The sequence below is a fragment of the Mycobacterium sp. IDUB_5 genome (assembly GCF_055419565.1).
Genome location: NZ_JBVAXX010000002.1, coordinates 560345 through 786939 on the forward strand (window position 1 = coordinate 560345; position 226595 = coordinate 786939).

The 226595-nt window shown below is 68.0% G+C and carries 229 protein-coding genes, 5 tRNA genes, 3 pseudogenes and 1 riboswitch (2 of these 238 running past the window's edge); of the genes and pseudogenes, 106 read left to right on the forward strand and 131 right to left on the reverse strand.

Annotation, left to right across the window (positions count from 1 at the left end; all coding sequences use genetic code 11):
• On the reverse strand, positions 1-1038 hold the 5' portion of the coding sequence (locus ACZY1G_RS07880; protein ID WP_463822060.1) for a HAMP domain-containing sensor histidine kinase. Its footprint begins 396 nt before the window's first position; only the first 1038 of its 1434 coding nucleotides appear in the window; the start codon lies at positions 1036-1038; its stop codon lies beyond the left edge, outside the window.
• Positions 1035-1727, reverse strand: a complete 693-nt coding sequence (locus ACZY1G_RS07885; protein ID WP_463822061.1) for a response regulator transcription factor — start codon at positions 1725-1727, stop codon at positions 1035-1037. The genes ACZY1G_RS07880 and ACZY1G_RS07885 overlap by 4 nt, the downstream gene beginning before the upstream one ends.
• A 130-nt stretch (positions 1728-1857) precedes the next feature.
• On the opposite strand from ACZY1G_RS07885, the gene ACZY1G_RS07890 reads away from it, so the two are divergent.
• Positions 1858-2643: a hypothetical protein gene (locus ACZY1G_RS07890; protein ID WP_463822062.1), complete on the forward strand. Its 786-nt coding sequence runs from the start codon at positions 1858-1860 to the stop codon at positions 2641-2643.
• Positions 2644-2649: 6 nt separating this feature from the next.
• Here ACZY1G_RS07890 and ACZY1G_RS07895 read toward each other — a convergent pair whose 3' ends face one another.
• Both ACZY1G_RS07895 and ACZY1G_RS07900 read right to left on the reverse strand, forming a co-directional pair.
• Positions 2650-3246: a GNAT family N-acetyltransferase gene (locus tag ACZY1G_RS07895; protein ID WP_463822230.1), complete on the reverse strand. Its 597-nt coding sequence runs from the start codon at positions 3244-3246 to the stop codon at positions 2650-2652.
• Positions 3243-3689, reverse strand: a complete 447-nt coding sequence (locus tag ACZY1G_RS07900; RefSeq protein WP_463815157.1) for a hypothetical protein — start codon at positions 3687-3689, stop codon at positions 3243-3245. The genes ACZY1G_RS07895 and ACZY1G_RS07900 overlap by 4 nt, the downstream gene beginning before the upstream one ends.
• Positions 3690-3714: 25 nt before the next feature.
• Here ACZY1G_RS07900 and ACZY1G_RS07905 point away from each other — a divergent pair, with 25 nt between their 5' ends.
• Positions 3715-4161: a cupin domain-containing protein gene (locus ACZY1G_RS07905; RefSeq protein WP_463822063.1), complete on the forward strand. Its 447-nt coding sequence runs from the start codon at positions 3715-3717 to the stop codon at positions 4159-4161.
• Here the strand turns inward: ACZY1G_RS07905 and ACZY1G_RS07910 are convergent.
• A complete protein-coding gene (locus ACZY1G_RS07910; protein ID WP_463822064.1) occupies positions 4151-4876 on the reverse strand; it encodes a 3-keto-5-aminohexanoate cleavage protein in 726 nt (241 codons plus the stop codon). The two genes, ACZY1G_RS07905 and ACZY1G_RS07910, sit on opposite strands and share 11 nt — an antisense overlap.
• A 191-nt stretch (positions 4877-5067) precedes the next feature.
• On the opposite strand from ACZY1G_RS07910, the gene ACZY1G_RS07915 reads away from it, so the two are divergent.
• Genes ACZY1G_RS07915 through ACZY1G_RS07925 form a run of 3 tightly spaced genes read left to right on the forward strand, consistent with a single transcriptional unit; the run spans position 5068 to position 7230 of the window.
• The gene (locus ACZY1G_RS07915; RefSeq protein WP_463822065.1) at positions 5068-6015 is read left to right on the forward strand and encodes a cyclopropane mycolic acid synthase family methyltransferase; all 948 of its coding nucleotides are present in this window, start codon (positions 5068-5070) and stop codon (positions 6013-6015) included.
• 52 nt (positions 6016-6067) lie between these two features.
• Positions 6068-6964 (forward strand): cyclopropane mycolic acid synthase family methyltransferase, encoded by an 897-nt coding sequence (locus ACZY1G_RS07920; RefSeq protein ID WP_463815153.1) that lies wholly within the window; start codon positions 6068-6070, stop codon positions 6962-6964.
• Between the two features lie 56 nt (positions 6965-7020).
• Entirely contained in the window at positions 7021-7230 is a 210-nt protein-coding gene (locus tag ACZY1G_RS07925; RefSeq protein ID WP_463815152.1) for a hypervirulence associated TUDOR domain-containing protein, read from the forward strand.
• A 69-nt stretch (positions 7231-7299) separates the two neighbouring features.
• Here the strand turns inward: ACZY1G_RS07925 and ACZY1G_RS07930 are convergent, their stop codons facing one another.
• Both ACZY1G_RS07930 and ACZY1G_RS07935 read right to left on the reverse strand, forming a co-directional pair.
• Positions 7300-8184, reverse strand: coding sequence for an amidohydrolase family protein (locus tag ACZY1G_RS07930; protein ID WP_463822066.1), 885 nt, complete (start codon positions 8182-8184; stop codon positions 7300-7302).
• A gap of 54 nt (positions 8185-8238) precedes the next feature.
• On the reverse strand, positions 8239-9654 hold the full coding sequence (locus tag ACZY1G_RS07935; protein WP_463822067.1) for an aldehyde dehydrogenase family protein: 1416 nt from the start codon (positions 9652-9654) through the stop codon (positions 8239-8241).
• 105 nt (positions 9655-9759) lie between these two features.
• Here ACZY1G_RS07935 and ACZY1G_RS07940 point away from each other — a divergent pair, with 105 nt between their 5' ends.
• Positions 9760-9945 (forward strand): hypothetical protein, encoded by a 186-nt coding sequence (locus ACZY1G_RS07940; RefSeq protein ID WP_463815847.1) that lies wholly within the window; start codon positions 9760-9762, stop codon positions 9943-9945.
• 59 nt (positions 9946-10004) lie between these two features.
• Positions 10005-10424: a hypothetical protein gene (locus ACZY1G_RS07945; protein ID WP_463815149.1), complete on the forward strand. Its 420-nt coding sequence runs from the start codon at positions 10005-10007 to the stop codon at positions 10422-10424.
• Here ACZY1G_RS07945 and ACZY1G_RS07950 read toward each other — a convergent pair.
• The 9 genes from ACZY1G_RS07950 to ACZY1G_RS07990 form a co-directional block, all read right to left on the reverse strand.
• On the reverse strand, positions 10412-11128 hold the full coding sequence (locus ACZY1G_RS07950) for an SDR family oxidoreductase (RefSeq protein ID WP_463822068.1): 717 nt from the start codon (positions 11126-11128) through the stop codon (positions 10412-10414). The genes ACZY1G_RS07945 and ACZY1G_RS07950 overlap by 13 nt on opposite strands.
• Entirely contained in the window at positions 11121-12095 is a 975-nt protein-coding gene (locus ACZY1G_RS07955; RefSeq protein WP_463822069.1) for a 3-oxoacyl-[acyl-carrier-protein] synthase III C-terminal domain-containing protein, read from the reverse strand. The genes ACZY1G_RS07950 and ACZY1G_RS07955 overlap by 8 nt, the downstream gene beginning before the upstream one ends.
• Positions 12092-12340, reverse strand: a complete 249-nt coding sequence (locus ACZY1G_RS07960; RefSeq protein WP_463815146.1) for an acyl carrier protein — start codon at positions 12338-12340, stop codon at positions 12092-12094. Before ACZY1G_RS07960 ends, ACZY1G_RS07955 begins: the two co-directional genes overlap by 4 nt.
• Positions 12341-12353: 13 nt before the next feature.
• The gene (locus ACZY1G_RS07965; protein ID WP_463815145.1) at positions 12354-12608 is read right to left on the reverse strand and encodes a biotin/lipoyl-containing protein; all 255 of its coding nucleotides are present in this window, start codon (positions 12606-12608) and stop codon (positions 12354-12356) included.
• Positions 12605-13585: an alpha-ketoacid dehydrogenase subunit beta gene (locus ACZY1G_RS07970; RefSeq protein ID WP_463815144.1), complete on the reverse strand. Its 981-nt coding sequence runs from the start codon at positions 13583-13585 to the stop codon at positions 12605-12607. The genes ACZY1G_RS07965 and ACZY1G_RS07970 overlap by 4 nt, the downstream gene beginning before the upstream one ends.
• Complete coding sequence (locus tag ACZY1G_RS07975) at positions 13582-14481, reverse strand: thiamine pyrophosphate-dependent dehydrogenase E1 component subunit alpha (RefSeq protein WP_463815143.1); 900 nt, start codon at positions 14479-14481, stop codon at positions 13582-13584. The genes ACZY1G_RS07970 and ACZY1G_RS07975 overlap by 4 nt, the downstream gene beginning before the upstream one ends.
• Positions 14482-14667: 186 nt before the next feature.
• On the reverse strand, positions 14668-16008 hold the full coding sequence (locus tag ACZY1G_RS07980; protein WP_463815142.1) for an ammonium transporter: 1341 nt from the start codon (positions 16006-16008) through the stop codon (positions 14668-14670).
• Between the two features lie 110 nt (positions 16009-16118).
• Entirely contained in the window at positions 16119-18986 is a 2868-nt protein-coding gene (locus tag ACZY1G_RS07985) for an MMPL/RND family transporter (protein ID WP_463815140.1), read from the reverse strand.
• The gene (locus tag ACZY1G_RS07990; protein ID WP_463815139.1) at positions 18983-19429 is read right to left on the reverse strand and encodes an MmpS family transport accessory protein; all 447 of its coding nucleotides are present in this window, start codon (positions 19427-19429) and stop codon (positions 18983-18985) included. Before ACZY1G_RS07990 ends, ACZY1G_RS07985 begins: the two co-directional genes overlap by 4 nt.
• A gap of 157 nt (positions 19430-19586) precedes the next feature.
• Here ACZY1G_RS07990 and ACZY1G_RS07995 point away from each other — a divergent pair, with 157 nt between their 5' ends.
• A complete protein-coding gene (locus ACZY1G_RS07995) occupies positions 19587-20168 on the forward strand; it encodes a TetR/AcrR family transcriptional regulator (RefSeq protein WP_463815138.1) in 582 nt (193 codons plus the stop codon).
• Between the two features lie 2 nt (positions 20169-20170).
• Here the strand turns inward: ACZY1G_RS07995 and ACZY1G_RS08000 are convergent, their stop codons facing one another.
• Entirely contained in the window at positions 20171-21013 is an 843-nt protein-coding gene (locus ACZY1G_RS08000) for an extracellular catalytic domain type 1 short-chain-length polyhydroxyalkanoate depolymerase (protein WP_463822070.1), read from the reverse strand.
• 94 nt (positions 21014-21107) lie between these two features.
• On the opposite strand from ACZY1G_RS08000, the gene ACZY1G_RS08005 reads away from it, so the two are divergent.
• Positions 21108-21755, forward strand: coding sequence for an NAD(P)H-binding protein (locus tag ACZY1G_RS08005; RefSeq protein WP_463822231.1), 648 nt, complete (start codon positions 21108-21110; stop codon positions 21753-21755).
• A 74-nt stretch (positions 21756-21829) separates the two neighbouring features.
• On the opposite strand, the gene ACZY1G_RS08010 is transcribed toward ACZY1G_RS08005, so the two are convergent.
• Genes ACZY1G_RS08010 through ACZY1G_RS08035 form a run of 6 tightly spaced genes read right to left on the reverse strand, consistent with a single transcriptional unit; the run spans position 21830 to position 28419 of the window.
• Positions 21830-22285, reverse strand: a complete 456-nt coding sequence (locus ACZY1G_RS08010; RefSeq protein ID WP_463815136.1) for a type II toxin-antitoxin system Rv0910 family toxin — start codon at positions 22283-22285, stop codon at positions 21830-21832.
• A 7-nt stretch (positions 22286-22292) separates the two neighbouring features.
• On the reverse strand, positions 22293-22574 hold the full coding sequence (locus ACZY1G_RS08015) for an antitoxin (RefSeq protein WP_463822071.1): 282 nt from the start codon (positions 22572-22574) through the stop codon (positions 22293-22295).
• Between the two features lie 10 nt (positions 22575-22584).
• Complete coding sequence (locus ACZY1G_RS08020) at positions 22585-24963, reverse strand: cation-translocating P-type ATPase (protein WP_463822072.1); 2379 nt, start codon at positions 24961-24963, stop codon at positions 22585-22587.
• A complete protein-coding gene (locus ACZY1G_RS08025; protein ID WP_463822073.1) occupies positions 24960-26549 on the reverse strand; it encodes a serine hydrolase in 1590 nt (529 codons plus the stop codon). The genes ACZY1G_RS08020 and ACZY1G_RS08025 overlap by 4 nt, the downstream gene beginning before the upstream one ends.
• 29 nt (positions 26550-26578) lie before the next feature.
• Entirely contained in the window at positions 26579-27685 is a 1107-nt protein-coding gene (locus ACZY1G_RS08030) for an MBL fold metallo-hydrolase (protein WP_463822074.1), read from the reverse strand.
• The gene (locus ACZY1G_RS08035) at positions 27685-28419 is read right to left on the reverse strand and encodes an enoyl-CoA hydratase (protein ID WP_463822075.1); all 735 of its coding nucleotides are present in this window, start codon (positions 28417-28419) and stop codon (positions 27685-27687) included. Before ACZY1G_RS08035 ends, ACZY1G_RS08030 begins: the two co-directional genes overlap by 1 nt.
• A gap of 25 nt (positions 28420-28444) precedes the next feature.
• Between ACZY1G_RS08035 and ACZY1G_RS08040 the strand changes: the two genes are divergently transcribed.
• Positions 28445-29914 carry a carboxyl transferase domain-containing protein gene (locus ACZY1G_RS08040; protein ID WP_463822076.1) on the forward strand — a complete coding sequence of 490 codons (1470 nt, stop codon included), beginning with the start codon at positions 28445-28447 and terminating at the stop codon, positions 29912-29914.
• 3 nt (positions 29915-29917) lie between these two features.
• Here ACZY1G_RS08040 and ACZY1G_RS08045 read toward each other — a convergent pair whose 3' ends face one another.
• From ACZY1G_RS08045 to ACZY1G_RS08055, 3 genes are read right to left on the reverse strand one after another with little or no spacing between them, the layout of a single operon-like run.
• Positions 29918-30178 carry a hypothetical protein gene (locus tag ACZY1G_RS08045; protein ID WP_463822077.1) on the reverse strand — a complete coding sequence of 87 codons (261 nt, stop codon included), beginning with the start codon at positions 30176-30178 and terminating at the stop codon, positions 29918-29920.
• Position 30179: 1 nt separating this feature from the next.
• Positions 30180-32186, reverse strand: coding sequence for a YhgE/Pip family protein (locus ACZY1G_RS08050; RefSeq protein WP_463822078.1), 2007 nt, complete (start codon positions 32184-32186; stop codon positions 30180-30182).
• Positions 32187-32188: 2 nt separating this feature from the next.
• On the reverse strand, positions 32189-32923 hold the full coding sequence (locus ACZY1G_RS08055; protein WP_463822232.1) for a hypothetical protein: 735 nt from the start codon (positions 32921-32923) through the stop codon (positions 32189-32191).
• Positions 32924-32963: 40 nt separating this feature from the next.
• Here ACZY1G_RS08055 and ACZY1G_RS08060 point away from each other — a divergent pair, with 40 nt between their 5' ends.
• Both ACZY1G_RS08060 and ACZY1G_RS08065 read left to right on the forward strand, forming a co-directional pair.
• Positions 32964-33656, forward strand: a complete 693-nt coding sequence (locus tag ACZY1G_RS08060) for a hypothetical protein (protein ID WP_463815126.1) — start codon at positions 32964-32966, stop codon at positions 33654-33656.
• Positions 33657-33690: 34 nt separating this feature from the next.
• Complete coding sequence (locus ACZY1G_RS08065) at positions 33691-34566, forward strand: crotonase/enoyl-CoA hydratase family protein (protein ID WP_463815125.1); 876 nt, start codon at positions 33691-33693, stop codon at positions 34564-34566.
• Between the two features lie 3 nt (positions 34567-34569).
• Here ACZY1G_RS08065 and ACZY1G_RS08070 read toward each other — a convergent pair whose 3' ends face one another.
• Positions 34570-35016, reverse strand: a complete 447-nt coding sequence (locus tag ACZY1G_RS08070) for a hypothetical protein (RefSeq protein WP_463822079.1) — start codon at positions 35014-35016, stop codon at positions 34570-34572.
• Between the two features lie 32 nt (positions 35017-35048).
• Between ACZY1G_RS08070 and ACZY1G_RS08075 the strand changes: the two genes are divergently transcribed.
• Entirely contained in the window at positions 35049-36152 is a 1104-nt protein-coding gene (locus tag ACZY1G_RS08075; RefSeq protein ID WP_463822080.1) for an epoxide hydrolase family protein, read from the forward strand.
• Here the strand turns inward: ACZY1G_RS08075 and ACZY1G_RS08080 are convergent.
• The 5 genes from ACZY1G_RS08080 to ACZY1G_RS08100 are packed head-to-tail and all read right to left on the reverse strand — an operon-like array spanning position 36149 to position 45136.
• Positions 36149-37762: an AMP-binding protein gene (locus ACZY1G_RS08080; protein ID WP_463822233.1), complete on the reverse strand. Its 1614-nt coding sequence runs from the start codon at positions 37760-37762 to the stop codon at positions 36149-36151. The two genes, ACZY1G_RS08075 and ACZY1G_RS08080, sit on opposite strands and share 4 nt — an antisense overlap.
• 14 nt (positions 37763-37776) lie before the next feature.
• Positions 37777-39468, reverse strand: a complete 1692-nt coding sequence (locus tag ACZY1G_RS08085) for an AMP-binding protein (RefSeq protein ID WP_463822081.1) — start codon at positions 39466-39468, stop codon at positions 37777-37779.
• A 28-nt stretch (positions 39469-39496) separates the two neighbouring features.
• Complete coding sequence (locus ACZY1G_RS08090) at positions 39497-41317, reverse strand: ABC transporter ATP-binding protein (RefSeq protein ID WP_463815121.1); 1821 nt, start codon at positions 41315-41317, stop codon at positions 39497-39499.
• Positions 41314-43185 carry an ABC transporter ATP-binding protein gene (locus ACZY1G_RS08095; protein WP_463815120.1) on the reverse strand — a complete coding sequence of 624 codons (1872 nt, stop codon included), beginning with the start codon at positions 43183-43185 and terminating at the stop codon, positions 41314-41316. Before ACZY1G_RS08095 ends, ACZY1G_RS08090 begins: the two co-directional genes overlap by 4 nt.
• Positions 43178-45136 carry an ABC transporter ATP-binding protein gene (locus ACZY1G_RS08100; protein WP_463822082.1) on the reverse strand — a complete coding sequence of 653 codons (1959 nt, stop codon included), beginning with the start codon at positions 45134-45136 and terminating at the stop codon, positions 43178-43180. Before ACZY1G_RS08100 ends, ACZY1G_RS08095 begins: the two co-directional genes overlap by 8 nt.
• A gap of 138 nt (positions 45137-45274) precedes the next feature.
• Between ACZY1G_RS08100 and ACZY1G_RS08105 the strand changes: the two genes are divergently transcribed.
• From ACZY1G_RS08105 to ACZY1G_RS08115, 3 genes are all read left to right on the forward strand, one after another.
• A complete protein-coding gene (locus tag ACZY1G_RS08105) occupies positions 45275-46051 on the forward strand; it encodes a potassium channel family protein (RefSeq protein WP_463815795.1) in 777 nt (258 codons plus the stop codon).
• Between the two features lie 40 nt (positions 46052-46091).
• A complete protein-coding gene (gene prrA / locus ACZY1G_RS08110) occupies positions 46092-46802 on the forward strand; it encodes a two-component system response regulator PrrA (protein ID WP_463815794.1) in 711 nt (236 codons plus the stop codon).
• Positions 46803-46871: 69 nt separating this feature from the next.
• Entirely contained in the window at positions 46872-48212 is a 1341-nt protein-coding gene (locus tag ACZY1G_RS08115) for a sensor histidine kinase (RefSeq protein ID WP_463815117.1), read from the forward strand.
• Positions 48213-48245: 33 nt separating this feature from the next.
• On the opposite strand, the gene ACZY1G_RS08120 is transcribed toward ACZY1G_RS08115, so the two are convergent.
• Positions 48246-48608 carry an FKBP-type peptidyl-prolyl cis-trans isomerase gene (locus tag ACZY1G_RS08120; protein ID WP_463815116.1) on the reverse strand — a complete coding sequence of 121 codons (363 nt, stop codon included), beginning with the start codon at positions 48606-48608 and terminating at the stop codon, positions 48246-48248.
• A 9-nt stretch (positions 48609-48617) separates the two neighbouring features.
• Positions 48618-49355, reverse strand: a complete 738-nt coding sequence (locus ACZY1G_RS08125) for an SDR family oxidoreductase (RefSeq protein ID WP_463822234.1) — start codon at positions 49353-49355, stop codon at positions 48618-48620.
• A 44-nt stretch (positions 49356-49399) separates the two neighbouring features.
• Between ACZY1G_RS08125 and ACZY1G_RS08130 the strand changes: the two genes are divergently transcribed.
• Positions 49400-49648, forward strand: coding sequence for a DUF2630 family protein (locus tag ACZY1G_RS08130; protein ID WP_335334034.1), 249 nt, complete (start codon positions 49400-49402; stop codon positions 49646-49648).
• Positions 49645-51213: a phytoene desaturase family protein gene (locus ACZY1G_RS08135; RefSeq protein ID WP_463822235.1), complete on the forward strand. Its 1569-nt coding sequence runs from the start codon at positions 49645-49647 to the stop codon at positions 51211-51213. Before ACZY1G_RS08130 ends, ACZY1G_RS08135 begins: the two co-directional genes overlap by 4 nt.
• Here the strand turns inward: ACZY1G_RS08135 and ACZY1G_RS08140 are convergent.
• From ACZY1G_RS08140 to pdxH, 7 genes are all read right to left on the reverse strand, one after another.
• A complete protein-coding gene (locus ACZY1G_RS08140; protein ID WP_463822083.1) occupies positions 51210-52463 on the reverse strand; it encodes an HNH endonuclease signature motif containing protein in 1254 nt (417 codons plus the stop codon). The two genes, ACZY1G_RS08135 and ACZY1G_RS08140, sit on opposite strands and share 4 nt — an antisense overlap.
• Positions 52464-52538: 75 nt before the next feature.
• Complete coding sequence (locus ACZY1G_RS08145; RefSeq protein WP_463815114.1) at positions 52539-52958, reverse strand: MarR family winged helix-turn-helix transcriptional regulator; 420 nt, start codon at positions 52956-52958, stop codon at positions 52539-52541.
• Positions 52948-54381 carry an MFS transporter gene (locus ACZY1G_RS08150; protein WP_463822236.1) on the reverse strand — a complete coding sequence of 478 codons (1434 nt, stop codon included), beginning with the start codon at positions 54379-54381 and terminating at the stop codon, positions 52948-52950. Before ACZY1G_RS08150 ends, ACZY1G_RS08145 begins: the two co-directional genes overlap by 11 nt.
• 153 nt (positions 54382-54534) lie before the next feature.
• Positions 54535-55839 (reverse strand): citrate synthase, encoded by a 1305-nt coding sequence (locus tag ACZY1G_RS08155; RefSeq protein ID WP_463815113.1) that lies wholly within the window; start codon positions 55837-55839, stop codon positions 54535-54537.
• A 123-nt stretch (positions 55840-55962) separates the two neighbouring features.
• Positions 55963-56613 (reverse strand): TetR family transcriptional regulator, encoded by a 651-nt coding sequence (locus ACZY1G_RS08160; RefSeq protein ID WP_463815112.1) that lies wholly within the window; start codon positions 56611-56613, stop codon positions 55963-55965.
• Between the two features lie 81 nt (positions 56614-56694).
• Complete coding sequence (locus ACZY1G_RS08165; RefSeq protein WP_463822084.1) at positions 56695-57966, reverse strand: MFS transporter; 1272 nt, start codon at positions 57964-57966, stop codon at positions 56695-56697.
• On the reverse strand, positions 57966-58595 hold the full coding sequence (gene pdxH, locus ACZY1G_RS08170; RefSeq protein ID WP_463822237.1) for a pyridoxamine 5'-phosphate oxidase: 630 nt from the start codon (positions 58593-58595) through the stop codon (positions 57966-57968). The genes ACZY1G_RS08165 and pdxH overlap by 1 nt, the downstream gene beginning before the upstream one ends.
• Before the next feature lie 96 nt (positions 58596-58691).
• Between pdxH and ACZY1G_RS08175 the strand changes: the two genes are divergently transcribed.
• The 4 genes from ACZY1G_RS08175 to ACZY1G_RS08190 all read left to right on the forward strand — a co-directional run bounded on the left by ACZY1G_RS08175 (position 58692) and on the right by ACZY1G_RS08190 (position 61776).
• Complete coding sequence (locus tag ACZY1G_RS08175) at positions 58692-59810, forward strand: citrate synthase 2 (RefSeq protein ID WP_463822085.1); 1119 nt, start codon at positions 58692-58694, stop codon at positions 59808-59810.
• Positions 59807-60421 (forward strand): maleylpyruvate isomerase N-terminal domain-containing protein, encoded by a 615-nt coding sequence (locus ACZY1G_RS08180; protein WP_463815108.1) that lies wholly within the window; start codon positions 59807-59809, stop codon positions 60419-60421. The genes ACZY1G_RS08175 and ACZY1G_RS08180 overlap by 4 nt, the downstream gene beginning before the upstream one ends.
• 69 nt (positions 60422-60490) lie before the next feature.
• Entirely contained in the window at positions 60491-60943 is a 453-nt protein-coding gene (locus ACZY1G_RS08185) for a VOC family protein (protein ID WP_463815106.1), read from the forward strand.
• Positions 60944-60999: 56 nt separating this feature from the next.
• Complete coding sequence (locus ACZY1G_RS08190; protein ID WP_463815105.1) at positions 61000-61776, forward strand: bestrophin-like domain; 777 nt, start codon at positions 61000-61002, stop codon at positions 61774-61776.
• On the opposite strand, the gene ACZY1G_RS08195 is transcribed toward ACZY1G_RS08190, so the two are convergent.
• Entirely contained in the window at positions 61773-63446 is a 1674-nt protein-coding gene (locus ACZY1G_RS08195; protein WP_463822086.1) for a 4Fe-4S binding protein, read from the reverse strand. The two genes, ACZY1G_RS08190 and ACZY1G_RS08195, sit on opposite strands and share 4 nt — an antisense overlap.
• A gap of 36 nt (positions 63447-63482) precedes the next feature.
• Positions 63483-64511, reverse strand: coding sequence for an AurF N-oxygenase family protein (locus tag ACZY1G_RS08200; RefSeq protein ID WP_463822087.1), 1029 nt, complete (start codon positions 64509-64511; stop codon positions 63483-63485).
• 215 nt (positions 64512-64726) lie between these two features.
• Here ACZY1G_RS08200 and serC point away from each other — a divergent pair, with 215 nt between their 5' ends.
• Both serC and sepH read left to right on the forward strand, forming a co-directional pair.
• Positions 64727-65842, forward strand: coding sequence for a phosphoserine transaminase (gene serC / locus ACZY1G_RS08205; protein ID WP_463815102.1), 1116 nt, complete (start codon positions 64727-64729; stop codon positions 65840-65842).
• Between the two features lie 88 nt (positions 65843-65930).
• The gene (gene sepH, locus ACZY1G_RS08210; protein WP_463815101.1) at positions 65931-66764 is read left to right on the forward strand and encodes a septation protein SepH; all 834 of its coding nucleotides are present in this window, start codon (positions 65931-65933) and stop codon (positions 66762-66764) included.
• On the opposite strand, the gene ACZY1G_RS08215 is transcribed toward sepH, so the two are convergent.
• Positions 66732-67016, reverse strand: a complete 285-nt coding sequence (locus tag ACZY1G_RS08215) for a DUF2537 domain-containing protein (protein WP_463815100.1) — start codon at positions 67014-67016, stop codon at positions 66732-66734. The genes sepH and ACZY1G_RS08215 overlap by 33 nt on opposite strands.
• Entirely contained in the window at positions 67013-67831 is an 819-nt protein-coding gene (locus ACZY1G_RS08220) for a TrmH family RNA methyltransferase (protein ID WP_463822088.1), read from the reverse strand. The genes ACZY1G_RS08215 and ACZY1G_RS08220 overlap by 4 nt, the downstream gene beginning before the upstream one ends.
• Positions 67832-67882: 51 nt before the next feature.
• Here ACZY1G_RS08220 and ACZY1G_RS08225 point away from each other — a divergent pair, with 51 nt between their 5' ends.
• Together ACZY1G_RS08225 and ACZY1G_RS08230 are read left to right on the forward strand one after the other, a co-directional pair.
• Positions 67883-68131 carry a DUF2530 domain-containing protein gene (locus ACZY1G_RS08225; protein WP_463815098.1) on the forward strand — a complete coding sequence of 83 codons (249 nt, stop codon included), beginning with the start codon at positions 67883-67885 and terminating at the stop codon, positions 68129-68131.
• Positions 68132-68149: 18 nt separating this feature from the next.
• Positions 68150-68602, forward strand: a complete 453-nt coding sequence (locus ACZY1G_RS08230; RefSeq protein ID WP_463815097.1) for an SRPBCC family protein — start codon at positions 68150-68152, stop codon at positions 68600-68602.
• Positions 68603-68606: 4 nt separating this feature from the next.
• Here the strand turns inward: ACZY1G_RS08230 and ACZY1G_RS08235 are convergent, their stop codons facing one another.
• A complete protein-coding gene (locus tag ACZY1G_RS08235) occupies positions 68607-69353 on the reverse strand; it encodes a DUF3027 domain-containing protein (RefSeq protein ID WP_463822238.1) in 747 nt (248 codons plus the stop codon).
• 332 nt (positions 69354-69685) lie between these two features.
• Between ACZY1G_RS08235 and ACZY1G_RS08240 the strand changes: the two genes are divergently transcribed.
• Together ACZY1G_RS08240 and ACZY1G_RS08245 are read left to right on the forward strand one after the other, a co-directional pair.
• Positions 69686-71353 carry an MFS transporter gene (locus ACZY1G_RS08240; RefSeq protein WP_463822089.1) on the forward strand — a complete coding sequence of 556 codons (1668 nt, stop codon included), beginning with the start codon at positions 69686-69688 and terminating at the stop codon, positions 71351-71353.
• The gene (locus ACZY1G_RS08245) at positions 71350-71832 is read left to right on the forward strand and encodes a DUF2771 domain-containing protein (protein WP_463822090.1); all 483 of its coding nucleotides are present in this window, start codon (positions 71350-71352) and stop codon (positions 71830-71832) included. The genes ACZY1G_RS08240 and ACZY1G_RS08245 overlap by 4 nt, the downstream gene beginning before the upstream one ends.
• Here ACZY1G_RS08245 and ACZY1G_RS08250 read toward each other — a convergent pair whose 3' ends face one another.
• Together ACZY1G_RS08250 and ACZY1G_RS08255 are read right to left on the reverse strand one after the other, a co-directional pair.
• A complete protein-coding gene (locus ACZY1G_RS08250) occupies positions 71833-72849 on the reverse strand; it encodes a glutathione S-transferase family protein (RefSeq protein ID WP_463822091.1) in 1017 nt (338 codons plus the stop codon).
• Positions 72850-72967: 118 nt separating this feature from the next.
• The gene (locus tag ACZY1G_RS08255) at positions 72968-73378 is read right to left on the reverse strand and encodes a cold-shock protein (RefSeq protein ID WP_335332866.1); all 411 of its coding nucleotides are present in this window, start codon (positions 73376-73378) and stop codon (positions 72968-72970) included.
• A gap of 175 nt (positions 73379-73553) precedes the next feature.
• Between ACZY1G_RS08255 and ACZY1G_RS08260 the strand changes: the two genes are divergently transcribed.
• The 4 genes from ACZY1G_RS08260 to ACZY1G_RS08275 all read left to right on the forward strand — a co-directional run bounded on the left by ACZY1G_RS08260 (position 73554) and on the right by ACZY1G_RS08275 (position 77144).
• Positions 73554-73985, forward strand: coding sequence for a YccF domain-containing protein (locus tag ACZY1G_RS08260; protein ID WP_463815093.1), 432 nt, complete (start codon positions 73554-73556; stop codon positions 73983-73985).
• On the forward strand, positions 73982-75046 hold the full coding sequence (moaA, locus tag ACZY1G_RS08265; protein ID WP_463822092.1) for a GTP 3',8-cyclase MoaA: 1065 nt from the start codon (positions 73982-73984) through the stop codon (positions 75044-75046). The genes ACZY1G_RS08260 and moaA overlap by 4 nt, the downstream gene beginning before the upstream one ends.
• Before the next feature lie 3 nt (positions 75047-75049).
• On the forward strand, positions 75050-75298 hold the full coding sequence (locus ACZY1G_RS08270; protein WP_463815091.1) for a MoaD/ThiS family protein: 249 nt from the start codon (positions 75050-75052) through the stop codon (positions 75296-75298).
• Between the two features lie 282 nt (positions 75299-75580).
• A riboswitch (cyclic di-AMP (ydaO/yuaA leader) is annotated at positions 75581-75749 on the forward strand.
• Between the two features lie 9 nt (positions 75750-75758).
• Positions 75759-77144, forward strand: a complete 1386-nt coding sequence (locus ACZY1G_RS08275) for a transglycosylase family protein (protein WP_463822093.1) — start codon at positions 75759-75761, stop codon at positions 77142-77144.
• Between the two features lie 6 nt (positions 77145-77150).
• Here the strand turns inward: ACZY1G_RS08275 and ACZY1G_RS08280 are convergent, their stop codons facing one another.
• From ACZY1G_RS08280 to ACZY1G_RS08295, 4 genes are read right to left on the reverse strand one after another with little or no spacing between them, the layout of a single operon-like run.
• The gene (locus tag ACZY1G_RS08280; protein ID WP_463822094.1) at positions 77151-77576 is read right to left on the reverse strand and encodes a molybdenum cofactor biosynthesis protein MoaE; all 426 of its coding nucleotides are present in this window, start codon (positions 77574-77576) and stop codon (positions 77151-77153) included.
• Positions 77573-78070, reverse strand: coding sequence for a MogA/MoaB family molybdenum cofactor biosynthesis protein (locus ACZY1G_RS08285; RefSeq protein WP_463822095.1), 498 nt, complete (start codon positions 78068-78070; stop codon positions 77573-77575). Before ACZY1G_RS08285 ends, ACZY1G_RS08280 begins: the two co-directional genes overlap by 4 nt.
• Positions 78067-78537: a cyclic pyranopterin monophosphate synthase MoaC gene (moaC, locus tag ACZY1G_RS08290; RefSeq protein ID WP_463815087.1), complete on the reverse strand. Its 471-nt coding sequence runs from the start codon at positions 78535-78537 to the stop codon at positions 78067-78069. The genes ACZY1G_RS08285 and moaC overlap by 4 nt, the downstream gene beginning before the upstream one ends.
• Positions 78538-78539: 2 nt before the next feature.
• Positions 78540-78731 (reverse strand): hypothetical protein, encoded by a 192-nt coding sequence (locus ACZY1G_RS08295; RefSeq protein ID WP_463815086.1) that lies wholly within the window; start codon positions 78729-78731, stop codon positions 78540-78542.
• 55 nt (positions 78732-78786) lie between these two features.
• Here ACZY1G_RS08295 and ACZY1G_RS08300 point away from each other — a divergent pair, with 55 nt between their 5' ends.
• On the forward strand, positions 78787-81051 hold the full coding sequence (locus tag ACZY1G_RS08300) for a helicase-associated domain-containing protein (RefSeq protein ID WP_463822096.1): 2265 nt from the start codon (positions 78787-78789) through the stop codon (positions 81049-81051).
• Here the strand turns inward: ACZY1G_RS08300 and ACZY1G_RS08305 are convergent.
• The gene (locus ACZY1G_RS08305; protein ID WP_463822097.1) at positions 81048-84143 is read right to left on the reverse strand and encodes a hypothetical protein; all 3096 of its coding nucleotides are present in this window, start codon (positions 84141-84143) and stop codon (positions 81048-81050) included. The two genes, ACZY1G_RS08300 and ACZY1G_RS08305, sit on opposite strands and share 4 nt — an antisense overlap.
• A 406-nt stretch (positions 84144-84549) precedes the next feature.
• Here ACZY1G_RS08305 and ACZY1G_RS08310 point away from each other — a divergent pair, with 406 nt between their 5' ends.
• The 3 genes from ACZY1G_RS08310 to ACZY1G_RS08320 all read left to right on the forward strand — a co-directional run bounded on the left by ACZY1G_RS08310 (position 84550) and on the right by ACZY1G_RS08320 (position 87262).
• Complete coding sequence (locus ACZY1G_RS08310; protein ID WP_463815082.1) at positions 84550-86199, forward strand: DNA repair helicase XPB; 1650 nt, start codon at positions 84550-84552, stop codon at positions 86197-86199.
• The gene (locus ACZY1G_RS08315; RefSeq protein ID WP_463822098.1) at positions 86196-86555 is read left to right on the forward strand and encodes a VOC family protein; all 360 of its coding nucleotides are present in this window, start codon (positions 86196-86198) and stop codon (positions 86553-86555) included. Before ACZY1G_RS08310 ends, ACZY1G_RS08315 begins: the two co-directional genes overlap by 4 nt.
• 77 nt (positions 86556-86632) lie before the next feature.
• Entirely contained in the window at positions 86633-87262 is a 630-nt protein-coding gene (locus ACZY1G_RS08320; protein WP_463815080.1) for a hypothetical protein, read from the forward strand.
• A gap of 3 nt (positions 87263-87265) precedes the next feature.
• Here ACZY1G_RS08320 and ACZY1G_RS08325 read toward each other — a convergent pair whose 3' ends face one another.
• The gene (locus tag ACZY1G_RS08325; RefSeq protein WP_463822099.1) at positions 87266-88258 is read right to left on the reverse strand and encodes an LLM class F420-dependent oxidoreductase; all 993 of its coding nucleotides are present in this window, start codon (positions 88256-88258) and stop codon (positions 87266-87268) included.
• Between the two features lie 23 nt (positions 88259-88281).
• Complete coding sequence (locus ACZY1G_RS08330) at positions 88282-89256, reverse strand: helix-turn-helix domain-containing protein (RefSeq protein ID WP_463822100.1); 975 nt, start codon at positions 89254-89256, stop codon at positions 88282-88284.
• 234 nt (positions 89257-89490) lie between these two features.
• Here ACZY1G_RS08330 and ACZY1G_RS08335 point away from each other — a divergent pair, with 234 nt between their 5' ends.
• A complete protein-coding gene (locus tag ACZY1G_RS08335) occupies positions 89491-89916 on the forward strand; it encodes a pyridoxamine 5'-phosphate oxidase family protein (RefSeq protein WP_463815076.1) in 426 nt (141 codons plus the stop codon).
• Positions 89917-89974: 58 nt separating this feature from the next.
• Here ACZY1G_RS08335 and ACZY1G_RS08340 read toward each other — a convergent pair whose 3' ends face one another.
• The 4 genes from ACZY1G_RS08340 to ACZY1G_RS08355 all read right to left on the reverse strand — a co-directional run bounded on the left by ACZY1G_RS08340 (position 89975) and on the right by ACZY1G_RS08355 (position 94891).
• Complete coding sequence (locus tag ACZY1G_RS08340) at positions 89975-92122, reverse strand: 3-hydroxyacyl-CoA dehydrogenase NAD-binding domain-containing protein (protein ID WP_463822101.1); 2148 nt, start codon at positions 92120-92122, stop codon at positions 89975-89977.
• A gap of 16 nt (positions 92123-92138) precedes the next feature.
• A complete protein-coding gene (locus ACZY1G_RS08345; RefSeq protein WP_463822102.1) occupies positions 92139-93350 on the reverse strand; it encodes an acetyl-CoA C-acetyltransferase in 1212 nt (403 codons plus the stop codon).
• A gap of 211 nt (positions 93351-93561) precedes the next feature.
• Positions 93562-93750 carry a hypothetical protein gene (locus tag ACZY1G_RS08350; RefSeq protein WP_463815073.1) on the reverse strand — a complete coding sequence of 63 codons (189 nt, stop codon included), beginning with the start codon at positions 93748-93750 and terminating at the stop codon, positions 93562-93564.
• 34 nt (positions 93751-93784) lie between these two features.
• The gene (locus ACZY1G_RS08355; RefSeq protein ID WP_463822103.1) at positions 93785-94891 is read right to left on the reverse strand and encodes an alkene reductase; all 1107 of its coding nucleotides are present in this window, start codon (positions 94889-94891) and stop codon (positions 93785-93787) included.
• Between the two features lie 61 nt (positions 94892-94952).
• Here ACZY1G_RS08355 and ACZY1G_RS08360 point away from each other — a divergent pair, with 61 nt between their 5' ends.
• Both ACZY1G_RS08360 and ACZY1G_RS08365 read left to right on the forward strand, forming a co-directional pair.
• A complete protein-coding gene (locus ACZY1G_RS08360) occupies positions 94953-95867 on the forward strand; it encodes a DUF5996 family protein (RefSeq protein ID WP_463822239.1) in 915 nt (304 codons plus the stop codon).
• A 197-nt stretch (positions 95868-96064) separates the two neighbouring features.
• Positions 96065-97234 carry a pyridoxal phosphate-dependent aminotransferase gene (locus tag ACZY1G_RS08365; protein ID WP_463822104.1) on the forward strand — a complete coding sequence of 390 codons (1170 nt, stop codon included), beginning with the start codon at positions 96065-96067 and terminating at the stop codon, positions 97232-97234.
• On the opposite strand, the gene ACZY1G_RS08370 is transcribed toward ACZY1G_RS08365, so the two are convergent.
• Positions 97231-97671 carry an SRPBCC family protein gene (locus ACZY1G_RS08370; RefSeq protein ID WP_463815070.1) on the reverse strand — a complete coding sequence of 147 codons (441 nt, stop codon included), beginning with the start codon at positions 97669-97671 and terminating at the stop codon, positions 97231-97233. The two genes, ACZY1G_RS08365 and ACZY1G_RS08370, sit on opposite strands and share 4 nt — an antisense overlap.
• 124 nt (positions 97672-97795) lie before the next feature.
• Between ACZY1G_RS08370 and ACZY1G_RS08375 the strand changes: the two genes are divergently transcribed.
• Positions 97796-98788, forward strand: coding sequence for a cation diffusion facilitator family transporter (locus ACZY1G_RS08375; protein ID WP_463822105.1), 993 nt, complete (start codon positions 97796-97798; stop codon positions 98786-98788).
• On the opposite strand, the gene ACZY1G_RS08380 is transcribed toward ACZY1G_RS08375, so the two are convergent.
• The gene (locus ACZY1G_RS08380) at positions 98785-99225 is read right to left on the reverse strand and encodes an SRPBCC family protein (protein WP_463822106.1); all 441 of its coding nucleotides are present in this window, start codon (positions 99223-99225) and stop codon (positions 98785-98787) included. The genes ACZY1G_RS08375 and ACZY1G_RS08380 overlap by 4 nt on opposite strands.
• 72 nt (positions 99226-99297) lie before the next feature.
• On the opposite strand from ACZY1G_RS08380, the gene ACZY1G_RS08385 reads away from it, so the two are divergent.
• Together ACZY1G_RS08385 and ACZY1G_RS08390 are read left to right on the forward strand one after the other, a co-directional pair.
• Positions 99298-99651: a UBP-type zinc finger domain-containing protein gene (locus ACZY1G_RS08385; protein WP_463822107.1), complete on the forward strand. Its 354-nt coding sequence runs from the start codon at positions 99298-99300 to the stop codon at positions 99649-99651.
• A 32-nt stretch (positions 99652-99683) separates the two neighbouring features.
• Positions 99684-99839 (forward strand): hypothetical protein, encoded by a 156-nt coding sequence (locus ACZY1G_RS08390; RefSeq protein WP_335332902.1) that lies wholly within the window; start codon positions 99684-99686, stop codon positions 99837-99839.
• Between the two features lies 1 nt (position 99840).
• Here the strand turns inward: ACZY1G_RS08390 and ACZY1G_RS08395 are convergent, their stop codons facing one another.
• Both ACZY1G_RS08395 and ACZY1G_RS08400 read right to left on the reverse strand, forming a co-directional pair.
• Complete coding sequence (locus ACZY1G_RS08395; RefSeq protein WP_463822108.1) at positions 99841-101400, reverse strand: phytoene desaturase family protein; 1560 nt, start codon at positions 101398-101400, stop codon at positions 99841-99843.
• Between the two features lie 53 nt (positions 101401-101453).
• Positions 101454-102059, reverse strand: coding sequence for a TetR/AcrR family transcriptional regulator (locus ACZY1G_RS08400; protein ID WP_463815065.1), 606 nt, complete (start codon positions 102057-102059; stop codon positions 101454-101456).
• Between the two features lie 135 nt (positions 102060-102194).
• Between ACZY1G_RS08400 and ACZY1G_RS08405 the strand changes: the two genes are divergently transcribed.
• Positions 102195-102980 (forward strand): MBL fold metallo-hydrolase, encoded by a 786-nt coding sequence (locus ACZY1G_RS08405; protein ID WP_463815064.1) that lies wholly within the window; start codon positions 102195-102197, stop codon positions 102978-102980.
• Here the strand turns inward: ACZY1G_RS08405 and ACZY1G_RS08410 are convergent.
• From ACZY1G_RS08410 to ACZY1G_RS08425, 4 genes and pseudogenes are all read right to left on the reverse strand, one after another.
• Positions 102953-103546 carry a TetR/AcrR family transcriptional regulator gene (locus ACZY1G_RS08410; RefSeq protein ID WP_463815063.1) on the reverse strand — a complete coding sequence of 198 codons (594 nt, stop codon included), beginning with the start codon at positions 103544-103546 and terminating at the stop codon, positions 102953-102955. The two genes, ACZY1G_RS08405 and ACZY1G_RS08410, sit on opposite strands and share 28 nt — an antisense overlap.
• Position 103547: 1 nt before the next feature.
• Positions 103548-104117, reverse strand: coding sequence for a chorismate mutase (locus ACZY1G_RS08415; RefSeq protein WP_463815062.1), 570 nt, complete (start codon positions 104115-104117; stop codon positions 103548-103550).
• Positions 104118-104213: 96 nt separating this feature from the next.
• A pseudogene (locus ACZY1G_RS08420) lies at positions 104214-104625 on the reverse strand (DDE-type integrase/transposase/recombinase); the annotation flags it as partial.
• A gap of 154 nt (positions 104626-104779) precedes the next feature.
• Complete coding sequence (locus tag ACZY1G_RS08425; protein ID WP_463822109.1) at positions 104780-105505, reverse strand: TetR/AcrR family transcriptional regulator C-terminal domain-containing protein; 726 nt, start codon at positions 105503-105505, stop codon at positions 104780-104782.
• A gap of 163 nt (positions 105506-105668) precedes the next feature.
• On the opposite strand from ACZY1G_RS08425, the gene ACZY1G_RS08430 reads away from it, so the two are divergent.
• From ACZY1G_RS08430 to ACZY1G_RS08440, 3 genes are all read left to right on the forward strand, one after another.
• Positions 105669-106121 (forward strand): hypothetical protein, encoded by a 453-nt coding sequence (locus ACZY1G_RS08430; protein ID WP_463822110.1) that lies wholly within the window; start codon positions 105669-105671, stop codon positions 106119-106121.
• Positions 106122-106186: 65 nt separating this feature from the next.
• Positions 106187-106360, forward strand: a complete 174-nt coding sequence (locus tag ACZY1G_RS08435; protein ID WP_463822111.1) for a CsbD family protein — start codon at positions 106187-106189, stop codon at positions 106358-106360.
• Between the two features lie 50 nt (positions 106361-106410).
• Entirely contained in the window at positions 106411-106590 is a 180-nt protein-coding gene (locus ACZY1G_RS08440; RefSeq protein ID WP_463815058.1) for a DUF6131 family protein, read from the forward strand.
• A 105-nt stretch (positions 106591-106695) separates the two neighbouring features.
• On the opposite strand, the gene ACZY1G_RS08445 is transcribed toward ACZY1G_RS08440, so the two are convergent.
• Positions 106696-107154: a hypothetical protein gene (locus ACZY1G_RS08445; RefSeq protein WP_463822112.1), complete on the reverse strand. Its 459-nt coding sequence runs from the start codon at positions 107152-107154 to the stop codon at positions 106696-106698.
• 218 nt (positions 107155-107372) lie between these two features.
• Here ACZY1G_RS08445 and ACZY1G_RS08450 point away from each other — a divergent pair, with 218 nt between their 5' ends.
• Together ACZY1G_RS08450 and ACZY1G_RS08455 are read left to right on the forward strand one after the other, a co-directional pair.
• Positions 107373-107906, forward strand: a complete 534-nt coding sequence (locus tag ACZY1G_RS08450) for a hypothetical protein (protein ID WP_463822113.1) — start codon at positions 107373-107375, stop codon at positions 107904-107906.
• Positions 107907-108681: 775 nt separating this feature from the next.
• A pseudogene (locus ACZY1G_RS08455) lies at positions 108682-108846 on the forward strand (IS256 family transposase); the annotation flags it as partial.
• A gap of 341 nt (positions 108847-109187) precedes the next feature.
• Here ACZY1G_RS08455 and ACZY1G_RS08460 read toward each other — a convergent pair.
• The 3 genes from ACZY1G_RS08460 to ACZY1G_RS08470 all read right to left on the reverse strand — a co-directional run bounded on the left by ACZY1G_RS08460 (position 109188) and on the right by ACZY1G_RS08470 (position 109489).
• Positions 109188-109261 (reverse strand) — tRNA-Phe (locus tag ACZY1G_RS08460).
• A 47-nt stretch (positions 109262-109308) separates the two neighbouring features.
• Positions 109309-109382 (reverse strand) — tRNA-Asp (locus tag ACZY1G_RS08465).
• A gap of 34 nt (positions 109383-109416) precedes the next feature.
• Positions 109417-109489: transfer RNA gene (locus tag ACZY1G_RS08470), tRNA-Glu, on the reverse strand.
• A 125-nt stretch (positions 109490-109614) separates the two neighbouring features.
• On the opposite strand from ACZY1G_RS08470, the gene ACZY1G_RS08475 reads away from it, so the two are divergent.
• Positions 109615-109690, forward strand: a tRNA-Lys gene (locus ACZY1G_RS08475).
• A gap of 2 nt (positions 109691-109692) precedes the next feature.
• Here ACZY1G_RS08475 and ACZY1G_RS08480 read toward each other — a convergent pair.
• Complete coding sequence (locus ACZY1G_RS08480) at positions 109693-110592, reverse strand: serine/threonine-protein kinase (protein WP_463822114.1); 900 nt, start codon at positions 110590-110592, stop codon at positions 109693-109695.
• 76 nt (positions 110593-110668) lie between these two features.
• On the opposite strand from ACZY1G_RS08480, the gene ACZY1G_RS08485 reads away from it, so the two are divergent.
• Complete coding sequence (locus ACZY1G_RS08485; protein ID WP_463815053.1) at positions 110669-110980, forward strand: DUF2510 domain-containing protein; 312 nt, start codon at positions 110669-110671, stop codon at positions 110978-110980.
• Here ACZY1G_RS08485 and ACZY1G_RS08490 read toward each other — a convergent pair.
• The gene (locus ACZY1G_RS08490) at positions 110946-111596 is read right to left on the reverse strand and encodes a L,D-transpeptidase family protein (protein ID WP_463822115.1); all 651 of its coding nucleotides are present in this window, start codon (positions 111594-111596) and stop codon (positions 110946-110948) included. The two genes, ACZY1G_RS08485 and ACZY1G_RS08490, sit on opposite strands and share 35 nt — an antisense overlap.
• Positions 111597-111616: 20 nt before the next feature.
• The gene (locus tag ACZY1G_RS08495) at positions 111617-112630 is read right to left on the reverse strand and encodes an oxygenase MpaB family protein (protein ID WP_463822116.1); all 1014 of its coding nucleotides are present in this window, start codon (positions 112628-112630) and stop codon (positions 111617-111619) included.
• A gap of 58 nt (positions 112631-112688) precedes the next feature.
• Here ACZY1G_RS08495 and ACZY1G_RS08500 point away from each other — a divergent pair, with 58 nt between their 5' ends.
• The 5 genes from ACZY1G_RS08500 (at position 112689) to phoU (ending at position 118492) form a co-directional block, all read left to right on the forward strand.
• Positions 112689-113270 (forward strand): TetR/AcrR family transcriptional regulator, encoded by a 582-nt coding sequence (locus tag ACZY1G_RS08500; protein WP_463815050.1) that lies wholly within the window; start codon positions 112689-112691, stop codon positions 113268-113270.
• Between the two features lie 98 nt (positions 113271-113368).
• Positions 113369-114376 carry an acyl-ACP desaturase gene (locus tag ACZY1G_RS08505; protein WP_463815049.1) on the forward strand — a complete coding sequence of 336 codons (1008 nt, stop codon included), beginning with the start codon at positions 113369-113371 and terminating at the stop codon, positions 114374-114376.
• A complete protein-coding gene (dusB, locus tag ACZY1G_RS08510; protein WP_463815787.1) occupies positions 114364-115539 on the forward strand; it encodes a tRNA dihydrouridine synthase DusB in 1176 nt (391 codons plus the stop codon). Before ACZY1G_RS08505 ends, dusB begins: the two co-directional genes overlap by 13 nt.
• A gap of 226 nt (positions 115540-115765) precedes the next feature.
• Positions 115766-117751 carry an LCP family protein gene (locus ACZY1G_RS08515; protein ID WP_463822117.1) on the forward strand — a complete coding sequence of 662 codons (1986 nt, stop codon included), beginning with the start codon at positions 115766-115768 and terminating at the stop codon, positions 117749-117751.
• Positions 117752-117823: 72 nt separating this feature from the next.
• The gene (phoU, locus tag ACZY1G_RS08520; protein WP_463822118.1) at positions 117824-118492 is read left to right on the forward strand and encodes a phosphate signaling complex protein PhoU; all 669 of its coding nucleotides are present in this window, start codon (positions 117824-117826) and stop codon (positions 118490-118492) included.
• Positions 118493-118607: 115 nt separating this feature from the next.
• Here the strand turns inward: phoU and pstB are convergent, their stop codons facing one another.
• The 6 genes from pstB to ACZY1G_RS08550 all read right to left on the reverse strand — a co-directional run bounded on the left by pstB (position 118608) and on the right by ACZY1G_RS08550 (position 124414).
• A complete protein-coding gene (gene pstB / locus ACZY1G_RS08525; RefSeq protein ID WP_463815046.1) occupies positions 118608-119384 on the reverse strand; it encodes a phosphate ABC transporter ATP-binding protein PstB in 777 nt (258 codons plus the stop codon).
• An 11-nt stretch (positions 119385-119395) separates the two neighbouring features.
• Positions 119396-120313: a phosphate ABC transporter permease PstA gene (gene pstA, locus ACZY1G_RS08530; RefSeq protein ID WP_463815045.1), complete on the reverse strand. Its 918-nt coding sequence runs from the start codon at positions 120311-120313 to the stop codon at positions 119396-119398.
• Positions 120310-121386: a phosphate ABC transporter permease subunit PstC gene (gene pstC / locus ACZY1G_RS08535; protein ID WP_463822119.1), complete on the reverse strand. Its 1077-nt coding sequence runs from the start codon at positions 121384-121386 to the stop codon at positions 120310-120312. The genes pstA and pstC overlap by 4 nt, the downstream gene beginning before the upstream one ends.
• Before the next feature lie 55 nt (positions 121387-121441).
• Positions 121442-122575, reverse strand: a complete 1134-nt coding sequence (gene pstS, locus ACZY1G_RS08540) for a phosphate ABC transporter substrate-binding protein PstS (protein WP_463822120.1) — start codon at positions 122573-122575, stop codon at positions 121442-121444.
• A 127-nt stretch (positions 122576-122702) separates the two neighbouring features.
• Positions 122703-123611 (reverse strand): mycothiol synthase, encoded by a 909-nt coding sequence (gene mshD / locus ACZY1G_RS08545; protein WP_463822121.1) that lies wholly within the window; start codon positions 123609-123611, stop codon positions 122703-122705.
• Entirely contained in the window at positions 123608-124414 is an 807-nt protein-coding gene (locus ACZY1G_RS08550) for a winged helix-turn-helix transcriptional regulator (RefSeq protein ID WP_463822122.1), read from the reverse strand. Before ACZY1G_RS08550 ends, mshD begins: the two co-directional genes overlap by 4 nt.
• Before the next feature lie 187 nt (positions 124415-124601).
• On the opposite strand from ACZY1G_RS08550, the gene lmeA reads away from it, so the two are divergent.
• From lmeA to ACZY1G_RS08605, 11 genes are all read left to right on the forward strand, one after another.
• Entirely contained in the window at positions 124602-125396 is a 795-nt protein-coding gene (gene lmeA / locus ACZY1G_RS08555; protein ID WP_463822123.1) for a mannan chain length control protein LmeA, read from the forward strand.
• Entirely contained in the window at positions 125393-125815 is a 423-nt protein-coding gene (locus ACZY1G_RS08560; RefSeq protein WP_463815039.1) for a thioredoxin family protein, read from the forward strand. Before lmeA ends, ACZY1G_RS08560 begins: the two co-directional genes overlap by 4 nt.
• Before the next feature lie 29 nt (positions 125816-125844).
• A complete protein-coding gene (locus tag ACZY1G_RS08565) occupies positions 125845-125937 on the forward strand; it encodes an Ms5788A family Cys-rich leader peptide (RefSeq protein ID WP_463815038.1) in 93 nt (30 codons plus the stop codon).
• Between the two features lie 84 nt (positions 125938-126021).
• The gene (locus ACZY1G_RS08570; protein ID WP_463822124.1) at positions 126022-126495 is read left to right on the forward strand and encodes a DUF4395 domain-containing protein; all 474 of its coding nucleotides are present in this window, start codon (positions 126022-126024) and stop codon (positions 126493-126495) included.
• Between the two features lie 17 nt (positions 126496-126512).
• Positions 126513-127346 (forward strand): sulfurtransferase, encoded by an 834-nt coding sequence (locus ACZY1G_RS08575; protein WP_463815036.1) that lies wholly within the window; start codon positions 126513-126515, stop codon positions 127344-127346.
• Between the two features lies 1 nt (position 127347).
• On the forward strand, positions 127348-127650 hold the full coding sequence (locus tag ACZY1G_RS08580) for a DUF1416 domain-containing protein (RefSeq protein ID WP_335332926.1): 303 nt from the start codon (positions 127348-127350) through the stop codon (positions 127648-127650).
• A gap of 188 nt (positions 127651-127838) precedes the next feature.
• On the forward strand, positions 127839-128159 hold the full coding sequence (locus ACZY1G_RS08585) for a DUF732 domain-containing protein (RefSeq protein ID WP_463815035.1): 321 nt from the start codon (positions 127839-127841) through the stop codon (positions 128157-128159).
• 133 nt (positions 128160-128292) lie between these two features.
• Complete coding sequence (locus tag ACZY1G_RS08590) at positions 128293-128922, forward strand: heme-binding beta-barrel domain-containing protein (protein WP_463815034.1); 630 nt, start codon at positions 128293-128295, stop codon at positions 128920-128922.
• A complete protein-coding gene (locus ACZY1G_RS08595; RefSeq protein ID WP_463815033.1) occupies positions 128922-129194 on the forward strand; it encodes a hypothetical protein in 273 nt (90 codons plus the stop codon). The genes ACZY1G_RS08590 and ACZY1G_RS08595 overlap by 1 nt, the downstream gene beginning before the upstream one ends.
• A gap of 214 nt (positions 129195-129408) precedes the next feature.
• Positions 129409-130062: an Abi-alpha family protein gene (locus tag ACZY1G_RS08600; RefSeq protein WP_463815032.1), complete on the forward strand. Its 654-nt coding sequence runs from the start codon at positions 129409-129411 to the stop codon at positions 130060-130062.
• A complete protein-coding gene (locus tag ACZY1G_RS08605) occupies positions 130059-131291 on the forward strand; it encodes a DUF445 domain-containing protein (RefSeq protein ID WP_463815031.1) in 1233 nt (410 codons plus the stop codon). Before ACZY1G_RS08600 ends, ACZY1G_RS08605 begins: the two co-directional genes overlap by 4 nt.
• Before the next feature lie 253 nt (positions 131292-131544).
• On the opposite strand, the gene ACZY1G_RS08610 is transcribed toward ACZY1G_RS08605, so the two are convergent.
• Positions 131545-132423: an aminodeoxychorismate lyase gene (locus tag ACZY1G_RS08610; protein ID WP_463822125.1), complete on the reverse strand. Its 879-nt coding sequence runs from the start codon at positions 132421-132423 to the stop codon at positions 131545-131547.
• Between the two features lie 51 nt (positions 132424-132474).
• Here ACZY1G_RS08610 and ygfZ point away from each other — a divergent pair, with 51 nt between their 5' ends.
• Positions 132475-133560, forward strand: coding sequence for a CAF17-like 4Fe-4S cluster assembly/insertion protein YgfZ (gene ygfZ, locus ACZY1G_RS08615; RefSeq protein WP_463815029.1), 1086 nt, complete (start codon positions 132475-132477; stop codon positions 133558-133560).
• A 130-nt stretch (positions 133561-133690) separates the two neighbouring features.
• Positions 133691-133870: a DUF3073 domain-containing protein gene (locus tag ACZY1G_RS08620; RefSeq protein ID WP_335332929.1), complete on the forward strand. Its 180-nt coding sequence runs from the start codon at positions 133691-133693 to the stop codon at positions 133868-133870.
• 25 nt (positions 133871-133895) lie between these two features.
• Here ACZY1G_RS08620 and purM read toward each other — a convergent pair whose 3' ends face one another.
• Complete coding sequence (purM, locus tag ACZY1G_RS08625; protein ID WP_463815028.1) at positions 133896-134969, reverse strand: phosphoribosylformylglycinamidine cyclo-ligase; 1074 nt, start codon at positions 134967-134969, stop codon at positions 133896-133898.
• Positions 134970-135079: 110 nt separating this feature from the next.
• Between purM and ACZY1G_RS08630 the strand changes: the two genes are divergently transcribed.
• Both ACZY1G_RS08630 and ACZY1G_RS08635 read left to right on the forward strand, forming a co-directional pair.
• Positions 135080-135529, forward strand: coding sequence for a cupin domain-containing protein (locus ACZY1G_RS08630; RefSeq protein ID WP_463815786.1), 450 nt, complete (start codon positions 135080-135082; stop codon positions 135527-135529).
• A 75-nt stretch (positions 135530-135604) separates the two neighbouring features.
• The gene (locus tag ACZY1G_RS08635) at positions 135605-136576 is read left to right on the forward strand and encodes an NAD(P)H-binding protein (protein ID WP_463815026.1); all 972 of its coding nucleotides are present in this window, start codon (positions 135605-135607) and stop codon (positions 136574-136576) included.
• Positions 136577-136620: 44 nt separating this feature from the next.
• On the opposite strand, the gene purF is transcribed toward ACZY1G_RS08635, so the two are convergent.
• Together purF and ACZY1G_RS08645 are read right to left on the reverse strand one after the other, a co-directional pair.
• A complete protein-coding gene (purF, locus tag ACZY1G_RS08640; RefSeq protein WP_463822126.1) occupies positions 136621-138162 on the reverse strand; it encodes an amidophosphoribosyltransferase in 1542 nt (513 codons plus the stop codon).
• Positions 138163-138284: 122 nt separating this feature from the next.
• Positions 138285-138677, reverse strand: coding sequence for a sterol carrier family protein (locus tag ACZY1G_RS08645; protein ID WP_463815023.1), 393 nt, complete (start codon positions 138675-138677; stop codon positions 138285-138287).
• Between the two features lie 16 nt (positions 138678-138693).
• Here ACZY1G_RS08645 and ACZY1G_RS08650 point away from each other — a divergent pair, with 16 nt between their 5' ends.
• On the forward strand, positions 138694-139887 hold the full coding sequence (locus ACZY1G_RS08650; RefSeq protein ID WP_463822127.1) for an MCE family protein: 1194 nt from the start codon (positions 138694-138696) through the stop codon (positions 139885-139887).
• Here ACZY1G_RS08650 and ACZY1G_RS08655 read toward each other — a convergent pair.
• From ACZY1G_RS08655 to ACZY1G_RS08680, 6 genes are read right to left on the reverse strand one after another with little or no spacing between them, the layout of a single operon-like run.
• Positions 139877-140500 carry an Rv0804 family intramembrane glutamic endopeptidase gene (locus tag ACZY1G_RS08655; RefSeq protein WP_463822128.1) on the reverse strand — a complete coding sequence of 208 codons (624 nt, stop codon included), beginning with the start codon at positions 140498-140500 and terminating at the stop codon, positions 139877-139879. The two genes, ACZY1G_RS08650 and ACZY1G_RS08655, sit on opposite strands and share 11 nt — an antisense overlap.
• The gene (locus ACZY1G_RS08660; protein ID WP_463822129.1) at positions 140497-142215 is read right to left on the reverse strand and encodes an alpha/beta hydrolase; all 1719 of its coding nucleotides are present in this window, start codon (positions 142213-142215) and stop codon (positions 140497-140499) included. Before ACZY1G_RS08660 ends, ACZY1G_RS08655 begins: the two co-directional genes overlap by 4 nt.
• Positions 142212-144518, reverse strand: a complete 2307-nt coding sequence (purL, locus tag ACZY1G_RS08665; protein WP_463822130.1) for a phosphoribosylformylglycinamidine synthase subunit PurL — start codon at positions 144516-144518, stop codon at positions 142212-142214. Before purL ends, ACZY1G_RS08660 begins: the two co-directional genes overlap by 4 nt.
• Positions 144519-144528: 10 nt before the next feature.
• Positions 144529-145725, reverse strand: a complete 1197-nt coding sequence (locus ACZY1G_RS08670; protein WP_463815018.1) for a cation:proton antiporter — start codon at positions 145723-145725, stop codon at positions 144529-144531.
• Between the two features lie 19 nt (positions 145726-145744).
• Positions 145745-146092 carry a VOC family protein gene (locus ACZY1G_RS08675; RefSeq protein WP_463822131.1) on the reverse strand — a complete coding sequence of 116 codons (348 nt, stop codon included), beginning with the start codon at positions 146090-146092 and terminating at the stop codon, positions 145745-145747.
• 15 nt (positions 146093-146107) lie between these two features.
• Entirely contained in the window at positions 146108-147361 is a 1254-nt protein-coding gene (locus tag ACZY1G_RS08680; RefSeq protein ID WP_463815016.1) for a M18 family aminopeptidase, read from the reverse strand.
• Positions 147362-147413: 52 nt separating this feature from the next.
• Here ACZY1G_RS08680 and ACZY1G_RS08685 point away from each other — a divergent pair, with 52 nt between their 5' ends.
• From ACZY1G_RS08685 to ACZY1G_RS08695, 3 genes are all read left to right on the forward strand, one after another.
• Positions 147414-148409, forward strand: coding sequence for a Dyp-type peroxidase (locus tag ACZY1G_RS08685; RefSeq protein ID WP_463822132.1), 996 nt, complete (start codon positions 147414-147416; stop codon positions 148407-148409).
• Positions 148406-149203: a family 1 encapsulin nanocompartment shell protein gene (locus ACZY1G_RS08690; RefSeq protein ID WP_463815014.1), complete on the forward strand. Its 798-nt coding sequence runs from the start codon at positions 148406-148408 to the stop codon at positions 149201-149203. The genes ACZY1G_RS08685 and ACZY1G_RS08690 overlap by 4 nt, the downstream gene beginning before the upstream one ends.
• Positions 149204-149515: 312 nt before the next feature.
• Positions 149516-151207: a PGRS repeat-containing protein gene (locus ACZY1G_RS08695; protein ID WP_463822133.1), complete on the forward strand. Its 1692-nt coding sequence runs from the start codon at positions 149516-149518 to the stop codon at positions 151205-151207.
• Between the two features lie 83 nt (positions 151208-151290).
• Here the strand turns inward: ACZY1G_RS08695 and ACZY1G_RS08700 are convergent, their stop codons facing one another.
• From ACZY1G_RS08700 to ACZY1G_RS08730, 7 genes are read right to left on the reverse strand one after another with little or no spacing between them, the layout of a single operon-like run.
• Positions 151291-152034: a hypothetical protein gene (locus ACZY1G_RS08700; protein WP_463822134.1), complete on the reverse strand. Its 744-nt coding sequence runs from the start codon at positions 152032-152034 to the stop codon at positions 151291-151293.
• Positions 152025-153326 (reverse strand): WXG100 family type VII secretion target, encoded by a 1302-nt coding sequence (locus ACZY1G_RS08705; RefSeq protein WP_463822135.1) that lies wholly within the window; start codon positions 153324-153326, stop codon positions 152025-152027. The genes ACZY1G_RS08700 and ACZY1G_RS08705 overlap by 10 nt, the downstream gene beginning before the upstream one ends.
• Before the next feature lie 48 nt (positions 153327-153374).
• Positions 153375-153659, reverse strand: a complete 285-nt coding sequence (locus ACZY1G_RS08710) for a type VII secretion target (protein ID WP_463822136.1) — start codon at positions 153657-153659, stop codon at positions 153375-153377.
• Between the two features lie 52 nt (positions 153660-153711).
• Positions 153712-154596: an ATP-grasp fold amidoligase family protein gene (locus ACZY1G_RS08715; protein WP_463822137.1), complete on the reverse strand. Its 885-nt coding sequence runs from the start codon at positions 154594-154596 to the stop codon at positions 153712-153714.
• A gap of 5 nt (positions 154597-154601) precedes the next feature.
• A complete protein-coding gene (gene purQ, locus ACZY1G_RS08720) occupies positions 154602-155273 on the reverse strand; it encodes a phosphoribosylformylglycinamidine synthase subunit PurQ (protein ID WP_463815008.1) in 672 nt (223 codons plus the stop codon).
• Positions 155270-155512: a phosphoribosylformylglycinamidine synthase subunit PurS gene (gene purS / locus ACZY1G_RS08725; RefSeq protein ID WP_463815006.1), complete on the reverse strand. Its 243-nt coding sequence runs from the start codon at positions 155510-155512 to the stop codon at positions 155270-155272. Before purS ends, purQ begins: the two co-directional genes overlap by 4 nt.
• Before the next feature lie 35 nt (positions 155513-155547).
• Entirely contained in the window at positions 155548-156201 is a 654-nt protein-coding gene (locus tag ACZY1G_RS08730) for an ATPase (protein ID WP_463822138.1), read from the reverse strand.
• Positions 156202-156242: 41 nt separating this feature from the next.
• Here ACZY1G_RS08730 and ACZY1G_RS08735 point away from each other — a divergent pair, with 41 nt between their 5' ends.
• Together ACZY1G_RS08735 and ACZY1G_RS08740 are read left to right on the forward strand one after the other, a co-directional pair.
• The gene (locus ACZY1G_RS08735) at positions 156243-156902 is read left to right on the forward strand and encodes an MBL fold metallo-hydrolase (protein ID WP_463815004.1); all 660 of its coding nucleotides are present in this window, start codon (positions 156243-156245) and stop codon (positions 156900-156902) included.
• A gap of 134 nt (positions 156903-157036) precedes the next feature.
• Positions 157037-158011 (forward strand): annotated as a pseudogene (locus ACZY1G_RS08740) (YbfB/YjiJ family MFS transporter); the annotation flags it as partial.
• A gap of 30 nt (positions 158012-158041) precedes the next feature.
• Here ACZY1G_RS08740 and ACZY1G_RS08745 read toward each other — a convergent pair.
• Positions 158042-158974: a LysR family transcriptional regulator gene (locus tag ACZY1G_RS08745; RefSeq protein WP_463822139.1), complete on the reverse strand. Its 933-nt coding sequence runs from the start codon at positions 158972-158974 to the stop codon at positions 158042-158044.
• A gap of 93 nt (positions 158975-159067) precedes the next feature.
• Here ACZY1G_RS08745 and ACZY1G_RS08750 point away from each other — a divergent pair, with 93 nt between their 5' ends.
• Both ACZY1G_RS08750 and ACZY1G_RS08755 read left to right on the forward strand, forming a co-directional pair.
• Positions 159068-159775 carry an SDR family NAD(P)-dependent oxidoreductase gene (locus ACZY1G_RS08750; RefSeq protein ID WP_463822140.1) on the forward strand — a complete coding sequence of 236 codons (708 nt, stop codon included), beginning with the start codon at positions 159068-159070 and terminating at the stop codon, positions 159773-159775.
• The gene (locus ACZY1G_RS08755; RefSeq protein WP_463822141.1) at positions 159762-160142 is read left to right on the forward strand and encodes an SgcJ/EcaC family oxidoreductase; all 381 of its coding nucleotides are present in this window, start codon (positions 159762-159764) and stop codon (positions 160140-160142) included. Before ACZY1G_RS08750 ends, ACZY1G_RS08755 begins: the two co-directional genes overlap by 14 nt.
• Here the strand turns inward: ACZY1G_RS08755 and ACZY1G_RS08760 are convergent.
• The 6 genes from ACZY1G_RS08760 to ACZY1G_RS08785 form a co-directional block, all read right to left on the reverse strand.
• Positions 160123-163419: a helix-turn-helix transcriptional regulator gene (locus tag ACZY1G_RS08760; protein ID WP_463822142.1), complete on the reverse strand. Its 3297-nt coding sequence runs from the start codon at positions 163417-163419 to the stop codon at positions 160123-160125. The two genes, ACZY1G_RS08755 and ACZY1G_RS08760, sit on opposite strands and share 20 nt — an antisense overlap.
• Positions 163420-163474: 55 nt before the next feature.
• Positions 163475-165115: an FAD-binding dehydrogenase gene (locus ACZY1G_RS08765; RefSeq protein ID WP_463822143.1), complete on the reverse strand. Its 1641-nt coding sequence runs from the start codon at positions 165113-165115 to the stop codon at positions 163475-163477.
• A gap of 26 nt (positions 165116-165141) precedes the next feature.
• On the reverse strand, positions 165142-165846 hold the full coding sequence (locus ACZY1G_RS08770) for a DUF2334 domain-containing protein (protein WP_463822144.1): 705 nt from the start codon (positions 165844-165846) through the stop codon (positions 165142-165144).
• 69 nt (positions 165847-165915) lie between these two features.
• Positions 165916-166401, reverse strand: coding sequence for a glutathione peroxidase (locus ACZY1G_RS08775; protein ID WP_463822145.1), 486 nt, complete (start codon positions 166399-166401; stop codon positions 165916-165918).
• Positions 166398-168521 carry a S9 family peptidase gene (locus tag ACZY1G_RS08780; RefSeq protein WP_463822146.1) on the reverse strand — a complete coding sequence of 708 codons (2124 nt, stop codon included), beginning with the start codon at positions 168519-168521 and terminating at the stop codon, positions 166398-166400. Before ACZY1G_RS08780 ends, ACZY1G_RS08775 begins: the two co-directional genes overlap by 4 nt.
• Positions 168518-169411 carry a phosphoribosylaminoimidazolesuccinocarboxamide synthase gene (locus ACZY1G_RS08785; RefSeq protein WP_463822147.1) on the reverse strand — a complete coding sequence of 298 codons (894 nt, stop codon included), beginning with the start codon at positions 169409-169411 and terminating at the stop codon, positions 168518-168520. Before ACZY1G_RS08785 ends, ACZY1G_RS08780 begins: the two co-directional genes overlap by 4 nt.
• A gap of 52 nt (positions 169412-169463) precedes the next feature.
• On the opposite strand from ACZY1G_RS08785, the gene ACZY1G_RS08790 reads away from it, so the two are divergent.
• Entirely contained in the window at positions 169464-170096 is a 633-nt protein-coding gene (locus ACZY1G_RS08790; protein ID WP_463814993.1) for a hypothetical protein, read from the forward strand.
• On the opposite strand, the gene ACZY1G_RS08795 is transcribed toward ACZY1G_RS08790, so the two are convergent.
• From ACZY1G_RS08795 to purB, 3 genes are read right to left on the reverse strand one after another with little or no spacing between them, the layout of a single operon-like run.
• Positions 170093-170647 carry a DUF1707 SHOCT-like domain-containing protein gene (locus ACZY1G_RS08795; protein WP_463822148.1) on the reverse strand — a complete coding sequence of 185 codons (555 nt, stop codon included), beginning with the start codon at positions 170645-170647 and terminating at the stop codon, positions 170093-170095. The genes ACZY1G_RS08790 and ACZY1G_RS08795 overlap by 4 nt on opposite strands.
• An 11-nt stretch (positions 170648-170658) precedes the next feature.
• A complete protein-coding gene (locus tag ACZY1G_RS08800; RefSeq protein WP_463822149.1) occupies positions 170659-171897 on the reverse strand; it encodes a cytochrome P450 in 1239 nt (412 codons plus the stop codon).
• Positions 171894-173324, reverse strand: coding sequence for an adenylosuccinate lyase (gene purB / locus ACZY1G_RS08805; protein WP_463814990.1), 1431 nt, complete (start codon positions 173322-173324; stop codon positions 171894-171896). Before purB ends, ACZY1G_RS08800 begins: the two co-directional genes overlap by 4 nt.
• 32 nt (positions 173325-173356) lie before the next feature.
• Between purB and relZ the strand changes: the two genes are divergently transcribed.
• Positions 173357-175063, forward strand: a complete 1707-nt coding sequence (gene relZ / locus ACZY1G_RS08810; protein WP_463814989.1) for a bifunctional ribonuclease/(p)ppGpp synthase — start codon at positions 173357-173359, stop codon at positions 175061-175063.
• 5 nt (positions 175064-175068) lie between these two features.
• On the opposite strand, the gene ACZY1G_RS08815 is transcribed toward relZ, so the two are convergent.
• The 7 genes from ACZY1G_RS08815 to ACZY1G_RS08845 form a co-directional block, all read right to left on the reverse strand.
• A complete protein-coding gene (locus tag ACZY1G_RS08815) occupies positions 175069-176202 on the reverse strand; it encodes an aromatic ring-hydroxylating oxygenase subunit alpha (protein ID WP_463822150.1) in 1134 nt (377 codons plus the stop codon).
• A 33-nt stretch (positions 176203-176235) separates the two neighbouring features.
• The gene (locus tag ACZY1G_RS08820) at positions 176236-177435 is read right to left on the reverse strand and encodes an NAD(P)/FAD-dependent oxidoreductase (protein WP_463814987.1); all 1200 of its coding nucleotides are present in this window, start codon (positions 177433-177435) and stop codon (positions 176236-176238) included.
• Positions 177432-177788, reverse strand: coding sequence for a bifunctional 3-phenylpropionate/cinnamic acid dioxygenase ferredoxin subunit (locus tag ACZY1G_RS08825; RefSeq protein WP_463822151.1), 357 nt, complete (start codon positions 177786-177788; stop codon positions 177432-177434). Before ACZY1G_RS08825 ends, ACZY1G_RS08820 begins: the two co-directional genes overlap by 4 nt.
• Positions 177789-177990: 202 nt before the next feature.
• The gene (locus ACZY1G_RS08830) at positions 177991-179577 is read right to left on the reverse strand and encodes a BCCT family transporter (RefSeq protein ID WP_463815785.1); all 1587 of its coding nucleotides are present in this window, start codon (positions 179575-179577) and stop codon (positions 177991-177993) included.
• Positions 179578-179795: 218 nt separating this feature from the next.
• Positions 179796-180575 carry an IclR family transcriptional regulator gene (locus ACZY1G_RS08835; protein WP_463814985.1) on the reverse strand — a complete coding sequence of 260 codons (780 nt, stop codon included), beginning with the start codon at positions 180573-180575 and terminating at the stop codon, positions 179796-179798.
• Positions 180576-180608: 33 nt separating this feature from the next.
• Positions 180609-181268, reverse strand: coding sequence for a TetR/AcrR family transcriptional regulator (locus ACZY1G_RS08840; protein WP_463822152.1), 660 nt, complete (start codon positions 181266-181268; stop codon positions 180609-180611).
• Positions 181258-182631 carry a flavin-containing monooxygenase gene (locus ACZY1G_RS08845; protein ID WP_463822153.1) on the reverse strand — a complete coding sequence of 458 codons (1374 nt, stop codon included), beginning with the start codon at positions 182629-182631 and terminating at the stop codon, positions 181258-181260. Before ACZY1G_RS08845 ends, ACZY1G_RS08840 begins: the two co-directional genes overlap by 11 nt.
• Positions 182632-182834: 203 nt before the next feature.
• Between ACZY1G_RS08845 and ACZY1G_RS08850 the strand changes: the two genes are divergently transcribed.
• Both ACZY1G_RS08850 and purU read left to right on the forward strand, forming a co-directional pair.
• On the forward strand, positions 182835-185288 hold the full coding sequence (locus tag ACZY1G_RS08850; RefSeq protein ID WP_463822154.1) for a GcvT family protein: 2454 nt from the start codon (positions 182835-182837) through the stop codon (positions 185286-185288).
• The gene (gene purU / locus ACZY1G_RS08855; RefSeq protein WP_463822155.1) at positions 185285-186136 is read left to right on the forward strand and encodes a formyltetrahydrofolate deformylase; all 852 of its coding nucleotides are present in this window, start codon (positions 185285-185287) and stop codon (positions 186134-186136) included. Before ACZY1G_RS08850 ends, purU begins: the two co-directional genes overlap by 4 nt.
• Before the next feature lie 19 nt (positions 186137-186155).
• Here purU and ACZY1G_RS08860 read toward each other — a convergent pair whose 3' ends face one another.
• Positions 186156-186833, reverse strand: coding sequence for a GntR family transcriptional regulator (locus ACZY1G_RS08860; protein WP_463814979.1), 678 nt, complete (start codon positions 186831-186833; stop codon positions 186156-186158).
• A gap of 66 nt (positions 186834-186899) precedes the next feature.
• Positions 186900-187571 (reverse strand): GntR family transcriptional regulator, encoded by a 672-nt coding sequence (locus ACZY1G_RS08865; RefSeq protein WP_463822156.1) that lies wholly within the window; start codon positions 187569-187571, stop codon positions 186900-186902.
• A gap of 100 nt (positions 187572-187671) precedes the next feature.
• On the opposite strand from ACZY1G_RS08865, the gene glyA reads away from it, so the two are divergent.
• The 6 genes from glyA (at position 187672) to ACZY1G_RS08895 (ending at position 194770) form a co-directional block, all read left to right on the forward strand.
• Positions 187672-189000, forward strand: coding sequence for a serine hydroxymethyltransferase (glyA, locus tag ACZY1G_RS08870; protein ID WP_463822157.1), 1329 nt, complete (start codon positions 187672-187674; stop codon positions 188998-189000).
• The gene (locus ACZY1G_RS08875; RefSeq protein WP_463822158.1) at positions 188997-190265 is read left to right on the forward strand and encodes a sarcosine oxidase subunit beta family protein; all 1269 of its coding nucleotides are present in this window, start codon (positions 188997-188999) and stop codon (positions 190263-190265) included. The genes glyA and ACZY1G_RS08875 overlap by 4 nt, the downstream gene beginning before the upstream one ends.
• A gap of 18 nt (positions 190266-190283) precedes the next feature.
• Positions 190284-190562 carry a sarcosine oxidase subunit delta gene (locus tag ACZY1G_RS08880; RefSeq protein ID WP_463814975.1) on the forward strand — a complete coding sequence of 93 codons (279 nt, stop codon included), beginning with the start codon at positions 190284-190286 and terminating at the stop codon, positions 190560-190562.
• Positions 190559-193426, forward strand: coding sequence for a 2Fe-2S iron-sulfur cluster-binding protein (locus ACZY1G_RS08885; RefSeq protein WP_463822159.1), 2868 nt, complete (start codon positions 190559-190561; stop codon positions 193424-193426). The genes ACZY1G_RS08880 and ACZY1G_RS08885 overlap by 4 nt, the downstream gene beginning before the upstream one ends.
• Positions 193419-194006, forward strand: coding sequence for a sarcosine oxidase subunit gamma (locus ACZY1G_RS08890; RefSeq protein ID WP_463814973.1), 588 nt, complete (start codon positions 193419-193421; stop codon positions 194004-194006). The genes ACZY1G_RS08885 and ACZY1G_RS08890 overlap by 8 nt, the downstream gene beginning before the upstream one ends.
• A 137-nt stretch (positions 194007-194143) precedes the next feature.
• Positions 194144-194770, forward strand: a complete 627-nt coding sequence (locus tag ACZY1G_RS08895) for a GntR family transcriptional regulator (RefSeq protein ID WP_463814972.1) — start codon at positions 194144-194146, stop codon at positions 194768-194770.
• Between the two features lie 4 nt (positions 194771-194774).
• Here the strand turns inward: ACZY1G_RS08895 and ACZY1G_RS08900 are convergent, their stop codons facing one another.
• The 4 genes from ACZY1G_RS08900 to ACZY1G_RS08915 are packed head-to-tail and all read right to left on the reverse strand — an operon-like array spanning position 194775 to position 200886.
• The gene (locus tag ACZY1G_RS08900; RefSeq protein ID WP_463822160.1) at positions 194775-197078 is read right to left on the reverse strand and encodes an FdhF/YdeP family oxidoreductase; all 2304 of its coding nucleotides are present in this window, start codon (positions 197076-197078) and stop codon (positions 194775-194777) included.
• 14 nt (positions 197079-197092) lie between these two features.
• Positions 197093-197725, reverse strand: a complete 633-nt coding sequence (locus ACZY1G_RS08905; RefSeq protein ID WP_463822161.1) for an MBL fold metallo-hydrolase — start codon at positions 197723-197725, stop codon at positions 197093-197095.
• The gene (locus ACZY1G_RS08910) at positions 197722-198807 is read right to left on the reverse strand and encodes an S-(hydroxymethyl)mycothiol dehydrogenase (protein WP_463822162.1); all 1086 of its coding nucleotides are present in this window, start codon (positions 198805-198807) and stop codon (positions 197722-197724) included. Before ACZY1G_RS08910 ends, ACZY1G_RS08905 begins: the two co-directional genes overlap by 4 nt.
• Before the next feature lie 33 nt (positions 198808-198840).
• Positions 198841-200886: an oxidoreductase gene (locus ACZY1G_RS08915; RefSeq protein WP_463822163.1), complete on the reverse strand. Its 2046-nt coding sequence runs from the start codon at positions 200884-200886 to the stop codon at positions 198841-198843.
• Positions 200887-201078: 192 nt separating this feature from the next.
• Here ACZY1G_RS08915 and ACZY1G_RS08920 point away from each other — a divergent pair, with 192 nt between their 5' ends.
• Together ACZY1G_RS08920 and ACZY1G_RS08925 are read left to right on the forward strand one after the other, a co-directional pair.
• Positions 201079-202467 (forward strand): L-serine ammonia-lyase, encoded by a 1389-nt coding sequence (locus tag ACZY1G_RS08920; RefSeq protein WP_463822164.1) that lies wholly within the window; start codon positions 201079-201081, stop codon positions 202465-202467.
• A gap of 1 nt (position 202468) precedes the next feature.
• Positions 202469-202714, forward strand: coding sequence for a hypothetical protein (locus ACZY1G_RS08925; protein WP_463822165.1), 246 nt, complete (start codon positions 202469-202471; stop codon positions 202712-202714).
• A gap of 1 nt (position 202715) precedes the next feature.
• Here ACZY1G_RS08925 and ACZY1G_RS08930 read toward each other — a convergent pair whose 3' ends face one another.
• Entirely contained in the window at positions 202716-204149 is a 1434-nt protein-coding gene (locus tag ACZY1G_RS08930) for an APC family permease (protein ID WP_463822166.1), read from the reverse strand.
• Between the two features lie 63 nt (positions 204150-204212).
• Positions 204213-204821, reverse strand: coding sequence for a TetR/AcrR family transcriptional regulator (locus ACZY1G_RS08935; protein ID WP_463815784.1), 609 nt, complete (start codon positions 204819-204821; stop codon positions 204213-204215).
• Positions 204822-204880: 59 nt separating this feature from the next.
• Here ACZY1G_RS08935 and ACZY1G_RS08940 point away from each other — a divergent pair, with 59 nt between their 5' ends.
• A complete protein-coding gene (locus tag ACZY1G_RS08940) occupies positions 204881-205729 on the forward strand; it encodes an alpha/beta hydrolase (RefSeq protein ID WP_463814964.1) in 849 nt (282 codons plus the stop codon).
• Here ACZY1G_RS08940 and purD read toward each other — a convergent pair.
• On the reverse strand, positions 205726-206994 hold the full coding sequence (purD, locus tag ACZY1G_RS08945) for a phosphoribosylamine--glycine ligase (RefSeq protein ID WP_463822167.1): 1269 nt from the start codon (positions 206992-206994) through the stop codon (positions 205726-205728). The genes ACZY1G_RS08940 and purD overlap by 4 nt on opposite strands.
• A 113-nt stretch (positions 206995-207107) precedes the next feature.
• Between purD and ACZY1G_RS08950 the strand changes: the two genes are divergently transcribed.
• Positions 207108-208331, forward strand: a complete 1224-nt coding sequence (locus tag ACZY1G_RS08950) for a cytochrome P450 (protein WP_463822168.1) — start codon at positions 207108-207110, stop codon at positions 208329-208331.
• Positions 208332-208350: 19 nt separating this feature from the next.
• Positions 208351-208998 (forward strand): TetR/AcrR family transcriptional regulator, encoded by a 648-nt coding sequence (locus ACZY1G_RS08955; RefSeq protein ID WP_463822169.1) that lies wholly within the window; start codon positions 208351-208353, stop codon positions 208996-208998.
• On the opposite strand, the gene ACZY1G_RS08960 is transcribed toward ACZY1G_RS08955, so the two are convergent.
• Genes ACZY1G_RS08960 through ACZY1G_RS08980 form a run of 5 tightly spaced genes read right to left on the reverse strand, consistent with a single transcriptional unit; the run spans position 208937 to position 213721 of the window.
• A complete protein-coding gene (locus tag ACZY1G_RS08960; RefSeq protein ID WP_463822170.1) occupies positions 208937-210163 on the reverse strand; it encodes a hypothetical protein in 1227 nt (408 codons plus the stop codon). The genes ACZY1G_RS08955 and ACZY1G_RS08960 overlap by 62 nt on opposite strands.
• Positions 210156-210593: a carboxymuconolactone decarboxylase family protein gene (locus ACZY1G_RS08965; RefSeq protein ID WP_463814958.1), complete on the reverse strand. Its 438-nt coding sequence runs from the start codon at positions 210591-210593 to the stop codon at positions 210156-210158. The genes ACZY1G_RS08960 and ACZY1G_RS08965 overlap by 8 nt, the downstream gene beginning before the upstream one ends.
• Positions 210594-210598: 5 nt before the next feature.
• Positions 210599-211459, reverse strand: a complete 861-nt coding sequence (locus ACZY1G_RS08970; RefSeq protein ID WP_463822171.1) for an NAD(P)-dependent oxidoreductase — start codon at positions 211457-211459, stop codon at positions 210599-210601.
• Complete coding sequence (locus ACZY1G_RS08975; RefSeq protein ID WP_463814956.1) at positions 211456-212220, reverse strand: SDR family oxidoreductase; 765 nt, start codon at positions 212218-212220, stop codon at positions 211456-211458. Before ACZY1G_RS08975 ends, ACZY1G_RS08970 begins: the two co-directional genes overlap by 4 nt.
• 34 nt (positions 212221-212254) lie before the next feature.
• Complete coding sequence (locus ACZY1G_RS08980) at positions 212255-213721, reverse strand: aldehyde dehydrogenase (RefSeq protein ID WP_463814955.1); 1467 nt, start codon at positions 213719-213721, stop codon at positions 212255-212257.
• Positions 213722-213895: 174 nt separating this feature from the next.
• On the opposite strand from ACZY1G_RS08980, the gene ACZY1G_RS08985 reads away from it, so the two are divergent.
• The 9 genes from ACZY1G_RS08985 (at position 213896) to ACZY1G_RS09025 (ending at position 221159) form a co-directional block, all read left to right on the forward strand.
• Positions 213896-214492 (forward strand): TetR family transcriptional regulator, encoded by a 597-nt coding sequence (locus ACZY1G_RS08985; protein WP_463814954.1) that lies wholly within the window; start codon positions 213896-213898, stop codon positions 214490-214492.
• On the forward strand, positions 214489-215697 hold the full coding sequence (locus ACZY1G_RS08990; protein ID WP_463814953.1) for a cytochrome P450: 1209 nt from the start codon (positions 214489-214491) through the stop codon (positions 215695-215697). Before ACZY1G_RS08985 ends, ACZY1G_RS08990 begins: the two co-directional genes overlap by 4 nt.
• A complete protein-coding gene (locus tag ACZY1G_RS08995; RefSeq protein WP_463814952.1) occupies positions 215697-216518 on the forward strand; it encodes an SDR family oxidoreductase in 822 nt (273 codons plus the stop codon). Before ACZY1G_RS08990 ends, ACZY1G_RS08995 begins: the two co-directional genes overlap by 1 nt.
• 2 nt (positions 216519-216520) lie before the next feature.
• Positions 216521-217876 carry a cytochrome P450 gene (locus ACZY1G_RS09000; protein ID WP_463822240.1) on the forward strand — a complete coding sequence of 452 codons (1356 nt, stop codon included), beginning with the start codon at positions 216521-216523 and terminating at the stop codon, positions 217874-217876.
• Positions 217877-217880: 4 nt separating this feature from the next.
• Complete coding sequence (locus tag ACZY1G_RS09005) at positions 217881-218090, forward strand: ferredoxin (RefSeq protein ID WP_463814950.1); 210 nt, start codon at positions 217881-217883, stop codon at positions 218088-218090.
• A gap of 2 nt (positions 218091-218092) precedes the next feature.
• The gene (locus ACZY1G_RS09010; protein WP_463814949.1) at positions 218093-218632 is read left to right on the forward strand and encodes a nuclear transport factor 2-like protein; all 540 of its coding nucleotides are present in this window, start codon (positions 218093-218095) and stop codon (positions 218630-218632) included.
• A gap of 93 nt (positions 218633-218725) precedes the next feature.
• A complete protein-coding gene (locus ACZY1G_RS09015; protein WP_221351469.1) occupies positions 218726-219859 on the forward strand; it encodes an NDMA-dependent alcohol dehydrogenase in 1134 nt (377 codons plus the stop codon).
• A 6-nt stretch (positions 219860-219865) separates the two neighbouring features.
• Positions 219866-220300, forward strand: coding sequence for a nuclear transport factor 2 family protein (locus ACZY1G_RS09020; protein ID WP_463814948.1), 435 nt, complete (start codon positions 219866-219868; stop codon positions 220298-220300).
• A 1-nt stretch (position 220301) separates the two neighbouring features.
• A complete protein-coding gene (locus ACZY1G_RS09025) occupies positions 220302-221159 on the forward strand; it encodes an SDR family NAD(P)-dependent oxidoreductase (protein WP_463822172.1) in 858 nt (285 codons plus the stop codon).
• Here the strand turns inward: ACZY1G_RS09025 and ACZY1G_RS09030 are convergent.
• On the reverse strand, positions 221149-222810 hold the full coding sequence (locus ACZY1G_RS09030) for a long-chain-fatty-acid--CoA ligase (protein ID WP_463822173.1): 1662 nt from the start codon (positions 222808-222810) through the stop codon (positions 221149-221151). The genes ACZY1G_RS09025 and ACZY1G_RS09030 overlap by 11 nt on opposite strands.
• Before the next feature lie 28 nt (positions 222811-222838).
• Between ACZY1G_RS09030 and ACZY1G_RS09035 the strand changes: the two genes are divergently transcribed.
• On the forward strand, positions 222839-223243 hold the full coding sequence (locus ACZY1G_RS09035) for an HIT family protein (RefSeq protein ID WP_463814945.1): 405 nt from the start codon (positions 222839-222841) through the stop codon (positions 223241-223243).
• On the opposite strand, the gene ACZY1G_RS09040 is transcribed toward ACZY1G_RS09035, so the two are convergent.
• Both ACZY1G_RS09040 and ACZY1G_RS09045 read right to left on the reverse strand, forming a co-directional pair.
• Positions 223236-224738 (reverse strand): sensor histidine kinase, encoded by a 1503-nt coding sequence (locus ACZY1G_RS09040; RefSeq protein ID WP_463814944.1) that lies wholly within the window; start codon positions 224736-224738, stop codon positions 223236-223238. The two genes, ACZY1G_RS09035 and ACZY1G_RS09040, sit on opposite strands and share 8 nt — an antisense overlap.
• Positions 224716-225432, reverse strand: a complete 717-nt coding sequence (locus ACZY1G_RS09045; protein WP_463814943.1) for a response regulator transcription factor — start codon at positions 225430-225432, stop codon at positions 224716-224718. Before ACZY1G_RS09045 ends, ACZY1G_RS09040 begins: the two co-directional genes overlap by 23 nt.
• Before the next feature lie 94 nt (positions 225433-225526).
• Between ACZY1G_RS09045 and ACZY1G_RS09050 the strand changes: the two genes are divergently transcribed.
• The 3 genes from ACZY1G_RS09050 to ACZY1G_RS09060 form a co-directional block, all read left to right on the forward strand.
• Entirely contained in the window at positions 225527-226261 is a 735-nt protein-coding gene (locus ACZY1G_RS09050; RefSeq protein WP_463814942.1) for an MlaD family protein, read from the forward strand.
• A 28-nt stretch (positions 226262-226289) separates the two neighbouring features.
• Positions 226290-226364 (forward strand) — tRNA-Thr (locus ACZY1G_RS09055).
• A gap of 193 nt (positions 226365-226557) precedes the next feature.
• Positions 226558-226595, forward strand: partial view of a DUF4185 domain-containing protein gene (locus ACZY1G_RS09060; RefSeq protein ID WP_463822174.1) — the start only. Its footprint extends 1933 nt past the window's final position; only the first 38 of its 1971 coding nucleotides appear in the window; its start codon is at positions 226558-226560; its stop codon lies beyond the right edge, outside the window.

Below are 226595 nucleotides of genomic sequence, written 5' to 3' on the forward strand. Positions count from 1 at the left end.
GCTGCGATCGCGCTCGGCGTCGGCGAGTGCCACCAGATCGCATGGCCGCCGGTCGAGCGGTGAGCCGGCATCGATACGGCTCAGGTCGAGCATGTCGGCGACCAGCCTGCCCGCTCGGCGTGCCTCGTTGAGGACCAGTTCGGCCCGGTGACGCTGGCGGGCCGACTCGGGGTCGTCGTACTGGACAGCCGAGGACACGAGTTGATCTGCGGCAGCGTGTATGCCGGCGATGGGGGTGCGGAGTTCGTGGGCGGCATCGGCCAGGAACCGGCGGGTGGCGGCTTCTGCCTGCGCGGCGGCCTGCGCCGACTGGTGGGCGCGATTCTCCGAGTACTGCAGCGCATCCACCATGGTGTCGAATGCTGCTGCGGCACGGCCGAGTTCGGTGCCGGGACGGTCCGGCCGCACCCGCCTGCCGCGGTCGCCGGCGGCGATCGACTCGGCGACCTGGGTCAGGCGTGTCAGGGGCAGCATCGTGGCGCGGGCGATCAGCAGCACGCCGAGCGCGGTGACCAGCAGCACGGCGATGCCCGCGACCACCATGAGGATGCGCAACTGCCGCAGCAGAGCCGAGGTGGCGGTCGTGTCGGCCACCAGGATGAGCCGGCTGCCGTCCGGTAACCGATGGTCGATCACCGTCGCGGTGGCGTCCGGCGGCGGGGGCGGGCGGCGAGCACCCGGCGGACCCGGCCCATGATCACGGCCGGGAGGCCCCGGTGGCGGTGGCGGCGGGACGTCCTCTCCGATCGTCGTGTCGGGGTCGATCGCGGGATCTCCGTACCGCTCGCCGTCGGCGGCGAAGACCGCGGCCCGGATGCCGCCACCGTTGACCTCGTCGACCCACTGCGACGGCGGCACTCCGGCACGGGCCAGCGCATCGACACGTGTGACACCGGCCTGCAGGCGGTTGTTGAGGTCTCGTCGGGCCTGAGCGCCGATCGATACGTCGACGACGACGCCGAGCACCACGAGAAGGACGGTGAGGAACACCAGGACGGCGATCACCACGCGTCGCTGCAGCGACGGTGTCGCCGTCATCGGGCCTGCAACCGGTAGCCGATGCCGCGCACGGTGTGCAGGATTCGCGGCCCGTGCGCCTCCATCTTGCGCCGCAGGCTGCTGATGTGGACGTGCACCAGGTTGTCGTCGTAGGAGGCGTAACCCCAGACGGCGTTGAGGATCTGGTGCGCGCTGACGATGCGGCCGCGTTGATCGAGAAGGAAGTCCAGGAGGCGGAATTCGGTGGCGGTCAGATCGAGGGGGACGCCGGCGCGCGAGGCGATGCCGGCACCGCGGTCGACGACGAGGTCGCCGGTCTGCACGGTCGCCGGCAGGCGCCCGCGGCGGCGCAGAACGGCGCCGACCCGGGACACGAGTTCTGGCACCTCGAACGGTTTGACGACGTAATCGTCGGCGCCGCCGTCGAGGCCGCGTAACCGATCGGTGAGACCGTCGCGCGCGGTCAGCATGATCAGCCCCACGTCGCCCCACTGACGGACGACGTCGGCCAGCGCGAAACCGTCCCGGCCGGGCAGCATGATGTCCACGATCACCAGGTCCGGCCGGTAGCCGTCGAGTGCCGCCTCCAGATCGTCGCCGTCGACGCGGCCGTCGGCGGCGTACCCGGCCGACACGAGCGCGTCGACCACCATCTCACGGATGGCCGGGGAGTCCTCGACCACGAGCACCCGGGCAGCGGCACGATCGGTGTCTGTGGTGGCGCCCATGGGTCCATTCTGGCCGGTGCTCTCTGAAGACCGTCTGAAGAAACCACCGTGGCCGCCGCTCTTCAGGTTGGCTTCATGACCGGGTCCTAGCGTCGCGACCAGTCCAGGTTCCCACGACGAAAGAGGTCCCATGGCCAACGATGATCGCCCGCACGAAGATTCGACGGTCGAGCACACCGATGACACCCCCGAGACCGATCGCATCCCCGAATCGCAGCCGCACTACGGACCCCCTGTCGCGGCGCCCGAAGCGAAGGGACGCTGGGCTGCGGTACGCGAACCCGCGCGCCGGCACCCGGTCGGTGCAGCCGTCGGCGCTGCCGCCGCGGGTCTGGTGATCGGGTTTCTGGGCGGCACGCTGGCCGACGCGCATCCGATGATGTCGCTGTCGGTCGGCACCGCGGCGGTCGCGCAGCCCGCGCCACCCGGCCCGGGCTTCTGGGGGCCGGACGGCCCGGGTGGTCCGGGGGGACCCGGCGGTCCAGGGTGGGGTCCGGGCGGACCGGGCCGGCACGACTGGGGCCCGGGCGGGCCCGGCGGACCAGGTGGCCCTGACCGAGGACCGGGCGGGCCCGGCGGACACGATAGAGGCCCGGGCGGTCCGGGCGGTCCGGGCGGTCCGGGCGGTCCGGGCGGACCTGACGGTCCCGGTGGTCCGGGCGGTCCGGGCGGACCTGACGGTCCCGGTGGTCCGGGCGGTCCGGACCGAGGACCCGGACGGGACGCACCTCCGCCGCCTCCCCCCGGCGGCCCCGACGGTCCCGGTGGCCGCGGCGGCCCGGGTGGCCCCGGCGACCAGGCACCGCCCCCGCCCCCTGGTGGACCCGCGGGTCAGGCGCCCGCTCCGGCCGGCCAGGCGCCGGCCCCGAGCACCCCGCCGCTGCCCGCCGAACGCGGGGCCACACCTGCGGCGTGAGGAAAGTCAGCCGTTGCGGTCCAACCGAAATCGGAGGTTGGACCGCACGGCAGGCCATTCGATGTCGAGGATCGAGTACACGACCGTGTCGCGTCGTGAGCCGTCGGGCAGTATCTGGTGGCTGCGCAGGATGCCGTCGAGTTTGGCGCCGAGTCTCTCGATCGCGGCACGGCTGTCACGGTTGAGGTGATGGGTGCGCAGTTCGACTGCGACACAACTCAAGTCATCGAACGCGTGGCCGAGCATCAACAGCTTGGTCGCGGTGTTGACCGCGGTCCGCCGCACGGATGCGACGTACCAGGTGTGGCCGATCTCCACGCGACGATTCGGCCCGTCGACGTGAAGGTAACTCGAGGACCCGACGACCGCACCGGAGCGGTCCCGCACCACGAACGTGAGCCCCGTCTGCGGGTCCTGCACCGCCAACCGGCCGGCGACCCACTGCCCGGCCTCCCCCGCCTTCGGCGCGGACGTGAACCACAGGCCGCCCAGTTCCCCGTCGGCGGCCACGGCCTCGATCTCCGCGACATGGTCATCCCGCAGCGATTCCAGCGACACCCCGTGCTCACCGGTCAGCTCGACCGGCTCGACGAAGCCGTTCACCCTCTCCCACCAACGATTCCGGTCGAGCGCTTCCACGCCGCGAGCATCGTCCAGATCGACAGCAGCACCGCCGCGGCCGCCACGCCGCCGACCACGTAGAGGCCGTAGGCGGCCGACACCGGCGGGTACACGTACAGCCGGTAGAACCACACCGCCAGCACCACCAGGATCACCGAAATCGCCAGCGCCGCAGTCGAAGCCATCCGCGCCGAGACTCCCCGCGCCGCCATCGCGCCGGCCACCACCAACGCTGAGGCCAACAACACGACCAGTTGCCCGACACCGAACCCGGGCGGTGGCACCGGCATCGCACCGGCCACCCCACCGATCCCGTTGGCGCGCCCACCGCCCCCAGCTGAGGACCGCAGCCACGGCAACCAGGCGCCGACCGCCACCACCAGCGCGCACACTGCCACCAGCCAGCCGGGACGGGCGCGAGACATGGGCAAAGACTACTAGGGTGGGCCGATGAGCGATCTCCCCGAATGGGCGCGTCGGCTGAACCTTTCCCCGCACCCCGAGGGCGGATGGTTCACCGAGACGTGGCGCAGTGAGCTCACCGTGCCCGAGTCGGCACTCCCATCGGACTACAACGGCAGCCGCAACGCAGGCACCGCCATCCTGTTCCTGCTGATGCCCGGCCAGCAGTCGGTGTGGCACACCGTGCGCAGCGCCGAACTGTGGCTGTACCACTCCGGCGGCCCGCTACTGCTCGACGTCGGCGCGGAGCAGGACGGCGCCACCACCCACGTGCTGGGCACCGACATCCTCGCCGGCGAACATCCGCAGTTCGTCGTGCCGCCGGGCCACTGGCAACGCGCCCGCCCCCAGGGCGACCAACCCTGCCTGGTCAGCTGCGTCGTCGTCCCCGGCTTCGACTTCGCCGACTTCGCCCTCGGGGCACCTACCGACTGAGCAGCTCGACCGCGGCCGCGACCAATGCCGCGTTACCGCCGGCCACGGAGCCATCGGGCAGGAGCAGCGTGTCCTCCATCCCGATGCGGGTCTGCAACCCGCGCGCGCCGGCGTGCTGCAGCAGCGGCCAGCAACTCTCGTCGAGCCCGTGCAACAGCACCGGGGCAGGCGATTCCGCCGCGGCGACCTGAGCCAGCACCTCGTCAGCCGTCGCGACGTCGCCGTCGGCACCCAGCTCGACCATCACCCGCAGGCAGTGTGCGGCCACCTCAGAGCTCCCCCACGCCTGCGCCGCCTCGACATGAAAGATCCCGGCTTCTACGCCGATCCCACGGGACAGCAGAAGCTCGGCAAGCTCGGGCGAACCCGGTTCATGCCAGTTCACCGACGCGAAATCCGGTAGTACAGACCAGCTTTCGATTGCACGGCGGCGCTCCTGCGCGTCGGGCAGCGCCCAGAATCCCGTCGTCACGCCCAGAGGCAGGCCGGGAACGGCTTCCCGGACTGCCGTCACGGCTGACGCCACGTCGGCGGCCAGCAGCGAGTCGACGCCCCGCGCGTCCTTGGGGTGCAGGTGCACGGCACGCGCACCTGCGGCGTGGGCGGCCACCGCTTCGGCCGCCAACTGATCGGGGGTCACCGGTAATCCCGAGTGCTGATCCGGGGTGCGCGCGCCGTTGATGCACGCCTTCACATAGAACGAGGGCTCGGCCATGCCGACCATCTTGACGTCCCGCCGACGTTTTGGCAGTTTTCGATTGGCTCTTGTTCCGCACGCCGCCTGCCGATGCGCGCAGAGGAAAGGTATGGTCGGCGGCGGAGCCAGTTTCTCGTGGCCGGGCGGGTCAGCAGCGTACCCGTGCCGTGTGCCGCAGGTGAATCTCGAACTCAGATGAGGATGGACGAATGTCGAACACCGAAACCGATCAGCCGCAGGGCACGGCCCAGTCGAAGTGGCTCTCGAAGTCCGCGTCGGAGACCCGCGGCTCGGACAAACAAGAGGTGCAGTTCCACTACGACATCTCCAACGACTTCTTCCGGCTGTGGCAGGACCCCAACCAGGTCTACAGCTGCGCCTACTTCGAGCAGGACGACTACACCCTCGAACAGGCTCAGATGGCGAAGATCGACCTGTCGCTGGGCAAGCTCGGTCTCAAGCCCGGAATGACGCTGCTCGACATCGGCTGCGGCTGGGGCGCGACGATCATGCGCGCGGTGGAGAAGTACGACGTCAACGTCATCGGCTTGACGCTGTCGGAGAACCAGAAGGAACACATCGAGAACCACTGGTTTGCCAGCTCCACCAGCAAGCGCAGCATGGAGGTGCGCCTGCAGCCCTGGGAGGAGTTCGAGGGCCAGGTCGACCGGATCGTGTCAATCGGCGCGTTCGAGCACTTCGGCTTCAACAAGTACGACGACTACTTCAAGAAGACCTACAGCTGGATGCCCGACGACGGCGTCATGATGCTGCACACGATCATCATCCCCGAGGATGAGGAGATCAAGGCCAAGGGACTGCCCCTGACCATGTCGAAGGTGCGGTTCATCAAGTTCATCATGGATTACATCTACCCCGGTGGCCGCTTGCCGCTGGCATCGATGGTGCGCGACCACGCGATCAACGCCGGGTACACGATCACCCGCGAGCAGCACCTGCAGCCCCATTACGTGAAGACTCTCGACGCGTGGGCCTCGAACCTCGAGAACAAGAAGGACGAGGCCATCGAGATCACCTCCGAGGAGATCTACGAGCGGTTCCTCAAGTATTTGCAGGGCTGCGCCGACCTGTTCCGGGACGGTTACACCGACGTCGCGCAATTCACCTGTGAAAAGCAGGCATTGACGTCTGTGTAGTAATTTGAGCAGGTCCGCCGTCTGTGCGGATGAGATGGAGGTCGGTCGGGGAATGGGTAAGGGCTCTGCAGGGCGGTCCGATACGAGCAAGGACATGACGCCTCACTTCGAAGAGGTGCAGGCGCACTACGACCTCTCCGACGAGTTCTTCGGTTTGTTCCAGGATCCGTCCCGGACCTACAGCTGTGCGTACTACGAGCGTGAGGACATGACGCTCGCCGAGGCCCAGATGGCCAAGATCGATCTCGCGCTGGGCAAGCTCAACCTCGAGCCGGGTATGACGTTGCTCGACATCGGCTGCGGGTGGGGCTCGGTGCTCCAGCGCGCGGTCGAGAAGCACGACGTCAACGTCGTCGGGTTGACCCTGAGCCGCAACCAGTGCAAGTTCGCGCAGGAACTGCTCGACGGTCTCGACACCGACCGCAGCCGCCGGATTCTGCTGCGCGGCTGGGAGCAATTCGACGAACCCGTCGACCGCATCATCAGCATCGAGGCGATCGAGGCGTTCCCCCAGGAGCGCTACGCACCGTTCTTCAAGATGTGCAGCAGTGTGCTGCCCGATGGTGGCCGCATGCTGCTGCAGGCCATCCTCGGGCACCCCTTGAAGAAGTGGCCGGAGCTGGGGATTCCGATCACGATGACGGACCTGAAGTTCATGCGGTTCATCGCCAAGGAGATCTTCCCCGGCGGTTCGGTGCCCGGCGAGGAGAACATCGTCGAGCTGTCCAGCCAGGCGGGCTTCACCCTCGAGCAGACGCAGTTCCTCAACGCCGATTACGTGCGCACGCTCGACACGTGGGCCGAAGCGCTCGAGGCCCATCACGACGAGGCAGTCGCTGCGACCTCGGAAGAGGTGTACCACCGCTACATGAAGTACCTGGTCGGCTGCAGCGACTTCTTCAACCGCGGCGTCAGCGAACTGGGCCAGTTCACCCTCGTCAAGAGCTGACCCACCGTCACCTTTCGGTCAGGTCTGCCCATCTGCAGGCCGGGTATTCGCCGTGCATGAGCGAATTGCACAAGGGCGACAAGGTCACCTGGCAGAGCCACGGCAACACCGTCAAGGGCACCGTCGAGGAGAAGATCACCTCCGACACCGAGGCGGCCGGGCGCACGGTGCGGGCATCCGACGAAGACCCGCAGTACCGGGTGGTCAGCGACAAGAGCGGAAATGACGCTGTGCACAAGCCCGAATCGCTGAAGAAAAAGTCCTGACGACGGAGCGAGCAGACGCGAACTCGCGCGAATCTGGCCTGATTCAGGCGAGTTCGCGTCTGCTCGCGGTCATGGGGTGACCCCGAGGACTCGGAGCGCGTTCTGCTTGTAGATCAGCGGCAGCGCCGCGGGGTCGACGTCTAGGGTGTCGAAGTCGCGGCGCCAGCGGTCGAGTTGCAGATACGGGAAGTCGGTCCCGAACAGTGCCTTGGTGCGCAACTGCCGGCTCAGCGCGTGCACCAGCTGCGGCGGGAAGTACTTGGGGCTCCACCCTGACAGGTCGACGAAGACGTTCGGCTTGTGCGTGGCGATCGAGATCTGCGCATCGACCCACGGGACCGCCGGGTGGGCCATCACGATCGTCAGCTCCGGGAAGTCGGCGGCGACGTCGTCGAGCAGCATCGGGTCGCTGTAGCGCAGCTTGATGCCGTACCCGCCGGGAAGCCCTGACCCCATCCCCGTCTGCCCGGTGTGGAACAGCGCTGGCACACCGGCTTCGGCGATCGCGTGGTAGATCGGGTAGTAGGTGCGATCATTGGGTTCGAACGCCTGCATGCTGGGGTGGAACTTGAAGCCCTTGACGCCGAAATCGCGCACCAGCTCGTGCACCCGGTGCACCGCATGCCGGCCCTGATGGGGATCCACGCTGCCGAACGGGATCAGCACGTCGTTGTTGCGCTCCGCGCCGAGCACCAGGTCCTCGATCGAGTTCGGCATGTGCCGCATCCCATGCCGAGCGTCGATGGTGAACACGACCGCGGCGGTGTTGTGCTGGCGGTACTGGTCGGCGATGGCATCGACACTGGCGACGATCCCGGGCGGCATCTTGAAGTACTTCGCCGTCGCCTCGATCAGGACGTCGTCGTACGCCCGGTGCCCATGCCCGTCGATCTCGACATGGGTGTGGATGTCGATGGCGTCGACGCGGTCGAAATCGATGTTGCAGGTGTACATTTCGCCGCTTTCTCTCACGCTTTCGGTGTCGCTGGTCCTTCTCGGCGTGACCGACTACACCGACATCACGGCCTTGATCTCGAGGTACTCGTCGAAGCCGAACCGGCCCCATTCGCGGCCGTTGCCGCTGCGCTTGTACCCGCCGAAGGGTGCCGCGATGTCGAAGGCGTGGTTGATCGCGACCGAACCGGCTCGGATGCGCTTGGCGACGGCGCGGGCCTGTTCGGCGTCGGCCCCCGAGACGTACCCTGCGAGTCCGTACTCGGTGTCGTTGGCGATCTCGACGGCGTGGTCGAGATCGTCGTAGCCGAGGATGCACAGCACCGGCCCGAAGATCTCCTCCCGCGCGATCGTCATGTCGTTGGTGACGTCGGCGAACACCGTCGGTCTGACGTAGTACCCGGTATCGAGACCGTCGGGGCGACCGGGTCCACCGGTGACCAGCGTGGCCCCCTCGTCGATGCCGCGGGCGATGAGGTCCTGGATCTTGTCGTACTGGGCCCTCGACGCCACGGGCCCGATGGCCTTCTTGTCCGCGGGATCGCCGACGCGCACGGCCTGCGCGGCCTCCCTCGCCGCGTCGACGGCCTCGGTCATCCGCGTCGCAGGAACGAGCATGCGTGACGGGGCGTTGCAGCTCTGGCCACTGTTGAGCATCATCGCCGTCGTTCCGGCGGCCACGCTCTTGGCGAATCGATCGTCGTCGAGCACGATGTTCGGGCTCTTGCCGCCGAGTTCCTGCGTCACCCGCTTGACCGTGGCGGCAGCGTTCTTCGCGACCTCGACGCCGGCGCGGGTCGACCCCGTGAAAGAGACCATGTCGATGTCGGGATGCGCGGACAGCGGTGCCCCCACCCCGGGACCGTCGCCGTACACGAGGTTGTACACCCCTGCAGGAAGCCCAGCCGCAGCGAGGATCTCAGTGAAGATCTGCGCCGAATACGGTGCCACCTCCGACGGCTTGAGCACCATCGTGCAGCCAGTGGCCAGCGCGGGGAACACCTTGCAGGCGATCTGGTTGAGGGGCCAGTTCCACGGCGTGATGAGACCACACACACCGATCGGCTCACGAACCACATGTGTGTTGCCCTGCTGCTCGTCGAACGCGAAGGTCTTCAGTGTCTCGATGGCCGAGAGCAGGTGGCCCAGCCCGAGGTTGACCTGAGGTCCCGATGCGAGCGCCGGAGGCGCCCCCATTTCCTCCTGCACCGCGTCGGCCAGGTCACCAGCGCGGGCGCGGTACTCGGTCAGGATCGCCGACAAGATCTCGAGCCGGTCGTCCCGGCTGGTCTGCGACCACGAGGCGAACGCCCGCCGGGCGGCCTGGACGGCGACGTCCACGTCCGCCGAGGAGCCCAGCGCGATGCGGCCGGTGACCTCCTCCGTGGACGGATCCTCGACGTCGAGGGTGTTGGGCCGCACCGGCGGGACCCACTGACCGTCGATGTAGAACTCGAGATATTCGCGCATGCCACCACTGTTCCTCACCGGGCCGACGTTCGGGCGCCTTCGGCGGCACGCCTTTGGTCGGTTTGGTTTTGACGGAACTGGTAATTCCTTCCATGCAATTGTGACGTGAACATGACCCGGAAGATCGGATTGACCATGATCGTGCTCGGCATCATCCTTCTGTTGATCGGCTATTTCACCAGCCTGTCGATCCTCTACACGATCGGCGCCATCCTTGTTGTCGTCGGCGTCGTGCTGTGGATTCTCGGCGCGGTGGGCCGTCCCGTCGGCGGGCGAAAAGTCTGGTTTTAGCGGGCCGACACATGCCGCCAAAGCCCACGGGCTTTGGCGGCATGCGTCATCGTTGATGCATGACCCCTCAGAAAGTCCCCAGCCCGAAGGAGATCAGGGCAGCGGCGCAGGCGGCGGCAGATGCGGCCCAGACGGTCGCGACCACTGCGATGCGCATCCCGCCCGCCTCCATTCAGCTGGCCGCTGAGATGCCCGACCTGATCGAGAACCTGGCGGCAGCCACGGCGCGTCTCAATGCGGTGATCGACCGAACCGAACGGTATCTGGCGCTGGCCGATCCGATGTTGCGCACGCTCGACGCGCTACTCCCCCAACTCGAAGCCCTGGTGGCCACCGGCAACGACGTCTACCGTGCAGTCTCCACGATGCCGGGCGTGTCCACACTGGGCAGGTTCACCAACCGGGGTGCCGCAGAACCACCCCGCGAGGAGAAGCCGCCCCGGCGGCGCGCTTCACGCTCGAAACCTCACCCCACGTAGATCGTGTCGCCGGTCGGCAGCGGTGCGTCGACCGCTGCGACGATCGCTGCGGCGAAGTCCGCGACCGTCGGCAGGGACCCCGCCGCGCGCCGGGCCGCCACCGCGTCCGGGTCGACGCGCTGGAGCAGCCGCAGTGCCACCGACCCTTCCAACAGATCCCCCGAGACCACCACGAACCTGATGCCCTTATCGTCGAATTCGTGCTGTAGCCCACGCAGGGCCACCTCACCGGCGTGTTTGCTTTCCGCCACCCCTGCGTAGCCGGCGATGGGCACCGGTTGACGATCGAAGAAATGCGCGGGATGGCTGGTGACGAACACGATCACTGCCCCGGCCGGCATGATCGCCATGGCCCGCCGCGTGAGGTCCACCTGCGCGTCGCGGTTGAGCCGCAGGGCGTAGCCGGCGTCGGCGTGGCGCTCCAGACCACCAGAAGCGTTGAGCACCAATACCTTCAGCGTTCCCAGACGGGACACCTGGTCGAACATCGCGCTCACGGCCTGCTCGTCGCAGAGGTCCGCCTGCACCGCCGTCGCGCCGGCACCCGTCTCACGCACTGCCGTGACGACCTCTGCGGCGCGACGCTCCTTCTCCCGGTAGTTGACCACAACGTGCCGGCCGGGACGCGCCACCCCGACGGCGACGTCGGCGCCGACCCCGCGGGAGGCGCCGGTCACGAGGACGACGTCGGGACGATCACCCATCCGGGTCGAGGCCGGCGTCGGCGAGGTCGGCGTCGTAGTCGTCGAAGTCGTCGAAGTCGTAGTCGACCATGACGCCTCCCCACGCCTCACCGGCACCGTAGGCGACGAGCAGCGCCCGGCCCGCGGTGGGAATACTGCCGCGGCGCAGTGATTCACCCAGTGCGAGCGGGATCGATGCCGCCGAGGTGTTGCCGAAGTTCTCGACGCAGTCCACGAACACCGCGTCGCCGATCTCGGCTTCGTCGCGGACCCGTTGCAGGATGCGCGAATTGGCTTGGTGGCCGATGACGATGGCCGGTTCGACGTCACCGTCCTGCAGGATCTTCGCCGTCTCGGTCATCGTGCGGACGGCGCGATGGTAGACGCGGATACCGTCGAGTGTGATTCCTTGACCGACCTGACCGCGCATCAGATCCGCGCCCGCGCCGTCGGATCCGGCATGCCAGCGATGCTTGCGGAACTCCGGCCGGGGGGCGATCAGGACCGCGCCGGCGCCGTCACCGAACAGCGGCCCCGTATTGCGGTCGGTCTTGTCCAGCATGCGCGACATCGCCTCGACGCAGCACACGATCACCGCCGAACCGTCGCCGCCGTCGCACAGGCTCAACCCGGAGATCAGACCGTAGATGAAACCGCTGCACGCCGCGGACATGTCGAAAGCCAGGATGTCCTGGGGCAATCCGGCCTTGGTGGCCACGCGCTGGGCGATCCCGGGCACCGCGCCGCCGGCCGAACTGCTCACCACGAGCAACGCGGCGATTCGGGTGCCCTCGTGCCGGGCGACCAGCGGCGCGCAGACGCGCGCGGCGACATCGTCGAGGGCTTCGTCGTCGTCCATCCACCACCGCGCAGCCACTCCGGTGCGGCGGCGAATCCACTCGTCGGTGAGCCCGATGGAGTCGAAGAAGGCGTTCGGGACGTGCTCTCCCGTTGTGGCCGTGACGATGTCGACGATTCCGGCGTTCATGGTGTGCCGATCAGTCCCAGGAAGTAGTTCTTGATGTCGGCGGGGCTGACACACTCGTCGAGGCGCTCGAGGTCGGCTTCGACGCTGAACTCCTTCTCCAGGAGCTCGGTGAGCTCGGCGACATCGAGCGAGTCCAGGTCGAGATCCCAGATCGCGGTGGTGAAGTCGTCGACGCCGGCGTCGGGAGATCGACGCTGGACGATCTTGAGCATGATGGTGTTCATTCGTTCTTCGATGGATGACATCGCCTTCGACCTTTCACCGTCGCTCGTCGAGTTTGTACAACACTGATCCTGACGTCGTGATCGACCTGGCGTCGACCACGATTTCGACTACTGTGCCTGACTTTTCGGCCATCAGGTCCACACTGCTCTTGTCCGTCTCGAGGACGGCTACCACGTCGCCGCGCTCCACGACGTCACCGACGGAGACCAGCCATTCCACGACCAGGGCGTCGGTCAGCCCGTGACCGAAGTCCGGGACGTGGATGTCGATCGTCGAATCCCCGCTCACCGGAACATCTCCTCGATCGCGCGGACGATGGCGGGCTGATCGACCAGGTGGTCGGACTCGAGGTCCGCGGGTGGGTAGATGTGGCGCGGCGGCGCCAACCGGCGTACCGGGGCGGCCAGCTCATGCCAGGCCCGCTCACTCACCGTGGCCGCCAATTCCGCACCGACACCGCAGAATTCGACCGCCTCGTGCACGATCAACAGCCGCCTGGTACGGGAGACGGAGGCGAGTACCGTGTCGACGTCCATCGGTGCGATCCAGCGCAGGTCCACCACCTCGACGTCGACAGAACCGGCCAGGTCGTCGGCAGCGGCCAGAACCTCTTCGAGCACCGCACCCCAGCCGGCCACGGTGATCGCCGATCCGGGCCGGATCACACGGGCGCCGAGCGCCGAGCGGGGTTGCGAATCCGTCCTGGCTTGGCGTCTTCGGTGCCAGTACAGACGTTTGGGCTCGAAGAAGATCACCGGTGAGCCGAGGTGGCACGCGTAGTCGAGCATCGCGGCGGCATCCTCGGGCGACGACGGGTAGGCGACGTGCAGGCCCGGGGTGTGGGCGAACAGCGCCTCGGGGGATTCACTGTGGTGCTCGACCGCGCGGATGCCGCCGCCGACGGGAACCCGTACCACCAGGTGCAGGTCGAGCTCACCGTTCCAGCGAGTGATCATTCTGGCTGCCTGCGTGACGATCTGGTTCATCGCCAGATACACGAAGCCGTCGAACTGGATCTCACAGATGGGTTTGAGGCCGGCCATCGACATCCCGATCGCCTGGCCGACGATCGATGACTCGGCGAGCACGGCGTCGCGCACCCGACCGGTTCCGAAGCGGCTCTGCAAGCCCCGGGTGACCCGGAAGACCCCGCCCAGGCGTCCGATGTCCTGACCGATCAACACGATCGAGCTGTCGCTGTCCATCAGTTCGGACAGCGCGCCGTTGAGCGATTCGGCCAGGCAGCTGGGCCGCGCGGTGGTCATCGACCGAATGCCTCCACCATCGCGCGGCTGTGCGCCTCGATGTCGCGATCGACCTCGGCGAGCCATGCGTCGTCCACGACTCCGGCGCAGTACAGCCGATTTCGGTAGTTCTGCACCGGATCGTTGGCTGCCGCAGCGGCCAACTCCTGCTCGTCGCGGTAGAGCGTGTGCGCATCAGAACTGCTGTGCCCCGCCGTTCTCGTGGTGTGCAGTTCGATCAGACCCGGGGTGCCTGTGGTCTCCACGTGCTCGCGCGCGCTGAGGCACTGCAGATAGGTCCGTTCGGGATCCTCGGCGCGGACGGACCACGACGTGATACCGAAGCCGCGGGCCCGCTCGGCGATGCTCGTGCGCATCTGTTCATGGCTCGGTTTGGAGATCGCCCATCCGTTGTTCTGCACGACGAACAGCACCGGTACCGATTCGACCGCCGCGAGATTCATCGCTTCCGACACGTCGCCCTCGCTGGTCGCCCCGTCGCCGAGATAGACCACCACCATCTCGGAAAAACTCTGCAGCCGACGGGCGATCGCGTAGCCGACCGCGTGAAGCGTCTGTGCAGCTACCACCAACGTGTACGGAAAGAACCGGTGGTGGCGTGGATTCCACCCGCAGAAGGTGCGGCCCGCCCACTGCGCCACCAGTCCGACGCCGTCGATGCCACGCACGATCGCAACAGCGTGTTCGCGATAACTGGGGAAGATGGTGGTGGTCTCACCGATCGCCATTGCCGAGGCCACCTGCGCGGCCTCCTGACCGCGGCACGAAAGCCACAGATCGACACGGCCCTGGTTCTGCAGGCGGACCGCCTCAGCGTCCACGCCGCGCGCGACCAGCATGTGGCGCAGCATTGCGCGGCTGGTCTGCACATTCACAGACGTTGCCAGATCGGTCAATTCAGCACCGCTCCCGTCGGCGTCAACGACTACGACCTACCCAATGACGTCCCGGCGACCAGCCCGGGATGCGTGAGAGACGCTGGTGACTCGACGCTGTGACTGACCTTCGGAACAAGTTCTTAGCTACTGTAACTTACCGCACCGTCGAATACGTCGTGTGCATATATTCACAGCATGGGCACGTCAGTCTTGCTGTGGCGCGTGCCCTCCCGAGGCAGCCGGCCGAGATGCCGTCGGACCAGAGGTGCCGAACACGCCTGCGCGCGGCGGTGCGCCGTGCACGCTGGCATGCCCGTGAACACCTTCGGCATAGGCGGTTTCGGCGTGCTGCGAGAAGTCCACACCCGACACCTCGTCCTCGGCGCTGATGCGGAAGCCGATGATCTTGTCGATCACCATGGCCAGCACGAACGATGCCGCGAACGCGTAGCCCGCGACCACCACGACCGCCACCGCCTGTTTGCCGAGCTGACCGAAGCCGCCGCCGTAGAAGAGACCGCTCGATCCGCCCGTCATCGTTTCCGAGGCGAGAAGACCGATGAGCAGGACCCCCACGACACCGCCGACGAAGTGCACCCCGACCACATCGAGGGAATCGTCGTATCCGAACCGGAACTTCAGACCGATGGCGAACGCACACACCACACCGGCGGCGACACCCACCGCCGCGGCGCCCAACGTGGTGACGGTTCCGCACGACGGTGTGATCGCCACCAGGCCGGCGACCACGCCGGAGGCCGCACCGAAGGTCGTCGGCTTGCCGTCACGGAGTTGTTCGACCGTGAGCCATCCGAGCATGCCCAGGCAGCCGGCCACCAGGGTGTTCAAGAAGATGGCCGCCGCCGTCCCGTTCGCGGCCAGCGCCGACCCGGCGTTGAACCCGAACCACCCGAACCACAGCAGGCCGACGCCGAGGAGGACGAACGGCAGATTGTGTGGCCGCATCGCCTCCTTCTTGAACCCGATGCGTGGCCCCAGCACCAGCGCCAACGCCAACGCCGATGCGCCGGAGACGATCTCGACGACCAACCCACCGGCGTAGTCCAAGACACCCCAGCGCATCATCCATCCGTCGGGCGCCCATACCCAGTGCGCGACAACCGAATACACCACGATCACCCACAGCGGGACGAAGGCCACCCATGCCGCGAACTTGGCCCGGTCGGCGATCGCGCCGCTGACCAGAGCCGCGGTGATGATCGCGAACGTGAGCTGGAACGTCACGAACAGGAGTTCGGGCACCTGTCCGTGCACGGTGTCCGGGGTGATTCCGCCCAGCCCGAGGTGTGACAGGCCCCCGATCACCCCGCCGGCACTGCTGTCCGAGAACGCGAGGCTGTAGCCGGCGAGCAACCACGTGACCGTGACCAACGGGATCGCGATGAAGCTCATCATGATCATGTTGAGAACGCCGGTGGTGCGGACCATCCCGCCGTAGAAGATCGCCAGGCCAGGCGTCATGAGAAGCACCAGGGCAGTGCTGGCCAGCAACCAGGCGGTCGCTGCGGGGTCGATCTGGTTCACGTTCGCACTCCTTCGGGCGGTCCCGAACGAGAATGTCGACCCTTCGTTTCCACTACAAGGCGATCATGTTTCCGACATGTTTCGTACAGCCCCGCCGGTGTGCCCCCTTATCACCCGCCGAGGAGGTCACGCACGGCGCGGCGGGGACCGTAGGGCCGCAACATCTGGCTGGCCGGCCTTGTCCGCACGATCTGCGGCCACCAGAACCAGCGCCCGAGCAGCACCGCGATCGACGGGGTCATGAAGGACCGGACGATCAGGGTGTCGAAGAGCAGGCCGAGACCGATCGTCGTGCCGATCTGCCCCAGCACGACCAGATCGCTGAAGACGAACGACGACATGGTGGCCGCGAACACCAATCCGGCCGCGGTGACGACGCCGCCGGTGCCGGCCATGGCCCTGATGCTGCCGGTCTTGAGCCCGGCACCCACCTCCTCCTTGAACCGGGAGATCAACAGCAGGTTGTAGTCCGCACCCACGGCGAGCAGCAGGATCACCGCCAGCGCCAGCACGATCCAGTACAGCTGGATACCGAAGATGTACTGCCACACCAGAACCGACAGCCCGAACGACGCACCGAGGGAGAGCACCACCGTCCCGACGATGACGGCCGCCGCGACCAGGCTGCGGGTGATGAACATCATGATCAGCAGGATGAGGGCGAGCGCGGCGAGCGCGACGATCAGCAGGTCGTACTTGGCGCCGTCCTGAACGTCCTTGTACGTGGCGGCAACTCCGGCGACGTAGATCTTGGCGTCGGACAGGGGCGTAGCCTTGATCGCGTCGAACGCCGAGTCCCGGATCGCATTGATGTGCGAGATCCCCTCGGGAGTCGCGGGATTGCCCTCGTGGGTGATGATCATCCTGGCGGCCTTGCCGTCGGGTGAGAGGAACAACTTGAGTCCGCGCTTGAAGTCCGGGTTGTCGAACGCCTCGGGCGGCAGGTAGAACGAGTCGTCGTTCTTGGCGGTGTCGAACGCCTGGCCCATCGCCGTGGCGTTGCGCAGCGCCTCCTCGCTCTGGGAGTTGGTGCCGCCGGTGGTCGCGTAGTTCGACAGCGTCAGGTCACGGTTGCGTTCCTGGATGGCGATCTGCGGCGGCAGCAGCGCCAGCAGTTGCGGTTGCAGCGCGTCGAGCTTGTCGAGGCTGGCTGTGATGCTGGTGAACTGATCGGACAGCGCACTGATGCCGTCGAGCGAGTCGAACACCGACCGCAGTGCCGCGCACATCGGGATGTCGAAACAGTGCGGCTCCCAATAGAAGTAGTTGCGCAGCGGACGGAACTGGTCGTCGAAGTTCGCGAGCTTGTCCCGCAGGTCGGTGACGATCGTGACGGTGTCGTGGAACGCCTGGGTCTGTTCGTGGGTCGCGGCCGCACTGGCCTGCTGCAGAGTGAGCTGCTGCTTGAGGATGTCGATCGTGTTGCTGATCTCGGCCGCCTGCTTCATCAGGTCGTTGGCCCGATCCTTCTGATAGCTCAGGTTCATGATCTGGCTGGCACTCTGCGCGCTGATCTGAAAAGGGATGGAGCTGTGCTTGATCGGCGTGCCGAGCGGTCGTGTGATCGACTGCACGAGTGCCACACCCGGGGTGTGCAGCACCGCCTTGGCGACGCGCTCGAGGATCAGCATGTCCGCGGGGTTGCGCATGTCGTGATCGGTCTCGATCATCAGCAGCTCGGGGTTGAGCCGGGCCTCGGAGAAGTGCCGCTCCGCCGCGGCGTACCCGACGACCGCCGGGGCGGTGTCGGGCAGGTAGGGCCGCGCGTCGTAACTGGTCTTGTATCCGGGCAACGCGAGCAGTCCGATCAGCGCGATCGCACACGTCACCACCAGGATCGGCCCGGGCCAGCGCACGATCACCGTCCCGATGCGCCGCCACCCTTGCGTCCGCATCGCCCGCTTGGGCTCCATCAACCCGAACCGGCCGGCCATCACGAGCACCGCCGGCCCGAGCGTCAGCGCGGCTGCGAGCGTCACCAGCACACCGATCGCCGCGGGCACACCAAGGGTCTGGAAGTAGGGCAGCCGGGTGAAATACAGGCAGGCGACCGCACCGGCGATCGTCAACCCGGAGCCGACGATCACGTGAACCGTCCCTCGGAACATGGTGTTGTACGCGACCTTTCGGTCCTCGCCGGCGCCGCGCGCCTCGTGGTAGCGGCCGACGAGGAAGATCGCCCAGTCGGTGCCTGCGGCGATCGCGAGCAGCGTCAGCAGGTTGGTCGAGTAGGTGGACAGGCCGATGAGCCCTGAATTCGCCAGCACTGCAACGACACCGCGCGCGGCGGCCAGCTCGATGGCCACGGCCACCAACACGATCAGCATCGTCACCACCGACCGGTAGACGATGAGCAGCATCACCGCGATGACGAGGAACGTGATGGCCGTGACCTTGTGCGTGCCCGCACTGCCCACTTCGAAGTTGTCGGTGATCAGCGGCGCGGCACCGGTGACGTAGGCCTTGACGCCGGGGGGCGGCGGCATGTCGGCGACCATGTCGCGAACCGCGTCGACGGACTCGTTGGCCAGTGCCTCACCCTGATTACCCGCCAGGTACACCTGCACCAGCGCGGCCTTGCCGTCCTTGCTCTGGGAGCCACCGGCCGTCAACGGGTCACCCCAGAAGTCCTGGATGTGCTGCACGTGGGTGGTGTCCTGCGCCAGGCGCTTGACCAAGGAGTCGTAGTAGCGGTGCGCGTCGGCGCCGAGGGGCTGGTCGCCTTCCAGCACGATCATGGCCGCGCTGTCGGAATCGAACTCCTTGAAGGTCTGGCCGATGTGTCGCATCGCCTGTATCGACGGTGAATCTGCGGCGTTCATCGACACCGAGCGCTCCGCGCCGACGACCTCGAGCTGCGGGGCAGCGATGTTGGTCAGCGCCGCGACAGCGATCCACACCAGCAGGATCGGCACGCACAGCACCCGGATCAGGTGCGCCACCCGTGACGGTTCGACCTCGACGCGGTGCTCACTCATGCGGACTTGTCCAGGCACGAGATGTATCCGTTCACGTTGTCCGTGGTCCTCTCGTCCTTGACGATGCCGTTGACCGTGATCCGGCAGCCGATCGTGTCGCCGTCACCCTGGGCGCGCAGATCGGCGAACAGCGTGGGGTCGTCGGTGGTCAACGTCGTTGACCAGGGCAGGGTGACGTCGTCGGCGCGCTGCGGCTGGGCGTCGGCGTCGAGGTAGTTGATCGTGGCGACGGTCCCCGGCGCGCCGAACACCTCGAACAGCACGCGCTTGGGGTTGTATCCGGTGTTCTCCAGCGCGTCGGCGCTCGGCCGGGACACGGTGTTGTCGGAGCCGAAGATCCCGTGCAGGCGGTACACGCTGAACGTGACGATCGCGACCACCACCACGGTGACGATCACCGTCCAGCGCTTCCGGACGATGCGGCCTACCGACACTCTGCTCACTGCCGAGCTCACCCCGATCGACGAGTGGCCGGTTGACCCACCGGCGCCGGTCGAAACGGTACGGTACGGTACTGGCCACTGCAAGCGCTGAACCGTGTCGCAGCAGCCGACAATCGACAAGGGGGCGGGGCACATCAGAAGGAATAAGGTGGGCCCCGTGGTACCCGAGTCGGAGTGCGGCTGGACGGAGCGCGAAGCCGAGCTGCTCCAGGTGACTCTCCGTCTTCTCCAGACCCACGGTTACGACCGGCTGACGGTCGACGCGGTGGCCAACGAGGCCAAGGCGAGCAAGGCCACCATGTACCGCAGGTGGCCCTCGAAGGCCGACCTCGTGCTCGCCGCATTCATCGAGGGCACCCGCGCATCGGCCAAGGCGCCGAACACCGGCAGCCTGCGCGACGATCTCATCGCGATCGGCATGTCGGTGGCCGCGCAGGCCCGCGAGCACACGTCCACGATGCGGGCGGTGCTCAACGAGATGTCACACAGCCCCCAGCTGCAAGCGGCCATGCAGGACAAGTTCGTCCGACACCGGCACACGCTGATCGAGGAGGTGCTGGCGGCCGCCGTCGACCGCGGGGAGATCGAACAGGCCGCGATCAACCCCGAGATCTGGGACGTCCTGCCGGGTTATCTGGTGTTCCGGTGCCTGATATCGGAGCGGCCGCCGACCGATGCGACCGTACGGATGCTCGTCGACGAGGTGCTGCTGCCCAGCTTGCGGCGCATCAGCACCTGAGCTCAGCGCCCGTGGGCGGCGAAGAAGTCGGCGCCGGCCTGGCTCGCGTCGAAGCCGAATCCGGTCGGCCAGACGTGGCCGCCACCGCCGACGATCACGAACTCGACCGCGGTTCCGTCGGCGCAGCCGGTCGCTGACGAGCGGCCCGGCGTGTCGACGGGCGGCGGGCATCCATCGATGGCGCGCCAGCGGTTGACCAGTTCGGATGCCGAGACGACCACGCTCGGCCCGCCGCGGCCGACCATCGGGCCCCCGCCGAACGGGACCACCGGGTCGGCGTCGCCGTGTACAGCGAGCACGGACACCGGCCGCGACGGCGCGCACGGAACCGTCGCGCCGAGCGTCCCGGCGACCGACACCACGGCGGCGACCAGGTCGGCGCGGTCGCAGGCCAGGCGCTGGGCCATGAAGCCGCCGGCCGACATGCCGGTGACGAACACCCGGCCCGGGTTGACCCCGTACTCGCTGGTTAGCTGGGTGATCAGCGCGGACAGGAAACCCACGTCGTCGACACCCTGTCGCTCGGGGACCGAGCCACCGCGACCGTCGGCCCAGCTCATGTCGACCCCGTCGGGGTAGGCGACGACGAACCCGTAGCGGTCTGCGACGGCGTCGTAGTTGGTGCCCACCTCCTGGTCACGGCCGGTCTGCCCCGCGCCGTGCAGGTTGATGACCAGGCCGGTGACGGCGCCGGGCGGTACGTGTACCGAGTAGGTGCGCTGTAGTCCGCCGACCTGGAGCAACCCCGTGGCCGGCCCTGGTGCGGCAGCGGCAGGGATGGCGGAACCCACGATGACCAGCCCGGTGGCCAGTGCGGTCAGGACTCGGGCGGCGCTGCGGTGCACGGGCGCCAGTATTGACCGAACGGTTTCGGCCGAAACCGACCGGGGCACGGTGGTAGACACGGCACCAGTGTCCCCGACCGAGGAGGAATCGACGATGCAGGTCGTCATCGCAGGCGGTCACGGCAAGATCGCGCTGATCACGGAGCGGTTGCTCGCCGCGCGCGGGGACATGCCCGTCGGGCTGATCCGCAACCCCGACCACGCCGCCGATGTGGAGGCTGCCGGTGCGCGAGCTGTCGTGATCGACCTCGAGAGCGCCTCCGCCGACGACGTGGCCGGCCATCTGGCCGGAGCGGACGCCGTGGTGTTCGCCGCCGGCGCGGGTCCGGGAAGCGGCGCGGCCCGTAAGCAGACCGTCGACCGGGATGCCGCGATTCTGTTGGCCGACGCGGCCGAAGCGGCCGGCGTGCAGCGCTACGTGATGATCTCGTCGATGGGCGCCGACGTGAACACTCCCGATGACGCCGCCGACGAGGTCTTCGTCGCCTACCTGCGCGCCAAGGGCGCCGCCGACGACGAAATACTTTCTCGGCCAGCGCTTTCCGCCACCATCGTGCGACCCGGTCAGCTCACCGACGACGAGCCCACCGGCCGGGTGACCGTCGCCGAGAAGACAGGCCGCGGGAAGATCTCCCGGGCCGACGTCGCGGCGGTCATCGTCGCGGTCCTCGACGACTCGCAGACCGCGGGCCGCACGTTCGAGGTGATCGCCGGCGACACCCCGATCCCCGCCGCGCTCTAGTTTCTTTCCGCGAACAGACGCGAACTCCTGCTTTTGGGGCTGTTTCTGCGCGAGTTCGCGTCTGCTCGCCGGACTCAGGACGGGGCGAAGACGGCCTTGAAGCGGTTCAGCGACTCCTGGATGTCGCCCTGCAGGGCGCTCGCCACGACCATGCCGATGGGACCGAACAGCGCAGGCCCGCCCAGGTGCACGTCGAACTGCACGTTCGACCCGTCGGCGGTGCCCGAGGTGTTCGTGGCCGGTTTGATCTTGCCGATCAGCTTCACCTTGACGCCACCGCGCCCGACGCCGTTGAGCGTCATCGCCTCCGGCGGCTTGAAGTGCACGACAGTCCAGCTGATGCGGGTGAGCATGCCCTTGACCTCGACGATGGAATCGAGCGTGGTGCCCTTGTCGATGGTGTCGGGCAGCGGGGAGCGCCACACCTTGTGAATGGACAACCAGTCCTTGTAGCGGGACAGATCCGACGCGCTCTCCCACGCCTTTTCGGGCGGCAGCGGCACGTCGACGGAAACCGAGAGCTTGGCCATCGGCGCGCTACGACATCGGCGGCGCCGTCGGCGGTTCCTGCTGCGGCGGAACCGGCGGCTGGGCGGGTGTGCCGGGTGTGCCGGGTGTGCCGGGCTGACCGGGTGTGCCGGGCTGGCCCGGCTGCTGCTCGTTGAGGGCCTTCTTGGCGGCTTCCTGCACCTTGTCGACCGTCGACGTGTACTTGCCCTGCGTCTTCTTGTCGACGAGGTCACCGGCCTTGTCGATCACGGTGTCCACTTTGTCGGCGTTCTTGGAGAGAAGATCTTTCGCCTTGTCCAGAAATCCCATGCGACCGACTTTACCGTTCTGGCGAACGCCACAGCCTGCGGGTTTCACCCAGGACCCTGCCCTGAACCCACCAGATCACCTCGACCGCGCCCGCCCCGACCAGCCCGATCAGCAGCGCCGTCGACGTGGTCGTCAGGTTCGTCGGATCGAGCAGGAACAGCTTCCAGGCCGCCGGAAGACTGAAGATCAGCACGTAGGCCAGCGCGGACACGGCGACCAGCGCCACCCGCCACCATTCGTAGGGCCGGGCGATCACGGCCAGCACCCACAGCGCCGACACCAGCAGGGTGATCAGCGCCGCGGTCGAGGCCTGCGTCTGCTCGACCGCACTTGCGGCCCTGCCCTGGTAGGCCAGCAGGTAGGACACGAACGTCGCGACCCCGACCGCCAGTCCCGACGGCAGCGCCGCGGTCATCACGCGACGCACGAAGCCCGGGTGCGCGCGTTCGGCATTGGGCGCCAACGACAATATGAACGCCGGCACCCCGATCGTGAACCAGGCGGCGATGGTGACGTGAATGGGCTGGAACGGGAACAGCAGAGGATCGGTGCCGAAGATCTTGGCCGACAGACCTGCGAGCCCGACGAGCACCGCGAGCAACACCGAATAGACGGTCTTGGTCAGGAACAGGTTGGAGACGCGCTCGATGTTGCCGATCACCCGCCTGCCCTCCCCCACCACGAAAGGCAGGGTGGCGAACTTGTTGTCCAGCAACACGATCTGGGCCACCGCACGCGATGCCGAACTGCCCGAGCCCATCGCGACGCCGATGTCGGCGTCCTTGAGCGCCAGTACGTCGTTGACACCGTCGCCCGTCATCGCGACGTTGTGCCCGCGTGATTGCAGTGCGTGCACCATCGCGCGCTTCTGGTCGGGACGCACCCGGCCGAACGTCGTGCACTCCTCCAGCGTGTCGGCCAGCCGGTCGGGTTCGGCGGGCAACCGGCGGGCATCCATCGTCTCGCCTGCGAGACCGAGCGACGCCGCCACCGCACCCACCGAGACCGCGTTGTCTCCGGAGATCACCTTGACCGAGACCCGTTGGGAGGCAAAGTATTCGAGGGTGTCGCGCGCATCGGGTCGCACCCGCTGCTCCAGCACGACCAGCGCAGCCGGGGTCACCGTGCCCGGCGCCTGCGGATCGTCGACCGGCAGGTCACTGGACCCCAGCAGCAGCACCCGCAGGCCCTGCGCACCGATCTGTTCGGCCCGCGTAGCCGCCGACGACGACGGGTCGAGCAGCACATCCGGCGCACCGATCACCCAGTTGCCGTGCTCGCCGTACGAGGCGCCGCTCCACTTCGTGGTCGACTTGAACGGCGCGGTGGCGGTGGCCGTCCAGCCCGGCGGCATCCGGTACGCCTCGGCGATCGCCGCCATGCTGGCGTTGGGCCTGTCGTCGTCGGCGGCGAGCTGGGCCAGCACCTCGGTGACCGCGCTGCCGTCCAGTGGCTCGACCTCGCTGACCCGCATCCCGTTCTCGGTGAGCGTGCCGGTCTTGTCCGCGCACACCACGTCCACTCGAGCCAGGCCTTCGATGGCGGGCAACTCGTTGACCAGACACTGCCGTCGGCCCAATCGGACGACACCGACGGCGAACGCGATCGAGGTCATCAGCACCAGACCTTCGGGCACCATCGGCACGAGCGCGCCGACCATCCGCAGCACGGATTCCCGCCAGCCCGCATCGGTGGTGAACAGCTGGGTGTAGATGATCAGCGCCCCGGCCGGCACCAGCAGGTAGGTGATGAACTGCAGAATCCTGTTGATGCCGCTGCGCAGTTCGGACTTCACCAGCGTGAACTTGCTGGCCTCCTCGGCGAGCTTGGCAGCGTACGCCTCGCGCCCCACCTTGGTGGCGCGGTAGACACCGCTGCCGGCCACCACGAAACTGCCCGACATCACGTGATCACCCGGGTGTTTGGCGATCGCATCGGCTTCGCCGGTCAGCAGCGACTCGTCGACTTCGAGGTTCGCCGCCTCGACCACGTCGCCGTCGACGATGATCTGGTCACCGGGTCCGAGCTCTATCAGGTCGTCCAGCACCACCTCACTGGGCTGACGCGCCGCAGTCCCGGACAGCCTGCGCACCGTGGGTTTCGCCTGGCCGACGATCGCGAGCTTGTCCAGGGTGCGCTTGGCGCGCAATTCCTGGATGATGCCGATCCCGCTGTTGGCGATGATCAGCAGACCGAAGGCGCCGTTGATCACCGACCCCGTGGTCAGCACGATGATCAGCAGCACCCCGAGAATGGCGTTGATCCGGGTGAACACGTTGCCGCGCACGATCTCCGAGACGCTGCGCGCGGCGCGGGTCGGGACGTCGTTGGTCTTGCCCTCGGCGACGCGCTGGGCGACCTCCGCGTCGGACAGGCCCGCAGCGGTCACCGGGTGAACACTCCCTTGCCCTCGGCGTTGTAGTAGTCGAGCGTCAAGCGCGGGCCGTCGAACGTCGCCGAGGCCACCGTGCCCGGCGGCGCGTTCTCGGTGATGAAATCGTAGGCGAACGTGTTTCCGTCCCAATGTCGCAGCGGCACATCCAGTGTCGTGCCGATCCGCAGTCGCAGCGTGCCGTCGACCTCGGTCACGGTGGCCGGGCCCCAGAAGTCGTTTCGGTAGGTGCCGAGGTAGTCGGCCAGCGGCGCCGGAGGCGCGGGGGCGGCGGGCGGCTGCTTCCCGCTCAGAGATCCGGTCGGCGCGTCGATGTGCTCGAATGCCTTCGCGTACAGGCTGCGCCAGTCCTGCCGGATCTCGCCGAACTGGACCAGATCGGCGAACTCCGCGGTCAGCGTCTCGGGCACCCCGGTCGGGGTGGCGTTGGTGAGCGCGACGATCGCCACGTCGGCCGACGGCAGGATCAGGATGTTCGTGCCGGCGCCCAACTCGAAGGCGCCGGAGTGGCTGAGTTCGGTGCGTGCCGCCGACGTCGTGCCGACGTTGAACCCGAACCCGTAGAACCCGGTACGCATCGCCGCCTCCGAGGCCGGGCTCGACACCGACTGGGGGGTCAGCGCGGGGAGCAGCGCTGCCGGGTCGATCACCTGCCGACCCTGATAGGTCCCGTTGCCCAGCACCATCGCCAGCCAGTGCGACATGTCCGTCACCGAAGCGCTGGCCCCGCCGGCGGGCGCCTGCGCGTCGGCGTCGCGGACGAACTGCGGCCGGTAGGTGTTGTCGATGCGGATGTGGCCGACGGCGCGGTCGGGGCGGCGGGCGTAGTCGGCGAAGCGAAAACTCGCTGTCGTCATGCCGAGCGGCCGGAACAGCACGTCGGAGGCGAGGTCCTCCCACGGTTTGGTCGCCGCGGCTGCCGTTGCCTCGGCGCCGGTGGTGAACCCGAAGTTGGTGTAGGCGTAGGAGATCCGGAACGGATCGAGCGGATAGTCCCGCAGCTTCTCCAGCACCTGCCTGCGGTCGTAACCCAGATCCTCGAGCAAGTCACCGGCATGGTCGGGCAGCCCGGAGCGGTGCGACATCATGTCCCCGATCGAGACCATCGGCGTGACAGCCGGATCGGCGAGCGCGAACCACGGCAGCTTCGACACGATCGGGGTGTTCCAGTCGACGGTCTTCGCACCCACCTCGTGGGCCACCACCGTGGCCGACAACGATTTCGACACCGAGGCGAGCTGGAACACGGTGTCGGGGCCGACGGCGTTGTCGGAGCCGTCGGGTCTGGTCAGATCCTTTTTGCCGAACCCCTTGGCGTACAAGGTCTTTCCTGCGTGCACCACGGCCACGGCCATCCCCGGGATACCCGACGACGTCATCAGCTCCTCGGCGAGACCGTCGAGCTTCGCCACGGCCTTGTCCACCGCGCCCTCGGGCAGCGGCATCGCCGGCACCAGCGGCGTTGGCGTGTCGGCGTTCTGGCTCGGTGGCGCCGCCGTCGTCGTCGGATTCGGGGAAGGTCCGGCGCCGCAGCCGGCCGCCAGCACGGACAACACGGCGAGCACGGCCACCCGAGGTTTCATGCCCGAAACGGTAACCCGCGAACGCGTCGTTACAGCCGCCACCACGGGTCGAACGTCGAATCGCCGTCCACCCGGCCACCGGGGATGGGAACCGCGATCCGGACGCCTTCAGCGTCGGCAGCCACCACGAGACGTTCGGCCGGCTCGGCCCATGGGTGCGGCGCGAGGCGGAACGTCGCCCAGTGAATAGGCATCATCAGCCCACCCTCGGTCATGTCCAGGTGGGCGCGCACCGCATCCTCGGGGTTCATGTGGATGTCGGAGAACGCCGGGTGGTAGGCGCCGATCGGCAGCAGCGTCAGGTCGAACGGCCCGAACTCGGCGCCGATCTCGGCGAAACTCTTCGTGTAACCGGTGTCGCCGCCGAAGAACGCCCGGTGTCGCGGCCCCATCACCACCCACGACGCCCACAGTGTGGTGTCCCGGGTGAAGAGCCGGCCGGAGAAATGCCGCGCCGGCGTGCAGACCAGCGTCAGGTCCCCGATGCGGTGCGATTCGTGCCAGTCGAGCTCGACGATGCGGCTCTCCGGGATGCCCCACTTACGCAGGTGCGCACCGATACCCAGCGGGACCAGGAACGGGGCTCGCTGGCTGTGGGTGAGGGCGATGACGGTGTCGATGTCGAGATGGTCGTAGTGATCGTGGCTGATGATGATCGCGTCGACCGCGGGCAGCGCCTCGATCAGCAGCGGGATCTCGTGCATACGCTCCGGCCCGACGGCACGTGAGGGCGAGCATCGTCGGCTCCAGACCGGGTCGGCGAGCACGCGGTAGCCGTCGATCTCGATCAGCGAGCTGGAGTGGCCGTACCAACTCGCCGCGGCGGTCTCCGCATCCGGATGCACCTTCGGCGGATCGGCGATGGGGATGGGACCCGGCGGCTTGCCCGAGGAGCCGGAGTTGGCCAGATCGCGCAGCAGGGTGCGCCGCGCTTCCCGGTCCACCGCCATGCCCGACGGCGGCTCCAGGTTGACGAACTTGCCGTCGCGGTACTGCGGCGAGCGCCGCGCGACCGGGGCGATCTCGGCGGGGGTGGCGCCCAGCGATGCCGAGGTGCCCTGCAGCGCCCGCAGCACCCAGCCGGCTCCCAGGAGGGAGGCCGTCCCGAACCCGTACCGCAGCGCCGTCGAGAACATCAGGCGCCCGTGAAGTTCGGCGCGCGCTTCTCGATGCGAGCCACCTGCGCCTCGATGATGTCGTGGCTCTTCCACGCCCGGTCGAACAGTTCCTGGTGCGCGGGCCAGGGATCCTCGTAGGCGCCGTCGTCGTTGAGCACCCGCTTGGCGTGCTGCAGAGCCAAGGGGGCGTACCCGGCGATCTCCTGGGCCCAGGCCTGGGCGTCGGGCAGCGTGCCGATCCGGTTGGCCATCCCGGTCTGCAGCGCCGCCTCCGACGTGAGCCGCTCGGCGGCCAGCAGCATGCCGCGCGCGCGGCCGGCGCCCACGAGCGAGGTCAGCCGGCGGATGCTCCAGTTGTCCAGCGCGATGCCGTACTTGGCGACCGGGAACTGGAAGTAGGCCTCGGGCGCCACCACGCGCAGGTCGCAGATCATCGACAGGATGACCCCGGCCCCGATCGCCGGGCCGTTGACCGCGCCGATCACGGGCACCGGCGCCCTGTCGATCGCGAGGTTGAGTGCCCTGGCCTTGTCGGGCAGCTCGTCGGCCACGCCCTGGCCGCCGGACAGATCGGCACCGGAGCTGAACACATGCCCGGCGCCGGTGAGCACGATCGCGCGCACGTCCTCGGTGCCGGCTTTCTCGATCGCCTCGCGCAGACCGTCGACGAGTTGGGAGCTCAGGGCGTTGCGCCGCTCCGGACGCTGCATCTCGAGAGTCAGCACGTGGCCGTCACGGGTGGCTTCAATCATGGGCCCAGCCTATTAGCCTCGAGCTGTGAGCCGGATCCGCGCCCTCGAACTGCGCGACGCCGTCCTGGACGAGGAATCGTTCGTGAGCTGGGACTCCGCACCGCTTCAGGTACCGATGTCGGATTCCTACCGCCGCGACATGGCCGCTGCCAGCGCTGCGAGCGGCCTCGATGAGTCGGTGCTCACCGGCGAGGGTCGGGTGTTCGGCCGCCGGGTCGCGCTGGTCGTGTGCGAGTTCGACTTCCTCGCCGGATCCATCGGGGTGGCCGCCGCGGAACGCATCGTCGCGGCGGTGCACCGCGCCACCGCCGAGCGGCTGCCCCTGCTGGCCTCGCCCAGTTCGGGGGGCACCCGCATGCAGGAGGGCACCGTGGCCTTCCTGCAGATGGTGAAGATCACCGCGGCCGTGCAGCAGCACAAGCAGGCGCACCTGCCGTATCTGGTGTACCTGCGGCATCCCACGACGGGCGGGGTGTTCGCGTCGTGGGGCTCGCTGGGGCATGTCACCGCCGCCGAACCGAGCGCCCTGATCGGATTCCTCGGCCCGCGCGTCTACGAGCATCTGTACGGCGAACCCTTCCCGGCCGGAGTGCAGACCGCCGAGAACCTCCAGCGTCACGGCGTCGTCGACGCCGTCGTGCCCCTCGACGTCCTGCGCGCGACCATCGACCGCACGCTGACCGTGGTGTCCGATCCGCCCGGCGCCGCACCGCCCGCCCCTGCCGTCGAGCCGCTGCCCGACGTGCCCGCCTGGGAGTCGGTGGAGATCTCCCGGCGGCCGGAGCGGCCCGGGGTGGGTGCGCTGCTGCGCCACGGCTCCACCCAGCGGGTCCTGCTGTCCGGCACAGGACAGGGCGAGGCCGCGACGACCGTGCTGGCACTCGCGCGCTTCGGCGGGCAGCCCGCCGTCGTGCTCGGCCAGGAACATGTCAGGGGTGTGGTGGGACCCGCCGCGCTCCGCGAAGCCCGCCGCGGCATGGCTCTGGCGGCTGGTCTTCAGCTGCCCCTCGTCCTGGTGATCGACACGGCGGGCCCGGCCCTGTCGGTCGAGGCCGAGGAGGACGGCCTCGCCGGGGAGATCGCGCGCTGCCTGGCCGATCTCGTCATGCTCGACACCCCGACGGTGTCGGTCCTGTTGGGACAGGGCAGCGGCGGCCCCGCCCTGGCGATGGTGCCGGCCGACCGGGTGATCGCCGCGCTGCACGGCTGGCTCGCGCCGCTGCCGCCCGAGGGCGCCAGCGCGATCGTCTACCGCGACGTCGACCACGCCCCCGAACTGGCTGCAGCCCAAGGCATCCGATCCGCCGACCTGCTGCGCAGCGGTATCGTCGACGCGGTCGTGCCCGAGCATCCCGACGCCGCCGACGAGCCCCGCGCGTTCATCGGCCGACTGTCGGACACCATCGCCGCGGAGCTGCACACCCTGGGGCAGGGACCGGCCGAGCAGAGGCTGGCCACCCGCATCGAGCGGTATCGCCGCATCGGCCTGCCCTGAGCCTCAGATGAGGAGGGCGAGCGCACCGATCGCAACCTGGACCGCCAGCCCACCCAGCGCGATCCATGCCGCCTGCCGTTGCGCGACCACCCGCCAGATCACCGCGGCCAGGGTCAGCATCAGCACCGCGAATCCGCCGTAGCGCAGTACCAGGCCATCCCCGTGGGAGAGGAAAAGCACTGCACGCCAACAGAATCCCTGCAGGAGCAGCAGCACCACGGCACCGGCGAAATCCTTGAGCCGTCGATCGTCCTCGGAGCTCACGTCAGACCTCGATCGGCGGATGCAGCCGCTCGAGCGTGTATTGCCGGTTGCGTCGCGCCGCCCAGGAGCTGGCGGCCAGCGAGGCCAGCAGCACTGCCGAGAGGACCGCGATCGCCGTCCACAGCCGGGCATCCACCCCGCCGACGATCAACTGACGTAACCCGTTGACCGCGTACGTCATCGGATCGAAGGGGTGCAGGATCTGGAAGGGCTTCGCGGTGGTCTCGACCGGATAGATGCCGCCTGCGGAGACCAGCTGCAGCATCAGGAACGCCAGCGTCGCGACACGTCCGACGGCGACCCCGAGCACCGCGTTGAACGCCTGGATCAGCGCCAGGAAGGCGCCGGCGACCAGGGCCAGGAACGCGACCGTGGCCAGCGCGTAGGTGGCGTGCAGACCGACGCCGACATGGACGACGACATACATCACCACCACCTGGCAGACCACGATCAGCAGCCCCGGCCAATAGGACGCCAGCACCACACGCAGGGCGCCCAGTCCGTTCACGATGGGCCGAGACTGCAACGGCGTCAGCAACATCCACACGATCATCGCGCCGATGAACAGGGCCAACGGCAGGAAGAACGGCGCAAAGCCGGTCCCGAACGTCGCCGCCGGGTGGGTGTTGCGCAGATCGAGCTCCGTCGGCGCTGCCAGAGTGCGCGCGACCTCAGTGCGCTGCTGCGGGTTCCACGAAGGGATTTGCTCCGCACCCTGACGCAGGCGGGTGGCCAGCTCCTGCCCGCCGGTGCGCAACTGCGCGGTCCCGTCGGCCAGTTGGTGTGCCCCTGCGGACAGTTGGTTCCCGCCGGCGGCCAACTGACCGAGGCCGGCATTGAGACGCTGCGCTCCGGAATCGAGTTGGTGGACCCCGTCGCGCAGCTGTGCGACGTCGGAGCGCAGGCCGCCGTTCAGTGCGCGGGTCAGGAATGTCCGCAACCGGCTGCTGGGGTCGCCCAGTTCTCCCTCCAGCGTGGTAGCGCTGTCGCGCAGCCGGACCAGCCCGTCGTCGGTGGTGGGATCAATGCCCTGGGCGCGCAGCAGGCGCTGCGCGCCGGCGAGCGCCTGCCCGGCGTCACGAACCGCGGGATCGGGATTGTTCTGCAGGAATCCGACGGTCTGGTCGACGATCGCGGCCGCCTGAGAACTGCTGATGTTGAGCGCGGCGATCCGGTCGGTCGTCGATCGGACCGCACCCGAGAGATGCTGCGCAGCGCGGGCGACCTCGTCGGGATTCAGGTCAAGCCCGCCCACCCGGTCGAGCACGTCGAGCAGCGGCGTGGTCGCCGTGTCGACGGCCCCGCTCAGTCGGCGGGTGCCCGCGGCCAGCTGCGCCGATCCCGCCTGGGCGGTGCGCAGACCCGAGGTCAACGTGTCCGCACCGCCGGCGAGCCGGTGGGCGCCGTCGTCGGCGGCGACCAGACCCCCGGCGAGTTGCTCGGCGCCGCCGGCGGCCTGATCCAGGCCCGTGCCGGCCTGGGCCAATCCGTTGACGACGGTGCCGATGCCGCGTTCTCCGATCTTGGCGTTGACCTGGTTGAGGATCTCCCTCGAGGCGTTCTGCCCGATGACCGTGCCGAGGTAGTTGTTGGCGTCGTTGAACGTGAACTGCAGCGGGGCCTGCGCCGGACGAGGCCCGGAGGGGGAAGCCACCAGCTCGGAGAAGTTGTCGGGCAACGTGATCGAGAAGTAGAAGCGGCCGTCGGCCACGCCGTCGGCGGCCTCCTGCGCGGAGACCTCGGTCAGATCCAGCTGGCCCGAATCGAGCAGGGCCCGGGCGACCTCGTCGCCCGCGTGCACCTGCGTGCCCTGCACCTGGGCGCCGCGGTCGGCGTTGACCAGCGCGACGGGCACCTTGCCGACCTCGGCGAACGGATTCCAGAACGCCCACAGGTACATCGCGCCGTAGAGCAGCGGCAGCAGGATGATCGTGACGAGTGCGATCCGTGGCATCAGCCCGTGCGAGTACCGCTTGAGGTCTGTGCCCAGTGACATCCCGGCCAGCATGACTACGCCTCACCTCTCTGAAGTCCCGCGAGTTCGGCGCGCGAGACGCCTGCGACCGGGATCTCTCGCAGCCCGGGGCGGGCGGCGACACCGTTGACACTCGCGGTCAGCACCGTCTGCTCGCGGCCCAGATCGACCAGCCGGTCGACCAGCAGGTCCCGGCTCTGATCGCTGGTGACCTGCTCGAGGTTGCCCACCACGAGCAGCCGCGGGCGGCGAGTGTTGGCCAGCGCGATGCGCAGCAGCAGGCCGTCGAGTTCGGTGAGCTCCTCGACGAACTCCGAGCGCGGTGGCAGCGGCAACTCGCCGAAGACGGGCCCGCACACGCGTCTCACGTCGTCGTCGTCGGCACGGCGAATCAGCCTGTACCACGGTGCATCCCAGCGCATCTGCTCGGTGACGAGATCCCCCACCGTGACCGACTCGGCCACGGTGTCGAGTTCGTCGATGCCGGCCAGGGCCGCGACGGCGAAGATGTCGCGGGCGCGGGATCGTCCGAACACCGTCAGCGCCCCCGACGTCGGACGCATCCGTCCGGCCAGCGTCATCGACAACGCCGTGCGCCCCGACCCCGCGGGACAGACCATGACCGTCACCCCTGCCGCGGGGACCTCGAGGTCCACGGGTCCGTACACCGGCCCCCATGGTCCTCGCAGCGTCAGCCCACGTGCGACGATCGCGGGCTCGAGCGCTGGGTCTGGATCTTCGAGGACTGGATCTGACGGCACGTCCGGCACCAGCCAATCCCACCACATCGACCGGTGGCATTCTGGGCGTGTGGAGGCGCTGTTGCAGTTCGCCGGAAACTACTGGTGGCTGGTCTTTCCGCTCGGCGGGGTGATCGGCGGCGCCGCGCGCGGCATATCGGCCGCCAACGAACGCCGCGCCCAGCGCCGGCTCGAGCGCTACCGCATCAAGCAGGAGACCAAAGTCGCGCTCGCCCGGGAGAAGGCCTCGGGTGCATCCAGCGTGGAGAACCGGCGCCGCGAGCTGACCAAGCTGCTCGCGCGCCACGACGCCACCGACGCGCGATGGCTTTCCTACGAACTGGACGTCGCGAAGCTGCTGGACTTCCCGGTCATGACGGACATGCGAGAACCTCTGACCCTGGCCTTCCACAAAGCCAAGAGCCGGGCGGATCTGCTGCGGCCCGCGCAGCCCGACGACATCGTCGACGATCGCGATGCCGCCGCGGGATATCGCGACGCGGTGACCGACTACGTCGCCGCGTTCGATGCCGCCGAGGCCGAGGCGACCCGCCGCCGTCGCAGCGACTTCTCCGCCGACGACCAGGACCGGCTGGCCCGCGCCCAGCACCTGCTGCGCCTGGCGGGCGACGACGCCGCCACCCCGCAGGAACGCCAGAACGCCTACGGCCGTGCGCAGAAAGAACTCGCCGGCCTCGTGGTGCTGCCGGTCGCCACCCGCGCGGCGATCGAACGCAAGGTGCTCGGCGAACTCGAAGCCTGAAACCCGCGCCCGGGCGGTCGGTAGCCTCACCGACGTGGATTACGAAACCCTGCAGTGCACCGTCGACGCCGACGGGGTGGCGCTGCTGACGCTGTCGCGTCCCGAGCAGCTCAACGCCTTCACGGTGACGATGGCGCGGGAACTGGAGCAGTTCTTCACCGTCGACGCCTACGCCGACGCGATCCGCGCCATCGTCGTCACCGGCGCCGGCCGCGCGTTCTGCGCGGGGATGGACCTCTCGGCCGACGGCAACGTGTTCGGTCTCGACGAGACCCTGGCGCCGACACCCGAACAGATGCAGGCGGATTATGCGAGCGAGCCGCTGCACAGCGGCATCCGCGACACCGGCGGCCGGGTCACCCTGGCGATCCACGCGCTGCCCAAGCCCGTCATCGCGGCGATCAACGGCGCCGCGGTCGGCATCGGCGCAACCATGACACTGGCCATGGACATCCGGGTGGCATCCGAGAACGCCCGGATCGGTTTCGTGTTCGGCCGACTCGGCATCGTGCCCGAGGCCTGCTCCTCGTGGTTCCTGCCCCGGCTGGTCGGCATCCAGCAGGCCCTGGACTGGGTCTACTCGGCCGACATCATCACCGCCGAGGACGCACTGCGCGGCCGGCTGCTGCGGTCGGTGCATCCGGCCGACTCGCTGGTGTCCGACGCGATCGCACTGGCCCGCAGCTACGTCTCCGGGCGTTCGCCGGTGGCGTTGGCGCTGGCCAAGCAGCTGATCTACCGCAACGGCGCCGCCGAATCACCGCTGCAGGCGCACCTGAGCGACTCGCTGGCGATGTTCTACACCTCGATCGGCGACGGCAAGGAAGGCGTTGCAGCGTTCCGGGAGAAGCGGCCGCCGAACTTCACCGGCAGCGCCACCGCGTTGCCGCGGATCTTCCCCGATCACTGACCCTCAGGCCAGCGCCAGCGCGGTCAGCATCGCGCCGGAGGTGACGAGCAGCAGCGGCACCCGCAGCAGGTTGCGTCGCGTCCACCGCACCGCCGCTGCCTCGTCGACGTCGGCGGGATCGGTGCGTTCGAACTCCGCGGCGCGCGGGACCAGATCGAACAGCGCCCACAGCCGCATCGTCGCGTGGCTGACCAGCGCCACCAGCAGAGCCGTCCCGATCGCGGAGTCACCCCACGTCACGATCAGCGTGACGATCAGCAGCACCTCGAACACGACGGGGGCGGGCAGCCAGAACCTGACCCGGGCGATGCCTCCGTTGCGCGACTGGATCAGCCCGGGGCGGCGCGGCCAGTACGGATCGACGACCAGCGACTCGTAGAGCGCGGCGCCCAGGCAGATGCAGGCGGCCAGCGTGGTGGCGGCGAGCAGGACGAGCGTCGGGGTGGACACAAGCTCCGATTATCCCGGTGCCAGGATGAATCATGCCTGCCGTCACGCCGTTCCGCATCGCCGTCCCCGACGCCGACCTCGCCGACCTGAGGGAGCGGCTGGCGCGCACCCGGTGGCCCGAACGCGAATGCGTGGGCGATTGGAGCCAGGGCCTGCCGCTGTCCTACGCCCGCGAGCTCGCCGACTACTGGCGCGACGTTTACGATTGGCGGTCAAGGGAAGCCGCACTGAATCGATTCGACCAGTTCACCACCGAGATCGACGGACTCTCCATCCATTTCGTTCATCAGCGCTGCGGCCGCTCCGACGCGTTCCCGCTGCTGATCACCCACGGCTGGCCGGGTTCGATCGTCGAATTCACGAAGGTGATCGAGCCGCTGACCGCCGCGGGCTTCGACGTGGTGTGCCCGTCACTGCCCGGGTACGGCTTCTCGGGTAAGCCGGCCGCGACCGGCTGGGGCATCGAACGCATCGCGACGGCGTGGGACGAGCTGATGGTCCGACTCGGCTATGAGCGGTACGGCGCCCAGGGCGGCGACTGGGGATCGGCGGTGACCACGCAGATCGGCCGCAACGAGGGCCACTGCGTGGCGATCCACACCAACATGCCGATCGGCAGGCCGCCGAAAGACCTGAGCGACCTGACGCCGCACGAACGCGAGGTGCTCGACACCTACTCCGAGCATCAGCAGTGGGGCACCGGCTACTCCAAGCAGCAGTCGACGCGGCCGCAGACGCTGGGCTACGGGCTCACCGACTCCCCCGTTGGGCAGATGGCATGGATCGTCGAGAAGTTCTGGGCCTGGACCGATTCCGACGGACATCCGGAGAACGTGCTGACCAAGGACGAGATGCTCGACAACGTGATGCTCTACTGGCTGACGGCGAGCGCGACGTCGTCGGCGCGGCTCTACTGGGAGAGCTTCGCCAGGTTCGGTAGTCCCGGCCGGGTCGAATTGCCCACGGGCGTCGCGTCATTCCCCAAGGAGATCCTGCGCTCCTCGCGCCGCTGGTGCGAGGCCACCTACAACATCACCCGATGGACCGACATGCCCCGCGGTGGTCATTTCGCGGCATTCGAGCAGCCCGAGCTGTTCATCGACGAGGTCGTCGCGTTCTTCTCCGAGTTCCGCTAGAGGCCGAGCAGCGCGATGCTGTCGCGGCGCATGTCGACCTTGCGCACCTTGCCCGTGACCGTCATCGGGAACTCGTCGACGATGTGCACGTAGCGGGGAATCTTGTAGTGCGCCAACCTCTCTGATGCGAACTCGCGCACCGAGGCCGCATCCAGCGCGGGTCGGCCGGGGCGCATCCGGATCCAGGCGCAGATCTCCTCGCCGTAGACGGCATCAGGAACCCCGATCACCTGGGCGTCCGCGATGTCGGGGTGGGTGAGCAGGAAGTCCTCGACTTCGCGTGGGTAGACGTTCTCCCCGCCCCGGATCACCATGTCTTTGATCCGCCCGACGACGTTGCAGTACCCATCGGCCCGCATCACCGCGAGATCACCGGTGTGCATCCAACCGTCGGAATCGATGGCCTCCGCGGTCTTCTCGTCGTCGCGCCAGTAGCCGAGCATCACCGAGTAACCGCGCGTGCAGAATTCGCCGGGCTCACCACGGGGCAGCGTCTCGCCGGTATCAGGGTCGACGATCTTGATCTCCACGTGCGGGTGCGCGCGCCCGATCGAGGAGGTGCGTCGGTCGAGGTCGTCGTCGACGAGTGTCTGGCACGACACCGGCGAGGTCTCGGTCATCCCGTAGGCGATGGCCACCTCCGTCATCGACATGTCCTCCACGCAGCGCTTCATCACCTCCACCGGACACACCGAACCGGCCATGATTCCGGTGCGCAGCGACGAGAGATCGGTCGCGGCGAAGTCGGGATGGTTCTGCATCGCGATGAACATCGTGGGCACCCCGTAAACCCCGACGCACCGCTCGGAAGCGATCGCGCGCAACGTGTCCGCCGGGCCGAAAGCGGCAGCGGGGATGACGAGCGTCGCACCGTGGGTCGTGCAGCCGAGTGTGCCCATCACCATGCCGAAGCAGTGGTAGAACGGCACCGGAACGCAGAGCCGATCGCCCGGCTGCAGACGGATCAGCTCGGTGACGAAGTGGCCGTTGTTCAGGATGTTGCGGTGCGACAGCGTGGCGCCCTTCGGGGAACCCGTTGTGCCCGAGGTGTATTGGATGTTGATCGGATCATCGGTGTTCAGTTCGGCTGATCTGCTGACCAATTCGGCGGTGTCCACCGCCTGCACATCGCCCAGGAGACCCGCCCAGTCGTCGGTGCCGAGGAAGATCACGTCCTCGAGGGTGGGTATGCGCGGACGCACGTCGGCGACCATCGCGACGTAGTCCGACGACTTGAACGCGGTGGCGGCGAACAACGTGCGCGTGCCCGACTGCTCGAGCACATAGGCCAGCTCGTGGGTCCGGTAGGCGGGGTTGATGTTGACCAGGATGGCGCCGATCTTCGCCGTCGCGAACTGCACGATCACCCACTGCGCGCTGTTGGGCGCCCAGATGCCGACCCGGTCGCCCGGCCTGATCCCACGGGCCATCAACGCCCGTGCCACCGTGGAGATCTCGGCGTCGAGCTCGGCGTAGGTCCAGCGCCGCCCGGCCGCCACATCGATGACGGCATCGGTGTCGCCGAAGGCGGCGACAGTACGGTCGAAGTTGACGCCGATGGTCTCCTCGAGGAGCGGCGTATCGGTGGGTCCGGCGTCATACGACAGCATCTCGCTACCCCCGTTCACACCAGATCCTCGTACCGGTACTCGCTCTCGATCGGGGTGCCCTCCCGGTGCGCCTCCTCCTCGCGGCGACGCAGATCGACCCGGCGGATCTTGCCGGAGATGGTCTTCGGGAGCTCCGCGAACTCGACGCGGCGCACCTTGAGATACGGCGCCAGGTGGTCGCGACTGTATCGCATGATCTGCCTCGCTGTTTCGGCGTCCGCGGACCAGCCGTCGGCCAGCGCCACGTAAGCCTTCGGCACCGCCAGCCGCGTCTCGTCGGGAGCGGGGACGACGGCCGCCTCGACCACCGCGGGGTGCTCGATCAGCACGCTCTCGAGCTCGAACGGCGACACCTTGTAGTCGGAGGACTTGAAGACGTCGTCGGTGCGGCCGATGTAGGTGATGTAGCCGTCCGCGTCGCGGCTCGCCACGTCACCGGTGTGGTAGTAGCCGTCCCGCATCACGTGCGCGTTGCGCTTCTCGTCGTCGAGGTATCCGGTCATCAGGTTCGGCGGCGTCGCGCCCAGATCGAGGCAGATCTCACCCTCGGCCGCCCGCTCGCCGGTCAGCGGATCGACCAGGACCACCGGCACACCGGGCATCGGGCGGCCCATCGAGCCCGCCTTCACGGGCTGGCCGGGGGTGTTGCCGACCGCCAGTGTGGTCTCGGTCTGGCCGAACCCGTCGCGGATCGTCAGTCCCCATGCCTGTTCGATCCGGGCGATCACATCGGGGTTCAGCGGCTCACCCGCGCCGAGGATCTCGCGCAGCCCCTCGGGCCTGTCGCCCAGGTCAGCCTGAATCAGCATGCGCCACACCGTCGGTGGCGCGCAGAACGTGCTCACGCGGGCGCGGCGCAGCTGCTCGAGAAGGGCGTCGGCATCGAAGCGGGCGTAGTTGTAGACGAAGATCGTCGCCTCGGCGATCCACGGGGCGAAGAAGCAGCTCCACGCGTGCTTGGCCCATCCGGGCGAGCTGATCGCCAGATGCACGTCGCCGGGCCGCACCCCGAGCCACGCCGCCGTCGTCAGATGCCCGACGGGGTAGCTGACCTGCGAGTGCTCGACGAGCTTGGGCTTACTGGTGGTCCCGGAGGTGAAGTAGATGAGCAGCGGATCCGACGTCGCCGTTCCCGGCTCGAACGGGCCGGCGGCCTCCACCGCAGCCGCATCGGAGTAGGGAAGCCAGCTCGGTACCGTCTCCCCCACCGCGATGCCGACGAACGACGCGTCCACGCGTGCGAACTTCGCGGCGTCGGCGGAGTTGGCGATCACGAAACCTGCACCGCCGCGCCGTAGCCGGTCCGCGACGTCGTCGGCACCCAGCGCCGCCGTCGTCGGCATGATCACCGCGCCCAGCTTGGCCACCGCCAGCATCGACTCCCACAGCTCGACCTGATTGCCGAGCATCAGGATGACCCGGTCACCAGCGCCGACCCCGATGCTCGCAAGCCAGGTCGCCACCTGATCCGAGCGCGCGGCCATGTCGGCGAACGTGACGCGCTGTTCGCGGCCGTCCTGCTCCACGATCCACAACGCGATGTCCTGCGGGCGGCTACGCGCGACGACGTCGAACCAGTCTGTCGCCCAGTTGAACTGGCCGGTGATGTGGGGCCACTCGAACGTCTCGACGGCCTTGTCGTAATCACCGATCGTCTCGACGAGGTGGTCACGTGCCGCGCGATACCGGTCGGTGTTCGTGGTCATGGGTTGATACTGCCCTGCGGCACGAAGATCAGGCCAGCGATTGCACCCAGGACCGGTGCAGCGCCGCGTAGTGCCCGCCGTCGCGAGCGGTGAGCTCCTCGGGCGAGCCGTCCTCGACGATCTCGCCGTGCTCGAGCACCAGCACCCGGTCCGCGATCTGCACCGTCGAGAGCCGGTGGGCGATCACCACCGCCGTGCGTTCGGCGAGCACGGTCTCCAACGCCCGCTGCACCATCCGCTCGCTCGGGATGTCCAGCGACGACGTCGCCTCGTCGAGGATCAGCACCGCGGGGTCGGCCAGGAACGCCCGCGCGAACGCGACCAGCTGACGCTGCCCCGCCGACAACCGGCCGCCGCGCTTGGCGACGTCGGTGTCGTACCCCTCGGGCAGAGCGGTGATGAATCCGTGCGCGCCGACCGCCTCGGCCGCCGCCCGCACCTCCGCGTCGGTGGCGTCGGGCTTGCCGAAACGGATGTTGTCGGCGACCGTGCCGCCGAACATGAAGTTCTCCTGCGTCACCATCACCACGTGCCGGCGCAGGTCGGTCTGCCGCAGGTCGCGCAGATCGACCCCGTCGAGGGACACGCTGCCCGAGACCGGGTCGTAGAACCGGGTGACGAGTTTGGCGATCGTCGTCTTGCCCGCGCCGGTGGTGCCGACCAAAGCCACCGTCTGCCCCGCGGGGACCACCAGGTCCAGGTGCGGCAGCACCGGCCGGTTCGGCACGTACTCGAACCGGACGTCGCGGAAGGAGATGTCACCCCGCACGTGATCGAGGCGGACCGGCTCGGCGGGATCGCTGATGGCGGGCTTCTCGGCCAGCACCCCGGCCAGCTTCTCCAGCGCTGACGACGCGGACTGGAACGTATTGAAGAACTGCGAGATCTCCTGCATGGGTTCGAAGAACATCCGCAGGTAGAGCAGGAATGCGGCCAAGGTGCCGATCGTCATCTCGCCGTGCAGGGCCCGGTAGCCGCCGTAGATCAGAACGACGCCGGTGGTGATGTTGCCGACGAATTTGACGCCGGGCATGAAGATCGCCAGCAGCCTGAACGTCTTCTCGTTGATCACCCGGTAGCGGTCGGCGATGCCTTCGAAGATCTCCTGGTTGCGCGGCTCCCGCCGATACGCCTGCACCGCTTTGATGCCGGTCATGGTCTCGACGAACTGGACGATCACCAGCGCCGAGATCTCACGCACCTCACGGTAGATCCGCGACGACTCGCGGTGGAACCACGCGACGAGCATCACCAGGATCGGGAACGCCGCCAGACACATCAGGCCGAGTTCCGCGTCGAGGGTGATCAGCAGGACGGCGGTGCCGACGAGCGTGAGCACCGCGGTGATCAGGCTGTCGAAGCCCGTCTCCAGCATGTCCTGGATGGCCTCGACGTCGTTGGTGGATCGGCTGACGACGCGGCCGGAGGTGTAGCGGTCGTGGAACGCGATGTCGAGGCGGCCGAAATGCCGGAACACCCGTCGGCGCAGTTCCCGTAGTACCCGCTGACCGATGCGACCGGAACGGCGCAGGAAGAACATCCGCGCGCTGGCTTGGACGAGGACCACCGCACACAGCACACCGACGATCGTCATCAGCGTGGCGGCCGACCCACCCCCGAGCAGAGGCGGGATGCCGTCGTCGATGCCCCGCTGCACGAGGATCGGAACCGACAGCCGCGCAACGTTTTCCACGACCACGACGGCGGCCAGCGCGGCGACCGTCCACTTGTAGGGGCGCAGCAGCGAGCCCAGCAGCGCGCGGGCTTCGCGCCGCCGCGGCACCGACTCGTCGATGGGCAGGTCGTCGTGTTCGTCGAACCGACCGCGCCACTCCGGGGTCACGCTCACGTCCTGCCCTCCAGGATCTCGTGATCCAGCCGCGCCCGCTCGGCCCGTTGCTCCCAGTCGACCTCCCGCTCGCAGCCGTCGTCGAGCTCGTCGTCGGCGGCCAACAGGTAGCGGTACTCCGGCACGTTCGCCAGCAGCTCGGCGTGGGTGCCGACGTGGGTGATCGTGCCGTTCTGCAGCAGCGCCACCCGGTCAGCGAGCAACACCGTCGAGGCGCGGTGGGCCACCACCACGCCGGTGACCGCGTGCAGGACACGACGCAGCGCTTCCTCGACCACGGCCTCGGTGTGCACGTCCAGGGCGCTCAACGTGTCGTCGAGAACCAGGATGCGGGGCGCGGCCAGAATGGCTCGCGCCAACGAAAGACGTTGCCGCTGACCGCCGGACAGGCTCATGCCCTGTTCGCCGATGCGGGTGTCCAGCCCGTAGGGCAGGTCGTAGACGAACTGCGCGGCGGCCACCTCGACGGCCTGGCGCAGTTCGTCGTCCGTCGCATCCGGCTTGCCCAGGCGCAAGTTCTCCGACACCGACATCGAGAACAGCGTCGGATCCTCGAACGCCGTGGCCACCGCCCGCCGCAGCGCCTCGAGGCTCAGCTCGCGAATGTCCTGGGCGTCGATACGGATCTCGCCCTCGGTCACGTCGTACAGCCGAGACAGCAGACCCACCAGCACCGACTTGCCCGACCCGGTGGCGCCGACGAGTGCCAGCGTCTCCCCCGGCTCGACGGTCACGTTCACATGCCGTAGCGCCCAGTCGTCGGAATCCGGGAACCTGAACCCGACGTCGACGAGCTCCAGGCGGCCACCGCGCGGGGTCGCATCGCGCGGGCCGTCGGTGATCTCGCGCGGCGCGTCGAAGATCTCGGCAATGCGGTTGGCCGCGGTGAAGGACTCCTGCGTCATCGACAGCAGGAAGCCCAGCGACGCGATCGGCCAGACCAGCGACAGCATCATCGTGATGAACGCGACCAGCGTGCCCATCGTCACGTAGCCGTGGCCGGCGGCGTAGGCGCCGAAACCCAGCACGAGGATCAGCGTCAGGTTCGGGATGATCTCCAACAGCGTCCAGAACTTCGCCGACACCGTCACCCGGCTCACCTGCGTGTCGTAGAGATCGGTGAGTTGTTCGTCGAAGCGGTCGTAGACGTAGTCCTCCCGGCCGAAGGACTTGACCACGCGCAGACCGAGCGCGGCCTCCTCGACGTGGGTGGCGACGTGACCGGCCTGATCCTGGGCCAGCCGCGACAGCCGCGTGTACTCCTGCTGGAAGTGCAGCACCGTGAGCGTGATCGGCACGATCGACACCAGCACCACCACACCCAGCGGCCAGTACATCGCGAGCAGGATCGCGGTGACGATGGTGATCTGCAGGATGTTCAGGATCAGGAACGTCAGCCCGAACGACAGGAAACGGCGAATCGTACCCAGATCGTTCATGATTCGCGACAGGAGCTGACCAGACTGCCAGCGGCCGTGGAAGGACATCGGCAGGATCTGCAGGCGCGCGTAGAGGTCTTTGCGGATGTCGGCCTCGACGCCCATCGTCGCGCGGGACACCAGCCACCGCCGGATGAACCACAGCACCGCCTCGGCGATCCCGAGGCCCATCGCCGCAGCACCCAGCGTCCAGAGCCCCTGCTGATCCTGGTGGCGCACCGGCCCGTCGATCACCGCCTTGGTCATCAGCGGAATCCCGACCGTGGCGCCCAGACTCAAGAAGGCCGCCGTGAACATCAGAATCCAGCGGCCGCGATACGGCAGCAGGTACGGCAACATGCGCCACAGGTCCGAGCTGGGCCTCACCCGCCGGGGCCGCGGCGCGATCGCGGGCGCTGCGCGCAGCGCGTTGGTTCCGGAATCAGCCACTCACAACATCTTCCCACTGCGAGCAAGTGGTTAACCCATCTAGCGAATGCGACCGGTGGCACGGCAGATGCGACCGCGCGCCCGAGGGCACCCCGAACTGGGTGCGGTACAGCTCGGCGTAGCGGCCACCGCGGGCCAGGAGCTCCGGGTGCGTCCCGCGCTCCACGATCCGGCCGTCCTCGACGACGAGGATCACGTCGGCCGCGCGGATCGTCGAGAGGCGGTGGGCGATCACCACCGACGTGCGGCCGGCCAGCGCTTCGGCCAGGGCTTGCTGCAACTTGGCCTCCGATTCGGAGTCCAGCGATGCGGTCGCCTCGTCGAGCACGACGACCTGAGGTGCGGCCAGCAGCAGACGCGCGATGGTCAGGCGCTGCCGCTGCCCACCGGAGAGCCGGTACCCGCGCTCGCCGACGATCGTGTCGAGGCCGTCGGGCATGTCGGCGACCACGCCGTCGAGGCGGGCCCGGCGCAGCGCCTCCCAGATCTCGTCGTCGGTGGCGTCCGGCGCGGCGAGCGCGACGTTGGCCCGGATCGACTCGTGGAACAGGTGCCCGTCCTGGGTCACCATGCCGACGGTGTCCTTCAACGACGCGAACGTCGCGTCGCGCACGTCGACCCCGTTGAGGCGGACGGCCCCGGAGGTGGCGTCGTACAGCCGGGCCAGTAGTGACGCGGTCGTCGACTTCCCCGCACCCGACGAACCGACGAGCGCGATCATCTGCCCCGGCCGGGCCGTGAACGAGATGCCGTGCAGCACCTCGTCGCCACCGCGGTCGTCGAGCTCGCTGACCTCTTCGAGCGACGCCAGCGACACGGTGTCGGCGGCGGGATAACCGAACCGGACGTCGTCGAACTCGACCGTGACCGGACCGTCGGGGATCGCGACAGCATCTGGCCGCTCCTGGATCAACGGCACCAGATCGAGCACCTCGAAGACGCGCTCGAAGCTGACCAGTGCGGTGGCGACCTCCACGTGGGCGTTGGCCAGCGCGGTCAGCGGTGCGTAGAGCCGCGTCAGCAGCAGGGCCAGCGACACGATGGCCCCGGCCTGCAGCGTCCCACCCAGCGCCAACGCGCCGCCCAGGCCGTAGACCAGCGCCAGCGCCAGCGCCGACATCAACGTCAGCGAGTTCATGAACGTCGCCTGCAGCATCGCGGTGCGCACCCCGATGTCGCGCACCCGGCCGGCGCGCACCCCGAACTCACGGGACTCGGCGCCGGTGTCGCCGAACAGCTTGATCAGCGTGGCACCCGGCGCGGAGAACCGCTCCGTCATCTGGGTGTTCATCGTCGCGTTGTGGCCGGCTGCCTCGCGGGAGAGTTTCGCCATCGCCGCGCCGATGCGGCGGGCGGGAAGCAGGAACAGCGGCATCAGCGCGAGCGACACCAGGGTCACCTGCCAGGAGATGCTGATCATCACCGCGAGCGTCAACGTCAACGTGACGATGTTGGAGACGACGCCCGAGAGGGTGTCCGAGAATGCCCGTTGAGCACCCATCACGTCGTTGCCCAGGCGGCTCACCAGCGCACCGGTGCGCGTGCGGGTGAAGAACGCCACCGGCATCCGCTGCACGTGGTCGAACACCGCGGTGCGCAGATCGAGGATCAACCCCTCGCCGATGTTCGACGACAACCACCGCGTCAGCAACGACATCGCCGTCTCGGCCAGCGCGACACCGGCGATCACGACGGCCAGCACCACGACCGTCGTCACCGAGCCCCCGCGGGTGATCTCGTCGACCACGCGGCCCGCGAGCAGGGGCGTCGCCACTGTCAGCACCGCGCCGAGCACGCTGACCAGGAGGAACCAGCCGAGCATGCGATGATGCCGAGCGGCGAACCGCCAGATGCGCGCCATCAGCCGGCGGTCTGCCAAACCGCGCAGATCACCACCCCTGGCATGCGTCTGCCGGTACAGCGACTGCCGGGCAACTGTTTCCAAGCTCATCTCATCACCGTAGAACCTCAACAATGGGTGAGGTCAAAGACTTCCCAGGCGGGCCGGCTAGCGTCGGGACCGTAGTCGAGGCAAGACAGACGAGGAGCGCACGTGCAGAGCGTGGAAGCGGAGCAGACCGCGACGCAGGTGTCCGAGTCGTCGAGTCCGTCGGCTCCCCCGGAAACCAGGCTCCAGGCCTGGGAACGGCGCGCCGAGTGGCCGCTCGCCGCCGCCGCCCTGCTGTTCCTGGCCGCCTACAGCGTGGAAGTGCTCGCGCTCCCCTCAGGGGCGGCAGCCGTGGCCGTCCATGCCGTCAGCCTCGCCACGTGGGGCATGTTCATCGTCGACTACCTGGTGCGACTGTCCCTGGCCGAGCACCGCTGGCGGTGGTTCTGGCGGCACCTCTTCGACCTCGCCATCGTGGCGCTGCCCATCCTGCGGCACCTGCGCCTCCTGCGGCTGGTCACGCTGATCACGGTGCTCAACCGTGCCGTCGGCCACGCCATCCGCGGCCGCGTGGCGATGTACACGGTCGGTGGGGCGGTGCTGCTGGTCTACGTCTCCTCGCTGGCCGTGCTGCAGGCCGAGAGGCACTACCCCGATGCGCACATCACCCACTTCGGCGAGGCCCTGTGGTGGGCGATGACGACGATCACCACCGTCGGCTACGGCGATCTGACCCCGGTCAGCCCTACGGGACGGGTGATCGCCGTGCTGCTCATGATCGGGGGCATCAGCCTGCTCGGCTCGATCACCGCGACGTTGGCGTCGTGGATCGTGGAGCGGGTGGCCGACGAGGACACGGCGGCCCAGCAGGTGACCACCGCGCACATCGACACGCTGGTCCAGGAGATCGCCCAGCTGCGCGAGGAGGTCGCGCGGCTCGGCGACCCGGCTCCCGGACGCGACCGCCCCGACGGGTAACGGGCGAGGTTCCCGCAGCCCGGGCCTCTCGTCAGGCAAGATTGCGGGCATGGACAGTGCAGTGGGTTCGCCCCGGGTGCTCGTGGTCGACGACGATCCCGACGTGCTGGCCTCGCTGGAGCGCGGCCTGCGGCTGTCCGGCTTCGACGTGTTCACCGCTGTCGACGGCGCCGAGGCGCTGCGCAGTGCGACCGAGACCCGACCGGACGCGATCGTGCTCGACATCAACATGCCGGTGCTCGACGGTGTGTCCGTGGTGACCGCGCTGCGCGCGATGGACAACGACGTACCGGTCTGCGTGCTGTCGGCACGCTCCTCCGTCGACGACCGGGTGGCCGGCCTGGAGGCGGGCGCCGACGACTACTTGGTCAAACCGTTCGTGCTGGCCGAGCTGGTCGCCCGGGTCAAGGCGCTGCTGCGCCGACGCGGGTCCACAGCGACGTTCTCGTCGGAGACCATCACCGTCGGCCCGCTCGAAGTCGACATCCCCGGCCGGCGCGCCCGCGTCGACGGCACCGACGTCGACCTGACCAAGCGCGAGTTCGACCTGCTGGCAGTGCTCGCCGAGCACAAGACCGCGGTACTGTCCCGCGCGCAACTGCTCGAGCTGGTGTGGGGCTACGACTTCGCCGCCGACACCAACGTCGTCGACGTCTTCATCGGCTACCTGCGCCGCAAGTTGGAAGCCAACGGCGCGCCCCGCCTGCTGCACACTGTGCGCGGGGTCGGCTTCGTGCTCCGTCAGCAGTAGTGATGAGCGCTCGCGCGAAGAACCGAGGATCCTGATGAGCGCTCGCGCGAAGAACCGACGGCCACGCTCATGATCGTGGTGTCGCGGATCTTCCGGCGCACGCCGTCGCTGCGCACCCGCGTCGCGTTCGCCACCGCGATCGCCGCGGCCATCGTCGTCGGGATCGTCGGCACGGTGGTGTGGGTCGGCATCACACAGGACCGCAAGGAAAGACTGGACCGGCGCCTCGACGAGGCCGCCGGGTTCGCGATCCCGTTCCTGCCGCGCGGCCTCGACGAGATCCCGCCCTCGCCCAACGACCAGGACGCCGTCATCACGGTCCGTCGTGCCGACGGGCAGGTGACGTCGAACTCCGTCGTGCTGCCCGAACTGGCGCCGGGGTACGCCGACACCACGGTCGACGGGGTGCGCTACCGGGTGCGCACCGTGGAGTTGTCCACCCCCGAGCCAATGTCGGTCGCCGTCGGCGCCACCTACGACGCGACTATCACCGACACCAACAACCTGCACCGCCGCGTGTTGATCATCTGCACGATGGCCGTGGGTGCGGCGACGTTCGGCGGCTGGCTGCTGGCCGCGTTCGCGGTGCGGCCGTTCAAGCGGCTGGCCCAGCAGACCCGGCAGATCGAGGCGGGTGACGAAGCACCCGACATCGACATCCGTGGCGCCACCGAGGCCGTCGAGATCGCCGACGCGATCAAGGGTCTGGTCGGCCGCGTGTGGGAGGAGCAGGGCCGGACCAAGGCTGCGTTGACCTCGGCCCGTGACTTCGCCTCCGTCTCGGCCCACGAGTTGCGGACCCCGCTGACCGCGATGCGCACCAACCTCGAAGTGCTCGCGACGCTCGACCTCGCCGAGGATCAGCGCAAGGAAGTCGTCGGCGACGTCATCCGTACGCAGACCCGGATCGAGGCGACGCTGGGTGCGCTGGAGCGGCTGGCGCAGGGGGAACTGTCCACCGAGGACGACCACGTGCCGGTCGACATCACCGAACTGCTCGACCGGGCTGCGCACGACGCGATGCGGGTGTACCCCGAGCTGGAGGTGTCGCTGGTGCCGGCGCCGACGGTGATCATCGTCGGGTTGCCTGCGGGGTTGCGGCTGGCCGTCGACAACGCGATCGCCAACGCGGTCAAGCACGGCGGCGCGACCCGCGTGCAGCTGTCCGCGGTCAGCTCGCGGGCCGGCGTGGAGATCGCGATCGACGACGACGGCGTCGGCGTGCCCGAAGAGGAACGCACCGTGGTGTTCGAGCGGTTCTCGCGTGGCTCGACGGCATCGCACTCCGGGTCGGGCCTGGGCCTGGCCCTGGTGGCCCAGCAGGCCGAATTGCACGGCGGCACAGCGTCTCTGGACGCCAGTCCGCTGGGCGGTGCGCGGCTGTTACTGCGACTGCCAGGCCCGCGCTAGCGGGTAGCCAGAAGGTCGATGACAAAAATCACGTCATCGGGTAGCCAGAAGGTCGATGACAAAAATCAACGTTTTGCCCGACAGACGGTGTCCGCCGCCGGCCGGGCCGTAGGCCTGCTCCGGCGGGATCGTCAGCTTGCGCCGGCCGCCGACCCTCATCCCGGGGATGCCGTCCTGCCAGCCCTGGATGAGCCCGCGCAGTGGGAACTCGATCGACTCAGCACGTTTCCAGGAGCTGTCGAACTCCTCGCCGGTGTCGTACTCGACGCCGAGGTAGTGCACCTCCACGTTGGCGCCCGGGACCGCCTCGGGGCCGTCGCCGACGGTGATGTCCTCGATCACCAGCTCGGTGGGTGCCGGGCCGTCAGGGAAGTCGATCTCGGGTTTGGTCGCCATCCGATCAGCCTAGACCGGCGTCCGGACCTCCTCGGGCTGCAACCACTCGGTCGGCCGCAGCAGCACCACCTCGGGGAGGATGCACGCCGCCGACAGGCGCGTCGTCATCCGCACCACCTCGGCCACGTCGCGCGCAGTGATCATGGTGGAGGCTTCGATCGCACCGCGGTAGGCGTCCGCCATCGGAGTGTCCACCAGACCCGGGCAGATCGCGGTCGCCTTGATGCCCGAGGTGGCGAGCTCGTCGTGCAGCGCCTCGGTGAATCCCACGACCGCGGCCTTGGTCGCCGAGTAGGACGACAGCGTCGCCTCGCCGCGCTTGCCCGCGTTCGACGCCGTGTTCACGATCTGCGCCGAACCGCGTTGGCGCACAGATTCTCTCAGCAGCGGTTGACACTTCGCGGTCAACAACACGACCGCGCGGACGTTGACGGCCAGCTGGGCGTCGAGGAAGTCCGCGGTGATGTCGGCGACCGCACGGTTGCCGGCGACCCCGGCGTTGTTGACCAGCAGGTCCAGCGACCCGTGCCGCTCGGCGTGGAACGCCACCAGCTCGTCGAGAAAGGACTCCTGGGCCAGCGAACCGGCAATGGTGTGCACCGCGGAGCCGCCGATCGAGGCCGCCACCGCTTCCAGCTTGGTCTGATCGCGGCCGACGAGGGTCACCGCGAAGCCCTCCTCGCGCAGGGCCGCCGCGATCGCCGCTCCGATACCGCCCGACGCCCCGGTCACCAGGGCACTACGCATGGTCACCGGTTCATTAGATCGCGTCGAGGGGCAGACTGTAGGGCGTGGCCAACGACGAAGACATCCTCGCCCAGGTGAACCAGCTCGTCGCGGAGGAGAAGGATCTCCGCTCCAAGCTCCAGCATCACGAGATCGACGAATCCGAAGAGCACCAGCGGTTGCGTGCCGTGGAGGTCGCACTCGATCAGTGCTGGGATCTGCTGCGCCAGCGGCGGGCCCTGCGCGAGACCGGTGGTGACCCGAGCGCCGCGCAGGTGCGGCCGGCCGACGAGGTCGAGGGCTACCTGAACTGAGCGACGCTACGGACTCCCACCGCGACGTCGTCATCGTCGGCGGGGGGCACAACGGGCTGGTGGCCGCTGGGTACCTCGCCCGCGCCGGCCGCCGCGTCCGTCTGTTGGAGCGGCTCGACCACGTCGGCGGTGCCGCCGTGTCGGCCTACGCGTTCGACGGCGTCGACGCGCGGCTGTCGCGGTACTCGTATCTGGTGAGCCTGCTTCCGCAGCGCATCATCGACGATCTCGGGCTCCGCGTCCGGCTGGTGCGCCGTCGCTGGTCGTCCTACACGCCCGACCCCACGTCCGGCGGCCGTACCGGACTGCTCGTCGGTCCGGCCTCGACGTTCGGTGCGGTGGGGGCCGCGGACGACGAGGCGGCGTTCGACGACTTCTACCGGCGCTGCACCACGGTGACGTCCCGGGTCTGGCCGACGCTGACCGAGCCCCTGCGAACCCGTTCTGATCTGCGTCGGGAGGTCGTGGAGGCCGCCGGCGCCGATGCGGAGTGGGCGTGGCGGGCGCTCATCGACGAGCCTGTCGGTGATGCGATCACCGCGGCGGTGCGCAGCGATCTGGTCCGCGGCGTGATGGCCACCGATGCCCTGATCGGAACCTTTGCCGCACTGGAGGATCCGTCGCTGCAGCAGAACGCCTGCTTTCTCTACCACCTGATCGGCGGAGGGACAGGCGACTGGGACGTGCCGGTCGGCGGCATGGGGGCGGTCAGCGGAGCGCTCGCCGCGGCGGCCGCAGGCTTCGGCGCCGACATCCTCACGGGCGCGGAGGTCGAATCGATCACGCCCGACGGAGAGGTGCGGTACCGCCACGGCGGTGTACAGCACCGCGTCGTCGGCGACCACGTCCTGGCCAATGTCACGCCTGCCGTGCTGGCGCGGCTACTCGGTGAGGACGTCCCCGACGTCGCACCCGGCGCGCAGGTGAAGGTGAATCTGATGCTGCGGCGGCTCCCCCGTCTGCGCGACGACAGCGTCACCGTCGAGCAGGCGTTCGGGGGCACCTTCCACATCAACGAGACCTACAGCCAACTCGAGTCGGCCTACCGACACGCCGCCGATGGCACTGTGCCGGAACCGCTTCCGTGTGAGATCTACTGCCACTCGCTGGCGGACCCGACGATCCTCTCCGATGCACTGCGCGCGTCGGGAGCACAGACGCTGACGGTGTTCGGGCTGCACACACCGCACCACCTGACGACGAGCGGAACCCCGCAGCGGATGCGCGACACGCTGACCTCCGCGGTGCTTACGTCGTTGAATTCGGTTCTCGCCGAGCCGATTCACGATGTCTTGATGGAGGATGCCGCGGGCCGGCTGTGCATCGAGACCAAGACGACCGCCGACCTCGACGATGCACTGGGCATGACGAACGGCCACATCTTCCACGGAGCGCTGTCGTGGCCCTTCGCCGAGGACGACGAACCGCTCTCCACGCCGGCGCAGCGGTGGGGTGTGGCGACGCCGCACGAGCGAATCCTGCTGTGCGGATCGGGTTCTCGCCGGGGTGGTGCCGTCTCGGGCATCGGTGGGCACAACGCCGCGATGGCCGTGCTCGGCCGCTAGCTGGGCGGTCGAGGCTCGTAGGGCTGGTACCACCACCAGTTCGCGCGTTCCCCGGTCGGACCGGGACATGGTGCGACATCCGGCGGTGGTTGGGTTGGCGGTCGTGCCAGCGACTCTGAGGTCAACGCTCGACCGACAGAGTCGGTGACGATGAGTTGGTCGGCGGGTCCGGTGATCGTGATCAGGCCACGGTGGTGCGCGCGATGGTGATACGGGCAGACCAGGGCGAGGTTCCACAGCTCGGTGGGGCCGCCGTCCTCCCAGTGCACCAGGTGATGGGCGTGCAGTGCGCGGGTTGCCCCGCACCCGGGGACCACGCAGACACGGTCGCGATGCTCGAGCGCCCGCCGTAGGCGCCGGTTCACCGTCCGGGTCGAACGCCCGGCCCCGATCACCTGCCCGTCGCGGTGAAACCACACCTCGCAGGTGGCATCACAGGCCAGGTACCGGCGGTCGCCGTCGGGCAGAACGGGCCCCAAGTGCAGGGCCGCGACTCGGCTGGCTACATCGACGTGTACGACCACGGTGGTGCGTTGCCCGTGCGGGCGGGCGATCGCTTCGGCGTCCCAGCTGGCGTCGACCAACCGCAGGAACGCCGCGGCGTTGCCGGGCATCGACGCCCGCCCATCAAGGTCGGTGGCCGTCCATTCGGAGATCAGCGCGTCACGGTGCGATGCCAGCGCAGCGTCGAAGGCGGCGTTCTCGACGTGTGGCAGCGCGATGTGCCAGTACGTGTACTGCTCATCGGAGGTCGAGCTGATCGACACCTGCGGCCCCGGATCGACGACGGGCACGCCGTCCTCATCCTCTGCCTCGTCGTCGGGCCGCGATTCCGGGATGGGTTTGGGTTGCATCTTCAACGCAGTGCGCAACTGGGTGACCGTCGCGGATTGCGCCATGGTGGCGAAGTGCTCGTCCGAGCCCGGCAGGCCATGCTCAGCGATCACCCCGACCTGATCAACGGAGAACCGGCCCTCCCGCAACCCCTCGATGCACTGCGGGAATTCGCCGTAGCGGTGCGCGATCGCGGCAACGGTCTGCGCTCGCGATGGCGACACCCCCGCCTTCCACGCCAGCCACCCCGCGGTCGAGCGGGCTCCGGCCGCGGCCCACAGCTCGTCGCGGTCGATCTCGGCCGCGATCGCCACGATCCGCGCATCGATCGCATTGCGCTGCCCCGTCAGCTCCGCCAATTCCTCATGCAGCACCGACAACCGCTCATCGATGGCCAAGGAACTGCTCGGAGACATGACCCCAATCTCCCAGCGGCCACTGACAATTCACCCCGAGCCTGGGGATGAAAACGGCTCTGGGGATGGACAGCGTCAGCCGGCGGCGAGTTTGTCCAGCAGCGATCGCAGCGTCGCCAAGTCGTCGGCGTCGAGACCGGTCAGCATCTCCGGTGCCGGGTCACGGACGTCGTCGATCGCACGCACCAACTCGCGTCCCGCGTCAGTCAGCGACACCACCTTGCAGCGACGGTTCTGCGGGTTGATCTCACGCCTCACGAGCCCACGCTGCTCGAGGTCGTTGATGGCGACCGTCGCAGCGGGCGCGTCTATGGTGGCGGCTGCGGCGATGTCTTTCACGGTCATCGGCGTCTTGCTGAGCCGCATCAGGATGCGCACGCGACTGAACGGCAATCCGGAGCGCTCGACGACGAGACGCTTCCACCCGTCGAGGTTGTCCATGACCAGTGCGGTCATGTCCCGCCACACCCCGTCGGCCATTGTGTCACCGGACATGGGCGCTGACCGGGGTCGGCGTGCCGGCGATCAGTGGCGCCAGCCGGTCCGCGGACCGTTGCGCGCGTTGCGTTGTGGAGAAAACCCCGAGCGTCAGGATCACCAACCCGAGCGCCACGCAGATGAACCAGAGTGGTCGAGCCGCTGCCGCGAAATCAGCGCCGCTCATGGTGATCGCCGAGCCGGCCACCGAACCACACAGCGCCACACCGATACTGACGCCCACCTGCCGACTCGTCGACGTCACCGCCGACGCGGCACCCGCGCGGTCCAGGGGCATCCCACCGACCGCAGCGTTCGTGATGGGCGCGTTGACCATGGCGAACCCGATGCCGAAGACCGCGAACACGATCACCAGCCACCACACCGGCGTGGACCGCGTCAAGAACGTGAGCATCGTGGCCGCGGCTGCGATCAGCGTTCCAGCGATCAACAGGGACGGGCGCGCGCCGAACCGGCCGACCAGGCGACCCGACAGCGGGGAGAAGACCAGTGCGCCGATTGCGATGGGCAGGTAGATGAGGCCGGTGTGCATCGCCGAGAAACCGCGCTCGCCTTGCAGATACAGCGACATCATGAACAGGAAGGCACCCCAGGCGGAGAAGGCACTGACCGCTGAGATGGTGGCCGAACTGAACGGGATGCTGCGGAAGAACCGGAGATCCAGGAAGGGGTCGTGGCGTCGTGATTCGTAGCGCAGGAACGCGGCGAGCGCCGCGACGGCGACGACGGCGACGACGATGACCCGGTGGTGGGTCCACCCCAGCACCGGACCTTCGATCAGGGTGTACACGATGCCGAACAGCGTGATGACAGCCAGCAACTGTCCGATCGGGTCGACACTGCGCATGGTGGCCGACTTGGTCTCGGGCACGAAGATGGCGGTCAGGATCAGCGCGGCCGCGCAGATGGGCAGGTTGATCCAGAACACCGAGCGCCAGCCGATCGTCTCGATGAGCAGGCCGCCGACGATGGGCCCGAGCACCATCGAGATGCCCGTCACCCCACCCCAGATGCCCAGTGCCCTGGCCCGCTCCTGACGGCCCACGAATATCTGCGAAATGATGGACAGTGCAACGGGATTGAGCATCGAGCCGCCGATGCCCTGCAGGAACCGGGCGCCGATCAGGGCGTCGATGCTGGGCGCCAGGCTGCAGGCCAGCGATCCCAGCGCGAACAGGGTCAGGCCGATCTGGAAGACGCGCCTGCGGCCGAACCGGTCACCGGTGGCCCCGGACAGCATCAGCAGCGACGCCAGAACCAGGGTGTAGACGTCGAGCACCCACTGCATCTGAGATGGCGATGCCGAGAGATCGGTGCGGATGGCAGGGATCGCGACGTTGACGATCGTGGCGTCCATCGAGACGATCAGCAGGCTCAGACAGCAGGAGACCAGAACGATCGTCTTGCGCCTGGGCGTCAGGTTGCCGACAGTTTCATTCACACAACGATTGTGAAACTACAACTGTCACGATCGCAAGTGACGTCGGTGTGACGCTCGGCGCAATCGAGCTCGACGAAATGGCGGAGATCACTCGCGATTTCTCGCCCAAACGTCGGTTTGGGCGAAAAGTGGCTAGCGGGCGTCGAGGTCGGCGTAGTCCCGCTCGGTGTAGCCGGTGTAGATCTGCCGCGGGCGGCCGATCTTGTTCGGCTCGCCGTGCATCTCCCGCCAGTGCGCGATCCACCCGGGCAGCCGGCCGAGTGCGAACAGCACGGTGAACATCCGCGTCGGGAAGCCCATGGCTCGGTAGATCACGCCGGTGTAGTAGTCGACGTTCGGGTAGAGCTTGCGCTCGACGAAGAAATCGTCGGTCAGCGCGATCTCTTCGAGCTCCTTGGCGATGTCGAGCAGCTCGTCCTGCACGCCGATCTTGCCCAGGATCTTGTCGGCCTGCTCCTTGACGATGCGCGCCCGCGGGTCGTAGTTCTTGTAGACCCGATGGCCGAAGCCCATCAGCTTGACGCCGTCCTCGCGGTTCTTGACCTTCTTGACGAACGTCGCGACGTCGTCGTCACCCTTGCGGATCTTCTCGAGCATCTCGAGCACAGCCTGGTTGGCGCCGCCGTGCAGCGGACCCCACAGCGCGTTGATGCCACCGGAGATCGACGTGAACAGGTTGGCCTGCGAACTACCGACCAAACGGACCGTCGACGTCGAGCAGTTCTGCTCGTGGTCGGCGTGCAGGATGAACAGCATGTCGAGCGCGCGGACGAGCTCCGGGTCGACCTCGTAGGGCTCGGCGGGGAATCCGAACGTCATCCGCAGGAAATTCTCCACCAGCGTCAGCGAGTTGTCCGGGTACAGGAACGGCTGCCCCTCGGACTTCTTGTAGGCATAGGCGGCGATCGTCGGCAGCTTGGCCAGCAACCGGATGGTGGACAGCTCCACCTGCTGCGGGTTGAACGGGTCCAGCGAATCCGGGTAGTAGGCGCTCAGCGCGTTGACCGCGCTGGAGAGCACCGGCATCGGGTGGGCGTCGCGGGGGAAGCCGTCGAAGAACCGCTTGAGGTCCTCGTGCAGCAGGGTGTGCCGCTGGATCTGGGTGGTGAACTTCTCCAGCTGATCGGCGGTGGGCAGTTCGCCGTACAGCAGCAGGTAGCTGACCTCGATGAAGTTGGACTTCTCCGCGAGCTGCTCGATCGGGTAGCCGCGGTAACGCAGGATGCCGGCATCACCGTCGATGTAGGTGATGGCGCTCTTGGTCGAAGAGGTGTTGACGAAGCCGCCGTCGTACGTGGTGTAACCGGTCTTTGCCAGCAATGACCCTAGCGCGATGCCGTCGGCACCCTCGGTCGCTGTGACGATGTCGAGTTCCAGCTCCCCGCCGGGATAGGACAGGGTGGCGTGCTCTTTCCCGGTTTCGGCGTGATCGGCCACTGGGATCCCTTCGGGTCGGTTCTAACGGGAATCGCGAGGTCTGACTGCAAGTCTGACTACAGAAGGTAGTCGCATTCGCACGAGGGCGCCCGCGGGGGTCGCCGACGACGGATCACGCGCGCGTCAGACAGGTTGCCCGACCGCGGCGAACTCGGCCATGAAGTCATCGCAGACCGACTCGAACACGGCGATCGTCTCGTCCAAAGCGACGTTGACCAGCGCCGACGGGTGCCGGGTGACCTCCTGGAGCGCCGTCATCAACACACCGCCGAACACCGCCGCCATCAGCCTGACCCGACGGTCATGGACAGGCACTCCCATTCGGTCGGCGATCGCCACATCCACCGGGCTGGCACGGAATTCGACGGCCGCCTGCTGAAGCGTCCCCGAGGACACCGTGATCCGCAGGATCTGCATGAACCGATACGACGACAGTGCCCCGGCGGGGGCCAGCTTGGTGCTCTGCGCCATTCCGACGTACGCCCGGCGAAGTGCCTCGAAATGGCCGATCTCGGGCGGCTGGGTGATCAGCTCCGCGGCCACCCGGTCGAGCACCTCGTCGATCAGCGCCAGCGCGATCGCGTCCTTGGTGGCGAAGTAGCGGCTGAAGGTGCGGGGCGAGACGTCGGCGCTTGCAGCTATCTGGTCGACGGTCGTCCCGTCGAAACCCTGCCGATCACACAGCGCGACAGCGGCGTCGATCAGCGTGGCCCGGGTACGGCGCTTCTTGCGCTCACGAAGCCCGAGCACGGGCTCCCCCCTGACATCACCCACGGGAGTCGATGCTAATCGGCCAGGAGGTGTCGCGAGGGGCGTTCTGACATGCAGATCAATCGGCAGCGACCGGCCGCGGGATCACCGGACCCCGGGCACCCGATACCGCACGAAAGCCGGCACCGCCCGCGCCGCCAACACCACCCCGACCACCACGAGCACACCGCCGCCCGTCGCGGCGACGGTGGTTCCGACGGCAGCAGCCACCGCGCCGTGCGCAGTGTCGGCCAAGCGGGGTCCGCCCGCGACGACGACGATGAAGACGCCCTGCAGCCGACCGCGCAGCTCGTCGGACGCCGCCTCCTGCAGGATCGTCGACCGGAACGCCGCAGACACCATGTCGGCCGCACCGCCGAAAGCCAAGCAGCCCAGAGCGATCCACAGCATCACGCCTGCGGTGCCGTTGGCCGCCCCTGCCGCGAGCCCGAAGCCGACGATCGCCAGGCCCCACGCCACGATCGCGCCGACCACCGCGAGCCCTTGCCTGCGCACCCGGGGCAGCCAGCCGGAGAAGACGCCGCCAGCCACCGCACCCGCCGACATCGCGGCCGCCAACAGCGCCATCGTGGTGCCGCCGTCGACGGGACCGCCGAAGCTCTCGTGGGCCATCTGCGGGAACAGCGCCCGCGGCATGCCGAAGATCATCGCGATCAGGTCGACCACGAACGACATCAGCACCACACGGTTGCCCGCGAGGTAGCGGAAACCGTCGAGCACGGCGCCCAACCCGTAGCCCGGTGCACCCTCACCGGTCAGCAACGGCGGCATCGGGGTCAACCTGACGGTCGCCCACACCGCGGCGAGACAGGTCATCGTGTCGATGAGATAGAGGGTCGACAGGTCGACCCAGTGCAGGAGGACACCCGCGAGCAGCGGGCCCGCGATCGCGCCGAACTGCATGACCGTCATGTTCAAGGCGTTCGCCGCCGGCAACTGCGGGGTGGGCAGCATCCGCGGGATCGCCGCCGACCGGGTCGGCGAGTTCACCGCGAAGAACGCCTGCTGCACCGACAGCAAGCTCAACACCACCCACACGTTGTCGATCGCCAGCGCCGCCTGCAGCCACAGCAGCGCCGAGGACACCGTCAAGCCGCTGGAGGTGATGATCAGCAGTTTCCGCCGATCCATCGCATCGGCCCATGCGCCTCCCCACAGCCCGAAGACGACGAGCGGCACCAGCGCGAACAGCCCGGCCAGTCCGACGTACAGCGAGTTCTGGGTCAGGACATAGAGCTGCACGGGGACCGCGAAAATCGTCAGGTTCGCGCCGACAACGGTGACGATGCCGGCCGACCACAGCCGCCGGAAATCCGGTGTCTGTAGCGGCGTCGTGTCGGCGAAGAGCCGCCCCACTACGGTTGGAGGCGTTCGATGCGGTCCTGGCGAACGCGAATCCTGTTGTGCAGCCTATTTTCTCGACCCTGCCAGAATTCGATCTCCTCGGCCGCGATGAGATAACCACCCCAGTGCGGCGGGACGGGCACCGCCTCGGCGTCGGCGAACCGTTCGGTGACCTCGGCGAGCTGACGGTGCAGCGCATCACGCGAGGCGACAGGCGTGCTCTGCGCCGATGCCCACGCCCCCAGCTGCGACCCCCGGGGACGCTGCGCCCAGTAGGCGGCGGTCTCGGCGTCGGGCACCTTGGTCACCGCCCCGCGGACGTGTACCTGCCTGCCGAGCGCGTACCAGGGGAACGTCGCCGAGGCGTACGGCTGGGAGGCGAGCTGCTCGCCCTTGGCCGAGTCGTAGTTCGTGTAGAAGGTGAGGCCGGATACGGTCACGCTCTTGCACAACACGGTGCGGGTGAACGGTCTTCCCGCCGCGTCGACCGTGCCGACGACCATCGCGTTCGGTTCGACGACCCCGCCCTGCTCGGCGTCGGCCAACCAGCTGGTCAGCAGGGCGAGCCAGCCGCCGTCGAGCCAGGTCTCGTCGAGGTCGGCGCTGCCGTCCTTTTCCACCGATCCGTACTCCACCCGCATGCGCGCGAGGTGATCCGATGTGCTCACGCGATCACGCTACGCCCAGAGGTACGACTGGCAGTTTCGGCGGCGGGGGGTGGTGCGACAATCACGCCCATGACTGCGGTGCCCAAAGATTTCGCCCCCGGACTCGCGGGCGTGGTGGCGTTCGAGACCGAGATCGCCGAACCGGACAAGGACGGCGGCGCCCTGCGCTACCGCGGCGTCGACATCGACGACCTGGTGGCGAACCAGGTGACCTTCGGCGACGTCTGGGGTCTGTTGGTCGACGGTCGGTTCGGCCCGGGACTTGCGCCCGCCGAACCGTTCCCGGTCCCGGTGCACAGCGGTGACGTTCGCGTCGACGTCCAGGCCGGCCTGGCGATGCTGGCCCCGATCTGGGGGTTGCAGCCGCTGCTGGACATCGACGACCAGACGGCGCGCGACGACCTGGCGCGGGTCTCGGTGGTGGGACTGTCCTACGTCGCGCAGTCCGCGCGCGGTATCGGCAAGCCGGCCGTCCCCCAGCGCATCATCGACGAATGCCCCACGGTGACAGCACGATTCATGACCCGATGGCAAGGCGAACCCGATCCGCGGCACGTCGAGGCCATCGATGCCTATTGGGTGAGCGCTGCCGAGCACGGGATGAACGCCTCGACGTTCACCGCGCGGGTCATCGCGTCGACGGGCGCAGACGTCGCAGCCGCACTGTCCGGTGCGATCGGCGCGATGAGCGGTCCGCTGCACGGCGGCGCCCCCGCCCGCGTCATCCCGATGATCGAGGAGGCCGAGCGCACAGGTGACGCGCGCGCGGTCATCACCGGCATCCTGGATCGCAAAGAGAAGCTGATGGGATTCGGCCACCGCGTGTATCGGGCCGAAGATCCCCGGGCTCGCGTCCTGCGGGCCACCGCGCAACGGCTCGCGGCGCCGCGATACGAGGTCGCCGCCGCGCTGGAACAGGCCGCGCTGGCCGAGTTGCGGGAACGCAGGCCCGACCGTGCGATCGAGACCAACGTCGAGTTCTGGGCAGCGGTGATCCTCGATTTCGCGCAGGTGCCGCCGACGATGATGCCCGCGATGTTCACGTGTGGGCGCACGGCGGGCTGGTGTGCCCACATCCTCGAACAGAAGCGCCTCGGCAAGCTGGTGCGACCGTCGGCGATCTACGTGGGCCCGTCACCGCGCAGCCTCGAGTCGGTCGAGGGCTGGAACACGCTGGCCCGGCCATGACGACCGAACGGATCGTCTTTGCCTCGGCCGCACGCTATCTGGCGACGCTCGCGCGTCAGATACCCGCGGATCGGTGGGACGATCCGGGGCTCGGCGAGTGGTCTGTGCGCGATCTGGTCGGGCACACGTCACGATCGCTGATCACCGTGAGCACCTACCTGCACTCCCCAGCATCCCGCGAGGATGTGCGCACACCAGCCGAGTACTACGTGCGCATCAACGCCCTTGCCGCCGGCATGGGCGCCGAGGCGATCGTGGAGCGCGGGCGTCAGGCCGGCCGTGATCTCGGGGAACACCCCGTCGCCGCGATCGACGAACTGGTCGAGCGTGCGCTCGGCGACATCGACGCCGCCGGTGATCCCCTGATCGAGGTGATCGGTGGGCTGGGCGTGCGGTTGAACACCTACCTGCCGACCCGGACCTTCGAGATCGCCGTACACGGTCTGGACATCGCCGCTGCGGTGGGGCTGACCGTGCATCCGCCGGTCGAGGTGCTCGCCGAGGCCGCCGCGCTGGCCGGCCGCATCGGCGCACATCTGGGGCAGGGCCCGGCGGTGCTGCTGGCGTTGACCGGACGCAGCACGCTGCCGGCGGGGTTCTCCGTCGTCTGAGCCGATGAGTTCCGCGGACCGGCCGGGTCAGTACCGACGACCGTCCGACCCTCACCGAAGGAGACTTTCATGGCCATCGACAACACCCCGATGCTCGTCCCCCACCTCGTGGTCGGCGACGCCGCCGCAGCGCTGGACTTCTACGCCAGGGCATTCGGCGCCGAGGAGATGGTCCGACTGCCGGGACCCGACGGCAAGCTGATGCACGCCTGCATGCGGATCAACGGATCGATGGTGTTCCTCAACGACGACTTCCCCGAGTACAACGACGGGGTGTCGACCACCCCCACCGCGCTGGGTGGCACGCCCGTCACGCTCCACCTGCACGGCGCCGACGTCGATGGCCGATTCCAGCGGGCCCTCGATGCCGGCGCGGTCGTGGTCAACCCTCTCGAGGACCAGTTCTGGGGTGACCGCTACGGGGTGGTGCGTGACCCGTTCGGCCATCATTGGGCGCTCGCCGAGTCGGTGCGCGAGGTCGACGTCGCCGACATCGCGGCGCAGATGGGTAGCGATGCCTGACAATTCCGCTGGTGTGTTTGCCAGGCTAGGCGGGGCGGGCCAGCAATAATCCGACGATGATCTGGTTGCTCCAGTTCCCGCCTGTGCTTCTCGGACTGATCTGGGTCGTCGTCATCGTGGGAATCTCCGTGGGCGGGCTCGTGCTGTTCCGCAAGATGGTGTCGCACACTCGGCTGGAGAACGCGAATCCGGTGTCCAGTGCGGTGTTTCAAGTCGCCGGAGTGCTCTACGCCGTACTGGTCGCGTTCGTCGTCGTGGTGGTGTGGGAACAGATGGGCGACGCCGAGGACGCCAGCGGCAAGGAGGCCTCGGCGGTCGCCGAATTGCTCCGCGATTCCACTGCGCTACCGGCCGCGAACCGTGACGAGGTGGAGCGCAGCCTGATCGCCTATACGCGGAACGTGATCGACAGCGAATTCCCTAGGATGCGCCGCGGCGAGCCCATCTCTGAGCAGTCCGAGGCGCTCGACAACGTGTGGAACTCGTATCTGAAGGTCCAGCCGGAGACCCGCAACGAGATCGCGTTCTTCGATCATGCGATCGTCCGATTGAACGATCTGAGCGCCAACCGGAAGTTACGGGTGTCCACGGGCGAGGCCTCGGTGCCGGCCGAACTGTGGGTACTGCTGATCGGTGGCGGCGCCGTGCTGATGGCGTTCACCTACCTGTTCGGCACGCGGGACCTGCTGGTCCACGGATTGGCGATCGGGTTGACGGCATCGTTGCTCGCCTTCGTGATGTACCTGATCTTCGCGCTCGAGCATCCGTACGTCGGCGCGCTGTCGGTGCAGCCCACCGCGTTCATCAACGTGCTGAACTACTGGAACAGTTAGCGCAGCAACCCGGCCAGCAGCCGTCGGTGCATGGGCTCGACCGGCGCAGCGGCGGCGACACGCAGCATCTCGTCGGTGTCGGTGAACTTCACGCGGGGGCGCCGGCCCTCACCGCGCGCCACCTCGGCGGCATCGATCGCGCGCCATCCGACGGCGTCGACGACCTGTGGCTGTCGTCCGCGGACAAAGCGCTCCACAGCTGACGGCCGGTGGCTCGGTTCGGGCAGACGCCGCGCGTTGTAGTCGGCGACCAGGGTCTGCACGGTCTCTGCCGCACACGACTTGTTCGTGCCGATGAACCCCGTGGGACCACGCTTGATCCACCCGGCCACGTAGCAACCGTGCAGTGGCGCATCACCGTCGAGAACCCGGCCACCGTCGTTGGGCACCACCCCGGCGGTCTCGTCGAACGGGACTCCTCGAATCGGCATGCCGCGGTAGCCGATCGACGTCAACACGGTGCCCGCCTCGATCGTGACCACCTCGTCGGTGCCGGTGACGTCGAATTCCATCCCTGTCACCCGTTGCGCGCCGAGCACCCGGCGCGGAGTGAGCAAGTACGCCAACCGAATTCGCGGACGGGTGATGGGCGCGGTGCTGTCACCGAGTTTGGTGAGGATCTCGAGTTTGCGACGAGTCAGGTCGTCGGTCACCTCGGCCAGGTCATCGCGCACCCTCTGATGATCGGCGGGGGCCAGCACGACCTCGCATCGAGCCGTGAGCCCGATCAGTTCTGGCAGGGTGAATGCCGACGCGGCAGGACCACGCCGCGCGGCGATCACCACCTCGGAAACGTTCGACTCGCGCAGCGCCGCCAACGCATGATCGGCGATGTCCGTGCGCGCCAACGCATCCGGATCGGTGGTGAGAACACGCGCCACATCGAGGGCGACGTTGCCGTTGCCGACGACGACCACGCGCTCACCGCTGAGATCGACCGAGAGGTCGGCGAAATCGGGGTGCCCGTTGTACCAGGCCACGAATTCGGTGGCGGTGCACGCACCCGGGAGGTTCATCCCCTCCACGTCGAGGCGCTTGTCGGTCGGCGCACCGACGGCGTAGAGCACTGCGTGATGGTGCTCGAGCAACTCGTCGTGGGTGAGGTCCGATCCCACCTCGACGTTGAGGAAGAACCGAAAGTCTCGGCGGGCGGCGATCTTGTCGAACAGCGCAGTGACCCGCTTGGTCGCCTGGTGATCGGGAGCCACGCCTGCGCGCGCCAAACCGTAAGGTGTCGGCAGCTTTTCGAACACGTTGACCTGCACGCCCGCTTGGGTGAGCAGCTCGTCTGCGGCATACATCGCGGCGGGCCCGGAGCCGACGATCGCGACCCGCAACGGGCCGCTGCCGCGGGTGTGCACCATCGGCGCCTCCGGCACCGGAGCGAGCTTGGACGTCGGCGGGAGCTTGCCTTCCCGCTTCGGATAGAACCCTGCGTTGATCTCAATGAACGGCAACTGCTCGGCGCTCAGCCTGCTGTCGGGTGCGATCGCACCCACCGGGCAGGCCGACACACACGCTCCGCAATCGACGCAGGCGTCCGGATCGATGTAGAGCATCTCGGCGGTCGCGAAGCCCGGCTCATCCGGTGACGGATGGATGCAGTTGACCGGGCACGCGAAAACACAGGACCCGTCGCTGCAACACGACTGGGTGATCACATGGGGCATGGTCTGTCGCTGGCCTGTCGCTACGTCTGTCCTGGCCTACGCGACCGAAGCCAGGTGCGCGCGCTGCGGCTCGCTGCGATACCGGCTGGGCCGCCCGCTGATCCGGCAGATACGCCACATGAGCTTGGCGAGCGGGTTCATCAGCCCGGTGTCGTGGGCCAGCATCCGCACGTCACCGAACATGTCCTGCAGCATCTGCCTCGACTCCGCAGAGGAGAAGAAGATGTCCTTACGCACCGAGCGCGGAATGTCGAATTCCTTCCAGAACGCCCGCGGCGGGACGATGATCGCCGAACACAGCACGCGCATGACCACAGGAACGTAGAGCGAGAGCCAGAACCGCTTGCGCCGCGGCAGATCCGGAACCCGCTTTCGCAGGTACTCGTGAGCGAACGAGATGTGGCGGGCCTCCTCGGCGACGTGAATCGCCATGACGCGCTCCATGATCGGATGGAGCGCCTTGCCCTCGCGCAGCACGTTCTTCTGCGTGTGGTCGATGGGCTCCTCGCCGGCGAGGATGCCGAACCAGAACGGGATCGGCAGCGGGCCCGCAACCAGCGGGATCACGGGCTGCACCCACTTGAGCAGCTTCGGCATACCCGGCACGTCGGCGCCGATGCGGTTCACCATCTCCTGGAACATCAGGGTGTGGTTGCACTCTTCGACCGCCTCGTGCAGGCAGTAGCGGTACTCCGGCGAGCCGTTGGGCGTCCAGAACGCGTACTCCATCAGCCCGCGGATGAGGATCGACTCGAAGTGCAGACCGACCTTGGCGACGTTGGCCTGGCGCCACATGCCGATCTCGATCTGGCGCTGCTTGGACTGGGAGCGGTACCACTCGTGCTTGCCGATCGGGTCCGTCGCCGGGAGAATCCAGCGCTCGTCGTTCGGCGTGACTGCGAACTCGGGCGAGTTCCAGTCGATATCGGTGTACGGATTGAAATTGCGCCGCACGGACCCCTCAGAGAGGGTCTGCAACGTGTTCACGTACTCCGCGTCGTCGAACACGTCCATGTTCTTGCGCCAGCGGCGGATGATCTTCGTGCGTGCTTCTTTGACTGTCATCGGGAGCCTCCATCCCTCATACGAGGTTTACATTCCTGTACCCGTTGTCCAGCGACAGTACCCGCGGTCCCACAAATTGAACAGGGCAATCTCCTGAATGTGCCCTGAGCGCGTTATTCCGATCACACGTGATGCAGATCACAAGCACAACGGTCGATGTCACCGGATTCCCACCGGATTCGAAGGGTGAACCACCCCGGTTCTAGGCTTGCCCCATGGCTGCGGACCTCACGATTCCCGACGACCTCAAGCCCGGCGACGGCCGGTTCGGCTGCGGACCGTCCAAAGTGCGCCCCGAGCAGCTGACCGCGCTGGCCGAGGCCGGTTATCTCTTCGGCACCTCGCATCGGCAAGCCCCGGTGAAGAACCTGGTGGGCCGCGTCCGCGACGGCCTGAGTCAGCTGTTCTCGCTACCCGAGGGCTACGAGGTGATCCTCGGCAACGGCGGCTCGACCGCGTTCTGGGACGCCGCGGCGTTCGGGCTGGTCGACAAGCGCTCGCTGCACCTGACCTACGGGGAGTTCAGCGCGAAGTTCGCCTCGGCGGTGGCCAAGAATCCCTTCGTCGGAGACCCGGTGGTGATCAAGGCCGACGCCGGCAGCGCACCCGCACCGACCGCGGACCCGTCCGTCGACGTCATCGCGTGGGCACACAACGAGACCTCGACCGGCGTCGCCGTCGACGTCCAACGTCCCGACGGCTCGGGCGACGCGCTGGTCGTCATCGACGCCACCTCTGCCGCCGGCGGCCTGCCCGTCGACATCACCGACGCCGACACCTACTACTTCGCCCCGCAGAAGAACTTCGCCGGCGACGGCGGCCTGTGGATCGCGCTGATGTCGCCGGCCGCGCTGGCCCGCGTCGAGGCCATCGCGGCGTCCGGCCGCTGGGTGCCGGACTTCCTGTCACTACCCATCGCGATCGAGAACAGCGTCAAGAACCAGACGTACAACACCCCCGCGATCGGCACGCTGGTCCTGCTCGCCGAGCAGATCGACTGGCTGCTCGGCAACGGTGGACTGGATTGGGCGACCAAGCGCACCGCGGACTCGTCGTCGCGGCTCTACTCCTGGGCCGAGGCATCGTCGTTCGCCACCCCGTTCGTGACGGACCCGGCCCTGCGCTCGGCCGTCGTCGGCACCGTCGACTTCAACGATGACGTCGACGCCGCGGCCGTGGCCAAAACCCTGCGCGCGAACGGCATCGTCGACACCGAGCCGTACCGCAAACTGGGCCGCAACCAGCTGCGCGTGGGCATGTTCCCGGCGGTGGAGCCTGACGATGTGAGCGCTCTGACCGCGTGCATCGACTGGGTCGTCCAGAGGATGTAGCGACTGCCGCGTGTCACCGCGGTAACGGCGAGATAACGCAGTAGGGTGACCGCGTATCGGGCTCAGCGCAGCCCGAGAGGAGGTCGCCATGCGGGAACTGAAGGTCGTCGGACTCGAAGTCGACGGCAAACGGATCATCTGCGAGACGGACGACTCCGGCGAGAAGTTCATCCTGCGCTCCGATGAGCGACTCAAGGCCGCCGTGCGCGGCGACCGGGCCGGCTCCAACCAGACAACGATCGATGTCGAGGTGCCGAACGTGCTGCGCCCCAGGGAGATTCAAGCCAAGATCCGCGCCGGAGCCTCTGTGGAGCAGGTCGCCACCGCCGCCGGTGTCGACATCGCACGGGTGGAACGGTTCGCCCACCCGGTCCTTCTGGAGCGCTCCCGGGCCGCAGAGTTGGCCACCGCCGCGCACCCTGTGCTGAACGACGGTCCGTCCGTTCTCACGCTGCTGGAGACGGTGACGACCGCACTGATCGCCCGCGGCCTGGACCCCGAAGCCACCGAGTGGGACGCGTGGCGCAACGAGGACGGTCGCTGGACGGTGCAGATGGCGTGGAAGGCCGGCTTGTCCGACAACGTCGCGCACTTCCGGTACGCGCCGGGCGCCCACGGCGGCACGGTGACCGCGTTCGACGACGCCGCTTACCAGCTGATCGATCCGAGCTACGCCCGGCCGCTGCGGCCGCTCGCCCCCGTGGCCCAGCTCGCCCTCGGCGATCCTGAACCGGTCGCCCCGGCGCCCGCCCCCGCCCCCGCATCCGCACAGGTGTCGGTGCATGCACCAGAACCCGAGCCGACGGCCGAGGAGACCCCCGCCCCCGAGGTGAAGCCGTCTCGCCAGAAGAAGGCGCGGCCCACCGTGCCTGCGTGGGAAGACGTGCTGCTAGGCGTACGTTCCAGCGGCGGCCAGCGCTAACAACCCGATCCATGCGGCGGCGACTCCGACGATCCCGCCGAGCACGAACCAGCGCCACACCGGCGCCCTGCGCCAGCCCCACACCGTCGGGGCCAGTCCCCCAACGGCGACGAGATTCAATCCGATCGCCAGCAGCGGACTCACCCTCATCAGACCGATGCCCAACACGATGAGCACCGCGGCGAGTACGGCCGCGACGAACGCCGCGACGGTCAGCCCGGTACCCCAGGGAGTCGGTTCCTCGGGCTTCACGGCGCGAGCCTATCCCGCTCGTAGAACGCCAATGCCGCTGCTGTCGCGACGTTGAGGGAGTCGGTCCCGCGTGACATCGGAATGCGGGCGCGCACGTCGCAGGCGCGCATCGTGTGCTCGGTCAGACCCGGCCCTTCCGCCCCGACCAGGATGCCCACCTTCTCGCCGACCAGGCCGGCACAAGCGTCGGCCAGCCGCTGCGCAGCAGGATCTGGGGTCATCGCGATCAATCGAAAGCCGTTGTCGCGCAACAGGCTCAGATCGCCCGGCCAATTCTGCGCCCGCGCGAACGGAACCAGCAGCGCATGCCCCATCGAGACGCGCACGGCGCGCCGATACAGCGGATCGGCACACCCCGCGCCGAAGATCACCGCCCCCACCCCGAGGCCCGCGGCGTTACGGAAGATCGAGCCGAGGTTCTCGTGGTCGTTGACCCCCTCCAGCACCGCCACCGTCCGCGCACCGTCGAGCACCTGGGGCACGGTCAGCTCGTCGGCGCGCGACGCAGAGGCCAACACTCCGCGGTTGAGATGGAACCCGACCACCTCGGCCATCACCTCGGCGCTCGCGCGGTAGTACGGCGCAGCGAGCCCGTCGAGGTCGGCGCCGAGCTCGGCCAATCGGCGGTCGGTGCCCAGCAGCGCCCGCGGACGGAACCTCGACGCGAGCATGCGCTGCACCACCAGCACGCCCTCGGCGATCACGAGGCCTTTGCCGCTCGGCAGATCGGGCCGCCGATCGACACTGTTGAGGTCGCGGAAATCGTCCAGGCGCGGGTCGGAGGGATCGTCGACGTCGATGACGAGGGCGGGCACGGCGACCGACACTACCGACGCGTGCGTATCGATCGATTACGTTGGGTCGCGATGACGACGACACCTCCCGAACCGCCGCCGCTGCCACGCGGCCTGACCTCCCCGTGGCCCGTGATCGTCGTGATCACCGCCGGGTGGCTCATCACGGCTCTGCTCGCGTTCACGGTCGCATCGTTGGCGCCGTGGCGGCCCGTCAGCCTGGCCGGACTCGGCGTGGGCGTTCTTGGCACGTCGATCTTTCTGTGGCAACGTCACGCCGTGCGCCGCGGATCCCGCGGGGCTCAGAGCGGTTTGGACTGATTAGAGGAGGACACCGTCATGGCGGCGCCCATTCTGCAAGCGCAGATCGACATCAACGCACCGGTCTCGACCGTGTGGAAGCTGGTCTCCGATCTGGACCGGATGCCGCAGTGGAGCCCGCAGTGCCGGCTGATGAAGGCGATCGGCGGGGTCCGCCAGGGCGCCCGCACCATCAACATGAACCGCCGCGGAATGTTGTTCTGGCCCACCACATCTCGCATCACCGAATACGTGCCCGAGAAGAAGCTGGCGTTCAAGGTGAATGAGAACAACACCGTGTGGAGCTACGAGCTCGAGCCCACCGACGCCGGCACCCGGCTGGTGGAGACCCGCAACGCCGAGAACGGCACCACTGCGGCGTCGACGTTCCTGGTCGGCAAGTTCATGGGCGGGGTGCCCAGCTTCGAACAGGAACTCATTCAGGGCATGAACGCCTCGCTGGCGCGCATCAAAGCAGCCGCCGAGAACTGACGAACTAGGAGCGCTCCTCGGTGCGCTCCACCAGATCCAGCACACCGTCGTCGAACGGGTCGAACTGCGGCGAGCCCGCTCCCTTCGGCGACGGCGTGTCGGAATGGGCTCCGCACCCGTACTCGGCATCGACCACACGGCCGTCAGCGGCGTACTCGTTCGCGCAGACCCCGAACATCACACCCAGCGCCCCGCCCAGCGGCACGTAGAACCCGCAATCTCGGCACTGCCGGCGCGTGGCGCGGGCCATCGCCGAGCCGGGTCCGAAATCGCCGTCGTGCCAGCGCTGCGCGGCATCGGCGCGCCCCCACAGGCTCAGTACCTGACGCCGGCCCAGCCCGACCTCGACCGCCACCTCGTCGATCTGCGGATCGCCGGTACCCAGGAAACCCGGAACCAGTCGCGGATCGTCGGCAGGCGGTGCGAGCAGGTCACCCGGACCGAGATCACCCGCGCGGACCCGCTCCTCCCACGGCACCCATTCGGGTGCCAGCAGCGAAGACGGGCCAGGGACCAGGACGAGCTCGCTGATGGTGACCTGGGTCGCGCCGGGCCAGGCCGCCACCACGACGGCCCACTGCCAGCCCCGGTAACCGGGCAGCTCCGCGACGAACCGGTGGGTGGCCGAGAACTGGTCTTCCACCTCGGCGCCGAGATAGTCGCCGATGGTGTCGGGGCCGCTGAACTCCACGATCGCGGCGCGGGCGTCGCCGTCGGCGCCGACCAGCATCGCCACGAGTTCCGCGGGCATCGGCTCGGGCTCGACCGGTTCAGTCTCGGTCACCTCGGGCTCGACCGGTTCAGTCTCGGCCGCCTCGAGCTCGGCCGGTTCGGTCGCCTCAGAGAGTTCCGACTCAGCCGGTTCGACCGCCTCAGCAGCCTCAGCCTCCACTGCAGTCTCGGCGGACGGCTCGACCACCGACTCGGCCGCCGGTTCGGATGCCTCGGCTGGCCGATCGGGCTCGGGCGAGGAAGGTTCGGTCACGCTGTCCATCGGTGTTCATCTTGCCCGACGCAGCCGGTCGCGAGCCACACCGGTTGGCTGCACGTCCGCTGTCGCCTCCATGGGGGAGAATCGAGCGCGTGACAGGAGCGCGGCGCGACCACCAGGACCCCGCCGGTCCGACCGGCGGACGCTACTACCCGCCGCGTCCGCCCGCCGGGGAACACCCGGGGATGGCCAACTACCCCAGCGATCCGGTGTCGGGCGGCGGCAGGCGAGCCTCCTCCGCCGCCAACTCCAGCGGGAACCGCTGGTTACCGCCCCTGGACGAGCACGATCGTCGTCGCAACTACGACCGGTTCGACGAGGACCGGGCCGTCGGCGCCGAGAAGGTGACGGTCACGCGCGCGGCCGCGCAGCGCAGCCGCGAGATGGGCTCGAAGATGTACGGGCTGGTCCACCGGGCAGCCACGGCCGACGGCGCCGACAAATCCGGTCTGACCGCGCTGACGTGGCCGGTGGTCGCCAACTTCGCGCTCGACGCCGCGATGGCGGTCGCCCTGGCCAACACCCTGTTCTTCGCGGCCGCGACGGGCGAGAGCAAGAGCCGGGTGGCGCTCTACCTGCTCATCACGATCGCCCCGTTCGCCGTCATCGCGCCGCTGATCGGACCCGCTCTGGACCGTCTGCAGCACGGCCGCCGTGTCGCCCTCGCCGCATCGTTCGGCCTGCGCACCGTCCTGGCAGTGATCCTGATCGCCAACTTCGACAGCGCGACCGGCAGCTTCCCGTCCTGGGTGCTCTATCCGTGCGCGCTCGGCATGATGGTGCTCTCGAAGTCCTTCTCGGTGCTGCGCAGCGCCGTGACGCCGCGGGTGCTGCCCCCGACCATCGACCTGGTCCGGGTCAACTCCCGGCTGACGATGTTCGGCCTCCTCGGCGGCACGATGGTCGGCGGCGGTATCGCGGCCGCGGCCGAGTGGGGGTTCCAGCTGTTCGCCATGCCCGGCGCGCTCTACGTCGTGGTCGCGGTGTCGATGGCCGGCGCGGTGCTGGCGATGCGCATCCCGAAGTGGGTCGAGGTCACCGAGGGTGAGATCCCCGCGACGCTGAGCTACCACAGCGGCACCGACGGGGAATTCCGCGAACCACCCGCCGCGAAGGCTCGACAACCGCTGGGCCGCAACATCATCGCCGCCCTGTGGGGTAACTGCACGGTCAAGGTGATGGTCGGCTTCCTGTTCCTCTACCCCGCGTTCGTCGCCAAGGCCCACGACGCGAGCGGCTGGGAGCAGCTGCGCATCCTGGGGCTGATCGGCGCCGCGGCCGCGGTGGGCAACTTCATCGGGAACTTCACCGCGGCGCGCCTCAAACTCGGTCATCCCGCGCAACTGGTGGTCCGGTGCGCGATCGCGGTGACCGCGATGTCGCTCGCGACCGCACTCACCGGCAGCCTGCTCGTCGCCGCCGCGACGACCCTGGTCACCTCGGGAGCCAGCGCCGTCGCCAAGGCATCCCTGGACGCCTCGCTGCAGGACGACCTGCCCGAGGAGTCACGCGCGTCGGCGTTCGGTCGCTCCGAGTCGCTGCTGCAGTTGGCCTGGGTGATCGGCGGTGCGACGGGCGTGCTGATCTACACCGAGCTGTACGCGGGGTTCACCACGATCACGGCGCTGCTGATCCTCTGTCTGGCCCAGACGATCTTCAGCTACCGCGGCGAATCGCTGGTTCCGGGGCTAGGCGGCAACCGCCCCGTCCACGCAGCGGCACAGGGCGTGCGCGCCGAGCCGGCGGTGACCGGCGAGTGAAGCGCGTCATCGCTGTCCTCGTCGCCGTTGCGCTGCTCGCCGCAGCCGGCACCGCCGTCGTGGTGTGGCGGCTCTCCCGCGACGCGGGACCGGAGCTGCCGGAGATCTCGGCCTTCTCCGCCGGTCAGCTGACCCGCGTCGGGCCCTACCGGTTCTGCCAGGTACTCAACCCCACCGACTGTGTCGTGCCCGCAGACCAAGGCGAGTTGCCCGTGTCAGGGCGCCACCCGGTGCAGCTGTCGCTGCCCGCCGAGATCGCGAAGGCGCCATGGGTGCTGCTGCGCGCCTACGAGGACGGTGACGTGATCGAGGAGTTCCGCCCCAATGCCCGTCTCGCGGTGACGATCCCGACCGTCGACGCGCAGCGCGGGCGGCTGACCGGGTTCGCGGTGCAGCTGCCGACGCTGGTGCGCGATCAGGACGGCAACGAGTTCCCGGTGCCGCACGCCGAGTGGTCGGTACGCACCGACTGGAGCTGATCAGCCCGCGCCGTGGGCCGCGGGCACCTGCTCGCTCTCAAGCGGCGGGCCCGGCGGGGTCCCGTCACCGAATGGCCTGCCCCCCAACGCTTCTCGACCGTGCGGGGTGAGCCAGTTCGCCAGGTCCGGGCCCTTCGGCACCACCCCGGTGGGATTGATGTCGCTGTGCACGATGTAGTAGTGCTGCTTGATCTGCACGAAATCGATGGTGTCGCCGAAGCCGGGCGTCTGGAACAGGTCGCGCGCATAGGCCCACAGCACCGGCATCTCGGAGAGCTTGGCGCGGTTGGTTTTGAAATGTCCGTGATAGACGGGGTCGAAGCGCGCCAGCGTGGTGAACAACCGGACGTCGGCCTCGGTGATGGTGTCGCCCACCAGGTATCGCTGATCTGCCAGCCGGTCGGTGAGCCAGTCGAGCGCGGTGAACAACCTGTCGTAGGCCCGCTCGTACGCACGCTGGGAGCCGGCGAAGCCGCAGCGGTACACCCCGTTGTTGACCTCGGTGTAGATGCGCTGGGCCACCTCGTCGATCTCGGCACGCAGGGGGTCGGGATACAGCTGAGGGGCACCGTCGCGGTGGTAGGCGGTCCACTCGGTCGACATGTCGAGCGTGATCTGCGCGAAGTCGTTGGTCACGACCTCGCCCGTCGGCACGTCGACTATCGCGGGCACCGTGATGCCCTTCGGGTAGTCAGGGATGCGCTTGTTGTACGCATCGCGCAGGAAGTGGATGCCCAGCACCGGATCGACACCGTCGGGGTCCAGATCGAATGTCCAACTGCGCTCGTCATGGGTGGGGCCGCAGAAGCCGATCGACAGCGAGTCCTCGAGCCCGAGCAGACGACGCACGATGATCGTGCGATTCGCCCACGGACAGGCCCGCGCGACCACCAAGCAGTAGCGTCCCGCCTCGACCGGATAGCCGTCGCGGCCATCGGCAGTGATGCGGGTGGAGATGTAGTCGGTGTCCCGATCGAAGTCGCCGCCGGAACTCGACGGGTCGGCCACGTAGCTCATGGACTCTGTCTTACCCCGTCGGGCGACCGACGACTCAGGCGTCGAGTTCGCGGGCTCAGGCGTCGAGTTCGCGGGCTCAGGCGTCGAGTTCGCGGGCTCAGGCGTCGAGTTCGTGGGCTCAGGCGTCGAGTTCGCGGGCGACGGCCTTGACGACCTCCGAGACGCGACGGGCCACCTTGCGATCCGGGTAGCGCCCCTTGCGCAGCTCCGGCTGCACCGCGCCCTCGAGCAGGGTGATCATGTCCTCGACCATGCCGTGCAGTTCGTCGGGGGTGTGCTTGTGCTCGACGGTGGCCGCCTCGCGGCGGGTCCGGGTGAGGCTCGGGGGCGGATCGATCAACTTGACGCTCAGCGCCTGAGGGCCGCGGCGGCCGGCGGCGACACCGAAGTCGACACGCTGGCCGGCCTTGAGACCCTCGACACCGGCGGGCAACGCCGAGGAACGCACGTAGACGTCCTCACCGTCTTCCTGCGAGAGGAACCCGAAGCCCTTCTCCGCGTCGTACCACTTCACCCGGCCGGTCGGCACTTCTCTCACCTGCTTGTCTGTCTGAGCCGATACGTCCGCACCCAACGGGGTACAGACCGCTTACATAGAGGAAGCGCCCCGCCTGCCGGGACGCGCCGCCACGATCCTACTCGGACGTCGCCGCAGCCAGCACCCCCTTAACTCGGTAGGCTTGCCGGACCGCGGGAGGAAGAAGATGCGCCTGATCCTGAACGTCATCTGGTTGATCTTCGGTGGCCTGTGGCTGGCGCTCGGCTATCTGGTCGCCGCCCTGATCTGCTTCGTCCTGATCATCACGATCCCGTTCGGCTTCGCGGCGCTGCGCATCGCGGTGTACGCGCTGTGGCCGTTCGGTCGCACGATCGTCGACAAGCCCGGGGTCCGGCCCGGCGCCCTGATCGGCAACATCATCTGGCTGCTCGTCGCCGGGATCTGGCTGGCGATCGGACATGTGCTGACCGCCATAGCGATGGCGATCACGATCGTGGGCATCCCGCTGGCGCTGGCCAACCTGAAGCTGATCCCGGTCTCGCTGATGCCGCTGGGCAAGGAGATCGTTCCGGTCGACGGACACGGCGCCACCGGTGTCACCGGTGCCACCGGCACAGTGAGCGGATATCCACGATGACCGCCGTCGCACTCGGCGTGCCGTCGGTGCGCGGGCTGCCGCAGGGCGCTCCGGCTGACGGACCGTTGGTCGACACCTTCGGGCGGGTGGCCACCGACCTGCGGGTGTCACTGACCGACCTGTGCAATCTGCGCTGCACCTACTGCATGCCCGCCGAAGGACTCGACTGGCTACCGGCCGAGGCGAAGCTGGGCGTCGACGAACTCAATCGGCTCCTTCGACTCGCGGTGACCCGGCTCGGGGTCACCAGCGTGCGCTTCACCGGCGGGGAGCCACTGGTGGTGCCGCATCTGGAGCAGGTGATCGCAGCGACGGCAGCTCTGCGTCCCCGCCCGGAGATCACGTTGACCACCAACGGCATCGGCCTCGCCGCACGCGCCGCTGGGCTGAAGGCGGCCGGCCTGGACCGCATCAACGTGTCTCTGGACACCGTCGATCCGCAACGCTTCGCCGCGATCACCCGGCGTGATCGGTTGAATGCGGTGCTGGCCGGGCTACGCGCCGCGAAAGTCGCCGGCTTGGCCCCGGTCAAAGTCAACGCAGTGCTCGATCCGGTGAGCGGGCTGGACGACGCGGTCGCGCTGCTGCGGTTCTGTCTGGCGCAGGGCTACCAGCTGCGAATCATCGAGCAGATGCCACTCGACGCCGGCCATTCCTGGAAGCGTGAGCGCACAGTGTCCGCCGATGAGATCCTGGCCGCGCTGCGCCAGGAGTTCACGCTGACCCCGCATCCGGCGCCGCGCGGGTCGGCACCCGCGGAGCTGTGGCAGGTGCGAGAAAGCGGTGGCGAGGTGCTCGGCGATGTCGGCGTCATCGCCTCGGTGTCGCATGCGTTCTGCGCCAGCTGCGACCGCACCCGGCTCACCGCCGACGGCCAGGTGCGCAACTGTCTGTTCGCGCGTGACGAGACCGATCTGCGGGACCTGCTGCGGTCCGGCGCCGACGACGCCGCCCTCGAATCTGCGTGGCGCGCCGCCATGTGGGGGAAAGCGGCCGGGCACGGCATCAACGATCCGGGGTTCGTGCAGCCCGACCGTCCGATGAGCGCGATCGGCGGCTGAGACGTGACGGTGACGGTGCGCTACTTCGCCGCTGCGCGCGCGGCGGCAGGGGTGGACCACGAGGCGGTCGACGTGGGCGACTCCGCGACGGTGGCCGATCTGGTCGAGGTGCTCCGGTCCCGGGGTCCGGAGTTGGAGCGCGTGCTGGCGCGCTGCTCGTATCTGCGGGATGGGATGGCTGTGCGCGACATCACGACTCCGCTAGGGCCTGCGCAGACGATCGATGTGCTCCCGCCGTTCGCCGGCGGGTGAAAGCGCGGACTGTCCGCCATGTATTCCGTGATTTACGTCACATCACGGAATGATCACGGGATGGCTACGGCGAGGTTGCGCCGCCCGGCACCTGCAGGAACAACGCGCCCGCCAGGCATTTTAGAGAATTTTTAGTATTTGCCGAGGTCGGCGACACGGTGATGGCGACGAGGTGACGAGAATCTGGCGAGCCGTTACCGTTCTGGACCAGGCCGGTCACCCCCACAGACCGGCTCGCTGCGAGACCAGTTGCGCCGAGCTCCATCCGCTGGTCCGCGGGGACGACGAGACCCACCTGGATGGAGGCGGGGGACCCACCGGTCCACCGAAAGGACCTGGAGCCGATACCGGCTCCTAGGGGTGAAGCCGACGTCGTTTCGACGCCGCCGGCCGGGCGACCTCTCCAGCCCGAACCCGACAGCTGACCTCGCGGGCGCATACGAGAGGACCTCGCACACCTATGAGTGGACGGCATCGCAAGCCCACGGCATCTTCTGTCAGCGTCGCCAAGATCGCTGTCACCGGCGCGGTCATCGGAGGCGGCAGCCTGGCTCTGGCCGGCACCGCAGGCGCAGCCACCGACAACGAATGGGACCGGGTCGCCAGCTGCGAATCCGGCGGCAACTGGGCCATCAACACCGGCAACGGATATCAGGGTGGCCTGCAGTTCTCCCCCAGCACCTGGTCCGGACACGGTGGCGGCGAATTCGCCCCGGCGGCTCACCTGGCCACCAAGGACGAGCAGATCGCGGTCGCCGAGCGTGTGCTCGCATCGCAGGGCAAGGGCGCGTGGCCCACATGCGGCGGGCCGCTCTCCGCCGCAACACCCCGCAACGTCGTCAACGAGACCGCCAACGAAGCGCCCGCTCCCGCCGGCCCTCTCGGCCTGCTTCTCCCGCCACCCCCGCCCGCCGACCCGCTCGCTCCGCCGCCGCCCGCGCCCTTCGACGCGATGGCCGCCCCGCTGCCCGCTCCGCCGGCCGACCCCATGGCCCCGCCGCCTCCGGCCCCGGCCCCCGTCGACGCGATGGCCGCCCCGCTGCCCGCGCCGCCGGTCGATCCCATGGCCCCGCCGCCTCCGGCCCCGGCTCCGGTCGATGCGGCACCGCTCGACGCCCCGCTGCCTCCCCCCGCTGACCCGATCGCCCCGCCGCTCCCGGCCCCGGCTCCGGTCGATGCCGCACCGCTCGACGCCCCGCTGCCCGCGCCGCCTGCACCCGCGGTGGTCGATGTCGCGAACATCGCGCCGGCCGACCCGATGGCACCGCCGCCGCCGGCCCAGCCGGTGGTCAACGCCGCCGACTGGGACGCTGCGCAGACCCCTGCACCGGCAGACCAGCCGCAGGTATGGGCCCTGCACCCCGGCGATCTGCCGCTGCAGCCCGCCCCCGCAGCTCCCGTTCCCCCGCCCGTCCCGGCTCCCGCTGCCGTGGCAGCGCCCGCCCCGGACCCGCTGGCTCCGCTCAACGCGGTTCCGGTTCCCGCGCCGGCCTACGACGTCGCCAACCAGGCCATCTCTGGGGATCTGCCGATGCCCGACGGGATGCCGCACCTGGCCAGCCCGACGAATCTCCCGCCCGGCACCACGGCCGATCCGAACGCGGTGGCCGACCCGAGCCCGAACGTCACCTATCTCAAGGACATCTGGCACGCCATCCAGACGCAGGAGATCTCGGGCAAGGACGCGCTGCTCGCGCTCACGCAGCGTCCGCTGACCAGCGGTCCCGCCGCCCTCGAACCGCTCGCCCCGGGCGCTCCGCTTCCGGGTGCACCGGTCGACCCGGCCGCGGCGCCGCCCGCCCCGGGTGCCCCGGTTCCGCCGGCTCCGGTCCTGCCGCCCGCCTGAGCTCCGCTACGCGGAGTTGACCCACTCGTCGGTGCCGTCGACGAAGAACTGGTGCTTCCACACCGGTAGCAGTTCCTTGACGCGGTCCACCAGCCGCGCGCACGTCTGAAACGCCGCGCCTCGGTGGTCTGCGGCCACGACGGCGATCAGCGCTGCGTCACCGATCCGCAGGGGGCCCACGCGGTGGCTGACGGCGAGAGCCCGTACCCCGCTGGACTCTGCGGCCACTTCCGCGGCGACGTCGGCGAGCACCTGGGCCGCCGACGGATGCGCCGAATACTCCAGCCGGGTCACCGACCGTCCGCCGTCGTGGTTGCGTACCACTCCCGCGAACGACACCACAGCGCCTGCGGCATGGTGCGCGACGAGGGCCTCGTGTTCGGCGGCATCGATCGGATGCTCGGTCAATTCTGCCCGGACGATCTCGGTCACGGTCGGTGATCTCCGCCCCGCAGCTGGTCGAGAGCATGGTCGAGAACGTCGTCGAGGACACCGAGGCCGTCGCGCACGCCACCGAGGGAACCGGGAAGGTTGACGATCAACGTCCGCCCGGCGACCCCGCACACTCCGCGGGACAGCACCGACGTCGGCACCTTCGGTAGCCCCGAGCGGCGGATCGAGTCGGCCAATCCGGGGACCTCGTAGTCGAGCAGGGCTGCCGTCTGCTGCGGCGTCGCATCGGTGGGCGAGATCCCGGTGCCGCCGGAGGTGACGATGACGTCTGGGCTGCGCTGCAGCGCAGCCCTCAGAGCCGCACCGACCGAGTCGCCGTCGGCGACCACCACGGCCGGCGGCGTGAGGACCGTGCGCGCGTTGAGCCATTCGACGATCACCGGACCGCAGCGGTCGGTGTAGACGTCGGACGCGGCGCGAGTGGAGGCGATGAGGACCCATCCGGACCGCGGCCGGGAAGACGATGTAGTCACCTCGACCACGGGCCCGTCTTGCCGCCCTCCTTGTGCAGCACGCGGATACCGTCGATCGACGCGGCGCGGTCGACGGCCTTGATCATGTCGTACACCGTCAGAGCGGCCACGCTGACCGCCGTCAGCGCCTCCATCTCGACCCCGGTGCGGTCGGTGGTGCGGACCGTCGCGGTGATGCCGACTTCCTCGCCGGCGACGTCGAAGTCGATGTCGACCCCGGTGATCGCCAACGGATGGCACAGCGGCACCAGGTCACTGGTGCGCTTGGCCGCCAGGATCCCCGCGACGCGGGCCGTCGCCAGCGCATCTCCCTTGGGGAGACCGTGGGTACTGATCAGGTCGATCACGTCGGCACGGGTGCGCACCGTGCCATGTGCCACCGCGACGCGCTTCGTGACGTCCTTGGCGGTGACGTCGACCATGTGGGCGGCGCCGGTCTCGTCGAGGTGCGAGAGGCGGTCCGCCATCGCTACTTGTTGATGACGGTCGAGGACTGGACGAACGGAAGCTCCTCAGCCGGCAGGGGGAACGTGATGTCGCCGAACGGCGACAGTGCCCCGGTGCGGTCGGCGGCGAGCTCACTGACGGCGTGGTCGTCGGCGTCGCTCGTGGGCCAACCCGGATCGACGTATTTCTTCTTGTCATCAGCCACGGATGACATTGTGGCAGGCCGATCGCCGGCTGGCGAGGGTGGGCGGCTGCTTTACGCTGGTCAGGTGAGCGCCAAGAGCCCCGGTGTGCCGTTGGGCGTGTGGTTGGCCGAACGCGACGACGAGGCACTGATCACGCTGCTACGGCTGCGCCCCGACCTCACCCAGCCGCCGCCGGGCACGATCTCTGCGTTGGCAGCACGTGCCACAGCGCGGCAGTCGGTCAAAGCGGCCACCGACGACCTCGACTTCCTGCAACTCACGGTGCTGGACGCGCTGCTGACCGTGCACGCGGAGACGACGGCGGTCACGTTCGGCGAGCTCGCTGCGGCGCTGGGCGAACGCACCGATGAGGCCTCCGTTCGCGCCGCCGTCGACGACCTGACCGCGCGTGCGCTGGTGTGGGGCGACACCACGGGAGAGGGCGCCCTGCGGGTCGTCGCCGAGGCCGCGAACGTGCTGCCCTGGTACCCGGGCCAGGCGACACTCGAACCGCAGGCCCTGTCCGCCACGGAGGTCTCCGGGGCCCTCGACGCGCTCGACGATGCCGCGCGCGATCTGCTCGACAAGCTGCTCGAGGGCTCCCCGATCGGGCGCACCCGCGACGCGCTACCCGACGCTCCCCCGGACCGGCCCGTGCAACGGCTGTTGGCCGCCGGGTTGCTGCGCCGGCTCGACGCCGACACCGTGATCCTGCCGCGACTGGTGGGGCAGGTGCTGCGCGGTGAGACGCCAGGCCCGGTGAGCCTGACCCGGCCCGATCCGACCGTGACGACGACGTCGACCGCCGACGTCGACGCCGTCGCGGCGGGCGCTGCGATCGACCTGCTGCGCGACGTCGACCTGGTTCTCGAGAACCTCAGCGCGACACCGGTTCCCGAGCTCCGCAGCGGGGGCCTCGGGGTGCGCGAGGTCAAACGACTGACCAAGTCGACCGGTATCGACGAGCGCCGGCTGGGCCTGATACTCGAGGTGGCGCTCGCCGCGGGACTGATCGCGGCGGGCGTTCCCGAGCCTGAACCGCCCGACACCGGTTCGTACTGGGCGCCGACGGTCGCCGCCGACCGGTTCATCGAATCCCCCACCGCGGTCAAGTGGCACCTCCTGGCGACGGCGTGGCTGGACCTGCCGGGCCGCCCGAGCCTGGTCGGCAGCCGCGGCCCCGATGGGAAACCCTATGCGGCGCTGTCGGATTCACTGTTCTCGACGGCTGCGCCGCTGGATCGCCGACTCTTGCTGACGATGCTCGCAGGCCTCCCACCGGGGTCAGGCGTCGACGCCGCGAGCGCATCGCGTGCCATGATGTGGCAGCGGCCGCGCTGGTCGGCGCGCCTGCAGCCCGAGCCGGTGGCAGATCTGTTGACCGAAGCGCACGCCGTCGGCGTCGTCGGCCGTGGGGCGCTGGCCGGGCCGCTGCGCAAACTGCTCGCCGGCGAGGACGACCAGGCCGTGATCGCCTCGATGGACAAGGCGCTGCCCTCGCCGATCGACCACTTCCTGGTGCAGGCCGACCTGACCGTCGTCGTTCCGGGCCCCCTGGAGCGGGACCTCGCTGACCAACTGGGTGCGGTCGCCGCCGTCGAATCAGCCGGCGCAGCAATGGTGTACCGCATCAACGAGGCGTCGGTGCGGCGCGCTCTGGACACCGGCAAGACCGCAGGCGAGCTCCACGCGCTGTTCGCCCGGCACTCGAGAACCCCTGTGCCGCAGGCGCTCACCTATCTCATCGACGACGTCGCGCGCCGGCACGGACAGTTGCGGGTGGGCATGGCGGCGTCGTTCGTGCGCTGTGAGGACGCGGCGCTGCTGACCGCGGCCGTATCGGCCCCCGCCACGGAAGTGGTCGAATTGCGCCTTCTCGCGCCGACGGTCGCGGTGTCGCAGGCCCCGATCTCCGAAGTGCTCACCGCGTTGCGCACCGCCGGGTTCGCGCCGGCGGCCGAGGATTCGACGGGGGCGATCGTCGATCTACGCAGCCGCGGCTCCCGCGTTCCGGCTCTGGGCCGGCGCCGCACCTTCCGGCCAGGCAGCACGCCGACCGATCAGACGCTGGGCGCGATCGTCGCGGTGCTGCGCAAGGTCGCCGCGACGCCGGCCTCGGGTCTGCGGCTCGATCCGGCGGTCGCGATCTCCGAATTGCAGTACGCCGCACACCATCAGGAGTCGGTGGTGATCGGCTACGTCGACCCCGCCGGCGTCGCCAGCCAACGCGTGGTCGCGCCGATCAACGTACGCGGTGGGCAGCTGACGGCGTATGACCCCGCCTCGGGCCGGGTGCGCGAATTCGCCATCCACCGGGTGACATCGGTGGTGTCGGCAGATCCGGGTTAGATCAGCGACACCGTGGTCAGCACCAGTCCGGCGACCAGTGCCGACAGACCGGAGTCGTCCACGACGTTCACCGTGATGGTGCGGGTCGGCAGCACCCCGAGTTGCGTCGCCTTGAAGGTGACCGCCTCCAGCGCCTGCTTGTACTGAGCGATCGTGGCCGCCCCGGACAGCGTCAAGACACCGGTGCCCGAGTTGTAGAGGGCCGTCACCGGGTTGCCGCTGATCCCGCCGAAGGCGAGCGTGTCACCGGTGCGGAGGCCTGCGGTGATCGCCACCGACGCACCGGAGAGCATCGTCGAGTCGCTGTCGATGATCGTGGCCGAGGTGATGGGTTTGACCGTGTTGTTGACCTTCACGATCGTCGCGCCGACCGTGGCGATCGTCGGCCGGTCCGGGTTCTTCACGCCCACGAGCACGGCCGCGGGCAGGAGTGTGCCGACGCCGGAGTCGTCGACGACATCGATGGTGAGCGTGCGCGTTTCGAGCAGACCCACGCCGCCGGTGGCAGTGAACGTCACGGCTTCGAGCGCGGCTTCGTACTGGGCCAGCGTGCCCGCCCCGGACAGGGTCAGCGTGTCGGTTCCGTTCCACGTCGCCGACACGGGGTTGCCGCCGATCTGGGTGAAGCTCAGCAGATCGCCGTCCTCCAGACCACCGGTGATCGTCACCGTCGCACCGGTGAGTGTGGTCGAGTCGAGGTCGCCGATCTCGACGTTGGATGCCACCTTGACCCCGGGCTTGCCCAGTGTGTACGTAGGCGGCAGCGAGAGCACGGTCACCAGGGGCCGAACCGGCGCGATGGTGTTGGCGAACACCACGCCCGGAACGGGACTGGTGTCGCCGTCCTGCTCGGTGACGCTGATCGTGACCGAGCGGGTGAGGCCCACCTGGGTGGCGCTGAACGAGATCGCCTCCAGCGCGGCGGTGTACTGCTCGACACTGGCCAGGCCCGTCAGCTCGACGGTCCAGTCGTTGGGCCGGCTCACCTGGATCGTGGAACCCGCCGGAGCGGTGTAGGTGAGCTTGTCCCCGGTCAGCCGCCCCGCTCCGATGACAATCGTTGCACCGGTGAGGTTTCCGCCGTCGGCGTTGGCGACCAGCACCGAGGACAGCAGTTTCACCGGCGGCTTGCCGATGGTGTGGATCGGCGCTCCGATCGGGGTCACCGTCAACGGGAGTTCGACGACGATCGCAGGCAGCACCCCGATCACGAACGTCGCAGGGAGGACGTTGTCGACGCCGTCCTCGTCGGTCAGGCTGACGTTCACCGTGCGCAGACCGAGCCCGAATGCCGTTGCGCTGAACGTGATGTTCTTCAGCGCCGCCTCGAACTCGGCGAGCGTGCCCGGTCCGGTCAGCGTCACCGAACGGTTGTCGTCGCCGAAACTCGCCGCAATCTGGCTGCCGTTCGGCTGGGTGTAGGACAACAGGTCGCCGGTCTGCTTGTCGCCTCCCAGGGACACGGTGACCGAGGTCAGCGACGACGAATCGAGGTCGGTGATCTCGGCGACCGACACCAGCTTCACCGGGTCACCGCCCAACTGGAACGGTCCGCCTCCGAGGGCCAACAGGGACGGCGGCACCTGCACGGCCGGAAGCAGACCCAGCAGCACCACGGCGGGCAGCAGGCTCTGGACTCCCTGCTCGTCGGTGAGCGTGATCTCGACGGAGCGGCCCGCGAGACCGAGCTTGGTGGCGCTGAACGTGATGGCTTTCAGCGCTGCCTCGTAATCGGCCAGGGAGGCCAGCCCGCTGAGGGTGAGTGTGCGGTTGTCGTCGCTGAACGCCGGGGCGATGGTCACACCCGACGGCGCGCTGTATCCAAGCGCGTCACCGCTCTGCTTGCCGCCGACGATCGCCACCGTGACGCTCTGCAGGCGCGTGGAATCGGGATCGATGATGGCGGCCGCGGACAGCAGCGCGGCCGGACCGCTCTTGACCACGTACGGGAGCCCGGAGGTGGCGACCAGCGACGGCGGAAGCTGGATCAGGGGATCCACCGTGAACGTCACTGTCTGGCGGAGAGTATCGGTCTGCGCCAAGCCGATCAGGCGCGTGATGGTGTGCACCACGCTCAGCAGTCCCGGGAGGTCGACGGAGTCGTCGCTCACCACGACGGTGAATTCGACCGGCCGCGGATTCCCGATGACCGGTGTCGTCGGCGTGTAGAGGAAGGTTCCGTCGAGCGGGTTGCGCACGACCAGGCCACCGCTGACCGGTTGCACGATGTCGTAGGTGAGCGGGTCGTCGTTGGGGTCGTAGGCGTCGATCCGGACGACGACCTGGCCGGTGACGAGTTGCTCGGTGGTCACCGATCGCACCACCGGCGTCTTGTTGAACAACGTGTGGGTGATCAGCCGGCGCACGTAGGCCAGCAGTGCGTCGTCGACGGGCGAGGATGCCGGCGCCGTCGAGTCGGAGAGCGGAGCGACGTCCCTGGCCGTCGCCGGTTCGGCCAGACTCACCACCTCGACAGGTGCGGCCTGCGGCGCCGGGTCCGACACCCGAGCGAAGATGCGCTTCCTGGGCGCGGTCGCGAGCGGCGTTGCAGCCGTCACGTCGTCATCCGAACTCTGTTCGGCGGGGTCGAGAGCGGGTGCACTGGCAGCCTCGACATCCCGACTCTCGTCGACGTCGGCATGCTTGCCGCGCCGGGGACCGTCGAACTTCAGGTGCCACCGGCGCGGCCCGGCCGCGGCGGCATCCGCATCCTCGGCGTCGTCGGCATCCTCGGCGCTGTCGGCATTGTTGGCGCCGCGGCTCTTCCCCGCGCCCGCCTTCACGCCGGACGTCGTGTCCTTGCCGCTGCGCGGCGTGTCCTGCGTGGCGCCACCAGGCGAGGAGACGGTCGTGTCGGTCTCACCGTCGCTGGCTGCGGCGACGCCTGTCGCGGCGTGCGCGACCGCCAACCCGATACCCAGGGAGACGGCGAGCGCGCCCACCCGCCCGACGGCGATCGCCGACCACTGCTGCTCGGCGCGGTGCCGGGCAGAACGGCGCGGCCCTGAGTCCTCGAGGAGCCGCGCGGCCGTCCAGAACTGTCCTCCGACTGCGCTCCGCGACGTCCGATGTCCGACAGGTTTCCCACTCATGCGCCCGGCCTCCGTACCACGTCCAGTCCCCCGTGACTGTTCGCCCCCCGACCACATCGCTGGGCATAGGCCGTGCTGGTTCGTGGCCGTCTACCCCGCGCAGCGAACAGTAAGGCAAATTGACGCGCACGACTACGGTTTCTGTGAAAGTCGCCCGGGGAACCTGTATGGCGACCGAAAAATAGCCTATGAACAGGACTTCCACGGGCCTGGAAGTCTGCGCCGGGCGTGTCGACCTGCCTCGCCGAAGCTCGTTCGCACCGAGCTCGGTAGATCACGCAACGCGGGACGCCATCCACCGACTGTGTTGTTCGTCCCGTCCACAGGCTTTGCCGGAGCGGACGGTAGGGCCGCCTGTCGTAATCGTGCGGATAATGGGCAGGATGACTTTCTCCCGAGGCCGCGCATGACCGACGGCCCTTTGATCGTGCAGTCGGACAAGACTGTGCTGCTCGAGGTCGACCACGCCCAGGCCGGCGCTGCGCGGGCAGCGATCGCGCCGTTCGCCGAGCTCGAGCGCGCCCCCGAACACATCCACACCTACCGCATCACACCGCTGGCGCTGTGGAACGCCCGAGCCGCCGGTCACGACGCCGAACAGGTCGTCGACGCGCTGGTGTCGTTCTCGCGCTATGCAGTGCCCCAGCCGTTGCTCGTCGACATCGTCGACACCATGGCGCGCTACGGGCGGCTGCAGCTGGTCAAGCACCCCGCGCACGGCCTGACTCTGGTGAGCCTGGATCGCGCGGTACTCGAGGAAGTACTGCGCAACAAGAAGATCGCCCCGATGCTCGGCGCCCGCCTCGACGACGACACCGTGATCGTGCACAACAGCGAGCGCGGCCGGGTGAAGCAGATGCTGCTCAAGATCGGATGGCCGGCGGAGGATCTCGCGGGCTACGTCGACGGCGAAGCGCATCCGATCACGCTGGAGCAGGACGGCTGGGAGCTGCGCGACTACCAGCAGATGGCCGCCGACTCCTTCTGGGACGGCGGATCGGGCGTCGTCGTGCTCCCCTGCGGTGCGGGCAAGACCCTGGTCGGGGCAGCGGCGATGGCGAAAGCCGGTGCGACGACGCTGATCCTGGTCACCAACACCGTCGCCGGCCGCCAGTGGAAGCGCGAGCTGATCGCCCGGACCTCCCTGACCGAGGAGGAGATCGGCGAGTACTCCGGGGAGAAGAAGGAGATCCGTCCGGTCACGATCGCGACCTACCAGGTGATTACGCGCCGAACCAAGGGCGAGTACAAGCACCTCGAGTTGTTCGACAGCCGGGACTGGGGGCTGATCGTCTACGACGAGGTGCACCTGCTGCCTGCGCCGGTGTTCCGCATGACGGCCGATCTGCAGTCCCGCCGGCGGCTCGGGTTGACCGCGACGTTGATCCGCGAGGACGGCCGGGAGGGCGACGTGTTCTCCCTGATCGGCCCGAAGCGCTACGACGCGCCGTGGAAGGACATCGAGGCGCAGGGCTGGATCGCGCCCGCCGAGTGCATCGAGGTCCGCGTCACGATGACCGACAACGAGCGCATGCTCTACGCGACCGCCGAACCGGAGGAGCGCTACAAGCTCTGCGCGACCGCACACACCAAGATCAACGTGGTGAAGTCCATCCTGGATCGGCATCCCGATGAGCCGACGTTGGTGATCGGCGCCTACCTCGATCAGCTCGACGAACTCGGCGCCGAGCTGGACGCCCCGGTGATCCAGGGGTCGACGAAGACCGCCGAGCGGGAGCAGCTGTTCGACGCGTTCCGTACCGGCGAGATCCGCACGCTGGTGGTGTCCAAGGTGGCCAACTTCTCCATCGACCTGCCCGAAGCCAGTGTCGCCGTGCAGGTGTCGGGCACGTTCGGCTCCCGCCAGGAGGAAGCCCAGCGGCTGGGGCGTCTGCTGCGCCCGAAAGCCGACGGTGGCGGAGCAGTGTTCTACTCCGTGGTGTCGCGGGACAGCCTCGACGCCGAGTACGCCGCCCACCGGCAGCGCTTCCTCGCCGAGCAGGGCTACGGCTACGTGATCAAGGACGCCGACGACCTGCTGGGGCCGGCGATATGACGGTGGGGCGGGTGGTCCCGATCCTCACGGTGACAGACCTTCCTGCCGCCGTCGCGCAGTACCGTGCGGTGCTCGACCTCGACGTCGTGATGGACCACGGCTGGATCGTGACGCTCGCCGACGCCGAGCATCGCCACCAGCTCAGCCTGCTGACCAAGGACGCAACAGCGCCGGTCAACCCGACGGTGTCGATCGAGGTCGACGACGTCGACGCGGCGTACCGCAGCGCAGTGGAGGCGGGTATCCGCATCGTTCATCCGCTCAGCGACGAGGAGTGGGGCGTACGGCGGTACTTCTTCGAAGACGCCGCGGGCAACGTTGTGAATGTGCTGTCCCATCGCCCCGGTTCGACCTGACCGGGCGCGCGTCGGCCGCGAACCGGCTAGCCTCAATCCTCGAGTCGGGACGAGCTCGAGGCATGACGAAGGAACCCATGACGACAGACAGGCGCGTCCAGCGCGCCAGAACGCTGCGCTGCGCCGCCAGCGTCGCCGCCGCGGTGACGTTCGGTGTGCTCGCGCCGGCCGCCCTGGCCGGCGCTCAGCCGGTCCCGACCCCGGTTCCCGGGCCGGACGGCGCGCCCGCTGCGCCGGGCCAGCCGATGGCTGTGCCGGTCGATCCCGCGGTCGCGGCGCCGCCACCCCCGCCGGCCGGCCCGCCGATGGTGCCCCAGATCCCCAACGCTCAGTACGGCTCCGGCGACGGTCCGCTGGGCTTCCTGCGCGACGCCTGGCATCAGGCCCGCGATCCCTACGGCTTCATGGGGACCGCCGACATGCCGAACATGCCGCCCGCCGGCGCTCCGCCGCCGGGCGCCGGCCCGCCACCGCCGCTACCGCCGGGCTACAAGTCCCTCAACGCGCCGGGGTCGGAGACGCCCGCGACCGCCCCTGCAGCCGGTGGACCGGCATTGCCTCCCGGATACTTCCCCGTCAGCGGCCCGATGCCGCCGGGATACGAGTGGGGTGTGCCGCCGCCACCGCCGCCGCCGGACCCGAACGCGCCGAAGCCGTACGTGCCGGTGGTGTCCCCGCCACCGCCGCCGCTGTTCCCGACGCAGTAGCGCTCAGGCCAGCGCGGGCATGACCTCGCGCTCGAACAGCTCGATCCCCGAGCGGTCATAGGCCGCCTCGGGGAAATAGCAGATGACGTACTCGCAGCCGAGATCGCGAAGGTTCTGCAGCGCGTCGACTATCTGCTCTGGGGTACCACTGCCCGATTGCGGGGTGCTCATCGAACCGACCATGGCGTCGGCGGCGGAATCGCCCGCCAGCGCGGCGATCCGGGCACGGACCGCGTCGCGACGGTCGGCGACCTCGGCCTCGGTGGCGCCGACGATCATGTTGAGATTGGCCGAGCGGACGATGGCATCGAACTCGGTGCCGACGTCTCGGCAATGCGCGGCAAGCACTTTCGACTTGTGCGCGAAACCCTCCGGCTCGGAGGTGAAGTTCGTGTATTGGGCATACTTCGCCGCGATGCGCAACGTGACCTTCTCTCCGCCGCCGGCGATCCACAGTGGAATTCCGCCGTGCTGCAACGGTTTCGGCGCGACGATCGCGCCGTCGACCTGATAGTGCTTGCCGGAGAAGCTGACCGCTCCCTCACGCCATGCATCGGCCATGACCTGCACGCCCTCGTCGAGGCGTGCGAGCCGCACGCCCGCGGACGGGAATCCGTAACCGTAGGCCCGCCATTCGTGTTCGTACCAGCCACCGCCGATGCCCATCTGAATCCGGCCGCCGGAGATGACGTCGCACGTGGCCGCGACCTTGGCCAGGTACACCGGATTCCGGTAGCTCATCGCGGTGCACATCTGGCCCAGCTTGATCCGCGACGTGGTGGCCGCGTACGCGGCCATCAGCGACCACGCCTCATGGGTGGCTTCGGACGTCGGCACCGGAACGGTGTGGAAATGGTCGTACACCCACAGCGAGTCCCAGCTCTGGCCGCCGTCGACATAGGCGGCCAGATCGCGCATCACCTGCCACTGATCCCCGGGGTCGATGCCGACCAGGTCGAGTCGCCAGCCTTGCGGGATGAACAATCCGAAGCGCATACCCCGACTCTAGGCGCAGCGGGCTATGACGCGGACGAGCCCGCGAAGCAGCTGCGGTACTCGCTCGGTGTCGTGTGCATATGCCGGACGAAGTGGTAGCGGTAGGTCACGGCGGATTCGAAGCCGACGCGTGCGGCGATCTGCTCCACCGACAGGGCAGAGCCTTCGAGCAGCGGCAGGCTGGCCTGAACCCGCTGCTCGATCAGCCATTTGATCGGCGTACTTCCGGTGGCCTTTGCGAACTGCCGCAGGAAATTGCGTCGAGACATCGCGCTCTGAGCCGCCATGTCGTCAAGGGAGATCGCCGTGTCGAGATGTTCCAGCGCCCACGCCATGGCAGAGGCGATCCGGCCGTCGGAAGACGGTTCGGGAACCGGTGTCTCTATGTACTGCGCCTGGCCGCCGGCCCGGTGAGGCGCGATGACCAGCCGCCTCGCTACGTCGTTGGCGACGGCCACACCGTGGTCGGACCGCACGATGTGCAGGCAGAGGTCCAGGCCGGCGGCGCAGCCGGCGCTGGTGAGCACGCGCCCGTTGTCGACGTAGAGGGGCGCGCGGTCGATCTCGATGTTCGGATAGCGCTGCGCCAGGGTGTCGGCATACAGCCAGTGCGTGGTCGCCGACCGGCCGTCGAGCACGCCCGCTTCGGCCAATGCGAATGCGCCGGAACAGATGGAGACCAGGCGCGCGCCCCGCTGGTCCGCGGCGTGCAGCGCCGCGACGAGCTGCGGTGACACGGGCGCGTCGATATCACCCACGCTGGGGATGATGACGGTATCGGCGTCCGCCAGCTCGGCGAGCCCGTAGGACAGCCGCACCGTCGCACCGCCGAGGAGGCGCACCTCGGGCGCCTCGCCGCACAGCCGGACCGCGTACCACGGCTCGGCGATGCCCGCGGAGAACCTCTCGTTGAGTTCGGTGATTCCGAAGATCTCGGCGGCCAGGCCCGACTCGAATCCGGTCATGCCGTCGTAGGCCAAGATCGCAACGGTGTGCATGGCGCTATCTTAGCGAATAGCGGCACCCGGGCCACTGTTGGCGGGGATGCCTCCGCCGCAGGATTGGGATCATGTTCTACAAACGACCGCCCCGCCTTCGCGACCATCGGCTCTTCCGCCTATTTCGAGAGTTCGTCGCCGGTATCCACGCGGGTCACGGCGTCGCGCACGGCGTCACGCCCGCGCCCACGTCGTCCGCCCGAAGCTGTCGGGGCCCGTCTCTACGCTGAGTCCATGCCTCTGTCCGAGAGAGATCGAGAACAGTTCCTCGCCGAACCGCACGTCGCGGCGCTGTCGGTGTCCGCTGGTGACGGGCGCGCTCCGCTGACCGTGCCGATCTGGTACCAGTACCGTCCCGGCGGCGAGGTCTGGATCCTGACGGGCACCGACTCCCGCAAAGCCGAACTCATCGCGGCCGCGGGGCGGTTCTCGCTGATGGTCGACCGTACCGAACCGACGACGCGCTACGTCACCGTTGAGGGCCCCGTGGTCAGGACCGAGCCCGGCACGGATGCGCAGATGGCCGAACTCGCCCATCGATACCTGCCGGCTGATGCCGCCGAACGCTATCTGGAGTTCGCGCGCCGCAACCTGGGCGACCACGTCGCCGTAGTCATGCAGCCTCGGCACTGGCTTTCGGCGGACATGGGGTCGTTCTAGAGATCAACGAAGAATCCCCCGGAGCTGTTGCGGCTCCGGGGGATTCGACTCGTTATGCCTAGCTGGTCAGCGACGCCGGCGGGGTGAACCGCTCGCCGTACTTGGCGGCCAACTCCTTGGCGCGAGCGACGAACGCCTCCTTGCCGACACCGCCAGCACCCTGGTAGCCGACGATGAACTGCGCCGACCCACCCGTGTAGGGCGGGTAGCCGATGCCCATGATCGAGCCGATGTTCGCATCGGCAGTCGAGGTCAGCACGCCCTCGTCGAGACACTTCTGCGTCTCGAGTGCCTCGGCGAACAGCATCCGGTCGATCATGTCCTGCAACGGGATATCGGCCTTGCCTGCACCGAACGTGTCGGCCAGTCCGGGCCACAAGCCCGCCCGCTTTCCGTCGACATACTCATAGAAGCCGGCGCCCTTGAGCCGCGACGGACGACCGATCTCGATCATCTTGTTGACGACCTCTTCGCCCGGGTGCGCCTCGTAGGTGCCGCCGGCCGCCTCGGTCGCCTTGCGCGTCTCGTTGGCGATCTTCTGCATGAGCTCCAGGTTGAGCTCATCGGAGAGCTGCAGCGGGGCTGCCGGGTACCCGGCCTGCGAACCGGCCTGCTCGATGCTCGCCGCAGAAACACCCTCACCCAGCATCGCCAGCGCCTCGTTGACGAAGGTGCCGATCACGCGCGAGGTGAAGAAGCCGCGGCTGTCGTTGACCACGATCGGGGTCTTGCCGATGGCCAGCGTGTAGTCGAACACCCGGGCCAGCGCCTCGTCAGAGGTCTTCTCGCCCTTGATGATCTCCACCAGCGGCATCTTGTCCACGGGTGAGAAGAAGTGGATGCCGATGAAGTCCTCCTGACGCTTCACCCCGGTCGCGAGACCGGTGATGGGCAGCGTGGAGGTGTTGGAACCCAGCAGCGCGTTGGGCTCGACGATGTCCTCGATCTCCTGGAACACCTTGTGCTTGAGGTCCTGGTTCTCGAAGACGGCCTCGATCACGAAGTCGACGCCCTTGAGGTCGGCCGCATCGGCGGTCGGGGTGATCCGCGCCAGCAGCGCGTCAGAGCGCTCCTTGGTGGTGCGGCCACGCTCGAGCGCCTTGGCTTCGATCTTCTCGGAGTAGTTCTTGCCCTTGTCGGCCGCTTCCTGCGACACGTCCTTGAGCACGACCTCGTAGCCGGCCTTGGCCGAGACATAGGCGATGCCCGCGCCCATCATGCCCGCGCCCAGGACACCGATCTTGCGGATCTCCTGCTTGGCGATGCCGTCGGGCCGCGAGGCGCCGCCATTGATGGCCTGCAAGTCGAGGAAGAACGCCTGGATCATGTTCTTGGCGGTCTGACCGGTCACCAACGAGACGAAGTAGCGGCTCTCGATGCGGGTGGCGGTGTCGAAGTCGACCTGTGCACCCTCGACGGCCGCGTCCAGGATGGCGCGCGGCGCCGGCATCGGCGCACCCTTGAGCTGCTTCTTGAGCAGGGCCGGGAACGACGGCAGGATCGCGGCGAGTGCGGGATGCGACGGCGTGCCGCCGGGCATCTTGTAGCCCTTCTGATCCCACGGCTGGGTATGAGCCTCAGGATTGGCCTTGATCCATGCCTTGGCGGCCGGCACCAATTCCTCGATGCTGCCGACCAATTCGTCGACCAGGCCGACGTCCTTGGCCTTGCCGGGCTTGAAACGCGTTCCCTGCGAGAGGATCTCCATGAACGCCTTCTGAATGCCGAACATCCGCACCGTGCGGGCCACGCCACCACCACCGGGCAGCAGGCCCAGGGTGACCTCGGGCAGGCCGATGACGACGCCCTTGGTGTCGGCGGCGATCCGGTGGTGGCAGGCCAGCGCGATCTCCAGGCCGCCGCCGAGTGCGGCGCCGTTGATCGCGGCGACCACGGGCACTCCAAGGGTCTCGAGCCGGCGCAGGTCGGCCTTGATGAACTCGACCTCGGCGAACGACTCCGCGGCATTCTCCGGGCCGACCTTCATCATGCCCTTGAGATCACCGCCGGCGAAGAACGTCTTCTTTGCACTGGCGATCACCACGCCGGTGATCGAATCCTTCTCCTGCACAAGACGCTCCACGGCGTTGTGCATGGACTCCTTGTAGTGCTCGTTCATCACGTTGGCCGAACCGGTGGGATCGTCCAGCGTCAGGGTGACGATGCCGTCGGCATCCTTGTCCCACTGAATGGTGTTCTCTGCCATGGTTGTTCAGGCCTTCCTAGACTCGCTCGATGATGGTGGCCACGCCCATGCCGCCGCCGATGCACAGCGTGATCAGTGCACGCCGCGCGCCGCGGCGCTCGAGCTCGTCGACCATGGTTCCGGTGATCATGGCGCCGGTGGCGCCCAGCGGGTGACCCATCGCGATGGCGCCACCGTTGACGTTCAGCTTTTCGTCGGGGATGTTGAGGTCCTTCTGGAACTTCAGCACCACCGAGGCGAACGCCTCGTTCAGCTCGAACAGGTCGATGTCGTCGACCGTCAGGCCCGCGCGGTCGAGCACCTTCTTGGTGGCCGGCGTCGGGCCGGTCAGCATGATCACGGGGTCCGCTCCGCTGGTGGCGGTGGCGACCACGCGCGCCCGCGGGGTCAGCCCCTGGGCCTTGCCCGCGGCCTCGGAGCCGATGAGCACCAGCGCGGCGCCGTCGACGATGCCCGAGCTGTTGCCGCCGGTGTGGACATGGTTGATCTTCTCGACGTAGTGGTACTTCTGCAGCGCGACATCGTCGAAGCCGCCCATCGCGCCCAGGTCCGCGAAGGCAGGCCTGAGCTTGCCCAGGCTCTCCAGGGTGGTGCCGGGCCGCATGTGCTCGTCGTGGTCGAGCACGACCAGACCGTTCTGATCCTTGACCGGAACCACGGACTTGGCGAAGTAGCCCCCCGACCACGCGGCCGCGGCACGCTCCTGCGACCGCGCGGCGTAGGCGTCGACGTCCTCGCGGGAGAAGCCCTCGATGGTGGCGATCAGATCGGCACCGATGCCCTGCGGCACGAAGCCGATGCGGTAGTTGGTCTCGGGATCGCCCGCCCAGGCGCCGCCGTCAGACCCCATGGGCACGCGGCTCATCGACTCGACGCCGCCGGCCAACACCAGGTCGTCCCATCCGGACCGCACCTTCTGGGCGCCCAGGTTGACAGCCTCGAGGCCCGAGGCGCAGAAGCGGTTGAGCTGGAACCCGCCGGTGGTCTCCGGCAGGCCCGCCACCAGGCCGGCAGTGCGCGCGATGTCGCCGCCCTGGTCGCCGACCGGGGAGACGACGCCGAGGATCAGGTCGCTGATCAGGTTCTCGTCGAGGTCGGGGTAGCGCGTGCGGATCTCGTCGATCAGGCCGACGACGAGGTTGACGGGCTTGATCTCGTTCAGCGATCCGCCGCGCTGCTTGCCGCGCGGGGTACGAATCGCCTCATAGATGAAGGCTTCTTCGGACATGTGGTCTCCAGGTCCTGTTCAAATCGGAATCCGCGGCGCATCCATGACGGACGCCGCGGGGAGGCTGCTCCTCTTGCGGCATGCTAGCAGCCTCGCCCAACCGCTTGGTTGGGCCCTGGAGTGAGGGGTCACCACCCCCGGCCGAGCAGACGCGAACTCGTGCCATCTGGGCCTAGATGGCACGAGTTCGCGTCTGCTCGCGGGAAGGGGGTTAGTCGGGGGTGCCTTCGGTGTCGTCGAAGAAGGACCACTCGCCGTCGTGTTCGACTTCCATGCGCCACCCCAACTCGGAGTTGTCCGCTTTCTGGTCGACGAACCAGGCGTGCGCGTCCTCCGCGCTTTCGATGTCCTTCGTGTCGACGACGTCACCCTTGGGGTTGAGCACACGATAGGTAGCCATAGCGGCCTGATTCCCTCACCCGCCGTGTTCACACCTACGCCGACTGGGACGTCACCAATTCGTCCAGGGTGGGGTAGTCGATGTAGCCGGCCGGCCCGGGGGCGTAGAACGTCGCGACGTCGGGCTCGTTGAGCTCTGCTCCCGACTCCAGACGCGTCACCAGGTCGGGGTTCGCCAGGAACGCACGCCCCACGGCGGCAGCGCTGATCACGCCCCACGCGGCGAGGTTTTCCAGCGTCGCGAAATCGGTCTCGACCGTGCGCGGCGTGTTCAGCACCAGGGTGCCCTCCCACTGCGTCCGCAGGGCCGCGAAGGGATCGGAGGACGGCAGGGTGACGAGGTGCAGGTAACCGATGTTCAGCGACTTGATCCGGCACAGCAACGCCTCGTAGGCGCTGATCTGGTCGATCTCCGACATGTCGCCGGCGGTGTTTCCCGGAGAGATCCGCAACCCCACGCGGTCGGCGCCGATCTCGTCGGCAACGGCCTCCACGACCTCGGCGGTGAAGCGAGCCCTGTTCTGCGCGGACCCACCGTAGGCGTCGGTGCGCTGGTTCACCACATCAGAGAGAAACTCGTGCAGCAGATAGCCGTTGGCGGAATGGATTTCGACGCCGTCCATACCGGCGTCCACGGCGCGGCGAGCAGCAGAGCGGAACTGCCCGACGATCGAGGTGATCTCGTCGACCGTCAGCGCCCGCGGGACCGGCAGCGGCTTCTTGCCGGTGGGCGTGTGGGTCACCATGTCGGCGGCGATCGGCGACGGCGCCACCGCTTCGAAGCCGCTGATCTCCGGATGGGCCATCCGACCGACGTGCCAGAGCTGGACGAACATCTTCCCGCCCGCGCGATGTACGGCCGACGCGATCTCCGACCACCGGTCCTGCTGACGGTCGGTGTAGATGCCCGGCGTGTTCAGGTAGGCACCGTTGGCCTGCTCGCAGACCGCGGTGGCCTCGCTGATGATCAAACCGGCCTGCGCCCGCTGCGCGTAGTACTCCGCAGCCAGCGCCGACGGCGTGCCATCGGCATCGGCGCGCGATCTGGTCAACGGCGCCATGAAGATTCGGTTCTCGGTGGAGAGGCCGCCGATCTGAAGGGGCTTACGCAGCGCCGCATCCGCGCCGAGGGTGATCGTCATGCTGGTCTACAGCGCACCCGGAGTCGGATCCATTCCCGCCGTCATCGTCGATGATGGTCAGATGACGAATACACAGGGTTGGCCGGCACTGGTGGTGGCGGATTGGCAGGACACCCGGGACACAGTTCATCTGTGGACCCAGATCGTCGGAAAAGTGAAGTTGGCAGCCACACCGATCGTGAACCACTGGTGGAACGTGGCCCTCTACGTCGATGCGCGCGGACTGACCACGTCGCTGATGAGCTGGAAACAGAAGGCGTTCGACATCAGTTTCGATTTCGTCGAGCACGCGCTGCACATCCGCCTGACCGACGGCACGTCGCGGTCCATGGCGCTGCACCCGAGGTCGGTTGCCGACTTCTATGCGGAGTTTCGCCGCCACCTCGACGATCTGGGGCTGGACGTCCCGATCGCTCCGACGCCGGTGGAACTCCCGGAGGTCATCCCCTTCGCCGAGGACACCGCGCACGCCAGCTACGACCCGGCCGCGATGACCAACTTCTGGACCTCGCTGGTCAGCGCCGATCGCGTGATGACGGAGTTCCGGGCCGATTTCACCGGTAAGACCAGCCCGGTCCACTTCTTCTGGGGCGCTTTCGATCTCGCCGTCACCCGGTTCTCCGGACGGCAGGCGCCGCCGCACCCGGGCGGCGTTCCCAACTGTCCTGACTGGGTGATGACGGAGGCCTACAACGCCGAGGTGTCCAGCGCCGGTTACTGGCCGGGCGGCGCCGAGGAGGGTGCGTTCTACTCGTATGCCTATCCGCAGCCCGATGGTTACGCCGAAGCCGACCTCGGCGTCGAGGGCGCCTACTTCGACTCCGCACTCGGCGAGTTCGTGCTGCCGTATCGGACCGTGCGCACGGCGGACGATCCCGCAGCATTGCTCCGCAGCTTTCTCGATGCCACGGCCTCAGTGGCCCGCGACTTGGCTGCGTGGCCCGAGCAACCGATCGCCCCACCCCGTCATCTCTGACGCCGTCTCCGCCCAAACCGACGTTTGGGCGGATAAAGCCGAGACGAGCTCGCCATTTCGTCGATCTCGGCGCACGTCGGGCACGCACGCGGAGCACGCCATGGAGCACGCCACGAAGTACGCCGAGGCGGCGCTCAACTCCGCTGACCCGCATGGCAACTGACTCAGACGCTGGGTGAGCAACTAGCCTCGGGAGAATGACGGTTGAGCGGCTGCGCCCGTACGCGGTGACGATCTTCGCCGAGATGTCGGCGCGTGCCGCCGAACTCGGGGCGGTCAACCTCGGTCAGGGGTTCCCCGACGAAGCCGGGCCCGAGGACATGCTCGCGGCGGCGGAGAAGGCGATCGCCGACGGCGACAACCAGTACCCGCCTGGCCTGGGGATCGCACCACTGCGGCAGGCCATCGCCGATCAGCGCCTGCGACGCTACGGAACCTCCTACGACCCCGACACCGAGGTGCTGGTCACCGTCGGCGCCACCGAGGCGATCGCCGCGTCGATCCTCGGTCTCGTCGAACCAGGCTCCGAGGTACTGCTGATCGAACCCTTCTACGACTCCTACTCCCCCGTCATCGCGATGGCGGGATGCCACCGGCGCGCGATACCGATGCGCCGCGACGGCGGACGCTTCACCATCGACGTGGCGGCGCTGCGCGCGGCCATCACCCCGAAAACTGCTGCCATCATTGTGAATTCGCCGCACAACCCGACCGGCGCAGTGGCCGGTGACGACGAGCTGAAGGCTCTGGCCGAACTCGCCGTCGACGCCGACCTGCTGGTGATCACCGACGAGGTCTACGAGCACCTCGTCTTCGACGGCCGCAGACACCGTCCCCTCGCCGGCTACCCGGGCATGGCAGAGCGCACCATCACGATCTCGAGCGCCGGCAAGATGTTCAACGTCACTGGCTGGAAGATCGGGTGGGCATGCGGGCCGAGCCATCTGATCGCGGGACTGCGGGCGGCCAAGCAGTACCTGAGCTATGTGGGCGGGGCGCCGTTCCAGCCCGCCGTCGCCTCGGCGCTCGACAGCGGCGACGAGTGGGTGGATGCCCTGTGTCGCTCGTTCGAGGCCCGACGTGACCGGCTGGCCGAAGCGCTGCGCGAGATCGGCTTCGACGTGTTCGACAGCTTCGGGACCTACTTCCTGACCGCCGACCCGCGACCGCTGGGCTTCGACGACGGCAGGGCGTTCTGCACCGAGCTGATCGAGCGGGTGGGGGTGGCGGCCATTCCGATGTCGGCGTTCTGCGATCCGGCCGCGTCCCATGCCGGCGACTGGAAGCCGCTGGTCCGGTTCGCGTTCTGTAAACGCGATCAGACGCTCGACGAGGCGATCCGCCGGCTGGGCGCGCTGCGTTCCTAGCGCGCGCCGGCCATCACCCGCTGGCGCAGGTTCTCCAGCGCGACGTCGAGGACCAGTCGCTTGGCCCGCTTGACCAGGAACGCCGGATAGGGCGCCGCGAGATCGAGGATCAGGTCGAAGCGCACCCGCGTGCGTTCCTCACCTTCCTGCACCAGGTTGTATTCGCCGTGCTGGCAGCGCTGCCGCGACGTCTGCTGCGCGTCCCACACCACCCAGTCGTCGCCCCAGTGGTACTCCAGCAACTCTTTGTCACTCATCCCCATGATCTTCACCGTCGCCTTGACGTGGTGGGGCCGGCCGTCGGGGTGACGGTCGATGACTTCTGCGGCCTTGTGCAGCGACGACCAGGACGCGACGGCCTCGATGTCGGCCAACGCGTCGAGGATGACCTCGGGCGGCGCCTCGATCACCACCTCGCTGGAAGCACGGACTGCCATGCGGCAAAGCATAACCGCCGTCCCGAACATGTGCAGGAGATTGTCCAGCTAATTTTATGACGGTTCTTAATATGGCGCGGACCGCCACGTTTGTGCCCGCTCGCGGCGGGCAATGCACGCTGCCATGAGCGCTGCGCCCGACACCGGGCCCGACCCTGCCCACACCGAGGCCCACCTCGACTCACCGGGCGGCGGGGAGAGCGCGCTCACGGTGGTCGTCGCACTCGCCGCGAACTTCGCCGTCGCCATCGCCAAGACCGTCGCTGCGGTCATCTCCGGATCGGCCTCGATGACCGCCGAAGCGACCCACTCGTGGGCCGACACCGCGAATCAGTGCTTCCTGATCATCGCCAACCGGCGCAGTTCCCGCCCGCCGGACGGCGAGCGGCCGCTGGGTTACGGGCGCGAGGCCTATGTCTGGTCGCTGCTTGCCGCGGTGGGGCTCTTCGTCGTCGGCGGCACGTTGTCGGTGTGGCACGGCATCACCGAGATCGTGCATGGGGAATCAGGCCCGGAGAACTATCTGGTGGCCTACATCGTGCTCGGCGTCGCATTCGTCCTCGAGGGTTCGTCGCTGCTGCAGGCGTTCCGCCAATTGCGCTCGGAAGCCAGCGTCTACGACAGGGGGCTGCTCTCTCACGTGCTCGACACGTCGGATCCGACCACGCGTGCGGTGTTCGCCGAGGACACCGCGGCTCTCATCGGGATCCTGATCGCGTTGGCCGGCATCGGCCTGCACCAGCTCACCGGCAACGCGATCTGGGATGCGATCGGTTCCATCCTGGTCGGCCTGCTGCTCGGCGTCGTCGCAGTGATCCTCATCGATCGAAACCGCCGCTTCCTCGTCGGCGAATCAGCCAGCCCGCGGTTGCGTCAGGCCGCGATCGCCCAGATCGAGCGGATGCCGGAGGTGGCCTCCGTGCGCTTCATCCGGCTGGTGTTCGTCGGACCCAAACAGCTGTTCCTGGTGGCCAGCGTCGACTTGGTGGGCGACGCCGCGGAATCGCGGATCGCCGAGACGCTGCGAGATCTGGAGAACAGGTTGCAGGCGGAGCCGACCATCGTCGACGCCGTGTTGACGATCGCCGAGCCCGATGCGCTCGACCGGCTCGCCTAACCGTTGAGGACCTTGAGCACCTGCTTGCGCAGCCCCTCGGTTGCCGTCTCGACGCCGCCTTTGATCGCGCGTTTCACGATGAAGCCGGGCAGCGGAACCGACAGGTCGACCGCGATGTCGAAACGCACCCGCGTCTTGTCGCCGTCCGGGGTCAGCGTGTAGCTGGCGTCCTGCGCCTTGAGCTGGCCCGCCGACACGAGCGTCCAGCTGACTTCGTTGTCACTCCAGGTGTATTCGACGATCTGCTCGTCGGTCAGCCCGGCAGCCTTGACCACCATCTTCACCTGTTTGGGCCTGCCGTCGTCGAACCGCTCCAGCACTTCGGCCTTCTCGTACTGCGGCGACCACGTCGGGGTCGCTTCGACGTCGGCGATGACGTCGAGGATCTGTTCCGGCGTTGCTTCGATCACGACTTCGCGCGAATCCTTGGTGGCCACGGGGGGAACCCTAGAACACCGAAGCTGATGTTCGGTCGAGATCACCGGAGCAGGCCCGTAGGCTCGTCGACTGTGAGCAGTGACATCGACCCCGCGGCGCCGCCCAGCGGTACCGGATGCGTCGAGTGCGACGCCGCAGGCGGCTGGTGGGTGCATCTGCGACGGTGTGCAGCGTGCGGCCACATCGGCTGCTGCGACGACTCGCCGCAGCGGCACGCATCCGCGCACTGGCGCGCGAGCGGCCATCCGATCATCCGGTCCTTCGAACCGGGCGAAGACTGGTTCTGGGACTACTCGTCTCAGGCCTACTACGACGGACCCGAGCTCGCGGCGCCGCAGAGTCGGCCCGTCGACGAGACGGTGCCGGGTCCGCGAGGACGTGTCCCCGCGGATTGGATGGCGCAGCTGGAGGCGCGCCGCGAGTGAATGGAATGCCCGCGCCGGGGTAGTCCTGGCAGGTGAGCACAGATCCCCGCACCACTGATACAGACGCCGGCGCCGACGAGGCAGACGACGACGTGATGAGCGACCCGTCCAAGGGCGCGGACGACGACCGCGTCGACTGGTCCGACGAAGGCGGCGCGACGTCCGGCGGCCCGGCACCGGCCACGTAGGTCAGCGCCGGGCGAGTACCTCCTGCGCGGCGTTGTAGCCCGGGATGAACGTGATACCGGGCCCGCCATGGCAACCGGCACCGGCGAGGTACAGGCCGTCGGTCGGAAGCGGTTGATCCACGTGACCTTTCGGCCCCGGCCGGTTCGGCCCCATCTGCTCGGGGTGGATCAGGCCGTGGCAGTAGTCCCCGCCGGGCGCGCCGAACATCGTGCCCATGTGTTTGGGCGTGAACGTGGTGTGACGCAGGATGAGCTCTTCGAAATTGGGCGCGAGCCGGGTGATCTTCTCGATTACTCGCTGGCCCATCTCGGTCTTGCGGTCGCCGTAGCTCGCGGTTTCCTCGGTGAGGGGGAACCACAGCGAAAACGCAGATGCCGCATGCTTGCCCGGCGGCGCCAGGGTGGGGTCGTTGGCCGAGGGAATCTGCAGTGCGATGGCCGGATCGGCAGGGACGACGCCACGTCTGGCGTCCTCCCACTGCCGCTGCAGTTCCTCAGGGGTGCTGAAAATGCCGATGGCCGATTGATACTCGGGGTCGTTGAGGACCTCGTAGGGCGCTGCGAATTCGAGTGGTCCGTCCAGCGCGAAGTGCATCTGGAGATAGCTGCCGCGGTGGTCGATGCGGGCGTATCGCTCCCTGATGTCGGCGGGCACCACGGCGGGGTCGAGGAGTCCGTTGACGGTCAGGTCGGGGGCGAGGGTGGAGACGACGACGGGAGCGGTGAGCGTCGAGCCGTCCTCCAGGCGAACGCCGCCCGCGCGCCCGTCCGCGGTCAGCACCTCGGCGACCTTGCTCCGCAACCGGAGTTCGCCACCTGCGTCGGTGAACATCGCCAGGAGATGCTCGGTGACGGCGCCCATGCCGCCGCGGAACTTCTTGATCAGCGTGGCGTTCTCGTCGGGCACCGCCAGCCCGAACGCCAGGGCCGCAGCGCTGCCCGGTGTCTCGGGACCTCGGAAGGTGGTGTTGACGGCCAGGAAGGCCAGCATGCCGCGCAATGCCCCGTGCTTCTCCCGGTCCGGCAGGTGGCGGTCGAGGACGTCGCTGACCGATCCGAACAGCATGTCGCTGATCGCCTGGCGCTCGAATTCACTTGTCGCACAGGCATACATCTCATCCAGTGTTTTCGGCGAGTGCGACGCATCGAAGCGCCCCAGGGCCCGCGTCGGCGCCTGACACCACGCCATCAGACCGGCCATTCCGTTGACGGCCTCGGCGCCGTGTACCTCGTTGAGGTGGGTCAGCAGCCTCATCGGATCGGTGTAGTAGATGACCGGGTCGTCGCCGACCCCGCGCAGTTGCACGCTCATCACGTCGAGGTCGACGGTGGGCAGAGAGTCGAGCCCCAGCGCCTCGCTGACGACGGCGGAGGTGGGCACCTGTACCGAACCGGCGATCTCGAACCGGAAACCATCGAAGAGCTCCACAGTCGAGGCCATACCGCCGGCGTAGAGCTTGGCTTCCAGACAGAGCGTGCGCAGGCCGGCCCGTTGCAGCAGTGCGGCGGCGGTCAAGCCGTTGTGCCCCGCGCCGACGACGATCACGTCGAAGTCCGTCATCGCCTGAGGCTGACACGCACCCTCAGGTTTTGTCAATATTGACGAAACATGGATCAGCCGGGGTTTCCGACCCCCGTCTGCAGCAGCGCCAGCGCCTCGCGACACAGCCTGTCCAACTCGGGCAGAGAGCGGTCCTCCCCCAACATCCAGACCTCCATCGCACCGAAGACCGCCGCGGCGATGCACCGCGCGGTCACCGTGATGCGCATGCGCTCTTCTGTGCCGGGTGCCTGCGGATCCTTGGCGGCCATGCGCTCTTCGATGGCCTCCGCGAAGTCCGCCTCCACCTGCCGGATGTGCCGCACGATCCGGCCGGGGTCGAGGTCCTGAGCCCGCATCGCCGCGATCTGGGTGACGGCGGAGTCGTCGTACGGAGCGGCCGAGATCGCCGACTGCACCGATTCGATGATGGGCTCGTCCGGCGATCGCGCGGACAGAGCCGCACGGAACCAGTGCAGTCCGGCGTCGTAGTCGGCGAACAGCAGATCGTGCTTGGACGAGAAGTGCCGGTAGAACGTCCGAAGTGAGACGCCAGCATCGGCGGCGATCTGCTCGGCCGAGGTCTCCTCCACCCCCTGAGCCAGGAAGCGCACCGCCGCGGCCTGCCGGAGCGCCTCCCTCGTGCGCTCACTGCGCGCCGTCTGGGCAGGCCGGACCATGTCGGTAAAGTACCCCAAGCGCGGCGCTTCCCGACCGGCCGCCGCACGTTGCCCGGGCGCGGTCCTGCACACACGCTATGGTTGCCCGACAATGTGAGTAAGTCACATCGGTCACGACGCGGGGGGCGACGACTGGTGAAGGTCCACCATCTGAATTGCGGCACGATGCGGCCATGGGGTGCAGGCACTCTGGTGTGCCATGTGCTGCTGGTCGAGGCCGACAGCGGGTTGGTGCTCGTCGACACCGGGTTCGGCACATTGGACTGCCGGCGACCTGCGCGCTTCGGCCGGTTCCGGCCCTACTTCTTCCGGCCGTCCTTCGACATGGCCGAAGCAGCGGTGAACCAGGTCGAGGCACTCGGCTACCACCGCGGCGACGTGCGGCACATCATCACCACGCATTTCGACGCCGACCACATCGGCGGTCTGGCCGACTTCCCCGACGCCAAGGTCCACGTCACCAGGACCGAGGTGGACCAGGCGATGCGCTCACCCGCGACGCCCGATCGAGTCCGGTACCGCGCCGAACAGTGGGCCCACGGCCCCGATCTCGTCGAGTACGACGTAACGGGGGAAGCGTGGCGGGGGTTCGCGGCCGCCCGGGAGCTCACCGACATCGGCCCGGGCTTCGTGCTCATCTCGCTGCCCGGACACACCCGCGGGCACGCGTGTGTGGCCGTCGACGCCGGCGACCGCTGGATACTTCACGCCGGGGACGCGTTCTTCCAGGCCGGGACGCTCGAGGGAAAGCCCCGGGTACGGGCGCTGACGGCCTTCGAGCAGGCGGTCGCGGAGAATCGAAAACAGGTGGCGGACAACCACTCCCGGCTCATCGAGCTGCAGCGCCGCAACGAACCGGACCTGATGATCGTCTGCGCCCACGACCCGACGCTCTACGAGCAGGCCGCAGCGCCGCGCTGATCCCGGTGCCCCACCAGGGCGATGGAGGCCTCTACTGCCTCGTCGGTGATGTGACTGAGGCGGCCGCCCTCCTCGACGGTGATCGCGGTCAGTTCACGAAGGCCGCCGAGCAGCATGATGGTGCGCCGCCGGGGCACGGGACCGATACCGGCCGAACGGAATTCGGCACTGTCGCTCAGCGCGTCGACCATGTCGATGAAGTGGTCGAACGCCTCCCGCTGCAGTCCGCGGGCGGCGCTGCCCAGCGCCGGGACGTCACGAATCCAACTGTGCATCAACGCCGATCGCGCCTCAGCCGAGGCGATCCACGCCTCGATGGCTTGCCGCACCTGCTTCTGCCACGGCGCAGCAGGATCGACCGCGGCGCGGATCTGCTGGATCTGATCGGCATTGGCCTCCGACAGCAGCGCGACGAAACACTCGTCGCGGCTGGTGAACTGCTCGTAGAACGTACGCCGGGATGTCCGGGCCCTCCGTACGATCTCCGCGACGGTGGTCTTGGCGTAGCCCTGCTCGGCGATCGACGCCTCCAGACCGTCCAGCAACCGCTGGCGGAAGTCGCTCATGTCAACGGCAGTAGTTGCGGGTCGCGAAATCGAGGGCTTGGCGGTACAGCGGGTCGAGGCCGCGTGTTGTCGTCACCGACGACTTCGCCGCGTCGAGTTCGGCAGGGCACTGCGGCGAGTGCAGTTTGGGCCACTCCTCGGCCATCAGTGTCACCATCTCGCGGTTGAGCGCGTCGATGATCTCCCTCGACCTGGCCAGGTCGGGTGCGTCGGCGGGCGCCGCGGCGGGATCGAACGTCCACTGGGCCAACCGCTGGTACTCGATGCCGACGGTGGCGTCGAGCTGATCGCGGAACGCGGTGGTGACGTATGCGGGGTCGATCTGGAAGTCGAGCGCCTGGCCGGCGACGTTGTCGAGCACCTGTTGCTCGCGCGCTGCGTCGACGACGGCGGTGCGGGTGTGGAACTTGTTGGCTGCGACCGGTTCGGCGATCTGCAGGCGGCGCACCGCGGCGTCGACGAGGTCCGTCACGGTGTGCGTGGGTTGCGCTGCGGCGACCGGGGAGAGCCCTGGGACCAGGGTCACCGCCAGACCGGCGGCGCACGCTACGACCGCACCACGGATGTTCATGGGGATTTATGGTAACCGGCACTCGCGCGCGCCCGTGACACCGCAGGCGTCGACGCCGGCAGCCATGTGTTCGTCGACCTTTCCGGAACGCGGTGGATCAGCCAACGTGCAGTGAAATCTGTCTACCTTGCCGTTGGTTTGCGGCCGGTAGGGTCGCGTGTGGCGATGTTCGATGCCACCGAGGGCGTCGCGGAAGGTATGGGATCGGTAACAGGATCCGTTGTCGGTGAGTACTTTTCGCACCCTGACGCCACATTCGTGAAACCAGTGGTTGGCGGCCCGGGTCCAGAACGCTGCCGCAGTGTCTTTGCGTTCATCGGTGAGCAGTTCGCTGTAGACCAGTCGTGAGTGTGCATCTATCGCGGTGTACAGAAAGCGATAGCCGCACACCAAATGGCGATTGCGGTGGTGTTGATCCGTCGAACGACCTGCCGGTGGGGCGGTCCAGCCAGCGCAGGCGCGCGATCCCGTAGCGGGTCAGCACCCGGCCCCAACGACGGACGATCCTAGGGAGTTGAGTGCCCGGGGCGCGGCCGTCAGGCCGAACGTCAATTGCCTCGCCGCCAGGTGTTAGCCGTAATGACGAGGATGCATCAGGCTGAGTCGCCATACCGGTCACCGTTGGCGGGTCGGCTGAGTTGGCTCACAGGCATCTCGATCCATTAACCGCCCGGGATGAGATTCACTGCGAGCCCCTCGAGAAGTAGCTTGAGGAAGCGGTCCAATTCGGCAGTTCCGTCGTAGGCGGCGAGGGCGGGTGCCAGGGCGCGCACGAGCGGAAATTCGGTGATCGCCAACCGGTGCAGACCGAGACGCAGGACGTGGTCGGTTTCCTCGGGTCGCTCGACGACCTCCTGTAACTCATTGAGGATGTGGCCGTAGAGGAAGCCGAACAGCAGCCGGTAGATGTGGAGCGCGTCGTCGCCCGCGAACCCGGCGGAGATGAGCAGTGCGAGAACGTCTTCGAGCGGGCGCAGCATGCCTGGCGGTCGCTGTCCAAGCGGGGTCGCCAGCGGCCGAGTCACCAGCAGCGGCACCACGTTGGGATGGGTCAGGGCCAACTGTCGGAAAGCGTGCGCGACGTTGCGTAGTTGACCGGCCCAGTCAGGGTCCGCGGTGTCTACCGATAACTTCGCGAGGACGATCTCGGCGACCCCGTCGAGGACCGCGGCTTTGTTGGGGACGTGTCTATAGATCATCACCGGATCTCGGCCCAATGCCTCGCTGAGGCGGCGCATGGACAATCGGTCCACGCCGTCACGGTCGACGATCGCCAGCGCGGTCTGCAAGATCAGCGACCGGTTGAGCTGATCGTTGTCTCGAGCGCCCGCATCGGGTTGTCCACCATCGCCAGTGCTTGCGGCTGGCTCTCCCGGCGAGGTTGTCATTGCCGTCGCAGTTCCTTTCAGCTTCCCCCTCGTCGTCGAGTCCCTGTCGAGGCGGGTCCACACTACATGTTAACGGCATACGTCAACGGTGTGTTCACACTGTTGACAGCGACAATGATGCGGCGTGTACTGGAGGCCTACACCGAAGATCCGAGGCCTCAGCATGATTGTCATCGTTGGATTGATTGTTCTGCTCGTCGCGGTGTTCGTGGGGTTCACCGGCGTACTGGCCAACGCGGGGGCTGCGCATCCGTTGACCGAGAACTTCTCCGTGCTCGGCTATCACGTCACCGGCTCGACCGGGACGTTGTTCCTCTTCGGCATTGTGGTCGGCATGGTGGCGATGCTCGGCCTTTCGGTGTTGCTCGCGGGTGCGCGCCGCACCGCCGGCCGCGGACGCGACGCCCGCCACGAACTCGCCAGGTCGCAGCGCGAAACGACGTTTCTCAACCAGGAACGCGACCATCGCGTCGAACGGCGGTCGATCGACGCAACGACCGACTCGGATACGAACCGCCCACCGGCGCGGACCCCCCGGGGCAGGGTTCGCTTGCTTAGTCGCTTCTCGCGTGACAGACAGCCAACCGAGACCGGACCTGCGGCCGGGCGCCGGTAGCCACTCAGAACCGTTCGAATTCTGTTGATCCATAACGGTTTTTCGTCTCTGAAAAGGACTCAGATATGAGCATCGGAAAAAAGTTCGCCCATAAGGCCCAGGCCGCCAAGGGCGCCACCAAGAAGTACCTCGGGCGCGCCACCGGCAACAACCGGCTGCGCACCGAGGGCGGCGTCGATCAGCTCAAGGCCAATACCAAACAGGCAAGAGACAAAATCGTCGACGCCTTCAAACCGTGACACGACCGCCCCCGACGCCATAACCCACAGCATCGAATCAGGTAAACGTCATGATCGTCCTCGGAATCATCCTCATCGTGCTGGGGTTGCTCCTGCCCAGCCTCGTGCCCACATTCGCGTTCGCGCACATTGTTCTGGTCCTCGGAGTCATCCTCCTGGTGGTCGGCCTGCTGCTCATGGTCATGGGTCGGATGGGACGCGCCGTGGGCGGTCGACGTCACTACTACTGATCGGGCGCAACGCCCACCGCGACGTCAAAACTCGACGGTGGAATTCCCCGGACGTCATGGTCGCCGGACCACGGAATCACGGGGCGTTGATCAATCCTGTACTAATCAATCACCCTCTGCCTCAAATGAATTCACGATGCCGCGCTGCTCGACGGCAGCGATCCCGACTATCGAATCATTCAACCAATTCAAGGAACCGACATGACTTCCACCACCACCGTTCTGATCTTCGTCATCGTGGCCGTCGCACTTGCGCTTATCTCTGCAATCGCGTTGGTGGCGCGAAACAAACGCGCCCAGCATCGTCGTCTCGAAGCCGCCGGCATCCGCAGCAAAGCCACCGATGAATCTCACAAAGTGGGTTAACGTGAAGCACTCGCCGACGAGACCGCGGCGAAGGCCCGCGCAGCGCAAGCGGAGGCAGACGCCAAAGCAGCCCGCGCGGCGGCCCTGCACCACGAAGCGGAGATACGTCGCAACGACGCAAACGCGGCCCGCGACAAAGTGAACGAGACGTTCGAGCGCGCCGACAAGATGGATCCAGACACCCGAACCCGCGATCACACAGCTCGAGAAGACGACGAAACTCGAGCGACTCCTGATGTCACTTCCGTAGCGAGCAACGCATCATCGATTACCAGGGCTAGGAAGCTGGCGAACCCTTTGTCGTGAGTTCGCCATGGCCGCCATACCGAACGGTTGAGTGCGTCTGGCGATTTCTGCGCCGGTTGGCGAACACGTGGGGCTTCACGATGACACGAAATGGGCCCACGCCGCCGATCTTGCCCACGAATGCGACACGCGCTCAATGCCTCATCGACCTGACTCCCTCGATCGGTCACGACGAGCGGACCAGGCACACCACCAATGGCGACACTTCACTGCAGAAAGGACAAGCTATATCAGAGAAATGGGGCATCTCCAGAATCGGCACGCCGATGCTCGAAGTCGGTGAAACCCTCCAGGAGGTTGTCATTCGACTTCAGATCCTGCCCCTACCCCCCTTTGCCTGGACGGATTGCTTCCTCCAGACCGTTCGCGGGCATCAAGTCACCATAATCGGAACAGAGAACCACCCTGACAAGATTGAGGCGGTCGCACGCCCTGCCGAAATCGAGGAAGTCCTCAGAACAATCGACTCCGCGATTGATAACGCGAACAAATACGTCGAGAAGGTGGTGCATGCGCGGCGCCGAACGGACGACGGCGTTACGAAGGGCACGGCCGATGACCGGCGGAATCTGCAGACACAGCTTGACCAACTCGCGGACAGACTGGCCAAGCCCGCATACGCCGACACCGCCGCCTCCGAGTGAGCGCAGCCGCCGCCGGCGGTCCACAACGACCACGACCCGGAGCCCGTTACGCGAGGGCCAGTCGAAAGTAACTTGGCGAGAACGATTTTGCCTTCAGATCGCGTCGGGGTGAACGCCGGACCATCGTCGCGCTGGTCGTTCGATGTGGGTCCAGTTCGCGCGGAGACGAACAACGTGCTGGTTTACATAGCCGCGTTCGCGAACCGATCCTCGGGACAGCTGCGATGTGGATGACGCCGAAGGCGCCCCCCACGGCGCGGCCGACGATGCTGACCGCCGAGCAGGTCGCGGCGGCTCCGGTAGATGAGGTCTTCAGTTGGCTGGATAGTTCCGCGCAGGGGTCGTCCAGCGCGCAGGCGTCTGAGCGGCTGAAGTACTACGGTCCAGCCACGGCTGTTGTCTCGTACTTCCTGGGACAGCGTGCAGGCCATCATCATCGGCGTGATCTTGGCCCCAGTATCGGTCTCGGCTTTGTCAGTGAATTCCGCGCCGAAAAGCAGCCGCGGCGCTGCACACCAGTGTTCGCCACACCGCGACCGTGCGCCGCGACGGCGCGTTCGCCGCACTCGACGTCACCGAACTCGTTCCCGGCGATGGCCTAACCGCAAAGCCGCAGCGAACCCGCGGCCGCGCACATCGTATCCACCGAAGGGCCGCACGCTTCAGTCACCCCGGCGCCGTCACTGCAAGCACCTGAACGATCAGAAAAGGGACTGTGGATCTAGCGGTGTTTTCGGCCTGACACGCTGAGCGATGCTCGAGAAAGGTCGCCGTGATGACGACACGGGATGATGTGACCAAGAGGAAGGCTGAGCAGCAGGCTGCGGTCGAGCTGGTCCGGCTGGCACAAGGAAAGGGCCTGGCGCTGACAGGGCCTGACGGGTTGCTCAAGCACCTCACCAAGACGGTCTTGGAGACTGCGCTCAACGAGGAGATGACCGTCCCAGAAACGTTCGTCAAGGACGCGGGAGCGACCCTTTTCCTTCTGGTCGGCCTTCCGGGATGGGGCCGTCCGAAACGAGAGGCGATCCCGAGAAAAGCCGGCGCCGCCGCGGCATTGACCCTTGATGGCCGGTTTCTGTACTGCCGACCTGACCTGAGCATTCGGCCGACGGGCGTCAACCGCGCTGCTGGCGACACCACCACATCATTGTCGGCCATCGTCGGACCCTCCACCGCCGCGAGATCTGGCCCTGTGTTGGCCCTATAGGCACTGCACGGATCGACTCAGGGTCAAGGCGAAGTGGGGAGTGAAGTCGTCTGAACTGCACAAACTTTGAGTGGCCAGGGCCGGGATCGAACCGGCGACCTTCCGCTTTTCAGGCGGACGCTCGTACCAACTGAGCTACCTGGCCGGAAGGCGCCGGTCTCTCGACCGGGCCAGCCTCACGCCGCAATATTGCGACCCTGACGGGACTCGAACCCGCGACCTCCGCCGTGACAGGGCGGCGCGCTAACCAACTGCGCCACAGGGCCTTACTTGTGCAACCCGACCAACTCGCGTTGCGCGTACCCCCAACGGGATTCGAACCCGTGCTACCGCCGTGAAAGGGCGGCGTCCTAGGCCACTAGACGATGGGGGCCAAGTCCGAATTCCTCCGGGGTACTCACAACCAAGTTCGTTGGGAGCTTCGATAGCTTAGGGTACCGGCACCCGGATCTTCAAACGGCCACCCCCGCAGTATCCTTTTGCAGGCACACACGCCACGCCCCTATAGCTCAGTCGGTAGAGCTACGGACTTTTAATCCGCAGGTCCCAGGTTCGAGCCCTGGTGGGGGCACCACGTCACCCGGCGATCAGCACCAGCGCCGCCACCAGCACCGCGAGCACTGCCGCCGCTCCCGCGAGCAGCGCCACGACGCGCTGCGACGCGTGCGCCGCCCCGTCCAGACAGGCCCGCATCTGCTCGGCCGTCGCGAAGCGCCACCGCGGGTCCGGAGACATCGCGCGCTCGATGGTGGCCACCAACGCGGGATCGAGATCGGGCCGCAGCACCGACAGCGGTGTGATCGCCCCGGCTGCGATTGCATCGGCCAACCCGGTCAGCGTCTCCTGGGGGTAGGCCCGGCGGCCGGTCAGCGCCTCGTAGGCCACGACTCCGAGCGCGTACAGGTCGTCGCTGGGCACTGCGGGCCGACCCGCGATCCGGTCCGCCGGCATGTAGGCCATCGTCCCGAAGACCCGGTTGGTCAGCGTCTGCGGCGTATCTGCACTCTTGGCCACCCCGAAGTCGGCGACTTTCACGGTTCCGAACCATGTGTAGAGCAGGTTGGCCGGCTTGATGTCGCGGTGCAGGACCCCGCTTCGGTGGGCGGCGCCGAGCGCGTCGAGGACGTCGCGGAGGATGCCCCGGACGTGCTGCGCCGGCATCGGACCCCCGCGGGCCAGCGCATCGGCCACGCTGCGCCCCGGCAGGCGCTCCAGAACGATGTAGTGCCGGCCGCGGTGGACGCCTGTGTCGTGCACGGCGACGACGTGAGGATGGTCGACGACGGCCGCTGCGCGGGCCTCGGTGGCGAATCGACGGCGGGTGTCGGGCTGCTCGCTCACCGACGGATACAGGAGCTTGATCGCCACCGGACGGCCCAGCCGCAGGTCCCAGGCATCGCGCACTTCGGCCATGCCACCACGGCCGAGAATGCCTCGCAGCTCGTAGCGACCGCCCAGAACCTCCGGCGCGTGCATGCTTTTCAAGCTAGCCGGTACGGCGCCGACGCAAACCTGACGCGGCCGCGACGAGCCCCTCGTAGGATCGACGTCGATGCTCACCCCACGATCGCAGCGGCCCTGGTTCCGGCGCCATCCCGTGCTGACGATGTCGGCTGCCGCACTGGCCCTCTGGTGGTTGTGGCTGGGGTGGTACCCCGCGGTGATTTTCGTCACCGGCGCGGTGTTCCTCGTCGCGATGCGCCGCCGCAAGAAGGCGGCCGTCATCCGTGACGCCGGGTTGCGCGCCCGCGCCGACTACGAACACCAGTTGACGCTGGCCGGCGATCCGCATGGCATCTACGGCCGCTTCCCGCCCGCCCACTGGGCCGTCATGCCGGTGCGGGCGCTCCCACCCCGATGGTGATCTCCGGGTGCTGCGCGGGGTCGAGCCACTGCAGTACCGACCGCATCTGATCACGGCCGATCGCGACGCAGCCCCACGTCGGCTCACCGTCGGTGACGTGCAGGAAGATGCCCGCGGAGCGGCCGGGCACACGCTCCGGGTTGTGGTCGATCAGCACCGCGTAGTCGTAGATCTCCCCGGAGTCGTAAAGGTTTTCCGCGTCCTCGGAGTCGATCTCGGCGGCGTGGACGTGGGTGTTGTACGTCGGCGAGTCCACGTCCTCGTCCCACCAGTCCTCGTCGGTCGCCACGAAGTACGGCATGCGGGTGCCGGGGTTCTCGCTGCGCCCGAACGCCTGCCCGAGCGGGAACGTGCCCACCGGGGTCCGGAACACGTCGTCGGCCGGGGCGCCGACACCGAGCCGGCCGAGATCGGCAGGCGTGGGGCCCAGCACCACGCGCCAGCGTCCGTCGACCCGCTCGTAGGTCGTCAGCTCCCCGACGGGCGAATCCGGTTCCGGCGCGCTGACGACGATGCGTTGCGCCGACGCGTCGCCGGGGGGTTCGGCTGCGGCACCGCCGGCGGTGCCGGTCGCCAGGATCATCAGCAGCGGAGCGACGGTCAGTTTGCCCAGCACACCGTCGAACGTACGCGCGCTCAGACTTTCGGGCAGTAGAAGTGCGGGTCGTCGCGGTACTCGACTGGTGGAAGGTTGCGCGCCGGCGTCTCCACCAGCGGCGCGTCGACGGGTAGGCGGCCACGCGCGCGATCCCACGCCGAGCGTTTACGCGGGTGCATCAACATCCGCTTCGGCATCAGCCGGGTGCTCAGGTAGACCGCGCGACCGAAGAGTCTGTGCAGCCGCTCCTGCCGGGGCGACCACGAGTACCCCATCAACTCGCGCACCGGCGGGTCGTAGAGGCCGACCGTCGCGAAGTTGAAGAACCGCTGCATCACGGCGATGTTGAGCCGCCACAGCCCGTCCGGCAGCCAGTCGAGCGACGGGTGCTTGGGCATCGTCGAGAGGTCCATCACCTCGCGGGAAGCCCAGTTGTCCTCCAACACGTTGCGGCACATGTGGTCCCAGTACCGCTCGAAGTCCTCCCAGCTTGCGGGCACCGGCCGCATGCTCATGCCGTACATCCGGTACCAGGTGACGTGCTCGTCGAAGAGCTGACGCTTCTGCGCGTCGGTCAGTCCGCCGCCGACCCATTCGGCCGCCAGCAGCGTGGACTTGAAGAACGTGGCGTGCGCCCAGTAGAAGACGTCAGGGTTCAGCGCGCTGTACCGCCGGCCCTGGTCGTCGACGCCCTTGATGCCGATGTGGTAATCGCGGACCTGCGCCCCGGTGCGCGGCGCCCGGTCACCGTCGAAGACCACCCCGCCGATGGGGTACACCGACCGGAACAGCCGGGGCATGCGCTCGAGGAAGAAGATCGAGTGCTGCGCCACCGCGGCGCCGAGCTGCGGATGCATGTTCTGCATGGAGCCCGCCCACGGGCCCTGCAGCATGCCCGTCCACTGCCCGAAGTACTTCCACGTCAGCGAGTCGGGGCCCAGTGCTGCAGGCAGGTCGTCGTAGCCGCCGGTGACCGGGCAGCCGGTGGCGACCGGTGTGTCGGCAGCGGACTCGCTGGTCACCGGGCATGTGGCGGACGTATCTTGAGTCACTGTTCGCGCTACCCCAATTCTGACTACATACGTTGTCAAAACGGAGTCTAGGAGGACCGTGTCGTCCGGTCAACGGCGGGGCAGATGGTCGGGCGTTCCCGTACGGGAGCGCCCCGCGCTGCGCCGCGACGATCTGATCGCCGCCGGCATCGAGCTGCTGGGCAGCCCGGGCGGTCCGAACCTCACGGTGCGGGCTGCATGCCGCGCCGCGGGACTGACCGAGCGCTATTTCTACGAGAGCTTCACCGACCGGGACGACTACGTCGCCGCGGTGTACGACGAGGTCGGCAGCGCGGCGATGGCGACGCTGGCGAAATCGGAGAGCATGCGGGACGCGGTCGAGCGATTCGTCGCGATGATGGTCGACGATCCGGCGCGGGGCCGCGTCCTGCTGCTCGCCCCGGAAGCCGAGCCGGTGCTGGCCCGCTCGGGAGCGCGGTGGATGCCGAACTTCATCGAGCTGCTGCAGCAGAACCTGACCCGCATCACGGACCCGACCACCCAGGCGATGGTTGCCACCGGGCTGATCGGGGCACTCACTGCACTGTTCACCGCGTACCTGGACGGCCGTCTCTCCGCCACGCGGGAGCAGTTCATCGACCATTGCGCGGAGCTGCTGCTGCAGGCCGCCACGCGCTGAATCGCCGCGCGTGTGAGCTCCGGCGCGGCGACTTGAATGTCACCGGCGTACACAGATATATTGAGTGCAACTACGAGGTACAGATAATCGGAGGTGTCATGGCCAAGGATCTGACAGATCTGCAGCTGCTGACCGAACTGGAGCCCGTCGTCGAGCCCCTGGTCAACCGGCACATGAAGATGAAGAAGGACTGGAACCCCCACGACTTCATCCCGTGGTCCGACGGCAAGAACTACTACGCCCTCGGCGGCCAGGACTGGGACATCGAACAGTCGAAGCTCTCCGAAGTGGCGCGGGTCGCGATGCTGACGAACCTGCTCACCGAGGACAACCTGCCGTCCTATCACCGCGAGATCGCGATGAACTTCAGCATGGACGGGCCGTGGGGCTTCTGGGTCAACCGGTGGACCGCTGAGGAGAACCGGCACGGCATCGCGCTGCGCGACTACCTCGTCGTCACCCGCAACGTCGACCCCGTCGAGCTGGAGATGCTGCGCGTCGAGCAGATGACCCGTGGCTTCTCCCCCGGCCAGAACCAGCAGGGCGGTCTCGAGCTGTTCGCCGAGAGCCTGTTCGACTCGGTCATCTACGTGACGTTCCAGGAGCTCGCCACCCGCGTCTCGCACCGCAACACCGGCAAGGCCTGCGACGACCCGATCGCCGATCAGCTGCTGCAGCGCGTCTCCGCCGACGAGAACCTGCACATGATCTTCTACCGCGACGTCTCCGAAGCCGGCTTCGAGATCGCCCCCGACCAGGCGATGAAGTCGCTGCACAAGGTGCTGCGCAACTTCAAGATGCCCGGATACACGATCCCCGACTTCCGCCGGCGCGCGGTCACCATTGCCTCCGGCGGTGTCTACGACCCGCGCATCCACCTCGAGGACATCGTGATGCCGGTGCTCAAGAAGTGGCGCATCTTCGAGCGCGAGGACTTCAACGGCGAGAGCGCCAAGATGCGTGACGATCTCGGCCTTCTCGTCGAGGAACTGCAGGAGGCCGTCGACAAGTTCGAGGTCGCCAAACAGCGTCGCGAGGAGCGGCTGCGTCAGATGGCGGAGAAGAAGGCCGCCAAGGCTCAGCTGGTGGGATCATCGACGTCGTAGCACCCAACTCGTCCCGAGCGGCCCGGTCCCTGCGGATCGGGCCGTTCGACCTTCGCAGCCCGGTCGTCCTCGCCCCGATGGCTGGGGTGACCAACGTCGCCTTCCGGACGCTCTGCCGAGAACTCGAGCTCGCCCGCGCCGGCACCGTCAGCGGACTGTACGTCTGCGAGATGGTGACCGCCCGCGCGCTCGTCGAGCGGCATCCGGTCACGATGCACATGACCACATTCGCGCCCGCGGAATCGCCGCGGTCGCTGCAGCTCTACACCGTCGACCCGGTCAACACCTATGCCGCGGCCAAGATGATCGTCGACGAGAACCTCGCCGACCACATCGACATGAACTTCGGCTGCCCGGTCCCCAAGGTGACCCGCCGCGGCGGCGGCGCCGCCCTGCCCTACAAGCGGCGGCTGTTCGGTCAGATCGTCGCAGCCGCGGTCAAAGCCACCGAAGGCACCGACGTTCCCGTCACCGTCAAGTTCCGCATCGGCATCGACGACGAGCACCACACCCACCTCGATGCCGGGCGGATCGCCGCCGAGGAGGGCGCTGCAGCCGTCGCGCTGCACGCCCGCACAGCCGCGCAGCGCTACTCCGGGACCGCCGACTGGGAACAGATCACCGCGCTCAAAGCGCACGTCACCGGTATTCCGGTGCTCGGAAACGGTGATATCTTCGACGCTCGTGACGCGCTGGCCATGATGGCCGCGACAGGCTGCGACGGTGTCGTGATCGGCCGGGGCTGCCTGGGGCGGCCATGGCTGTTCGCCGAGTTGTCCGCCGCCTTCAACGACGAGACACCGGCGACCCCGCCCACCCTGGGCGAGGTGGCGTCGATCATTCGTCGACACGGCGAGCTGCTCGCTGCGCACTTCGGAGAGGACAAAGGGATGCGCGACATGCGCAAACACGTGGCGTGGTATCTGCACGGGTTCCCCGCGGGAGCCGACCTGCGCCGGTCGTTGGCGCTGGTCAAGACCATCGCCGAGCTGGACGACCTGCTCGGCGAGCTCGATCCCGACGTGCCCTTCCCCGCCGCCGCAAATGGCCCGCGCGGGCGCCAGGGGTCGGCGGCATCGGTGTCACTGCCGCAGAACTGGCTCGACGATCCCGACGACTGCGCGGTCCCCATCGGCGCCGACGTGATGCATTCAGGCGGCTGACCGGCTGCTTGACATGTGTCTCGAGTGGATATCGATCGTCGGCTGACGCCCTCCGTCGGCTAGCTCTCTCTCAGGATGTCTCAGTACGATGAGATGCCAATGTGCCCGGCCCCGAACACGGGGGCGGGACCAGTGTGTATTGAGTTGGGGATGGCGCTCACCCGAGGTGTGTGTCGCCGCCATCGAGACGCCCGCGGAGCAGTGGGAGCTGAAAGGCCGGTAGACGATGAGTGACGGTGATCACGCCACTCCCGGCCGCCCGGATTCCGACGATCCCGACCGCGACAACGAATGGCTTACCCGATCGTCGCGGCCCGCACCAGGCGCCGCGCCGTGGGAGCGCGGAACCGATCCCGCTGACGAGGACACCGCGACCCCTCGCCGGGACGACGAATCCGCGCCGATCACCGTCGCCGACCTGATCGCCAAGATCCACGGCGAAGACGCGCCGATCCCGGAGCCCACCCGCCACCACCGCGCCGAGCCAGAGGCCGAGCCGGAACCCGAGCCGGAGCCGGAACTCGAACCCGAGCCCTACCCCGCCGACGAGTTCGACACCACGATCCTGCCCGCCCTGGACCCCAGGCCCTCGGAGCTGCCGAACCTGACGGCCACACCGGCGGCGGCGCCCGAGGACCCGACGGCAGACCGGCCACGGCACAACCGCAGCGTCATCGCCGGGCGGGTCGTCGCAGCGCTGGTCGCGGTGCTGGCCCTGGTGCTGACGGGCGGCGCCTGGCAGTGGCAGTCGTCCAAGAACAACCTGCTCAACCGGGTCTCGGCGCTCGACCCGGACTCCCGCGACATCGTCGACCCCAATGCGCAGTTCGGCGACGAGAATTTCCTGATCGTCGGCACCGACACGCGCATCGGCGACAACAGCGAGATGGGCGCAGGCACCACCGAAGACGCTGCCGGGGCCCGCTCGGACACGGTGATGCTGGTCAACATCCCGGCGAACCGTAAGCGCGTGGTCGCGGTGTCCTTCCCCCGCGACCTGAAGATCGAACCGATGAAGTGCGAGGTCTGGAATCCCGAGACCCGCCAGTACGGGCCGATCTACGACGAGGACACCGAATCCTGGGGTCCCGAAGAGGCGTACACCGAATACAAGCTGAACTCCGCATTCGCCGTCGGCGGACCCAAATGCCTGGTGAAGGTCATCCAGAAGCTGTCGGGTCTGCACGTCAACCGGTTCATGGCCGTCGACTTCGCCGGCTTCTCCAAGATGGTCGACGCGCTCGGCGGTGTCGAGGTGTGCAGTTCGACGCCGATCGAGGACTACGAGCTGGGCACGGTGCTGGCCACCGCGGGCCGCCAAGTCGTCGACGGGCACACGGCCCTGAACTACGTGCGAGCCCGGCAGGTGACCACCGAGACCAACGGTGACTACGGGCGCATCAAACGCCAGCAGCGGTTCCTGTCGTCGTTGCTGCGGTCGCTGATCTCCAAGGACACGTTCTTCTCCTTGTCGAAGCTCAACAACGTCGTGAACATGTTCATCAACGACAGTTACGTCGACAACCTCGACACCAAGGACCTGGTCGACCTCGGTCAGTCCGTGCAGGGCGTCAACGCGGGCCGGATCACGTTCGTCACCGTGCCGACGGTCGGCTACCCCGACGAGTACGGCAACGAGATCCCCCGCACCGATGACATGCGCGCGTTGTTCGACGCCATCATCAACGACGACCCGCTGCCCGAGGAACGCAACGCCGACAACACCCCGGTCCCCGGCGCTCCAGCGTCGCCGACCAACGGCGCACCCGCAGCGCCGGCGCCGACGGATGGCGAGGTCGTCGAGGCCGTGGCGACCAACCCCGCCGACGTGACCGTGCGGGTGTCGAACTCGACCTCCGAAACCGGTCTGGCCTCCGACGCCGCGGACGCGCTGCGGACCCACGGCTTCGTCATCACCGATCCCGACGACTATCCCGGCCCGCTCGACCACACCACCGTGTTCTTCTCCCCCGGTAACGAGGAGGCGGCTGCGACCGTGGCATCGTCGTTCCCCGACCCGACGATCGAGCGATCCAGCGGACTCGGCGACGTCGTACAGGTCGTCCTGGGCAAGGACTACTCGTCTGTCGGCGCGCCGATTCCCAGCGGCGCCACCGTCAAGGTGCACGTACTGCGCGGGTCCAAGAACACCGCCAGCGCGCTGCCCGAGGACCTGACCGTGACCAACGCCGCGGACACATCCTGCGAATAGCAGGCGGCATTCACCTGGCGTTCACCCCGCGGCTCGTGACGATCTGTGCAGGTAACCCGTAGGCTTTTGGTCATGCGTACCGCTTACCACGAGCAGCTCGAAGGCCTCAGCGCCCAGCTCGGCGAGATGTGCGGACTCGCGGGTGCTGCCATGGAGCGCGCCACGCAAGCCCTGCTGCAAGCCGACCTCGCCCTCGCCGAGCAGGTGATCACCGACCACGAACAAATCGTCTCGATGAGCGTGCGAGCCGAGGAGAGCGCGTTCGTGCTGCTGGCGCTGCAAGCCCCGGTCGCCGGCGACCTTCGCGCGATCGTCAGCTCGATCCAGATCGTGGCCGACGTCGACCGGATGGGTGCGCTGGCCCTCCACGTCGCCAAGATCGCCCGGCGCCGTCATCCTCAGCACGCGCTGCCCGAAGAGGTCAACGGCTACTTCGCCGAAATGGGCCGCGTCGCAGTCGAACTCGGCCAGAGCGCCCGAGAGGTGTTGGTATCGCGTGATCCGGAGAAGGCGGCGCGCATCCGCGAAGAGGACGACGCGATGGACGACCTGCATCGTCACCTGTTCACCGTGCTGATGGACCGCGAATGGCGCTACGGCGTGGCCGCGGCGGTCGACGTGACACTGTTGGGCCGCTTCTACGAGCGCTTCGCCGACCACGCCGTGGAGATCGCACGCCGCGTCATCTTCCAGGTGACGGGGCACTCGCCCGACGAAGCGGAGCTGCCGGCCTCCCGCTGAGGCCCCGCGCGAGTTCTCCCCGCGAGCAGACGCAAAATCGCCCCATTTCGCGAGAGATGGGGCGATTTCGTGTCTGTTGGCCGGGTCTGCTGACGGGAGGAGGCCCCGGCAAGCCTCAGCCGAAGCGGCCGGAGATGTAGTCCTCGGTCGCCTTCTGCGTCGGATTCGAGAAGATCTTCTCGGTGTCGTCGATCTCGATGAGCTTGCCCGGCTTGCCCGTCGCCTCGAGGTTGAAGAACGCCGTCTGATCGCTCACGCGGGCGGCCTGCTGCATGTTGTGGGTGACGATCACGATCGTGAAGTCCTGCTTCAGCTCGGCGATGAGGTCCTCGATCGCCAGCGTCGAGATCGGGTCCAGCGCGGAGCACGGCTCGTCCATCAGCAGCACGTCGGGCTGCACGGCGATCGCCCGGGCGATGCAGAGCCGCTGCTGCTGCCCGCCGGAGAGCCCGCCGCCGGGCTTGTCCAGCCGGTCCTTCACCTCGGTCCACAGGTTCGCGCCCTTGAGGGAGCGCTCAGCCACCTCGTCGAGGGTCTTCTTGTTGCGCACGCCCTGCAACTTGAGTCCCGCCACCACGTTGTCACGAATCGACATGGTGGGGAACGGATTCGGCCGCTGGAACACCATGCCGATGGTCTTGCGCACACCGACCGGGTCGACGCCGGCGCCGTAGATGTCCTCACCGTCGAGCAGGACCGAGCCTTCGACGCGCGCGCCCGGGATGACTTCGTGCATCCGGTTGAGCGTGCGCAGCACCGTCGACTTGCCACAGCCCGACGGTCCGATGAACGCCGTGACGCTGCGCGGCGGCACCGACATCGACACGTCGGCGACGGCGTGGAAGGCGCCGTAGTAGATGTTGACATCTTTCAGATCGAGACGCTTGGCCACGGTGTTGTCTCCTAGACCTTCTTGGGGGAAAAGAACTTAGCGATGAATCGAGCGCCGACGTTGAGCAGCGCGATGACGATGATCAACGTCAACGCCGCGCCCCACATTCGGTCGGTGGGAACCGGATTGGCGCCGGCCCCGGCGGAGGTCTGGTCGTACATCATGCCGGGCAGCGACCCCATGAACCCGCTGAACATGTCGAAGTTGATGGCCTGCGAGTAGCCCACCAGGATCAGCAGCGGAGCCGTCTCACCCATCACGCGGGCCAGGGACAGCAGGATGCCGGTGACGATCCCCGACATCGCAGTCGGGATCACGATGGCCGCGATCGTCTTCCATTTCGGCACGCCCAGTGCGTAACTCGCCTCGCGGAGATCCATCGGGACGATGCGCAGCATCTCCTCGGTGGAGCGCACGATGACCGGAATCATCAACAGCACCAAGGCAAGCGACACGGCGATACCCGACCGCTCGAACCCCAACGTCGCCACCCACAGCGCGTAGATGAACAGCGCCGCGACGATCGACGGCACACCGGTGAGGATGTCGACCATGAACGTGGTGAGCTTGCCCAATCTGGTGCCGCCGCCGTACTCGACGAGATAGATACCGACGAACACGCCGATCGGGATCGAGATCACCGCGCACACCGCGGCCTGCAGGAGGCTGCCGACGATCGCGTGATAGGCGCCGCCGCCGGCGGCGAACGCTGTCATGCCCGCCTGGGAGTTCATCCACCACGTGCTGGAGGTGATCACGCCGATCCCCTTGGCCACCACGGTGTAGAGCACCCAGAGCAGCGGCACCAGGGCCACGACGACCGAGGCCGTCACCAGGACGGTCGCCACGGTGTTGGTGACCTTGCGGCGTGTGCTGACGCCCTGGAACGTCGGAGCTTTGACGGGGCGGTCCAGCGTCGGCGAACTCATGATGCAGACCGGTCCTTTCCGGAGACCGCGGCGCGGGCCAGCGAATTCACCACGAAGGTCAGGATGAACAGCACGAGGCCGGCCGCGATGTAGGCGCCCGCCTTGTACTGGTCGTTGAATTCCGATGCGGCAGCGGCGATCTTGCTGGCGAACGTGTAGCCGGCATCGAACAGCGTCCAGCCGAACGCGGACTGTGTGCCGCGCAGGATGATCAGCAGGGCGATCGTCTCACCGAGCGCGCGACCCAGGCCGAGCATCGCGCCGCTGATGTATCCCGACATCCCGAACGGAAGCACGGTGGTGCGCACCACCTCCCAGCGCGTCGCGCCGAGTGCCAGCGCCGCCTCGATCTGTCCGCGCGGCGTCTGGACGAACACCTCGCGCGTGACAGCGGTGATGATCGGAAGGATCATCACCCCCAACACGATTCCGGCGGTGAAGATCGTGCCGCCGCCGGCGACCGAGGCGTTGCCCGTCCCGAACAGGAAGAACCAAGCCCCGACGTTTTCGTTGAGCCACAACGCGACCGGCCTGATCACCGGCGCGAGCACGTAGAGGCCCCACACGCCGTAGATGATCGACGGCACCGCGGCGAGCAGATCCACCATGTAGGCGAGCGGACCGACCACCCGCTTGGGCGCGTAGTTCGTCAGATAAATCGCGATACCCAACGCGATCGGCATGGCCAGGACCAGTGCGAACACCGACACGAACACGGTGACCTGCAACAGGTCCAGGATGCCGAACTGCATGGCCGAGGTGTCGGTGGTGATCCAGTTCCCGCCGTACAGGAAGAAGTTCTGCTCGTTGCGCGCCAGCGCGGGGATCGCCCGCCAGAGCAGGAAGAACCCGATCGCGGCGATGATCGCGACGATCAGAACGCCTGAGCCCTCGGCCAGTCCGCGGAAGATCCGGTCGCCCAGGCGCACCACGCCGTTGCGCGAAGGGTCCGTGGAGATCGGCGTCGGCTCGGGGTGGGGTGCGGCCAGGGCCTCACCCGACCCCGCGCCCGTCGGATTGGGGATAGTCACAGAAGTTCCGTCAGAACCCTTCTCGATACTGTTGAACGTCATCGGTGTCTGGCACCCATCCTCGCCTCGAACTCGTTACCGCGCCAGCGAACAGTGGTTACTTGATGGCGTCGATGGACGTCAGCAGCCGCTCCTTGAACTGCTCGGGCAGCGGCACGTAGCCGGCGCTCGACAGTCCGCCCTGGCCGTCGTTGGCGGCCACGGTCAAAAACGACTTGACCGCCGCAGAGGTGTCCGCGTCGTACCCGGCCGAGCAGACGATCTCGTAGGTGGCCAGCACCAGCGGGTAGGCGCCGGCTTCCTTGGTCCCGTACAGCGAGTTCAGGTCGAGGGTCAGGTCGTTGCCCTCGGCGGCGAACTTCGCGGCGTCGATCGCCTTGCCTGCGGTCTCGTCCGTCAGCTCGACCGCACCGGCACCGGTGTCGATCTGGGCGTACTTCAGCCCCGCCTGCTGGGCGAAGCCCTTCTCGACGTAGCCGATCGAGCCGGGTGTGGCCTGCACGGCCTGCGTGACGCCCGCGGACTTCGAGGCGCCCTCACCGGCGCCGCCCTGGAATTCGCTGCCGGCGTCCTTGGTCCAGGACTCGGGTGCGGCGGCCTTCAGGTACTTCTGGAAGTTGTCGGTGGTGCCCGAGGAGTCGGAGCGGTAGATCGGGGTGATCGCGGTGTCCGGCAGGGTCGCACCGCTGTTCAGCGCGGCGATTGCCGGGTCGTTCCACTTGGTGATCTGGCCCTGGAAGATCTTGGCCAGGGTGTCGCCGTTGAGCACCAGCTTGTCGACGCCGTCGAGGTTGTAGGCCATCGCGATGGGCCCGAACACCAGGGGCAGGTTCCACGCCGGGTTGCCACCGCAGCGCTTCGCGGCAGCGGCGATCTGGTCGCCCGAGAGCGCCGAATCCGAACCGGCGAAGTCGACGGTCTTGGCGATGAACTGCTCGCGGCCCGCGCCGGAACCGGTCGGGTTGTAGGACAGGTTCTTGCCCTGGCACTTCTGGCCCCAGACCTGATTGAACAGGGCGACGGCATTCTGCTGAGCGGTCGAACCTTCGGCGGTCAGCGAGTTCTTGCCGCCGCAGTCGGCGGGGGCTGAGCTGCTTCCCGACGCGGTCTGCGAGCCCGAGCCTGCCGCCGGCGCGTTGTTGTCGCTGCCGCATCCGGCGAGGGTGATCGCGGCGACCGCCGCGACCGAGACCGTCGTGCCGAACGTCTTGCCGATGCTCCTGCGCTTCACTGATCCCACTTTCGTCTCCACGTGTGTCGGCGGCCGGTGCGGCTCCGAGCTCACTCGGGAAGCTATGCGGCGGTAGTTGACGCATTGGGGATGACGAGTGAACGAGAGGTGAACAGGTACAGCGATTTCACAGGTGATCGGCCGTGCGGCGGCTGTAGGCCGCATCGACGATTGCGACCTCGAAACCCAATCGTCGGTAGGTCTTCACCGCGGCGGTGTTGTCCGATTCGACGTAGAGCATCACCTCGGCGTCGCGGCCGGGGACGGCCAGCCGGTCGGCGAGGTGGTGCAGGCCGGTGAGGGTGAGCGCGGCGCCCAGGCCGCGGCCCTGCGCGGACGGGTCGACGCCCACCACGTACACCTCCCCCAAAGCGTCGGAATGTGTTTTGGTCCAATGGAATCCGAGAAGTTCACCACTGGTCTCGTCGTAGGCCAGGAACAGCCCAGCCGGGTCGAACCAGGATTCGGTCCGGCGTTCGGCGATGTCGGCGTCGGTCCAGCCGCCCTGTTCGGGGTGCCAGGCGAACGCGGCGTTGTTGACCCGCAGGAGGTCGGCGTCGTCGGCCGGGCCGGAGTAGGTGGTGATCCGCACGCCTTCCGGCGCTGGCGTCGGGGGCAGGTCGGCCAGGCTCCGTCGCATCTGCCACAGCTCGCGCACCACGACGAGGTCGAGAGCGTGGGCGGTGGCTCGGGCCGGCGCGAGGTTGCCGTGGGCCCAGATGCGGGTGTCTTTCCCGCCGGCGGGCAGGCCGACGTCGATCATCTCCGTGCCGATACCGCGCCGCCGGGCCTCGGGGTGCACGACGAGCTCGGCCATCGCCGGAGCGTCGTCGCCGGCGGGCGCCAGATTGAGATAACCCTGCACACCGCCGTCGTTCTCGGCGAGCAGGTGCCGGGTGCGATCGTGGGCCAGTTCGCGGAGGACCTGATCACCGACGGGGGCGATCCCGTCGTGCTGCGCAGCCGCGGAGATGAGATCGCGGACGAGGTGCTGTTGGTGGTCGGAGAGCCGCTCGCGCCAGCCGACCGTCGTCACGTTCTGCGCAGGGCGTCGGCGGGCGCTCCGGGGACGTCGGCGTGATCCAGACCGTCCATGTCGGCGACGTCCTCGTCGTAGGGGTCTTCGTCCATGTCCTCAGCCAGGTCGGCATCCGCGGCCGGGGGACGCCCCCGGGCGGGGCGCACGGCCTTGTAGCCGACGTTGCGCACCGTGCCGATCAGCGACTCGTACTCGGTGCCCAGCTTGGCGCGCAGACGTCGGACGTGCACGTCGACCGTGCGGGTGCCGCCGAAGAAGTCGTAGCCCCACACTTCCTGCAGCAACTGCGCCCGGGTGAACACCCTGCCCGCGTGCTGAGCGAGGTACTTCAGCAGCTCGAATTCCTTGTAGGTGAGATCGAGCGGGCGACCACGCAAGCGGGCCGTGTACGTCCCCTCGTCGATCACCAGTTCCCCGAGGCTGATCTTGCCCACGTTCTCCTGGTTGGCCATCCCGCCTCGGCGGCCGACGAGCAGCCGCAACCGGGCATCGATCTCTGCGGGGCCGGTACTGGGCAGCAGGATCTCGTCCAAGCCCCACTCCACGTTGACGGCGACGAGGCCGCCTTCGTTGACGACGGCGACGACGGGGACGGCCGTTCCGGTGGTGCCGAGGAGGCGGCACAGGCCGCGCGCGGCAGCCAGGTCGGTGCGGGCGTCGACGATCGCCACATCCGCGGTTCCGGCTTCCAGCAAAGACGACACTTCGGTGGGCGCCGTCCGCACATTGTGCGCCAGAAGCGACAACGAGGGCAGGACGGATTCGGGATGCGGGTCAACAGTCAGTAGTAGTAGGTCCAACTGTCCCCTCCAGCGCCGTGGAGATCATCTGAGACCTCGCCGGTACGCCTTTGTCGCGCGGTGACTTCCCAGATTCATGTCTGACATACGTCCGTTACTCGGCCGATGGTTTCCTAACGATAGCGTGCCACCTGCTCTTAAGCCGCGCCGAACGGGAGACCGCGATGTCGTGGGCAACAATGTCGGCGTGCGCAGGTTCGTCGTCGGTGCCATCGCCACGCTGGTCGTGGTCCTCCTCGGTGCGCTCGGAGTAGATTTCGGAACCGCGATCTATGCCGAATACCGCCTGGCCAGAAGCGTGCGGACGGCTGCAGACCTCCAGTGGGACCCCTCCGTGGCGATCCTCGGTTTCCCTTTCCTGACGCAGGCGGCCGATCACCACTACAGCGAAGTGGAGATCAAGGCCAGTGGCGTTGATCACGCCGTGGTCGGCAAGGCCTCGCTGGAGGCGACCCTTCATTCGGTGGATCTGGGCGATTCCTGGCTGATCGGCCCGGACGCAACGCTGCCCGTGGGCAAGGTGGAAAGCCGCATCATCATCGACTCCACCCACGTCGGCCGTTTCATGGGAATCCCCGATCTGCTGGTGGAAGCGCCCACCCGGGAGACCAACGATTCGACCGGCGGAACGACCGAGTCCGGCATTTCCAGCAACAAGGGCGTCGTCTTCACCGGCACCCCACGCCAGGCGGGTGTCGACGAGCGCGTGAGCATCGCCGTCGACCTGTCGGTGACCGGGCCCGCCAAGACGACGTTGACGGTGACCGCGACCGGCGTGCTGACCGGACCAGGCACAGCCGATCAGGACGTCCCGGCCGACAAGCTGGCGGCGGTGCTGGCCGCGTTCTCCACCGAGCTGCCCGGACAGAAGCTGCCGTTCGGGATCGCGCCGACCAGCGAGGGCGCCCGCGGCTCCGACGTGATCATCGAGGGCATCGCCGAGGGAGTAACGGTGCCCCTTGACGAGTTCAGATTGTCATGAGCTCTTCGTGGATGGCCGTGATCGCGGTGCTGATCGTTGCGATCGGCCTCGCGGTCGTCGTCGGCCGGCTGCTCAACCGGCGCGCGGGCGTGATGACGGCGACCGAGGATGCGCCTGCGGTGGACACCAGCGAGTTGGGTCTTTCAGGCACCGGACCGACGATCGTGCACTTCGGGGCGGTGTGGTGCGGTCCGTGCGCGGGGGTGCGCCGCGTCGTCGACCAGGTGTGCGCGGGACTGCCCGAAGTCGCCCACGTGGAGATCGACATGGACGCCAATCCCGAAGCCGCCCGCCGCCTTTCCGTGCTGTCTCTACCGACGACGTTCGTGTTCGACGCCGAGGGGCGGCAGCGGTATCGGGCGTCCGGCGTGCCGACGGCCGCTGACCTGCGGTCCGCGCTGTTGCCGCTGTTGGCTTGATCACCCTGTCATTCGGTAAGCTGTCAGCCGTGCCATCCCGTTTCGAGCTCCGGCTCACCAAGCGCCGCGCAGTCGATCTGTGCCGCGTCGCGGGTTGTTGCTGTTGTTGTCGTAGCTGCTGAGTAGCTGCGCGGTCCTTCGCGCCGCACTCTCCGGCGGTCTCGTCGCGAGCCGCACCAGCCAGTCCAGACAACAGGAGTATTTCTATGTCGCACGTGTCGAACACCACGCAGAACCGCGTACCGGACCAGGTCGACGTCCGCGGTCCGCGCTTCGTTGCGTGGGTCACCACCGCCGTCCTGGTCGCCACCTTGCTCGTGTCGACCGTCAGCACCACACTCGCCGCGGCGCTGCTCGCCGCCCAGGCGGTCGCGTTCGCCGTCGGCGCCACGCTCGGTCCGAGGCGGCACCCCTACGGGGCGCTGTTCGCGCGTCTCGTCGCACCGCGCCTGGGACCCGTCACGCAGCGGGAACCGGTCCCTCCGCTGAAGTTCGCCCAAGCGCTCGGCCTGGTATTCGCCGCAGTCGGTGTTGCCGCCTTCGTCGCCGGGCTGCCGACGCTCGGGCTGGTGGTCACCGGGTTCGCCCTGGCCGCCGCATTTCTCAACGCAGCCTTCGGCATCTGCCTTGGCTGCCAGCTCTATCCGTTGTTCCTCCGCCTCATACCCACTCATTCGTAGTCGAAAGGATCTCCTCCATGGCACGCTCCGACGTCCTGGTCACAGCAGACTGGGCCGAGAGCAATCTCGACGCGCCGAACACCGTCTTCGTCGAGGTCGACGAAGACACCAGCGCGTACGACACCGGGCACATCCCGGGCGCGATCCGGCTCGACTGGAAGACCGATCTGCAGGATCCGGTCAAGCGCGACTTCGTCGACCAGCAGCAGTTCTCGAAGCTGTTGTCGGACAAGGGAATCAGCAATGACGACACCGTGGTGCTCTATGGTGGCAACAACAACTGGTTCGCCGCCTACGCCTACTGGTACTTCAAGCTGTACGGCCATGAGGACGTCAAGCTGCTCGACGGCGGCCGCAAGAAGTGGGAGCTCGACGCCCGCCCGCTGTCCACGGACACGGTGACCCGCGAGAGCACCAGCTACACCGCCAAGGAACCGGACACGAGCATCCGCGCGTTCCGTGACGAGGTCATCGCCGCGATCGGCACCAAGAACCTGGTCGACGTGCGCTCTCCTGACGAGTTCTCCGGGAAGATCCTGGCGCCGGCGCACCTGCCGCAGGAGCAGAGCCAGCGTGCCGGGCACATCCCGTCGGCCATCAACGTGCCGTGGAGCAAGGCGGCCAACGAGGACGGCACCTTCAAGTCCGACGAGGACCTGACCAAGCTCTACGCCGACGCCGGCCTGGACGGCGAGAAGGAGACCATCGCCTACTGCCGCATCGGGGAGCGCTCGTCGCACACCTGGTTCGTGCTGCAGGAACTGTTGGGCCACAAGAACGTCAAGAACTACGACGGCAGTTGGACGGAATACGGCTCCCTGGTGGGCGCCCCGATCGAGTTGGGAAGTTGATATGTGCTCTGCACCGAAGCAAGGACTGACGTTGCCCGCGAGCGTCGACCTGGAGAAGGAAACGGTCATCACCGGCCGTGTGGTGGACGGTTCGGGTCAGGCCGTCGGCGGAGCGTTCGTGCGGCTTCTCGACAGCTCTGACGAGTTCACCGCCGAGGTCGTTGCGTCGGCGACCGGTGACTTCCGGTTCTTCGCCGCGCCGGGCACATGGACGCTGCGCGCGCTGTCGAAGGTCGGCAACGGCGATGCGACCGTGGCGCCCTCGGGCGCCGGGATCCACGAGGTCGACGTCAAGGTCGCGTGACGACGTAGGAGTCGCGCCATCAGGCACCGCGTAGATCGTGACGACGGGAGTCGCGCCCCTCGGGGCGCGACTCCCTGGCAAGTCCCTCTTGATCTTGCTGTGAAAGTCCTGCGCGATTAGCTGATGTCGGCGACGATAGGTGCACTGCCCGCGTACCCGCGTAGGCCACCACCTTCGAGGACCCGACAATGAAGATCACCATCGCCTTTGCTGCGGCCGCGGCGTTCGCCTCGGTTGCCTTGATCAGCGCGCCTGCCGCTCTCGCGGATCCCGAAGGCGATTTCCTGACGGTGATCGGCAAGGGCGGCATCACCTGGCCCTCGGACAAGACCCAGCAGGTGCTCGACACCGGCCGCGCGGTCTGTCAGGACTGGGAGAACGGCGCCACGTTCGAGCAAGAAGTCGCCGATCTGACCAGCGTCACCGACTGGTCCGACTATCAGGCCGGTTACTTCGTCGGGGCGGCCACCGGCGCCTTCTGCCCCGAATGGGAGAGCAAGGTCAGCTGATTCCAGCTGACCGCTGAGCGGAAGCTAGACTCTCCCCCGTGGTGCTGTTCTACGAACTTCTGCTCGTCGCGGCCGTCGTGGTGATCACGTGGTTCGCGCTGTATGCGCTGTACCGGCTGATCACCGACGAGTCGTGACCTCTGGCGACGAGGCGGTCGCCGCTGCTGCCGAGCGCGCCCGGCAGACCGCCACGCGCAACATTCCGTCGTTCGGCGACCTTCCGGTACCCGCCGACACGGCCAACCTGCGTGAAGGCGCCGATCTCGACGATCGCCTACTGGCCCTGCTGCCTCTGGTCGGGGTGTGGCGCGGCGAAGGTGAGGGGCGCGGTTCGCACGGCGATTACCGGTTCGGACAGCAGATCGTGGTGTCCCACGACGGCGCCGACTACCTGAACTGGGAAGCGCGCTCCTGGCGGCTGACGGACGACGGCGAGTACGACGGCCAGACGCTGCGGGAGACGGGTTTCTGGCGTTTCGTCGACGATCCCGGCGATCCGGGTGAATCGCAGGCCATCGAGCTGCTGCTGGCGCACTCTGCGGGCTACGTGGAGTTGTTCTACGGCCGGCCGCTCAACCAGTCGTCGTGGGAGCTGGTCACCGACGCGTTGGCGAGGAGCAAGTCCGGGATTCTCGTGGGCGGCGCGAAGCGGCTGTACGGGATCGTCGACGGCGGCGATCTGGCCTATGTCGAAGAGCGGGTCGACGCGGACGGCGGCCTCGTTCCGCATTTGTCCGCCCGCCTGGCTCGGTTCGTCGGTTAGTGCGGCGCGCGACGGCCGCGGCGGTGTGCGCGGCAGGCATGGCCTTGGCGTACTCCACGGCGTGCTCATCCCCTGCCCAGCAGCAGCCCGCCCCGTCGTCGACCACGGTGTCGCCCAGCGTCGGGCATGGGTCGTTGGCGTACTGCCTGAGCCAGCACGGGATGCCGAGCGCACCTGGGCCGATGACCGGCCCGCCGGCCGGTGTGAATCCGGCGACGTGGGAAGCCGCGATGAAGGAGTGTTCGTCGCTGGCCCCGGGTCCAGCCGGCTAGATATCCGGTCCGCGGCTGCACTCGCCTCGTCGCCTACGACAACTTAGTGCACGTCGCGCCGCGTGTGCCGGTTCAGCGCAACCCATTTCGCGGGCTGACACATGACGATGTTCAACCGATCCGCAAGTTGCCTGTTCCCGCGGTCAGCGTGGTCTACCATCCCACGAATGCGGGGAGGCGGCGTCAAATGGTGGCGGTAGTCCCCGGTTTAATCATGGTGTTGTTGCGGGCGCCGCAGGCCGTCGCCTCCCGAGGGATGTTAGAAGCCGTGCTCGACGCGCTCACCGAGGCCGAGCGAATTGCGGTGCGTGCGGTGAGGGCGCACCTCGCCGAACTGGATCCTCCGCCCGTCACCGACTCGGCCACCGATCTCGCGATCGACGAGCCGCTGACGACGCCATCCGCATTGCTGCGCGCGCTTCTCGCACAGTCGATAGACCTTCGGCCCGTAGAGAGCCGAACAGCACTTCACATCGCGATCTTGCAGAACCTGGTGCCCGACGAGGCACGCATCCTGGCGGCGTTGTCCGATGGCACGGCCTATCCCGTGATCGACGTCTTCGAACCGACCCTGGGTACCAGTAGCCCGGTCGTTCTGATGAACGCCTCCACAGTCGGACGCGCGGCGGGGGTCGCCCTGCCCCACCACACGCCGTTGTACGTCACCCGCCTCGTCCATGCCGGATTGGCCGAGATCGGGCCGGAGGGTGGGTCGGCGATGCACGACGACTACGAGATGTTGCTCACCGACAGTGCGGTCAACGCCGCGATGTTCCGTGCACGACGCGGGATCCGCTCGGCGCGGGTGCTGCGCAGAACGGTCCGGATCAGCGATCTGGGCAGCGAACTGTGGGAGGCAGCGACGTGACCGCCATGTTGGACAACGCATTCACCCATCCGTGGTGGGTGTACGTCATGATCCCCCTCGGCGCGGCGCTGGTGGGGTGGGCGACGAAAATTCTGGCGCTCAAGATGATGTTCTATCCGGTCGAGTTCAAAGGCATCAAGCCCTATCTCGGCTGGCAGGGGCAGATTCCAAAGCGAGCGCCGAAAATGGCTGCCGTCGCGGTTGATTCACTCACGTCCGGCATCATCAAACCGGAGGAGATGTTCGACCGGATCGATCCTGAGGAGATGGCCGCGGAGCTGTCGGAGCCGCTGCATGCAACCGCGGCCGACATCGTCGACACGATGATGATGGCAATGCAGCCGCAGGTTTGGCGCGCCACCCCGGACCAGGTCAAAGACCTCATCGTGGCCAACGTCGACAAGCGCATCCCCTCGCTGGCGCGCGACATGTTCGACGAACTGCGCGGTCGGGTCGACCAGATCTTCGATATCAAGCACATGGTCGTGACGAACCTCGTCCGCGACAAGGTCAAGCTGAACAACGTCTTCCAGGACATCGGCCGATCGGCGTTCCGCTTTCTGGTGCGCGCAGGTCTGTGGTTCGGCTTCATCATCGGACTGGTCCAGGTCGTCGTTTTCGGCGTGACGGGCTGGACCTGGACCCTGCCCCTGTTCGGACTGATCACCGGCGGCCTGACCGACTATGTGGCGCTGCAGATGATCTTCCGTCCGCTGCAGCGTCGCACCGTTTTCCCTGGCATCAAGTGGCAGGGCGTATTCCAGGCCGAACGCGACGACGTGATCCGCGGCTACGCGGGGCTCATGGCCCGAGAGATCTTCACCCCGCAGGCGATCATGGAGAGCATGCTGACCGGCCCGATGTCGGACAAGTTCTACGACATCATCGACGGCGAGGTCCGTAAGACCATCGACAATCAACTGGGGCCGGCGGTCAGGGTGATCAACTTGGTCGGGAGCCGGCAGTACCAGGAGATGAAGCGCGACGTCGCGGCCGCGGTGATCGCCACGCTGCCTGAGACATCCAGCTACATGGAGGGTTACCTGCGGGAGCGGCTTGCGCTGGAGGAGACGATGATCGAGAAGATGAAGGATCTCGATTCTCAGGCCTACGAGAACCTTCTGCGGCCGGCGTTCAAGGACGACGAATGGATAATCGTCGTGCTGGGCGCAGCCCTTGGATTCGTCTTCGGACATCTGCAGGCCGAACTGATCCTCCTGCTCGCCTGACGTGGATAGCCGGCCCCAGAAACGGAGCAGCCCCCGAGCCGTTGTCCTCGGTCGGACTCAACCGAGGGGCTCGGGGGCCGGGTGGCCGCGGGGAATTCGCCAGCGCGCGCAGTAGGCGTCAAGCGCTCCCCGGCGCTGCTAGCTCGCAGCCACCTCACATGTCCATAAGTCAATCAATTTGTCGGACCACCTCCTTCCCTGTGTACAGGCGAAGGTACTCGCGCTCCGGCTGCGCGACAAGGGAATTACTCTGTCAGCGATCGCTGAGGATGGCGGCGTCGACCAGAGCAGCGACGTCGGCGGCCATCGGTGCAGGAGCCAGCGCAGTGCTGTCCAGGGTGTGTACACGCGCCGCCAGCGTGATGCTCGATACCAGCCACACCCCCTGTGCGGTCAGCAGATCGGCGGGCCTCAGGGCCTGGTAGTCGCAGTCGTAGCCGGCCGTGCGCGCCACCTCGAACAGCGCCCGCTGCGTGGTGCCGCGCAGGATCGGATACCAGGGCGGTGGCGTCAGCAGGCAGGGCCGGCCGTCGTCGGAGGTCGTGGCGATGACGACAGTCGAGCGGGGGCCTTCGAGGACGTTGCCGTCGGTGCTGACGAAGATGACGTCGCCGGCACCGTTCCGCTCGGCGTGGCGCAGGGCGGCCATGTTGACGGCGTAGGACAGCGTCTTGGCTCCGGCGACGAGCCACGGCATGCTCTCGTCGGCGTTCGAGGCGAGACCGCGGTCGAGCGTCAGCGCGGCCACGCCGGCGCGGCGAGCCTCGGCCACACGCGGGGCCAGCGGGCCGATGGTCGCGTAGGAGGTTCCGGTCGGCTCGCTTTCCCTGCCGCGGCTGTACACCAGGCGCAGCACGCCTTCGTCGCCGCCGCCGGTGAGCCATCGGGTCACGGCCTGGTCGATCGCTGACCTCCACGCCGGCAGGTCGGGGGCGGGCAGGTCCATCAGCTGCGCCGAGTGCGTGAGTCGCGCGAGATGCGCCTCGAGCAGGCAGGGTCTGCCCTCGCGGATCAGCAGCGTCTCGAAGATCCCGTCGCCGCGCACCGCGGCGAGGTCGTCGGCGTGCAGCAGCGGCGCAGACGGATCGACGACGCCGGCGTCGAGGGAGACCACCACGCTGAGTCCGGCCATGGGGCATCAGCGTAGCCGCGCGCGTGAACCGCCGGCTCGTAGAGTTGAGGTATGTCTTCCCACACCTCCGCGGTTCCCGCGCCCGAGAACGGACCCGATTCCGGCGCGGTCTGGCATCACGGCGATCCGCTGGGTGAGCAGCGCGCGGCCGCCCAGGGTGCGATCGTGGTGGACCGGTCGCACCGGGCCGTACTGAAACTCACCGGAGCGGAGCGCAGGAGCTGGCTGCACACCATTTCCAGCCAGCACGTCAGCGATCTCCCCGACGGTGCGGTGACGGAGAATCTCAGTCTCGACGGGCAGGGGCGTGTCGAAGATCACTGGCTGCAGACGCAGCTCGACGGCGTCACGATCCTCGACACCGAACCGTGGCGTGGCGAGCCACTGTTGACCTTCCTGCGCAGGATGGTGTTCTGGGCCGACGTGGTCGTGGAGCCCGCGGACCTTGCGGTGTTGTCGCTGGTGGGCCCCGCGGTGGCCGAGACAGCGGTCCTCGAGGCGATCGGGGTGCCGGCCTTGCCGGTCCCCGGCACGGCCGTCGCATTGCCGGACGGCGGCTTCCTGCGCGCGCTGCCGGGCGCCACCGACGAGGTCGACCTCGTCGTGCCGCGTGATCAGGCGGCAGCGTATCTGCAGCGGCTGGAGGCGGCCGGCGTGCGCCGCGCCGGGGTGTGGGCGTACGAAGCGCATCGGGTGGCGGCGCTGCAGCCGCGCCTGGGCGTGGACACCGACGAGCGCACGATCCCGCACGAGGTGGGGTGGATCGGATCGGCGGTGCACTTGGACAAGGGGTGCTACCGGGGCCAGGAGACCGTCGCGCGGGTGCACAACCTCGGCAAGCCGCCGCGCATGCTCGTGCTGCTGCATCTCGACGGTGCCGGTGATCGGCCGGAGACGGGCGACCCGGTGCTGGCCGGTGGCCGCACCGTGGGCCGGCTGGGCACTGTGGTCGAGCACGTGGACGAGGGGCCGATCGCGCTGGCGCTGCTCAAGCGTGGCCTCACGGCGGACACCGAGCTGGTGACCGGCGGCGAGGTGGCGGTGTCGGCGGCCATCGATCCCGATTCCCTGCCGGCCGCCGATGTGGCGGGAGCAGGCAGGTTGGCGGTCGACCGGCTGCGGGGCGCCGCGCGGTGACCGAGCCAAAACGGGGCCTGCCAGCGCTGCGGCGTTCGGCACGGTAAAGTGTCAGCAGGACAATAGACACACTCAGATCGGAGCCGCCTAGCAATTGGGCCGCTCCGTTATTGCGCGAGGGGGTTCCCCCATGGGCCGCGGCCGGGCAAAGGCAAAGCAGACCAAGGTTGCTCGTGAGCTCAAGTACAGCTCACCGCAGACTGATTTCGAGCGGCTCCAGCGCGAGCTGGCCGGTGGTGACGACGACCGCCTCGGCGGTGACGTCCCATCGGACGATCGCTGGGTAGACGAGGACGACTGGCGGCCCTAGCCGCCGGTGTGTCCCACGCCCCTGGTCAGAATCGGGGGTGTTGGCCCACGAGCACCGCTCGTGACGCGTCCTTGCTGCCCTTCTCGATAGTTCCGAGGGTCCAGCAGCTCAGGTGACGAGCGGTCAATACGGCCAATGCGCGGTCGGTGTCCTCCGGCGCGACAACGGCCACCATCCCGACGCCCATGTTGAACGTCTTCTCCATTTCGACGCGTTCGATGCGGCCGCGCTGGGCGATCATGGCGAACACGGGTGCTGGGGTCCAGGTACCGCGGTCCAGATGGGCGACCAGACCGGGCGGGATGACCCGTTCCAGGTTTCCGGCCAGTCCACCGCCGGTGACGTGGCAGAACGTGCGCACCTGCGTTTCGGCGGCCAGCGCCAGACAGTCCTTGGCGTAGATGCGCGTAGGCTCCAGCAGCTCTTCACCCAGGGTGCGGCCGAACTCTTCGACGTGGCCGGCCAGGTTCATGTGGTCGATCTCCAGCAACACGTGCCGGGCCAGGGAGTACCCGTTGGAGTGCAGGCCGGTCGACGCCATCGCGATGACCACGTCGCCGGGGCGGACACGGTCAGGGCCCAGCACGTCGTCGGCCTCGACGACGCCGATGCCGGTCGCGGAGATGTCGTAGTGGTCCGGCGCCATCAGGCCGGGATGCTCTGCCGTCTCACCGCCGAGAAGCGCGCATCCGGCCGCGACGCAGCCCTCCGCGATGCCGCCCACCAGCTCGGCGACGCGTTCGGGGACGGTGCGCCCGACGGCGATGTAGTCCTGCAGGAACAGCGGTTCGGCTCCGCACACCACGAGGTCGTCGACCACCATCGCGACGAGGTCGATGCCCACGGTGTCGTGCTTGTCCATCGCCTGGGCTACGGCGAGCTTGGTGCCGACGCCGTCGGTCGAAGAGGCGAGCAGTGGTTCGCGGTAGCCGCCGCGGAGGGCGAACAGGCCGGCGAACCCGCCGAGGCCACCCAGGACCTCGGGTCGGGTGGCCTTTTTGGCGAGGGGTTTGAACAGCTCGACGGCGCGGTCGCCTGCTTCGATGTCGACCCCTGCCGACGCGTAGGAAATGCCGTGTTGTTCGGCGCGATCGGTCATCGGCCATAAGGCTACCGCTCGGCGACCGTGGCCGGTACGTCGCCGGCCGACGTGTGCGGTCTTGCACTCGTGGTGGTCTCTGCCGTGCGACCCTGACGACCGTGGCACGAATGCGGCGATGGTGTGCGGTGGTGCCGGCGATCGCCGCACTGGCCGCGGTGGTGGTCACTCCGGGCGCAGCGGGGGCAACGCCCGGTGTCGGTGTCGACGCCGTCACTCTGTCGGATTCGACGGCCGAAGGCAGCCACTATGTCGCCAAGCTGCTGACGATCGCCCCGGGTGGGGGCACCGGCTGGCATTACCACCCGGGCAACGTGTTCGGGGTGGTGCGTTCCGGCACGCTGACCCACTATTCCGCGGACTGCTCGGTCGACGGGGTTTACCCCACCGGGTCGACGACCACGGAGCGCAGCGGCCCGGGGTACGTGCACGCCGGCCGCAACGACGGTCCGGACCCGCTGGTCATGTGGGTGCTGTACGCGAACCCGGCGGATCCGCCGGACCTCGCGCTCGTCGTCGACGCGCCCGATCCGGGCTGCGCGCTTCCCGGTTCCGGTTGATTCGGCTGTTACGGGGCATCCAGCTACGCATCGGCACCGAAGACCTTGTGAGTGTCGGCGACGAACGGAGTGCTGGTGTCGGCTGAGCAGATCAAGTCCCTGGTGACGGGTGCGACCGGGTACATCGGCGGGCTGTTGGTGCCCGAGCTGCTCGGGCGGGGTCATGTGGTGAGGGCGATGGCGCGCAAGCCGGCGAAGCTGGACACCGCGCCGTGGCGCGGCCAGGTCGAGGTGGTAACGGGCGATCTGACCAAGCGGGAATCGTTGGTGGCGGCGTTCGACGGGATGGACGTCGTCTACTACCTGGTGCATTCGATGGGCACGTCCAAGGATTTCGTCGCCGAGGAGGCCGAATCGGCGCGCAATGTGGTGGCCGCGGCCGAGAAGGCGGGTGTGCGCCGCATTGTGTATCTGAGCGGTCTGCATCCCGAGGGTGCCGACCTGTCGCGCCACCTGGGGTCGCGGGTCGAGGTCGGGGAGATCCTGCTGGCCTCGTCGATCGAGACGGTGGTGTTGCAGGCAGGCATCGTGATCGGGTCGGGTTCGGCGTCCTTCGAGATGGTGCGTCACCTCACCGACAGGTTGCCGGTGATGACGACGCCGAAGTGGGTGCACAACAAGATCCAGCCGATCTCGATCGACGACGTGCTGTACTACCTCGCCGAAGCGGCCGGCGCGGATGTGCCGGAGTCGCGCACGTGGGATGTGGGCGGGCCCGACGTCATGGAGTACGGGGATGCGATGCAGACCTACGCCGATGTCGCGGGTCTGCGCCGGCGCGTGATGGTGGTGCTGCCGTTCTTGACGCCGACGATCGCGAGTCTGTGGGTGGGTCTGGTGACGCCGATCAAGGCGGGCTTGGCGCGTCCTTTGGTGGAGTCGTTGGAATGCGACGCGATCTGCCACGAGCGGGACATCGACGCGGTGATCCCGCCGCCGGCGGCCGGGTTGACCTCCTACCGCGATGCCGTGGTGGCCGCGTTGAAAGAGGATCACACCGGACGCAGGCACCTGCTGCGCTTCAGTAAGGTTACTGCGCCGCAGTGATTTTCGACGCCGGAGGCGTCAAGGGCAGCACGACGCCGGAGGCGTCAAGGCCGACGAAGCGCCGAGGCGTTGTCGTTCTCCGGCGTGAGCGGGATGCCGCTGCGCGCCGCGGTGGCGAGCATGTGCTCGATCACGTTCTTGCCGAGCGCGGTCTCGCCGGGCAGTTCGATCGGGTAGTTGCCGTCGAAGCAGGCCGAGCACAGACGCGTTGCGGGCTGCTCGGTGGCCGAGATCATGCCCTGCTGGGAGATGTAGGCCAGGGTGTCGGCGCCGATCGCGTGGCGGACCGCGTCGAGCATCTCCTCGCCGGCGCCGTCGGCGTTCGCCGCGTTGGCGATCAGCTCGGCCGGGGTCGCGAAGTCGATGCCGTAGAAGCAGGGCCATTTCACCGGCGGGGAGGCGATCCGCACGTGCACCTCGACGGCTCCCGCCTCGCGCAGCATCCGGATCAGGGCGCGCTGGGTGTTGCCGCGGACGATGGAGTCGTCGACGACGATGAGCCGCTTACCGCGGATCACGTCTTTGAGCGGATTGAGCTTGAGCCGGATACCGAGCTGACGGATGGTCTGGGACGGCTGGATGAAGGTACGGCCGACGTAGGCGTTCTTCATCAGGCCCTGGCCGTAGGGGATGCCGGATTCCTGGGCGTAACCGACAGCGGCCGGCGTCCCCGACTCGGGCACGCCGATCACGAGGTCGGCGTCGACGGCGCTCTCGCGCGCGAGCCGGCGGCCGATGTCGACGCGGGTCGCGTGCACTGAGCGGCCGACGAGGGTGCTGTCGGGCCGGGCCAGGTAGACGTACTCGAACACGCAGCCCTTGGGTGTGGGATTGGCGAACCGGGTGGACCGCACGCCGTCGGCGTCGATGGCGAGCAGCTCGCCGGGTTCGATGTCGCGCACGAAGGACGCGCCGACGATGTCGAGAGCGGCGGTCTCCGAGGCGACCACCCAGCCGCGGTCGAGCCGGCCGAGAGACAGCGGACGCACGCCGTAAGGGTCGCGCGCGGCGTACAGGGTGTTCTCGTCCATGAAGGTCAAGCAGAAGGCGCCGCGCACCGTCGGCAGCAGCTCCAGCGCGGCCTGTTCGAGCGAGGAGTCCGCCGCGCCGTGCGCCAGCAACGCGCCGAGGATGTCGGAGTCGGTGGTGGCCGCCACCGTGCCGCGGTTGCCCATCAGGCCTTCGTCGCGGGCCCGCGCGGCCAACTCGGCGGTGTTGACGAGGTTGCCGTTGTGCCCCAGCGCGACGCCGGTACCCGCAGCGGTGTTACGGAACACCGGCTGGGCGTTCTCCCACGTGGTGGAGCCGGTGGTGGAGTACCGGCAGTGTCCGACGGCGACGTGCCCGGGCATCGCGGCGAGCGTCTGCTCGTCGAAGACCTGACTCACCAGACCGAGATCCTTGAAGACCAGCACCTGTGAGCCATCGGCCACCGCGATGCCCGCTGCTTCCTGGCCCCTGTGCTGCAGGGCATACAGGCCGTAGTACGTGAGTTTGGCCACTTCCTCGCCGGGTGCCCAGACTCCGAAGACTCCGCACTCTTCTCGAGGCTCGTTCTCTTGCTGCTCGGGCTGCTCGGCGGTCACGATCGTCGCTGCTCCCTAGGGGCGGTGGGTGACGGCCGTCAGTCTACGGTGAACCGAGGCCAAACGCGGAATCTCGCCGCGCCGTACACGTCAACCACCCTGAGCGCGCGCCGATTCCCCTGTCACTGCGGCAGCGCGACGATCGGTAGCGCCGCCGCGATCTCGCGAGCTCGTGAGCCGGACAGCGCGATCGCACCGGCAGCGGCCGCGTCGTCGAGGGTGCACAGCCCGGTGGCGAGCAACAGCCAGGTGCGGGGGTCCGTTTCGACGATGTTGGGCGGGTTGCCGCGGGTGTGGCGTGGCCCGTCGACACACTGAACCGCGACGAACGGCGGAACTCTGACTTCGACGGATGCACCGGGCGCCACGGCCGCGAGCGTTCTGGCCGTTGCGCGCACCGCTTCCGCCAGCTGGGGGCGCGGCGGGGCTTCGGCGTGCTCATCGCGCAGCCACTGCGCCACCGCCGCCACGGCGGCGCGGGTCTTTTCCGGATCGGCAGCACGGCGAACGGCCATGATCTAGGTTCTCAAAGTGTCTGTAGCCCGGGACGCACCGCCCTATCGGCGGCTGGGCGCGCTGATGCTCGTGGCGATCGCTGTCCTCGGCGCAGCGCTCTTCCTGCAGTTCCGGGGTGACTTCACGGCGTTGTCGACGGTCACCCTCGTCTCTGACCGGGCCGGGCTGGTCGTCGAACGCGGCGCCAAGGTCACGTTCAACGGGGTGGAGATCGGCCGGGTGGCGCAGATCGTGCCCGATCCCGCCGGCGCCCGCCTCACGTTAAACGTCGATCCCGACCTGATGACCGTCATCCCCGCCAACGCGGGGGCCCAGATCAGGGCGACGACGGTGTTCGGCAACAAGTACATCTCGCTGATGTCGCCGCAAAAGCCTGCGGCACAACGACTTTCCGACGGAAGCGTGCTACAGGCCGCGGCGGTGACGACGGAGTTCAACACATTGTTCGAGACGGTCACCGAGATCGCCGAGCAGGTCGATCCGGTGAAGCTGAACCAGACGCTGAGCGCGACCGCCGAGGCGTTGCACGGGCTGGGCAACCGCTTCGGCGCGTCCCTGGCGGACGGCAACCGCATCCTCACGGAATTCGACGACCTGATGCCTCAGTGGCGCTCGGATGTCCGCGTCCTCATGTCCCTTGCCGACATCTACGCCGATGCCGCGCCGGATCTGTTGGACGGGCTCACCGCGGCAGTCACCACCGCGCGCACGGTGAACGCGCGGTCGGCCGACATCGACGCCGCGTTGATGGCGGCGGTCGGCTTCGCGGAGCCGGCGACCGCGGCGTTCGATCGCGGCGGCCCCTACCTGATCCGGGGCGCGGCCGACCTGCTGCCCACCTCGAAGCTGCTCGACGACTACCGCGGCATGATGTTCTGCACGATTCGCAACTACGCCGAGGTGGCCCCGGAGATCACCCGGGTCCTGGGCGGCGACAACGGCTATTCGCTGCGCTCGGCGGGCACCATCACCGGGGCCGGTAATCCGTTCGTCTACCCGGACAATCTGCCCCGGGTCAATGCGCGGGGCGGCCCCGAGGGCCGGCCCGGCTGCTGGCAGAAGATCACCCGTGAGCTGTGGCCGAATCCGTATCTGGTGATGGACACCGGCTTCAACCTGGCGCCCTACAACCACCTGGACCTGGGCCAGCCGCTGCTCGTCGACTACGTCTGGGGCAGGCAGGTCGGCGAGAACACGATCAATCCCTGACCTGGCGCGAAAACACCACCGCCGCAACGGCTCCGGACTCGTTGACAGCCAGGTGGGCCAGCATCGGCGCCGCCAGGCTGCCCGACCTGTCCCGCAGCCAGGAGAAGACCCAGCCCGCCGCCCCGGTGATGAGCACCGTGCCAGGCACCGATTCGCCGGCGGCGCGGGCGTCCGGAACGTGGGAGAGGCCGAACACCGCGGCGGCGAACCAGCGTCCGCCGGCGACGCCGAACGCACGCGCCGCCGTGGAGCCCAGCGCAGCGCGGTAGCCCGCCTCCTCCGACCACACGGTGCCGAGCGGGATCTGCAGCAGCAGCCACCTCGCGGGCGACGAGGGCGGTGTGCGCGCGGCGATTCCCGCGCGCACCGGAGCCAGTGTCGTCGAAAGTGCGACTGCTGCAACGACAAAGCCGCCCGCGGCACTCCCCCACCGCAGCCCGCGCAGCAGGGCGGGCGGACGCAGACCGAGCGGGGCGCCGGTCGACGTCACGGCGGCGGTGCCGAGCAGCAGGTGCGGAGCAGGATTCCAGCGCCGTGGAATCCGCGGGGCCACCAGACTCCACCCCAGGAGTATGCCGACGAGCGAGAGTGCTTGGCGGCGTTCGCCCTTCACTGACCGTCCTCGGACTCGGTGCGTTGCATCGCGGCCCGGATGCGTTCGGTGTCCGACGGTGTCCACCCGGGAGGTGGCGCCACTGCTGCCCACCCGTCGAGGATGAAGTCGCCGTAGTTGTGGCCGTGCCCGCCGGGCACCGAGGAGGCGTTGGTCATATCGGCGGCGACCTGCCAGAACGTGATGATCGGGTACCACCGCATGGAGGCCGTCCGATCTCGGCCTGGCGGTTCGGCCAGCCAGTCGGGCCGGCTGAACAGGAGGTCCTGCGACCACCACACGATCGGGTCCGAGGGGTGTTGCAGGAACAGCACTCTGGTGCCCTCCCACGGTTCGGCGGCGTCGCGGGCGATCTGAGCCGCGTCGTTGCCCATCGAGAACCGCACGGTGCGGCCGTTGTCGTAGCGGGGGTGCACTTCGGGGGTGCCGGGATCACGGCGGACCGTGATCGCGTGCCACAGTGAGCTCGCGTTGGGCGGTCCTACCCACAGCACAGACGAGAAACCCATGCGGGAGATGTCGGGCAGCCAGTCGAACGCGCCCTGACCGGCCATCGAGCCCAGGCTTTCGCCGTACAGCAGCAGCTGCGGGCGGCGCTGCGGAGGCAGTTTCGCCCAGCGGTCGTGGATGGCGTCGATCATCAGCCGGCCGAATTCCACCGACTTGCGCTGATCGCCGATGAACGAAATCCAGCTCGGCAGAAAGGAGTACTGCGATCCGACGATCGCGGTGTCGCCGTTGTACATCATCTCCAGCGACCGCGCGGCGATCGGATTGATCCATCCGGTGCCGGTGGTGGGGGCGATCACGAGCACTTTGCGGTCGAAGGCGCCGCTGCGTTCGAGTTCGCTCAGCAGCACCGCCATCCTGGCCTGGTCGTCGTCTGCGGTCTCCAGCCCGACGTAGACCCGGACCGGTTCTCTCGCCGGCCTGCCGTTGATGGCGGTGAGCTCGGCGGCGCTCGGCCCGGTGGCCACGAAGCTGCGGCCCTGGTAGCCCAGGGTGTCCCAGGGCGCGAACGACTCTGGGCTACCCGATCTTTCCGGCGCCTGCGGCTGGCTGATACCGGCCATGGTGGTGGCGTTCTGGGGCTGGAAGACCCGATTGGCGCCGGCCAGGAACCCGCGCAGCAGCACACCGTTGACCAGCGTGATCACCAGCACCACGACGATCGCGGTGCCGATGAACAGGGCGAGTTCGTCGGAGATGCGCCAACGCCGGATCAGGTAGCGCGCGAGCGTGCGGATCAGGTCGATGAGCGCGCGGGTGATCGCAACGCAGAGGCCACCGATGACCGCGGCGAGCACCAGGGTTCGCAGATAGCTCGCGGTGCTGGGGCCGGGCAGGCCCATCAGCGCCGACACCTGGCGCTGCCAGCCCGCGGCCGGGATCACCATAAGCACGCAGGCCAGCAGCGACAGCACCACAGTGCCCGTCTTGAGCGCCGAGGACACCGTGAGCGACGGCGGCCACCAGGAGCGGCCGGCGAGGACGAACCGGCGCACCATCCGCGCGAGAAAGACTCCGATTCCGTAGCCGATCGCGGCGTTGATGCCGCCGATCAGCCCCTGGAACAGCCAGTCGCGCGGAAGCAGAGAGGGTGTCAGCGACAGGCAGAAGAACAGCGCGGCGAATGCGATGCCGGTGAAGTCCAACCGCAGCAGGCCCCACGCCCAGACGTAGAGGGGGTGTTTGGTGGACTCCCGAGAGGTCACCCGAACAACCCGGGCAACACACCTTCCGACGTCTGCCGCAGCTCCTGCAGGGTGACCGTGAACAGCCCTTGCACCTCGACGGAGGGCTCACCGCCGTCGGGGCCCTGGTCGACGACGCCGACGCGGGTGGCCGGCAACCCGCGGGCCTCGCACATCGCGGTGAATCTGCTCTCCTCGGTGCGCGGCACCGCCACCAGGACGCGGCCCGCCGACTCGGAGAACAGGTAGACGAATGGGTCCGATCCGTCGGGAAGGATGAGGCGGCAGCCGGTTTCGCCGGTCAGCGCGCCTTCGACGGCCGCCTGCATCAGACCGCCCTCCGACAGATCGTGGGCCGCCGAGACCAGACCGTCGCGGGAGGCGGCGGTCAGCACCTCGGCCAGCAGCCGTTCGCGTTCGAGGTCGACACGGGGTGGTACGCCGCCGAGGTGGTCGGCGGTGACCTGCGCCCAGATGGAGCCGTCGAACTCGTCGTGGGTGTCGCCGAGCAGGATCAGCGTCTCGCCCGGTTCGGTGCCGAATCCCGTGGGGATGCGCCGTTTCACGTCGTCGATGACGCCGAGGATGCCGACGACCGGGGTCGGCAGGATCGGCGTCGTGCCGGTCTGGTTGTAGAAGCTGACGTTGCCGCCCGTGACCGGAATACCCAGTGCCGCAGCGCCATCGGCGAGACCGCGGACAGCTTGGGAGAACTGCCACATCACGCCCGGATCCTCGGGTGAGCCGAAGTTCAGGCAGTTGGTGACGGCGACGGGCGTTGCGCCGGTGACCGCGACGTTGCGGTACGCCTCGGCCAGGGCCAGCTGGGCACCCGCGTAGGGATCGAGCGCGGTGTAGCGGCCGGACGCGTCGGTGGAGATCGCGATTCCGCGGCCGGTCTCCTCGTCGACGCGCAGCACTCCGCCGTCGGCGTTCTCGGCCAGCACGGTGTTGCCCCGCACGTAGCGGTCGTACTGCTCGGTGATGAACGCCCGGCTGCACAGGTGCGGACTGCCGATCATCGCCAGCAGCGTCGAGCGCAGCTCGTCGCCGGTCGCGGGTCGCAGCAGCGTCGCGGAGGTGTCGGCATTGAGCGCGTCCTGGGTGTCGGGACGCTGCACGGGCCGTTCGTAGACCGGTCCCTCGTGGGCGACGGTACGCGGCGGAACGTCGACGACAGTCGCACCGTGCCACGTGATTTCGAGTCGGTCGCCGTCGGTCACCTCGCCGATCACGGTGGCCAGCACGTCCCACTTGCGGCACACGGCGAGGAACGCGTCGACGTTCTCGGGGGTCACCACCGCACACATGCGTTCCTGCGACTCGCTGGACAGGATCTCCGCGGGGGTCATGTTGGCCGCACGCAGCGGCACCCGATCCAGCTCGACGCGCATTCCGCCGTCGCCCGCCGACGCCAATTCCGATGTCGCGCAGGACAATCCGGCGCCGCCCAGGTCCTGGATACCCACCACGAGGTCGGCGGCGTAGAGCTCGAGGCAGCACTCGATGAGCACCTTCTCGGTGAACGGATCGCCCACCTGCACGCTGGGCAGCTTCTTCCTGCCTGCGCCGGATTCGTCACCACCGAAGGTCTCTGACGCCAGCACCGACACCCCGCCGATACCGTCGAGGCCGGTGCGCGCGCCGAACAGGATGATCTTGTTGCCCGCACCTGAGGCGAAGGCGAGTTTGAGGTCCTCGGTCCGGAGCACGCCGACGCACAGCGCGTTGACCAGTGGGTTGCCGGAGTAGCTCGCGTCGAACACGGTCTCGCCGCCGATGTTGGGCAGTCCGAGCGAGTTGCCGTAGCCGCCGACACCGCGCACCACACCGTCGAGCACGCGGCGCGTGTCGGGGGCGTCGGCGGCGCCGAAGCGGAGCTGATCCATCACCGCGACCGGGCGGGCGCCCATCGCCATGATGTCGCGGACGATGCCTCCGACGCCGGTGGCCGCGCCCTGGTACGGCTCGATGTAGGAGGGGTGGTTGTGGGACTCGACCTTGAACGTCGCCGCCCAGCCGTCGCCGATGTCGACGACGCCGGCGTTCTCCCCGATGCCTGCGAGCATCGCCTCGCGCATCTTCGCGGTGGTCGTCTCCCCGAAGTACCGCAGATGCACCTTCGAGGACTTGTAGGAGCAGTGCTCACTCCACATCACCGAGTACATCGCGAGTTCGGCGTCGGTGGGGCGACGACCGAGGATCTCGCGGATCCGCGCGTACTCGTCGTCCTTGAGGCCGAGCTCGCGGAACGGCTGCGGCTGATCGGGGGTGGAAGCGGCGTGGTCGACCGTGTCGACTTCGTGGGTGAGCCCGGACGTCACGCCCGACAGTCTAGTTCGCGGCCTGCGACAAGCGTGCCGCGGCGGACGGCGCGATCAACCCGTGGATGACGACGCTGCCCAGCACCACCACCACCATGACGGCCAGGGCGTCGTGCTCTTCGGCCCCGTCGAGCACGTTGTAGGCCAGCAGCCCGAACACGACGGTCGACGTTCCGCGCGGACCCAGCCAGGCCAGCATCATCCGTTCCCGCCAGGAGAACCGCGATCGCAGCATCGCCAGCGCGACAGGAACCACCCGCACCACGGTCAGTGCCAGCAGGCAGAAAACCACCGTCTGCCAGGACACTCCACGTTCGACAGCAAGGACGGCGACGGCGCCCACGACGAACCACATGATCGCCGAGAGCAGGAACCCGATGTCGTCGACGAACTCCAGTTCCTCGTGCCAGGACGAGGTGTGTCGCAGATAGTGGAACGCGATCCCGCAGACGAACGCCGAGACGAACCCGTTGCCGTCGAACGCGAGGCTCAGCCCGTAGGCCAGCATCGGCGCAGTGACCAAGATCATCCGCACGCTCTGGTCCGTCATCCAGCGGCGCCGGGTGGCGCCGTTGATGGCGAGCGCGAGCAGCGCACCGACAGCGCCACCGACGACGATCGCGGTCAGGGCCTGGGGCACGGCCGACCCCAGTGCGCGCAGCGGTGTCTCGGTGCGCAGGTCCCCGCCAGCCAGGGCCAGCGCGAAGATGAACACCGGGGCGACGATGCCGTCGTTGTAGCCGGCTTCGACGTTGAGGACGTTGCGCACCCGCTCCGGCACCCGTGCGTCGCGCAGGATCGTCGCCGCGGGCGCGAAATCGGTCGGCACCACCGTGCAGGCGATGACCAGCAGCACGGCGAAGGACAGCTCGGGCAGCATCCACGCCCCGAGCAGTACCGACAACCCGAGGCTCAGGGGCATGGCGAGGAACAGCACGCGCAGGGCCGCGCGGGGCTCCCGGCCGAACAGCCCGCCGCGGACGTCGGTGGCATCGACGAACAGCAGCACCGCGAGGATGATCTCGGCGCCGTGCTGGGCGACGTCGGCGTTGAGCGCGACGGCCAGCGCGTCGGAGGTCGTGAAGCCCGCAGCCACGCCGGCCAGGATCAACACGATCGGCGCCGTCACCCGGGCCCGTTCGAGCCGGCCCGCGCCGAGCGCCCATGCGGCGAACACCGCCGCGAAGGCGATCAGCGAGATCAGCACACGGCGATCTTGCCAGCGGTTACCCGTCCGCGACGCAGAACGCGTTGCCGTCGGGGTCGGCGAGAACCACCCAGTCGAACTCGGGGCCGAAGCTGTGCCGCCCGGTCTCCCGCGCGCCCAGTTCGACCAGGCGCTTCACCTCTGCGTCCTTGTCGGCGGCGTGCAGGTCGAGGTGCACCCTGTTCTTGCCGGGCGTCGGGTCGGGCACCTTCTGGAATCCCAAGGTGGGGCCGTCGTCCTGCGCGACCATGACGAATTCGCCTGGCGCAACGGCATTCACCTCGCTGCCGAGCGCCTGGGCCCACCAGCCGGCCAGCGCGTCGGGATCCGAACAGTCGAAGGTGATCATCGCGACTTCGAGTGACATGTCGCAGACCCTAGGTCAGGCGGGTGACAAGAACGCCGCGAGCGCGGCCGAGTAGTCCGCGACGTCTGCGGCGCCCATGACTTCGCGCGCCGAGTGCATGGCCAACTGCGCGGCGCCCACGTCGACGGTCGGAATGCCGGTGCGCGCGGCGGTCATCGGTCCGATCGTCGAGCCGCAGGGCAGGTCGGCCCGGTGCTCATAGCGCTGCAGCGGCACCCCGGCCTGCTCGCACGCCAGCGCGAACGCCGCAGCGGTCCGTCCGTCGGTGGCGTAGCGCAGGTTGGGTTGCACCTTGAGCACTGGCCCGGCGTTGACCTCGATCAGGTGGCCGGGTTCGTGGCGCTCCGGATAGTTGGGATGGGTGGCGTGCGCCATGTCGCCGGAGGCGACCATCGAGGTCGAGCAGCGACGCAGGAAGTCTTCCCGGCCGCCACCGGCGGCCAGCGTGATCCGCTCGAGCACCGTCAGCAGCAGATCGGACTGCGCGCCGTGATCGGATTGCGAGCCGACCTCCTCGTGGTCGAACAGCACCAGGACCGGGATCACGGTCGACGCCGGTGCCGCAAGAAACGCCTCCAGCCCGGCGTAACAGGTCGCCTGGTTGTCCAGGCGCGGCGCGCTGACGAATTCGTTCTCGACGCCGGTCAGCCGCGAGGGGGTCAGGTCGTGGGTCATCAGGTCGAAGCCGAGCACCGCGTCGGCATCGACGTCGACCTGCCCGGCGACGTAGTCGAGGAACGAGCGCGGCCCGCCGATCCCCCAGACCGCGTTCACGTGCCGCTGCGGGTTCAGCTCGACACCCTTGCGGTCCTCGGAGAGATGGATGGCCAGCTGCGGGACACGCAGGATCGGGTCGTCGATGCGCACGAGGACGTCTTCGGCGGAGGTGCCGGTGCGGACGGAGAGGCGGCCGCTGAGGCCGAGGTCGCGGTCTAGCCAGGAGTTCAGCCATGCGCCGCCGTAGGGCTGCAGCGCCACTACCTGGCAGCCTGCGACGGTCCGGTCCGGATGCTGCTTGACCCGCAGGTTCGGGCTGTCGGTGTGCGCGCCGACGATGCGGAACGGCTGGTGGGGTTCGCCCGTCGAGCGCCAGGCGATCAGGGACCCGGCGCGGATGACGAAGAAGTCGCCCTCGCCGGTCCACGCGTCGCGCTCGGACAGTTCGGTGAAACCGGCGTCGAGGAGCCGCGCGGCGGCGGTCCGGCAGGCGTGGAACGGCGACGGAGACGCGTCGATGAATGCGCAGAGGTCTTCAGCACGTGCCGACATGGTTGCCCATCTTCGTCGATCGTCGGTACTGATCATGATCTAGGGTCGCTGTGTGCCCGCCCCTCTCCCGCAGCCGGTGCTCGCGCCGCTGACCCCGGCGGCGATCTTTCTCGTCGCGACCATCGACGAGGGCGGCGAGCAGGCGGTGCACGACGCGCTGGGCGACATCGCGGGGCTGGTGCGCGCGATCGGCTTCTGCGACCCGAGCAAGCACCTGTCGGTGGTCACGTCGATCGGCTCCGAGGCGTGGGATCGGCTGTTCTCCGGCCCCCGGCCGGCCGAACTGCATCCGTTCGTCGCACTCGACGGAGGCCGGCACCAGGCCCCGTCCACACCGGGCGATCTGCTGTTCCACATCCGCGCGGAGACAATGGACGTCTGCTTCGAGCTGGCGACCAAGATCGTCGCCGCGATGGGTCCGATCACCATTGTCGACGAGACGCACGGCTTCCGGTTCTTCGACAACCGTGACCTTCTCGGATTCGTCGACGGCACCGAGAACCCCGACGGTCCGCTGGCTGACTCCGCGACGCGGATCGGTGACGAGGACCCTGATTTCGCGGGCGGTTGCTATGTGCACGTTCAGAAGTACCTGCACGACATGGCCTCGTGGAATGCGCTGTCCACCGAGGAACAGGAGCAGGTGATCGGCCGCACCAAACTCGACGACATCGAGCTCGACGACGCGGTCAAGCCCGCGAATTCGCATGTGGCGCTCAACGTGATCGAAGACGCCGACGGCACCGAACTGAAGATCGTGCGGCACAACATGCCGTTCGGGCAGATCGGGCGCGGCGAGTTCGGCACCTACTTCATCGGATACTCCCGCTCGGCCGCGGTCACCGAACGCATGCTGAGCAACATGTTCATCGGTTCGCCGCCCGGCACCACCGATCACATCCTGGAGTTCTCGACGGCGATCACGGGGTCGCTGTTCTTCACTCCGATCCAGGACTTCCTCGACGACCCACCCCCACTTCCTGTTTCGGCACCGGAGCGCTCCACCGGGTCTCTGGCCATCGGCAGCCTGAAAGGACAACCGCAATGAACAACCTGTACCGGGAGCTGGCTCCGATCACCGACGCCGCGTGGGGCGAGATCGAGCACGAGGCGACGCGAACGTTCAAGCGGCACATCGCGGGACGTCGCGTGGTGGACGTCAGCGAGCCCGGCGGTGCGGTGACGGCGGCGGTGAGCACAGGCCACCTGATCGACGTGGTGACACCGGGTGACGGGGTGATCGCGCATCTGCGTGAGGCGCGTCCGCTGGTTCGGCTGCGAGTTCCGTTCAGCGTCAAGCGGATCGACGTCGACGACGTCGAGCGCGGCTCGCAGGACTCGGACTGGGACCCGGTCAAGGAGGCGGCCCGCAAGCTGGCCTTCGCCGAGGACAGGGCGATCTTCGAGGGCTACGGCGCGGCGTCGATCAGCGGAATCCGCAAGTGCAGTTCCAATCCGGCGCTATCGCTGCCCGAGGACCCGCGCGAGATCCCCGACGTGATCGCCCGCGCGGTGAGCGCGCTGCGGTTGGCGGGAGTCGACGGGCCGTATGCGGTGCTGCTGTCGGCTGAGGTGTACACCCGGGTCGCCGAGACGACGGCCCACGGCTATCCGATCCTCGAGCACATCAACCGCCTGGTCGACGGTGACATCATCTGGGCCCCCGCGATCGACGGTGCGTTCGTGTTGTCCACGCGTGGCGGCGATTTCGACCTGCAACTGGGCACCGACGTCGCGATCGGTTACCTGGCCCACGACGCCGAGACGGTGCAACTGTACCTGGAGGAGACGCTGACGTTCCTCTGCTACACCGCCGAAGCCTCGGTCGCCCTGACCCCATAGCCCGTCCGGCGAGCGCGCGAGTCTGCACGCGACACGCCGCCGCAATATGGCGTCTCACGCACGCTCGCGACCCGTCGACAGGGAGCCCTGAGCACACTCGTTTACCAAAACTCTGGCACGCGCGCGCAGTGGCTGATAGCTTTTGACAGCTGCTTGAATGCGCAAGGAGCTGGGGGAACAGCTTCGCACCACTCAACCGCGGGTGAACACACCTGCGGTTCAGGCCGCATGCGAGCAAAGTGTCGGGTCGACTAGGTGGGGGAATCTGTGCGTCGTACATCGTTGGGACGTGTCGGGGTTGCGGCGGCTGCGATGAGCTTGGGGGTGGTGTCACCACTGGTGGCGAATGCGGCCACACCGACCAAGCCGACGTCGGGAAACCTCTCGATTTCGATCAACGGTGAGGTCAAGCATCAAGAAGGACGGGCCCTTGCCGTGTCCACCGGTGCCGACTCTTTCGCCCTCGCCATCGGCCTGGGAGCCGAAGCGACGCTCTCCAGCGGCGACTCGCGCGCCGAGGCAAACGGTGACGGCACCCGGGTCATCCTCGACGGGACCGGCAATGCCGTCCGCGCGATCGGCGACAGGGTGACCGTGCTCGTGACTGGCGACAACAATAAAGTCCTGAACAACGGAGACTTCTCGTACTCGCAAATCACCGGAGACGGCAACTCCGTCGGCATCAACTCGCAGGGGTTCCACATGACCCTCACCGGAGACTCAAATGTGGTGTCGGTCGTCGGCTACAACCTCCGCCAGGTCTTCTGGACCTTCAGTGACGGGCGCGTCTGCTGGAGCCCGGGCTGCGTCTCCGGCTCGTCCGCCGCAGCACGAGACCGGGTCGGCTCCCCCGCCCCTCTCGTCGCCGCCGATCAACGAGTTCGCCTGTTCGGCAACGGGGCCGACGCCGCACAGGACTGCACCGGCGACGCCTGCAACGGTGGTGCCGGCGGCCTGCTCTGGGGCAACGGTGGTGCCGGCGCCAACGGCGGAAGTGGCGGAGCAGCGGGACTTTTCGGGACAGGTGGAGCTGGCGCCGACGCCACCGCGACAACGGCAGCGGGTGACGGCGGTCGAGGCGGAACCCTAGCGGGCAAGGGCGGCAAGGGCGGAGACGCCAACGACGATTTCACGACCGCAGGCAACGGCGGTGATGCAGGGCTGTACGGAACCGGGGGTGACGGCGGCAGCGCCGGCGAGGCCGATGACGGGACCGGCGGCAACGGGGGCAGGGGTGGTCGCCTCGGAGGCAACGGCGGCGACGGCGGCCAAGGCGGAAGCTACTACGGCACGGGAGGCGACGGCGGCGACGCCGGCTCTCGCGGTGACGGCGGCGAGGGTGGCGCGGCCGGATCGGAGACAGCGAACGGTGCGTACGGCGGCGACGGCGGTAGCGGCGGCTCGGTGTCCGGCCAGGGCGGCCGTGGCGGCAACGCCTACGCAGCATCGACAGCAGTGGCCGGTTGGGGCGGCGACGCACTCGGTGTCGGGCGCGGCGGCAACGGGGGCAACGCCTACGCCGTCGACCCCGACAACGGGGTGGCCGTCGGCGGCGACGGAGGTGACGGCGGTCGTGTCGGCAACGGCGGCATCGGTGGCACCGGCCGTGGCATCTACGCGGGTGTCGGTGGCGACGGCGGCAACGGCGGCACCCGGTCCGGCAACGGCGGCTTCGGCGGCGCGGGCATTGGCGATTCAGAACTCGGCATCGGAGGCGGCGGCGACGGCGGCGACGCCGGCCGACAGGGCAACGGGGGCAGAGGCGGGCGAGGCGACGGCGGATCAGGGTCCGGCGGTGCCGGCGGCCACGGAGGAAGCCGCACGGGTGACGGTGGGGACGGCGGCGACGGCAGCGACAACGGCGGCAATGGCGGTAACGCCGGAGAACGCGGGAACGGCGGCGACGGTGGCGATACGGGCGCCGCAGGCACGCCAGGCACCGGCGGCAAAGGTGGCTCGAAGTCGGGCAGTGACGGCAAAAACGGCACCGCCTCCGACGACTAACCCCCGGCCGCGAGCGTACGTGTCTGCACGCAAAACGCCGCTCTAATGTGGCATTTCGCGCATGCTCACGGGGGCTCAGAGAGTCAGACGGCGCCCAATTGATCGCGAAGGCGTTGCGCCGCGCGCCCGTCGGTCAATTCCTCACGGGCCTCGGGATGGCGCCAGTAGAACTGCACCAGATTCCGCAATGCAACACCGCCGGGGGTGTAGGCAGAGGCCGTGAACGACAACACCGTGCCATCCGACAGGATGAACACAATCGCACTCGGCGGGGACTTCTTCGGTTGAGGCGCTTGTGAAGTCACGTCCTCCACCGAAGACCAATCAGCCGATCGCGGGCGCCAACCCTCCAGGAATTCGAACCCTTGCTCGGTTAGCCGTAGACGACTCATACTGCCGCGGCGCAGGTTTCGCCACAACATCGGCGCGATCCCTACCACGAGGAAAGACGCCGTGAAGGGCAGGGCATAGCGCATGTTCGGTGGGACCGGAATCGCGAGGCGCCCCGCGGGAAGAAGTATCAAAATCAGTACCGAAGACATGAGGGCACCGGCCATACCCACCTGTAGGGGAGTCTCGATCCCTCGATCAGGCAAAAACGTCGTTCCGTCACCAGCGGAGTGCACGCGTGGCTTCACTCGGCCAGGAACGTTCTTGAAAGCGGGAATGACGAACCCCAGGCAGAAGATCGATCCTCCCAGTGCCACCAATCCGCTCGGCACCTCCAGCCTCGCGAACTGGACACACGCAACTGCTGCCGTGAACGCAGCTAGAGCGCCGAACACGACGGCCGACCAGACGACAACGGACGACTTCATCAGCGGCATACCACGTTGCCGACGATGCCGCCCAGATATCCGAAGCCCCAACCACCAAGCACGTCGCCGGCACCTGCAGCAATCGGGGCGAACTGGGGCTGCCCCAAGGCGGTGATGCCCGCCGCACCTAGACCTCCAAGTGCATAGGCCCCCGCCACTCCCGCCGTCCCCGAGATAGCAGCCACGCACGCATCCTGAAATGTCTTCGCAGTGACCGTGTCATACAGGGCGGTCGCGACCCCGAGAGCGGGGCCGCCGTATTTGCCTGCTTTGCCGAGGTTTTCGACGGACTCCTCGGTCAGCATGGGAATGCCGCGCTCTGCCTGCTTCTCCAAGCCGGTCAGCACACCTCCGGTGACGGTGATTACGGGGTGGGTGAAGAACTCGTCGGGCAGGACTCCGTGTCGCCCATCGCCTGTCGTAACGCCACCAGAAGTCTTGCCATCAGCGGATCTCGTCATCGTCACCTCGGTGCCGTCCCTGAATTTGATGGAGGTGTACTGGGTTCCGTCGTAGGACATCCTGTCTTGTGAATAGGTGCTCGAGATGAGATTGCCGTCCTTGTCGTAGTATTCGTCCTCGACACTGGGCAGCATGTCGCCCCACTCATAGATCTCGTGTCGGCTGCCGTCCATCATCGTCAGCGTCCGTCGGTACTGACCGTCTTCGGTCTCCCACTCTTTGTAGTCCCTCACAGTTTGCGCTATGTCGTTGTCACGCAACACTCCTTGCTGCACGATCCCGGTCAATGACATGGGGTTGGGCACCTCGTCACCGGGCGCCACAAAGCCTGATGTCGGATCGAGCCGACGCATGTCACCAGGCCCCGGCATGGCGAAGCCAAAACGCTCACCGGCCGATTGCACTTCGCGGGCTGTGCCCGCGTCGGCCTCACCAACGGCCGTCAACAGGCGGTTGATCTCCGCCTGTTCCGCTGTTGCCTGAGCCTGCAGGGCAGCCGCTTTTTCCGCGGACACACGCGCCGGTTTGATCAGCACGACCCACATGTCGTTGACCGACAACTCTCCCCGGTCGACCTCGTCCGCATGATTCAGCAGCGCGGTGCGGGCCGTACCGATCGTTCCCGCGCCGTCCGACAACGCCTGGGCGACTGCCTCGGCGTAGTGCTTGAACGTCGAAGCCTTGTCCGTCGCGCGCCCGAACATCGCGCTGGCCGCCTTGTGGGACGCCCCACTCCACGCGTCGGCGGCCGGCATGCGGTCGACACCGTCATCGAGGTCGCGAACCGCTGCGTACACCGACTCCCCCGCTTTCGACAGCGTGTCGGCAGCCGCCCTCATCGAATCTGGGCGCCAGCCTTGAAGGCGGGACCGGGATGGCAGCATTGATCAGAACAGCTTGTCGAAAGAGCCGGCCAACGCGGTGTCCTCGACCTGGAACGTGTCGCCCGCCCCGCGTACAGCGACACCCATCTTCGTGACGTTGGTGGCAATCGCGTCCGCAAGCGTCGTCATGTGCGCACCCACCAACCGCATCGCCCACTGCGTCGTCGACCCGGGAAGTCCGTCCGCGGACGTAGACGCCGTGTGCCCTGCATTGACGGCTTTGATGGCGCTCGAGGCTTCCTCCACCTGTCCCGCGAAGGCCCGCAACACCTCTGGATCAACCAGCACAGAACAACGCTAACGCACAGTGCAGGGGTGCCCGCGCACCGAAATGTGCACGCTAGTACCGACGCGGAACCGTCCACGGGCGCCCGAACTCGAGGTTGAACGAATCGGGATCGAACGGGCTGTCTCCGCCCGCAGGAAAGCTCGTCAACTCCCCGAACACCACTCGTCCGTCCACGTCGTACAGGTCGACCCTGACGAAATCCGTTTTCGCACCCAGCTTTTCGGCAACGTCGATCATCTCGGACAGACGAACAGGCCGAATAATCTCGACGTCAGCGCACGGCGCGCTGCCGCGTAGCGCGAGGTGCTTCCACTCTGCCGTGAAGAAATCCTGGGTGCGCGAACCGAATCGGCCCCTGTCCACCTGAACGAACCTGCACACGCCGTGGAAGACGAAGAACTTGTAGTCGTCCGGCACCGAGCCGTCACCAGCGGCGAGCATCTCTTCGACGATCACCCGCCGCGGAACGCGCCCGTACACCCACTCCCGGTTCGGCCCCTGGCCGTACAGCTGCGCCAACCAGCCCGTCGCAATGCGGATCAGATCGGATAGCGGCGCCGCCTCCGGCCGCACATGCGAGTACACCCAACTGTGCGGCTCGGTCGGCAGCCGTGCCGCAGGCGACGCTCGATCGGAAACGACGATCGCCGCCCCGCTGCCGTGGGTCGGTTTCACGACATAGGCGCTCGGTAACGCGATGTCGCGCAACGCTTCCGGATCGTCGACGATCGCGTACACCCGCGGGAGGTAGCGGTCACCCACGACGCCGGCGACGTATGCGCGTACCGCAGCCTTGTCGGCGAACGTGACGATCAGGGGGCGGTGGTCGCGCAGCATCTTGTACCGCACCTTCTCGCGGAACGTGCGTGGGTTCCGCGTCCGCCACAGGCGCACCGCGCGCACCAATCGGCTGCGTTCGCGCCAGCGGACGGGCACCGGGGTCAGGAGACCAGAATCGCGTCCAGCGCCGAGTAGAACATGCCGAGCCCGTCGTCGGACGGACCGGTCAGCGCCTCGGTGGCGTGCTCGGGGTGCGGCATCAGGCCGACCACGCGGCCATTGGCCGAGCTGATACCGGCGATGTCGCGCATCGAGCCGTTGATGTTCTCCCGGTACCGGAAGACCACCCGACCCTCACCTTCGAGTTCGTCGAGTACTTCGTTGCTGGCGACGTACCGGCCTTCGCCGGACTTCAACGGCACCAGCAGATCCGCGCCCTGTTCGTAGCGCGTCGACCACGCGGACGTGTTCGATGCGACCTCGAGCCACACGTCGCGGCAGACGAAGTGCAGACCGATGTTGCGGGTGAGCGCACCGGGCAGCAGGCCGGCTTCGCACAACACCTGGAAGCCGTTGCAGATCCCCAGGACGGGCATCCCACGCTCGGCTGCGGCCACCACCTCGCCCATCACCGGCGCGAAGCGCGCGATCGCGCCGCATCGCAGGTAGTCGCCGTAGGAGAAGCCGCCGGGCACGATCACGGCGTCCACGCCTTTGAGGTCGGCGTCGGCGTGCCACAGGTTCACCGCCTCGCCGCCGGCCAGGCGCACCGCCCGGGCCGCGTCGATGTCGTCGAGCGTGCCGGGGAACGTGATCACGCCCACTCGGGTCATGCGCCGTCCTCCCGGGTGACCGTCCAGTCCTCGATCACGGTGTTGGCGAGCAGCGATTCGGCGATCGCGGCGAGCTTCTCGTCGTCGACCGCGTCGTCGACCTCGAGCTCGAAGCGCTTGCCCTGCCGCACATCTGAGATGCCGTCGAAGCCGAGCCGACCCAGGGCGCCGACGATCGCCTGCCCCTGCGGGTCGAGGATCTCGGTCTTCGGCATGACGTGAACCACCACTTTTGCCACGCGGTCACTCTACCTGCGACGACCTCAAGCCCGCCTCACCGGCACGAGCCCAGGTAGGCGGCGCACAGCGGCGCCGCCATCGTCTCGAAGACCTGCGCGTCCGGCACCGCACGCCACTCGACCCGCGCGGGCAGCGTGGTCCATAGTGCGACCTCGACGATGGTGCTGTTGGCCGGGTCCGCCAGCAGGTAGACGTGCATGACTCGGCTACCGGTCTCGCTGATCACGGCGGCGATTCGGTCCACCTCGTTGGTGGTCAGTGACGGAGACACCCCATCCCCGCAGGTCGCCAGGGCGATGCGCGCCTTCTCCAGCACTTCGAGTGCGGTCTGGCCGCCGGTGACGGTGTCCCCGCGCCAGTGGAGGACCTGCACCTGCAGGTTCCACTGACCGTCCGGATTGGGCACCGTGGCGCGCGCGGCGACGGCGTAACGGCGCGGATCGGATGATGAGTCCGGGGTGACGCACCATGACTCGAATTCAAACCGGGGTGCCGGGGCGGTGACCGCCAGACCGGGCAGCGACGGCCATCGGTAGATCGAGGCCAACGGCAACGAACTCGGCTCGACCCACGCTGAATCCGGGATCGCGTCGCAGGTGGGCGGGCAGAATCCCGGCACCGCATGCGCCCCGCCGGGCGCCAAGAACACCCCCGAGAACGCCACTACCAGTGTGAGCATCCACCGCATCCGCACTACCCCCGCTCCCCTGTGCGCGCCAGACTATAGGCATGCAGCTCACACACTTCGGCCATTCCTGCCTGTTGGCGAGCTTTTCTGACGGTGCTCAGCCCGGTGGCGACACGACGATCCTGTTCGATCCGGGCAATTTCTCCCACGGCTTCGAGGGCATCACTGGGTTGTCGGCGATCCTGATCACCCATCAGCATCCCGATCACGCCGACCCCGAGCGGCTGCCCGCGCTGGTGGAGGCCAATCCGCAGGCCGCGCTGTACGCCGATCCGCAGACCGCGGCGCAGTTGGGCGAGCCGTGGCGGGCCGTGCACGTCGGGGACACGCTCTCGATCGGGCATCTCAGCGTGCGCGGGGTGGGCGGTCGACACGCGGTGATCCACCCGGAGATCCCGGTGATCGACAACATCTCCTATCTCGTGGGTGACGACGGGCACGCGGCCCGGTTGATGCACCCGGGTGATGCGCTGTTCGTTCCGGACGAGCCGGTCGACGTGCTCGCCACCCCGGCGGCCGCGCCGTGGATGAAGATCTCCGAAGCCGTGGACTATCTGCGTGCAGTGAATCCGACGCACGCGGTGCCGATCCATCAGGCGATCGTCGACCCCATCGCGCGGCCGATCTTCTACGGCCGGCTCAAGGAGATGACGAACGCCGACTTCCAGGTCCTCGAGCCGGAGAGCGGCACCGAGTTCTGAGTGTGGGAGGAAAAGCCTGCCAGCTGGGAGGATTCCGGTCCTGGCCGTGAGATGACACGGCGACCACGCTGGGTGTCATGCGACGACATCTGCACAATCCGGTGCTGCCCACCGCCGCCGCGCTGGCTGCCGCCATGGGCGTCGGGCGATTCGTGTACACCCCGATCCTGCCGCTGATGACAGCGCAGGCTGGTCTGACGGCCCAGGACGCCGGGCACCTGGCGACGGCCAACTACGTCGGGTATCTGGCCGGCGCAGTGGCCACCACGCTGTCCTCACGGCTCGCGCGTTCCGGGGCAGCGTGCCGAACGGGGCTGATCGCCATCGTGATCAGCCTGGCCGCGATGCCGATGACCACGCAGCTGCTGGTGTGGTTGTCGGCACGTGCCATCGCAGGGTTCGCCAGCGCGGTGGTCTTCGTCGTCGCGGTCAACGCGCTGCTGGAGCGGCTGCCGGAGAAAGCCGGGTGGGGGTTCGGCGGGGTGGGTGTCGGTATCGCGCTCTCCTCGGCGTTGGTCCTCGCCCTGCCGACGAACGACTGGCACACCGCCTGGTGGACGGCAGCCTGCCTGGCCGCGCTGTTGGGGGTCGCCGGGTGGTCGGTACACCCGCAGCGCGACTCGCACAGAGCCCACCCGGACGCGCACACGCATCGAGCCGGCAGCACTCGATTCCTGCTCCTGTTCACCGGATACACGTTGGAGGGCGTCGGCTACATCATCGCCGGAACCTTCCTGGTGGCTGCGGTCGCCGAGCACTCTCCCGGTGCGCTCGGCGCCGGCGCCTGGCTGGTGGTCGGGCTGGCCGCCGTCCCGTCGGCGGCTCTGTGGGCGCGACTGGGAACGCGGCTCGGCCAACCCGCGATGCTGACCGCCGCGCTGACCGTGCAGGCCGTCGGTATCGCGCTGGCCTGTCTCGGTACCGGCCCGGCCAGCCTGCTCGGCGCCTTGCTGTTCGGTGGCACCTTCATCGGCGTGAGCACGCTGGCGGTGGCCGAGGGACGACTGCTGGGGATCCGTTCGGCGGTGGCGCTGTTGACCGTCGGCTACTCCGTCGGGCAGATCGCCGGACCGCTGCTGGTGGCGCCGCTGACGGCGGACGGGTACCGGACGGCGCTCGCGGTGTCGGCGATCACCGTGTCAGCGGCCGCGCTGGCCACCGCCGCGGTGTGGCTCCGTGGCAGGCACCCACGTACCCGGTTCGTCGACAGTCAGATCGCCAGTGTCACGGGTGAATTCGTCGACGACGGCGCGCACTGCAGGTCGGTCTTCTCCCGAACGCCACACCAGTGACCACGTCCACAACGGGGTCGGCTGGATCACCGCACGTCGCACGAGGTCTCGAGGAGCGGGATCGCGCTGCCCCCTCGGGTTGACGAGAACGGGCCGGCGCAGACGGCGGACGTGTTCGAAGAACGTCGGGCCGGTGAGTCCACCGTCGTCGGTGCGTACGACGCGTACGCCGGTGGTCTCGGCGAGTTCTTCGGCGTACCGGTTCCACGACGACCAACTCGCGGTGTCGCTGTCCACCAGTACGACGGTGTCGGAGACCGACACCGGCGATTCGTCGGTTCCGAGGCACAGGGCCTGCAAGCGATCGATGCCGACGAGCCGGGCCTGCAGCGACAGCGCAGCGAGATCGTCGCTCTGGACCCAGCAGATCGCCAGGTCGAGGACGCCATCGGCCACGCGCGCGGCCTGGGTGTGCGAGGGCAGCACCCACGTGTCCACCCGCAGCTGCGCGACACCGGCCGCGCGTTCGACCCAGTCGGTCGGACACCAGTTGACCCACCCGATCCGGACCGGTTCCGACACGGCCAAACCTGTTGCGCGTCTGCGTAATGCGTCGGCCTGATCGATCAGTGCACGCGCGTCGGCCACGAGTGCTGCGCCGGCCGGGGTCAGCGCGACGGATCGGCGGTCGCGGTCGAACAGCTGGACTCTCAGATCGCGTTCGAGCGACTTGATCTGCTGGGAGAGCGACGGACCCGCGATACGCAGCCGTTCGGCCGCCCTGCCGAAGTTCAGTTCCTCGGCCACGGCGACGAAGTAGCGCAACTGACGCAGCTCCACCTTCGGCAGCGTAATAGCCAGCTCCTCTCAGCAACGAGGAAACCGGTCCTGCCCCGAGGACATGGACGGCGCCGACGCCACGTTGAGCAGGACATGACAAACACGTCTCCAGTAGCAGTCATCACCGGCGCCTCCCAGGGCATCGGAGCGGCGCTCGTCGCCGGATACCGCCGGCTCGGCTACGCCGTCGTCGCCAACTCGCGCACCATCTCCCCCAGTGCCGATCCCATGGTCCTGGCCGTGCCGGGCGACATCGCCCAGCCGGGCGTCGGGGCCGACCTCGTCGACGCCGCACTCGCCCGTTTCGGGCGGGTGGACACCGTCGTCAACAACGCGGGCATCTTCATTGCCAAACCGTTCACGGAGTACACAGACGCCGACTTCGACGCGGTGGTCGGGGTGAACACCCGAGGGTTCTTCGAAGTCACCCGCGCCGCCGTCGCGGCGATGCTCGAGCACGGTGGGCACGTCGTGAACATCTCGACGAGCCTCGTCGATCAGGCCGACAAGCAGGTCCTGTCGGTCCTCGCGTCCTTGACGAAAGGAGGACTGGACGCCGCGACCAGATCGCTGGCCATCGAGTTCGCCGAGCGGAGCATCCGGGTCAATGCCGTGGCCCTGGGCACCATCGACACACCGATGCACGATCCGTCGACGCACGACTTCCTCGCCGCGCTGCAGCCGGTCGGCCGACTCGGAACCCTCGACGATGTGGTCGACGCCGTGATGTATTTGGAGAAGGCAGGATTCGTCACCGGGGAGATCCTGCACGTCGACGGAGGACAGAGTGCCGGACACTGACGACGACACTGACCATGACATCCTGCGCGCCGTCCTCGACGAGTGGCAGGCCGGGATCGACGCACACGATGCCGATCGGGTTGCCGCGGTGTTCTCCGAGGACGCTGTCTTCCAGGGGCTGGCCCCCTACACGGTGGGCCGCGACGGGGTGCGGCGCTACTACGACGGGCAACCCTTCGGTATGACGGTCCGCTACCGCGTCGACGAAGTCCGTCGCCCCGCCGAGCGGGTGGTGCTCGGCTACGGCTCCGCCGACTTCCACCGGCCCGACGGCACGGTGGTCGCGCTGAGGCTCGGTGTGGCGCTGACCCTCGGGACCGACGGCTGGCGTATCCAGCAGTACCAGGTCAGCGCACCCCCGGTGTGACCGGCTGGTACTGCTGTACGAGCTGCACCCGCGAGGACACACCCAGTTTCGCGTAGACGTGCGTGAGATGGGTCTGCACCGTGCGCGGTGACACGAACAGCCGCTTGCCGATGTCCTTGTTGGTCAATCCTTCTGCGACCAGACGGACCACGTCGACTTCGGCACGGGTCAATGCCGACCACCCGGACGACGCACGACGGCGACGCCCGCGACCGCGCAACGCATAGGCGATGATCTCATCGGGCGTCAGGGCCATCCCTTCAGCCCACAATGTGTCGAACTCATTGTCAGACAAGGTCTCTCGACACGCCTGCTCGGCGCCCTCGAAGTTGGGCCGAAAGTGCGGCCAGCGGACTTCTCCCGACCGCTCACGCGCCCCGTTCGCACCACCCAGCAGTCGAACAGCCACCGTCGACTCCCCGTTGTCGGCGAGCACGCGGGCCAGACACTCCAGTATGTCGGGTAAGCGCAGATAGGCCCGGAACGACGCCACGACGGTCAGTGCAGCACAGAGGTCGTCGAGGGCACTAGCCGGCCGGCCCTCCGCGAGGGCGATCAGCGCACGTCCCAGCAGTGCCGGCGCCTGGAAGTAGCCGGGAACGCAGGCGACCGCCTCATCCACCCACCGACGGGCGGCGGCGACGTCGCCGGTGGCGAGCAGAGCCAACGGCATCGGATTGGCAGATCGAACGTAGGCCTCCCGCAGTGGATTCGTATTGGCCCACGCGGTTTCGCAGGCCTCCAGAGCTCTTTCACCGTCACCGGTGAGCAGTGCGATCTGCGCGTCCACGGTGTAGACCGTGTCAGCGAAGAGGCCCCCGGCGTCCTGCGACGCCGCTATCGCCTCCGCCGCGATCGCGGATGCGGTGTAGCGGTCACCGGCGTGGCTTGCAAGCCCAGCCCGCCCGACGAGCCAGAAGAGCTTTGTGACCGGGTCCTCGCAGGCGACACCGGAATCGAACTCACCGAACGCAGACTGCGCCTCGGCCAGCCTGCCCTGATGCCAGAGCGCCACCCCCAGCCAGATGCGGCCGTGCGCCGCGAAGAAATGGTCGCCCACGTCCTCCGCCGCCACCGCGCCCGCCACCGCGGCTTCTTCGGCTGCGACGGGATCGCCTGCGAAGACTTTGGTGATGGCCTCCATGATGCGGATGGGGCCGATCTGTTCTCGGTGACCAGAAATCTCGGCCAGCTCGGTCGCTTCGGTGAGGCACGCGTGCGCCCGCGCGAGGTCGTAGAACGTCACCATCCCGCAGGCCAGCAGAGCGCGTGACACCAGGGCGGCATTGCCGAGGTCACGCGCACAAGCCAGCGCCTCCCATGCACGCTCCTCGTCGACTGGCACGGCCACCGCGGCAGCCAAGATGGCGTGATCCACGACGCCGCGCACCCACAGGTCGGCGGGCACCGCGCCCCGACAGAGCGGGTCCTCGAGCAAGGCGGTCAGCGCAACCACCCCCTCGTTCTGTCGCCCGCGGCGGAACCACAGGTCGTGCAGGGAGGTCACCAGTTCCAGGCTCGCGACGAAGTCGTGGTTCTCGCGGCTCCACATGAAGGCCGCCCGCAGGTTGTCGATCTCACGCTCCGCCCACGCGATCAGCTGCAGGCGTCCGGGGGCATCGGTCGACTCGAGATGCTTTGCCACGGAGGAATAATGGTCTCGATGCCGTGTCCGGACGCTGTCCGCTTCACCGGACTCGCCGAGCTTTTCGAGTGCGTACTGGCGCACCGTCTCGAGAAGCCGATAGCGCATCGCACCGTCGTTGTCTTCCGCGATCACCAGCGACTTGTCCACCAGAAGCGACAGCAGATCCAGCACGTGCACGCGCTCGATGCCAGAGTCGACGCCGCCGCCCGCACCCACTGCCTCTGCCGCATCGAGGTCGAACCCGTTCATGAACACCGAAAGCCGCTGCAGCAGGGTGCGTTCCAGATCGGTCAACAGTGCATGCGACCATTCGACAGACGCTCGCAACGTTTGCTGACGTCGTACCGCCGAGCGCGCGCCGCCCGTCAGCAGCCGGAACCGATCGTGGAGGCCGTCCCGGATCTGCATCGGAGTGAGTGTCCGGACACGTGCGGCCGCGAGTTCCACGGCCAGTGGCATGCCGTCGAGGCGGCGGCAGATCTCTGTCACCACATCCGACGAACCCTCGACGAGGCGAAAGTCCGGTCTCGCCCGTTGTGCGCGGTCGACGAACAGCTCCACCGCTTCGGTGTCGAAGGGCAACGAGGGGACGCGCCACACCACCTCGCCGGTGAAGCCGAGGGGTTCGCGACTGGTGGCCAGGACCGTGACGCCTGGGCAGCGCTCGATGAGCGTGGCCACCAACTCGCTGCAGGCGTCCAGCAGATGCTCGCAGTTGTCGAGGGCGAGCAGTATCCGTCGCTCACCGCAGAACGTGACGAGGGTGTCGGCGGCCGAGCGGCCAGGCTGATCGGGTAGACCCACCGTCCGCGCGACCGCCAGCGGCGCAACGCGAGAATCGGTCAACGACGCGAGATCCACCCACCACACGCCGTCGGTGAACACCGGCACGACGTCTGCTGCGACCTCGAGGGCGATCCGCGTCTTCCCCACCCCGCCGGCGCCGGTCAACGTGACGAGTCGGTTGCTCGTCACGAGATCGACCACTTCTGCCTTTTCGCCACTCCGGCCGACAAAAGTCGTCAGGGGTCTGGGGAGCCGCTGGGATGTGCTGGTGGTCGCACGCAGGGGCGCGAACTCGTTGCACAGGTCGGGGTGGCAGAGCTGGATGACCCGCTCGGGGCGAGGAAGGTCGCGCAGCAGGTGGGTGCCCAGATCGTTCAGCCAGACACCGGCGGGCAGGTGATCGACGACCATCGCTTCGGTTGCCGACGAGATGACCGTCTGACCACCATGCGCCAGATCTCGCAGGCGGGCGGTGCGATTGATGGTGGGCCCGACGTAGTTTCCTTCGTCGCGCAGTTCGACCTCACCGGTGTGCACACCGATGCGGAGCCGCAACGGCGCCAGCGGTGCGCGCTGGAGGTCCACCGCGCAGGCGACGGCGTCGCTGGCCCGGTCGAACGCGAGGACGAAGCTGTCACCTTCCCCCTGCTCCACCGGTCGGACGCCTCGATGAACACCGGTGAGGTCCCGCAGCACCTCGTCGAGCAGGGCGATCGCCGGTTTGATCTGGTCGGGCTGGGTCTCCCAGAGCCGTGTCGACCCCTCGACGTCTGCCAGCAACAGCGTCACGGTTCCGGTCGGCAGCTCGGTCACGCCAGGTTCGCCCCACTCAGTCGCGCTCATGCTAATCAGCGTGTGACGTCTGTGCAGGGCTTTACATCAGCATAAGGGCGTATATCTAGCGCACGTCGCGGGCTGCGGCACGGCCGGCGGCGCGTCCGGAGAACACGCAGCCGCCGAGGAACGTGCCCTCCAGCGAGCGGTACCCGTGCACCCCGCCGCCGCCGAAACCGGCGGCCTCACCGGCGGCGTACAGCCCGGGCACCGCGGCGCCGTCCGCCCCCAGGGCCCGGGAGTCGAGATCGGTTTGCAGGCCGCCCAACGACTTTCGGGTCAAAATGTGCAGCTTCACCGCGATCAGCGGGCCGGCCTTGGGGTCGGTCAGCCGGTGCGGCGCGACGACGCGGCTCACCCGGTCGGGCAGGTAGGCGCGCGCCCCACGGATCGCGGTGATCTGGCTGTCCTTGGTGAACTTGTTCGTCACCTCCCGGTCGCGTGCGGTCACCTCGGCCTCGACCGTCGCGAAGTCCAGCGGCACCACGTCGGGCACCGCGTTCATCTTCGCCACCAGCTCACCCAGCGTGTCGGCGGTGACGAAGTCGACGCCCTTGTCGACGAACGCGTGCACCGGCGCGGGGCCCTTGCGACCGCGCTCGAGGACCAGGCGCACGCTGCGACCGGTCAGGTCCGGATTCTGCTCCTGCCCGGAGAGGCCGAACTCCTTGTCGATGATGCGCTTGTTCAGGACGAACCAGGTGTAGTCCTGTCCGGTCTGGCAGATGTACTCCAGCGTGCCGAGGGTGTCGAAGCCCGGATACAGCGGGACCGGCAATCGCCGGCCAGTGGCGTCGAGCCACAGCGACGACGGGCCGGGCAGGATGCGGATTCCGTGGCGCGCCCAGATCGGGTCGTAGTTGGTGATGCCCTCGGTGTAATGCCACATCCGGTCGCTGTTGATCATGTGGGCGCCGGCCGCCGTGGAGATCCCGAGCATCCGCCCGTCCACGTGCTCGGGCACACCGCTGAGGAGCTGCTCGGGGACCCGACCCATCCGGGCCGGCCAGTTCGCCCGCACCAGGTCATGGTTGCCGCCGATGCCGCCGCTGGCGACGATGACCGCCTGGGCGCGAAATTCGAACTCGCCAATGCTGTTTCGTGACGACGGGGCGCCACGTACCGCGGATGACGGCTCGAGCACCGCGCCGCGCACACCGACGACGGCACCGTTCTCGACGATGAGCTCGTCCACGCGGTGACGGTGGGCGAAACGCACCCGCGGCCCGGTGAGCCTGTGCGCGAAGATCTCGACCAGACCGGGCCCGGTGCCCCAGGTGATGTGGAAGCGGGGCACGGAGTTGCCGTGGCCTTGGGCGCCGTAGCCGCCGCGCTCGGCCCATCCGACGAGCGGGAAGACCTTGAGCCCCCGGTCTCCCAACCAGCGGCGCTTCTCGCCGGCTGCGAAGTCGACGTAGGCGTGCGCCCACTGCTTCGGCCAGTGGTCCTCGGGGCGGTCGAAGCCGGCGGTGCCCAGCCAGTCCTGCAGCGCCAGCTCGTGACTGTCCCGGATGCCCAGGCGCCGCTGCTCGGGACTGTCGACGAAGAAGAGCCCGCCGAAGGACCAGAACGCTTGGCCGCCGACGTTGGCGGCGTTCTCCTGGTCGACGATGAGCACGCGACGGCCCCGCTCGACCAGCTCGCATGCCGCGACCAGACCAGCAAGGCCGGCGCCGACCACGATGACGTCAGCATCATCTGCCATGCGGCCAATGTAGCGAGCGGAACCCCTCAGGCGGCGTCGGACAGCGCTTCCGGGGTGCGCCACGCGTACACAGTGGGTGCGCAGCCGTGCATCAACGCCAGGTCGGCGGCGTCGAGCATGGCCTGTCGGGGACCGGGCCGGCGCAGATGTCGCGCGGCGACCGCGACCCGGACGATGCCGCCTCGGCGCGCGGTGCGCTCGGCGGCGAGCACGACGGTGCGGCACCACCACGGTTCCGTCAGGAATCCCTCACCGATGCCGAGCACTCGCCCTCGTTCCGTCGTACCGCGGACCAGATCGGTGATGCCGCCCAGCCCTGCCATCACCCGAAATCCATTGCGCGGCAACGCGGTTATGGCACCGTCGGAGACGTTCCAGCCGGGCGCGGCGAACAATCGGGTGCGCAGCCCGAGATGTTCGAGGACCCGGTCGGCCGCCATCAATCTCAGGTTGGCTTCGTGCGCGGGCAGCGTCGCGAACTCCCCGCGCCGCGCTTTGGTGGCGGCCTCGTCGTAGCCATGCAGCACGATCGCGTCACCGGCGTCACGGCGCCGGCCGAGCCATTCGACGGTACTGGGATCACGGTCGAGCCGGTACCCGCCTTTCAACCGTGGCGCCACCAGAAACGATGCCGGCACGCCACGCCGCGCGAGCTGCCCGTGGAATGCCGCGACGTCGTCGATGGTGCGGTCGCTGGCTCCGGAGATCGAGACGATCAGTTGTCCTGCCACTGCAGCAGTGTCGCAACGTCAGGTGTCACGATGGACAACTCCACGACTCGTGTTGCTGAACTATGGCGGCTACCCGAGGAGGCGCTCGATCGCCGCGATGACCTCCGGCGCGTCGGGTGCGGTGCGTGGCCGGAACCGTGCGACCACCTCGCCGCCGGGCGCGAGCAGGAACTTCTCGAAGTTCCACTGCACGTCACCTGCCTCGCCGCTGCCGTCGGGGGTCTCGGTCAGCGTTGCGTAGAGCGGATGCCGGTCGGGCCCGTTGACGTCGGTCTTGGCCAGCAGCGGGAACGTCACACCGTACGTCGTCGAGCAGAACGTCTGGATCTCTTCGGCGGTGCCGGGCTCCTGTCCCATGAACTGGTTGCAGGGCACCCCGATCACCGTCAGACCGCGGTCGCGGTAGTCCTTGGCGAGTTGCTCCAGAGCGCTGTACTGCGGCGTGAGGCCGCACTTGGAGGCGACGTTGACCACCAGCGCGGCGCCGCCGGCCAATTCACCCAGCGTGGTGGTTTCGCCGTCGAGAGTGGTGAGGGCAGTGTCAGCAATGCTCATGGAGCCGACGCTACGTCGGCTCCCCGTAATCCCGCCACATCGAGCATCCACGCGTACTGGAATGCGGTCTCCTTCCAGCGTTCGTAGCGTCCGCTGATGCCTCCGTGACCGGCGTTCATCTCGGTCTTCAGCAGCACGCGGGCTCCGTCGCTGTCGGGGTCGAGCTGCGCGTGCCGCAGCGCGGCCACCCACTTCGCGGGTTCGACGTAGTAGACGCGGGTGTCGTTGAGCGACGTCATCGCCAGGATCGCGGGATAGCGCTTGGCTTCGACGTTCTCGTACGGCGCGTAGGACTTCATGTACCGATAGACCTCGGCATCATCGAGGGGGTTGCCCCATTCGTCCCACTCGGTGACCGTCAGCGGTAGCGACGGATCGAGGATCGTGGTGAGCGGATCGACGAACGGCACGGCGGCCAGGATGCCGGCGAACAGGTCGGGCGCCATGTTGGCGACCGCGCCCATCAGCAGGCCTCCCGCGCTGCCGCCGTAGGCCACCATCGTCTCGGCTGTCGTGACGCCTGTGTCGACGAGATGCTGTCCCGCCGAGATGAAGTCGGTGAACGTGTTCCGCTTCTCCAACAGCTTGCCGTGCTCGTACCACGGCCTGCCCAGTTCGCCGCCGCCGCGTACGTGTGCGACCGCGTACACCATGCCGCGGTCGAGCAGTGAGAGCCGGGCGATCGAGAACCGCGGGTCCTCGCACGATTCGTAGGCGCCGTAGCCGTAGAGCAGCAGCGGTGCGGGCGCGCTGACACCGACCCGGTGGATGATCGACAACGGCACGCGCGCACCGTCTTCGGCGATCGCCCAGTCTCGGCGTTCGACGTACTCCTCGGGCCGGTAGTCGCCGAGCACCGGTTGCTCGCGCAGCAGAACTCGCTCACCGGTGGTCAGGTCGAGGTCGTAGATCCGTACCGGCGTGACGAACGATGTCGACCCGATCCGCAAGCGCGGCGCCGACCAGTTGGGGTTGGCGGACAGCCCCACCGACATCAGTTCGGAGTCGAAGCTCACCTCGCGCGCCTCACCGTAGCCGCGACCCCGTAGGGGCCACAGTTGAATCCGCGGCAGCGCCTCGCTGCGGTAGCTCACCACCAGCAGATCGGCGAACGCGTCGACGGCATCGAGGCGGACATCGTCACGATGTTCGATCAGGGTGCGCGTGGCCGACAGGTCGGCGACTGGCGCCTCGACAAGAGTGAAGTTCTCCGCACCGTCGTTGTGCAGGATCAGGAACCGGTCCTCGTCGGCGACGACGGCGTGTTCGACGGAGTACTCGACACCGTCGCGACGGGGCCACACGATGGTGAAGTCCGCGTCCGCGTCGGCCGCGTCGGCGTAACGCATCTCGGAGGTGATCGCGCTGCCCGCCGCGATCATCACGTACCGGTTGCTGCGTGTGCGCCCGCAGGCGACCCAGAACCGTTCGTCCGGTTCGTGATACACCTTCTCGGCGGGCAGGCCGGCGCCCAGCCGGTGTCGCCACACGGTGTCGGGCCGCCATGCGTCGTCGACGGTCACGTAGTAGACGGTCTTGTTGTCGGCAGCCCAGGTGGCCCCGGCGCCGATCCCGACGATCTCATCGTCGTAACGCTCTCCGGTCCGTAAATCCTTGAACCGCAACGTGTATCGCTCATCCCCGACGACGTCGACGGAATAGGCGAGCACGTTGCCGTCGACGCTGACGCTGGCGGCACCGAGGGAGAAGAAGTCGTGCCCTTCGGCTTCAACGTTCTCGTCGAGCAGGACCTGCTCCCCCGGGATGTCGGCGTCTTCGGTCAGGTGCGGCGGCGTCCAGTCGTCAGGATCGGTGACAGGGCACCGGCAGTGCACGCCGTACTGCTTGCCGGCGAAGCTGCGTCCGTAGTACCACCAGTCGCCGCGCCGCGTCGGCACCGACAGATCGGTCTCCTTGGTGCGGGCCTTGATCTCGTCGAAGATCGACTGCCGCAGCGGAGCCAGATCTGCGGTGACGTGCTCGGTGAAGGCGTTCTCCGCTTCGAGGAGGTCGATCACCTCGGCGCTGTCCTTCTCCCGCAGCCACTCGTAGGGGTCGACGAACACGTCACCGTGGTGCTCTCGTCGATGCTCGACACGTTTCGCCACCGGCGGCTTCACCGCTGTCCTCCGATCCAGTCCGCGAAGCTTCGACCCGAAATGCGTTCGTAGGCTTCGATGTATCGTGCTCGGGTCGCCTCGACGATGTCCGACGGCAACGGCGGTGGCGGTCGGTCGCCGTGCCGGTCCCATCCCGAGTCCGGGCCGGTGAGCCAGTTGCGGACGAATTGCTTGTCGAAACTGTTCTGCACGGCACCTTCGGTGTAGTCGTCGGCGCGCCAGTAGCGCGACGAGTCGGGGGTGAACACCTCGTCGGCGAGGGTCAGCACACCGTCGGCGTCGACCCCGAACTCGAACTTGGTGTCGGCGACGATGATGCCTGTGGTGAGTGCGTGCTCGGCGCCGTGGCGGTAGGTCTGCAAGGTCAGGTCGCGCAGCTCCTCGGCCCGTGCGCTGCCGACGAGGTCGACGACGTCGTCGTAGCTGATGTTGACGTCGTGGTCGCCCAGGTCGGCCTTGGTCGCCGGGGTGAACAGCGGCTCGGCGAAGCGGCTGGCCTCCATCAGACCCGGGGGCAGGTCGATCCCGCAGACGCTGCCGGTCTTCTGGTAGTCGATCAGCCCCGAGCCGGTCAGGTAGCCACGCGCGACGGCCTCCACGGGCAGCATGTCGAGTTGGCGCACCAGCAGCGCGCGGCCCAGCACGTCCTCGGGGATCCGCGGATCGTCGGGCGGGCCGGCGAGATGGTTGGGTACCGGCAGGAAGTCGAAGAAGAACACGCTCATCGCGGTGAGGATGCGGCCCTTGTCCGGGATCTGACTGTCGAGGATGTAGTCGTAGGCCGAGATGCGGTCGGTCGCGACGAACAGCAGGTGTCCCTCGTCGACCCGGTAGAGCTCACGAACCTTGCCGCTGGCCAGGTGCTGGTAGTCGGACAGAGCGGGACGCATCGGGTCAGCCTATCGGGCCATCGTGGGCGCTCTGTGTGCTGTGATCGATCGCATGAAATCGCGGTGGGTTCCCTATGCCACGACGCCGGCGCGGCTGCTGCGGCAGTTGTTCAGCGACGTCGTCATCGTCGCCTGGACCACCGTCTGGGTGTTCGTCGGCCTGGCGGTGCACTCGGCCGTGGCGGTGATCGCCGAGTTCGGCTATCAGGTGCAGAGCGGCGCCAACGGTGTGGCGGGCAATCTCGACTCGGCCGGCAACAGCGCCGGCGACGTGCCGCTCATCGGCGACTCGCTCGCCAAACCGCTCAGCGCGGCCGGTGACGCCGCCAGGGAGATCGCCGGGGCAGGCCAGTCGCTCGGTGTGACCGCGGGGTGGCTGGCCTGGCTGTTGGCGCTGGCGGTGGCCGCTCCCCCGATCCTGGCGCTGATGATGCCGTGGCTGTTTCTGCGGGTGCGGTTCTTCCGTCGTCAGTGGACCGCGGTGACACTGGCGTCGACGCTCGCCGGCGAGGAGCTGCTCGCGCTGCGGGCGCTGGCCAACCGTCCGCTGCCCAAGCTCGCGGCCGTCACCGCCGACCCGGTCGGTGCGTGGCGCAGCCAGGATCGGGCGGCGATCCGCGGGCTGGCGGCCCTCGAGTTGCGGGCGACGGGCATCCGGGCCACGAGCTTTCGAGCCCCGGATTAACGCAGGAACCGGCGCAGCGTCGCACCGAACGGATGCCGCACGGTGAGGGAGCCGAACCGCACCTTGCCCGTCACGACGAGATGCAAACCGGTCGCCGTCGGGGCGGTCGGCACCTTCACCGACAACGACGAACCGACGTTGTTCACGGCGTTGAGGTCCGCGGTGGCGCCGTCGGGCAGGATCATGTCGGTGGAGCTGCAGTAGTCGTCGACGTCGATGCGCACCACCGGACCCGGCACCACGGCGGAGGTGAAATCGAGCGTCGTCGAACACATCCGGGTGATCACTCGAAGATGCGGCGGCACGGTCCACTGGCCTTTACGGGTGATGCTCGACATCCAACTGCGCACCTCCTCGGGTGCTGACGCCGGCACCGGTTGACGCCGCACGTGAGGCAGGTCCGCGATCACCGTGTCCAGTTCACCGCGGGTGCGAGCGGCCAGCGCGACATCGGCGCGCTCGCTGTATTCGTCGAGTGTCAGCATGCCGTGGCCCACCGCCTGCTCGAGGATCTGCATCACCGCAGTGCGATCGGCGTCGGACGCTCTCATGTCCGGAGTCACTACTCCATCACTACCATCAGGTGCCGCAGACCTGTGTGCCGGTTGCTTCTCGTCCACTCCGCCGGCGCGGCCAGCCGCATGGCCGAGAACCGGCTCAGCAGTTCGGAGAAGATCACCCGCAGCTCCAGCCGGGCCAGGTTGGCGCCCAGGCAGTAGTGCACGCCCTGCCCGAAACCCAGGTGAGGGTTGGGTTTTCGGGCCACGTCGAACCGGTCGGGGTCGGCGAACACCGCCGCGTCGCGGTTGGCCGACCCTTCCCACACCAGAACCTTCTGCCCGGCGTCGATGTGGTGATCACCCAGTGTCGTCGGTCGGGTCGTGGTGCGGCGCTTCGACGGCGAGGGAGAAGTCCACCGGACCATCTCCTCGATCGCCGTCGGCAGTGCGGCCGGCTCGGCATGCACGGCGGCGTACGCGGCCGGGTTCTCGATGAGCGCGAGCAGCCCGCCGGCGATCGCGTTGCGGGTGGTCTCTGCCCCGGCGCTGAAGAGCAGGCTGAAGAACAGATAGCTTTCCAGGTCGGACAGCTCGGGGTCGGTGGAGTTGACCACCACCGACAGCATGTCATCGCTGGGCGCGGCCCTTTTCGCGGCGATCAGCTCCTGACCGTAGGCGAACATCCGGGAGCCGGCCTCCTCGACGGAGAGCCGTGAGATGGTGGCGCTGCGGGCGTCGCCGAAGTCGAAGCTCGGTTCGATGGCTTCGAACAACCAATGCCGTTCGGTCTCCGGCACGCCCAGCAGGATGCAGATCATCTGCATCGGGATCTCGGCCGCGATCTCGGTGACCACGTCCACCGGCTCGCCCGGCCGGACGGCGTCCAGCAGCCGGCGAGCCCGCACCCGCAGGTCGTCCTCGACGCGTCGGATCATCCGCGGCGTCAAGCCGGAACTGACGAGACGGCGCACCGAGGCGTGGCGCGGGTCGTCCATCATGTTGAGCAGCTGACCGGCGATCGGCAGGTCCTGCAGGAGGGTGCCGCCGAAGGGCCGGTCACCACCGGTCACCGACGAGTAGGTGTCCGGATCGCGCAGCACGGCAAGGGTTTCCGCATGGGTGGCCACCGACCAGAAACCCTCGCCGTCGGGGGTGTTCTCGGTCGGCGGGTGCCAGTACACGGGGGCGTGCTCGCGGTGGCGCGTGAACAGCTGGTGGGGAAAGCCCGCGGCGAAGTTGTCGAGATCGGTGAGGTCGATCCCGCGCCACCCAGAAGTCGAAGCGTCCGCGGGTGCCGTCACAGAATGGCGCCCGAGGTGTAGTCGGCCGCGCCCGGATAGCGCGCGACGAGATCGTCGACGGCGGCGATGACCCGGTCCACCTGATCGGCGGCCGCGCCGGTGAAGGCCGCCTTGTCGGCCAGCGCGCCGTCGAGGGCAGAGCGGTCCAGGGGCAGCCGCGGGTCGGCGGCCAGCCGGTCCAGCAGGTCGGGTTCCGCGCCGCGCTCGCGCATCGCCAGCGCCACCGCGACGGCGTGCTCCTTGATCACCTCGTGCGCGGTCTCGCGGCCCACGCCGGCGCGCACCGCGGCGATCAGGATGCGCGTCGTCGCCAGGAACGGCAGGTAGCGGTCGAGCTCGCGCTGGATCACCGCCGGGTACGCACCGAATTCGTCGAGCACGGTGAGGAACGTCTCGGTCTGCCCGTCGATGGCGAAGAACGCATCGGGCAGCGCGACACGGCGTACCACCGAGCAGAACACGTCACCCTCGTTCCACTGCGCGCCGGCCAATTCCGCGGCCATGGAGGCATATCCGCGCAGGATCACCTGCAGCCCGTTGACCCGCTCGCAGCTGCGGGTGTTCATCTTGTGCGGCATCGCCGACGAGCCCACCTGGCCGGGCGCGAAGCCTTCGGTGACCAGTTCGTGGCCGGCCATCAGGCGGATGGTGTGCGCGAACGACGACGGGCCGGCGCCGAGTTGCACGAGTGCGGACACCACGTCGTGGTCGAGGGAGCGCGGGTACACCTGGCCGACGCTGGTCAGGATGTCGGTGAAGCCGAGGAACTGTGCGACCCGCGTCTCGAGGTCGGCCAGTCGGGCGGTGTCGCCGTCGAACAGGTCGAGCATGTCCTGGGCGGTGCCCATCGGCCCCTTGATGCCGCGCAACGGATAGCGGGCGATGAGTTCGGAGATGCGGCGCAGTGCGACCAGCGTCTCCTCGGCGGCGGAGGCGAACCGCTTGCCCAGCGTGGTGGCCTGGGCTGCGACGTTGTGGCTGCGGCCGGCCATCACGAGGTCGCGGTAGAGCGCGGCCCGCTCGGCGAGCCGGGCGGCGACGGCGATGCCGCGCGCATGGACGAGTTCCAGCGACCGCCGGATCTGCATCTGTTCGACGTTCTCGGTGAGGTCGCGGCTGGTCATGCCTTTGTGCACGTGCTCGTGGCCGGCGAGTGCGTTGAACTCCTCGATGCGGGCCTTGACGTCGTGGCGTGTGACCCGTTCCCGCGCCGCGATGGAGTCGAGGTCGACGTTCTCCAGGACGCGCTCGTAGTCGTCGACCACACCGGCAGGGACCTCGACGCCGAGTTCGGCCTGCGCCCGCAGCACGGCCAGCCACAGCCGACGCTCGGCGACGATCTTGGCTTCCGGCGACCAGATCGCGACCATCTCCTCGCTGGCGTAGCGATGGGCCAGGACATCGGGAATCGACGCGCGGTTGCTCACGGCCCAACAGCCTATCGGGCACAGTAGGGGCCATGTATTTCGTCGGTCTGGACCTGGCGTGGGGCCAGCGCAAACCCACCGGTGTCGCCATCGTCGACGACGCCGGCAGGCTGGTGGCGGCGTCGGCGGCCACCGACGACGCGAGCATCCGCTCGATGGTCGCGCCGTATGTGGGGGGCGAGTGCGTGGTGGGCATCGACGCTCCGATCGTGGTGCGCAATCCGACCGGCCAGCGGCCGGCCGAGCGGGCGCTCAATGCCGACTTCGCGAAGTTCCAGGCCGGCGCGCATCCGTCGAACATGGGCAAGCCGGAGTTCGCGGACGGGACGAGGGCGGGGCGGCTCGCCGAGGCCCTCGATCTGGACATCGATCCGCGCGGCCACGCGCCGCGCCGCGCGCTCGAGGTGTATCCGCACGCGGCCACGGTGGCGTTGTTCCGGCTGGGCCGCACGCTGAAATACAAGGCGAAGCCCGGCCGTTCGGTGGCGCAGCTGCAGGCCGAGCTGCTGCGGTTGATGGATCTCGTCGAGGGGCTGGCGACCGCGGAGCCCTCGCTGCGAGTGGCGGACTCCCCCGACTGGGCGCGGTTGCGGGTGAACGCCGAAAGTGCCGAACGCAAAAGCGAATTGCGTCGCGTGGAAGATCCCGTCGACGCCGTCGTCTGCGCCTACGTGGCGCTCTACGCCGCCCGCCGTCCCGAGGGGTTGACCTTCTACGGCGACGCCGAGACCGGATGCATCGTGACGCCGACGTTGCCGTCGGACCTGACACCCGCCCCGCCCGAGCCGACACCCGGGGTTGTGCACGAGGCGATCGCGACCTACACGCAGCGGCGCCCGCAGCTGGTGGCTTCCACCACGCGGTACCTGACGATGGTGACGGCGCTCCTCGACGACGCGGGCATCGACTATCTGAGCGTGACGGCGCGCACCAAGTCGGTGGCGTCGTTCGCCGCCAAGGCCGACCGGCACGTGGACGGGCGCCGGCTGTACGCCGATCCGCTCTCGGAGATCACCGATCAGATCGGCCTGCGGGTGATCACGTATCTGCGCGACGACGTCGCCGCGGTCGCGCGTCTGCTCGGCCAGGAGATGCAGCTGCTCGACGATCGCGACATGGGGGTGGAAACCGCCAGCGAGGGCCGGTGGGGGTATGCCAGCCGGCATCTGCTGCTGGCCACCGAGGGTGAGCAGCAGCCGGCATCGGTGCAGGTGCGCACGATCCTGCAGCACGCGTGGGCGGAGTTCGAGCACGACGTCCGCTACAAGGGCTCGATCCCCGAGGAGGACGCCCCCGACCTGGATCGGCGGTTCACCCTCGCCGCGGGCCTGCTGGAGCTCGCCGACCGCGAGTTCTCGGCGATCCGGGAGCGGCTGCGGTCGACCACGCCGGCCGAACGGCCGCAGAGCGCCGGTGAGGCGGGCATTCCGACGCCGGTGCTGGCCACGTATCTCGCCAACCGCTTCCCCGACGCCGGCTGGTCACGCACCGACCACTACGGCTGGATGGCCGGCCTGCTCCTCGATCTCGGCATCGACTCGATCGACGAGGTCGACGCTGCGCTGGCCAGGGTCGACACCGACGCGGTCAACGCCGCGATGGACTATCGCTTCCCGCCGGGTGCGGTGCGGCGTCTCGATGACGCACTGCTCGCGGCGTACGGCAGGCGCTACATCGACCTGCCCGGCAATTCACATCGAATCCAGTTGCTGGAGAACAGGTCCGAACGTCTGACCTGAGGCGCTCACACCGCGAGCATGCCGCGCAGCCAGTCGTGGAAGGCTCCGATGTGGTGCTCGCTGGGCACCAGCACGCCGCCGGCGCGGTACACCCGCGAATTCATCGCCGGCTGGCACCGTTCGGCTGCTTCGAAGTCCTGGCTGTTGACCCGGTGGAACAGTTCCACCGAATGGCTGACGTCACGACCCGATTCGACGACGTCAGGCAGGTACAGCCAGTCGCACTCGACCACGGTGCGGTCGGCGGCCACCGGGAACATCCGGTGCACGATCACATGGTCGGGCACCAGATTCACGAACACCTGCGGCCGCACCGTGATCGCGTAGTAGCGGCGGTCCTGCTCTGGTGTGACGCCGGGGATGTGATCCAGACCTTCGGAGCCGTCGATCGTGAAACCCTGGACCTCCTCGCCGAATTCGGCGCCGTGTCCGACGTAGTACTGGGCTGCGTAACCATCGGCGAACTCGGGCAGCACCTCGGTCAGTTCGGGGTGGATGGTGGCACAGTGGTAGCACTCCATGAAGTTCTCGACGATCAACTTCCAGTTGGCCTTGACGTCGTAGACGATGCGGCGGCCCACGCTCAGCTCGGCGATGCCGTAGCCGTCGATCGACTCCAGGTCGCCCAGGCGATCGACGATCTCCTGCATCACCGTGCCCTCGAAGGACGGCGGCTCGTCGGCCAGACACACCCACACGTATCCCAGCCATTCGCGCACGGCGATCTTTCGCAGCCCGTACTCGACCCTGTCGATGTCGGGCATCTTGGTCAGGTTCGGGGCGGCGATGAGCTTGCCGTCCAGATCGTATGTCCATGCGTGATAAGGACATTGGAATGCCCGTCGCACCTCGCCGCTGTGCTCGGTGCACAGTTGAGCCCCGCGGTGACGGCAGACGTTGAAAAACGCGTTGACCGCTCCCGTGCGTGATCTGGTGACCAGGACGCTCTCACGGCCCACCTGGACCGTCTTGAAGGCACCGGGCTTGTCCAGATCCGAGGAGCGCACCACACAGAACCACATGGCCTCGAAGATCTTCTGCTGCTCGAGCGCGAAGACCTCGGGGTCGGTGTAGTAGTGGCCGGCCAGCGTGGAGATGAGGCTCTCGGGTAGTTGAGGCGCCGCTTCGAACGTGGTCATGGGACTCCTGAGAATGAGGCGGGACTGCAAGTATCAGACGGCAACCGGAGGTGCCGCGAGTTGGCGGCGCCACCGGGTGAACAGCTTGGGCTGGTCCACGCCGAGCACGGCGACCAGCTGCCCGGCACGCCGGTAGGTGGCGAGGAAACTGCCGCTCTCGCAGCTGCCCACTTCGATGGTGACCTCGTCGTCGGGAAGTGCGTTGCCCGCGAACTGGATCCGCGAGCCGTACTGATCAGACCAGAAGTACGGCGCCTTGACGGCGGTGCCGCAGTCGAGCCCGCCTGACAGGAGCGCGGCGACGGCGATCGCGGGCCGCTCGAGTGCGCCCGTCCAGTGCTCGACGCGACGCGCGACGCCGGTCGACGCGTCGTGCCAGGCCGCGCAGTCACCGACTGCGACGACGTTGGGGATGTTCGTCTGGCCGCTGGGGCCGCAGATGACGCCGTTGCCGAGGTCCAGGCCGCTGCCCTGGAGCCATTCGATGTTCGGGATTCCGCCGATGCCGACGACAACGACGTCGGCCGGCAGGTGGCGACCGTCGGCCAGGTCCACTCCGGTGACCCGGTCCACACAGTCGGAGTCGCGCGGCGCGCGTTTCTGCCCGGTCAGGCCCGCCACCCCGACGCCGCAGATCAGTGTCGTGCCGTGGGCGGCGTGCGCCTGCGCGACGACCGCGCCCAGGCGCGCGCCGAGTTGCACCTGCAACGGTGTCGGCGCGGCCTCGACGACGGTCACGTTCATACCGAGTTTTCTTGCGGTGGAGGCGACCTCGGCTCCGATGAAGCCCGCGCCGATCACGACCATCTGACCGCCTGGTCGCAGTTCCGAGCGCAGCGCGATCGCGTCGTCGATGGTGCGGATGACATGGATTCCGGCCATCGCCTCGCAGCCGGGCCAGCGCCGGGCGCGCGATCCAGTGGCGATCACGAACCCGTCGGCGTGCACGCGGCGTCCGTCGGCGAGTTCGACGGTGTTCGAGGTGGTGTCGAGTGCGGTCGCGGCCGAGCCGAGCAACCACTCGGCGGCCAGGTCGTCGGTGTCTTCGAGGCTCAGGTCCTCCTCGGTCACGACGCCGGCGAGGAAATCCTTCGACAGCGGCGGGCGGTCGTACGGCCGCCGGGCCTCGTCGCCGATGACGGTGATACGGCCCGTGAACCCTTGCGCGCGCAGGGCTCTGACGGCCGACAGGCCGGCCAGCGATGCTCCGATGACGGCGATGTGCTGCATCATTGCCCCTGGCCGAGACGCGCGCGGATGTCGGGCGGGAGGTTGGGCTTCTCGGTGCTGAGCTCGACGCGGATCATGCCGTCGTCGATGACGACGGTGTGGGTGCGCACGGGCAGTTTGGCGGGAGGCGCGTCGACGGCCCCGGTACGCAGGTTGAAGCGCGACGCGTGCAGCGGGCATTCGACCTCACAGCCTTCGAGCCATCCGTCGGCCAGTGAGGCATCCTGATGCGAGCACGTGTCGTCGATGGCGAAGACCTCGCCACTTTCGGTGTGGAAGACGGCAATCGGCGGGTCCGCGACGACGCGGACCGACTCGCCCGGCGGCAGGTCGGAAAGCGGGCAGACGTCGAGCATGTGTTGCCTTCCTGTTTCGGTTAGATGACGCGTATTAAGGAACGCAATTCGTAATACGCAACAGTGTGTGGGCCGTCACAGACCTTGTCAAGCCGAACGGGGGCATCTCTCACTGTGAGTTTCCTGACCCTCTTCCGACGATGAAAGCACTGGTCGCCGCATCATGCGGGCCATGCGGCGACCAGTCCCGTCGACACTCGTTCTAGGGGGTCGGGTCGGGAACCCGCGTCTCGTCGGGGACGGCCGTTTTCTCCAGATCGGCCATCATCGGATCTCGCGTGACGTCGAGGAACAACGACACGCACATGCCGATCATCACGAGCACGAACGGCGCGGCCACGATGATCGTCATCGTCTGCAGGCCGTTGAGCGCGTCGTTGCCGCCGGCCCACAGCATCAGCACGGCGACCGCACCGGTGCTCAGGCCCCAGAATGCGACCACCCACCGCGAGGGATACACCGAGCCGCTCTGCGAGAGCGTGCCCATCACCATCGACGCGGCGTCGGCACCCGAGACGAAGAAGATCGCGACCAGCGCCATCACCAGGAGGGAGGACAGACCGGCCAGGGGCATGTGGCTCAGCAACCCGAACAGTGTGGACTCGGGCTCGCCGCTGCCGAAGATGTCCTCACCGTCGCGCTGCAACCCGATTCCCGCTCCGCCGAAAATGACGAACCACAGCAGGCTGACGGTGGTCGGGATCAGGATCACGCCGACGACGAACTGCCGGATGGTGCGGCCCCGGCTGATCCGCGCGAGGAACATGCCGACGAACGGCGTCCAGCTGATCCACCACGCCCAGTAGAAGATGGTCCACGAGGAGAGCCACTTCTCGGTGTCGCCTCCGGCTTCGGCGGAGCGGGCCGACATGGCCGCGAGATTGGCGAGATAGTCACCCAGCGCCGTCGGCAGCAGATTGAGGATCAGCACTGTGGGGCCGACGACGAAGACGAAGACGGCCAGGATGAGCGCCAGCACCATGTTGATGTTGGACAGCCATTGGATGCCGCGCGACACTCCGGAGACCGCGGACGCGACGAAGGCGAGGGTGAGTAGCGCCACCACGGCCACGAGCAGCAGCGTGCCCGCCTTGCCGACCCAGCCGAGAACCTCGATGCCCGAACCGATTTGGAGTGCACCGAGGCCGAGCGACGCCGCGGTACCGAACATGGTCGCGAAGATCGCGAGGATGTCGATGGTCTTGCCGACCGGCCCTTCGATGCGTTTGCGGCCGAAAATCGGGATGAATGACGCGCTGATCAGCTGGCGACGACCCATGCGATAGCTGCCGTAGGCAATGGACAGGCCGACCACCGCGTACATCGACCACGGGTGGAAGCCCCAGTGGAACAGGGCCGTGGCGAGCGCGGTGCCGGCCTTGGAGTCGGCCAGCCCGGGCGGCGGGTTGACGAAGTGGGTCAGCGGTTCGGTCACGCCCCAGAAGATCAGCCCGATCCCCATGCCCGCACTGAACATCATCGCGACCCAGCTCACGGTGTTGAACTCGGGCTTCTCACCGTCTTTGCCGAGCGGAATCCGGCCGTAGCGGCTCAGCGCCAGCCAGGCGGCGAACAACACGAAACAGCTGGCGGAAACGATGAACACCCAGCCCATGTTGCTGACCACCCAGCTCAGGATCGCCGACATCGTCGCGCTGAACGGCGCGGGGGCCAGCAGACCCCAGGCGAGGATGGCGACGACGATCAGTGCCGTGACGCCGAAGACCACCTTGTCGGTGACCGGCGGCCGCTGACACAGTGGGACCTCGTCCTCGTGACCGGGAGGTATCGGCGCACCGGGCCCCGGAAACGTGTGGTGCAGCTTGGCTTTCAGCTCGTCAGCGTCGAGCTGATGTTCATGTTGTGCAGTCACCTTTGTCACTCCCGACCAGTCCTCAACGCGTGTGACGAAAGCCACACTCGTGATATATTAGAACGCGGCGCAGTGATACACCACCTGGTCGAGCGAAATTTACCGAGGGAAACGTGCTGGAAACGCTGCGGGCGTCAGCCCCGGTAGCCCATGCGTTCGGAAACCGAGGCCGCCGCGGCCACGACTGCCGGAACCACCTCGCGGGCGCGGGCGTCGTCGAGTCGATACACCGGGCCCGAAACGCTCAGCGCGGCGATGACGATGCCGGCGTGATCCCGGATCGGTGCCGCCACGGCGGTCAGCCCGTGTTCCAGCTCCTCGGTGGACACCACGTAGCCGTCGGCCGCGATCACCGCCAGTTGGCGTTCGAGCTCGTCGAGGGACGTGACCGTGCGGTCGGTGTATCGGGTCAGGCGGGCCTCGGAGAGGACATCGCGGCGCGCTTCTGCAGACATGTGGGCCAGCAGGATCTTGCCGCTGGAGGTGGCGTGCAGCGGGGTCAGCTCGCCGACCCAGTTGTGGCTGCCGACCGACCGCGGACCGCGGGCCTGATCGACGTTGACGGCGTAGTGCGACCGCAGCACTGCGATGTTGACGGTCTCCCCCAGCTCGACGGCCAGTCGCTCACAGATCTCCCGGCCCTGCTGGGTGATGTCGAGCTGGCCGGACACCGCGTTGGACAGGCGCAGCAGGCCGAAGCCGAGACGGTACTTGCCCCGATCGTGCGCCTGCTCGACCAGCTCGTGGTCTTCGAGCGCCGACAGCAGCCGCGACACCGTGGATTTGTGTACGCCGATCTCGTTGGCGAGTTCGGTGACGCCGACCTCGCCGAGGCGGGCCAGGATCTCGAGCACGGACACTGCGCGGTCGACGGACTGCACACCTCCGCCCGAGTCGGAGCTCCCGCTGCTCATCGCAGCGACACTACCGGGGCGGGGACGGTGCCCTCATGGCGCGCTGCCGAAGATCGCAGCGGTCCAGACGTGGGTGAGCGAGCGATGCACGTCGTCGGCAGTGTCGAGACCGTAGCCGCGCAGGAATCGCTCCAGAACGCGTTCGTTGAGCGAGAGCAGCGAATGCGCGAGATCTCGCGAGGAACACCCCGCTTCGTGCCCGCGGTGCTCGTCGATGTAGGCCGCCACGAAGTCCTCGTAGCGGGTCAGCCACGATTCCCAGATGGCTCGCGTGTCGGCATTGGCGTCCCGGGCGTCGAGCATCGCCTTAAAACTGTTGCGCTGTGCGACCCAGGACTCGACGGTGTGCAACAGAACTCGCGAGAGGTTCTCGCGGGGGTCGCCGCTTCCACCCAGAACTTCAGCGGCATCGCTGATCTGAGCATCGAAGATGCCGGCCAGCAGATGCGTCACGGCCTCGTTCTTGCTGCTGAAGTAGAAGTAGAACGCCGACCTCGCCAGCCCGGCTTCGCCGGCGACGTCGGCCACCGAGACCTCGGCCAGTGACTGCCTGTCGAGTCGGTGCGCGAGGGCGGCCAGCAGCCTGGATCTGCGTTCTTCCCCGCGCGGCTGCGGACGCTGTGTGCTGCGTCCCGACGGCCGCGCCTCCGAATCAACGGCCGTGCGATCAACGGCCATGCGATCAACGGCCATGCGTCGACGCCTGCGGGATGCGGCCGGTGAGCCTCACGGGGCCCTGCCGCGCCGCCCGGCGGGCGCCTGCCGGGAGTTCCCGCTTGCGCATGTCGCGCTCGTAGTCGAAGTAGTCCACCTGCTGCGTGTGCCGCGGCCGATCCGCGAAATGGCCGATGTACTTGCGCTCGTCGGCAGCGATGGTCGCGTGCATCTCGCGGATCGACGGCGGTCGATAGGTTCCGCCGAGGTAGGCCGCGGCCATGCGGGCCTGGCATTCGACGAACGGGAACAATGTGGGCAGCGCCTGGGCGAAGCCCACGAAGATCAGGTCGTCGAGCTCGGGCTTGAGTATCCGCTTGTACAGGGGCAGCTTGTTGTTCGGGGCGCTGAGGAAGTCGGGATCGAAGAACGGGAACGTGATGTTGTAGCCCGTGGCGTAGATGATGACGTCGGCCTGCACCGACGATCCGTCGACGAAGTGCACCGTGTCGCCGTCGAGGCGTTCGATGTTCGGCTTGGCGACGGCGTCGCCCGCGCCCAGTCGCATCAGCAGTTCGGCCGACTGCGTCGGATGTGCCTCCAGGAAGTGATGATTGGGCGTGGGCAGTCCGTAATGCTCGGGGTTGCCGAAGAGCAACCGGGGAACCGGCCGCATCAGGCGGCGCTGCCACGACAGCGGAATGACCGGCAATGTCCTGGCGATCTTGTCCGCGGTCACGCCGAAGATGTACTTCGGCACCACCCAGGCGCCCGAGCGGGTGGACAGGTAGACCGTGTTCTGCCATGCCTTCTGGGACAGTTCGGAGACGACGTCGGCCGCGGAGTTCCCGATTCCGACGACGATGATGCGCTTGCCCTTGAGGTCCAGGGGCTCGGTCGGGTCGATGTAGGCGTGCGAGTGGATGGTCTCGCCGTCGAAGTGGCCGGGGAAGTCGGGGAATCTCGGGTCCCAGTGGTGACCGTTGGCGACCACCAACGCGTCGTAGTCGCGGCTGCGGCCATCGCTGGTGTCGATGCGCCACCCGCCGCCCGGGTAGCGGTGTGCGTGCTGGACCGCGGTGTCGAAGCTGATCCGTTGCCGCAGACCGAAGGCGTCGGTGTAGTCGTCGAGGTAGTCCTTGATCTGGGAGTGGTGCGGATAGTCCGGCAGGCTCGGGTCCATCGGGAAATCCTTGAAGCACAGCAGATCCCGTGATGTGTCGATGTGCAGCGAGCGGTACGCGCTCGAGTGCCCGTTCGGGTTGCGGAATGCCCAGTTGCCGCCGACCCGGTCGGACGCTTCGAAGCAGTCGAAGTCGACGCCGGCGTCCTGCAGGTTCTTGGCGGTGGTGAGGCCGCTGATGCCGGCTCCGATGATCGCGGTGCGCGGTGTGCTGTGCATGTCGCTCCTGAGGGGATTGTGGCGTCGCTCACGCTCTCCGGACAACCTACGGAGAAAACCTGACAGCAGTCAAGATTTTGATGGGCAATTTCTACGGCACGTTCGAATACTTGCCCGGCTCCCCGCACAGGTTGACCACTGATGTCCGGCACTTTAGGTTGGTATATCAGTTGTTGATCAATCATCAAGGAGTGGCCACGCACATGGGATCCCCTCGCGTCGTGATCATCGGTGCCGGCATCGTCGGCACCAACCTGGCCGATGAGCTGACCGCCCGCGGCTGGGACCGCGTGACGGTCCTGGATCAGGGGCCGCTCCCGCTGACCGGCGGATCGTCGTCGCACGCGCCGGGCCTGGTGTTCCAGACCAACTCCTCGAAGACCATGACGACGTTCGCGTCGTACACGGTGGAGAAGTTCCTCGCGCTCGACGTCGACGGCGCGTGGTGCTTCAACCAGGTCGGCGGCCTCGAGGTAGCGACCACCGAAGATCGGCTCGCCGAGCTGCATCGCCGCCACGGCTGGGCCACTGCGTGGGGAGTGGGCGCGCGGGTCATCGACCCGCAGGAGTGCGCCAAGCTCCATCCGTTGCTCGATCCCGCACGCGTCCTCGGCGGGCTGTACGTCGAGACCGACGGACTGGCCAAGGCGTCGCGGGTCGTCGTCGCCCTCGCCCGGCGCGCGCAGAGTCGCGGTGCCGAATTCCGTGGCTCGACGAAGGTGGTCGGGATCGAACACAGCGGAGGCAAGGTCACCGGCGTCGCGACGACGACAGGGACGGTGCCCGCCGACATCGTGGTGTCCTGCGGCGGATTCTGGGGACCCGAACTGGGCGCGCTCGTCGGTATGGAAGTGCCCCTGCTTCCCCTGGCACACCAGTACGTGAAGACCCACCAGATCCCCGAGCTGGCCGGGCGCAACACCGAGGCCTCCGAGGCCGGCTTCCCGATCCTGCGCCATCAGGACCAGGACCTGTACTTCCGCGAGCACGTCGACCGCCTCGGCATCGGATCGTATGCCCACCGGCCGATGCCGGTGGATCTGCGCGAGCTTCCCGACGGTGAGATCAGCTCGGACGCAATGCCGTCGATGCTGGCGTTCACCGAGCAGGATTTCGCGCCGGCTTGGGAGCAGAGCAAGCTCCTGCTGCCCTGTCTGCAGACTGCGACCATCGATTCGGGCTTCAACGGGATCTTCTCGTTCACCCCCGACGGCGCTCCGTTGGTCGGTGAATCGCCGGACGTCGCCGGATTCTGGATCGCCGAGGCGGTCTGGGTGACGCACTCGGCCGGTGTCGCGCGCGCCGTCGCGCAACTGCTGGTCGACGGCCGGTCCGAGGTCGCGCTGAACGGCTGCGACGTGCATCGCTTCGAAGAGGTGCAGCTCGACCCCGATTACGTCAGCGAGACCTCCCAGCAGAACTTCGTCGAGGTCTACGACATCCTGCATCCGTTGCAGCCCAAGGAATCCCCCCGCGATCTGCGTGTCAGTCCGTTTCACACGCGCCAGAAGGAACTCGGGGCGGTGTTCCTGGAGGCGGCCGGCTGGGAACGGCCGCACTGGTTCGAGTCCAATGCCGACCTCGTCGCCGAGCTGCCCGCGGAATGGCAACCGCCGCAGCGTGATCGGTGGACAGGCATGTTCCATTCGCCGATCGCCGCCGCGGAAGCATGGCGCACCCGGACGGCCGTCGCCCTCTACGACATGACGCCGTTGAAGCGCCTGGAGGTCACCGGACCCGGCGCCCTGGCGCTGCTGGAGCGGCTCACCACAGGCAAGATGGACAAGTCGGTCGGATCGGTCACCTACACACTGATGCTCGACGCCGCCGGCGGTGTGCGCAGTGACGTCACGGTCGCCCGCCTGGCGGCCGACACCTTCCAGATCGGCGTCAACGGCAACCTCGACCTCGACTACGTCCGCCGTCAGGCCGACGACAGCGTGGTCGTGCGGGACATCACCGGCGGCACCTGCTGCATCGGCGTCTGGGGTCCTCTCGCCCGCGATCTGGTGTCGGCACTGAGCCACGACGATTTCTCCAACGAGGGCTTCAAGTACTTCCGGTGCAAGCAGGTTCGCATCGCCGGTGTGCCGGTGACCGCGATGCGGCTGTCCTACGTCGGTGAACTCGGGTGGGAGCTCTACACGACCGCCGAACACGGTCTGCGACTATGGGATGCGCTGTGGGCGCAGGGCCAGCGCCACGGGGTGATCGCGGCGGGCCGGGCCGCGTTCAACAGCCTGCGCATGGAGAAGGGGTACCGCTCCTGGGGTACCGACATGACCACCGAACACAACCCCTACGAGGCCGGCCTCGGTTTCGCCGTCCGCCCGCAGAAGGACGGCTACCTCGGATACGAGGCACTCGCGGGCGCCTCCGACGACACCGTCGAGCGTCGGCTGGTCTGCCTGACCGTCGACGACGGCCAGTCGGTCGTCCTCGGTTCCGAACCGGTGCTGCTCGACGGTGAGCCGGCCGGCTACATCACCAGCGCGGCGTTCGGGCACACGGTCGGCACCCCGATCGCCTATGCCTGGCTGCCCGCATCGGTGACCGTCGGAACTCCTGTGGAGATCGCGTACTTCGACCGTCGGGTGGCGGCCACCGTCGTGGCCGAACCGCTCGTCGATCCCGAGATGGCGAAGATTCGCTCATGACACAGACATTCACGTTGACGCTGAGCTGCCCGCAGCGGCCCGGCATTGTGCACGCCGTGAGCTCGTTCCTGTTCTCCCGCCGCTACGACATCGCCGAACACCAGCAGTTCGACGACGACGTGAGCCAGTCGTTCTTCCTGCGCACCACGTTCTGCTGCCCCGACGACGGAGTGGACGCGGCCACTCTGGTCAACCAGTTCTCCTCGGTGGCAGCAGGTTTCGACATGACATTCCGGATCGACGGCACGCGACCGCCACGGGTGCTGGTGATGGTGTCGAAGCTCGGGCACTGCCTCAACGACCTCATCTTCCGTTGGCGTGCAGGGACTCTCGGTGGCGAGTTGATCGCGGTCGTGTCCAATCACGAGGTGCTGCGACCGATGGCCGAGGCCGCCGGCCTGCCGTTCGTGCACATCCCGGTGACGCCGAGCACCAAACCCGAGGCCGAAGCCGAACTCATGCGCGTGGTCGAGGACATGGACGCCGAGGTCGTGGTGCTGGCGCGCTACATGCAGGTGCTCTCCGACGAGACGTGCACCGCGCTACGGGGCCGCGCCATCAACATCCACCACTCGTTCCTGCCCGGTTTCAAGGGCGCCAAGCCCTATCACCAGGCCTACGACCGCGGGGTGAAGATGGTCGGCGCGACGGCCCACTACGTGACCCCGGATCTGGACGAGGGCCCGATCATCGAGCAGGAAGTCATCCGGATCGACCACTCCTACAACCCCGCTCGGCTCGCGACAGTCGGGCAGGATGCCGAGGCGCTCGCACTCTCCCGGGCCGTACGCTGGCATTGCGAGAACCGGGTGCTGCTCCACGGTCACCGCACCGTGGTGTTCCGCTGACGGTCAGACGACCCGATAGTCACACGACGGCACGGACCGCTTCTTCGAACCCGGTGACGTGAGCCAGCGCGATGGCGGCTGCCGCATCGCCATCGCCCCCGGCGATGGTCCGCAGCAGGGCGGTGTGTTCGCCGACGTGGTGGGCGACGACCGTGAGCCGGTCGAGGAACAGGCAGAAGATCCGGGTGGCCAGGTTGTCGTAGCGGATCAGGACGTCTTCCAGATGTGGGTTGCCCGCGGCGGTGTAGATGGCGCGGTGCACGCGCAGATCCCAACGCATGAGTTCGCGACGATCGATGGTGGCGATCTCGAGGGCCTCGGTCTGGTCGGCGAGCTCGAGCAGGTGCGTGCGCATCGAGGCCGATGCGTTCTCGGCGGCGGTGCGGGCGGCGACCGGTTCGAGGTTGACCCGGATCTGCGAAATGTGGCGCAGGTCAGCGACATCCACACCTGTGGCGAACGTGCCGCGGCGCGGGAAGGAGATGACGAGCCGGTCGGCTTCGAGGCGCTTGAGGGCTTCCCGCACCGGCGTGCGGCCCAGCCCCAGGCTCGCGGCCAGCTCGCTCTCCACGATCGCCTCGTTGGGCCGGATGTCCAGCATGATCAGTTTGTCCTGGATGATCAGGTAGGCCTGATCGGCCAGCGACAACGCGGCGAGATCGACCTCGCCGAGCGACTCCACTCCGACAACCGTCACCGACACAATCCTTTCGCTGGTGCGCCGATGATATATCAGTGTTTCGCCGACGTTACCGCAACACCGTCACAGCAACGCGCGGATGGCCTGCTCGAAACCGGTGACGTGCGACAGCGTCAGCGCAGACGCAGTCTCACTGTCACCGGCGACGATCGCGTCCAACAGAGCGATGTGTTCGCGGACGTGGGTGACGACGTCCGGGAGCCGGTCGAGGAACAGACACCAGATCCGGGTGGCGTGGGCGTCGAGGCTCACCAGCACCGCCTCGAGATGAGGATTCTGCGCCGCGCGATAGATCTCCCGGTGCACGCGCACATCGTGGCGCAGCACCTCCCGCGGATCGTCGGAGTCGCCGATCTGCTGGATACTGTCGGCGAGACCGGCCAGTGTGCGACGCGACTCCGGCGTGGCCACTCGCGCGGCGCGCGCGGCGGCCAACGGCTCCAAATGGTTTCGGATCTCCGAGATGTCGGCCAGGTCGGTCATGTCGACCGCGGTCGCGAACGTTCCGCGCCGCGGGTACGCGACCACCAACCGGTCCCGCTCGAGCCGTTTGAGCGCGTCGCGCACGGGGGTGCGACCGACTCCCAGTTCGGCGCCGAGCCGGTCGTCGTTGATGGGTTCGCCTGGCCTGATGTCGAGCATCACCAGTCGTTCCCGCACCGCTTCGTAGACACGGTCGGCCGTGCTCTCGACGCCGGCGTCGGCGTCGCCGGCTGTCACCACCGATGAAGTCATGACCGCTCCTCTGCGCGCTGTTGACGTGGACGCGAACTGATCCTAATCTATCCGACAGTTGATATATTAGTCACGTATCAATCGACTCAGAAGGGCCACCATGACCGTCGACACCGCTACCCCGGCCTCGGCCCACGGCGCCAATCCGATTCTGGGCGAAACCCTGGCCACCATCGATCATGAAGTGCACGAGGCGATTTCGGCGGAACTGGCACGCCAGCAGAACACGCTGGAGATGATCGCCAGCGAGAACTTCGCCCCGCTCGCCGTCATGGCTGCCCAGGGTTCGGTGTTGACGAACAAGTACGCCGAAGGCTATCCCGGTCGGCGGTACTACGGCGGGTGCGAGCACGTCGACGTCATCGAGCAGCTCGCGATCGACCGGCTCACGAGCCTGTTCGGCGCGTCCTACGCCAACGTCCAACCGCATTCCGGCGCGCAGGCCAACGCAGCCGTGATGGCCGCGCTACTCACTCCCGGCGACACCATCCTCGGGCTGACCCTGCCCCACGGCGGCCATCTCACCCACGGCATGAAGCTGAACTTCTCCGGCAAGCTCTACGATGTCGCGGCCTATCAGGTGGCCGAACATGACCATCGGATCGACATGGCCGAGGTGGAGCGGCTGGCCCACGAGCGCCGGCCGAAGCTGATCCTCGCCGGCTGGTCGGCCTATCCGCGGCACCTCGACTTCGCCGAGTTCCGGCGCATCGCCGACGACGTCGGCGCCTACCTGATGGTCGACATGGCCCACTTCGCCGGCCTGGTGGCGGCCGGCCTGCACCCGTCCCCCGTACCGCACGCCCACGTGGTCACCTCGACCACGCACAAGACACTCGGCGGCCCCCGCGGCGGTGTCATCATGACCAACGACGAGGCGTTGGCCAAGAAGATCAATTCCGCTGTCTTCCCCGGCCAGCAGGGCGGCCCCCTCGAGCACGTCATCGCCGCCAAAGCCGTGTCATTCCTGCTCGCCGCGCAGCCGGAGTTCCGTGAGCGCCAGGAACGGACGCTGACGGGCGCCGCGATCCTCGCCGATCGCCTGCTGCAGAAGGATTCGCGCGCGGCCGGCATCAACGTGGTGTCCGGCGGCACCGACGTCCACCTGGTGCTGGTGGATCTGCGCGATTCCGAGCTGGACGGAAAGCAGGCCGAGGACCGGCTGCACCGAGTCGGAATCACCGTGAATCGCAACGCCGTTCCCTTTGATCCGCGGCCGCCGATGATCAGTTCCGGTGTGCGAATCGGGACCGCGGCGCTGGCCACCCGCGGATTCGATCTCGACGGCTTCACCGAGGTCGCCGACGTCATCGCCGCGGCGCTGCGCCCCGAGGCCGACGACGCCGATCTCGACGCACTGCGCGCCCGTGTCGACGTGCTGGCGCGCCGCTTCCCGCTGTACCCCGAGCTGACGGAGACCGCACTGTGACATCACACGCGACGACATCACACGCGACGACATCACTTTCCACCCCTCCTGGCGCGCACCTACCCGACCATCCCGAATTCCTCTGGCGGACACCCGAACCGAAGAAGACCTACGACGTCGTCATCGTCGGCGGAGGTGGACACGGCCTCGCGACGGCACACTACCTGGCCAAGAACCACGGCATCACCAACGTCGCCGTGCTCGAGCGCGGCTGGCTGGCCGGTGGCAACATGGCCCGCAACACCACGCTGATCCGCTCCAACTATCTGTGGGACGAGAGCGCCCAGATCTATGAGCACGCACTCAAGCTCTGGGAGACCCTCGAAGAGGACCTGGACTATCCGATCCTGTTCAGCCAGCGCGGTGTTCTCAACCTCGCCCACAGCCTGCAGGACGTGCGCGACAGCGTGCGCCGCGTCGAGGCCAACAAGCTCAACGGCATCGATGCCCAGTGGGTGGGCCCTGACGAGGTCAAGAAGCTCTGCCCGATCGTCAACGTGTCCAGCGAGATTCGCTATCCGGTGCTCGGCGCGACCTACCAGCCCCGGGCCGGGATCGCCAAACACGACTACGTCGCCTGGGGTTTCGCCCGGCGCGCCGATCAGGCCGGAATCGACATCATCCAGAACTGCGAGGTCATCGGGTTCGAGACCGACGGTGACCGGGTGACCGCAGTGCGCACCACCCAGGGCACCATCGGGGCGGGCCGGGTCGCACTGTGCGCGGCCGGACACACCTCGACGCTGACCGACATGCTCGGCATCCGCACACCGCTGCAGAGCCACCCGCTGCAGGCTCTGGTCTCCGAGCTGCTGGAGCCGGTGCACCCGACGATCGTGATGTCGAATGCGGTGCACGTCTACGTCTCCCAGGCGCACAAGGGCGAACTCGTGATGGGCGCAGGCATCGATTCCTACAACGGGTACGGTCAGCGCGGCGCCTTCCACGTGATCGAGCGCCAGATGGCCGCCGCCGTCGAACTGTTCCCGGTGTTCGCCCGGGCCCATCTGCTGCGCACCTGGGCGGGCATCGTGGATGTCTGCCCGGATGCCTCCCCCATCGTCGGGCGCACACCCTACGAGAACCTCTACCTCAATGCCGGTTGGGGCACAGGCGGTTTCAAAGCCACCCCCGGAATCGGGTGGTGCTTGGCCGACACCCTCGCCACCGGCGAACCGCACGACTTCATCGCACCGTTCAGCCTCGACCGGTTCGTCACCGGCGCGCTGGTCGACGAACACGGCGCCGCGGGCGTCGCACACTGACGAAAGGTAAGCGACCCCATGCAACTCATCGAATGCCCGTCGTGCGGGCCCCGCGAGGAAACCGAGTTCCATTACGGGGGGCAAGCACACATCGCCTACCCCGAAGACCCCCAGGCACTGACCGACGAACAGTGGGCGCACTTCGTGTTCTTCCGCGACAACCCCAAGGGACTGTTCGCCGAAAGGTGGTGCCACAGCCACGGGTGCCGCCGCTGGTTCAACGCCGTGCGTGACACCGCCACCTACCGATTCCAGCGGACCTACCGCCTGGACGAGCCGAAGCCGACGATTCGATGACTTCATCATGTGATTCATTCCGCACCGCCGCGGGCGGTCGCATCGACCGCGACACCGCCCTCACGTTCACCTTCAACGACCGGGAGTACACCGGACACACCGGTGACACACTCGCCTCGGCCCTGCTCGCCCACGGTGTGCACCAGGTGGCCACGAGCATCAAACTCGGTCGCCCCCGAGGCTTCACGGCCGCGTGGGCCGAGGACACCGGCGGTCTCGTCCAGGTCGAGCACCCGTTCCCCGAGCCCATGCTGCTGGCGACCACCGTCGAATTGTTCGATGGCCTTGTCGCGCGCGGACTTCCGGGCCGGGGCCGGCTCGCCGAGATCCCCGACACCGCAAAGTACGACAGCACCCATGTGCACACCGACCTCCTCGTCGTCGGTGCCGGGCCGGCCGGGCTCGCGGCCGCACTGACCGCAGCCCGAGCCGGGGCGCGGGTCGTGCTGATCGACGAGCAGAGCGAAGCCGGTGGCTCCCTGCTCGGTTCTGCCGACGAGATCGCCGGTACCCCGGCACTGGACTGGGTCGCCGAGGCCGTCGCCGAACTCGCCGCCCATCCCGATGTGCTGCACCTGCAGCGCACCACCGCGTTCGGGCACTACGACGACGGGTTCGTGCTGGCGCTGCAACGGCGTACCGACCACCTCGGCGCCGAGGCGCCGGCCGGGATCAGCAGGCAGCGGGTGTGGCGGGTTCGCGCGCGCCACGTCCTCGTCGCGGCGGGCGCGCACGAGCGGCCGGTCGTGTTCACCGACAACGACCGCCCAGGCATCATGCTGGCCGCCTCCGCGCGGACGTTCCTGCACCGGTTCGGGGTGAAGGTCGGTGAGCAGCCGGTCGTGTTCACCACCAACGACAGCGCCTACCGGTCGGCGTTCGACCTGCACGACGCCGGAGTGAGCATCGTCGCGATCGTGGACGCGCGCGACGAGGTGAGCGCTCCGCTGCGCGATGCCTGTGCGGCGCGGGGTATTTCGCTTCACCCCGGTTCTGTGGTCACCGGCACCCGGGGTGATTCTCGCGTCACCCACGCCGTCGTCGGCCGGCCCGACGACGACACCGACGCCACGCTCATTCCGTGTGACGTGCTGTTGGTCAGCGGTGGCTGGAATCCCGCGGTGCACCTGTTCAGCCAGGCCCGCGGCACGCTGCGCTACGACGACACGCTCGGTGCTTTCGTCCCCGGTGAGCGTCTCGACGGGATCAGTGTCGCCGGCGCGGCCGACGGCGTGTTCGACCTTCCCGGGTGTGTACGCAGCGGACGAGAGGCCGCGGCGGCCGCCGTCACCGCACTGGGCCTGACCACTTCAGCGGAGCCCTTTGCCGCAGAAGCGGACCCCAGCGAGCCGCAGGCACCTGCCGCGGTGCTGTGGTACGTGCCCGATCCGTCGTCGGCGACGCGGCAGTTCGTCGACGTGCAGCGCGATGCCACCGTCGCCGATCTGGTCCGTGCCGTCGGCGCGGGGATGCGCTCGATGGAACACATCAAGCGCTACACGACCATCGGCACCGCACACGACCAGGGCAAGACCTCGGGTGTGGTGGCATCGGGCATTGTGTCGGCATTGCTGGGGACGCCGGTGGAGACGCTCGGTGTGACGACGTTCCGGCCGCCGTACACGCCGGTCGCGTTCGCCGCGCTGGCCGGCCGGGACCGCGGCAGCCTTTACGACCCGGAGCGGGTGACGGCGGTACACGACTGGCATGTCGCCGCCGGCGCCGTCTTCGAGGACGTCGGCATGTGGAAGCGGCCCCGCTACTACCCGCATCCCGGCGAGAGCATGGATACCGCAGTGCTGCGCGAATGTGCCGCTGTGCGAACCGGAGTCGGCATTCTCGACGGTTCCACGCTGGGCAAGATCGACGTGCAGGGCCCCGACGCCGGTGAGTTCCTCGACCTGCTCTACACGAACATGATGAGCACGCTCAAAGTCGGCATGGTCCGCTACGGCGTGATGTGCGGCGTCGACGGCATGGTCATCGACGACGGCACCGTGATGCGTCTTGCCGAGGACCGGTACATGGCGTTCACCACCACAGGCGGGGCGGCACGCATCCTCGACTGGATGGAGGAGTGGTTGCAGACCGAGTGGCCGAATCTGCGGGTCCGGCTGACGTCGGTGACCGAGCAGTGGCACACGTTCCCGGTCGTCGGCCCGAAGTCCCGCGACGTGGTCGGCGCGGTGTTCGGCGACCTCGATGTCAGTAACGACGCCTTCCCGTTCATGGCGTGGCGCGACACCGCCATCGACGGTGTGCACGTGCGCGTCGCCCGAGTCAGCTTCTCCGGTGAGCTGGCCTACGAGGTCAACGTCATGGGCTGGTACGCAACGGCGTTGTGGGAGAAGCTGATCGAGGCCGGCGAGCGGTACGGCATCACGCCGTACGGTACCGAGACGATGCACGTGCTGCGCGCCGAGAAGGGCTACCCGATCATCGGGCAGGACACCGACGGGACGATCACCCCACAGGATCTGGGCATGGCGTGGGCGGTGTCGAAGAAGAAGCCGGACTTCATCGGGAAGCGGTCTTTCACCCGCCGGGAGAACCTGAACCCACTGCGCAAGCAGTTCGTCGGGCTGCTACCCACCGATGCGGACACGGTCCTGCCGGAGGGTGCGCAGATCATCGAGTTCGCCGAGGACGGCCAGCTGCCCGCGCCGCCGGTGCCGATGCTCGGTCACGTCACGTCGAGCTATCGCAGCGCCGAACTCGGGCGCCCGTTCGCCCTGGCTCTGGTCAAGGGCGGTCGCGACCGCATCGGAGAAACCCTGCACGTCCCGGTCGACGGCACGCTGGTGCCCGTCGAAGTGACCGGTTCGGTTCTCGTCGATCCTGAAGGAGCTCGCCGCGATGGCTGACACCCTGACCCGCCGCAGTCCGCTGCGCTCCCACGAGTCGCGGCTGGCCGCGCTGCCTGCCTCGGCGGCGGTGACCGAGGAACCGTTCTTCACGATGGTGGACCTGTGGGTCGATCCGGTCGGCCCCGGGGGCACCGCCGCCGCGCACGTCCTGGGTGTCGACGCGCTGCCGACGGCACCGTCGACCGTCGTCGACGGACCCGATGGGTCGGTGATCTGGCTGGGTCCGCAGGAGTGGCTGGCCGTCTCGGCCACCCGCGGCGGCGAGGACCTGGAGGCCGCGCTGCGCGACGCCGTGAGCAGCCACGGTGGTGCGGCGGTGGACGTTTCGGCTCAGCGCACCTCGGTGCGGCTGCGCGGCGCCCACGCCCGGGCGCTGTTGGCCAAGGGGTGCTCGCTCGATCTGCACCCCCGGGTGTTCGGGCCGGGCAGCGCCGCGCAGACGATGCTCGGGCACGCCGGGGTGGTGCTGATGCCGATGAGCGACGACGCCACGGACTATCGCATCATCGTGCGGTCGTCGTTCGCGCGCTATCTGGCGGACTGGTTGATCGACGCCGCCGAAGAGTTCACCGCGTAGTTCTCCGCCCAAACCGACGTTTGGGCGGGAAAGTGCGAGTAGACCACGCCATTGCGTCGATTTCGGCGAGACGATGTGAGGTATTCTCGGCGAGATCTGAAATCTCAGACGACGCGCGTCGTGTACGAGGAGTCCGCATGCCGAGTCCCCTCCTGTCCGACCGGGCCTACGACGCCATCCGCGACAAGATCGTCTCGTTGCAGATCGCCCCGGGCGCCCCGATCGAAGAAGAACAGCTGGCCGCCGAGCTCGGCGTCGGCCGGACCCCCGTCCGCGAGGCGATCAAACGGCTCGCCTACCGCAAACTGGTCGTCATCTATCCACGCAGCGGCAGCTACGCCGCCGACCTGGATCTCGCGGATCTCGAGGCGATCTGCGACATCCGCGAACGCCTCGAAGGGCTGGCTGCAGAACGTGCCGCCACGGAGGCCCGCTACGAGGAGCGCCAGGAACTGCAGTCGCTGCTCGACGACATCAACGCCTGCACCGATCACGAGAAGCTACTCGAGCTCGACGTGCTCACCCACCGCGCGATCCACCGGATGGCCCACAACCCGTATCTGCTCGACACTCTCACCCAGAGCCTCGACCTGTCGCTGCGCATGTGGAACCTGGCCAAGGAGCGGCTGCCCGACCTCGATCACCACGTGCACGGTCAGACCGAGGTGCTCACCGCGATCCTGGACCGCAACGCCACGCGCGCCCGCAAGCTCGCCGAAGCGCACGTGCGCGAGTTCGAAGACGGCATCCGCGCGATGTTCTGACCGGTCAGGTCCGGCGCTGCAATCTCACCGTGATCGCCTTGGACACAGGGGTGTTCGATCTTCTCGCCACATGATCCAACGGAACCAACGGGTTGGTCTCGGGATAGTAGGCCGCCGCGTTACCCCGAGGCGTCGGGTACGGCACCAACCGGAAGTCGTCGGCGCGCCGCTCCTCGACACCGCCGTCGGGCAACAGCCATTCGGACACCAGGTCCACTCTGTCACCCGCAGCGAGGCCGGCCTCGGCGATGTCGTCGGGATGGCAGAAGACCACGCGCCGACCCCCTTTGACGCCTCGGTACCGGTCGTCGAGGCCGTAGATCGTGGTGTTGTACTGATCGTGGCTGCGCATCGTCTGCAGAATCAACCGGCCCGTCGGCACTGGAAGCCAATGCAGATCGTTGACCACGAAGTTGGCCTTGCCGGTGTCTGTCGCGAACCGGCGTTCGTCGCGCGGCGGGTGAGGCAGCACGAACCCGTCGGGCTCTCGCACCTTCCTGTTGAAATCGTCGAACCCGGGCACGACACGCGCGATGGCGTCCCGAATCCTGTCGTAGTCGGCGGCGAACTCCGCCCACGGCACACGGTGGTCACCGCCCAACAGCGCCGTGGCCAGTCCGCACACGATCGCCACCTCGCTGCGCAGGTGCTCACTGGCCGGGGTGAGGCCGCCGCGGGACAGATGCACCACCGACATCGAATCCTCAACGGTCACAACCTGATTGCGTCCACCGGATAGGTCCTTGTCCGTCCTGCCCAGCGACGGCAGGATCAGCGCGGTGCGCCCGCCGACAAGGTGTGAGCGATTCAGTTTCGTCGACACCTGCACGGTCAGAGAGCAGCGGCGCATGGCGGCCTCGGTGACCTCGGTGTCGGGGGTGGCGGCCACGAAGTTGCCGCCCATCGCCATGAACACCGACACGCGGCCGTCACGCATCGCACGAATCGTGTCGACGGAGTCGTACCCGTGCCGCCGCGGGCTGGTGATGCCGAACTCGGTGTCCAGCGCATCCAGGAAGCTCTCGGGCGACCTCTCCCAGATCCCCATCGTCCGGTCGCCCTGCACGTTCGAGTGCCCGCGCACCGGACACACTCCGGCACCCGGTTTGCCCATCATTCCCTGCATCAGAAGCAGATTCGTGGCGTCGGAGATCGTGGCCACGCCATGGGTCTGCTGGGTCAGCCCCATGGCCCAGCAGATGATGGTCTTCTTCGACTCGATCAGCGCCGCGGCGGTCGCGTCGAGCTGAGCGCGGGTCAGCCCGGTCGCTTCGAGCACGGTGTCCAGATCGACCTCGCGCACGTGTTCGGCCCACGCCTTGAAGCCGGCGCAGTGGTCAGCGATGAACGCGGCATCGAGCACCGTGCCCGGAGCGCGGTCCTCGGCCTCCAGCAGGAGTCGCGCCAATCCCTGGAACAGCGCCTGGTCGCCACCGATGCGGATCTGCAGGAAGTCGTCGGCGATCACGACGCCGTCGCCGATCACCCCGTGCACTTTCTGCGGGTCTTTGAACCGCAGAAGTCCGGCTTCCGGGAGCGGATTGATCGCAATCACCCTCGCGCCGTTGGCTTTTGCCTTCTCCAGCACCGAGAGCATACGCGGGTGGTTGGTGCCGGGATTCTGACCGGCGATCAGGATCAGGTCGGCGTTCTCGAGGTCGGGCACGGACACCGACCCCTTGCCGATTCCGATGCTCTCCTGCAGCGCGGTGCCCGACGATTCGTGGCACATGTTCGAGCAGTCCGGCATGTTGTTGGTGCCGAAGCTGCGGATCATCAGCTGGTAGACGAACGCCGCCTCGTTCGAGGTGCGGCCCGACGTGTAGAACGCCGCCTGGTCGGGTGAATCGAGTGCGCGCAGTTCGTCGGCGATCAGGGTGAACGCGGCGTCCCAGTCGATCGGTTCGTAGTGCGTGGCGCCGGGCCGCAGCACCATCGGGTGGGTGAGGCGGCCCTGCTGGCCCAGCCAGTAGTCGGTGTGCTCGGACAGCTCTGCGACGGAGTGTGCGGCGAAGAAGTCCGGGCCGACCCGGCGTTTGGTGGCTTCCTCGGCGACCGCTTTGGCGCCGTTCTCGCAGAACTCGGCGTGCTTGCGGTGTCCGGGCGTCTCCGGCCACGCGCATCCAGGGCAGTCGAAGCCGTTCCGCTGGTTCAGCGCGACCAGGGTGCGTACGGTCCGGACGGCGCCCATCTGCTCGATACCGCGCCGCAATGAGACCAGGACGGCGGGAACTCCCGCGGCGTAGGTCTTCTCACCGGTCACGACGACGTCTTTCTCGTCGATGTCTTCGTCGATGCCGTCGGCCATGTCTTTGACCGTACTCAGTGACCGCGCGCGATCCACTCGGCAAGGTGCGGCGCCTCCGCACCGATCGTGGTGTGGTCGCCGTGACCGGTGTGCACACGGGTGTCCTCGGGCAGCGTCAGCAGCGAGTCACGGATGGAGTCGATGATGGTTGCGAAGTCACTGTAGGACCGGCCGGTGGCGCCCGGGCCGCCCTGGAACAGGGTGTCCCCGGAGAAGAGAGCACCGGCTTCCGGGAGGTAAAGGCACACGGAGCCGGGAGAGTGGCCGGGGGTGTGGATGACCTGGATGTCGCTGCCCGCCAACCGAATCCGTTGGTCGCCGGAGATCGAGGCGTAGGTTGCCTCGGGGTGCGACATCGTCCACAGCACGTCGTCGCCGGGGTGCAGCAGGACCGGGGTGTCGAGCTCGGCGCCCAGGGTGGGCGCGACGGTCACGTGGTCGTCGTGGCCGTGGGTGACGACGACGGCGACGACGTGGCGGCCGTCGACCGCGTCGATGATCTGCGGTGCGGTGTGTGCGGCGTCGACGACGACGACCTCGTCGTCGTCACCGACCACCCACACGTTGTTGTCGACTTCCCAGGTGCCTCCGTCGAGGCTGAACGTTCCGGAGGTGACGACGCGGTCGATACGCAGTCCGCCGCTCACAGCACCACCACCGAGCGCAGCACCTCTCCCTTGTGCATGGTGTGGAACGCGTCTTCGACCTCGTCCAGTTTGATCCGCTCGGAGACGAAGCGTTCCAGCGGCAGCCGGCCCTGCTGGTAGAGGTCGACCAGCGTGGGGAAATCACGCTCGGGCAGGCAGTCGCCGTACCACGACGACTTCAACGATCCACCGCGGGAGAAGAAGTCGACGAGCGGCATCTCGAGAGTCATGTCCGGTGTGGGTACCCCGACCAGCACGACGGTGCCGGCGAGGTCGCGAGCGTAGAACGCCTGACGCCACGTCTCGGGACGCCCGACGGCGTCGATGACGACGTCGGCGCCGAAGCCACCGGTCAGCTCCTGCACCGCGGTCACGATGTCGACCGCTGTCGCGTCGACGGCGTGCGTGGCGCCGAGTTCGCGCGCCCACTCGAACTTGCGGGCGTCGCGGTCGATCGCGATGATCGTGCGGGCACCGGCCAGCCGCGCCCCCATGATCGCCGCGTCGCCCACTCCGCCGCAGCCGATGACGGCGACCGAGTCGCCGCGTGAGACGTTGCCCGTGTTGACTGCGGCACCGAGGCCGGCCATGACGCCGCACCCGAGCAGCCCGACGACGGCGGGATCGGCGTCGGCGTCGACCTTCGTGCACTGTCCGGCATGGACGAGTGTCTTCTCGGCGAACGCGCCGATACCCAAGGCGGGGGTCAGCTCGGTGCCGTCGGTCAGCGTCATCTTCTGGGTGGCGTTGAAGGTGTCGAAGCAGTACTGCGGACGGCCGCGCTTGCACGCGCGGCACTGGCCGCACACGGCCCGCCAGTTGAGGACGACGAAGTCGCCTACGGCGACTGAGCTCACGCCGGCACCGATCTGCTCCACCACTCCGGCAGCTTCATGGCCGAGCAGGAACGGGAACTCGTCGTTGATGCCGCCCTCGCGGTAGGTCAGGTCGGTGTGGCAGACCCCGCAGGCCTGCACCCGCACGACGACCTCGCCGGGTCCGGGGTCCGGGATCGTGATGTCGACGACCTCGACGGGGGCGCCTTTGGCGCGGGCGATGACTCCTCGGACCTGGTGCGGCATAGGGGAACTCCTCACAAATGATCGGCTGGGGGTTTACAGAGCGATGCAGAGCCGGAAGGCGTCGTACACCGCGGCGTGGATGTTGCGGCTGGCCACCGCGTCGCCGATCCGGAACAGCTGATAGCGGCCCTGCGGGTTGCGGATGACGTGCTGCGGGCGCAGATCGAGCAGTGCCTGCTGGTCGACTTCGCCGGCGTTCGTGGAACCGGGGATCAGTTCGAAATACAGGTCGTCCTGCGGCAGGGTTCCGTGCTCGACGACGATCTGATCCACGACGCGCTGCCGCGTGGCGTGCGCGTATTCGTTGTAGAGGTCCACTTCGAGGCGGCCGCCCTTGCGCCGCACCCCGGTGACACGCTCGTTGAGCGTCACCCGCACGTCGTGCTCGGCGAACGCCTTGAAGTAACCGGGGTAGTTCACGCCGCCCACATCGGGTGCCAATGTGCGCTCCGGCGTGACGAATTCGACCTCGACGCCGCTGCGCGCGACCATCTCGGCGGCATCCATCCCGGGGTGACCGCCGTTGTCGTCGTAGAACAGCACGCTGCCACGGGGGCGTACGGCCCCGCACAGGATGTCCCAGGCATCGGTCACCAGAGACGTTCCCTCACTCAAGAATTCGGTGTTGGGCAGGCCACCGGTGGCCACCACCACGATGTCGGGTTCCTCGGCCAGCACGTCGTCGGCCTCGGCGTAGGCGTTGGTGCGCATGTCGACGTCGAGCAGCTTGCACTCGGCGAGCCGCCAGTCGACGATGCTGATCAGGTCACGTCGGCGGGGCGCCGAGGCGGCGAGCCGGATCTGTCCACCCGGAGCGTCGGCCGCCTCGAACACGACGACCTTGTGTCCCCGCTCGCCGAGTACCCGGGCCGCCTCCAGACCGGCCGGGCCGCCGCCGATGACGACCGCCCTGCGCGGGGCGCCCGTGGCCGCGGGGACGTGGTGCGGCATCCGGTCCTCGCGCCCGGTGGAGGCGTTGTGCACGCATTTCGCGTCGCGCGCCTGGTAGATCTCGTCGAGGCAGTAGCTCGCTCCGACACAGGGCCGGATGCGATCTTCCTCTCCGGCACGAATTTTCGCGACGATGTGCGGATCGGCGATGTGGGCGCGGGTCATGCCGACGAGGTCGATCAAGCCGTCGCGGATCGCGTGCCGGGCCGTCGCGACATCGTTGATGCGGGCGGCGTGCATGACCGGGATCTGCAGGGCCGCCTTCACCTGGCCGGCGAACTCGAGGTGCGGAGCGACCGGGGTGCCCATCGGCGGAATGACCCGGGACAACGCCTCATCGCTGGCCATGTATCCCTTGATCACGCTGATGAAGTCGATGCCCTCGGCCACCAGGAGCTTGGCGATCTCGACTCCCTCGGAGTACTGCAGTCCGCCGTCGATGTCCTCGTCGAGCGACATCCGGATGCCGACCGCGAAGTCGGGACCGGCGGCCTCCCGTACGGCGCGAATCACCTTGAGCGGGAACCGCAGCCGGTTCTCGATGCTGCCCATCCCGTACTCGTCGTCGCGTCGGTTGGTCAGGGGGGACCAGAAGGAGTCGAAAAGGTGTGTGTACGCCTCGATCTCGATGCCGTCGAGACCGGCTTCGCGGCACCGAGCCGTCGCGTCGGCGTAGGCCTTGACGATGCGGTCGAGGTCCCATTCCTCGGCGACCTTCGGGAAGGCGCGGTGCGCGGGTTCGCGGATCGCCGAGGGAGCGATGACGGGGAGCCAGTCACCGTCGTAATTGCTGGTACGGCGGCCGAGGTGGGTGATCTGGCACATGACGGCGGCGCCGTTCTCGTGCACGCCGTAGGCCAGCTCGCTCAGCCATGGCACGATCTCGTCCTTGTAGAGATGCAGGTTGCCGAAGGCGGCCGGGCTGTCGGGCGCCACGACAGCGGATCCGCCCATCATCGTCAGACCGATCCCGCCCTTGGCCTTCTCCTCGTGGTATAGGCGGTAGCGGCGCTTCGGCATGCCGTCTTCGGTGTAGGACGGCTCATGCGACGTGCTCACGACACGATTACGCAGCGTCGTGTTCTTCAGCGTGAAGGGCTGCAGGAGGGGATCGATGAGCTGCGTCATCGCGCACCAGCTTTCTGACATTTCAGAGGAATTATCTAACACCTCAGCTTCACAGCAAGGTATGCCACCGAACGCTTCGGGTCAAGGGCAAAAGCCCACCTTGAGCGCGCCCTTGACGCGCTGACCAGGCTGACCTACGGTTGACGCCGGAACTCATATATCAGTATGCGATCAGACGGACGGAGAGCGAGCATGACGATCAGCGTGTTCGACCTCTTTTCCGTCGGCATCGGACCCTCGAGTTCGCACACGGTCGGCCCGATGCGGGCCGCCGCCCTCTTCGTCGAGGATCTGCAGACCATGGGGGCCATCGACACGGTCGCCGACGTACGAGGCGATCTGTACGGGTCGCTCGCGGCCACCGGCGCCGGGCACGGCACGTTCACCGCGGTCCTCCTCGGTCTCGAAGGCCATCGGCCGGACGAGATTCGTTCCGAGGAGATGGAACGTCGCGTCGAGGAGATGCGCGCGACCGGCATGATCTCGCTGGGCGGATCTCGCCCCATCCGGCTGACCGAGCAGGACCTCACGCTGCGCCCGCTGACGATCCTTCCGTTCCATCCCAACGGAATGACGCTCACCGCGCTCGACGCGCAGGGCCGGGAGCTGCATCGCCAGACCTACTTCTCCGTCGGCGGCGGCTTCGTCGTCACCGAGGCCGAGACCCTCGACGCGGCACCCCGGACCGCCGACCCCCGGTCGCTGGCGTTCGGGTCGGCAAAGCAACTCCTCGAACTCTGCCAGCGGCACGAGTGCAGCATCAGCGATCTCATGCTGGCCGTGGAGACCGATACGCGTCCACAGGACGAGATCCGGCGCAGGTTGCTGCACATCCGCGACGTCATGGTCGAGTGCGAGAAGCGCGGCGTCAGCCGTGCCGGCTATCTGCCCGGGACTCTGCGCGTCCGCCGACGCGCCAAAGACTGGTACGACCGTCTCACCGCCGAAGACCCCGACCGGTTACCCGAATTCGCCCAGGACTGGGTCAATCTCGTGGCTCTGGCCGTCAACGAAGAGAACGCGTCCGGAGGGCGGATCGTCACCGCACCCACCAATGGCGCCGCCGGCATCGTGCCCGCCGTGCTGCACTACGCGGTGCACTACACCGAGCGCGGCAGGCAGGATCCCGACGGCACCGCTGTGCGCTTCCTGCTGGCAGCAGGAGCCATCGGCTCGCTGTACAAGGAGCGCGCCTCGATCTCCGGAGCCGAGGTCGGCTGCCAGGGCGAGGTCGGCTCGGCAGCATCGATGGCAGCCGCCGGGCTGGCCGAGATCCTGGGCGGCACAACGGAACAGGTGGAGAACGCCGCGGAGATCGCGATGGAGCACAGCCTGGGCCTCACGTGCGATCCCATCGGGGGCCTGGTGCAGATCCCGTGCATCGAGCGCAATGCGATCTCGGCGGGCAAGGCCATCAACGCCGCCAGGATGGCGCTGCGCGGTGACGGCTCACATCACGTGACGCTCGATCAGGTCATCGAGACGATGCGCACCACCGGGGCCGACATGCACGCCAAGTACAAAGAGACCTCCACCGGAGGCCTGGCCGTCAACGTGCCCGTGAACTACGTCGAGTGTTGAGGTGAAGCAGATGCACCTGGATTGGTACGACCGCGAGATCCTCACGTTCGTGATGGATCAACCCGCCGACCGGCCACTGTCCGACGCGGGCTGCCGCAGCCGGTTCGGCATCACCCCCGGCGCGGTGATGCGCCGGTTCGGCGCCGTCGTCGACGTGTACCTCTCGGCACATCTAGCGCTGGCGCCCGCCGATCAACACCTGCTCGACCGCGCCGCCGCCCGCAGGCCCCACGCCGCGGCGGTCTGACTCAGTCGTCCGGCCCGGCGCCCAGATGCGTCGGATCGCTGATGCGGGCATCGCGAATGCCGAGCTGCCGGTTGATCAGCTGGGTGACGAAGAACAGCACCACACCGAGCGCGACCAGCGCGCCGGCCACGACGTACTGCTGGACGGGGCGGCCGGACAGCGGCGTCACCAGATACAGCGAGACGAGGAAGCCGATGACCGGCAGGATCGTCGGGGTCTTGAAATGCCCGCCCGCCTCGCGCACGTCACGCCGCAGCACCAGCACCGCCACGTTGACCACCGCGAACACCGCGAGCAGGAGCAGGCTCGTGGTCCCGCCGAGCACTGAGATCGCGTTGCTGCTGGCGAAGGCGCTCACGTAGAGGATCAGGCCGAACGCGATCACCGTGGTGAACAGGATCGCCACCCACGGCGAACGGCGCGTGGGATGCACGGTTCCCAGCACCGGAGGCAGCACATGCTGACGTGCCATGCCGTAGATCAGCCGGCTCGCCATCAGCATGTTGATCAGTGCGGTGTTCGAGACCGCGAACATCGTCATGAACGGCAGGATCGAGTCGATCGGCAACCCGGGTGCACCGGCCTTGACGACCTCGACCAGCGGGGTGTCACTGGCCTCCAGCTCGCCGATCGGCACCAGCGCCACTGCGACGATCGACACGAGGATGTAGACGACCCCGGCGATCGACAGCCCCGACAGCAGGATCTTCGGGAACGTCTTCACCGGGTCCTTGGTCTCCTCGGCCATGTTGACCGAGTCCTCGAAACCGACCATCGCGAAGAAGGCCAGCGACGTCGCGGCGGTCACCGCCAGGAACGTGTTCTTGTCCTCGGCGGTCTCGAACGCGACGATGCGGGAGAAGTCGACGTCGGCACTGTTGGTGAACGCCCACAGGCCGACGAGGATCACGACCACCAGGCCGGTGATCTCGACGATCGTCAGGACGACGTTGAGCTTGACGCTCTCCCCCACCCCGCGAAAGTTGATGGCGGCCAAGGCGGCCATGAAGCCCAGAGCCAGCAGGGCCACGCCGAGTTTGGAGGGATCGACGTCGATCCCGGTGAAGAAGTTCGCGGCGAATGCCCTGGAAGCCGTTGAGGCCGAGGTGATTCCGGAACACATGACGACGAAGGCGACCAGGAAGGTCACGAAGTGGATGCCGAAGGCCTTGTGCGCATAGAGCGCCGCGCCGGCAGCTTGCGGATACTTCGTCACCAACTCGAGGTAGCTGAACGCGGTGATCGTCGCGACGCCGAACGCGACGAGGAACGGAAGCCATGCTGCACCACCGACTTCGGCGGCGACGTCTCCGACGAGTGCGTACACGCCGGTGCCGAGGATGTCCCCGACCACGAACAGCAGCAGCAGGCCCGGCCCCATCACCCGCTTCAACTCAGGCTGTTGAGTCTCCTGACCGGTCATCGCCTCCGCCATGCGCCTCCCCTGTCTCTCGCTCGATCCACCCATCTTCGGTCACGGCGCCCCGCGGCGCAGAGGCTACGCGTAGGGAGCCAGCACGTCGATCACGTCGATCAACGTGGCGCGGGCCGTGGCGCGTGGTCCCTCGCCGTCCGCGACGAGCGCGGCCACCACCGCCCCGTCGACGGCGCACACCAGCGCTGTCAGCAACTCCGGGTGCACCGAGCGTCCGCACCGTTCGACGACCGCGACCACCGCATCGGTGCGGTGTTTGAGGATCCTGCGCTGGATGTCGCGCAGGTTGGGCTGGCGCGCGCAGGCGATCAGCCGCTCGTAGCGTGAGATCAGCTGCTCGCTCACCTGTTCCCGGCTGTCACCGACGAGGAGATCGACGAGGATGTCGGCCGTCGATTCCGGGCCTCGCCGGCGTCGCGAGAGGTCCGCCACCCTGTTCTCGAGGTCCTGGGTCTCCAGCACGCCGACGTATTCGACAGCGTGGGCGATCAGGTCATCCAGCGAAGAAAAGTAGTACGTCGTCGAGGCCAGCGGCAGCCCGGCCCGACGCGCGACCGCACGATGCCGCACCGCGTCGAAGCCGCCCTCGCACAGCAGGTCGGCAGCGGCGCTGACCAGCGCATACCGCCGACGTTCTCCCTTGGGAGTGACTGCTGCCGTCACGCCTAGCATCGTGCCAGTCACGGGGGTACGGCATCGGGCTTTCGGCAATTCACTCAGGCACCGATGGCATGATGTCGCGCATGCCGACGATCAGCCGGCGGGCGATGCTCGGGCTCGGGTGCCGAGCCGGACTCGTGACCGCAGCAGGAGCGACCGCAGTGTCCGCGTTGACCCGGGCCGTGGTGTCAGCCGCGCCGCCCGCCGCGGCTCCGACCTATGCCTCCGGTACGTTCGCCTCCGCCGCCCGGGGCGGCGCGCCGACGAACTGGATCATCGTCCGTCCGCCCGGCCAGACCGCTCCGCTGCGCGCGGTGATCCTGCTTCACGGCAAGGACAGCAGTGCCGCGACGGTCATGTCGATGGGCGCCGAACAGTTCCTCGCCGACGCGGTGGCCGCGGGTGTGCCGCCGTTCGCGTTGGCCGCCGTCGACGGCGGCAACGGCTACTGGCATCGCCGCGCCTCCGGGGACGATCCGGGTGCGATGGTGCTCGACGAATTCCTGCCGCTGCTCGCCGGGCAGGGCCTCGACACCTCCCGGGTCGGTTTCCTCGGGTGGTCGATGGGCGGCTACGGCGCCCTGCTGCTGGGCGCGCGCCTCGGCGCACCGCGCACCGCGGCGATCTGTGCGGTCAGCCCGGCGCTGTGGACATCTGCCGGGGCAGCGGCCCCGGGCGCGTTCGACGGTGCGGCCGACTACGAGGCCAACAGCGTATGGGGGCTGCCAGGGCTCACCGGCATCCCGTTGCGCATCGACATCGGCAACGACGATCCGTTCGCATCGGCGACCCGGCAGTTCATCAGCCAGTTGCCCAACCCGCCCGCCGGCGGATTCTCCCCCGGTGGCCACAACGCCGAGTTCTGGTCGTCGCAGCTCAGCTCCGAGCTGACCTGGATGGCACCGCTGCTGACGGCCTAGAGGGCGATCTCCCCCTGGGCTGCAGCAAGCCCGATGTCGGTGCGGAAGTGGCTGCCCGGCAAGCGGATCGAGTCGATGATCGCGTAGGCCGACGCGCGCGCGGCCGCCAGGTCGGTACCGGTGCCCACCACGGAGAGCACGCGTCCGCCGGACGACACCACCGCACCGTCGTCGCGGCGCGCGGTGCCGGCGTGCAGCACGCCGTCCGGGTCGGCGCCGGTGATGACGTCACCGACCCGGGGCCTGCCGGGGTAGTTCTCGGCCGCGATGACGACGGTGACCGCGGCGCCGTCACGCCAGCGCGGCTCCGGCGTATCGGCCAGCTGGCCCGTGGCCACCGCCATCAGCAGCGCTGACAGCGGGGAGTCGAGCAGGGCGAGCACGGCCTGGGTCTCGGGATCGCCGAAGCGACAGTTGAATTCGACGACGGCCGGGCCCTGCGACGTGATCGCCAGACCGGCGTACAGCAGTCCGGAGAACGCACTGCCGCGCCGAACCAGTTCCGCGGCAACGGGTGTGACGACCTCGTCGACGATGCGCCTGGTCATGTCGGCGGGCAGCCACGGCAGCGGGGTGTAGGCGCCCATCCCTCCCGTGTTGGGCCCGGTGTCCCCGTCGCCGACCCGCTTCGAGTCCTGCGCAGGCAGCAGCGGCACCACGGTGTCCCCGTCGACGAGGCAGAACAATGACACCTCGGGGCCGTCGAGGAACGATTCGAGCAGCACCGGGTGGCCCGCCTCGAGCAGGCTGGCCGCGTGCGCGCGGGCCGTGTCGCGATCGCCGGTGACGACAACGCCCTTGCCTGCCGCGAGCCCGTCGTCCTTGACCACCCAGGCGTGTTCGCCTGCGGGCGGACCGAAGCGGTCCAGCGCGGCGTCGAGATGGCCGGGGTTGTCGACGATCTCACTGGTCGCGGTGCGCACCCCGGCCGCGGTCATCACGTCTTTGGCGAACGCCTTGGAGCCCTCGATGCGCGCCGCGTCCCGGGTGGGGCCGAAGCAGGCGATACCGGCGGCGCGTACGGCGTCGGCCACACCGAGGACGAGCGGCACCTCCGGACCGATGACCACCAGGTCCGCTCCCACCCGGCGGGCGAGCGCGACGACCTCGTCGGCCGAGGTCACGTCGACGTCGTACTGATCGGCGACCGCGGCGGTGCCGGCATTGCCGGGCGCGACCGACAGCGCCTCCACCCCGGGGTCTCGGCGCAGTGCGAGCAGCAGCGCGTGTTCACGGGCTCCGGAACCGATCACCAGGACGTGCACAGGTCAACACCCTAATCGCCCGGCCCAGCCGCCGACACACGGCTGATCATACAGATGGCCGCATAGGTGTATGGTCAAGTACAAGTGCCGTACGTCACACCCGGAGGTCCGCCATGACGAGCTGCCCGTTCCTACCGACCGGATACGACTTCACCGACCCGGACGTGCTGCTCCGCGGCCTGCCGGTGCGCGAGTTCGCCGAGCTGCGCGCGACCGCGCCGGTGTGGTGGAACGCCCAGCAGGAGTCGGTGTTCGACGACGGCGGCTACTGGGTGATCACGCGGCACGCCGACATCAAGGCGATCTCACGCGACGGCGACCTGTGGTCGACCAACCGCAAGGGCGCGGTCATGCGGCTGCCCGACGGGGTGACCGGTGATCAGCTGGAGCTGACCAAGGCGCTGCTGATCAACCACGACGCACCCGAGCACACCCGGCTGCGCAAGATCGTGTCGCGGCTGTTCACCCCGCGGGCCATCGCGTCGCTGGAGGAGAAGCTGGCCGGGGCCGCCCGCGAGATCGTCGCGGCAGCCGCCGAGAAGGGCAGCGGCGACTTCGTCGGTGACATCGCGATGTCGCTGCCGCTGCAGGCGATAGCCGACCTCATCGGCGTACCGGAAGCCGACCGCGAGAAGCTGTTCGACTGGACCAACGCGATCATGAACACCGACGATCCGGATTTCCAGGCCGACCACGTTGCCGCCAACGCCGAACTGATGGGTTACGCGTACGCGATGGCCGAGGAGCGCCGTCGCTGCCCCGCCGACGACATCGTCACCCGGCTGGTGCAGGCCGACCTCGACGGTGAAGCGATGTCGGACGTCGAGTTCGCGTTCTTCGTCATCCTGCTTGCGGTGGCGGGCAACGAGACCACGCGCAATGCGATGACGCACGGGATGAACGCGTTCCTGGAGAACCCGGACCAGTGGGACCTCTTCGTGCGTGACCGCCCGCAGACCGCGGTCGACGAGATCATCCGCTGGGCCACCCCCGTGCACTGCTTCCAGCGCACAGCGACCTCCGATGTCGAGCTCGGCGGCACGCTGATCCGCGAGGGGCAACGGGTCGGACTGTTCTACAGCTCCGCGAATTTCGACGAGGAGGTCTTCGACCGGCCCTTCGACTTCGACATCCTCCGCGACCCCAATCCGCACCTGGCCTTCGGCGGCAACGGCGCCCACTACTGCATCGGCGCCAACCTGGCCCGCATGGAGATCAAGCTGATCTTCGACCAGGTCGCCGAGCAGATTCCCGACATCACCAAACTGGCCGAACCGCAACGCCTGCGGTCAGGGTGGATCAACGGGGTCAAGGAGATGCGGGTCGCATATCGCTAACGGTGGTTAAGGTGCGTTCGTGCGCACCCACGGTTGGTCAGGAGCCAAACCGGCCTCCGACGAGGAGGCCATGGGTCGGATCCTGGCCGCGGCGGGCAAGGCCATCGAGGATCACGGCGCCGACTTCTCCATCTCCGACGTCGCCCGCTCGGTCGGGGTGACCCGGCAGACGGTGTATCGGTACTTCCCCAGCACCGAGGCGCTGCTGGTCGCGGCAGCAGTCCGCACCGTCGACGGATTCCTGCAGCGGCTGGCGGTGCATGTCGCCGGCATCACCGATCCGGCCGACGCCGTCACCGAGGCCGTCGCCACCGCCCTGGAGTGGTTGCCCGACGAGAAGTACATCGGACTGCTACTGGTGCCGGGCGGCACGACGCACGCCGAGTCGGTGACCTCCGACGTAGCGCTGCAGTTCGGCCGCCACATGATCGGCCGGCTCGACGTCGACTGGGCGGCACGCGGTTACGGCGATGACGATCTCGACGAGCTCGCCGAACACCTGCTGAGGGTGATCCAGTCCTTCGTGATCGACCCGGGCCGTCCCCCTCGTCGCGACGCGGCGCTGCGCGCCTACATGCGGCGGTGGGTGGGCGGAGCGCTGCGCGCTACACCACCGTCAGCGGCAGCGACCGCCTCGGCTGGAACTCGAAAGAAGCTCCCCCACTGATCTTGACGACCGCCACCTCGCCCAGCTCGCGGGCGGGGGTGTCGCGGCGGACCACCTGCGCGGTCCAATCCGTGCGGGTGCCCGACACCTCCACGTCGAGGTGCGGATCGACGGCGGCGACCGCGGCCTGCAGGGGGCGACGCTCGTCGGGATGCACCAGTGCCACCCAGGCGCCGTCCTCATGCGCCGCTGACCGCTGCACGTGCACCGTGTCCGGACCGAAGTCGGCCTCCACGTAGGCGGCGGGATTCAGCAGCGGGTGCAGCCGCAGCATCGCGACCGCGCCGTCGATGCCGTCGGGCAGGGCCAGCGCACGGTGGATGCGCTCGGCCGCCAGACCCGCGACCCCGGTGAGCTGCTTGGTACAGATCTCGGTGGCCAGCGCCTGATCGGCGCCGGCCCGGGCGCCCACCGCGATCACGAACGACAGGTTGAGCAGGTGCATCTGTAGACACACCTCGTCGGCGATGCGCACCAGCGCCGAGTGGGAGAACGCGCGGAAGTCGAAGTCCGACAACAGGTCTCCGGCGTAATCCCCGCTTCCCTCGTCGGCGGGGTCGATGGGGTCGAGTTCGGTGCGCGCCGCCCGGGTGCGCGCGATGACCTCGAGCACCGGATGGTCGGCGACCTCGGGGTGGGAGTCATCGATGTTCACCGTCCACGCGCAGTGCGGGTGACGATCGGCGGGGGTCCGTGGCGGCCGGTGGATAGGACGGATCTGCGCCCTGCGGTTGGTGGCCACCGCGGTCGCGTCGAACGTGGGGTCCTCGATGTCGTGGCACATGCCGCGCACGTAGTCCTCCCCCATCGGCTCCACGTCGAGCAGCGCCCCGCAGTGGTCGAGGTGGAACTCACCGTGCCAGCGATCGTGCACCGTGTAGCGGAAGTCCATGAACTGTGGCGGCGCACCGATGTCGAGCTGCAGACCCTTGAAGATGGTGACGACGTCGGTGCCCTCGTAGTGCAGCGCCTTCTGCATCCGGCGGGTGTAGATCGGGCTCGCGCCCATCCACTCCTCGATGGCGATCTCGAGCATCGCCTCGCGTCCGAAATTGCTGATGCACCAGGCCATTCCGGAGCGGTCGATCATCTGACCGATGAGCAGCAACTCGGGCACCAGGACGGCGAGCTGCTCGCGGGACAGGTCGGCGAACCTACTACTCATGCGGAGTGCTCCCGGAATGCATCTGTACCGCTGCCTCCATGTTCGCCTTCTTGTCGTCGGCCTGACCTGCCTGGGCGGCCTTGCGGCGCTGCTTGGCGACCTTGGTCACCACGCCGTCGAACTTGGAGCCGAGCGGAAAACCCAGATAGTGCGTCAAGAAGATCGCCATCTCCTTGAGCTCGTCTTCAGTGAGCTCCTCGTTGGCCAACGCCGCGTTGGCCTGGATCTCGGCGAGATCGGTGATCCCGAGCGCGGTCACCACCGTCAGCGTCATGATGCGCTTGTCGCGCATCGACAGACCCGGCCGCGTCCAGATCGTGCCGAACAGGTGGTCCGCGGTCAGGGCGAAGTAGTCGCCCGGCATGTCGGGCATCTCCCAGCCGTAGACCTCGTTCATCTTGTCCAGGCCCCTGCGGCGCAGCTCATCCATGTCGGTCACTCCTGTGCTGTCGAATTCGGTTGCGGCAGGCCCAAACCGGCCGCCATGTCACGCAGGGCGATCTGTGCCATCGGGAGGTCCACGCCGACAGCATCGCCCATCTTGAGCGCCAGCCGCAGGTCCTTGTCGGCGAGCCCGCGGGTGTGGACGAACATGTCGTGGAGCCAGTGGTCGGCGGGCAGCGGGCCGAGATCGTCGCGGACCATGATCGCGCCCGGGCCCCCGCTCTGCGCGTCACTGTGCCGGACCACCCGGCCCAGCTTCTGCAGATCGATTCCGGCCGCCTCGGCGAGCCTCTGCGCTTCGAATGCGGCCGCGAACCCGACGAACGTCAGCATGTTGCGGGCCACCTTCATCCGCGTGCCCGCGCCGGGTTCACCTGCGCGGACCACCATCGACGCCCACCGCTTGAAGACGGGCTTGACGATCTCGTAGGAGGTGTCGTCGGCGCCCACCATCACCGCCAGTTCGCCGCTGGCCGCAGCCGCGGCACCGCCGCTGACCGGTGCGTCGACGATACGAATCTGCCTGTCGCGCAGTTTCTCCGCCAGCTCGGGAGCGGTGTCGGGTTCGATCGTCGAGTGGATCGCGATGACGGTCCCGGGGCGCGCGTGATCGGCGAGCTCAGCGACGACGTGACGGACCTGCGCGTCGGTCAGGACCGTGACGCTGATGACGTCGGTCTGCGCCACACCCGCGATGTCGTCGGCGGTGGTGGCGCCCCTCTCGGCGAAGGGTGCCATCGCCTCGGCCCGCACGTCGTACACGGTGAGCCCGCCGGGCCAGCCGACCAGCCGCTGAGCCATGGGCGCACCCTGATTGCCCAGGCCGATGTAGCCCAGCGAAGGTTCGGTCATGAGCGGATGATCTGTCCGCCGTCGACGTTGAAGATCTGTCCGGTGATCCACTTCGCCTGATCCGACAGCAAGAACAGACACATGCCGACGAGGTCGTCGGGCTGGCCCATCCTGGACAGCGGGATGTTCTTGACGATGTCGGCGACCATCTCCTGCGGCGTGGTGGTGCGGTTGGCCTCGGTGTCGATCGGGCCGGGCGCGATCGCGTTGATGCGGATGTTCTGCCCACCCAGCTCGCGGGACAGCTGTTGGGTCAGACCGTTGACGCCCACCTTCGCCAGCCCGTAGAAGTTCGCGTACAGCCATGCGGCAGTCGATGACTGGTTGACGATCGCACCACCGCCGCGCTTGGCCATCTTGCGGTACACCGCCCGGGTGCACCACAGCGCGCCGTCGAGGTTCACGCTCATGAACTTGCGGTAGTACTCCGGGTCGACGGTGACCAGGAAGTCCAGCTTCATGCCGCCGAAGATCGCGGCGTTGTTGACCAGGTAGTCGATGCCGCCGAAGTGCGACAGCGTCTGTGCCGCCATCTCTTTCGCCGATTCCGGATCGGATACGTCGACGCGCACCGCCAGCGCGTTGCCACCCTCTCCGGCGATGCCGTCGGCGACCTTCTGTGCGCCCTCGGTGTTGATGTCTGCGACCACCACCGCCGCACCTTCGCGGGCCAGCGCCTCCGCATATGCCTGGCCGATGCCGCCGCCGGCACCCGTGACGATCGCGACCTTGTCCTGGAACTGATCTCCGTAAAGACCCATGCGCACGCCCTCCGTTTTCTCTTCGATTCGCTGCTCAGACCGCGGTGGCGATCGCCTTGGTCTCGAGGTACTCCTCGAAACCGGCGAGCCCCATCTCCCGGCCGATACCGGACTGCTTGTAGCCGCCGAACGGCATGTCGGCCGAGTACCAGACCCCGCCGTTGACGTTGACGGTGCCCACGCGCATCCGCGCGGCGATGGCGGCGGCACGGTCCTCGTCTCCGGAGAAGACCGTGCCGGAGAGCCCGTAGGGCGAGTCGTTGGCGATGCGCACGGCGTCGTCGTCACCGTCGTGAGCGATGACGGTGAGCACCGGGCCGAAGATCTCCTCGCGCGCCACCGTCGCAGTGTTGTCCAATCCGGCGATCACCGTCGGCTCGATGAAGTAGCCGACGTCGCGGTCCGCGGGACGTCCACCGCCGCAGGCGAATCGGCCGCCCTCGGCGATCGCCGCGTCCAGATAGCCCTGCACCCGGTCGCGTTGGCGTTCGGAGATCACCGGACCACAGATGGTGCTGGACTTGTTCGGGTCGCCGGGCTTGAGTCCACCCATGGTGGCCGCCGCGGCCTCGACCGCCTCGTCGTACCGGTCGCGCGGGACCACGAGCCGGGTGGTGATCGCGCAGCCCTGGCCGGCGTGCATGGACGCGGTGAACGCCGCCATCGAGCACGCGCCGGCCAGGTCGGCGTCGTCGAGGACCAGGAATGCCGACTTGCCACCGAGTTCGAGGAACACCTTCTTCAGCGTCGCAGCGCTGTCGGACATCACCGCGCGCCCGGTCGCGGTGGAGCCGGTGAACGACACCATGTCCACGCGGGGGTCACGGGACAGCAGCGCGCCGACGCCGTGGTCGCTGGAGGTGACGATGTTGATGACTCCCGCCGGGAAGTCGGTGTGCTCGGTGATCAGTTCACCGAGGATCGCGGCGGCCCAGGGGGTGTCGGGAGCGGGCTTGAGCACCAACGTGTTTCCCGCGGCCAGCGCCGGGCCGACCTTGGCCAGGTTGATCTGGTGCGGAAAGTTCCACGGCGTGACCGCGCCGACGACGCCGACGGCCTCGCGCGCGACGGTGCGCCTGGTCTTGATGCCCATGGGTGCCGCGATACCGAGATCCGTTGTCCAGGAGTAGGACTCGGCGGTGTCGGCGCAGAAGCTGAGGTCCTCCACGGGACCCTCGAGCTGGGCCGCGGCGGTGAGCATGCGGGGAGCACCGACTTCGGTGATCGTCAGCTCGCGCAACTCGTCGATGTGCTCGCGCATGGCCTGCTGCAATTGACGCAGGCACCGCACACGCAGGTCGGTGTCTGTCGACCAGCCGGTCTCGTCGAACGCACGCCGGGCAGCAGCGATCGCGGCTCCCATGTCATCGGCCGTGGCGTCGGCGGCCACGCCGAGAACCTCTTCGGTGGCGGGATTGACCGTCGGGAAGACGCCGGCACCGCCGGCGACGAGTGCACCATCGATCAGCAGCCTGCTCTCACGGTCGGCCGAGATACCCATCCGCACTCCCTGTCTGCTTTCTGGACAGCTGTCTGACAAAGCCCTCCGACGCACCATAGCGTTGCGCTCGGCAGCAGGCAAGGACGCGCTGGCTGTCCGCGTCGATTCTGGCTTCTATCAGGTAATTTCATCGATCACTTGCCTGTGCGGACAGGATTCCGATACGTTGGACATGTGTCCAGCGATGCCGTCACCGCAATCACGACCGCGGACCGGACTCCCCGCCGCAACCGGCGACAGGAGGAGACCTTCCGCAAGGTGCTCGACGCCGGGCTGGTCATGCTGCGGGAGTCCTCGTACGCGGAGCTGACCGTGCGGGCAGTAGCTGCACGCGCGAAGGTGGCCCCGGCCACGGCGTACACGTACTTCTCGTCGAAGAACCATCTGATCGCGGAGATCTATCTCGACCTGGTCCGCCAGGTGGAGTCCTTCACCGACGTCAACGACCGGACCGCGGTCCGGGTCGAGAAGACGTTGCGCGCCATGGCGTTGACCGTCGCCGACGAGCCCGAGGTGGCGGCCGCCTGCACCACCGCCCTGCTGTCGGGCGGCGATCCCGCGGTCCGCGCGGTCCGGGACCGTATCGGCGCCGAGATCCACCGCCGCATCCGCTCCGCCGTCGGCCCCGATGCAGACCCCCGCACGCTGGCCGCACTGGAGATGACGTTCTTCGGCGCGCTGGTCAACGCCGGCAGCGGCGCCTTCACCTATCACCAGATTGCCGATCGCCTGAGTTACGTGGTGGGCCTCATCGTCGGAGACGAGTCATGACGACCAGCGAGATCCTGCTCGACCCCTACGACTACGCGTTCCACGAGGACCCGTACCCCTACTACCGTCGCCTGCGCGACGAGGCGCCGCTCTACCGCAACGACGAGCTGGGGTTCTGGGCGCTGTCACGCCACCAGGACGTGCTGACCGGATTCCGCAACAGCACATCGCTGTCCAACAAGTTCGGCGTCTCGTTGGATCCGGCGTCACGCGGTCCGCATGCGTCGAAGACCATGTCGTTCCTCGCCATGGACGATCCCGCCCATCTGCGGCTGCGCACGCTGGTCTCGAAAGGCTTCACGCCGCGCCGGATTCGTGAACTCGAACCCCGCGTCACCGAGATCGCGGTGCGCCACCTGGACACGATGCTCGAAAAGGCCGCCGCTGGTGAGACGGTCGACTACGTCGACGAGTTCGCCGGCAAGCTGCCGATGGACGTGATCTCCGAATTGATGGGTGTCCCCGAGGCCGACCGCGCGCAGGTGCGGGCGTGGGCCGACGGGGTCATGCACCGCGACGAGGGCGTGACGGATGTGCCGCCGGCGGCGATCGAGGCATCGCTGAATCTGATCGTCTACTACCAGGACATGGTCGCCCAGCGGCGCCGGGAACTCACCAACGATCTGACCTCGGCACTCCTGGAAGCCGAGATCGACGGGGATCGCCTCACCGACGACGAGATCCTCGGGTTCATGTTCCTGATGGTCATCGCCGGCAACGAGACCACCACCAAACTGCTTGCCAATGCGGCGTTCTGGGGGCATCGCAATCCCGATCAGTTGGAGCCCGTCTACGCCGACCTGAGCAGGGTGGCCCTGTGGGTCGAAGAGACACTGCGGTTCGACACCTCCAGCCAGATCCTGGCCCGCACCGTCGACGGCGAGCTCACGCTCCACGACACCGTGATTCCCGACGGTGACATCGTGCTGCTCCTGCCCGGCTCGGCACACCGCGACGAGCGCGTGTTCGACAGGCCCGACGATTTCGTCATCGGCCGCGAAATCGGTTCCAAGCTCATGAGTTTCGGCAGCGGTGCGCACTTCTGCCTGGGTGCCCACCTGGCACGCATGGAGGCCCGTGTCGCCTTGACCGAGCTGTTCGCCAGAATCCGCGGCTTCGAGGTGGACGAGGACAACGCCGTCCGCGTCCACTCGAGCAACGTTCGCGGGTTCGCCCACCTGCCCATCGACGTGAAAGTGCGCTGATGCCCCGTTTCGAACCTCTGCCCGCCCGCAGACCGGCGCTCGTCGCCGGCGCGTCCTCCGGTATCGGCGCCGCCACGGCCGTCGACCTGGCCTCGCGCGGCTTCCCCGTGGCGCTCGGTGCCCGCCGGGTAGAAAAGCTCGAGGAGATCGTCGGCCAGATCCGCGCCGACGGTGGTGAAGCGATCGCGGTCCATCTCGATGTCACCGATCCCGATTCGGTGAAGGCCTGTGTCGAGCAGACGACGTCCGAGCTCGGCGACATCGAGGTGTTGGTGGCCGGTGCGGGTGACACCTACTTCGGCAAGCTCGACTCGATCAGCACCGAGCAGTTCGAGTCGCAGGTGCAGATTCACCTGATCGGCGCCAACCGGGTGGCCGCCGCGGTGCTGCCGGGCATGCTGGAGCGCCAACGCGGTGATCTCATCTTCGTGGGATCCGATGTCGCGCTGCGGCAACGGCCGCACATGGGAGCCTACGGCGCGGCCAAGGCAGCGTTGGTCGCGATGGTGACGAACTACCAGATGGAGCTCGAGGGCACCGGGGTGCGCGCGTCCATCGTGCATCCGGGACCGACGAAGACGTCGATGGGCTGGAGCCTGCCGGCCGAGCTGATCGGGCCGGCACTGGAGGACTGGGCCAAGTGGGGGCAGGCCCGCCACGACTACTTCCTGCGCGCCGCTGATCTCGCACGCGCCATCACGTTCGTCGCCGAGACACCGCGCGGCGGTTTCATCGCGAACATGGAGCTGCAGCCGGAAGCGCCGCTGGCCCAGGCGAAGGACCGCCAGCGGCTCACGCTCAACGAGGAGAACCTCGCATGACCATGACCACGGCGGTCCCCCGCGTCTCGGGGGGCGAAGAGGAGCACGGCCACCTCGAGGAGTTCCGTACCGATCCGATCGGCCTGATGCAGCGGCTGCGCGACGAGTGCGGTGACGTCGGCTGGTTCCAGCTCGCCGGCAAGCAGGTCGTCATGCTCTCCGGCGCCGAGGCCAACGAGTTCTTCTTCCGGTCCAGCGACAGCGAGCTGAACCAGGCCGAGGCCTACCCGTTCATGACCCCGATCTTCGGTGAGGGCGTCGTGTTCGACGCCGACCCGGAACGGCGGGCGGAGATGTTGCACAACACCGCGTTACGTGGCGAGCAGATGAAGGGCCACGCCGCGACGATCGAGAACGAAGTCCGCCGGATGATCGAGAACTGGGGCGACGACGGCGAGATCGACCTGCTCGACTTCTTCGCTGAGCTGACCATCTACACCTCGACGGCGTGCCTGATCGGTCTCAAGTTCCGCAACCAGCTCGACTCGCGGTTCGCGAACTACTACCACCTTCTGGAGCGCGGCACCGATCCGCTCTGCTACGTCGACCCGTATCTGCCGATCGAGAGTTTCCGCATCCGCGACGAGGCGCGGGCCAGCCTGGTCGATCTGGTGCAGGAGGTCATGACCGGACGCATCGCCAACCCACCGACCGACAAGAGCGACCGCGACCTGCTCGACGTGCTGGTCTCGATCAAGGACGAGGAAGGCAATCCCCGGTTCTCGGCCAACGAGGTGACCGGCATGTTCATCTCGCTGATGTTCGCCGGCCACCACACCAGCTCGGGCACCTCGAGTTGGACCCTGATCGAGCTGCTGCGTCACCCCGAGTACTACGCGCAGGTGCAGCAGGAGCTCGACGACCTCTACGCCGATGGCCAGGAGGTGAGTTTCCATGCGCTGCGCCAGATTCCGAAGATCGACAACGCGCTCAAGGAGACACTGCGGCTGCATCCTCCGCTGATCATCCTGATGCGGGTGGCTCAGGACGAGTTCGAGGTGGCCGGCCATCCGATCCACAAGGGACAGATGGTCGCCGCCTCCCCCGCCATCTCGAACCGCATCGCCGAGGACTTCCCGAACCCCGACGACTTCGATCCCGACCGGTACGACAAGCCGCGCCAGGAAGACCTGATCAATCGGTGGACGTGGATCCCGTTCGGGGCCGGCAAGCATCGCTGTGTCGGCGCCGCCTTCGCCCAGATGCAGATCAAGGCGATCTTCTCGGTCCTGTTGCGCGAGTACGAGTTCGAGATGGCGCAGCCACCCGAGAGTTACCGCAACGACCATTCGAAAATGGTGGTGCAATTGGCCCGCCCGGCGACGGTGCGCTATCGCAGGCGAGTCGAGAAGGCCTGAACCCGTGGGTTGCTACCGGATAGAACTCGACGAAGACCTGTGCCAGGGGCACGCGATGTGCGAGCTGGAGGCACCGGATGTGTTCCGGGTCCCCAAACGCGGCGTGGTCGAGGTCCTCGATGCCCACCCCCCCGACGAGCTGCGCGATGCCGTGGAGCTGGCCGTCGAGATGTGCCCTACCCGAGCCCTTTCCATTACCGACCTAGAGGAGTGACGATGGCGTCCCGCGAACAACTGGAAGACTGGGTGCAGCGCTGGCTGGACGCCAACCGCGCCGCCGAGGCCGCCGGCGACTGGAAGCCGCTGGCCGAGTTCTACACCACCGACGCCACATACGGCTGGAACATCGGCCCCAAGGAAGACGTCATGTGCGTCAACAAGGACGAAATCCGGGACGTGGCACTGGGTCTGGAGATGGAAGGCCTGGAGAACTGGGTGTACGAGTACCAGAAGGTGCTCATCGACGACAAGCAGAACGAGATCGTCGGGTTCTGGAAGCAGATCGCCCACAAGAGCGATGGCTCGAGTGACGAGATCTACGGCATCGGCGGCAGCTGGTTCCGGCTCAACGATCAGCTGCTGATCGAGTGGCAGCGGGACTTCTTCGACTTCGGGCACGTGCAGAAGGCCTTCATGAAGCTGATCGAGTCCGGCGACCTCACGCCCACGATGCAGAAACGCATCGAGCGCTCCCTCGCCGGAGAGAAACTCCCCGGGTATTACCCGATCGGCGAGGCACCTGTCCCGATCTGGTGAGCACACCACCAAGCGGTTGCTTGGGGGCGGTGTGATGTGGCTAACTAGAGCCTCTAGTCTGGATTGCACGAGCACTCGTCGAAAGCAGGAGATATGAAGACCAAAGGCGCTCTGATCTGGGAGTTCAACCAGCCCTGGTCGATCGAGGAGATCGAGATCGGCGACCCCGTCAAGGACGAGGTCAAGATCCAGATGGAAGCCTCGGGCATGTGCCACTCGGACCATCACCTGGTCACCGGTGACATCCCGATGGCGGGCTTCCCGGTGCTCGGCGGACACGAGGGCGCCGGCATCGTCACCGAGGTCGGGCCGGGCGTCGAGGGCCTCGAGCCGGGCGACCACGTGGTGCTGTCCTTCATCCCCTCCTGCGGCTCCTGCCCCTCCTGTCAGGCGGGCATGCGCAACCTCTGCGACCTGGGGGCGATGCTGCTGCAGGGCACCGCGGTCTCGGACAACACCCACCGCATCCATGCGGTCAAGGACGGCACGCCCGTCATCCCGATGACGCTGCTGGGCACGTTCAGCCCGTACATGGTCGTCCACAAGAGCTCGGTGGTGAAGATCGACCCGTCGATCCCGTTCGAGGTGGCCTGCCTCGTGGGCTGCGGTGTCACCACCGGGTACGGCTCTGCCGTGCGCAGCGCGAACGTGCGCCCCGGCGACGACGTCGTGATCGCCGGTATCGGCGGTGTCGGCATGGGCGCCCTGCAGGGCGCGCTGAACGCGGGCGCCCGCAACATCTTCGCGATCGACCCCGTCGAGTGGAAGCGCGACCAGGCGCTCAAGTTCGGCGCCACGCACGCCTACCCGGACATCGGCGCCGCGATGATGGGCGTCGCCGAGACCACGCAGGGCCGGATGGCGTCGAAGACGATCATCACCACCGGTGAGCTCAAGGGCGAAGAGATCGACAACTACCTCAACATCACCGCCAAGGGCGGCACCTGCGTCGTCACCGCGGTCGCCAACATGGCCAGCTCCGACGTCACGCTGAACCTGTCCATGCTCACCCTGCTGCAGAAGAACCTGCAGGGCACCATCTTCGGCGGCGGTAACCCGCACTTCGACATCCCGCAGCTGCTGTCGATGTACAAGGCCGGCCGGCTGAACCTCGACGACATGGTGACCCGCCAGTACAAGCTCGAGCAGATCAACGACGGCTATCGGGACATGCTCGAGGGCAGGAACATCCGCGGCGTGATCCGCTACACCGACGCCGACCGGTAGGCCACCATGACCGAGACAGCGCTGGCACCGGTGGTCGCCGCGTCGCAGGCGTCGTGGCGCTGCGTGCAAAGCGGTGACCGCGACGGGTGGCTGGCCCTGATGTCCGACGACATCGTGATCGAGGACCCGATCGGGGAGGCCGTCACCAACCCCGACGGCACCGGGGTGCGCGGCAAGGAGGCGGTGGCCGCGTTCTTCGACGCGAACATCGGGCCCAACCGGCTCCGCGTCACCTGCGAGGAGACGTTCCCGTCCAGCAGTCCCCGCGAGATCGCGTACATCCTGGTGCTGGAGACCACGTTTCCCAACGGGTTCGTCGCGACGGTCCGCGGCGCGTTCACCTACCGGGTCGACGACGCCGGTCTGATCACCAACCTGCGCGGCTACTGGAACATGGACGCGATGACGTTCACCGAAGCGGGAACCACGCATCAGCGCTGAGTTGTCCGGCCGCGCTGCCGTCGTCGTCGGCGGCACGCGCGGCATCGGGCGAGCCGTCGCTGCGCTTCTGTCCGAACTCGGCGCCGGTCTTGTCGTCAACGGCCGGGATCCTGCTGCCGTCGACGAGGCCGCACGCAGCATCCCCGGCGCCGTCGGTTTCGCGGGCTCGCCCGCGGATCCCGCGACCGCGAACGCGTTGATCGGCGAGTGCGTACGGGAATTCGGCCGCATCGACATCCTGGTCAACTGCGCCGGCACGGCGGAGCCGGCCGGATCGTCGATCCTGTCCGTGACCGCCTCGCAGTTCCGGGATCTGATGGACGCCCACCTCGGCACGGTCTTCCACACGTGCCGGGCCGCCGCACCGCTGATGGTCCGGCAGCGCTCCGGGGCGATCGTCACCACGGGATCGTTCGCATTCCTCGGCGACTACGGGGGCACCGGCTATCCGGCCGGCAAGGGGGCGGTGAACGGCCTGACGCTGGCCATCGCCGCAGAGCTCGCCGAACACGGGGTGCGCGCCAATGTGGTGTGCCCGGGAGCCAAGACCCGGCTCTCCAGCGGCCCCGACTACGAGGCGCACATCACCGAGCTCAACAGGCGTGGGCTGCTCGACGACATCAGCATGGCCGGAGCACTGGATGCTGCGCCGCCGGAGTACGCCGCCCCCACCTACGCCTACCTGGTGAGCGACCTGGCCGCCGACATCACAGGCCAGATCTTCATCGCCGCAGGCGGTTTCGTCGGTCGCTTCGGCCGGCCCACGCCGCAGATCGTGGCGTACCGCGACCACCACGACGCGCCGCCGTGGGCGATAGCGGAGATCGCCCGGAAAGTCTCGGAGCAGGTCAGGAGCTGACGCCGGGCAGCTCGTGGTCGCGATACTGCTTTCGCAGCTCGAGTTTGAGGATCTTGCCCGTCGCGGTGTGGGGCAGCTCGTCGACGAACACCACATCGTCGGGCAGCCACCACTTGGCGACCTCGTCGGCAAGGTAGTCGAGGATGTCTTCCCGGGTTGCGCTGTGGCCCTCGCGCAGCACGGCCACCAGCAGTGGCCGCTCCTGCCATTTCGGGTGCGGAACCCCGATCACCGCGGCCTCCGCGACCGCCGGGTGGCCGAGCGCGGCGTTCTCCAGGTCGATCGAGCTGACCCACTCGCCGCCGGACTTGATCACGTCCTTGGCGCGGTCGACCAGCTGCAGATAGCCGTCGGGGTCGATGGTCGCCACGTCGCCGGTCGGGAAGAACCCCTCGGCATCGAGCTTCTCCCCGCCCTCGCCCCGGTAGTAGCCGCTGGCGATCCACGGACCGCGCAGCCACACTTCACCGAAAGCCTTACCGTCCCAGGGCAATCGGTTGCCATCGTCGTCGACGATCTTCAACTCGACACCGCAGATCCCGCGCCCCTGTTTCAACAGGATCTGGTTCTTCTCGGCCTGCGGGAGCCCTTCGTGCTTGGGCAGCAGCCGGCCGATGACGCACAACGGGGAGGTCTCGGTCATGCCCCAGCCCTGCATGGCCTGCGCACCGAAGTCCCTGTCGAACCGCTCGATCATCGACAGCGGCAACGCCGCGCCGCCCGTGCCCGCGATACGCAGCCCGAGTTCGTGCGGGTCGATCTCGGGGTGGGCGTCGAGGTAGGAGAACAGCATCATCCACACCGTCGGAACGCCCTGGGATTGGTTCACCCCTTCGGCTTTCATCAACTGGTACACCGATTCACCGTCGAGGTGGGGGCCGGGCAACACCAGCTTGGCACCCACCATCGCCGCGGTGTAGGGGGTACCCCACGCGTTGGCGTGGAACATCGGCACCACGAGCAGGATCACCGACCCGCTGTGCACGTCGTTGGCGTCGCGCGCCGCGGCCATCAGGGTGTGCAGCATCGTCGAACGGTGGGAGTAGAGAACACCTTTCGGATTGCCGGTGGTACCGGAGGTGTAGCACAGCGACGACGCGCTACGCTCGTCGAACTCCGGCCAGTGGTAATGCGTGGACTGGCGCCCGATGACGTCCTGCCAGCACAGCAGCGCACCGTCGGGCAATCCGGGCACCTCGGGCATGTGGTCCCGGTCGGTCATCGCTACGTATGCGGTCACGGTGGTCAGCTCGGGTGCGATGTCGGCGACCAGCGACGCGAACGTGGTGTCGAAGAACAGGATTCGATCCTCGGCATGGTTGATGATGTAGACGATCTGCTCACGGAACAGCCGCGGGTTGACGGTGTGCATCACCGCGCCGGAACCCGAGACACCGAAGTACAGCGCGAGATGGCGGTCGCTGTTCCAGGCGAGCGTGGCAACCCGGTCCCCGGCGTCGATGCCCCACTCGGTCAGCGCGTTGGCCACCTGCTTGGACACCTCGCCGACTTCGCGCCACGAGGAGCGGCGCACAGTGCCCTTGGGGCCCTCGGGCACATGCGACACGATCTCCGCGTCCCCGTGGAACGCCGCGGCGTAGTCGATCAGCGACGAGATCAGCAATGGTCGGTCCTGCATCAAACCCAGCATCTGGCCAGGCTATGGAATGCTCGGTGCCATGGCGACCGTCTTCACCAAGATCATCAACGGCGAGCTGCCGGGCCGATTCGTCTACGAAGACGACGAGGTGGTGGCGTTCCTGACGATTCAGCCGATGACGCAGGGACACACGCTGGTGGTACCGCGCGCGGAGATCGACAACTGGCAGGACATCGACGCGCCCGTGTTCGCCCGCGTGATGGAAGTCTGCCAGCTGATCGGCAAGGCGGTGTGCACAGCGTTCGACACCGAGCGCTCCGGCGTCATCATCGCCGGTCTCGAGGTGCCGCATCTGCACGTGCACGTCTTCCCCGCACGGGACCTCGCGGACTTCGGCTTCGCGAACGTGGACAACGATCCGTCGCCGGAGTCGCTCGACGAGGCGCAGCGCCGCATCAAGGCGGCGCTGGCCGAACTCAGCTGATCGGGACGTCCACCGAGGCGGGCACCGTGCCCTCGGTGACCTCGGCAGCCTCCGCGATCCGCGGCAGGCTCACTCGGAACGCGCAGCCCTGCCCCGGCGCGGTGGTCACCCCTACTGTGCCGCCGTGGGCATAGACCAGCGAATCGACGATCGACAACCCGAGGCCCGTGCCGCCGCTGGCGCGGGCCCGCGACGAGTCGGCGCGATAGAAGCGTTCGAACACCCGCTGGGCGTCCTCGACGCTCATCCCCGGGCCCTGGTCGCGCACCTCGAGGACCGCGGAGTCCCCCTCGGTGCCGACCCGCACGGTCACCGCGGCCGTTTCGGGAGTGTGCTGCAGGGCGTTGGCGACCAGATTGGACAGCACCTGACGCAGTCGCGCCTCGTCGCCGAGAACCTCGGGGGTCCCCGGGCCGTCGAACACTTCCATGCGGATCGGCCGGCGCGGCGCGATCGACTGCGCGTCGTGCACGGCGTCGCTGGCCAGGGCGAGGAGGTCGACCCGGCGCTGCTCCAACGGCCTCTGCGCGTCGAGTCGTGCCAGCAGCAGCAGGTCTTCGACCAGCAGGCCCATCCGCCGCGATTCACTTTCGATGCGGCCCATCAGCATCTCGACGTCACGGGCCGCGCCCTGGCGATACAGCTCGGCGAAGCCACGGATCGTCGTCAGCGGGGTCCGCAGTTCGTGGCTGGCGTCGGTGATGAACCGGCGCATGCGTTCCTCGGATTCGCGGGCCTGGTCCGCCGACGACTCCGAGGACGCCAATGCCCGTTGGATCTGGGCGAGCATGCCGTTGAGCGCCAGGGAGAGCCGCCCGACCTCGGTGCGGGGGTCGCGCTCGGGAACGCGGCGGTCCAGCTGGCCCGCGGCGATGGCGGCGGCGGTCTGCTCGACCTCGGCGAGGGGACGCAGGCTTCGGTGCACGACGGCGTACCCGGCGATGCCGAGCACGATCAGCACCGCGACGCCGATGCCCATCTGCGCGGCGACCAGGGCCCGGGTCGTGGACTTCACGTCGGACAGGTCGATCGCGACGGTGGTGAGCTCACCGTCGGCTCCGGGCACCGTCATCGCGCGCCATTCGACCGGAGAGTCAGCTTTGCTTCCGACCGTGACCGGATCGGGTCCGACGTCGTTGTCAGCGGGCAAGGCGGGTTCGGCATCGCTGTCGTTGACTGCGACCCAGGCGCTGCCGCCGGGTTCGATGACCCGCACGTAGTAGTCCGACGGCGGCCTGCCGGTGTTAGGGCCCTGGTCCTCCGGATCGGCGGGTGACTGTCTGGGCACCTGGGCCCAGCCCCGGGAGGCGTCGCGCAACGTGTCGTCGACGCGGTTGATCAGCGTGTGGTGCATGATCGTCGTCACCGCGATACCCGAGGCAAGCAAACCACAGCCGACCAGCAGCAACGTCGCTGCGACCAGTCCTACCCGAAGCGGAATCCCGCGTCTGATGTGGGGCACATCCCCATTGTCACCGGGGTTCGCGAAGTACATACCCCACACCCCTCAGGGTGTGCAGCAGACGCTTGTCCCCGGTGTCGATCTTGCGGCGGAGATAGGACACGTAGGACTCGACGACGTTGACGTCGCCACCGAAGTCGTAGCGCCAGACGTGGTCGAGGATCTTCGGCTTCGACAGCACGGTGCCGGCGTTGATGATGAAGTACCGCAGCAGGGTGAATTCCGTGGGCGAGAGCGACACCGGCTCGCCGGCTTTCCACACTTCGTGGGTGTCCTCGTCGAGCTCGATGTCGGCGAACTTGAGCCGTGAGGTGCGCGGCTCCTGCACGCCGCCACCCGCACGGCGCAGGATCACCCGCAACCGGGCCACCACCTCTTCGAGGCTGAACGGCTTGGTCACGTAGTCGTCGCCGCCGAGGGTGAGTCCGGCGATCTTGTCCTGCAAGGAGTCGCGTGCGGTCAGGAACAGCGCCGGGGCCTCGATCCCATCGGCGCGCAGCCTGCGCAGCAGCCCGAACCCGTCCATACCGGGCATCATCACGTCCAGGATGATGGCGTCGGGGCGCATCTCGCGTGCGAGGTCGAGGGCGGCCGGACCGTTGGATGCCGTGTGCACCTCGAAGCCCTGGAACTTCAAGCTCACTGACAGCAGCTCGACGATGTTGGTCTCGTCATCGACCACGAGGATCCGAGCTTCGGGGACGCTTTCCTGCACTGGCATGGCCATGGTCCTCAGTTTCAACCCCTGGATTGGAAAAGTGCTGCACGCTCGCTGTGTGGTTCCTGTGAGTTCATTCTTGCGCTGTTCCTACACTGAGCGCATGAACCTCGGCAGATCCCTCAGCGATCTCGCATTGACGCCGGCACGGGTGGGTCTGGCCGTGGCCGATGCCGGGCTCGGGATGGCCAGCGGTGGCCTCGGCATCGCGCGCAAGGCGCTCGGTGAGCCCGGAAGTGGTGTCCGCCAGCCGCCGACCTCCTTCGCGGCGATGATCGGCGTCCAGGATGCCGTGGAGCGGGCCAACCGGCTCGCACGCCTGATGGACGAGGACCAGCCGCTGGGCCGGGCGCTGGCGCCGGGCGGGGCCCTGGACCGCCTGTTGCAGCCCGGCGGCGTCATCGACAGGCTGACGGCCCCCGGTGGCGCGTTGGAGCGGCTGACCGAGGACAACAGCGGGCTGATGCGTGCCATCGAGCCCGGCGGACTGGTCGATCAACTGCTCGCCGAGGACGGGCTGGTGGACAGACTGCTCGCCGAGGACGGGGTGGCCGAACGTCTGTTCGCCGAAGGCGGCGTCGTGGACACCCTCACCGCCCGCAACGGCCCACTCGAGCAGCTCGCGACGGTTGCGGACACATTGAACCGGTTGACCCCGGGTCTGGAAGCGCTGGAGCCGACGATCGAGGCGTTGCGTGAGGCCGTGATCGTGCTGAGTCAGGTGGTGAACCCGCTGAGCAACATCGCCGACCGCATCCCTCTGCCGGGACGCCGCCCGCGTGCCCGATTCATCGCGCGACCGGCGACGCCGCAGCGGGTGATCGATGTCGAAGAGTGAGGGCACAGCCGTTAAGCTGACCTTCCACGCCTCCTTAGCTCAGCGGTAGAGCAACGCTCTTGTAAAGCGTAGGTCGTCAGTTCAATCCTGACAGGGGGCTCCATGACGGGCGGTGAACGACCGCCGTCTCGCCAACCGGGTTTGCAGCGTCGCGGCATGACTCCGGAAAAGCCAACGATCACAGTCGCGAAACGATATCGGGGCCTTTACGCCCTTTTGCTGGCCGACTCCTGTGAGATGCGATTGAATGGCGCTACGTCGGGGGACGAGAGACCGGTTTCCAAAGGGGTTTTCTGTTGAGTTCCGCAGCGTATATCGGCCGTGTCGGCGCCTT

Bases quoted from the DNA above. Each gene is read 5' to 3' on its own strand.
- ACZY1G_RS08410 (WP_463815063.1), bottom strand. From the start codon at position 103,546: ATGAGCGACTTCCGCCAGCGGTTGCTGGACGGTCTGGAGGCGTCGATC.
- ACZY1G_RS08585 (WP_463815035.1), top strand. From the start codon at position 127,839: ATGAAGATCACCATCGCCTTTGCTGCGGCCGCGGCGTTCGCCTCGGTT.
- ACZY1G_RS08790 (WP_463814993.1), top strand. From the start codon at position 169,464: ATGAAATCGCGGTGGGTTCCCTATGCCACGACGCCGGCGCGGCTGCTG.
- pstC (WP_463822119.1), bottom strand. From the start codon at position 121,386: ATGACGTTCAACAGTATCGAGAAGGGTTCTGACGGAACTTCTGTGACT.
- ACZY1G_RS09035 (WP_463814945.1), top strand. From the start codon at position 222,839: ATGGCGACCGTCTTCACCAAGATCATCAACGGCGAGCTGCCGGGCCGA.
- ACZY1G_RS08330 (WP_463822100.1), bottom strand. From the start codon at position 89,256: ATGCACACCGTTGCGATCTTGGCCTACGACGGCATGACCGGATTCGAG.
- glyA (WP_463822157.1), top strand. From the start codon at position 187,672: ATGACCGTCGACACCGCTACCCCGGCCTCGGCCCACGGCGCCAATCCG.
- ACZY1G_RS08560 (WP_463815039.1), top strand. From the start codon at position 125,393: ATGAGCTCTTCGTGGATGGCCGTGATCGCGGTGCTGATCGTTGCGATC.
- ACZY1G_RS08760 (WP_463822142.1), bottom strand. From the start codon at position 163,419: ATGAGCGCGACTGAGTGGGGCGAACCTGGCGTGACCGAGCTGCCGACC.
- ACZY1G_RS08700 (WP_463822134.1), bottom strand. From the start codon at position 152,034: ATGCCGCTGATGAAGTCGTCCGTTGTCGTCTGGTCGGCCGTCGTGTTC.
- ACZY1G_RS08845 (WP_463822153.1), bottom strand. From the start codon at position 182,631: ATGCACAGCACACCGCGCACCGCGATCATCGGAGCCGGCATCAGCGGC.
- ACZY1G_RS08030 (WP_463822074.1), bottom strand. From the start codon at position 27,685: ATGTTCTCGACGGCGCTGCGGTACGGGTTCGGGACGGCCTCCCTCCTG.
- ACZY1G_RS08195 (WP_463822086.1), bottom strand. From the start codon at position 63,446: ATGCCCCATGTGATCACCCAGTCGTGTTGCAGCGACGGGTCCTGTGTT.
- ACZY1G_RS08620 (WP_335332929.1), top strand. From the start codon at position 133,691: ATGGGCCGCGGCCGGGCAAAGGCAAAGCAGACCAAGGTTGCTCGTGAG.
- moaA (WP_463822092.1), top strand. From the start codon at position 73,982: ATGACCGCCGTCGCACTCGGCGTGCCGTCGGTGCGCGGGCTGCCGCAG.
- ACZY1G_RS08895 (WP_463814972.1), top strand. From the start codon at position 194,144: ATGCCGAGTCCCCTCCTGTCCGACCGGGCCTACGACGCCATCCGCGAC.
- ACZY1G_RS08965 (WP_463814958.1), bottom strand. From the start codon at position 210,593: ATGGATGAGCTGCGCCGCAGGGGCCTGGACAAGATGAACGAGGTCTAC.
- ACZY1G_RS08360 (WP_463822239.1), top strand. From the start codon at position 94,953: ATGACGAATACACAGGGTTGGCCGGCACTGGTGGTGGCGGATTGGCAG.
- purQ (WP_463815008.1), bottom strand. From the start codon at position 155,273: ATGACCCGAGTGGGCGTGATCACGTTCCCCGGCACGCTCGACGACATC.
- ACZY1G_RS08085 (WP_463822081.1), bottom strand. From the start codon at position 39,468: ATGACCACGAACACCGACCGGTATCGCGCGGCACGTGACCACCTCGTC.
- ACZY1G_RS08995 (WP_463814952.1), top strand. From the start codon at position 215,697: ATGCCCCGTTTCGAACCTCTGCCCGCCCGCAGACCGGCGCTCGTCGCC.
- ACZY1G_RS08120 (WP_463815116.1), bottom strand. From the start codon at position 48,608: ATGGCGACCAAACCCGAGATCGACTTCCCTGACGGCCCGGCACCCACC.
- ACZY1G_RS08940 (WP_463814964.1), top strand. From the start codon at position 204,881: ATGATGTCGCGCATGCCGACGATCAGCCGGCGGGCGATGCTCGGGCTC.
- ACZY1G_RS08505 (WP_463815049.1), top strand. From the start codon at position 113,369: ATGGCCAAGGATCTGACAGATCTGCAGCTGCTGACCGAACTGGAGCCC.
- ACZY1G_RS09000 (WP_463822240.1), top strand. From the start codon at position 216,521: ATGACCACGGCGGTCCCCCGCGTCTCGGGGGGCGAAGAGGAGCACGGC.
- ACZY1G_RS08765 (WP_463822143.1), bottom strand. From the start codon at position 165,115: ATGGCAGATGATGCTGACGTCATCGTGGTCGGCGCCGGCCTTGCTGGT.
- ACZY1G_RS08975 (WP_463814956.1), bottom strand. From the start codon at position 212,220: ATGGGTCTTTACGGAGATCAGTTCCAGGACAAGGTCGCGATCGTCACG.
- ACZY1G_RS08795 (WP_463822148.1), bottom strand. From the start codon at position 170,647: ATGAGAGCGTCCGACGCCGATCGCACTGCGGTGATGCAGATCCTCGAG.
- purU (WP_463822155.1), top strand. From the start codon at position 185,285: ATGACACAGACATTCACGTTGACGCTGAGCTGCCCGCAGCGGCCCGGC.
- ACZY1G_RS08375 (WP_463822105.1), top strand. From the start codon at position 97,796: ATGAGCGCTGCGCCCGACACCGGGCCCGACCCTGCCCACACCGAGGCC.
- ACZY1G_RS08850 (WP_463822154.1), top strand. From the start codon at position 182,835: ATGGGATCCCCTCGCGTCGTGATCATCGGTGCCGGCATCGTCGGCACC.
- ACZY1G_RS08235 (WP_463822238.1), bottom strand. From the start codon at position 69,353: ATGCCCGCGGAACTCGTGGCGATGCTGGTCGGCGCCGACGGCGACGCC.
- ACZY1G_RS08885 (WP_463822159.1), top strand. From the start codon at position 190,559: ATGACTTCATCATGTGATTCATTCCGCACCGCCGCGGGCGGTCGCATC.
- ACZY1G_RS08015 (WP_463822071.1), bottom strand. From the start codon at position 22,574: ATGGGATTTCTGGACAAGGCGAAAGATCTTCTCTCCAAGAACGCCGAC.
- pdxH (WP_463822237.1), bottom strand. From the start codon at position 58,595: ATGCGGGTGGAGTACGGATCGGTGGAAAAGGACGGCAGCGCCGACCTC.
- ACZY1G_RS09020 (WP_463814948.1), top strand. From the start codon at position 219,866: ATGACCGAGACAGCGCTGGCACCGGTGGTCGCCGCGTCGCAGGCGTCG.
- ACZY1G_RS08260 (WP_463815093.1), top strand. From the start codon at position 73,554: ATGCGCCTGATCCTGAACGTCATCTGGTTGATCTTCGGTGGCCTGTGG.
- ACZY1G_RS08900 (WP_463822160.1), bottom strand. From the start codon at position 197,078: ATGGCCGACGGCATCGACGAAGACATCGACGAGAAAGACGTCGTCGTG.
- ACZY1G_RS09015 (WP_221351469.1), top strand. From the start codon at position 218,726: ATGAAGACCAAAGGCGCTCTGATCTGGGAGTTCAACCAGCCCTGGTCG.
- ACZY1G_RS08145 (WP_463815114.1), bottom strand. From the start codon at position 52,958: ATGTCCGGTGACACAATGGCCGACGGGGTGTGGCGGGACATGACCGCA.
- ACZY1G_RS08425 (WP_463822109.1), bottom strand. From the start codon at position 105,505: ATGACAACCTCGCCGGGAGAGCCAGCCGCAAGCACTGGCGATGGTGGA.
- ACZY1G_RS08675 (WP_463822131.1), bottom strand. From the start codon at position 146,092: ATGTCACTCGAAGTCGCGATGATCACCTTCGACTGTTCGGATCCCGAC.
- ACZY1G_RS08180 (WP_463815108.1), top strand. From the start codon at position 59,807: ATGACGACCGAACGGATCGTCTTTGCCTCGGCCGCACGCTATCTGGCG.
- ACZY1G_RS08680 (WP_463815016.1), bottom strand. From the start codon at position 147,361: ATGTCGGCACGTGCTGAAGACCTCTGCGCATTCATCGACGCGTCTCCG.
- ACZY1G_RS08320 (WP_463815080.1), top strand. From the start codon at position 86,633: ATGACGACAGACAGGCGCGTCCAGCGCGCCAGAACGCTGCGCTGCGCC.
- ACZY1G_RS08600 (WP_463815032.1), top strand. From the start codon at position 129,409: ATGGTGTTGTTGCGGGCGCCGCAGGCCGTCGCCTCCCGAGGGATGTTA.
- ACZY1G_RS08080 (WP_463822233.1), bottom strand. From the start codon at position 37,762: ATGCTGTCGTATGACGCCGGACCCACCGATACGCCGCTCCTCGAGGAG.
- ACZY1G_RS08295 (WP_463815086.1), bottom strand. From the start codon at position 78,731: ATGTCATCCGTGGCTGATGACAAGAAGAAATACGTCGATCCGGGTTGG.
- ACZY1G_RS08075 (WP_463822080.1), top strand. From the start codon at position 35,049: ATGCCTGCCGTCACGCCGTTCCGCATCGCCGTCCCCGACGCCGACCTC.
- ACZY1G_RS08185 (WP_463815106.1), top strand. From the start codon at position 60,491: ATGGCCATCGACAACACCCCGATGCTCGTCCCCCACCTCGTGGTCGGC.
- ACZY1G_RS08435 (WP_463822111.1), top strand. From the start codon at position 106,187: ATGAGCATCGGAAAAAAGTTCGCCCATAAGGCCCAGGCCGCCAAGGGC.
- ACZY1G_RS07915 (WP_463822065.1), top strand. From the start codon at position 5,068: ATGTCGAACACCGAAACCGATCAGCCGCAGGGCACGGCCCAGTCGAAG.
- sepH (WP_463815101.1), top strand. From the start codon at position 65,931: ATGCGGGAACTGAAGGTCGTCGGACTCGAAGTCGACGGCAAACGGATC.
- ACZY1G_RS07885 (WP_463822061.1), bottom strand. From the start codon at position 1,727: ATGGGCGCCACCACAGACACCGATCGTGCCGCTGCCCGGGTGCTCGTG.
- ACZY1G_RS08035 (WP_463822075.1), bottom strand. From the start codon at position 28,419: ATGATTGAAGCCACCCGTGACGGCCACGTGCTGACTCTCGAGATGCAG.
- ACZY1G_RS08365 (WP_463822104.1), top strand. From the start codon at position 96,065: ATGACGGTTGAGCGGCTGCGCCCGTACGCGGTGACGATCTTCGCCGAG.
- moaC (WP_463815087.1), bottom strand. From the start codon at position 78,537: ATGGCGGACCGCCTCTCGCACCTCGACGAGACCGGCGCCGCCCACATG.
- ACZY1G_RS08630 (WP_463815786.1), top strand. From the start codon at position 135,080: ATGCGGCGATGGTGTGCGGTGGTGCCGGCGATCGCCGCACTGGCCGCG.
- ACZY1G_RS08515 (WP_463822117.1), top strand. From the start codon at position 115,766: ATGAGTGACGGTGATCACGCCACTCCCGGCCGCCCGGATTCCGACGAT.
- ACZY1G_RS08125 (WP_463822234.1), bottom strand. From the start codon at position 49,355: ATGCGTAGTGCCCTGGTGACCGGGGCGTCGGGCGGTATCGGAGCGGCG.
- ACZY1G_RS08025 (WP_463822073.1), bottom strand. From the start codon at position 26,549: ATGAAACCTCGGGTGGCCGTGCTCGCCGTGTTGTCCGTGCTGGCGGCC.
- ACZY1G_RS09040 (WP_463814944.1), bottom strand. From the start codon at position 224,738: ATGTACTTCGCGAACCCCGGTGACAATGGGGATGTGCCCCACATCAGA.
- ACZY1G_RS08200 (WP_463822087.1), bottom strand. From the start codon at position 64,511: ATGACAGTCAAAGAAGCACGCACGAAGATCATCCGCCGCTGGCGCAAG.
- ACZY1G_RS09010 (WP_463814949.1), top strand. From the start codon at position 218,093: ATGGCGTCCCGCGAACAACTGGAAGACTGGGTGCAGCGCTGGCTGGAC.
- ACZY1G_RS08695 (WP_463822133.1), top strand. From the start codon at position 149,516: ATGAGCTTGGGGGTGGTGTCACCACTGGTGGCGAATGCGGCCACACCG.
- ACZY1G_RS08480 (WP_463822114.1), bottom strand. From the start codon at position 110,592: ATGCACGCGCCGGAGGTTCTGGGCGGTCGCTACGAGCTGCGAGGCATT.
- ACZY1G_RS07960 (WP_463815146.1), bottom strand. From the start codon at position 12,340: ATGTCATCCATCGAAGAACGAATGAACACCATCATGCTCAAGATCGTC.
- ACZY1G_RS07890 (WP_463822062.1), top strand. From the start codon at position 1,858: ATGGCCAACGATGATCGCCCGCACGAAGATTCGACGGTCGAGCACACC.
- ACZY1G_RS08115 (WP_463815117.1), top strand. From the start codon at position 46,872: ATGATCGTGGTGTCGCGGATCTTCCGGCGCACGCCGTCGCTGCGCACC.
- ACZY1G_RS08395 (WP_463822108.1), bottom strand. From the start codon at position 101,400: ATGACGGACTTCGACGTGATCGTCGTCGGCGCGGGGCACAACGGCTTG.
- ACZY1G_RS08230 (WP_463815097.1), top strand. From the start codon at position 68,150: ATGGCGGCGCCCATTCTGCAAGCGCAGATCGACATCAACGCACCGGTC.
- ACZY1G_RS08355 (WP_463822103.1), bottom strand. From the start codon at position 94,891: ATGACGATCACCCTCGGCGCGGATGCGGCGCTGCGTAAGCCCCTTCAG.
- ACZY1G_RS08250 (WP_463822091.1), bottom strand. From the start codon at position 72,849: ATGAGCTACGTGGCCGACCCGTCGAGTTCCGGCGGCGACTTCGATCGG.
- ACZY1G_RS08950 (WP_463822168.1), top strand. From the start codon at position 207,108: ATGACGAGCTGCCCGTTCCTACCGACCGGATACGACTTCACCGACCCG.
- ACZY1G_RS08825 (WP_463822151.1), bottom strand. From the start codon at position 177,788: ATGCTCGACGTCTGCCCGCTTTCCGACCTGCCGCCGGGCGAGTCGGTC.
- ACZY1G_RS08960 (WP_463822170.1), bottom strand. From the start codon at position 210,163: ATGAGTAGTAGGTTCGCCGACCTGTCCCGCGAGCAGCTCGCCGTCCTG.
- ACZY1G_RS08610 (WP_463822125.1), bottom strand. From the start codon at position 132,423: ATGGCCGGACTCAGCGTGGTGGTCTCCCTCGACGCCGGCGTCGTCGAT.
- ACZY1G_RS07945 (WP_463815149.1), top strand. From the start codon at position 10,005: ATGACCCCTCAGAAAGTCCCCAGCCCGAAGGAGATCAGGGCAGCGGCG.
- ACZY1G_RS07900 (WP_463815157.1), bottom strand. From the start codon at position 3,689: ATGTCTCGCGCCCGTCCCGGCTGGCTGGTGGCAGTGTGCGCGCTGGTG.
- ACZY1G_RS08370 (WP_463815070.1), bottom strand. From the start codon at position 97,671: ATGGCAGTCCGTGCTTCCAGCGAGGTGGTGATCGAGGCGCCGCCCGAG.
- ACZY1G_RS09030 (WP_463822173.1), bottom strand. From the start codon at position 222,810: ATGCTGGGTTTGATGCAGGACCGACCATTGCTGATCTCGTCGCTGATC.
- ACZY1G_RS08775 (WP_463822145.1), bottom strand. From the start codon at position 166,401: ATGAGCATTGCTGACACTGCCCTCACCACTCTCGACGGCGAAACCACC.
- ACZY1G_RS08340 (WP_463822101.1), bottom strand. From the start codon at position 92,122: ATGGCAGAGAACACCATTCAGTGGGACAAGGATGCCGACGGCATCGTC.
- pstA (WP_463815045.1), bottom strand. From the start codon at position 120,313: ATGAGTTCGCCGACGCTGGACCGCCCCGTCAAAGCTCCGACGTTCCAG.
- ACZY1G_RS08005 (WP_463822231.1), top strand. From the start codon at position 21,108: ATGCAGGTCGTCATCGCAGGCGGTCACGGCAAGATCGCGCTGATCACG.
- phoU (WP_463822118.1), top strand. From the start codon at position 117,824: ATGCGTACCGCTTACCACGAGCAGCTCGAAGGCCTCAGCGCCCAGCTC.
- ACZY1G_RS08880 (WP_463814975.1), top strand. From the start codon at position 190,284: ATGCAACTCATCGAATGCCCGTCGTGCGGGCCCCGCGAGGAAACCGAG.
- ACZY1G_RS08690 (WP_463815014.1), top strand. From the start codon at position 148,406: ATGAACAACCTGTACCGGGAGCTGGCTCCGATCACCGACGCCGCGTGG.
- ACZY1G_RS08915 (WP_463822163.1), bottom strand. From the start codon at position 200,886: ATGACGCAGCTCATCGATCCCCTCCTGCAGCCCTTCACGCTGAAGAAC.
- ACZY1G_RS08990 (WP_463814953.1), top strand. From the start codon at position 214,489: ATGACGACCAGCGAGATCCTGCTCGACCCCTACGACTACGCGTTCCAC.
- ACZY1G_RS08335 (WP_463815076.1), top strand. From the start codon at position 89,491: ATGCCTCTGTCCGAGAGAGATCGAGAACAGTTCCTCGCCGAACCGCAC.
- serC (WP_463815102.1), top strand. From the start codon at position 64,727: ATGGCTGCGGACCTCACGATTCCCGACGACCTCAAGCCCGGCGACGGC.
- ACZY1G_RS08275 (WP_463822093.1), top strand. From the start codon at position 75,759: ATGAGTGGACGGCATCGCAAGCCCACGGCATCTTCTGTCAGCGTCGCC.
- ACZY1G_RS08400 (WP_463815065.1), bottom strand. From the start codon at position 102,059: ATGGTCCGGCCTGCCCAGACGGCGCGCAGTGAGCGCACGAGGGAGGCG.
- ACZY1G_RS08010 (WP_463815136.1), bottom strand. From the start codon at position 22,285: ATGGCCAAGCTCTCGGTTTCCGTCGACGTGCCGCTGCCGCCCGAAAAG.
- ACZY1G_RS08100 (WP_463822082.1), bottom strand. From the start codon at position 45,136: ATGAGCTTGGAAACAGTTGCCCGGCAGTCGCTGTACCGGCAGACGCAT.
- ACZY1G_RS08750 (WP_463822140.1), top strand. From the start codon at position 159,068: ATGACAAACACGTCTCCAGTAGCAGTCATCACCGGCGCCTCCCAGGGC.
- ACZY1G_RS09045 (WP_463814943.1), bottom strand. From the start codon at position 225,432: ATGGCCATGCCAGTGCAGGAAAGCGTCCCCGAAGCTCGGATCCTCGTG.
- ACZY1G_RS07905 (WP_463822063.1), top strand. From the start codon at position 3,715: ATGAGCGATCTCCCCGAATGGGCGCGTCGGCTGAACCTTTCCCCGCAC.
- ACZY1G_RS08920 (WP_463822164.1), top strand. From the start codon at position 201,079: ATGACGATCAGCGTGTTCGACCTCTTTTCCGTCGGCATCGGACCCTCG.
- ACZY1G_RS08865 (WP_463822156.1), bottom strand. From the start codon at position 187,571: ATGACTTCATCGGTGGTGACAGCCGGCGACGCCGACGCCGGCGTCGAG.
- ACZY1G_RS08820 (WP_463814987.1), bottom strand. From the start codon at position 177,435: ATGATGCAGCACATCGCCGTCATCGGAGCATCGCTGGCCGGCCTGTCG.
- ACZY1G_RS08580 (WP_335332926.1), top strand. From the start codon at position 127,348: ATGTGCTCTGCACCGAAGCAAGGACTGACGTTGCCCGCGAGCGTCGAC.
- ACZY1G_RS08190 (WP_463815105.1), top strand. From the start codon at position 61,000: ATGATCTGGTTGCTCCAGTTCCCGCCTGTGCTTCTCGGACTGATCTGG.
- ACZY1G_RS08730 (WP_463822138.1), bottom strand. From the start codon at position 156,201: ATGCGGTGGATGCTCACACTGGTAGTGGCGTTCTCGGGGGTGTTCTTG.
- ACZY1G_RS08440 (WP_463815058.1), top strand. From the start codon at position 106,411: ATGATCGTCCTCGGAATCATCCTCATCGTGCTGGGGTTGCTCCTGCCC.
- ACZY1G_RS08785 (WP_463822147.1), bottom strand. From the start codon at position 169,411: ATGCGTCCCGCTCTGTCCGACTACCAGCACCTGGCCAGCGGCAAGGTT.
- ACZY1G_RS08910 (WP_463822162.1), bottom strand. From the start codon at position 198,807: ATGCCGCACCAGGTCCGAGGAGTCATCGCCCGCGCCAAAGGCGCCCCC.
- ACZY1G_RS07970 (WP_463815144.1), bottom strand. From the start codon at position 13,585: ATGACCACCGCGCGGCCCAGCTGCCTGGCCGAATCGCTCAACGGCGCG.
- ACZY1G_RS08050 (WP_463822078.1), bottom strand. From the start codon at position 32,186: ATGCTGGCCGGGATGTCACTGGGCACAGACCTCAAGCGGTACTCGCAC.
- ACZY1G_RS08835 (WP_463814985.1), bottom strand. From the start codon at position 180,575: ATGAGCAGCGGGAGCTCCGACTCGGGCGGAGGTGTGCAGTCCGTCGAC.
- ACZY1G_RS07950 (WP_463822068.1), bottom strand. From the start codon at position 11,128: ATGGGTGATCGTCCCGACGTCGTCCTCGTGACCGGCGCCTCCCGCGGG.
- ACZY1G_RS07985 (WP_463815140.1), bottom strand. From the start codon at position 18,986: ATGAGTGAGCACCGCGTCGAGGTCGAACCGTCACGGGTGGCGCACCTG.
- ACZY1G_RS08980 (WP_463814955.1), bottom strand. From the start codon at position 213,721: ATGGGTATCTCGGCCGACCGTGAGAGCAGGCTGCTGATCGATGGTGCA.
- ACZY1G_RS09050 (WP_463814942.1), top strand. From the start codon at position 225,527: ATGAACCTCGGCAGATCCCTCAGCGATCTCGCATTGACGCCGGCACGG.
- purM (WP_463815028.1), bottom strand. From the start codon at position 134,969: ATGACCGATCGCGCCGAACAACACGGCATTTCCTACGCGTCGGCAGGG.
- ACZY1G_RS08930 (WP_463822166.1), bottom strand. From the start codon at position 204,149: ATGGCGGAGGCGATGACCGGTCAGGAGACTCAACAGCCTGAGTTGAAG.
- ACZY1G_RS08315 (WP_463822098.1), top strand. From the start codon at position 86,196: ATGACGGTGGGGCGGGTGGTCCCGATCCTCACGGTGACAGACCTTCCT.
- ACZY1G_RS07930 (WP_463822066.1), bottom strand. From the start codon at position 8,184: ATGTACACCTGCAACATCGATTTCGACCGCGTCGACGCCATCGACATC.
- ACZY1G_RS08430 (WP_463822110.1), top strand. From the start codon at position 105,669: ATGATTGTCATCGTTGGATTGATTGTTCTGCTCGTCGCGGTGTTCGTG.
- ACZY1G_RS08345 (WP_463822102.1), bottom strand. From the start codon at position 93,350: ATGTCCGAAGAAGCCTTCATCTATGAGGCGATTCGTACCCCGCGCGGC.
- ACZY1G_RS08735 (WP_463815004.1), top strand. From the start codon at position 156,243: ATGCAGCTCACACACTTCGGCCATTCCTGCCTGTTGGCGAGCTTTTCT.
- relZ (WP_463814989.1), top strand. From the start codon at position 173,357: ATGTATTTCGTCGGTCTGGACCTGGCGTGGGGCCAGCGCAAACCCACC.
- ACZY1G_RS08485 (WP_463815053.1), top strand. From the start codon at position 110,669: ATGCTCACCCCACGATCGCAGCGGCCCTGGTTCCGGCGCCATCCCGTG.
- ACZY1G_RS08970 (WP_463822171.1), bottom strand. From the start codon at position 211,459: ATGACCGAACCTTCGCTGGGCTACATCGGCCTGGGCAATCAGGGTGCG.
- ACZY1G_RS07920 (WP_463815153.1), top strand. From the start codon at position 6,068: ATGGGTAAGGGCTCTGCAGGGCGGTCCGATACGAGCAAGGACATGACG.
- ACZY1G_RS08840 (WP_463822152.1), bottom strand. From the start codon at position 181,268: ATGGCCGTTGATCGCATGGCCGTTGATCGCACGGCCGTTGATTCGGAG.
- ACZY1G_RS08570 (WP_463822124.1), top strand. From the start codon at position 126,022: ATGTCGCACGTGTCGAACACCACGCAGAACCGCGTACCGGACCAGGTC.
- ACZY1G_RS08225 (WP_463815098.1), top strand. From the start codon at position 67,883: ATGACGACGACACCTCCCGAACCGCCGCCGCTGCCACGCGGCCTGACC.
- ACZY1G_RS07910 (WP_463822064.1), bottom strand. From the start codon at position 4,876: ATGGCCGAGCCCTCGTTCTATGTGAAGGCGTGCATCAACGGCGCGCGC.
- ACZY1G_RS08415 (WP_463815062.1), bottom strand. From the start codon at position 104,117: ATGAACATCCGTGGTGCGGTCGTAGCGTGCGCCGCCGGTCTGGCGGTG.
- ACZY1G_RS08575 (WP_463815036.1), top strand. From the start codon at position 126,513: ATGGCACGCTCCGACGTCCTGGTCACAGCAGACTGGGCCGAGAGCAAT.
- ACZY1G_RS08935 (WP_463815784.1), bottom strand. From the start codon at position 204,821: ATGCTAGGCGTGACGGCAGCAGTCACTCCCAAGGGAGAACGTCGGCGG.
- ACZY1G_RS08140 (WP_463822083.1), bottom strand. From the start codon at position 52,463: ATGTCTCCGAGCAGTTCCTTGGCCATCGATGAGCGGTTGTCGGTGCTG.
- ACZY1G_RS08815 (WP_463822150.1), bottom strand. From the start codon at position 176,202: ATGACCACGTTCGAAGCGGCGCCTCAACTACCCGAGAGCCTCATCTCC.
- ACZY1G_RS08890 (WP_463814973.1), top strand. From the start codon at position 193,419: ATGGCTGACACCCTGACCCGCCGCAGTCCGCTGCGCTCCCACGAGTCG.
- ACZY1G_RS07935 (WP_463822067.1), bottom strand. From the start codon at position 9,654: ATGCGCGAATATCTCGAGTTCTACATCGACGGTCAGTGGGTCCCGCCG.
- ACZY1G_RS08310 (WP_463815082.1), top strand. From the start codon at position 84,550: ATGACCGACGGCCCTTTGATCGTGCAGTCGGACAAGACTGTGCTGCTC.
- ACZY1G_RS08645 (WP_463815023.1), bottom strand. From the start codon at position 138,677: ATGGCCGTTCGCCGTGCTGCCGATCCGGAAAAGACCCGCGCCGCCGTG.
- ygfZ (WP_463815029.1), top strand. From the start codon at position 132,475: ATGTCTTCCCACACCTCCGCGGTTCCCGCGCCCGAGAACGGACCCGAT.
- ACZY1G_RS08175 (WP_463822085.1), top strand. From the start codon at position 58,692: ATGACTGCGGTGCCCAAAGATTTCGCCCCCGGACTCGCGGGCGTGGTG.
- ACZY1G_RS07925 (WP_463815152.1), top strand. From the start codon at position 7,021: ATGAGCGAATTGCACAAGGGCGACAAGGTCACCTGGCAGAGCCACGGC.
- ACZY1G_RS08350 (WP_463815073.1), bottom strand. From the start codon at position 93,750: ATGGCTACCTATCGTGTGCTCAACCCCAAGGGTGACGTCGTCGACACG.
- ACZY1G_RS08705 (WP_463822135.1), bottom strand. From the start codon at position 153,326: ATGAGGGCGGCTGCCGACACGCTGTCGAAAGCGGGGGAGTCGGTGTAC.
- ACZY1G_RS08305 (WP_463822097.1), bottom strand. From the start codon at position 84,143: ATGAGTGGGAAACCTGTCGGACATCGGACGTCGCGGAGCGCAGTCGGA.
- ACZY1G_RS08325 (WP_463822099.1), bottom strand. From the start codon at position 88,258: ATGCGCTTCGGATTGTTCATCCCGCAAGGCTGGCGACTCGACCTGGTC.
- ACZY1G_RS07955 (WP_463822069.1), bottom strand. From the start codon at position 12,095: ATGAACGCCGGAATCGTCGACATCGTCACGGCCACAACGGGAGAGCAC.